The organism is Chryseobacterium sp. TB1-D10, assembly GCF_059803555.1.
This window is the reverse complement of record NZ_JAPFHB010000008.1, coordinates 1-230,686: the sequence shown is the minus strand read 5'-3', so window position 1 is coordinate 230,686 and position 230,686 is coordinate 1. Positions and strand designations below refer to the sequence as shown.

The 230,686-nt window shown below is 36.5% G+C and carries 217 protein-coding genes, 1 tRNA gene, 1 other RNA gene, 1 pseudogene and 1 riboswitch (1 of these 221 cut by a window edge); of the genes and pseudogenes, 104 read left to right on the top strand and 116 right to left on the bottom strand.

The genetic code is table 11. The features are described from left to right. Window positions 1–186: the end of a hypothetical protein gene (locus tag OPU68_RS12830; protein ID WP_498474382.1), read on the top strand. Its footprint begins 684 nt before the window's first position; the window shows 186 of its 870 coding nt (coding positions 685–870); the start codon falls outside the window, past its left edge; the stop codon is at window positions 184–186. A 20-nt stretch (window positions 187–206) separates the two neighbouring features. Here OPU68_RS12830 and OPU68_RS12825 read toward each other — a convergent pair whose 3' ends face one another. The 7 genes from OPU68_RS12825 to pdxA all read right to left on the bottom strand — a co-directional run bounded on the left by OPU68_RS12825 (window position 207) and on the right by pdxA (window position 6,336). Beyond that, the gene (locus OPU68_RS12825; RefSeq protein ID WP_498474381.1) at window positions 207–959 is read right to left on the bottom strand and encodes a glycosyltransferase family 2 protein; all 753 of its coding nucleotides are present in this window, start codon (window positions 957–959) and stop codon (window positions 207–209) included. A gap of 1 nt (window position 960) precedes the next feature. Next, on the bottom strand, window positions 961–2,211 hold the full coding sequence (gene rocD / locus OPU68_RS12820) for an ornithine--oxo-acid transaminase (protein ID WP_498474380.1): 1,251 nt from the start codon (window positions 2,209–2,211) through the stop codon (window positions 961–963). A 103-nt stretch (window positions 2,212–2,314) separates the two neighbouring features. Continuing rightward, window positions 2,315–3,673, bottom strand: a complete 1,359-nt coding sequence (gene accC / locus OPU68_RS12815; RefSeq protein WP_498474379.1) for an acetyl-CoA carboxylase biotin carboxylase subunit — start codon at window positions 3,671–3,673, stop codon at window positions 2,315–2,317. Between the two features lie 97 nt (window positions 3,674–3,770). After that, on the bottom strand, window positions 3,771–4,247 hold the full coding sequence (accB, locus tag OPU68_RS12810) for an acetyl-CoA carboxylase biotin carboxyl carrier protein (protein WP_498474378.1): 477 nt from the start codon (window positions 4,245–4,247) through the stop codon (window positions 3,771–3,773). 103 nt (window positions 4,248–4,350) lie between these two features. After that, entirely contained in the window at window positions 4,351–4,554 is a 204-nt protein-coding gene (rpmF, locus tag OPU68_RS12805) for a 50S ribosomal protein L32 (RefSeq protein WP_028121219.1), read from the bottom strand. A gap of 45 nt (window positions 4,555–4,599) precedes the next feature. Beyond that, window positions 4,600–5,127 carry a YceD family protein gene (locus OPU68_RS12800; protein ID WP_498474377.1) on the bottom strand — a complete coding sequence of 176 codons (528 nt, stop codon included), beginning with the start codon at window positions 5,125–5,127 and terminating at the stop codon, window positions 4,600–4,602. 123 nt (window positions 5,128–5,250) lie between these two features. Continuing rightward, window positions 5,251–6,336: a 4-hydroxythreonine-4-phosphate dehydrogenase PdxA gene (gene pdxA, locus OPU68_RS12795; protein WP_498474376.1), complete on the bottom strand. Its 1,086-nt coding sequence runs from the start codon at window positions 6,334–6,336 to the stop codon at window positions 5,251–5,253. Window positions 6,337–6,732: 396 nt separating this feature from the next. Between pdxA and OPU68_RS12790 the strand changes: the two genes are divergently transcribed. The 3 genes from OPU68_RS12790 (at window position 6,733) to OPU68_RS12780 (ending at window position 9,550) form a co-directional block, all read left to right on the top strand. Then, a complete protein-coding gene (locus OPU68_RS12790) occupies window positions 6,733–7,347 on the top strand; it encodes a riboflavin synthase (protein WP_498474375.1) in 615 nt (204 codons plus the stop codon). Window positions 7,348–7,465: 118 nt separating this feature from the next. After that, entirely contained in the window at window positions 7,466–8,848 is a 1,383-nt protein-coding gene (locus tag OPU68_RS12785; RefSeq protein ID WP_498474374.1) for a sensor histidine kinase, read from the top strand. Beyond that, window positions 8,849–9,550, top strand: a complete 702-nt coding sequence (locus OPU68_RS12780) for a tRNA1(Val) (adenine(37)-N6)-methyltransferase (RefSeq protein ID WP_498474373.1) — start codon at window positions 8,849–8,851, stop codon at window positions 9,548–9,550. Window positions 9,551–9,633: 83 nt separating this feature from the next. Here the strand turns inward: OPU68_RS12780 and ssrA are convergent. Continuing rightward, window positions 9,634–10,032, bottom strand: a transfer-messenger RNA (tmRNA) gene (ssrA, locus tag OPU68_RS12775). 718 nt (window positions 10,033–10,750) lie between these two features. On the opposite strand from ssrA, the gene OPU68_RS12770 reads away from it, so the two are divergent. The 3 genes from OPU68_RS12770 (at window position 10,751) to OPU68_RS12760 (ending at window position 14,938) form a co-directional block, all read left to right on the top strand. Next, on the top strand, window positions 10,751–11,566 hold the full coding sequence (locus OPU68_RS12770; protein ID WP_498474372.1) for a peptidase associated/transthyretin-like domain-containing protein: 816 nt from the start codon (window positions 10,751–10,753) through the stop codon (window positions 11,564–11,566). Window positions 11,567–11,942: 376 nt separating this feature from the next. Beyond that, window positions 11,943–12,917: a ribonucleotide-diphosphate reductase subunit beta gene (locus OPU68_RS12765; protein WP_498474371.1), complete on the top strand. Its 975-nt coding sequence runs from the start codon at window positions 11,943–11,945 to the stop codon at window positions 12,915–12,917. A gap of 365 nt (window positions 12,918–13,282) precedes the next feature. Next, complete coding sequence (locus OPU68_RS12760) at window positions 13,283–14,938, top strand: ribonucleoside-diphosphate reductase subunit alpha (RefSeq protein ID WP_498474414.1); 1,656 nt, start codon at window positions 13,283–13,285, stop codon at window positions 14,936–14,938. Between the two features lie 93 nt (window positions 14,939–15,031). Here OPU68_RS12760 and OPU68_RS12755 read toward each other — a convergent pair whose 3' ends face one another. From OPU68_RS12755 to OPU68_RS12745, 3 genes are read right to left on the bottom strand one after another with little or no spacing between them, the layout of a single operon-like run. Continuing rightward, window positions 15,032–16,132: a linear amide C-N hydrolase gene (locus OPU68_RS12755; protein WP_498474370.1), complete on the bottom strand. Its 1,101-nt coding sequence runs from the start codon at window positions 16,130–16,132 to the stop codon at window positions 15,032–15,034. Window positions 16,133–16,137: 5 nt separating this feature from the next. Further along, window positions 16,138–17,094, bottom strand: coding sequence for a helix-turn-helix transcriptional regulator (locus OPU68_RS12750; RefSeq protein WP_498474369.1), 957 nt, complete (start codon window positions 17,092–17,094; stop codon window positions 16,138–16,140). After that, window positions 17,087–18,814 (bottom strand): ABC transporter ATP-binding protein, encoded by a 1,728-nt coding sequence (locus OPU68_RS12745; protein WP_498474413.1) that lies wholly within the window; start codon window positions 18,812–18,814, stop codon window positions 17,087–17,089. Before OPU68_RS12745 ends, OPU68_RS12750 begins: the two co-directional genes overlap by 8 nt. Before the next feature lie 168 nt (window positions 18,815–18,982). On the opposite strand from OPU68_RS12745, the gene OPU68_RS12740 reads away from it, so the two are divergent. Genes OPU68_RS12740 through OPU68_RS12730 form a run of 3 tightly spaced genes read left to right on the top strand, consistent with a single transcriptional unit; the run spans window position 18,983 to window position 20,388 of the window. Further along, window positions 18,983–19,555 carry a cob(I)yrinic acid a,c-diamide adenosyltransferase gene (locus tag OPU68_RS12740; protein ID WP_498474368.1) on the top strand — a complete coding sequence of 191 codons (573 nt, stop codon included), beginning with the start codon at window positions 18,983–18,985 and terminating at the stop codon, window positions 19,553–19,555. Window positions 19,556–19,559: 4 nt separating this feature from the next. Continuing rightward, window positions 19,560–19,754 carry a GldL-related protein gene (locus OPU68_RS12735; RefSeq protein ID WP_379965942.1) on the top strand — a complete coding sequence of 65 codons (195 nt, stop codon included), beginning with the start codon at window positions 19,560–19,562 and terminating at the stop codon, window positions 19,752–19,754. Window position 19,755: 1 nt separating this feature from the next. After that, window positions 19,756–20,388, top strand: a complete 633-nt coding sequence (locus OPU68_RS12730; RefSeq protein ID WP_498474367.1) for a thiamine diphosphokinase — start codon at window positions 19,756–19,758, stop codon at window positions 20,386–20,388. On the opposite strand, the gene OPU68_RS12725 is transcribed toward OPU68_RS12730, so the two are convergent. After that, window positions 20,385–21,659, bottom strand: coding sequence for a hypothetical protein (locus OPU68_RS12725; protein WP_498474366.1), 1,275 nt, complete (start codon window positions 21,657–21,659; stop codon window positions 20,385–20,387). The genes OPU68_RS12730 and OPU68_RS12725 overlap by 4 nt on opposite strands. 145 nt (window positions 21,660–21,804) lie before the next feature. Between OPU68_RS12725 and OPU68_RS12720 the strand changes: the two genes are divergently transcribed. Continuing rightward, the gene (locus OPU68_RS12720; protein WP_498474365.1) at window positions 21,805–23,196 is read left to right on the top strand and encodes a type III PLP-dependent enzyme domain-containing protein; all 1,392 of its coding nucleotides are present in this window, start codon (window positions 21,805–21,807) and stop codon (window positions 23,194–23,196) included. Between the two features lie 32 nt (window positions 23,197–23,228). Here the strand turns inward: OPU68_RS12720 and OPU68_RS12715 are convergent, their stop codons facing one another. From OPU68_RS12715 to OPU68_RS12690, 6 genes are all read right to left on the bottom strand, one after another. Then, window positions 23,229–24,629, bottom strand: a complete 1,401-nt coding sequence (locus OPU68_RS12715) for a serine hydrolase domain-containing protein (RefSeq protein ID WP_498474364.1) — start codon at window positions 24,627–24,629, stop codon at window positions 23,229–23,231. Between the two features lie 101 nt (window positions 24,630–24,730). Next, window positions 24,731–25,300: a YIP1 family protein gene (locus tag OPU68_RS12710; protein WP_498474363.1), complete on the bottom strand. Its 570-nt coding sequence runs from the start codon at window positions 25,298–25,300 to the stop codon at window positions 24,731–24,733. A gap of 5 nt (window positions 25,301–25,305) precedes the next feature. Beyond that, window positions 25,306–25,572 carry a DUF2089 family protein gene (locus OPU68_RS12705; RefSeq protein ID WP_498474362.1) on the bottom strand — a complete coding sequence of 89 codons (267 nt, stop codon included), beginning with the start codon at window positions 25,570–25,572 and terminating at the stop codon, window positions 25,306–25,308. Between the two features lie 154 nt (window positions 25,573–25,726). Further along, window positions 25,727–26,443 carry a hypothetical protein gene (locus OPU68_RS12700; RefSeq protein WP_498474361.1) on the bottom strand — a complete coding sequence of 239 codons (717 nt, stop codon included), beginning with the start codon at window positions 26,441–26,443 and terminating at the stop codon, window positions 25,727–25,729. 34 nt (window positions 26,444–26,477) lie between these two features. After that, a complete protein-coding gene (locus OPU68_RS12695) occupies window positions 26,478–28,106 on the bottom strand; it encodes an acyl-CoA carboxylase subunit beta (RefSeq protein ID WP_498474360.1) in 1,629 nt (542 codons plus the stop codon). Window positions 28,107–28,178: 72 nt separating this feature from the next. Further along, the gene (locus OPU68_RS12690) at window positions 28,179–30,362 is read right to left on the bottom strand and encodes a DUF8693 domain-containing protein (RefSeq protein ID WP_498474359.1); all 2,184 of its coding nucleotides are present in this window, start codon (window positions 30,360–30,362) and stop codon (window positions 28,179–28,181) included. 460 nt (window positions 30,363–30,822) lie between these two features. Here OPU68_RS12690 and OPU68_RS12685 point away from each other — a divergent pair, with 460 nt between their 5' ends. The 3 genes from OPU68_RS12685 to OPU68_RS12675 are packed head-to-tail and all read left to right on the top strand — an operon-like array spanning window position 30,823 to window position 33,599. Beyond that, window positions 30,823–31,722 carry a DMT family transporter gene (locus tag OPU68_RS12685; RefSeq protein WP_498474358.1) on the top strand — a complete coding sequence of 300 codons (900 nt, stop codon included), beginning with the start codon at window positions 30,823–30,825 and terminating at the stop codon, window positions 31,720–31,722. 34 nt (window positions 31,723–31,756) lie between these two features. Then, window positions 31,757–32,815, top strand: a complete 1,059-nt coding sequence (locus OPU68_RS12680; RefSeq protein WP_498474357.1) for a putative type IX sorting system protein PorV2 — start codon at window positions 31,757–31,759, stop codon at window positions 32,813–32,815. A gap of 19 nt (window positions 32,816–32,834) precedes the next feature. Next, window positions 32,835–33,599 (top strand): hypothetical protein, encoded by a 765-nt coding sequence (locus OPU68_RS12675; protein ID WP_498474356.1) that lies wholly within the window; start codon window positions 32,835–32,837, stop codon window positions 33,597–33,599. A gap of 117 nt (window positions 33,600–33,716) precedes the next feature. Here the strand turns inward: OPU68_RS12675 and OPU68_RS12670 are convergent, their stop codons facing one another. Beyond that, entirely contained in the window at window positions 33,717–34,352 is a 636-nt protein-coding gene (locus tag OPU68_RS12670; RefSeq protein WP_498474355.1) for a peroxiredoxin, read from the bottom strand. 138 nt (window positions 34,353–34,490) lie between these two features. Continuing rightward, window positions 34,491–35,015, bottom strand: a complete 525-nt coding sequence (locus tag OPU68_RS12665) for a hypothetical protein (RefSeq protein WP_498474354.1) — start codon at window positions 35,013–35,015, stop codon at window positions 34,491–34,493. A 115-nt stretch (window positions 35,016–35,130) separates the two neighbouring features. Here OPU68_RS12665 and OPU68_RS12660 point away from each other — a divergent pair, with 115 nt between their 5' ends. The 6 genes from OPU68_RS12660 (at window position 35,131) to OPU68_RS12635 (ending at window position 40,839) form a co-directional block, all read left to right on the top strand. Continuing rightward, the gene (locus OPU68_RS12660; RefSeq protein WP_498474353.1) at window positions 35,131–36,882 is read left to right on the top strand and encodes a glycoside hydrolase family 3 protein; all 1,752 of its coding nucleotides are present in this window, start codon (window positions 35,131–35,133) and stop codon (window positions 36,880–36,882) included. A gap of 12 nt (window positions 36,883–36,894) precedes the next feature. Then, window positions 36,895–37,431 (top strand): hypothetical protein, encoded by a 537-nt coding sequence (locus OPU68_RS12655; RefSeq protein ID WP_498474352.1) that lies wholly within the window; start codon window positions 36,895–36,897, stop codon window positions 37,429–37,431. A 71-nt stretch (window positions 37,432–37,502) separates the two neighbouring features. Further along, complete coding sequence (bshA, locus tag OPU68_RS12650) at window positions 37,503–38,663, top strand: N-acetyl-alpha-D-glucosaminyl L-malate synthase BshA (protein ID WP_498474351.1); 1,161 nt, start codon at window positions 37,503–37,505, stop codon at window positions 38,661–38,663. 104 nt (window positions 38,664–38,767) lie between these two features. Further along, on the top strand, window positions 38,768–39,205 hold the full coding sequence (locus OPU68_RS12645) for a hypothetical protein (protein ID WP_498474350.1): 438 nt from the start codon (window positions 38,768–38,770) through the stop codon (window positions 39,203–39,205). Between the two features lie 113 nt (window positions 39,206–39,318). Continuing rightward, window positions 39,319–40,419 (top strand): DUF2851 family protein, encoded by a 1,101-nt coding sequence (locus OPU68_RS12640; protein WP_498474349.1) that lies wholly within the window; start codon window positions 39,319–39,321, stop codon window positions 40,417–40,419. Window positions 40,420–40,602: 183 nt separating this feature from the next. Further along, window positions 40,603–40,839: a PspC family transcriptional regulator gene (locus OPU68_RS12635; protein ID WP_498474348.1), complete on the top strand. Its 237-nt coding sequence runs from the start codon at window positions 40,603–40,605 to the stop codon at window positions 40,837–40,839. A gap of 341 nt (window positions 40,840–41,180) precedes the next feature. On the opposite strand, the gene OPU68_RS12630 is transcribed toward OPU68_RS12635, so the two are convergent. The 9 genes from OPU68_RS12630 to OPU68_RS12590 all read right to left on the bottom strand — a co-directional run bounded on the left by OPU68_RS12630 (window position 41,181) and on the right by OPU68_RS12590 (window position 49,857). After that, window positions 41,181–41,954, bottom strand: coding sequence for a succinate dehydrogenase/fumarate reductase iron-sulfur subunit (locus OPU68_RS12630; protein WP_498474347.1), 774 nt, complete (start codon window positions 41,952–41,954; stop codon window positions 41,181–41,183). A gap of 23 nt (window positions 41,955–41,977) precedes the next feature. Next, the gene (locus tag OPU68_RS12625; RefSeq protein WP_498474346.1) at window positions 41,978–43,987 is read right to left on the bottom strand and encodes a fumarate reductase/succinate dehydrogenase flavoprotein subunit; all 2,010 of its coding nucleotides are present in this window, start codon (window positions 43,985–43,987) and stop codon (window positions 41,978–41,980) included. Window positions 43,988–44,001: 14 nt separating this feature from the next. Then, window positions 44,002–44,661, bottom strand: a complete 660-nt coding sequence (locus tag OPU68_RS12620; protein WP_498474345.1) for a succinate dehydrogenase cytochrome b subunit — start codon at window positions 44,659–44,661, stop codon at window positions 44,002–44,004. 193 nt (window positions 44,662–44,854) lie between these two features. Further along, window positions 44,855–46,321, bottom strand: a complete 1,467-nt coding sequence (gene rpoN / locus OPU68_RS12615; RefSeq protein WP_498474344.1) for an RNA polymerase factor sigma-54 — start codon at window positions 46,319–46,321, stop codon at window positions 44,855–44,857. A 192-nt stretch (window positions 46,322–46,513) separates the two neighbouring features. Further along, on the bottom strand, window positions 46,514–46,753 hold the full coding sequence (locus OPU68_RS12610; protein WP_498474343.1) for a hypothetical protein: 240 nt from the start codon (window positions 46,751–46,753) through the stop codon (window positions 46,514–46,516). Next, window positions 46,741–46,956, bottom strand: coding sequence for a DUF2683 family protein (locus OPU68_RS12605; protein WP_498474342.1), 216 nt, complete (start codon window positions 46,954–46,956; stop codon window positions 46,741–46,743). The genes OPU68_RS12610 and OPU68_RS12605 overlap by 13 nt, the downstream gene beginning before the upstream one ends. 80 nt (window positions 46,957–47,036) lie before the next feature. Beyond that, window positions 47,037–48,485 carry an asparagine--tRNA ligase gene (asnS, locus tag OPU68_RS12600; protein ID WP_498474341.1) on the bottom strand — a complete coding sequence of 483 codons (1,449 nt, stop codon included), beginning with the start codon at window positions 48,483–48,485 and terminating at the stop codon, window positions 47,037–47,039. A 68-nt stretch (window positions 48,486–48,553) separates the two neighbouring features. After that, window positions 48,554–49,165: a hypothetical protein gene (locus OPU68_RS12595; protein WP_498474340.1), complete on the bottom strand. Its 612-nt coding sequence runs from the start codon at window positions 49,163–49,165 to the stop codon at window positions 48,554–48,556. A 2-nt stretch (window positions 49,166–49,167) separates the two neighbouring features. After that, complete coding sequence (locus OPU68_RS12590; protein ID WP_498474339.1) at window positions 49,168–49,857, bottom strand: LA_2272 family surface repeat-containing protein; 690 nt, start codon at window positions 49,855–49,857, stop codon at window positions 49,168–49,170. 102 nt (window positions 49,858–49,959) lie between these two features. On the opposite strand from OPU68_RS12590, the gene OPU68_RS12585 reads away from it, so the two are divergent. Further along, window positions 49,960–50,889, top strand: coding sequence for an XRE family transcriptional regulator (locus tag OPU68_RS12585; RefSeq protein WP_498474338.1), 930 nt, complete (start codon window positions 49,960–49,962; stop codon window positions 50,887–50,889). A gap of 3 nt (window positions 50,890–50,892) precedes the next feature. On the opposite strand, the gene rimM is transcribed toward OPU68_RS12585, so the two are convergent. Beyond that, window positions 50,893–51,435 (bottom strand): ribosome maturation factor RimM, encoded by a 543-nt coding sequence (rimM, locus tag OPU68_RS12580; protein ID WP_498474337.1) that lies wholly within the window; start codon window positions 51,433–51,435, stop codon window positions 50,893–50,895. A 79-nt stretch (window positions 51,436–51,514) separates the two neighbouring features. Beyond that, window positions 51,515–52,132 carry a 30S ribosomal protein S16 gene (locus OPU68_RS12575; protein ID WP_498474336.1) on the bottom strand — a complete coding sequence of 206 codons (618 nt, stop codon included), beginning with the start codon at window positions 52,130–52,132 and terminating at the stop codon, window positions 51,515–51,517. 132 nt (window positions 52,133–52,264) lie between these two features. On the opposite strand from OPU68_RS12575, the gene OPU68_RS12570 reads away from it, so the two are divergent. Beyond that, complete coding sequence (locus tag OPU68_RS12570) at window positions 52,265–52,480, top strand: hypothetical protein (RefSeq protein ID WP_498474335.1); 216 nt, start codon at window positions 52,265–52,267, stop codon at window positions 52,478–52,480. 77 nt (window positions 52,481–52,557) lie between these two features. Here the strand turns inward: OPU68_RS12570 and OPU68_RS12565 are convergent, their stop codons facing one another. The 9 genes from OPU68_RS12565 to mutY all read right to left on the bottom strand — a co-directional run bounded on the left by OPU68_RS12565 (window position 52,558) and on the right by mutY (window position 61,992). Further along, complete coding sequence (locus tag OPU68_RS12565; RefSeq protein ID WP_498474334.1) at window positions 52,558–53,850, bottom strand: cryptochrome/photolyase family protein; 1,293 nt, start codon at window positions 53,848–53,850, stop codon at window positions 52,558–52,560. A 14-nt stretch (window positions 53,851–53,864) separates the two neighbouring features. After that, window positions 53,865–54,455, bottom strand: a complete 591-nt coding sequence (locus OPU68_RS12560; protein WP_498474333.1) for a hypothetical protein — start codon at window positions 54,453–54,455, stop codon at window positions 53,865–53,867. Continuing rightward, a complete protein-coding gene (locus OPU68_RS12555) occupies window positions 54,455–54,967 on the bottom strand; it encodes a nitroreductase family protein (RefSeq protein WP_498474332.1) in 513 nt (170 codons plus the stop codon). The genes OPU68_RS12560 and OPU68_RS12555 overlap by 1 nt, the downstream gene beginning before the upstream one ends. A gap of 90 nt (window positions 54,968–55,057) precedes the next feature. After that, window positions 55,058–55,507 carry a hypothetical protein gene (locus OPU68_RS12550; protein WP_498474331.1) on the bottom strand — a complete coding sequence of 150 codons (450 nt, stop codon included), beginning with the start codon at window positions 55,505–55,507 and terminating at the stop codon, window positions 55,058–55,060. Between the two features lie 98 nt (window positions 55,508–55,605). Then, window positions 55,606–56,280 carry a tRNA (guanosine(37)-N1)-methyltransferase TrmD gene (gene trmD / locus OPU68_RS12545; protein WP_498474330.1) on the bottom strand — a complete coding sequence of 225 codons (675 nt, stop codon included), beginning with the start codon at window positions 56,278–56,280 and terminating at the stop codon, window positions 55,606–55,608. Between the two features lie 73 nt (window positions 56,281–56,353). After that, entirely contained in the window at window positions 56,354–57,613 is a 1,260-nt protein-coding gene (locus OPU68_RS12540) for an NAD(P)/FAD-dependent oxidoreductase (RefSeq protein WP_498474329.1), read from the bottom strand. Window positions 57,614–57,769: 156 nt separating this feature from the next. After that, complete coding sequence (locus OPU68_RS12535) at window positions 57,770–58,801, bottom strand: YncE family protein (RefSeq protein WP_498474328.1); 1,032 nt, start codon at window positions 58,799–58,801, stop codon at window positions 57,770–57,772. A 73-nt stretch (window positions 58,802–58,874) separates the two neighbouring features. Further along, window positions 58,875–60,686: a TonB-dependent receptor plug domain-containing protein gene (locus OPU68_RS12530; protein WP_498474327.1), complete on the bottom strand. Its 1,812-nt coding sequence runs from the start codon at window positions 60,684–60,686 to the stop codon at window positions 58,875–58,877. Between the two features lie 26 nt (window positions 60,687–60,712). Next, window positions 60,713–60,902, bottom strand: a riboswitch (cobalamin riboswitch). A 31-nt stretch (window positions 60,903–60,933) separates the two neighbouring features. Continuing rightward, window positions 60,934–61,992: an A/G-specific adenine glycosylase gene (mutY, locus tag OPU68_RS12525; RefSeq protein ID WP_498474325.1), complete on the bottom strand. Its 1,059-nt coding sequence runs from the start codon at window positions 61,990–61,992 to the stop codon at window positions 60,934–60,936. A gap of 47 nt (window positions 61,993–62,039) precedes the next feature. Between mutY and OPU68_RS12520 the strand changes: the two genes are divergently transcribed. The 7 genes from OPU68_RS12520 to OPU68_RS12490 all read left to right on the top strand — a co-directional run bounded on the left by OPU68_RS12520 (window position 62,040) and on the right by OPU68_RS12490 (window position 70,475). After that, complete coding sequence (locus OPU68_RS12520; RefSeq protein ID WP_027383593.1) at window positions 62,040–62,330, top strand: HU family DNA-binding protein; 291 nt, start codon at window positions 62,040–62,042, stop codon at window positions 62,328–62,330. Between the two features lie 232 nt (window positions 62,331–62,562). Continuing rightward, window positions 62,563–64,119 carry an Rne/Rng family ribonuclease gene (locus OPU68_RS12515; RefSeq protein ID WP_498474324.1) on the top strand — a complete coding sequence of 519 codons (1,557 nt, stop codon included), beginning with the start codon at window positions 62,563–62,565 and terminating at the stop codon, window positions 64,117–64,119. A 144-nt stretch (window positions 64,120–64,263) separates the two neighbouring features. Then, on the top strand, window positions 64,264–65,808 hold the full coding sequence (porX, locus tag OPU68_RS12510) for a T9SS response regulator signal transducer PorX (RefSeq protein WP_498474323.1): 1,545 nt from the start codon (window positions 64,264–64,266) through the stop codon (window positions 65,806–65,808). Between the two features lie 342 nt (window positions 65,809–66,150). Next, complete coding sequence (locus tag OPU68_RS12505) at window positions 66,151–66,654, top strand: hypothetical protein (protein WP_498474322.1); 504 nt, start codon at window positions 66,151–66,153, stop codon at window positions 66,652–66,654. A gap of 3 nt (window positions 66,655–66,657) precedes the next feature. Next, window positions 66,658–67,422: an exodeoxyribonuclease III gene (locus OPU68_RS12500; protein ID WP_498474321.1), complete on the top strand. Its 765-nt coding sequence runs from the start codon at window positions 66,658–66,660 to the stop codon at window positions 67,420–67,422. 104 nt (window positions 67,423–67,526) lie between these two features. After that, complete coding sequence (locus OPU68_RS12495) at window positions 67,527–68,159, top strand: trimeric intracellular cation channel family protein (RefSeq protein ID WP_498474320.1); 633 nt, start codon at window positions 67,527–67,529, stop codon at window positions 68,157–68,159. An 84-nt stretch (window positions 68,160–68,243) separates the two neighbouring features. Continuing rightward, entirely contained in the window at window positions 68,244–70,475 is a 2,232-nt protein-coding gene (locus tag OPU68_RS12490) for a C25 family cysteine peptidase (RefSeq protein WP_498474319.1), read from the top strand. A 68-nt stretch (window positions 70,476–70,543) separates the two neighbouring features. Here the strand turns inward: OPU68_RS12490 and OPU68_RS12485 are convergent, their stop codons facing one another. Beyond that, window positions 70,544–71,107, bottom strand: coding sequence for a DUF2892 domain-containing protein (locus OPU68_RS12485; protein WP_498474317.1), 564 nt, complete (start codon window positions 71,105–71,107; stop codon window positions 70,544–70,546). A 181-nt stretch (window positions 71,108–71,288) separates the two neighbouring features. Between OPU68_RS12485 and OPU68_RS12480 the strand changes: the two genes are divergently transcribed. Beyond that, window positions 71,289–71,693 carry a hypothetical protein gene (locus OPU68_RS12480; RefSeq protein WP_498474316.1) on the top strand — a complete coding sequence of 135 codons (405 nt, stop codon included), beginning with the start codon at window positions 71,289–71,291 and terminating at the stop codon, window positions 71,691–71,693. A gap of 2 nt (window positions 71,694–71,695) precedes the next feature. Here the strand turns inward: OPU68_RS12480 and uvrC are convergent, their stop codons facing one another. Then, window positions 71,696–73,486: an excinuclease ABC subunit UvrC gene (gene uvrC, locus OPU68_RS12475; RefSeq protein ID WP_498474315.1), complete on the bottom strand. Its 1,791-nt coding sequence runs from the start codon at window positions 73,484–73,486 to the stop codon at window positions 71,696–71,698. Window positions 73,487–73,531: 45 nt separating this feature from the next. Beyond that, complete coding sequence (locus OPU68_RS12470; protein ID WP_498474314.1) at window positions 73,532–73,948, bottom strand: cupin domain-containing protein; 417 nt, start codon at window positions 73,946–73,948, stop codon at window positions 73,532–73,534. A 168-nt stretch (window positions 73,949–74,116) separates the two neighbouring features. Between OPU68_RS12470 and OPU68_RS12465 the strand changes: the two genes are divergently transcribed. Beyond that, complete coding sequence (locus tag OPU68_RS12465) at window positions 74,117–75,406, top strand: DUF2130 domain-containing protein (RefSeq protein WP_498474313.1); 1,290 nt, start codon at window positions 74,117–74,119, stop codon at window positions 75,404–75,406. 4 nt (window positions 75,407–75,410) lie between these two features. Here the strand turns inward: OPU68_RS12465 and OPU68_RS12460 are convergent, their stop codons facing one another. Next, window positions 75,411–76,466, bottom strand: coding sequence for a lysylphosphatidylglycerol synthase transmembrane domain-containing protein (locus tag OPU68_RS12460; RefSeq protein ID WP_498474412.1), 1,056 nt, complete (start codon window positions 76,464–76,466; stop codon window positions 75,411–75,413). Window positions 76,467–76,475: 9 nt separating this feature from the next. Then, complete coding sequence (gene panD / locus OPU68_RS12455) at window positions 76,476–76,826, bottom strand: aspartate 1-decarboxylase (RefSeq protein WP_498474312.1); 351 nt, start codon at window positions 76,824–76,826, stop codon at window positions 76,476–76,478. A gap of 356 nt (window positions 76,827–77,182) precedes the next feature. Here panD and OPU68_RS12450 point away from each other — a divergent pair, with 356 nt between their 5' ends. After that, window positions 77,183–77,482: an HU family DNA-binding protein gene (locus OPU68_RS12450; RefSeq protein WP_133945533.1), complete on the top strand. Its 300-nt coding sequence runs from the start codon at window positions 77,183–77,185 to the stop codon at window positions 77,480–77,482. 59 nt (window positions 77,483–77,541) lie between these two features. On the opposite strand, the gene ribA is transcribed toward OPU68_RS12450, so the two are convergent. The 9 genes from ribA to OPU68_RS12405 all read right to left on the bottom strand — a co-directional run bounded on the left by ribA (window position 77,542) and on the right by OPU68_RS12405 (window position 86,846). Beyond that, window positions 77,542–78,138 carry a GTP cyclohydrolase II gene (ribA, locus tag OPU68_RS12445; protein WP_498474311.1) on the bottom strand — a complete coding sequence of 199 codons (597 nt, stop codon included), beginning with the start codon at window positions 78,136–78,138 and terminating at the stop codon, window positions 77,542–77,544. Window positions 78,139–78,156: 18 nt separating this feature from the next. Continuing rightward, window positions 78,157–78,615 (bottom strand): hypothetical protein, encoded by a 459-nt coding sequence (locus tag OPU68_RS12440; protein WP_498474310.1) that lies wholly within the window; start codon window positions 78,613–78,615, stop codon window positions 78,157–78,159. Continuing rightward, complete coding sequence (locus OPU68_RS12435; RefSeq protein ID WP_498474309.1) at window positions 78,612–79,226, bottom strand: DUF4254 domain-containing protein; 615 nt, start codon at window positions 79,224–79,226, stop codon at window positions 78,612–78,614. Before OPU68_RS12435 ends, OPU68_RS12440 begins: the two co-directional genes overlap by 4 nt. 9 nt (window positions 79,227–79,235) lie before the next feature. After that, complete coding sequence (locus tag OPU68_RS12430) at window positions 79,236–79,448, bottom strand: twin-arginine translocase TatA/TatE family subunit (protein WP_498474308.1); 213 nt, start codon at window positions 79,446–79,448, stop codon at window positions 79,236–79,238. Between the two features lie 30 nt (window positions 79,449–79,478). Beyond that, window positions 79,479–81,014, bottom strand: coding sequence for a murein hydrolase activator EnvC family protein (locus OPU68_RS12425; protein ID WP_498474307.1), 1,536 nt, complete (start codon window positions 81,012–81,014; stop codon window positions 79,479–79,481). Then, the gene (lolB1, locus tag OPU68_RS12420) at window positions 81,011–81,808 is read right to left on the bottom strand and encodes a lipoprotein insertase outer membrane protein LolB1 (RefSeq protein WP_498474306.1); all 798 of its coding nucleotides are present in this window, start codon (window positions 81,806–81,808) and stop codon (window positions 81,011–81,013) included. Before lolB1 ends, OPU68_RS12425 begins: the two co-directional genes overlap by 4 nt. 127 nt (window positions 81,809–81,935) lie before the next feature. Beyond that, window positions 81,936–82,955 carry a sugar phosphate nucleotidyltransferase gene (locus OPU68_RS12415; RefSeq protein WP_498474305.1) on the bottom strand — a complete coding sequence of 340 codons (1,020 nt, stop codon included), beginning with the start codon at window positions 82,953–82,955 and terminating at the stop codon, window positions 81,936–81,938. Between the two features lie 43 nt (window positions 82,956–82,998). Next, window positions 82,999–84,456 carry a lipopolysaccharide biosynthesis protein gene (locus tag OPU68_RS12410; protein WP_498474304.1) on the bottom strand — a complete coding sequence of 486 codons (1,458 nt, stop codon included), beginning with the start codon at window positions 84,454–84,456 and terminating at the stop codon, window positions 82,999–83,001. Window positions 84,457–84,548: 92 nt separating this feature from the next. Beyond that, a complete protein-coding gene (locus OPU68_RS12405) occupies window positions 84,549–86,846 on the bottom strand; it encodes a GH92 family glycosyl hydrolase (protein WP_498474303.1) in 2,298 nt (765 codons plus the stop codon). Window positions 86,847–87,086: 240 nt separating this feature from the next. Here OPU68_RS12405 and OPU68_RS12400 point away from each other — a divergent pair, with 240 nt between their 5' ends. Continuing rightward, complete coding sequence (locus OPU68_RS12400) at window positions 87,087–88,427, top strand: dihydroorotase (protein ID WP_498474302.1); 1,341 nt, start codon at window positions 87,087–87,089, stop codon at window positions 88,425–88,427. A gap of 186 nt (window positions 88,428–88,613) precedes the next feature. Here OPU68_RS12400 and OPU68_RS12395 read toward each other — a convergent pair whose 3' ends face one another. Beyond that, window positions 88,614–89,216, bottom strand: a complete 603-nt coding sequence (locus OPU68_RS12395; RefSeq protein ID WP_498474301.1) for an FMN-dependent NADH-azoreductase — start codon at window positions 89,214–89,216, stop codon at window positions 88,614–88,616. Window positions 89,217–89,324: 108 nt separating this feature from the next. Between OPU68_RS12395 and OPU68_RS12390 the strand changes: the two genes are divergently transcribed. Next, window positions 89,325–89,711 (top strand): winged helix-turn-helix transcriptional regulator, encoded by a 387-nt coding sequence (locus tag OPU68_RS12390; protein WP_498474300.1) that lies wholly within the window; start codon window positions 89,325–89,327, stop codon window positions 89,709–89,711. A gap of 78 nt (window positions 89,712–89,789) precedes the next feature. On the opposite strand, the gene OPU68_RS12385 is transcribed toward OPU68_RS12390, so the two are convergent. From OPU68_RS12385 to OPU68_RS12370, 4 genes are all read right to left on the bottom strand, one after another. After that, the gene (locus OPU68_RS12385; RefSeq protein ID WP_498474299.1) at window positions 89,790–90,686 is read right to left on the bottom strand and encodes a helix-turn-helix domain-containing protein; all 897 of its coding nucleotides are present in this window, start codon (window positions 90,684–90,686) and stop codon (window positions 89,790–89,792) included. Between the two features lie 272 nt (window positions 90,687–90,958). Next, window positions 90,959–91,960 carry an aldo/keto reductase gene (locus OPU68_RS12380; protein WP_498474298.1) on the bottom strand — a complete coding sequence of 334 codons (1,002 nt, stop codon included), beginning with the start codon at window positions 91,958–91,960 and terminating at the stop codon, window positions 90,959–90,961. A 102-nt stretch (window positions 91,961–92,062) separates the two neighbouring features. Then, window positions 92,063–92,977: a helix-turn-helix domain-containing protein gene (locus OPU68_RS12375; RefSeq protein WP_498474297.1), complete on the bottom strand. Its 915-nt coding sequence runs from the start codon at window positions 92,975–92,977 to the stop codon at window positions 92,063–92,065. Window positions 92,978–93,025: 48 nt separating this feature from the next. Then, complete coding sequence (locus OPU68_RS12370; RefSeq protein ID WP_498474296.1) at window positions 93,026–93,865, bottom strand: SDR family NAD(P)-dependent oxidoreductase; 840 nt, start codon at window positions 93,863–93,865, stop codon at window positions 93,026–93,028. 220 nt (window positions 93,866–94,085) lie between these two features. Here OPU68_RS12370 and OPU68_RS12365 point away from each other — a divergent pair, with 220 nt between their 5' ends. Together OPU68_RS12365 and OPU68_RS12360 are read left to right on the top strand one after the other, a co-directional pair. Next, window positions 94,086–94,967 carry an SDR family oxidoreductase gene (locus OPU68_RS12365; protein WP_498474295.1) on the top strand — a complete coding sequence of 294 codons (882 nt, stop codon included), beginning with the start codon at window positions 94,086–94,088 and terminating at the stop codon, window positions 94,965–94,967. 201 nt (window positions 94,968–95,168) lie between these two features. Continuing rightward, entirely contained in the window at window positions 95,169–97,367 is a 2,199-nt protein-coding gene (locus OPU68_RS12360) for a M1 family metallopeptidase (protein WP_498474294.1), read from the top strand. 109 nt (window positions 97,368–97,476) lie between these two features. Here OPU68_RS12360 and ribB read toward each other — a convergent pair whose 3' ends face one another. Next, window positions 97,477–98,598, bottom strand: coding sequence for a 3,4-dihydroxy-2-butanone-4-phosphate synthase (gene ribB / locus OPU68_RS12355; protein ID WP_498474293.1), 1,122 nt, complete (start codon window positions 98,596–98,598; stop codon window positions 97,477–97,479). Between the two features lie 314 nt (window positions 98,599–98,912). Between ribB and OPU68_RS12350 the strand changes: the two genes are divergently transcribed. Together OPU68_RS12350 and OPU68_RS12345 are read left to right on the top strand one after the other, a co-directional pair. After that, window positions 98,913–98,983, top strand: a tRNA-Cys gene (locus OPU68_RS12350). 604 nt (window positions 98,984–99,587) lie between these two features. After that, window positions 99,588–99,797 carry a hypothetical protein gene (locus tag OPU68_RS12345; RefSeq protein WP_498474292.1) on the top strand — a complete coding sequence of 70 codons (210 nt, stop codon included), beginning with the start codon at window positions 99,588–99,590 and terminating at the stop codon, window positions 99,795–99,797. 74 nt (window positions 99,798–99,871) lie between these two features. On the opposite strand, the gene OPU68_RS12340 is transcribed toward OPU68_RS12345, so the two are convergent. From OPU68_RS12340 to OPU68_RS12330, 3 genes are all read right to left on the bottom strand, one after another. Next, window positions 99,872–101,173, bottom strand: coding sequence for a hypothetical protein (locus tag OPU68_RS12340; RefSeq protein ID WP_498474291.1), 1,302 nt, complete (start codon window positions 101,171–101,173; stop codon window positions 99,872–99,874). A gap of 39 nt (window positions 101,174–101,212) precedes the next feature. Continuing rightward, on the bottom strand, window positions 101,213–104,884 hold the full coding sequence (locus tag OPU68_RS12335; protein WP_498474290.1) for a tape measure protein: 3,672 nt from the start codon (window positions 104,882–104,884) through the stop codon (window positions 101,213–101,215). Between the two features lie 185 nt (window positions 104,885–105,069). After that, on the bottom strand, window positions 105,070–105,354 hold the full coding sequence (locus tag OPU68_RS12330) for a helix-turn-helix domain-containing protein (protein WP_498474289.1): 285 nt from the start codon (window positions 105,352–105,354) through the stop codon (window positions 105,070–105,072). A 267-nt stretch (window positions 105,355–105,621) separates the two neighbouring features. Between OPU68_RS12330 and OPU68_RS12325 the strand changes: the two genes are divergently transcribed. Then, window positions 105,622–106,092 (top strand): HNH endonuclease, encoded by a 471-nt coding sequence (locus OPU68_RS12325; RefSeq protein ID WP_498474288.1) that lies wholly within the window; start codon window positions 105,622–105,624, stop codon window positions 106,090–106,092. Here OPU68_RS12325 and OPU68_RS12320 read toward each other — a convergent pair. Continuing rightward, window positions 105,979–106,686, bottom strand: coding sequence for a hypothetical protein (locus OPU68_RS12320; RefSeq protein ID WP_498474287.1), 708 nt, complete (start codon window positions 106,684–106,686; stop codon window positions 105,979–105,981). The two genes, OPU68_RS12325 and OPU68_RS12320, sit on opposite strands and share 114 nt — an antisense overlap. Window positions 106,687–106,792: 106 nt before the next feature. Continuing rightward, window positions 106,793–107,074 (bottom strand): helix-turn-helix domain-containing protein, encoded by a 282-nt coding sequence (locus OPU68_RS12315; protein ID WP_498474286.1) that lies wholly within the window; start codon window positions 107,072–107,074, stop codon window positions 106,793–106,795. Window positions 107,075–107,210: 136 nt separating this feature from the next. Between OPU68_RS12315 and OPU68_RS12310 the strand changes: the two genes are divergently transcribed. Continuing rightward, entirely contained in the window at window positions 107,211–107,477 is a 267-nt protein-coding gene (locus OPU68_RS12310; RefSeq protein WP_498474285.1) for a hypothetical protein, read from the top strand. A 200-nt stretch (window positions 107,478–107,677) separates the two neighbouring features. Here the strand turns inward: OPU68_RS12310 and OPU68_RS12305 are convergent, their stop codons facing one another. The 3 genes from OPU68_RS12305 to OPU68_RS12295 form a co-directional block, all read right to left on the bottom strand. Further along, window positions 107,678–108,028 carry a hypothetical protein gene (locus OPU68_RS12305; protein WP_498474284.1) on the bottom strand — a complete coding sequence of 117 codons (351 nt, stop codon included), beginning with the start codon at window positions 108,026–108,028 and terminating at the stop codon, window positions 107,678–107,680. A gap of 16 nt (window positions 108,029–108,044) precedes the next feature. Then, on the bottom strand, window positions 108,045–109,337 hold the full coding sequence (locus OPU68_RS12300; protein WP_498474283.1) for a tyrosine-type recombinase/integrase: 1,293 nt from the start codon (window positions 109,335–109,337) through the stop codon (window positions 108,045–108,047). A 379-nt stretch (window positions 109,338–109,716) separates the two neighbouring features. After that, window positions 109,717–111,132: a helix-turn-helix domain-containing protein gene (locus OPU68_RS12295; protein ID WP_498474282.1), complete on the bottom strand. Its 1,416-nt coding sequence runs from the start codon at window positions 111,130–111,132 to the stop codon at window positions 109,717–109,719. 597 nt (window positions 111,133–111,729) lie between these two features. Here OPU68_RS12295 and OPU68_RS12290 point away from each other — a divergent pair. The 20 genes and pseudogenes from OPU68_RS12290 (at window position 111,730) to OPU68_RS12195 (ending at window position 135,213) form a co-directional block, all read left to right on the top strand. Continuing rightward, the gene (locus OPU68_RS12290) at window positions 111,730–112,779 is read left to right on the top strand and encodes a helix-turn-helix domain-containing protein (RefSeq protein ID WP_498474281.1); all 1,050 of its coding nucleotides are present in this window, start codon (window positions 111,730–111,732) and stop codon (window positions 112,777–112,779) included. Between the two features lie 747 nt (window positions 112,780–113,526). After that, window positions 113,527–117,543 (top strand): beta strand repeat-containing protein, encoded by a 4,017-nt coding sequence (locus OPU68_RS12285; protein WP_498474280.1) that lies wholly within the window; start codon window positions 113,527–113,529, stop codon window positions 117,541–117,543. A gap of 41 nt (window positions 117,544–117,584) precedes the next feature. Beyond that, window positions 117,585–117,821, top strand: a pseudogene (locus OPU68_RS12280) (VWA domain-containing protein); the annotation flags it as partial. 141 nt (window positions 117,822–117,962) lie between these two features. Continuing rightward, window positions 117,963–118,520, top strand: coding sequence for a hypothetical protein (locus tag OPU68_RS12275; RefSeq protein WP_498474416.1), 558 nt, complete (start codon window positions 117,963–117,965; stop codon window positions 118,518–118,520). A gap of 12 nt (window positions 118,521–118,532) precedes the next feature. Further along, complete coding sequence (locus tag OPU68_RS12270; RefSeq protein WP_498474279.1) at window positions 118,533–119,363, top strand: DNA-binding domain-containing protein; 831 nt, start codon at window positions 118,533–118,535, stop codon at window positions 119,361–119,363. A 125-nt stretch (window positions 119,364–119,488) separates the two neighbouring features. Further along, window positions 119,489–119,680, top strand: a complete 192-nt coding sequence (locus OPU68_RS12265) for a hypothetical protein (protein WP_498474278.1) — start codon at window positions 119,489–119,491, stop codon at window positions 119,678–119,680. 74 nt (window positions 119,681–119,754) lie between these two features. After that, the gene (locus tag OPU68_RS12260; RefSeq protein ID WP_498474277.1) at window positions 119,755–120,276 is read left to right on the top strand and encodes a phage tail-like protein; all 522 of its coding nucleotides are present in this window, start codon (window positions 119,755–119,757) and stop codon (window positions 120,274–120,276) included. A gap of 437 nt (window positions 120,277–120,713) precedes the next feature. Further along, window positions 120,714–122,087 (top strand): phage tail-like protein, encoded by a 1,374-nt coding sequence (locus OPU68_RS12255; protein ID WP_498474276.1) that lies wholly within the window; start codon window positions 120,714–120,716, stop codon window positions 122,085–122,087. Window positions 122,088–122,116: 29 nt separating this feature from the next. After that, window positions 122,117–122,827 carry a hypothetical protein gene (locus OPU68_RS12250; RefSeq protein ID WP_498474275.1) on the top strand — a complete coding sequence of 237 codons (711 nt, stop codon included), beginning with the start codon at window positions 122,117–122,119 and terminating at the stop codon, window positions 122,825–122,827. A gap of 34 nt (window positions 122,828–122,861) precedes the next feature. Continuing rightward, a complete protein-coding gene (locus OPU68_RS12245) occupies window positions 122,862–129,170 on the top strand; it encodes a beta strand repeat-containing protein (protein ID WP_498474274.1) in 6,309 nt (2,102 codons plus the stop codon). A gap of 28 nt (window positions 129,171–129,198) precedes the next feature. Next, a complete protein-coding gene (locus tag OPU68_RS12240) occupies window positions 129,199–129,741 on the top strand; it encodes a phage tail-like protein (protein ID WP_498474273.1) in 543 nt (180 codons plus the stop codon). Between the two features lie 43 nt (window positions 129,742–129,784). Then, window positions 129,785–130,000: a hypothetical protein gene (locus OPU68_RS12235; protein WP_498474272.1), complete on the top strand. Its 216-nt coding sequence runs from the start codon at window positions 129,785–129,787 to the stop codon at window positions 129,998–130,000. A gap of 23 nt (window positions 130,001–130,023) precedes the next feature. Continuing rightward, entirely contained in the window at window positions 130,024–130,236 is a 213-nt protein-coding gene (locus OPU68_RS12230; protein ID WP_498474271.1) for a hypothetical protein, read from the top strand. A 284-nt stretch (window positions 130,237–130,520) separates the two neighbouring features. Next, window positions 130,521–131,276, top strand: a complete 756-nt coding sequence (locus OPU68_RS12225; RefSeq protein ID WP_498474270.1) for an SDR family oxidoreductase — start codon at window positions 130,521–130,523, stop codon at window positions 131,274–131,276. A 105-nt stretch (window positions 131,277–131,381) separates the two neighbouring features. Continuing rightward, window positions 131,382–131,735 (top strand): DoxX family protein, encoded by a 354-nt coding sequence (locus OPU68_RS12220; protein WP_498474269.1) that lies wholly within the window; start codon window positions 131,382–131,384, stop codon window positions 131,733–131,735. Then, window positions 131,732–132,172 carry a hypothetical protein gene (locus tag OPU68_RS12215; protein ID WP_498474268.1) on the top strand — a complete coding sequence of 147 codons (441 nt, stop codon included), beginning with the start codon at window positions 131,732–131,734 and terminating at the stop codon, window positions 132,170–132,172. Before OPU68_RS12220 ends, OPU68_RS12215 begins: the two co-directional genes overlap by 4 nt. 104 nt (window positions 132,173–132,276) lie before the next feature. Next, window positions 132,277–132,696, top strand: coding sequence for a transposase (locus OPU68_RS12210; protein WP_498474411.1), 420 nt, complete (start codon window positions 132,277–132,279; stop codon window positions 132,694–132,696). Continuing rightward, a complete protein-coding gene (locus tag OPU68_RS12205; RefSeq protein WP_498474267.1) occupies window positions 132,675–133,004 on the top strand; it encodes a helix-turn-helix domain-containing protein in 330 nt (109 codons plus the stop codon). Before OPU68_RS12210 ends, OPU68_RS12205 begins: the two co-directional genes overlap by 22 nt. Before the next feature lie 337 nt (window positions 133,005–133,341). Then, the gene (locus OPU68_RS12200; RefSeq protein WP_498474266.1) at window positions 133,342–133,746 is read left to right on the top strand and encodes a hypothetical protein; all 405 of its coding nucleotides are present in this window, start codon (window positions 133,342–133,344) and stop codon (window positions 133,744–133,746) included. A 129-nt stretch (window positions 133,747–133,875) separates the two neighbouring features. Further along, window positions 133,876–135,213 carry a UDP-N-acetylmuramate--L-alanine ligase gene (locus tag OPU68_RS12195; RefSeq protein WP_498474265.1) on the top strand — a complete coding sequence of 446 codons (1,338 nt, stop codon included), beginning with the start codon at window positions 133,876–133,878 and terminating at the stop codon, window positions 135,211–135,213. Window positions 135,214–135,233: 20 nt separating this feature from the next. Here the strand turns inward: OPU68_RS12195 and OPU68_RS12190 are convergent, their stop codons facing one another. The 3 genes from OPU68_RS12190 to OPU68_RS12180 all read right to left on the bottom strand — a co-directional run bounded on the left by OPU68_RS12190 (window position 135,234) and on the right by OPU68_RS12180 (window position 138,637). Then, entirely contained in the window at window positions 135,234–135,728 is a 495-nt protein-coding gene (locus tag OPU68_RS12190) for a thioredoxin family protein (RefSeq protein WP_498474264.1), read from the bottom strand. Window positions 135,729–135,767: 39 nt separating this feature from the next. After that, window positions 135,768–137,792: a TonB-dependent receptor plug domain-containing protein gene (locus OPU68_RS12185; RefSeq protein ID WP_498474263.1), complete on the bottom strand. Its 2,025-nt coding sequence runs from the start codon at window positions 137,790–137,792 to the stop codon at window positions 135,768–135,770. A gap of 161 nt (window positions 137,793–137,953) precedes the next feature. Further along, entirely contained in the window at window positions 137,954–138,637 is a 684-nt protein-coding gene (locus OPU68_RS12180; RefSeq protein WP_498474262.1) for a Bax inhibitor-1/YccA family protein, read from the bottom strand. A gap of 398 nt (window positions 138,638–139,035) precedes the next feature. Between OPU68_RS12180 and OPU68_RS12175 the strand changes: the two genes are divergently transcribed. Next, the gene (locus OPU68_RS12175) at window positions 139,036–140,190 is read left to right on the top strand and encodes a homogentisate 1,2-dioxygenase (RefSeq protein WP_498474261.1); all 1,155 of its coding nucleotides are present in this window, start codon (window positions 139,036–139,038) and stop codon (window positions 140,188–140,190) included. Between the two features lie 36 nt (window positions 140,191–140,226). On the opposite strand, the gene OPU68_RS12170 is transcribed toward OPU68_RS12175, so the two are convergent. Next, window positions 140,227–140,661: a hypothetical protein gene (locus OPU68_RS12170; RefSeq protein WP_498474260.1), complete on the bottom strand. Its 435-nt coding sequence runs from the start codon at window positions 140,659–140,661 to the stop codon at window positions 140,227–140,229. Window positions 140,662–140,908: 247 nt separating this feature from the next. Further along, complete coding sequence (locus tag OPU68_RS12165) at window positions 140,909–141,124, bottom strand: hypothetical protein (protein ID WP_498474259.1); 216 nt, start codon at window positions 141,122–141,124, stop codon at window positions 140,909–140,911. 256 nt (window positions 141,125–141,380) lie between these two features. Here OPU68_RS12165 and OPU68_RS12160 point away from each other — a divergent pair, with 256 nt between their 5' ends. The 7 genes from OPU68_RS12160 (at window position 141,381) to OPU68_RS12130 (ending at window position 147,950) form a co-directional block, all read left to right on the top strand. Further along, on the top strand, window positions 141,381–142,652 hold the full coding sequence (locus tag OPU68_RS12160; RefSeq protein ID WP_498474258.1) for an acetyl-CoA hydrolase/transferase family protein: 1,272 nt from the start codon (window positions 141,381–141,383) through the stop codon (window positions 142,650–142,652). A 78-nt stretch (window positions 142,653–142,730) separates the two neighbouring features. Beyond that, window positions 142,731–143,522, top strand: a complete 792-nt coding sequence (locus OPU68_RS12155; RefSeq protein ID WP_498474257.1) for a hypothetical protein — start codon at window positions 142,731–142,733, stop codon at window positions 143,520–143,522. A 384-nt stretch (window positions 143,523–143,906) separates the two neighbouring features. Further along, window positions 143,907–145,037 carry a 4-hydroxyphenylpyruvate dioxygenase gene (gene hppD, locus OPU68_RS12150; protein ID WP_498474256.1) on the top strand — a complete coding sequence of 377 codons (1,131 nt, stop codon included), beginning with the start codon at window positions 143,907–143,909 and terminating at the stop codon, window positions 145,035–145,037. 90 nt (window positions 145,038–145,127) lie between these two features. Further along, window positions 145,128–146,375, top strand: a complete 1,248-nt coding sequence (fahA, locus tag OPU68_RS12145; RefSeq protein WP_498474255.1) for a fumarylacetoacetase — start codon at window positions 145,128–145,130, stop codon at window positions 146,373–146,375. 13 nt (window positions 146,376–146,388) lie between these two features. After that, entirely contained in the window at window positions 146,389–146,847 is a 459-nt protein-coding gene (locus OPU68_RS12140) for a hypothetical protein (RefSeq protein WP_498474254.1), read from the top strand. Further along, a complete protein-coding gene (locus OPU68_RS12135; protein ID WP_498474253.1) occupies window positions 146,847–147,671 on the top strand; it encodes a flavin reductase family protein in 825 nt (274 codons plus the stop codon). The genes OPU68_RS12140 and OPU68_RS12135 overlap by 1 nt, the downstream gene beginning before the upstream one ends. 33 nt (window positions 147,672–147,704) lie before the next feature. Then, window positions 147,705–147,950 (top strand): hypothetical protein, encoded by a 246-nt coding sequence (locus tag OPU68_RS12130; RefSeq protein ID WP_498474252.1) that lies wholly within the window; start codon window positions 147,705–147,707, stop codon window positions 147,948–147,950. Window positions 147,951–147,983: 33 nt separating this feature from the next. Here the strand turns inward: OPU68_RS12130 and OPU68_RS12125 are convergent, their stop codons facing one another. Together OPU68_RS12125 and OPU68_RS12120 are read right to left on the bottom strand one after the other, a co-directional pair. After that, on the bottom strand, window positions 147,984–148,703 hold the full coding sequence (locus OPU68_RS12125) for a hypothetical protein (protein WP_498474251.1): 720 nt from the start codon (window positions 148,701–148,703) through the stop codon (window positions 147,984–147,986). A gap of 70 nt (window positions 148,704–148,773) precedes the next feature. Further along, a complete protein-coding gene (locus tag OPU68_RS12120) occupies window positions 148,774–150,522 on the bottom strand; it encodes an ABC transporter ATP-binding protein (protein ID WP_498474250.1) in 1,749 nt (582 codons plus the stop codon). Between the two features lie 162 nt (window positions 150,523–150,684). On the opposite strand from OPU68_RS12120, the gene OPU68_RS12115 reads away from it, so the two are divergent. Continuing rightward, complete coding sequence (locus OPU68_RS12115; protein WP_498474249.1) at window positions 150,685–150,870, top strand: hypothetical protein; 186 nt, start codon at window positions 150,685–150,687, stop codon at window positions 150,868–150,870. Window positions 150,871–150,960: 90 nt separating this feature from the next. Here the strand turns inward: OPU68_RS12115 and OPU68_RS12110 are convergent, their stop codons facing one another. The 3 genes from OPU68_RS12110 to truA all read right to left on the bottom strand — a co-directional run bounded on the left by OPU68_RS12110 (window position 150,961) and on the right by truA (window position 152,343). After that, window positions 150,961–151,251, bottom strand: a complete 291-nt coding sequence (locus OPU68_RS12110) for an alpha/beta hydrolase (protein WP_498474248.1) — start codon at window positions 151,249–151,251, stop codon at window positions 150,961–150,963. After that, entirely contained in the window at window positions 151,252–151,515 is a 264-nt protein-coding gene (locus OPU68_RS12105) for a hypothetical protein (protein ID WP_498474247.1), read from the bottom strand. Window positions 151,516–151,614: 99 nt separating this feature from the next. Further along, window positions 151,615–152,343: a tRNA pseudouridine(38-40) synthase TruA gene (gene truA, locus OPU68_RS12100; RefSeq protein ID WP_498474246.1), complete on the bottom strand. Its 729-nt coding sequence runs from the start codon at window positions 152,341–152,343 to the stop codon at window positions 151,615–151,617. Between the two features lie 83 nt (window positions 152,344–152,426). Between truA and OPU68_RS12095 the strand changes: the two genes are divergently transcribed. From OPU68_RS12095 to OPU68_RS12075, 5 genes are read left to right on the top strand one after another with little or no spacing between them, the layout of a single operon-like run. Then, window positions 152,427–152,729 carry a hypothetical protein gene (locus tag OPU68_RS12095; protein WP_498474245.1) on the top strand — a complete coding sequence of 101 codons (303 nt, stop codon included), beginning with the start codon at window positions 152,427–152,429 and terminating at the stop codon, window positions 152,727–152,729. A gap of 20 nt (window positions 152,730–152,749) precedes the next feature. After that, window positions 152,750–153,244, top strand: coding sequence for a metallophosphoesterase family protein (locus OPU68_RS12090; protein ID WP_498474244.1), 495 nt, complete (start codon window positions 152,750–152,752; stop codon window positions 153,242–153,244). 3 nt (window positions 153,245–153,247) lie between these two features. Continuing rightward, entirely contained in the window at window positions 153,248–153,742 is a 495-nt protein-coding gene (locus tag OPU68_RS12085; RefSeq protein ID WP_498474243.1) for a DUF8465 domain-containing protein, read from the top strand. A gap of 10 nt (window positions 153,743–153,752) precedes the next feature. Next, complete coding sequence (locus OPU68_RS12080; RefSeq protein ID WP_498474242.1) at window positions 153,753–154,592, top strand: alpha/beta hydrolase; 840 nt, start codon at window positions 153,753–153,755, stop codon at window positions 154,590–154,592. Then, window positions 154,592–154,981, top strand: coding sequence for a DUF1398 domain-containing protein (locus OPU68_RS12075; protein WP_498474241.1), 390 nt, complete (start codon window positions 154,592–154,594; stop codon window positions 154,979–154,981). Before OPU68_RS12080 ends, OPU68_RS12075 begins: the two co-directional genes overlap by 1 nt. 88 nt (window positions 154,982–155,069) lie before the next feature. Here the strand turns inward: OPU68_RS12075 and OPU68_RS12070 are convergent, their stop codons facing one another. After that, window positions 155,070–155,618, bottom strand: a complete 549-nt coding sequence (locus tag OPU68_RS12070; RefSeq protein WP_498474240.1) for a YqgE/AlgH family protein — start codon at window positions 155,616–155,618, stop codon at window positions 155,070–155,072. A gap of 373 nt (window positions 155,619–155,991) precedes the next feature. On the opposite strand from OPU68_RS12070, the gene pdxH reads away from it, so the two are divergent. Next, the gene (gene pdxH / locus OPU68_RS12065; protein WP_498474239.1) at window positions 155,992–156,645 is read left to right on the top strand and encodes a pyridoxamine 5'-phosphate oxidase; all 654 of its coding nucleotides are present in this window, start codon (window positions 155,992–155,994) and stop codon (window positions 156,643–156,645) included. A 31-nt stretch (window positions 156,646–156,676) separates the two neighbouring features. Here pdxH and OPU68_RS12060 read toward each other — a convergent pair whose 3' ends face one another. Then, window positions 156,677–157,492 (bottom strand): aminotransferase class IV, encoded by an 816-nt coding sequence (locus OPU68_RS12060; RefSeq protein ID WP_498474238.1) that lies wholly within the window; start codon window positions 157,490–157,492, stop codon window positions 156,677–156,679. 49 nt (window positions 157,493–157,541) lie between these two features. Continuing rightward, window positions 157,542–157,928: an START-like domain-containing protein gene (locus OPU68_RS12055; protein WP_498474237.1), complete on the bottom strand. Its 387-nt coding sequence runs from the start codon at window positions 157,926–157,928 to the stop codon at window positions 157,542–157,544. A gap of 478 nt (window positions 157,929–158,406) precedes the next feature. On the opposite strand from OPU68_RS12055, the gene OPU68_RS12050 reads away from it, so the two are divergent. After that, window positions 158,407–159,429, top strand: coding sequence for a T9SS type A sorting domain-containing protein (locus OPU68_RS12050; RefSeq protein ID WP_498474236.1), 1,023 nt, complete (start codon window positions 158,407–158,409; stop codon window positions 159,427–159,429). A gap of 64 nt (window positions 159,430–159,493) precedes the next feature. On the opposite strand, the gene OPU68_RS12045 is transcribed toward OPU68_RS12050, so the two are convergent. From OPU68_RS12045 to OPU68_RS12020, 6 genes are all read right to left on the bottom strand, one after another. Next, a complete protein-coding gene (locus OPU68_RS12045; protein ID WP_498474235.1) occupies window positions 159,494–160,669 on the bottom strand; it encodes an aspartate aminotransferase family protein in 1,176 nt (391 codons plus the stop codon). Between the two features lie 127 nt (window positions 160,670–160,796). Then, a complete protein-coding gene (locus OPU68_RS12040) occupies window positions 160,797–161,468 on the bottom strand; it encodes a hypothetical protein (RefSeq protein ID WP_498474234.1) in 672 nt (223 codons plus the stop codon). Window positions 161,469–161,535: 67 nt separating this feature from the next. Next, a complete protein-coding gene (locus tag OPU68_RS12035; RefSeq protein ID WP_498474233.1) occupies window positions 161,536–163,281 on the bottom strand; it encodes an OstA-like protein in 1,746 nt (581 codons plus the stop codon). After that, window positions 163,281–163,760 (bottom strand): Fur family transcriptional regulator, encoded by a 480-nt coding sequence (locus tag OPU68_RS12030; protein WP_498474232.1) that lies wholly within the window; start codon window positions 163,758–163,760, stop codon window positions 163,281–163,283. The genes OPU68_RS12035 and OPU68_RS12030 overlap by 1 nt, the downstream gene beginning before the upstream one ends. Window positions 163,761–163,788: 28 nt before the next feature. After that, entirely contained in the window at window positions 163,789–165,768 is a 1,980-nt protein-coding gene (locus OPU68_RS12025; RefSeq protein ID WP_498474231.1) for a KUP/HAK/KT family potassium transporter, read from the bottom strand. A gap of 144 nt (window positions 165,769–165,912) precedes the next feature. Beyond that, on the bottom strand, window positions 165,913–166,239 hold the full coding sequence (locus OPU68_RS12020; protein ID WP_498474230.1) for a hypothetical protein: 327 nt from the start codon (window positions 166,237–166,239) through the stop codon (window positions 165,913–165,915). Between the two features lie 271 nt (window positions 166,240–166,510). Between OPU68_RS12020 and OPU68_RS12015 the strand changes: the two genes are divergently transcribed. Both OPU68_RS12015 and OPU68_RS12010 read left to right on the top strand, forming a co-directional pair. Further along, complete coding sequence (locus OPU68_RS12015) at window positions 166,511–166,684, top strand: C1orf53 family protein (RefSeq protein WP_498474229.1); 174 nt, start codon at window positions 166,511–166,513, stop codon at window positions 166,682–166,684. A gap of 7 nt (window positions 166,685–166,691) precedes the next feature. Continuing rightward, window positions 166,692–167,225 carry a DUF4136 domain-containing protein gene (locus OPU68_RS12010; RefSeq protein WP_034976702.1) on the top strand — a complete coding sequence of 178 codons (534 nt, stop codon included), beginning with the start codon at window positions 166,692–166,694 and terminating at the stop codon, window positions 167,223–167,225. Between the two features lie 73 nt (window positions 167,226–167,298). Here OPU68_RS12010 and OPU68_RS12005 read toward each other — a convergent pair whose 3' ends face one another. Genes OPU68_RS12005 through OPU68_RS11990 form a run of 4 tightly spaced genes read right to left on the bottom strand, consistent with a single transcriptional unit; the run spans window position 167,299 to window position 171,908 of the window. Beyond that, window positions 167,299–168,138 (bottom strand): restriction endonuclease, encoded by an 840-nt coding sequence (locus OPU68_RS12005; RefSeq protein ID WP_498474228.1) that lies wholly within the window; start codon window positions 168,136–168,138, stop codon window positions 167,299–167,301. Between the two features lie 50 nt (window positions 168,139–168,188). Then, entirely contained in the window at window positions 168,189–169,508 is a 1,320-nt protein-coding gene (locus OPU68_RS12000; RefSeq protein WP_498474227.1) for a sensor histidine kinase, read from the bottom strand. Beyond that, the gene (locus tag OPU68_RS11995; protein ID WP_498474226.1) at window positions 169,509–170,852 is read right to left on the bottom strand and encodes a sigma-54-dependent transcriptional regulator; all 1,344 of its coding nucleotides are present in this window, start codon (window positions 170,850–170,852) and stop codon (window positions 169,509–169,511) included. A 15-nt stretch (window positions 170,853–170,867) separates the two neighbouring features. Further along, a complete protein-coding gene (locus tag OPU68_RS11990; protein ID WP_498474225.1) occupies window positions 170,868–171,908 on the bottom strand; it encodes a PDDEXK nuclease domain-containing protein in 1,041 nt (346 codons plus the stop codon). Window positions 171,909–172,082: 174 nt separating this feature from the next. Here OPU68_RS11990 and OPU68_RS11985 point away from each other — a divergent pair, with 174 nt between their 5' ends. From OPU68_RS11985 to OPU68_RS11950, 8 genes are all read left to right on the top strand, one after another. Next, window positions 172,083–173,324 (top strand): efflux RND transporter periplasmic adaptor subunit, encoded by a 1,242-nt coding sequence (locus OPU68_RS11985; RefSeq protein WP_498474224.1) that lies wholly within the window; start codon window positions 172,083–172,085, stop codon window positions 173,322–173,324. A gap of 6 nt (window positions 173,325–173,330) precedes the next feature. Continuing rightward, window positions 173,331–173,705, top strand: a complete 375-nt coding sequence (locus tag OPU68_RS11980) for a hypothetical protein (RefSeq protein ID WP_498474223.1) — start codon at window positions 173,331–173,333, stop codon at window positions 173,703–173,705. A gap of 12 nt (window positions 173,706–173,717) precedes the next feature. Then, entirely contained in the window at window positions 173,718–174,440 is a 723-nt protein-coding gene (locus OPU68_RS11975) for an ABC transporter ATP-binding protein (RefSeq protein WP_498474222.1), read from the top strand. Between the two features lie 116 nt (window positions 174,441–174,556). Then, window positions 174,557–176,974, top strand: coding sequence for an ABC transporter permease (locus OPU68_RS11970; RefSeq protein ID WP_498474221.1), 2,418 nt, complete (start codon window positions 174,557–174,559; stop codon window positions 176,972–176,974). A 94-nt stretch (window positions 176,975–177,068) separates the two neighbouring features. After that, complete coding sequence (locus OPU68_RS11965; RefSeq protein ID WP_498474220.1) at window positions 177,069–179,492, top strand: ABC transporter permease; 2,424 nt, start codon at window positions 177,069–177,071, stop codon at window positions 179,490–179,492. A gap of 92 nt (window positions 179,493–179,584) precedes the next feature. Next, a complete protein-coding gene (locus OPU68_RS11960; RefSeq protein WP_498474219.1) occupies window positions 179,585–180,871 on the top strand; it encodes a TolC family protein in 1,287 nt (428 codons plus the stop codon). A gap of 99 nt (window positions 180,872–180,970) precedes the next feature. Further along, the gene (locus OPU68_RS11955; protein ID WP_498474218.1) at window positions 180,971–182,365 is read left to right on the top strand and encodes a DUF4932 domain-containing protein; all 1,395 of its coding nucleotides are present in this window, start codon (window positions 180,971–180,973) and stop codon (window positions 182,363–182,365) included. A gap of 585 nt (window positions 182,366–182,950) precedes the next feature. Beyond that, window positions 182,951–185,050 (top strand): type IA DNA topoisomerase, encoded by a 2,100-nt coding sequence (locus OPU68_RS11950; protein ID WP_498474217.1) that lies wholly within the window; start codon window positions 182,951–182,953, stop codon window positions 185,048–185,050. 65 nt (window positions 185,051–185,115) lie between these two features. Here the strand turns inward: OPU68_RS11950 and OPU68_RS11945 are convergent, their stop codons facing one another. After that, window positions 185,116–186,603, bottom strand: coding sequence for a glycoside hydrolase family 28 protein (locus OPU68_RS11945; RefSeq protein ID WP_498474216.1), 1,488 nt, complete (start codon window positions 186,601–186,603; stop codon window positions 185,116–185,118). Window positions 186,604–187,068: 465 nt separating this feature from the next. On the opposite strand from OPU68_RS11945, the gene fabV reads away from it, so the two are divergent. Then, window positions 187,069–188,271, top strand: a complete 1,203-nt coding sequence (gene fabV, locus OPU68_RS11940) for an enoyl-ACP reductase FabV (RefSeq protein ID WP_498474215.1) — start codon at window positions 187,069–187,071, stop codon at window positions 188,269–188,271. Between the two features lie 68 nt (window positions 188,272–188,339). Here the strand turns inward: fabV and OPU68_RS11935 are convergent, their stop codons facing one another. The 3 genes from OPU68_RS11935 to OPU68_RS11925 form a co-directional block, all read right to left on the bottom strand. Then, complete coding sequence (locus OPU68_RS11935; protein WP_498474214.1) at window positions 188,340–189,131, bottom strand: lysophospholipid acyltransferase family protein; 792 nt, start codon at window positions 189,129–189,131, stop codon at window positions 188,340–188,342. A gap of 101 nt (window positions 189,132–189,232) precedes the next feature. Beyond that, window positions 189,233–189,862 carry an NUDIX hydrolase gene (locus tag OPU68_RS11930; protein WP_498474213.1) on the bottom strand — a complete coding sequence of 210 codons (630 nt, stop codon included), beginning with the start codon at window positions 189,860–189,862 and terminating at the stop codon, window positions 189,233–189,235. 124 nt (window positions 189,863–189,986) lie between these two features. Next, entirely contained in the window at window positions 189,987–191,333 is a 1,347-nt protein-coding gene (locus tag OPU68_RS11925; RefSeq protein ID WP_498474212.1) for a TolC family protein, read from the bottom strand. 171 nt (window positions 191,334–191,504) lie between these two features. On the opposite strand from OPU68_RS11925, the gene OPU68_RS11920 reads away from it, so the two are divergent. The 4 genes from OPU68_RS11920 (at window position 191,505) to OPU68_RS11905 (ending at window position 196,118) form a co-directional block, all read left to right on the top strand. After that, the gene (locus OPU68_RS11920) at window positions 191,505–192,194 is read left to right on the top strand and encodes an ABC transporter ATP-binding protein (RefSeq protein ID WP_498474410.1); all 690 of its coding nucleotides are present in this window, start codon (window positions 191,505–191,507) and stop codon (window positions 192,192–192,194) included. Between the two features lie 47 nt (window positions 192,195–192,241). Further along, entirely contained in the window at window positions 192,242–193,471 is a 1,230-nt protein-coding gene (locus OPU68_RS11915) for an ABC transporter permease (protein ID WP_498474211.1), read from the top strand. A 34-nt stretch (window positions 193,472–193,505) separates the two neighbouring features. After that, on the top strand, window positions 193,506–194,774 hold the full coding sequence (locus OPU68_RS11910; protein ID WP_498474210.1) for an ABC transporter permease: 1,269 nt from the start codon (window positions 193,506–193,508) through the stop codon (window positions 194,772–194,774). A 138-nt stretch (window positions 194,775–194,912) separates the two neighbouring features. After that, window positions 194,913–196,118: an efflux RND transporter periplasmic adaptor subunit gene (locus tag OPU68_RS11905; RefSeq protein WP_498474209.1), complete on the top strand. Its 1,206-nt coding sequence runs from the start codon at window positions 194,913–194,915 to the stop codon at window positions 196,116–196,118. A gap of 338 nt (window positions 196,119–196,456) precedes the next feature. Here OPU68_RS11905 and OPU68_RS11900 read toward each other — a convergent pair whose 3' ends face one another. The 3 genes from OPU68_RS11900 to dapF all read right to left on the bottom strand — a co-directional run bounded on the left by OPU68_RS11900 (window position 196,457) and on the right by dapF (window position 200,872). Beyond that, window positions 196,457–198,970, bottom strand: a complete 2,514-nt coding sequence (locus OPU68_RS11900; RefSeq protein WP_498474208.1) for a TonB-dependent receptor domain-containing protein — start codon at window positions 198,968–198,970, stop codon at window positions 196,457–196,459. 28 nt (window positions 198,971–198,998) lie between these two features. Then, window positions 198,999–200,024: an endolytic transglycosylase MltG gene (gene mltG / locus OPU68_RS11895; RefSeq protein ID WP_498474207.1), complete on the bottom strand. Its 1,026-nt coding sequence runs from the start codon at window positions 200,022–200,024 to the stop codon at window positions 198,999–199,001. Between the two features lie 71 nt (window positions 200,025–200,095). Further along, the gene (gene dapF, locus OPU68_RS11890) at window positions 200,096–200,872 is read right to left on the bottom strand and encodes a diaminopimelate epimerase (RefSeq protein WP_498474206.1); all 777 of its coding nucleotides are present in this window, start codon (window positions 200,870–200,872) and stop codon (window positions 200,096–200,098) included. A 200-nt stretch (window positions 200,873–201,072) separates the two neighbouring features. Between dapF and OPU68_RS11885 the strand changes: the two genes are divergently transcribed. Further along, entirely contained in the window at window positions 201,073–201,630 is a 558-nt protein-coding gene (locus OPU68_RS11885; protein ID WP_028121887.1) for an RNA polymerase sigma factor, read from the top strand. A gap of 13 nt (window positions 201,631–201,643) precedes the next feature. After that, the gene (gene lipA, locus OPU68_RS11880; protein WP_498474205.1) at window positions 201,644–202,513 is read left to right on the top strand and encodes a lipoyl synthase; all 870 of its coding nucleotides are present in this window, start codon (window positions 201,644–201,646) and stop codon (window positions 202,511–202,513) included. A 35-nt stretch (window positions 202,514–202,548) separates the two neighbouring features. Here lipA and OPU68_RS11875 read toward each other — a convergent pair whose 3' ends face one another. Then, window positions 202,549–202,737 (bottom strand): hypothetical protein, encoded by a 189-nt coding sequence (locus tag OPU68_RS11875; protein ID WP_498474204.1) that lies wholly within the window; start codon window positions 202,735–202,737, stop codon window positions 202,549–202,551. A 161-nt stretch (window positions 202,738–202,898) separates the two neighbouring features. Between OPU68_RS11875 and OPU68_RS11870 the strand changes: the two genes are divergently transcribed. Beyond that, window positions 202,899–204,242: an ammonium transporter gene (locus OPU68_RS11870; RefSeq protein ID WP_498474203.1), complete on the top strand. Its 1,344-nt coding sequence runs from the start codon at window positions 202,899–202,901 to the stop codon at window positions 204,240–204,242. Window positions 204,243–204,411: 169 nt separating this feature from the next. Then, window positions 204,412–205,743, top strand: a complete 1,332-nt coding sequence (locus OPU68_RS11865; protein WP_498474202.1) for a hydroxymethylglutaryl-CoA synthase family protein — start codon at window positions 204,412–204,414, stop codon at window positions 205,741–205,743. A gap of 170 nt (window positions 205,744–205,913) precedes the next feature. On the opposite strand, the gene OPU68_RS11860 is transcribed toward OPU68_RS11865, so the two are convergent. Continuing rightward, complete coding sequence (locus tag OPU68_RS11860; protein WP_498474201.1) at window positions 205,914–206,831, bottom strand: AraC family transcriptional regulator; 918 nt, start codon at window positions 206,829–206,831, stop codon at window positions 205,914–205,916. Window positions 206,832–207,037: 206 nt separating this feature from the next. On the opposite strand from OPU68_RS11860, the gene OPU68_RS11855 reads away from it, so the two are divergent. Then, window positions 207,038–208,567, top strand: a complete 1,530-nt coding sequence (locus tag OPU68_RS11855) for an aldehyde dehydrogenase family protein (RefSeq protein WP_498474200.1) — start codon at window positions 207,038–207,040, stop codon at window positions 208,565–208,567. A 94-nt stretch (window positions 208,568–208,661) separates the two neighbouring features. Continuing rightward, window positions 208,662–209,051 carry a DUF779 domain-containing protein gene (locus OPU68_RS11850; RefSeq protein ID WP_498474199.1) on the top strand — a complete coding sequence of 130 codons (390 nt, stop codon included), beginning with the start codon at window positions 208,662–208,664 and terminating at the stop codon, window positions 209,049–209,051. A gap of 132 nt (window positions 209,052–209,183) precedes the next feature. On the opposite strand, the gene OPU68_RS11845 is transcribed toward OPU68_RS11850, so the two are convergent. Next, the gene (locus OPU68_RS11845; RefSeq protein WP_498474198.1) at window positions 209,184–210,398 is read right to left on the bottom strand and encodes a dicarboxylate/amino acid:cation symporter; all 1,215 of its coding nucleotides are present in this window, start codon (window positions 210,396–210,398) and stop codon (window positions 209,184–209,186) included. Between the two features lie 93 nt (window positions 210,399–210,491). Between OPU68_RS11845 and OPU68_RS11840 the strand changes: the two genes are divergently transcribed. Then, complete coding sequence (locus OPU68_RS11840; RefSeq protein WP_498474197.1) at window positions 210,492–211,742, top strand: CinA family nicotinamide mononucleotide deamidase-related protein; 1,251 nt, start codon at window positions 210,492–210,494, stop codon at window positions 211,740–211,742. 55 nt (window positions 211,743–211,797) lie between these two features. Here the strand turns inward: OPU68_RS11840 and OPU68_RS11835 are convergent, their stop codons facing one another. Genes OPU68_RS11835 through OPU68_RS11805 form a run of 7 tightly spaced genes read right to left on the bottom strand, consistent with a single transcriptional unit; the run spans window position 211,798 to window position 218,160 of the window. Beyond that, a complete protein-coding gene (locus tag OPU68_RS11835; RefSeq protein WP_498474196.1) occupies window positions 211,798–212,541 on the bottom strand; it encodes a dienelactone hydrolase family protein in 744 nt (247 codons plus the stop codon). A gap of 3 nt (window positions 212,542–212,544) precedes the next feature. Beyond that, entirely contained in the window at window positions 212,545–213,738 is a 1,194-nt protein-coding gene (locus OPU68_RS11830; protein WP_498474195.1) for an MFS transporter, read from the bottom strand. 3 nt (window positions 213,739–213,741) lie between these two features. Next, on the bottom strand, window positions 213,742–214,686 hold the full coding sequence (locus tag OPU68_RS11825; RefSeq protein ID WP_498474194.1) for an aldo/keto reductase: 945 nt from the start codon (window positions 214,684–214,686) through the stop codon (window positions 213,742–213,744). Between the two features lie 9 nt (window positions 214,687–214,695). Then, window positions 214,696–215,691 (bottom strand): alpha/beta fold hydrolase, encoded by a 996-nt coding sequence (locus OPU68_RS11820; protein WP_498474193.1) that lies wholly within the window; start codon window positions 215,689–215,691, stop codon window positions 214,696–214,698. Window positions 215,692–215,708: 17 nt separating this feature from the next. Then, window positions 215,709–216,095 (bottom strand): MauE/DoxX family redox-associated membrane protein, encoded by a 387-nt coding sequence (locus OPU68_RS11815; protein WP_498474192.1) that lies wholly within the window; start codon window positions 216,093–216,095, stop codon window positions 215,709–215,711. Window positions 216,096–216,105: 10 nt separating this feature from the next. Next, window positions 216,106–217,158 carry an aldo/keto reductase gene (locus tag OPU68_RS11810; protein ID WP_498474191.1) on the bottom strand — a complete coding sequence of 351 codons (1,053 nt, stop codon included), beginning with the start codon at window positions 217,156–217,158 and terminating at the stop codon, window positions 216,106–216,108. A gap of 18 nt (window positions 217,159–217,176) precedes the next feature. Continuing rightward, a complete protein-coding gene (locus tag OPU68_RS11805; RefSeq protein WP_498474190.1) occupies window positions 217,177–218,160 on the bottom strand; it encodes an aldo/keto reductase in 984 nt (327 codons plus the stop codon). A 161-nt stretch (window positions 218,161–218,321) separates the two neighbouring features. Between OPU68_RS11805 and OPU68_RS11800 the strand changes: the two genes are divergently transcribed. Continuing rightward, window positions 218,322–219,167 (top strand): helix-turn-helix domain-containing protein, encoded by an 846-nt coding sequence (locus OPU68_RS11800; RefSeq protein WP_498474189.1) that lies wholly within the window; start codon window positions 218,322–218,324, stop codon window positions 219,165–219,167. A 12-nt stretch (window positions 219,168–219,179) separates the two neighbouring features. On the opposite strand, the gene OPU68_RS11795 is transcribed toward OPU68_RS11800, so the two are convergent. From OPU68_RS11795 to OPU68_RS11770, 6 genes are all read right to left on the bottom strand, one after another. Beyond that, window positions 219,180–219,593, bottom strand: a complete 414-nt coding sequence (locus OPU68_RS11795; protein WP_498474188.1) for a DUF6157 family protein — start codon at window positions 219,591–219,593, stop codon at window positions 219,180–219,182. A gap of 20 nt (window positions 219,594–219,613) precedes the next feature. Beyond that, window positions 219,614–220,513, bottom strand: a complete 900-nt coding sequence (locus OPU68_RS11790; protein ID WP_498474187.1) for a hypothetical protein — start codon at window positions 220,511–220,513, stop codon at window positions 219,614–219,616. Window positions 220,514–220,535: 22 nt separating this feature from the next. Continuing rightward, window positions 220,536–222,116: a sodium:solute symporter gene (locus OPU68_RS11785; RefSeq protein WP_498474186.1), complete on the bottom strand. Its 1,581-nt coding sequence runs from the start codon at window positions 222,114–222,116 to the stop codon at window positions 220,536–220,538. Window positions 222,117–222,576: 460 nt separating this feature from the next. After that, on the bottom strand, window positions 222,577–222,819 hold the full coding sequence (locus tag OPU68_RS11780; RefSeq protein ID WP_498474185.1) for a hypothetical protein: 243 nt from the start codon (window positions 222,817–222,819) through the stop codon (window positions 222,577–222,579). A gap of 210 nt (window positions 222,820–223,029) precedes the next feature. Beyond that, the gene (locus tag OPU68_RS11775; RefSeq protein ID WP_498474409.1) at window positions 223,030–224,190 is read right to left on the bottom strand and encodes an MFS transporter; all 1,161 of its coding nucleotides are present in this window, start codon (window positions 224,188–224,190) and stop codon (window positions 223,030–223,032) included. 168 nt (window positions 224,191–224,358) lie between these two features. Next, complete coding sequence (locus OPU68_RS11770) at window positions 224,359–225,873, bottom strand: trypsin-like peptidase domain-containing protein (RefSeq protein ID WP_498474184.1); 1,515 nt, start codon at window positions 225,871–225,873, stop codon at window positions 224,359–224,361. A gap of 312 nt (window positions 225,874–226,185) precedes the next feature. Here OPU68_RS11770 and OPU68_RS11765 point away from each other — a divergent pair, with 312 nt between their 5' ends. From OPU68_RS11765 to mtaB, 4 genes are all read left to right on the top strand, one after another. Continuing rightward, window positions 226,186–226,509 (top strand): hypothetical protein, encoded by a 324-nt coding sequence (locus tag OPU68_RS11765; RefSeq protein WP_498474183.1) that lies wholly within the window; start codon window positions 226,186–226,188, stop codon window positions 226,507–226,509. Between the two features lie 27 nt (window positions 226,510–226,536). After that, window positions 226,537–227,013 carry a hypothetical protein gene (locus OPU68_RS11760; RefSeq protein WP_498474182.1) on the top strand — a complete coding sequence of 159 codons (477 nt, stop codon included), beginning with the start codon at window positions 226,537–226,539 and terminating at the stop codon, window positions 227,011–227,013. 25 nt (window positions 227,014–227,038) lie between these two features. Continuing rightward, a complete protein-coding gene (locus OPU68_RS11755; RefSeq protein WP_498474181.1) occupies window positions 227,039–227,230 on the top strand; it encodes a DUF6496 domain-containing protein in 192 nt (63 codons plus the stop codon). Window positions 227,231–227,335: 105 nt separating this feature from the next. Next, on the top strand, window positions 227,336–228,697 hold the full coding sequence (gene mtaB, locus OPU68_RS11750) for a tRNA (N(6)-L-threonylcarbamoyladenosine(37)-C(2))-methylthiotransferase MtaB (RefSeq protein WP_498474180.1): 1,362 nt from the start codon (window positions 227,336–227,338) through the stop codon (window positions 228,695–228,697). Window positions 228,698–228,770: 73 nt separating this feature from the next. Here mtaB and OPU68_RS11745 read toward each other — a convergent pair whose 3' ends face one another. After that, a complete protein-coding gene (locus tag OPU68_RS11745; protein ID WP_498474179.1) occupies window positions 228,771–229,505 on the bottom strand; it encodes a hypothetical protein in 735 nt (244 codons plus the stop codon). A gap of 56 nt (window positions 229,506–229,561) precedes the next feature. Here OPU68_RS11745 and OPU68_RS11740 point away from each other — a divergent pair, with 56 nt between their 5' ends. Further along, window positions 229,562–229,996 (top strand): RNA-binding S4 domain-containing protein, encoded by a 435-nt coding sequence (locus tag OPU68_RS11740; RefSeq protein ID WP_498474178.1) that lies wholly within the window; start codon window positions 229,562–229,564, stop codon window positions 229,994–229,996. Here OPU68_RS11740 and OPU68_RS11735 read toward each other — a convergent pair. After that, a complete protein-coding gene (locus OPU68_RS11735) occupies window positions 229,993–230,508 on the bottom strand; it encodes a shikimate kinase (RefSeq protein ID WP_498474177.1) in 516 nt (171 codons plus the stop codon). The two genes, OPU68_RS11740 and OPU68_RS11735, sit on opposite strands and share 4 nt — an antisense overlap. Between the last annotated feature and the right edge of the window lie 178 nt (window positions 230,509–230,686).

Below are 230,686 nucleotides of genomic sequence, written 5' to 3'. Positions count from 1 at the left end.
ATTAGTGATTTTATCAAGGAAGTCTTTATGAAAAATTATTCTTTAGATGAAATAATAGAGAGGGTGAAAGAAATGGATCTCACTCAAATTCCAATTCGGGTTAAAGAATCCAGCACCCAAAGAAAACTTACAAACTTTATTGACAGTTTTTTTAAAAATAAAAAGCCACTTTTTGTAAATAGATAAAATGTTTTTTACTAAATGCCTTAGTTTTTCAGCGTTCGGTAAGTTTCATACACGTACAAACTTTGAAGATAGCTGATTTTGAGCCCATTAATGCCGTCCAAAATTCCAAGCTTGAGAATGTAAGTTTTTAAAAATTTGAAAATAACTTTGCTCCATTGTACGAAAGAAGAATATTTTTTTCCTTTTAATTGAAGTTCCTGTCCTTTTAATCTTCCATAAGACAACATTTTAATTTTGAAATGTTCGTAATTTTCAAAAGAATAATGAAGAAGTTTGTGTTTTAAAATTCCAATAGATCCATTAACTTCCAGCGTTTCATGAACTTTTTTAGTTTCAGAATAATGTGCTTTTGATTTTCTGAACAAGCGGAAATTTTTATCATTCTGAGTTCCTGAAAAATTTATTTTTTTCTTTCCGACAAAGAATGTTCTGTAAAAATAGTAAGCATCTTTTGAATTCGGATTTTTCACCGTTTCGATAATTTCTTTGCGTAATTGTGGTGAAATTCTCTCATCGCCATCCAAAAATAACACCCAATCATTTTTTGCAGCATCCAGAGCAATATTTCTCTGTTTGGTAAAATCTTCAAATCTATTCTGAATGATTTCTACTTTTGCAAACTCTTTTGCTATCTCTACCGTTTTATCTGTGCTGAAAGAATCGACAACAATAATCTCATCGCAGAAGCCAAAACATTCAAGAACTTCCCGAATATTTTTCTCTTCATTAAAAGTGATGATCAATCCACTTACTTTTTCTTTCAGTTTCTGCATTTTAATTTTCGAATTCCAAAACAGTTTTCTCTATGATTTTCACACACTCCAAAAGTTGCTCTTCTGTAATGACCAAAGGTGGTGCCAGTCTGATGATATTGCCGTGCGTCGGTTTTGCGAGAAGTCCGTTTTCCTTCAGTTGTACACAAAGATTCCAGGCAGTTTTGCTGTCAGGAGAATCATTGATAAGAATTGCATTAAGCAAACCTTTTCCACGAACTTTCGTAATTAAGTCTGTTTTTTCAATTAATTTTTCAATTTCAGAACGGAACAGTTTTCCCAATTCTTCAGATCTTTCGGATAAATTTTCATCAGCTACAACATCCAAAGCAGCGATTGCAACAGCACAGGCAATAGGATTTCCGCCGAAAGTTGAACCGTGCTGACCTGGTTTTATGACATTCATAATCTCGTCATTTGCCAAAACTGCAGAAACTGGATACATTCCGCCGGAAAGTGCTTTTCCTAAAATCAAAATATCTGGCTGAACGTTTTCGTGATGACAAGCAATCAATTTTCCGGTTCTTGCGATTCCGGTTTGTACTTCATCTGCTATGAATAGAACGTTATGTTTTTTACAAAGTTCCGAAGTATTTTTTAAATAATTGTCATCCGGAACATAAACGCCGGCCTCTCCTTGGATTGGCTCCACTAAAAATGCCGCAATATTCTGAGCATCATTTTTCAGAGTTTCTTCCAAAGCAGCCAAGTCGTTGTAAGGAATTTTAATAAATCCTGGGGTGAAAGGTCCGTAATTTTGATTCGCATCGGGATCGTTTGAGAAGGAAACAATTGTCGTCGTTCTTCCGTGGAAATTATTTTCACAAACCACAATTTTCGCAGCGTTTTCTGAAATTCCTTTGATTTCGTAGCTCCATTTTCTTGCTAATTTTACAGCTGTCTCTACAGCTTCAGCACCGGAATTCATTGGAAGAACTTTATCAAATCCGAAAAGAGTAGTGATTTTTTTTTCGTATTCTCCAAGATTTGAATTATAAAAAGCTCTTGAAGTCAACGCTAATTTTTTAGCCTGATTTACCAATGCTTCTACAATTTTTGGATGAGAATGTCCTTGATTTACAGCGGAATAAGCAGAAAGAAAATCGAAGTATTTCTTACCTTCCACATCCCAAACAAAAACACCTTCACCACGATCCAAAACTACAGGAAGCGGATGATAATTGTGTGCGCCGTATTGGTTTTCGAGGTCGATGAAATATTGGGAATTTTTTTCCTGAACTGCTGTTGACATAAACTTTTAATTTTTGTAAAAATAATAAATTTGAAATCATCATAACTAATAAAAATGCCTAACTTTTAAAGTCAGGCATTTATATCTGTATTAATAATATTTTTTAGATATGATTATCAAAACTTCTGTCCATGACGAAATCTTCCATAAACTTGGTAGTATAATTTCCAGCTAAGAAATCTTCATTTTCCAATAGTTGTCTGTGGAAAGGAATGGTCGTTTTCACACCTTCTATGTAGAATTCTTCCAAAGCACGTTTCATTTTCGCAATCGATTCATCTCTTGTCTGAGCTGTAACGATTAGTTTTGCAATCATAGAATCGTAGTTGGATGGAATCGTGTATCCGGAATAAACGTGAGTGTCAACTCTTACACCATTTCCACCAGGAATATTAAGTTCCGTAATTTTTCCCGGAGACGGTCGGAAATCAGCATAAGGATCTTCCGCATTGATTCTACACTCGATAGAATGTCTTTTCGGATAATAATTTTTCCCGCTGATTGGCGTTCCGGCAGCTAATAAAATCTGCTCACGGATCAAATCGAAATCAACAACTTGTTCCGTAATTGGATGTTCTACCTGGATTCTCGTATTCATTTCCATGAAGTAGAAATTCCTGTGTTTGTCCACCAAAAATTCTATGGTTCCAACACCTTCGTAAGAAATGTATTCCGCCGCTTTTACAGCCGCAGCACCCATTCTTTCACGAAGATCATCTGTCATAAAAGGAGAAGGTGTTTCTTCGATCAGTTTTTGATTTCTTCTTTGGATAGAACAGTCTCTTTCAGAAAGGTGACAAGCTTTACCAAATTGATCTCCAGCAACCTGAATCTCGATGTGTCTTGGCTCTTCGATCAGTTTTTCCATGTACATTCCGCCATTTCCAAAAGCTGCAACAGCTTCCTGGATTGCAGAATCCCAATGCTCTTTCAGATCTTCTTCTTTCCATACGGCTCTCATCCCTTTTCCACCGCCACCGGCAGTAGCTTTGATCATCACTGGATATCCTGTTTCTTTCGCAGTTTTCTTTGCATCTTCATAAGAATCGATCAAACCTTCAGAACCTGGAACACAAGGGATTCCAGCTGCTTTCATAGTCGCTTTAGCCGTAGCTTTGTCTCCCATTTTTTCGATCTGTTCCGGAGTTGCTCCAATGAATTTGATGCCATTCTTAGCACAAATTCTGGAGAAGTTTGCATTCTCTGATAAGAAACCGTAACCTGGATGGATGGCGTCTGCATTGGTGATTTCTGCAGCTGCGATAATATTAGGAATTTTAAGATAAGAATCTTTGCTCATTGGCGGACCAATACAAACAGCCTCGTCCGCAAAACGTACGTGAAGACTGTCTTTGTCAGCAGTTGAGTAAACAGCCACTGTTTTGATTCCCATTTCCTTAGCCGTACGCAAAATTCGCATTGCGATCTCGCCACGGTTTGCGATCAATATTTTTTTGAACATCTTTTTAGAAATTTTAAATTTTAAATTTTGAATTTTAAATTAATTTTAAACGAATCGATTTTCATTTAAAATTTATAATCTTTCATCTAAAATTCCTTTAAGAAGGGTCTACTAAAAATAATGGTTGATCGTATTCTACAGGAGTAGCATCTTCTACCAAAATCTTCACGATTTTTCCGCTAACTTCTGATTCGATCTGGTTGAAAAGCTTCATCGCTTCGATCACACAAACTACTTTCCCTTCTGTCACAGAATCGCCTACGTTTGCGAAAACCTCTTTATCTGGAGATGGTTTTCTGTAGAAAGTTCCAATCATTGGAGATTTAATCGTAATATATTTGCTGTCATCAGAAGCGTTTGTTGCTTCAGAATTATCGTTAGAAGCAGAAACTGGACTTGCAGCTGGTGCAGAAAAAGGAGTCTGATAAGAAACCTGTGGTGTTACATAGCTTACAGGCTCGCCTCCAAGTGGTGTTTTGATGTAGATTTCGAAGTCTTTATTTTTATATTTCACTTCGGAAACTCCTGCTTTTGCTACAAATCTTACAAGATTCTGAATGTCTTTTATATCCATAAAATTTTAAATGTTTTGAACGCCAAATATAATAAAAAACCACCCAAATTAATAAAATCCGAGTGGTTTTTTATGCTAAGTATAAGATTATCAAAGATAATTCTTAGTTTTCTTCTATAGTTTCTACAGTTTTCTCTACTACAACTTTTCCTCTGTAGTATAGTTTTCCTTCGTGCCAGTGCGCTCTGTGGTATAGGTGCATTTCGCCAGACGTTGCGTCTTTAGCCAATTGAGGAACTACAGCTTTGTAGTGTGTTCTTCTTTTATCTCTTCTTGTAGACGACTGTCTTCTTTTAGGATGTGCCATTGTTAGTACTTTTTAAAAAATTCTTTCGAATTATATTGTTATTTCTTAATTGTTATCTTTTAATTTCTTCAAAGCTTCCCATCTTGGGTCAACTTGTTCCTCTTCTTCCTCGATTATTTTTGGACTGTATTTGTCTAAAAGATTTTGATATTCATCATTGTCTTTTACAGAAGGCGCTACTTTCTTCATTGGGATTGATAAAACCACCGTTTCGTAAATAAGATTCGCAATATTGAAATCGCTGTCTTTTCTGTTGATGGTAATCACATCCTCGTTGCTGTCATCGTATTCCTCTCCAAATTTCACAAGAACTTTCAAATCGTTTTCTATGTTTTCGGAAAATTCATCATTGCTAATATCGCAAATCAATTGAACGGTTCCTGAAACTTCGAATATGAATTCCAAAAATGTCGTGTGCTTGTCCAAAAGAACATTCACATTGATATTTGGGTTGAAAAACTCCTGTTCAGTCTCAAATAAATCAAAGAACTCCTGATTGATTTCATAATTGAAATCGTGCTTTCCAGCTTTTAAGCCTACAAAAGCAATGTCGTAGTTTCTAAATCTGTCCATAAAAATGGTTTGCAAAAATAATTTAATTTTTTCAAATAACAAAATATTTTTTGGAAATACTTGAATTGCAAAAAATTAGTCCTCCAAAAACTTATTTTAATGTTTCAATTTTGAAGAAAGTTGTTAGCTTTCTTTTGGCAAATCCTCGTCTGGTCCGCTATGTGCGTGGGTAGCTTTTGGACGGAGGCGATGCGCTCTCAATTCCTGGTATTCGTCTCTGCTTTTAAAAATATCTATGGCTGTGAAAATTGCTTCTGAAAATGAAGTCTCGTCCGCAATATTTTTCCCCGCAATATCGTAGGCAACGCCGTGGTCTGGCGAAGTTCTGATAAAAGGTAAGCCTGCGGTATAGTTCACGCCTTCTTGATAGGCAATCGTTTTGAATGGCGCCAAACCTTGGTCGTGGTACATCGCTAAAACTGCGTCGAACGCTTTATATTTCTCTGGTTGGAAGAAACTGTCCGCCGGATAAGGACCGAAAGCCATAATGCCTTCATTAAACAAATCCTGAATCGCAGGCTGAATAATTTCGATTTCCTCTTTTCCGATTACGCCACCGTCGCCAGCGTGAGGATTGAGGCCGAGAACGGCAATTTTCGGTTTTTCTACGCAGAAATCTTCTTTCAATGTAGCAACCAATTGTTTCACTTGTTTTTTAATATTGTCTTTCGTAATGTGATTTACAATTTCCGAAACCGGAATGTGGTGCGTGGAGACAGCGACTTTCAAACCTTCGCTTACCATAAACATTACGGCTTTTTTGCCAGCTTTTTCTTCGAAATAACCGGTGTGGCCTGCGTGAGCGAAACCATATTTCATCATTTCGTCTTTGTTGATTGGTGCAGTTACGAGAACGTCGATGTCTTTATTTAATAGAGCTTCTGTCGCAGCATTCAAAGAGTCGATGGCCATTTTTGTGGATTCCTCCGTTGGGACACCAAATTCGATGTTGCTGTTCTCCTTTGTAAGATTCACCATATTGATTTTTCCGGACTGAGCTTCTTTCGCTTCGTTGATGTAATTAAAGTTGGTCTGAAGTTTAAAAACATTTTTCTGATAAGTGAAAAGTTTTCCTGAGCCAAAAATTATGGGCGTAAAAAAGTCTGTGATGGATTTATCTTTCAGAGATTTGAGGATGATTTCCGGACCGATTCCGTTGAAATCGCCGATTGAAATTCCTACTCTGATTTTATGGTGTTTGGAGCTCATTTGTTTATCTTTGACATTTATAAAGAATTTACAAAATTACAATTTTTTAGGGAGTTTTTCTTATGAAACGGATGCTAATTTGATGGCTTGTGAGGATTTGTATAACCACATAGGCACATAGAAAATTGAAAGATTCATATTTTGAAAGATAATATAGATTTTGAATGTGCTATTTTATCTTTGATTTTTTTGAAAACTATGTGTCTATGTGGTAGAAATTTTCATATTTAATGATGAAAGCTTTATTTAATGTGAAAAGTTTCTACGGAAGACAAGGCCCATAGCCCCGATTGCAACGGCATCCTTTTTCTGCGGTGGCTTGAAAAAAGCGAGGGCGAAAAAGATATAGTGGAAAGCGGGATTAAGCTCCTAAAAATTTTAAAATACAAAAAGAGAATGTTTACAGGAATCATTGAAGCTACGGGAAAAGTAGAGAAAATTGACAGAAACGAAAGTAATATAGATTTTACGCTGAGCGGACCTTTCACTCAGGAATTGAAAATCGATCAAAGTCTGGCGCACAACGGTTGTTGCCTTACGGTTGTGGAGATTACGGAGAATACTTATAAGGTAACGGCAATTAACGAAACGCTGGAAAAAACCAATCTTAATTTTTGGAATGTGGGAACGGAAGTTAATTTGGAACGTTGTTTGCGATTCGAAGGAAGACTGGACGGTCACATCGTGCAAGGTCACGTGGACAAAACGGGAACGGTGGAAAGCATCGAAAATCAGGACGGAAGTTATTTCATTACCATCAATTACGACGAATCTGCAGAATATACAACTGTTCCGCAAGGCTCGATAACGGTGAATGGAATCAGCCTAACTGTTGCTGAAAGCGGAGATGGGAAATTTTCTGTGGCGATCATTCCTTACACTTGGGTGTTCACGAATATGAAAAACCTAAATGTAGGCGATGTTGTAAATCTGGAATTTGATATTATCGGGAAATACGTTGCAAAACTTTTGAAATCGCCAATGGCAAACTTAATAGAGAAATATAAATAAATGCAGTAAGCTTTAAGAAATAAAAACCACAAATGAAAAATCAAAAATGCCATTAAGCGATTATAAAGGCTATCGGTTAAGAAATCGAGTATTCATCGGGTTTCTTACAATTTGCATCTTGAGTGTAGTAACTTCGGCGGCTTTGTCTTTCGTGATTTTGCGGGACAATGCCAAGAAGGTGAGCAAGACCGATATGCAGAATAAATCTCAGGCCCTGATGGCATCATTGGATTATGCGCTGAGTCATTCTCAGGTTCAGACTTATGATATTCCCAGAGTTTTGGAGAATAAAATCTATGAAATTGCTGATGTTAATAAACACGATATCATTATTTATGACCTGAAGGGCAATTACCTTTTGTCTAATAAAGATCCTAATCTTGTTCCTCAAAAACAAATGCCCGCCAATGTCATTAAAGAAATCCGGAAAAACGGAAAGCAGTATGATGACAAGTCTTATGATGAGAAATTAGGCGCAAGCATCATTTCTTCTTATATGGTTCTGAAAAATAATATGCTGGAAGATATTGCGTATATCTATTTCCCATATTACCATAACGAGAGTGTGTATATGGATGTTTTCAAGCATTATTTTGCATATATTATTGGGGTTAATATTTTGATTATCCTTTTCAGTATTTGGCTGAGCTGGATTATTTCAAATAATCTGACGGAAGCCATTATCAGGTTTACATCAATGATTAGCAAGATTAATCTGTTTGATAAAAATCTGCGTCCAATCAAATATTATAAGAATGATGAGCTGAATGCTTTGGTAAAAGCTTACAACAAAATGATTGCGGAAATTGCTGATCAGCGCGAGCGTCTCAGCTACATAGAGAAGCAATCTGCCTGGCAGGAAATGGCAAAGCAAGTGGCGCACGAAGTCAAAAATCCATTGACGCCAATGAAGCTAATGATGCAGAATTTTGAGAGAAAATTTGACCCAAGCGATCCCAATATTTCTGCTAAAGTTAAAAGTCTGAGCGATGTGATAATAGGTCAGATAGATGTCATCAGCAGAGTAGCGAGTGCTTTTTCGCAATTTGCACAGCTGCCACAGAAAAATGATGAAGAAATCTCTCTGAATGATGAAGTCAAAAATGCACTGACGATTTTCAGTGATGAAAATATCTTTGTCCACGCCAATCAGGATAATATTCAGATGAAAATTGATAAAGATTATCTCACCAGGATCATTACAAATCTTGTTACCAATGCGAGCCAGGCAAAATCTGATGACAGGAAATCTGTCATCAATGTAGATTTGGAAAAAATCGAAAAGCGAATCAGAATCACCGTTCAGGACAATGGCGTTGGAATTTCTGAAGACAAACTTGATAGGATTTTTGATCCGAATTTTACATCCAAAAACAGCGGAATGGGAATAGGACTCACGATGGTTAAACGAATGGTTGAGGACTACAACGGAGCCATTACCGTAGCTTCTGAAGAAAACAATGGTGCAACTTTTACAATATCAATGCCCTCAAATATTTAGATGAAGCCGTTTAAATTTCAACAGTTTGATATTATGCAAAATGCAGAAGTTTTTCGGGTTGGGACAGATGCAGTTTTGCTTGGTGCTTTAACTAATGTTTCTCAAGCTAAAAATATTCTTGAAGTTGGAACCGGGACAGGGGTTATTTCATTAATGGTAGCTCAAAGAAATCCAGATGCGAAAATTTTAGCAATCGATATTAATCCGGAAGCAGTCAATATTTCTCAAACCAATTTCTCAAATTCACCTTTTTCGGATCGCATCGAAAGCAAACTTCAGGATTTAAAGAACTTTGGAACGAAAGATAAATTTGCTTTAATTATTTCAAATCCTCCTTATTTTGAAATCAATAATTCAGGAAAAGACATTGCTGCAAGACAGAGATTAGAATTGGATTTTTTTGATTTGATTCAAAAGTCAAGTCAATTGCTTTCCGAAAATGGGCTTTTGTCAGTTATCATTCCAATCGATTCTGAAAGAGACTTTACAGAGATTTGCCTAAAGAATAATTTATTCATCCAAAGAAAAGTCATTATCAAAGGAATTAAAACTTCAGAGCCAAAACGTTTAGTTTTGGAATATTCCTTCAAAGAATCACAAACAAAAGTAGAAAACTTTGTGATAGAAAAATCGCCAAGAGTTTATTCAGATGAATATTTGGAACTGACGAAGGACTTTCATCTGTTCAATAAAAAACTTTGAGATTGGAGAATCTTTACTTATAGATTGTTTGAATATTAACTTAAAAACAAAACCCGCTGAATTTCAGTGGGTTTTGTTTTGTAAAGTGGAGTTGGAGGGATTCGAACCCTCGTCCAAACAAGCAATACATAAGATTTCTACATGCTTATTTCGCTATTGATTTTCGAGCTCAGGCAGAGAGCAAACACCCAACCTAAACCTTATCTTCTAAAATTTTCGATCCCGAGCCGAAGTTTCTCGAGACTTATTTCTGCATTGCTATGCCCCAGAATCAAACGCCGCAGAACAGAGCGTTTGTGAGACATCTTGCTTCCTTACTATCTTCGGGAAAGCGCTGGATCCTACTATGATTCGGATTAAGCTGCAAGAGCGAACTCTTCGTTGCCAGTTAAAAGTGTGTAGCAAGGGATTTAAGAGATCGCGCTACGGTTCTCTGCATGCTTACTTACACATTGACCTTGCTGTCGAAACCAGTCAACCCCAATTTTAAAATAAGACAACAAATTTACAACAAATTAATTTACTAATCCAATTCCAATCATCACTTATCATTTATAATTCATCATTTATAATTTATAATTATTTAGGCGTATCCCTCGCCATGCTTTTCCCACCGCTCGGGTCGGGCTGTCCGCTACAATCTTTTTGTCATTCACCCTTAGTCTACGAAAGACAATTTCAACAAAGACAAAAATGATTTCCACTACCATCCCTTACTCAGCTTCGCCAGGATCAACATTGTGGCTTTGTTTAGACATTTGATCAAAAATTTAAATTACAAGAAAATATATCTTAAATCTCTGTTAAGTTTGAAGTTTATGCTGAGCCTGTCAAAGTACCTTTGTGATACTTAAAATATTTTCAACAATGATAAAATAACTTAGTGCACTTTGCGTTCAAAAAATCTGCATAATCTGCCAAATTAACGAGATTCCAAACCCTTTGCTGAGTTTAAAGTTTATGCTGAGCCTGTCGAAGTACCTTTGCGAAACTCAAAATATTTTCAATATCAACAAAAAAATCTTTGCGGACTTTGCGTTTTAAAAAAAAACTTCTCAGAAAAATTTTAACAAAACCAAAACACACAATTTCAAAAAAAATCACAAAACTCCTTAAAGTCGGTTAAACTATCACGTCAAAAATCCATTGCAGATAATATCTCAGCCAATTAGAATTAATTTTGCACAAAACGTAGAATCCGTGAAAATCAAATTACTGTCGCTCATCATATTTCTTTTCTTCATCAAGACATTTTCCCAGTCAGAATATGTGATGGGAAATATCTCCAATGAGAATGGCGACAAATTACCCAACGCCAGCATTGTCAATCTTCGTACAGATCAGGTTGTGATTTCGGATTTTATGGGAAACTTTGTCATCGCTGCCAAAACTTCAGACGAACTCAGAATAGCAAGGCAAGGCTACGAACGAAAAAATCTAACCGTAAATGCAAACAGTTTCTCCAAAAGCGTAGACGTGAAACTATTCACCATTCCTCAGGAAATAGAAGAAGTAAAACTCACGTTCCGCCCAACCGGAATTTTGAAAAAAGACGTTTCAAGACTCAATCCGCCGCCAAAAGTCGTTGCGTTAAACAGCGTAATGAATCTTTATATGAAAACAGCACCAAACGGCGTTGCACCAAAAGCCACAGTACCTTCTTCTTTCCAACAGCCAAATCTCTCCGCAGGACAAATGGATATTGTGAAATTGGCAAGCGCAATCGGAGGTTTGATTGGAAAATCAACGCAATCTCCAAAAACCACAGCCAACTATTCCGAGAAGCAGGAGTTTTACAAGCGCGTAAAAGCAGTTGTGAATCTGGATTATTATACAAGCTATGGTTTGGACGAGTATGACTTTGATATTTTTCTGGCTTATGCAGACGAATCTCGAGGACTTTCCAAGAATTACAGGAACAATTTTAATAAGGTTGCGATAGAATCCCAACTTAAACTTGCTTTTGAAGAATACATCAAGACGCATAACTTCTCAAAGAAAGTTTCTGAAGGTTAATATTTTTAACCATTTTCACTACTATTTTCATTTAACATAATATTAAATTATCAATTGTTTAGCTGGATTAGCCTTTTAATATTGGTGTTTTTAATTGGTCGTTTAATTTTAATCAGACAATTTATTAGTCTTATTGAATTACCTTTTATCAGAAAATCCCTATCCATCCACCTTTTAACATAATGTGGAAAACTTTTACAGATGATTGTCAGTTTTTTGACTCATTTCCGCATTTTGCCCTTTCATTTGTAGACTTCAATTTCTATTTTTGTAATCACTTTAGAAGATAGGTAACACATTTCTCCAGCAGAAATATTCTGTTACAAAATCACATCTTTTCATAGAATTTTAAATAAACTGATAAATACGGCTGATAATGGGAATTTTCGATAAAAGAATAAGCTACAAACCTTTTGAATATCCGGAAGTAATGCAATTTGTAGAGGCGATCAACAAGTCTTATTGGGTACATTCCGAAGTGGATTTTACAGCCGATGTTCAGGATTTCCAGTCACAGTTAGAACCTCACGAGAAAAACGCAGTGAAGAATGCTTTGCTTGCAATTGCTCAGATCGAGGTTAATGTAAAAACATTCTGGGGGAATCTTTACAACCACCTTCCAAAGCCGGAACTTAACGGTCTTGGCGCAACCTTCTCAGAATGCGAATTCCGCCATTCCGAAGCTTACTCAAGATTGTTGGAAGTTTTAGGTTACAATGATGACTTTTTGGACGTTGTGAATGTTCCAGCCGTAAAGGACAGAATCGATTATCTTGGAAAAATGCTGAAACACGCCAATTCTGATGATCAGAAAGCTTACGTTTCTTCATTATTGTTGTTCAGTATTTTGATTGAGAACGTTTCGTTGTTCAGTCAGTTTGCGATTATTTTGTCGTTCACGAGATTCAAAGGTTATTTGAAAAACGTTTCCAACATCATCGCTTGGACTTCTATCGATGAGCAGATCCACGCAAACGGCGGAATTTATCTGATTAATAAAATCCGTGAAGAACAACCGGAATTGTTGAACGATGCTGATATCGAAGCTATTTATGACTTGGTGGACGAATCTATCGAAATGGAATCCAACATCCTGGACTGGATTTTCGAACAAGGCGAATTGGACAATGTTTCCAAGAAAAATCTTCTCGATTTCATGAAATACAGAGTAGATGACTCTTTGAAGAAAATCGGAATGAAAACCAGATATAATATTTCGCCGGAAGATTACCGCCCCATGGTTTGGTTTGAAGAAGAAGTTTTCGCCAACTCTATGGATGATTTCTTCGCAAAACGTCCAGTAGATTATACGAAACACGATAAGTCGATCACTGCGAACGATTTGTTTTAAAATTCCCCTTCCCAGAAGGGGTGGCGAAAATTCAAAGAATTTTTGACGGGGTAGTTTATAAGAAAATATATTGTTATTCTGTGGGATAACAAATGAAAGTACAAGTGAAAATTTCACTTAAAAAAAAAGAAAATTTTGAGAAATGTTTTTAATTCTTGGAGTTTTCTTTTTTATGTGAAATCGTCAAAAATGGCGAAGCGCGCCCTGGCTTGAGTGGAGCTCTTTTTCTGGCATTGCGATGTGGAAATGTTCAAATGGATAGCTTCACGTCATTCGCAATGACAGAAAAAAGCGGGAGCGGAAGACGGATAAAGGCGCCAAAATAAAATTAATAAGTTGCTAATTCCCAAAAATAAAAAGTTATGATGGACGAAAATATAGATATCTGGTGGCTCAACGAAGAGTCTGAACAAATGTTGAACAGAGGCTACCTTTTGAAAGGTGAAACTGTAGATGGCGCAATCGACCGTATTACAACGGCGGCAGCAAAACGTCTTTACAAACCGGAATTGCAACCGGCTTTCAAAGAAATGATCGTGAAAGGCTGGATCAGTTTCTCTTCTCCTGTTTGGGCGAATATGGGAACGCAGCGTGGTTTGCCGATCTCATGTTTCAATGTTCACGTTCCGGATAATATCGAAGGCATCACGCACAAGTTGGGCGAGGTCATTATGCAGACGAAAATAGGTGGTGGAACTTCCGGTTATTTTGGAGAATTAAGAAACAGAGGAACTGCAGTGACAGACAACGGAAAATCTTCCGGAGCAGTTTCTTTTATGAAATTATATGACACTGCGATGGATGTGGTGTCGCAAGGCGGTGTAAGAAGAGGTGCGTTTGCAGCTTATCTTGACATCGACCACGGTGATATTGAGGAATTCTTGAGTATCAAAGATATTGGAAGTCCAATCCAGAACTTATTTACAGGCGTTTGCGTTCCGGATTACTGGATACAGGATATGATCGACGGTGATGCAGACAAACGTAAAATCTGGGCTAGAGTTTTGGAAAGCCGTCAGCAGAAAGGTTTGCCTTACATTTTCTTTACGGATAATGTGAATAGAAACAAACCTCAGGTTTACAAAGATTCTGGATTGATGGTGAACGCAAGTAACCTTTGTTCAGAAATTATGTTGCCTTCTACGGCCAACGAATCGTTCATCTGTTGTCTGTCTTCTATGAACTTAGAATTATACGACGAGTGGAAAGATACGAATGCAGTGAAATTGGCAATCTACTTCTTAGACGCGGTTCTTTCAGAATTTATTGATAAAACTGAAGGGAATTATTATTTGACTTCAGCTAGAAATTTTGCAATGCGTCACAGAGCTTTAGGTCTTGGTGTTTTAGGATATCACTCTTATTTGCAGAAAAATATGATTCCGTTCGAGAGTTTCGAGGCGACTCAGTTCAATGCTAGAGCGTTCCGTCATATCAAAGAACAGTCTGAGATTGCTTCAAAAGAATTGGCGAACATCTACGGAGAACCAGATATGCTGAAAGGTTATGGATTGAGAAACACGACTTTGATGGCTATTGCGCCAACAACTTCAAGCTCTGCAATTTTAGGTCAAACTTCTCCTGGAATTGAGCCATTTGCTTCTAACTATTACAAAGCTGGTCTTGCAAAAGGAAACTTTATGCGTAAGAACAAATATCTGGCGAAATTACTTGACGAAAAAGGTCTTGATAACGAAGAGACCTGGAGAACTATTATGTTGAACCACGGTTCTGTACAGCATCTTGAAGGTTTGTCTGATGATGAGAAAGCAGTTTTCAAAACATTTAGAGAAATTTCTCCAATGGAGATCGTTTCTCAGGCGGCTCAAAGACAGCAATATATCGATCAGGCTCAGTCGCTTAACTTGCAGATTCCTTCTACAATGCCAGTGAAAGACGTAAATTACGTGATGATCGAAGCTTGGAAAAAAGGTGTAAAAACTTTGTATTACCAAAGAAGTTCATCTGTTTCTAAGGAGATGATGGTCAACTTTGTGACTTGCTCTGCTTGTGAGGCGTAAGTGAACAGACAATAATAAAGTAAAAACATAAAACCATTTCGTTTAGAGCGAAATGGTTTTTTTGTGTCTGATTGTGAAGGAAACGGAAACTTATTACTCTGGTAAAATATTAGTGAAGAATTTCACAATATTTTCCTTCAGTTTTTCAAACGTTTCCGAAGTTCCAAATTCCTTGTTGTCATAACCAATCGGAAATCCTTTTTCCACATATTCATTATTTTTACTTAATGTCAACGGTTGGAAATCCTGATTCACTTCGCCCAATTCATCGGTATGAATATCCAGATATTTCACCGTAGAATTCTTCGAGAAATCAAGTTTTGTCAAATCAATTTTCTTGATTTCTTTCTTTAAATCTGAACGGAAAAATAAGTTCATATTCTTAGCATCAATCACAGTTTGCCATTCTCCTGCGTGAACAGAATTCAGAATATTCCAAGCGTAATCTACTGGTTTTCCGTCGTATTTGTAATTTTGAAGCATATAATAAGCACGGTTGTAGCGGTCGTCCCAATTTCCACTTTTTTCATAATCGAATTTCTCATTTCCTCCCAGAAAATCAAATTTCTTAGCTTTATCAAAATCTTTTTTATATTGGTTGTTGCACAAAAGTGGCATCGGCATTTCTTTGTCAGTCAGGACTTTGTATTTTCCGTCCAGCAAAGCAATCGTTGTTGCATTACCTTTGGCGTCAGTCAGGAAAAAATGACTTCCCGGCGCATTAGGCCACCAATCAATGTTCGGACCTTTGTTCAGATTGTCAACGACTTCCTTTACAGTTTTATAATTATCCAATTGATACTGAATCCATTGCGCCCAGAACATATTTGGTTGCGTTGGATTTACAACTTTCGAAGTTTCTTCAAGGTAAAGTTCCACCACGAAAAGCCCTTTTTCGTTCACGCCATAACAAGGGAAATCGTAACCCAAAAGATTGAAAGTCACCGAACCATATTTCGAAGTCCATTGTTTTTTGGAATTCAAATTGTCAGTGGTCAGATTTTCCCAGCTGATATTTCTTTTCAAAACATCACGTTTGTTTACCACAATCATTCCTGGCATCGTTTTCCAGTTTTCGTTGAAACCAACCACGCAATGGTCCTTTCCCCGCAACAGAAATGCGGAACACGCCGAAAGTGCCGTAGAATAGGCGATTGTCATCAATAGAAAACTTCGTAAAAGTAAAAACTTCATATTTTTTAATTTAATTTTTTTGAAATATTTTGGATTAAATCGGATATCGTATCCTTGAGATATTCCGGTTCGATAATCTCAGCATAATCCGCAAAGGTAATCAACCAGCGCGGAAAACCCTCATCAATCCAACTCGTTTCGAAGGTCAGGAGCATTCCGTTTTCCATTTCCTCATCGGCAATCCAGCCATAATATTTCATCGAGTGCATAATGTGAGGCATTATTTTCTTCTCGACCAAAAGTTTGACCTGAACTTTTTCCGTATTCGATTTTTGCTTGTAGTCAGCGACTTTTCCATATTCCTGATGAAAAGGATTTTCGGTTTTAATGATTTTCAAGATCCTGTCCACACGGAATTGCCTGTAATCTTTCCGCATCGTACAAAACGCCATCACATACCAATAATTGAATTCGTAAAAAATCCCAACCGCTTCAATAATTCGTTCCGAAGCTTCGGTTTTTGCACTTTCATAATTGATTTTTAGTTGCGTTTTCTCAGAAATACTTTCCAGAATGGTCGGAATAATATTTTTAATCGAGTCCGTTTTTTCCGGCTGGTAAGAATATATGTTGATTTGATTTTCAATATCAGTGACCAAATTTTTCTCCGAATTTCGAAGTACAGATTTCACCTTTTCCATCGCCGAATTGTAATGAGAACCGAGACTTTCGTGGGAGAAATTCTGCATCAGTTTTTCTGCCGTGAGGAAACTGAGAACTTCCTCTTTCGTAAACATCACAGGCGGAAGTTTGTAACCATCGACCAAAGAATAACCCGAACCAGCTTCCCCAAAAATCGGAATGCCCGCATTTTCCAAAGTTTTAATATCTCTGTAAATAGTTCTGACACTCACTTCAAATTTATCTGCCAAATCCTGCGCCCGAACAATCGGTTTGCTCTGCAATTGCACAAGAATCGAAGTGACGCGGTCTATTTTTTTAATGTAATGGTCTTCATTCATCTTTATACGTTTTCACCAATCTATCAAGATTCAGACTTCTTGCGGAAGCATCGAAGATTTCACGGTAAGTTCCGTCTTTTTCGTACAACTCTTCGTGCGTTCCATTTTCCACAACTGCGCCTTTTTTCATCACATAAATCATATCCGAATCCAAAATCTGCGACAAAGAATGCGAAATTATCACAACGGTGCGTCCTTGTTTTATTGCATCAAGAGAATTTTTAATTTGTTCCGTTGCGATGGCGTCCAGACTGGCAGTTGGTTCATCAAGGAAAATAATCGGTGGGTTTTTCAAAAATAATCTGGCGATGGCAATTCTTTGTTGTTGACCGCCGGAAAGTTGCGTGGCGTCGTGGTTGTAAGCTTCCGGTAAATCCATAATCTGTTCGTGAAGATAAGCTTTCGTCGCAGCTTCCTTTATTTCATCAAATGTGGCGTGAAGATTTCCATAACGGATATTATCTTCAATGCTTCCTTTGAAAATGTGATTTTTTTGAAGTACCAATCCAAGGTCATCCCGCAGAAAGTCATTATCAAAATCATTCAGATTATTCCCATCCAAAAGGATTTCGCCGGAATCTGGTTCATAGAATTTACAAAGCAAATTGATGATTGTCGATTTTCCTGCGCCACTTAGTCCAACCAAAGCGGTCGTTTTTCCATTTTCGATTTTAAGGGAAGCGTTGTGAAGTGCTTTCATCCCGTTTGGATATGTGAAATCCACATTTTTGATTTCGAAATTTCCTTTGATGGGGATATTGTTGATGGTTCCATTCGGTTCGGTTTCCTCGTCGGCATTCAGAATTTCAAAATAACCTTCGGCATAAATGAACGCGTCATTCATATCATCATAAATCCTGTGAAGCTGTCGAATAGGCGCAGAAACGTTGTTGAACAGCATAATGTGAAGCATAATCGCACCAATCGTCATCTGCTGGTCGAGCACGAGATAAACTGTCAAAAGGATAATCAAAACGACGCCGAATTGCTCGATGAAAGTTTTCAAACCATCGTAAATAAAACTGGTTCGTCTTGTGTAAAGCTGGTTTTCCATCAGCTTCATCTGAAGATTGTACTGTTTGCTTCCTTCAAATTTTTCTCGGACAAAACTTTTGATGACCATTATGGAATTAATCAAATTCAGAAGTCCGGACGTTTTCTGCTCACGCTGATTTCTGAGTGTTCGTCTGACGTTTCCTAATTTTTTTGCCTGTCTTGATGTGACATAAAAGTAAATCGGAATCACGAAAGTTGAAACCAACCCGACGTAAATATTCTGCATATACATCACAATCAGCGCAATAATTGCCGTTGAGAAAAGCGGAAGAATATCGATGAAAAAATTCTGAACAAGTTTCGTTAAGCTTTCAATTCCTCGGTCGATTCGGATTTGAAGTTTTCCCGATTCGTGGTTTTCGTCGTTATAGTAAGCGATTCGGTAAGTCAGGATTTTGTTGATGGCTTCCTGTGCAAGTTCGGAACTGACATTAATCCTGATTTTTTCACCATAAAATTTCTGTCCAAACTGAATGAAAATATTCGCCAGTTCTTTTCCTAAAAGTATGATTGAAATTAAGGTCAGAACGTGAATTCCTTCCTTCATCGGATTGGGAAGTTGCGTCAGTTTTGTCACTTCGTCCACCGTATATTTCAAAACTAAAGGATTGACCTGAGCGAACAATGCGCCGATGAAAGTCAAAGCTAAAGTCACGAAAATCATCATTCGGTAAGGCTTGATAAAGCGTCGCAACTGCTGATAAATATGAATGAGATTGGTGGTTTTTTGAAATGGCTTTTTCATTACAGCAATTTAAGAAAAATATAAAATTTAATGATGACATAATTTTCGAATCAAAATCTTATTTTTAAACTTTCGTAAAAGAAGGAAATGAAAATATATACAAAAACCGGCGACAAAGGAGAAACCGGACTTTACGGCGGAAGCAGAATCTCCAAAGCCAGCGCAAGAGTAGAATCTTACGGCAACATCGATGAACTGAATGCGAACATCGGCGTTGCAAAATCTCACATTGAAGACGAAGATGTCATTATTCAACTTAAAAAAATCCAATTTGATCTTTTTACAGTTGGTTCCGAAGCTTCGACACCGATTGATAAATTGTTTTTGGCCAATGGAAAAGCGAGATTACCATTGGTAATTTCGGACAAAGAAATCGAAGAATTGGAAACTTGGATGGATGCGATGGAAGAGAAAGTGGAGCCTTTGCAGTATTTCATTTTGCCAGGCGGTGGAAAAGCATCGACGTTTCTTCACGTGGCGAGAACGGTTTGCAGACGGGCGGAACGTAGTTTGGTTTTCCTTAATCAATCCGAAGAAGTGCGTGCGGAACTCATCAAATATCTGAATCGTTTGTCGGATTATCTTTTTGTTTTGGCAAGATATGTTTCGAAACTGAATAATGAATCTGAGGAATATTGGAATCCTAATGATAAAAGTTAAAAGAATGAAATACGCAGTTTTGATTTTTATTATAGGACTAATTGTTTGTCTGGTCGGAGCTCTTTTCAAAATCACGCATTGGAGTCTTTTTGGGTTTTCAGGAAATATAATGCTAGCAATTGGATTATTTTTACAAATTATAGGCGGTTTATTGCTTTTGTATAACTTGCTTTTTGCCAAAAAGTCCAATGATTTATAAAATGAAAAAAGCCTTACTTTTCATCAACGGCGAACCACCGAAAGAATTTCCCAATCTGTCTGATTATGAATTGATTGCTTGTACAGATGGCGCTTTTCATTATTTAAGGCAATTCAATTTTCCATTAGATAAATTGGATTTTATTTCCGGCGATTTCGATTCTCATAAAATTGATGATGAGATTCTTCGTCAAGCTCAGAATGACAATTTTGAAATTATTGAAACGCCTGACCAGAATAAAACTGATTTTCATAAAGCGATAGAAATTATTATCGAAAAAAGTTTTGAAAATATTGATGTTTATGGAGCAAGTGGAGGCGAGCAAGACCATTTTCTTGGTAATTTGAGTGTCGCTTTTTTCTTTAAAGATAAATTGAATCTCAGATTTTTTGATAATTATTCGTCATATTATTTTATTTCAAAAGAATTCTCTATTTTTGATGTGAAGGACAAAATGATTTCATTAATGCCTTTTCCGATTGCTAAAAACATCGAAACCAAAGGATTAAAATGGCCTTTATATCACGAAGATTTGATTCTCGGCGAAAGAATCGGAACACGGAATATTGCAGAGAATAAGGAAATTTATATCAAATATAAAGAAGGCGATTTGCTGATTTTTGTTGGAAATTAATAAAATCGTCTTCTGCTTTTTTCATTTTCCTCATCCACTCTTTCTCGGGAAATTCTTTCTTCTTCCTCAATATCCTCAATTTGTTTAGCTGTTGCAACTTCCGCAATAGAAGCATTGCCAAAAAGTATTGGTGCAGATTCAAAATCTATTTCGATCACGAATTCTTTCGTCAGTAAAAACCATCTATCTGGATGTTCAATAGAAACATAACTATAAAGAGTTTGATAGTTACGATTATCGTTTTTTTGATAATAAATTTCTACTTCTTTTTCCTGAAAGGTTTCAATAAAAGAAGCTTTTTCCTGGAAACAAATTCTTGCCATCATTCCACCAGAAAGTGCAAGGAAAATTTCGTTGTCATCTGTTGTGATTTCCTCCTGATAATTCAAAGCACTTTTTAGGGCCAGTAAATAAGAGTAATCTATACTTGAGAGCTTATTTGCACTTTTAACAAATCTCCAGTGTTTTTTTTCACCACTAAAGTTTGGAATTTTTTCTGATAGTATTTTGCTCAAATTTTTTCTCCAATATCTCGGTAAAATGTTTTGGTTAGGTTTTAAATAATGGGGTAGGGGCGATTCTGGTTGGTTTGAATTCTCCTTCAAATAAAAACGGATTGACTGAATTTCAACATAGTTATTCCTCAATTCCTTGTCAAGCATTATTCTGTAAAAAAAGCGAAGTGCATTTTCTTCATTTGCTAACAAATTAACTTCTTCATTTTTATCTCTTAAAATCATAAACGATTTCTGTATTTCTCTGGGAAAACTTTCAATTGATTTTTTTAGAGATTCTATTTCAGAATAAATTTCTGCCTTCTTTTCTTTGCAAAATTTTTCTATGTTACTAGAATCAAAAATTTCATCAAGTTCAGGTTTAAAATTTGATGCGAGTTTTGATAAAGACCTTCTGACTTCATCTTGGTTGTGGATGTAGTCTTTTGTGTAATCTCGGAAATCTCTCCAATGAATTAATTCGTGAACTTCATCTATTACTGATATTTTTATGTTTAAATCAGAAAGATATTTTTGACCTTCAGAAAATCTATTAATAGGTTTGTTAACTTCAGATAATTTTAAAAACTGAATGAAATTATGAGAAATTATCTTCCGTTGTTCCTCTAGAACTTCTTCAATGTTTTTGTCAGAAGAATTTGTTTTTTCTAAAAACCAAGGTATAAAAACCTTTTCCAATTTCCCTGCTAAAATTTCTGTTTCAGTTGTAGCTTTTAAATTTTCTATTAATTCTTCTTTGATTTCTGATAAATTCATTGCGTTTTTTTAGAATTTAAATTTAAAAATAATAAACAAACGGCCAACAAAAATCATCATCATTTTTTATAGAATTATTAACGTAGAAATTCAGTTTATTTCATCATTTTTGTACCGTAAAACAATTAACTTTTTTTAGCCGGAAATGAAAATAAAATATTCTGAACTAATTGACCAAACGCTTTATTTTCCTACAGAAGAATTCAATGTAGAAGAGAATAATCTGAAATTCCACGATATCAACCTGATGGAAGTTGTGGAAAAATTCGGAACTCCTTTGAAGTTCAATTATTTACCAAAGATTTCTCAGAATATTGAAAGGGCAAAATTCTGGTTCAAAGAAGCTTTTGAAAAGAACGATTACCAAAAGACCTACAGATATTGCTACTGCACGAAGTCCAGCCATTTCGCATTCGTTGTAGAAGAAGCGTTGAAGAATGACATCAGTCTGGAAACATCTTCCGCTTACGATATGGACATCGTGAAATCCCTTTATGACAAAGGAAAAGTAACGAAAGATATTGAGGTGATTTGCAATGGTTTCAAAACCGACGATTATTTGGCAAAAATCTCTGACCTGATTAACAGCGGTTTCGAAAATATCACACCAATTCTAGATAATTACAGAGAGCTGGATAAGCTGACAGAAAGCATCGACAGAACTTTTGACATCGGAATCAGAATTGCGGCGGAAGAAGAACCAAAGTTCGAATTTTATACCTCAAGATTAGGAATCGGATACAAAGATATCATTCCATACTATAGTCAAAAAATCGCTGAACATCCGAATGCGAGATTGAAAATGCTTCACTTTTTCATCAATACCGGAATCAAGGACACGGCGTATTATTGGAACGAATTGTACAAATGTCTTCGCGTTTATGCAAGACTGAAAAAGATTGCGCCGGAAGTGGATTCTCTTAATATTGGTGGTGGTTTTCCAATCAAAACATCACTTAATTTTGATTATGACTATCAGTATATGGTCAACGAAATTGTGTCTCAAATCAAGAAATTCTGTGAGGAAGAAGGTGTAGAAGAACCAAATATCTATACAGAATTCGGAAGTTTTACCGTTGGCGAAAGTGGTGGGCATTTGTATAAAATTATTTCTCAGAAACGTCAGAATGACAGAGAAAAATGGAATATGATTGATTCATCTTTTATGACAACATTGCCTGATACCTGGGCAATTTCCCGTCACTTCATAATGTTGCCGCTTAACCGTTGGGAAGATTCCTATGAAAGGGTTTTTCTTGGTGGATTGACCTGTGATTCCGATGATTATTACAATTCCGAACAACATACCAATGCAATTTATCTTCCGGTTTTCAATGAAACAAAAGCTTTGTACATCGGATTTTTTCATACAGGCGCTTATCAGGAAACGATTGGTGGTTACGGCGGTGTTCACCATTGTCTGATGCCTCAGCCAAAACATATTTTGATTGATAAAGACGAAGATGGAAATTTCACTTATGAACTGTTTAGGGAAGAACAAAAACCTGAGGATGTCCTCAAGTTATTAGGATATTAAAAAAACAAAAGCGGAAAATTAATTCCGCTTTTTTATTTGTCTTTATTTTCAAATTTAGGATAGTCAAAATCTTCGTTGTAAATGATGTTCAGAATCCCAATATTAAAATTATTGTGCGGATATTCTTCGCCGTTGATCACAACAGAAATCGAGTAATCTTCCTTTTTGCTGTAAGATGTAATCGAATGTGATCCTGCAGTATCACCGCCGTGTCCAAAGGAAACCTGATTGTAAAACGGCACCGCCATTAAGCCCAATCCGAAAGGTTTTCCTGGTTTTGGCATCATCCTGTCAAGCGTTTCCTTTGCAACTAATTTGTTATTAAATAAAGCATTGATAAAGAGATTCAGATCGTTCGGCGTTGAAACCAAGTCGCCCACTCCAACACAGTTTCTGAAATCGAAATCTTCTTTTTCTTGCCAGATTCTTTTCTTATTTTCATAAGATTTGAAAACATTTTTCGGCTTGTCCAGAATAGAAAATGTGTTTTTCAATCCAATTTTATCTGTAATGTTTTCTTTCAAAAGAGCATTGTAAGGTTTCTTCGCCACTTTTTCAAGGATTCTGCTCAGCAGGTAATAGCCGGAATTGGAATACCTGGTTTTTTCTCCCGGCTGAAACTCTACACCCTGCGCTTTTATCGTATCAAGAATAGCCTTGTCTCCAACCGGTTTTTTGAAAAGCCACTGGTAATGTTCGCCGACATAGTCGCCCAGACCGCTTGTATGATTCATCATTGTTTCTATGGTTATTTTGTCTGCATTCGGAAGCTCAGGATAATATTTGGAAAGCTTGTCGGCAATGCTCAGTTTACTTTTTTCGACTTGCTGCATCAGCATGACGGCAGTAAATAATTTGCTGATAGAACCAATCTGATAAACGGTTTCTGCATTCCATTTGACGTTCGGCAAATGGTCTTGCCCGAAGTCTCTTTTGTAAACTTCTTTCCCTTTTTGGAAGATAGAGATGTTGCCGATGCTCTGTTTGTTTTGGGTCATATAATCCAGAAAATCATCGAGTTTCGCCGTGTTGATTTCACGGTTCCCGATGTCTTTTATCTTTTCATTTTTAGGATTTGTTTTTTCATCGCCGTTATTTTTGAAAAGATTGAGTGGAAAAGAACGGCCGTTTTGTTTAAAAGTGCCTTCAAAATGATCCTTAATCAGTAGACCTTTGTAAGATGCGCTCAATTCATTCATTTCAAAAACCAATTCGTTATTTGCAAATTCAGTTTTGTCAACAGTGATGATTTTGTCATTTTGTTTTGGACTTTTCGCAGATGAGATGTATGCGTTGTTTTCTTTTTTAATATTAAAAATCAGAGGCAGTTGCATTCCTCCCAATTCGAGTTCGCCTTTCCAGGAGCCAGTTAAATCTTGGGCGTAAAAAGTCTGTGCTAATAAAATCAGCACCAATAATAGTTTGGTTTTCATATGTAAAATTTATGGTTTGCTAAAGGCCTTATGCAATCGCCAGCTGAGATGGTTTAGCTGAATAAGTTTGGGAATTGCGATTTCATAGAATTATATTTTGATTAAAATATAGCTTGACTAGTGATAGTTATTAAAAGCGACGTAACTGCGAATGCAACAATATGCTGCCATTTTTTAACATTTGTAGCAGTTTTAAAACCATTGAAATAAAGTACAAAACTGTAAACAAGAAGTGGCAAAGTTGCACAGCCACCAACTGCAACTATGATCAGATCTAACATTTCTACATTTGCCGGATTTCCTTCTCCTCTTGCTACGCTACTTAGCGCAGCTTTATAAAAAGGCAATCCCATCATAGGCATTGCAATAATCAGCGGAATCTGAGAGACTAAAACTGTGTTAATAATATCAATAATTCGTGCTTTCCTGTTAATGAATTTGGAAAAAACCAATAGAACAATCATTGCGAAAATGTAACTCAAAAAATTGATTCTGCTAACATCCCAAATCGTTTGCTCATCATCCGGCATCGATAAATGGAAGATGCTGTCGTTAATCAATCCTGCGTAGAAACATCCGAAAATATTGATAATAAAAAAAATGATACCCAAAGTCAACATGTGCTTCTCGTCAAATTTCTCAAATGGATTGAAAATAGTTTTCCAGGTCATAGTTTTTATTTTTGAAGTTTTTTAACTTTTTCGATGAGATCATCCATTTTATTTCTCATTGTTGGATAAGAAAGTTCAGCTTGTTTAGCCATCTCCTTAATGCTTCCGCTGGAAAGAAAAAAGTTGAGAATAAAGTCCTGATCGTCGCGGCTTAGTTTCAAAAGAACCGGAAGCTCGTAATCGCCATTCACTTGTGTGGCGCAGGAAGGGCATTTCATCTGACTTACATTAAGCGTATGATCGCAACTGGGACAAACTGTCGGAAGTTTCATTTTTATTTAATTTTATTTTACAAATGTAATAATTATTTTAATAAAGTTAAAAAATATTTTAATTTTATTGAAATTCATTTGACTTAATGACATAAAAAAACTTCCATTTACGGAAGCTTTAATTTTTATCAATATCATTTTAAAGAAGATAATATTATTGTATATTAATATTAGTGATGTCATTTTTTGTTTTGTCATCGGACTTTACATATTCGCTGTAGCTCCCCTGGGAATATACTTTCTGTTCTATGTTTCCGAATTTAGCAGATGCAGGTTTCCAATAATTTTGATCAAATTTTTTGGTAAGGATAATAGAGCAGATAGGACTTTTTGAGGTTATTTTCAGTTTTACAGTTTTGATGTAATTAATTTCCGAATAGAAAAATTGTGGGATTTTCTCGTTAGATTCCTGTGCTTCTCCATTGGCATAACTCACTGTCCATTTGTAGAGATAATCGGATGAATTCTCATTTGGAAAAAATGAAATAACTGATTCTGTTACCTTTACATCTTTAAAATCATCAATCTGAATACCGCAGCTATTTTCTATAATGTTTTGCTTGGTATCCACAACGTCAAGGGCTTTTTCACATTGCAACAGACCTTGATTCGTCAAAACCGAAACAGAAAGTATGTTTTTTGCAGGACTTGCAGCCGTTACTGTAACTTTATTAGTTTTGTTATTGCCTTCTATTTTGAGACTTTGCTCGTTGGAAGATTTCCAAAAATAACACTCGTCACATTGTGCTTTTGCATCTACGGAAAAAGATGCAGTTTCATTTGGTTTGATAGCGCTGTTTCCGACAATTGTGCATTGCCCAAAAGTAATGGTTGCCAGGAATCCGGCAGCCAGAGTTAAATTTTTTTTCATCTGTGTGTGTTTTGTGCAAAGTTAATACAAATTTTTATACCTGTATTACACCAAGATTAAATTTTTCTGTAATCGGCGAATGATTGGCAGCCTCTATTCCCATGCTGATCCATTTTCTTGTGTCCACAGGGTTTATAATTGCATCTGTCCAAAGTCTTGCAGCAGCGTAAGTTGGCTGGGTTTGTCTGGTATAATCTTTTAATATTCTGTCTAACAGTTCTTTTCTGTCTTCATCAGTAATTTCTTTTCCTTGCTTCTTAAGTGCAGATTCCTGTATTTGCAGTAGAACTTTACCAGCCTGAGAACCGCCCATCACAGCGAGTTCTGCCCAAGGCCAGGCGACAATCAGTCTTGGGTCATAGGCTTTTCCGCACATGGCGTAATTTCCTGCACCGTAAGAATTTCCTGTAATTATTGTGAATTTCGGAACCACTGAATTGGAAACGGCGTTTACCATTTTTGCACCGTCTTTTATGATGCCTCCTTGTTCGGATTTTGAGCCAACCATAAATCCTGTCACATCCTGAAGGAAAACCAAAGGAATTTTTCTCTGATTACAATTCGCAATAAAACGTGTGGATTTATCAGCAGAATCAGAATAAATAACTCCTCCAAACTGCATTTCGCCTTTTCCGCTCTTCACCATTTTTCTTTGATTGGCTACGATTCCTACGCTCCAACCGTCAATTCTTGCAGTACAACAGATGATGCTTTTGCCATAGTCTGGTTTGTATTCTTCATATTCAGAATTGTCAACCAGACATTTTATGATTTCTAAAACATCATATTGATCTGATCTAACGGCAGGCATTATTCCAAAAATATTATCGGGATTTTCTTTTGGTGGGGCACTTTCTATTCTGTCAAATCCAGCTTTGTCAAAATCACCTATGGATTTCATGATGTTTTTGATTCTGTCCAGAGCATCTTTATCATCTTTGGCTTTATAATCTGTAACTCCAGATATTTCGCAATGCATCGTAGCACCTCCAAGAGATTCATTATCAATGTTTTCACCGATAGCAGCTTTTACAAGATAACTTCCTGCAAGGAAAATACTTCCTGTTTTGTCAACAATCATCGCTTCGTCACTCATAATTGGCAGATAAGCACCACCGGCAACACAGCTTCCCATAATGGCAGAAATCTGAACAATTCCGGAAGAACTCATCTTTGCATTATTTCTGAAAATCCTTCCGAACATTTCTTTATCGGGGAAAATCTCATCCTGCATTGGCAAGAAAACACCGGCTGAATCAACTAAATAAATGATTGGCAAACGGTTTTCCATCGCGATTTCCTGAGCACGCAGATTTTTCTTTCCTGTGATTGGGAACCAGGCACCGGCTTTTACGGTAGCATCATTTGCAACTACAATGCATTGTCTTCCGGAAACGTAACCTATCATTACTACAACACCGCCAGCAGGACATCCGCCTTGCTCCTCATACATCTCGTAGCCCGCAAATGCACCAATTTCTATGGAGTCAGAATTTTTATCAAAAAGATATTCCAATCTTTCCCTTACAGTCATTTTTCCTTGATCTCGTTGCTTCTGCAGTGCTTTTTCGCCGCCGCCCAATTTGATTTTTGACAAGGTTTTCTTGATGTCAGAAAGTTTCAGTTTGTTGATGTCTTCTCTTTTATTGAATTCCAGATCCATTTTTGATTTTCTTTGGCGCTAAAGATAAACTTTTTTGTAAAATATCACGAGCGATTTGTTTATCACAAATATTTATAAAATTATTTTCTTAGTCGTAATTCCTGATTTTTGTGTGACCTTTACAATGTAAAGACCTTTAATGTATTTTTCAATGTTGATAGTCAATTCTTTAGAATGATTGCTTTTAGAAAATACCATTTTTCCGGAAGCATCATAAATTTCAACTTTACTGATCTCCTGACTGTCTTTTACAATCAATCCTGACGAATTTTTATAAATCAGTAATTGGTTTTTCACAGGATTTTCGGTTCCCAAAACAGCATCTTGATAAATGATCTGGAAACGGTTGTCATCTTGACCGGGCGAAGCAGAAAATGTATAATAAGCGTCCTGAAGATTTTGCACAGAGCCATTTAAATTATCTTTGATGTAAATAGCCTGATTTGTAAAAACACCATCCTTACCATCTATTGCAATAATGTGATTACCTGTGGTTGAGCATTTGATTCCCAAATCAACTACGTCGTTTGTATTAAAAGGTTTTGCCCGGGACTGGATCTGTAATTTATGAGATCCCAAATTGGAATAGAACGAGTCATTACCAATGCTTAAAAGGTCGGCGTCGTAATCCGGATCATAATCATTGGTTGCGTTTTCGTTATATGCAAGCAGAATTGTATTTCCCAAATTTTGCGGCGTAATCAGTTTCAGCCAATAGCGGTCTATCACTTCTTGTTCGTCATCTTCCTCATCTCCTTCCTCTTCATCATTGGAATTTTTATTAAAGAAAATAGAATCTGTTGTGTTAGACGATCTGATGCCATTGTTGAAAAGTAACGGAGCGTTGTCATATTTTGCCTGAACAATAAAGCCTTGGGCAATTTTTGTGTAGGCCAATGGTCTCAAAGACGATTCCTCTACGCTGGTAGAGACGTATGTAGGTCCAACACCACCTACGCCCGAAACATAGGTTGCATAGTTATTACCATTGTAATCCGAGCCTTGTTGGGCAGTCACAGAATTCAGATTGGTCCAGAGCCATTGTTTGTTATAGATTGCATTTTTGTTTGTACTATAATTAAACAAGCTGGAAAAATTGATGTTGGAAGGATAAGGATTACCAATAAGGTTATATCCTTTATCAGCTCCTGCGCTTTTTTTCAATGTTATGGAGATTAATCCCGCATTAGGAACGCCTGTGAATGTGAAGCTTTCATTTACCAGAGCATCTGTTGGATAGCTGTTTTTTCCGCGGATAGCATATCCTATTCCCGGACTGAATGTTGAGCTGGCATTAAGACCTGTGGTAACAAAATTATCCGTAGCTTCATTATAAACAAAAAAACGATTGGTTGGGGTGCCGGACGAAAAATTATAGAGATTTTGTCCTGATACAGGTGAGCTCCAGTAATTGTAATCCGACCTTTTTAAATTAGCTTCTCTGTAAACTATCGCATTTCCTGTTCCAGAGTAAGAATCTCCATTTTCCTGTAAAAATGTAGCGTCGTTTTCTACAATGATGGTTCCATTATTAACAACATTTCCATAGGCTTTCAAAGAATATCCTTCTGCAATGGTAAGTGTATAGCCGGGATTGATTGTTAAATTATTGGTAGCAGCAACAGAATTGAAGGTCAGATTTCCATCTATGGTTGCATTGACTGTACTTCCTGGTACACCATTGTCCCACGTTGTTCCGTTCCATGTGGTATTGTCTATCATTGTAAAAGTGGCTTTATAATTTGTGCCGCCATTATTTAGAAGTACTGTTCCGGAGCCTGTCGTCATTGTGTAATAGATCTCTACGGTGTAATTGCCTATGGGTAATGTGTTTGAAATGGCAACTCCATCACCAGTGTAGATGGTTTTCCAGATTTCATTTCTGCCTCCGCAACCATTTGTAGAGTCTGAACTTTTTGTATAACTGATGCTTGCAAAAGATCCTGCGGGAGAAGCTGTAGGATAGACTCTGTAATACATGGTGACACCGGAGATGGTTTCTGATCCGCATCTGGAAACTGCGGCTTCACCACCCATAAATCTAAGTGTATTTTTTCCTGTTAGGTAAGTTCCCAGATCACTTCCGTCATACACGGTTCTTCCGCTACAACCTCCACCGTTGTCTATGCAATAGTATTTTATCGTAGCTGCGGCAGCACCTCTTTGTTTAAAAGCTGGGAATCCGCCAGAAAATGTTTGAGAGTTCAAAAAAGAAAAGACAACAATCCCAATCAATAATAAAATATTTTTTTTCATAATAGGGTTTTTACAAATGTAAATATTTTATTTAATATGTTGTAAGTCAGATTGTTGATTGTTTAATTGTGTTGATTTTGTGGTTGTGATAGCTGAATTTGTTTATATAATTTTTTATGGTTGAATATTTATAATTTTTTTTGACTTTATTTTAATTTTTTATCATGAATGATTTTTTAATATCATATCTCCAGAATATGTAGATTATGGAGCATAGCTTACGTTTACCGAATTAAACATCTTAGACTAATAATAAAAAACTTTTTCTAGCGTTATTAGTTTCAAAGTGAAATAAATTTTTAGTTAGTTTATGTTATTTTTAATAAGTTCTTTATTAAAAGATCCGTCCCGAATTTCTGGGCGGATTTTTTAATTTTGAGATTGGCTCCTAATATTTATTTTTAGACTTCAAATCTGTAATATTTATTATAATTTTGCAGACTGAAAATCAATAGTCCCAATGAAGAATTCTTATCTGCTGAGGTTACACTTTATCGTCTTTTTATGGGGATTTACGGCAATTCTTGGAAAATTGATTTTGGCGGAAGCTCAGGTCCTTGTTTTTTACCGGATGTTATTTGCAGCGGTGTTTCTTTATCTGTATATCAGATTAATCAAAAAAGAAAGCATCAAAGTTCCTAAAAATCTCTTATTTCAACTGGTAGGAATCGGCAGCGTAATGGCTTTTCACTGGCTGTTTTTCTTTCAGTCGATTAAGGTTTCAAATGTTTCAATTGCTTTGTCTTGTCTCTCACTATCCACGCTTTTTGCGTCTTTGATAGAACCTTTGATATATCGCCGAAAACCAGATTGGGTAGAAGTGATCATCGGCCTTATCATTGTAGTCTGTATTTCTTTGATCTTCAATGCAGAACTGAAATATAAAGAAGGAATTATCTACGGAATTCTGTGCGCGTTGTTTGGAACAATCTTTTCGGTTTTCAACGGAAAAATGTTTGGAAAAACCAGTTCAGGAAATATTATTTTTTACGAAATTGCCGGCGGCTGGTTAATTATCAGTTTATTTTTTATTTTTTCAGGACAAATTTCTTCAGTCAGCGAAATAAGTTATACTGATATTGCGTTAGTATTATTGCTGGCTTCCGTCTTTACAGCTTATCCAATGTTTGAAAGTGTGAAACTGATGAAATTCATCTCGCCTTTTACATTGATTCTGACGGTAAATCTGGAACCAGTTTATGGGATTATCCTGGCTTTTTTTATCTTTGGAGCATCAGAGCACATGAGTCCTGTTTTTTATGGCGCTTCTTTCGTGATGATTGCCTCGATTGTGGTCAACGGAATCATCAAATCGAGAAGGAAGAAAGAAGATATCATTACAGAAACAAAACCTCTGTAAACACTTATTAATGAGAAGATTTTTATTTTTTTTAATGCTAATTTTAACCCAGTTTTCTGATGCACAAATCATCAGAAAATACTCCAATGAGTTCCTGAATATCGGAGCGGGCGCAAGAGGTCTTGCGATGGGTGGTGCGGTAGTTTCCAATCAGGACGATGTGTATTCCCCAATGTGGAATCCCGCAGGACTGATTAAAATAGACCGTGACTGGCAAGTCGCCGCAATGCACGCAGAATACTTTGAATCTATCGCCAAGTACGACTACATTTCTTACGCCAAACCTCTGGATTATGGGAACGGCGTTTTTGCCATTTCATTAGTCAGGCTCGGTGTAGATAATATCCTTAATACAACTCAATTAATTGACTCTGAAGGAAATATTGATTATGATAAAATCAGTTCTTTTTCTACATCAGATTACGCTGCTTTATTTTCTTATGCTTTCCATCCAAACGGAAACCAGAAATTAGACGTGGGTGCGACGGCAAAAGTGGTTTATAGAAACGTTGGTAAATTTGCCAGCGGATATGGTTTTGGTTTTGATCTTGGCGCCGTTTATCACACAGATACAGATTGGAATCTTGGATTTATGCTGAGAGATGCAACTACAACGGTCAATTTCTGGACGATTAATCAAAAGGAATTATCAGCAGTTGTAAATGGCGAAGAATTCAACCCTGCTCCGACGGATAAAATGGAAATTACCATGCCAAAACTGAATCTTGCTGTGAGCCGAACTTATGAATTCAATCGAGATTTGAAATTGCTTCCTGAAGCTGGCCTTAATATCGATTTTGCTAAAACTGCAGCTTTGGTTTCCACAGATTTTGCAAGTATCACACCTTATGCCGGCGGAGAATTGATCTTTCAGGATATGATTTTTGTGAGGTTGGGTTTCAACAGGTTTCAGACCATTTCTGACATCGAGGATCTGAAAAGAAAAGTATCCTTCCAGCCAAGTGCAGGAATTGGAATCAAATACAAAGGCTTAACTTTGGATTATGCCATCACAAATTCCGGAATCGGCGGTTCTAATTTTTATTCTAATTTCTTTTCTCTGAAACTGGATATGCAGGGTTTCAGAAATTAAAAAAAATAAGTTCTTTATTATGAAAAAAATTTCCATTTTTTTGTCTGTTATTTTTATTGTATTAATAAAATCTCAGACTGTTTCTGACTACAAATATGTTTTGATTCCTCAGGAATTCAATGATTTTAAAGAAAACAGATCTTATAATTTAACCGGGATTCTGGAAAAATCTTTGAAGGGAAAAAAATACGCAATCCTTCCTGAAACCAAATCTGACTGGCCCGCAGATGCACTCAATAATCCTTGTCAGGTTTTGAGTTCAGAGGTTATGGACGATAAAAGTATGTTTAGAAATAAGGTTATTGTACAATTCAAAGATTGTAATAATCAAATCGTACTGGCCCTGAAAGGTGTGAGTACAATCAAAGAATTTGAACCGGGATTTCAGGACGCTCTAAAGCGTGCTGTTGTTCAGATTCCTGTTTCAAATCCTAGTGAAGCAGTACAAAAGATTGCGGAATCTAAACCTCAGGAGACAGCTAAAGTTATCGAAGAAAGAAAACCGAATGAAACAACTTCTCAATCTGCAAAAACTGCACAGAGATACACAAACGGAAAATTAAATTTACAGAAAATTCAGATAGATGACAGTCAGTTTATTTTGGTAGACGGAAATAGTTCGGTTCCCTTTGCTACATTCAAATCTACGGCTAAGAAGGATGTTTACAGAGTGAAACTGGGAACAGGAGAATCCACAATCGGCTATTACGAAAATGGGAATATCACCATTGAAATGCCAAAGAGCAACGGGGAATTTTCAAATGTAGTTTTTACTGCCAATTAATTAGAACAAATTTTATCTTAACAAAAATAAAAATGGTCAGAAGCGATTCCGACCATTTTTTTGTTTAAGTACTTTTAGTAAGCAAAGAACCAAAAGCCAATTGCTACCAGCAAATTATTATTTATTAGGCTGAGGTGTAAATCTCAAATATGGCTTCACAACTCTCACACCTTTTGTAAATTTTTTCTCCGCATCTTCCTGCGAAACAGCCGGTGGAATGATTACATCTTCGCCGTCTTTCCAGTCAACAGGCGTTGCAACGCCGTAGTCATCAACCAATTGTAATGAATCCAAAACTCTCAGGATTTCTGTAAAATTTCTTCCGGTAGAAGCAGGATAGGTAATGATCAATCTTACTTTTTTATATGGATCTATGATTAATAGTGATCTTACCGTTAAAGTTGCACTTGCATTTGGATGGATAAAATCATAGAGTTCAGATACTTTTTTATCCTGATCTGCAATGATCGGGAATTCCACTTCTGTATTCTGAGTTTCATTGATGTCAGAAATCCAGCCTTTGTGATTTTCGATTCCGTCAACGCTTAATGCCAGAACTTTTGTATTTCTTTTATCAAATTCCGGTTTCAGTTCTGATGTTCTTCCGAGTTCTGTAGTACAGACAGGTGTGTAATCAGCAGGATGGGAAAACAAAATTCCCCAGGAATCGCCTAGGTATTCATAAAAATTAAGTTTTCCAAGACTGCTTTCTGCATCGAAATCGGGAGCTGTATCACCAAGTTTAATAGACATATTATTAATATTTTTTTGATTAATGGATAACAAATTTAATGATAAAAATTTCAATTCATACTAATTTAGTATTATTTATTTTCATCAATAAAAAAACCACAAATGAATGTGGTTTAAGTTTTTATTCTGAATGTAAGCCTATAATTTTCCGATTTTACTGTCGTCAATCTTATAAAGTCTAATCACTTCTTCATAGCTTAATTTTCTAGGATCTACAGAACTTTTGCCACCAAAGACCGCAGGAACCAAAACAACTCTGAAAGTTTGTCCGTTGATATATTGGCTTTTAAAAGCAGCATCAGTTAAAGAAAGATCAAAATTGGTGTTCAGATCAATTTGGACATCCTCTCTTGTGAAGTCGAAAGTATAATCCATCTCATCGCTCCCGAAGAAGTAAGTTTTTGGAAGCGGCTCCCAGATTGGACTATTTTGTCCAGGATTATTTTTACGGTATACCAAAACAATATCTTGACTTAATAAAGGAAAATTAAATGGCTGATTGTAACCGTAATAATTAGTAGCATTTTGTACAAGATTGACATTAATGTCATAAACAGTTGGATAGTCAACTTCTACTTGTACATAATCATCGTCATCATCTTTACAACTAAAGATAAATATACTGGAAATCAGTAATAATACGAGGGGAAGGAATTTTTTCATAAGTTTAATTATTTACGTTATAAATTTAATTACAAATAACAGACCATAAAAATAGCCATTTTCATCGGATTTAATATCTTTATGGAAAGTTTCTAAAATTTTAGATATCAAAAAAATGAAAAGGTTAAGTCTCATAATAATAACTTTTATTTCGCAATTTTACTACCCTCAGTATCAACCGAAAAACATTTCCAAATCGGAAATTAAAAAGGCGAATGATTGGGTTGATAAAACTTACAATTCACTTTCGCAAGAGGAGAAACTCGGTCAGCTTTTCATCGTTGCACTATACACGAACAAAGACGAAGCTCACATTAGCCAAATCAGAAATATTGTTCTGAATGATAAAATCGGTGGATTGATTCTGATGCAAGACGATGCGGCGAGAGAAATAAACTTAGTCAATGAATTTCAATCTAAATCAAAAGTGCCGCTGATGATTGGGATGGATGCGGAATGGGGCGTTTTCCAGAGGATTGCAAAAGCACACAAATATCCGTGGGCGATTACCTTGGGAGCCATTCAGGATAAAAATCTGATTCACGAAATGTCTTCCAAAATTGCAGAAGATTGCAGGAGAATGGGCGTCAATTGGGATTTTGCGCCCGTTGTAGATGTCAACACAAATCCAAACAATCCAATCATTGGAAACAGAAGTTTCGGTTCCGATGTTAATAATGTGGTGAATTCTGCCTTGGCTTATTCCAACGGTTTGCAGGATAATAAGATTCTAGCGGCCATCAAACATTTTCCTGGCCACGGTGATACTTCCACAGATTCACACTTGGATTTGCCGGTTGTCCCCCACACTATGGAAAGATTGGAACAAGTTGAATTAGCACCATTCAAAGCGTTGATGAATAAATCAATTGGTGGTGTAATGGTTGCTCATCTTTACGTTCCAAATCTTGAAAATGAAAAAGGAATTCCAGCTTCCATTTCTAAAAAAATCATTACCGGACTTTTAAAAGAAAAATATGGCTACAAAGGTTTGATTATCACTGATGCGCTTAATATGGGAGCCGTTGCAAACAAATTCAAGGCGGGAGAATTGGATGCAATGGCTTTCAAAGCCGGCAATGATATTATGCTGTTTTCACAGGATGTTGCAACCGGAAAAAAACTGATTCAAAATGCGCTTGATAATAAAGAAATTCCACAAAGCAGAGTAGAAGAGAGCGTGAAGAAAATTTTGTTGACAAAATATTTTTTAGGTCTAAATCAATATTCCAACGTCAATCCGGAAAACGTCAATGAAGATTTGAACAATGCTTCACATTCCGAAATCGTTCAGAAAATGTATTCCAACGCCTTGACTTTACTTAAAGATGACAAAAAATTATTGCCATTGGATTGCAAAGAAACTTACTATTACGTTCCACTGGAAGAAGCGAGTTATGAAACTTTCCTCAATCAATTAAATACAGGAACAACGGTAATTCTTAAAAAGTCAAATGAAATCTCTACAATTCCGACTAATTCAAAGGTAATTATTGGTTTTCACAAAGATAATTCAACCGCTTATAAACCTTATAAAATTTCGGATTCAAGCAAAAAGGTTCTTTCAGATTTAAGTAAAAATCAAAATGTAATTCTGGATGTTTTCGGAAGTCCTTACGCTTTAAAAGATATTGATATTTCTAAAGTTTCCACAGTCTTAGTTTCTTACGAAAATAATGACGATGCGATGAAAGCTACAGCCAAGGGAATTTTAGGTCAAACGAAAATCGTGGGAAGACTTCCGGTTTTAGTCAATGATAATCTGAAATTCGGAATGGGAATGGATATTGACACTAAAATCCCAACCAATCAAACCGATAGAAAAAATAGTTCGGAAACAAAAAATTCTAAGACTGTAATTGAGTAAATTTGGAACAAAATGAGATTCGCAATATTTTTTTTTACTTTAATTATCGTTCTTTCTTGTTCAAAAAAAGAAAAGGATTTGACAGTTGAAGTTGAATTAATAAAATCAAATCTGACTAAATTTAATAATGAAAATATGCTGGCTTATCGACCATCAAAAATAGGTTATAAGGTAAAGGCAACAGTTAAAAATAATACAATTAAAGAAATCAAATTTTGGACAATGTCTTGTTCTTTTGTACAAGATTTTACAACTAATAACAAAAAGAAATTATTGGTAACTTTATTGCCTACAGATTGTGATTCCAACTTTCCTATGACTCATTTATTGAAATCTGATGAATATAAAGATTTTGAGTTTTATATTCTAAAAGATAATAATATTACTGATGAAAAAGTAAATGATGAATTATCAAAAACAAAAGTGGGTTTAGTTATAAAAGCTGAAACCAATGATGTCTATAATAATTTTGACGACTATCTTAGAAATGTAGATTCAGGAAAGAAGATCAAAATAATTTGGTCAAATGAGATTGATTTGAGTAAATAATTTTGAGATAACTAATATAAATCAAATAAAAAGTCATTGTACTTTTTACATAATACATTGTACAAAAAGAAATGAAAATAGGTATACTTTGTTACCCAACTTACGGCGGAAGCGGAATTGTAGCAACAGAATTAGGAATGAGTCTTGCCGATAAAGGCTATGAAGTTCATTTCATAAGTTCCGCACTGCCAGCACGTTTAGACGTCACCAATCCAAATATTTTTTTCCATAAAGTGAATGTTCAGACTTATCCACTGTTCCAGTATCAGCCTTACGATATCGCTCTGTCATCTATGATTTACCGAGTTGTGAATCTCTATAAATTGGATATTTTGCACGCGCATTATGCAATTCCTTACGCTTATGCGGCGTACACGGCAAAGCAAATGTTGAAGGCAGAGCACAAGGATGTACCTTTGGTTACCACACTTCATGGCACAGATATTACTTTAGTTGGACAACATCCAAGTTACAAACATGCTGTGGAATTCTCCATCAATCAGAGCGATGCGATTACGTCAGTTTCCGAAAGTTTGAAAAAAGATACGCTTCAGTTTTTTAATATTCAGAAAGAGATTCAGGTAATTACTAACTTTATAGATAATTCGGTTTTTGATGAAGATTGCAAAACTTGCCAAAGAGAACAGTTTGCGACTGACGATGAGAAGATCCTGATTCACGTTTCCAATCTTCGTCCGGTTAAAAGGATTCAGGATGTTTTGGAGATTTTCAAGAATGTCAATAAAAAAATAAAATCAAAACTTATCATTATTGGTGAAGGTCCAGAAATGGAAAAAATCAATCAGTTTTTGGAAGAAAATCCAGAATTGATTGGAAAAATAAAATTACTTGGAAAAGTGAATGACCTTTATAGAATTCTACAACTTTCAGATGTCTTTCTTTTGCCTTCTGAGCAGGAAAGTTTCGGATTGGCGGCTTTGGAAGCGATGGCGGCAAGAACGCCTGTGATCAGTAGTAATGCTGGTGGAATTCCGGAAGTTAATATTCAAGGAGAAACTGGTTTCCTGGCTGAAATCGGAAATGTGGAAGCAATGTCCAATTACTGTATCAAACTTTTGAGCAATGAAGACCTTCTTGCCGAAATGAAAAAGAATGCGAAAGCACAAGCACTGAAATTTGACCTCAAAAATATCCTTCCAATCTACATCGAAATGTACGAAACGACGATTGCGAAGTTTGAAGAAGCGAAGTTGATTGACGCTGGAAATTAAAATAAAAAAATGTTTTGAAGATATTGTCATTTTATTTAAGTCTTTTTTTAATTCTAATTTTGAATTCGTGTGTGTCTTATACAAATGAAGATATTCAGAAAAGGATGATTAAAAAATTGAAAAAATTTAATCCAGAAAAAGTTGATGTAAATTTCAATACCTTATACAAATCTGAAGGTTTATTTAAGTGTACTAATGATTTGAATACAATGACTGAAAAAGTAAAAAGTACCTCTGATGGAAAATATGAAAAATACATTTATATTTATGAAGACGGAAAAGTTGCATTTTTAGCAGTAAATATATCTTCATATTATGAGAGATATGTACAAACACCAACAGGAAAATTTGATGCTGTTCTCTTTTTTCAAGGAAATAAAACAAAAATAATGAGAAGTCAAGTTTTTCATCCTATATTAGGAATGGACTTTGGGAAAGGAACTTATAATGAAGATATTAAACTTAGTAAAAGTCAGATAGTCTTACGAGAAACTGAAGAATCTTGCAAGACTTACAGGTTAATAAAAAATTACAAACCTTAGAATTATAACTTTATTTAAATAATAATCAGAAATTTCCAAAATTTTTATAACTTAACCCTTTCGAAGTCAAATACTTTGAAAGGGTTTTTGTTTAACGAAAATCAAATACACAAATGAATGAAGAAATATTACAATATCTCTGGAATTTTAAGAAATTCCGACGTTTCGATTTTGTTTCCGTGGACGGGAAAAATATCGAAATCTTAGACTTTGGCGAATGGAACAAGAATTCAGGGCCGGATTTTTTGTTTGCTAAAATTAAAATAGACGACCTAATTTTCGCCGGAAACATCGAGATTCATACCAAAGCTTCCGATTGGTTTTTCCACAACCATTCTGGAAATCCCGAATTTGGAAATCTGATTCTTCACGCCGTTTACATCAATGATTGCGACATTCCCGAATTGGAAAACCAAAAGATTCCGACTTTGGAACTGAAAGGCTATATTGATGAAACCTTGATTCAGAAACATCAAAATCTGCGGGAAGAACATTCGTTTATTCCTTGTGAAGATTTGTTTGATAAAGATAAAATGCCCTTGTTTTTTGAAGAAGAAGTTTTGCTCAAGAAACTGGATTTTAAATCTGAGTCGTTGGAATTATCATTAAAGAAAAATCAAAATAATTACGAAGCTGTTTTGTTTCAACAATTGGCTTATACTTTTGGATTAAAAGTAAATGCGGATATTTTTCTTCAATTGGCAGAAAGTCTGGACTTTTCCGTTATTCAAAAAATCAAACAGAATAAAGTTCAATTGGAAGCTTTGTTGTTTGGGATTTGCAATTTTCTTGAGGAACCGAAAGATGATATAATGAAAGTTTGGAAACGTGAATTTGATTTTTTGAAAGTGAAATTTAATTTATCCGAAGTAAGAATCGCTCCGAAATTCTCAAAACTTCGTCCACCAAATTTCCCAACGATTCGTATTTCTCAACTCGCAAATCTTTATCATTTTCAGCCAAATCTTTTTTCGAAAATTATCGAAGCAAAAATGATTGCTGATTTGTACTTGATTTTCGAAGATGTTTCAGCGTCGAAATATTGGGATAATCATTTTAATTTTGGGAAAATTTCTCCTGTTGAAAGTCGGAAATTACTGAGTAAAGATTTCATTGATTTAATCATTATTAATGCGATTTTACCCATCAAATATTTTTATCAGAAGAATCACAATCCGGAAATAGCTGACGAGATTTTTGACTTGTATAAATAACTTAAACCTGAAAAAAATTCTGTTCTTGATGAATGGAAAAACTTGGGTGTCAAATTCGGGAATGCTTTGCAGACACAGGCTTTTCTTTACCAATACAAAACATTTTGCACTCAGAAAAAATGCTTAAATTGCAGTATCGGTTTTCAGTTGTTGAAGAGCCCGGATTAAAGTAAATATTCGAAAATGAAAGAGCCAATTATCATAAACAGTCTGCGCCATAAAATGGAAAAAGAGTGGTTTGGTGTGCTTACTAGGTATGGACACAAACTGGGAATTCCGGTTTCGAAACTGCGTGTTTTCTTTATTTATTCAACGTTTGCAACGGCTGGGATTTTCTTTTTGTTTTATCTTGGATTGGCTTTTATGCTTTGGGTTAAGGATTGTATTGTGACGAAAAGACCGAGCGTTTTTGATCTGTAAATAAATCTTTCTCTCAGATTTAGCGAATTTGCAGATTAATTTTTAGATATTAAAGCCAGTTCAAAGTTTCAGATTTTGAACTGGTTTTCGTTTTATAGACAAATGTTGTTTTGTACTGAAATCCGCAGCCCGGCTTGAGTGGAAATCCTTTTTTGTGGCTGGAAATGCGTTGGCAAAAGATTGACTCCGTCGAACCACTACGTTAGGTTTGGCAATGAATGGAAGACGGATAAAGCTGCCCAAATAATAATCCACAAAAAATCCGATTGAAAAACTCAACCGGATTTGTATTTTGAAATATTAGTGTAAATTCTAATATCTAACTTCTAAAATCTTGATGATTATGGATTTGCAGTTTTAAGGTTTGCAGATGCATATTCTCTGTTCATTCTTGCGATGTTCTCGAGAGAGATTCCTTTCGGACATTCTACTTCACAAGCGCCGGTATTGGAACAGTTTCCAAATCCTTCTTCATCCATTGCTTTTACCATATTCAGGACTCTTCTAGTCGCCTCTACACGACCTTGTGGCAACAATGCGAACTGAGATACTTTTGCACCAACGAACAACATTGCTGAGCCGTTTTTACAAGAAGCCACACAAGCACCACAACCGATACAAGCCGCAGCATCCATCGCTTTGTCAGCGTCTTCTTTCGGCACCAGGATAGCGTTGGCATCTAAAGTGTTTCCTGAGGTATTGACTGATACGAATCCGCCGGCAGCCATTACTCTGTCAAAAGCACTTCTGTCAACCACCAAATCCTTGATTACCGGAAAAGCGGCACTTCTCCAAGGTTCGATGTGGATGGTTTCGCCGTCTTTGAAATGACGCATATGCAGCTGGCAAGTCGTTATCCCAGTATCCGGGCCGTGCGCTCTACCATTAATGTAAAGTGAACACATTCCGCAGATTCCCTCGCGACAATCGTGATCGAAGGCAACAGGATCTTTCCCTTCGTTGATTAACTGTTCGTTTAGGATATCCAACATTTCCAGGAATGAAGAATCTGTAGAAACATCAGAAATTTTATAGGTATCGAATTGTCCCTTCGACTTATTATTTTTTTGTCTCCAAATTTTCAGCGTAAGATTTAAGCCTTTTTTTGCACTCATTTTTATATATTTTTGAATGGAGATTATTTGTAACTTCTTGCTTTAACTTCAATGTTCTCATACACAAGGTCTTCTTTGTGCACTACAGATTGATTGATGTCCATACCTTTGTATTCCCAGGCTGCAACATATTTGTAATTCACATCGTCACGTTCTGCTTCACCTTCCGGTGTTGCGTGATCTTCACGGAAATGTCCTCCACAAGATTCGTTTCTGTTCAGTGCATCAATTGCCATTAATTGTCCTAGTTCCAAGAAATCAGCAACTCTGAAAGCTTTTTCCAATTCAGGATTCAAATTATCAGCATCGCCAGGAACTCTTACATCCTTCCAGAAGTTATTTCTTACTTCTTCGATTTCTTTAATCGCTTCTCTCAGGCCTTCTGGCGTTCTTCCCATCCCAACTTTGTTCCACATAATGTGACCCAATTGTTTGTGGAAATGATCTACTGTATGCGTTCCTTTATTTGTAAGGAAGAAATTGATTTTTTCTTTAATTTCTTTTTCAGCTTCGTTGAATTCCGGAGTGTCTGTAGAGATTTTCCCAGTTCTGATATCTGCTGATAAATAATCAGCAATCGTGTAAGGTAAAACGAAATATCCGTCTGCTAAACCTTGCATCAGAGCAGAAGCTCCTAGTCTGTTGGCACCGTGATCTGAGAAGTTAGCTTCTCCAATTACGAAACATCCGGGAATAGTAGATTGAAGATTATAATCAACCCAAACTCCACCCATTGTGTAGTGAACTGCCGGGTAAATTTTCATTGGCGTTTTGTAAGGATCGTCAGCAGTAATTTTCTCGTACATTACGAATAAGTTACCGTATTTCTCCTCGATCCAGGCTTTTCCAAGATCATAAATTTGCTGATCTGTAGGATTATGAATATGTTTTTCGATAGCGGCTTCCTTACCTTTTTTCATGATTTCTGTAGAGAAATCCAGATAAACGCCTTCTTTCGTATCATTATTTTCGATTCCGTATCCGGCATCGCAACGCTCTTTTCCAGCTCTGGAAGCTACGTCTCTTGGTACTAAATTTCCAAATGCAGGATATCTTCTTTCAAGATAGTAATCTCTGTTTTCTTCTGCGATATTTTCTGGTCTCAATCTTCCTTCTCTGATGGCAACAGAATCTTCAATGTTTTTAGGAACCCAGATTCTTCCTGAGTTTCTAAGAGATTCTGACATCAATGTCAATTTAGACTGCTGCGTTCCGTGAACCGGAATACAAGTCGGGTGGATCTGAACATAACAAGGATTTGCGAAGTACGCTCCTTTTTTATGAATCTTCCAAGCTGCAGAAACGTTCGATCCCATTGCATTGGTAGAAAGGAAATATACGTTTCCGTAACCTCCGGAAGCGATGACAACCGCGTGAGCTGAATGTTTTTCGATCTCACCTGTTACAAGGTTTCTTGCGATAATTCCTCTCGCTTTTCCATCAACGATGACAAGATCTAGCATCTCGTGACGGTTGTGCATTTTGATTCTGCCTTTACCGATTTGACGGCTCATTGCAGAATAGGCTCCTAATAATAACTGTTGTCCAGTTTGTCCTTTTGCATAGAAAGTTCTTTTTACCTGAACGCCACCAAATGAACGGTTGTCCAATTGTCCGCCATATTCTCTTCCGAATGGTACACCTTGTGCCACACATTGATCGATGATATTAGCAGAAACTTCCGCCAATCTGTAAACATTACCTTCTCTTGCGCGGTAATCTCCACCTTTGATGGTGTCATAGAATAATCTATAAGTTGAATCTCCGTCGCCTTGGTAATTCTTAGCGGCATTAATACCACCCTGAGCAGCAATAGAGTGCGCTCTTCGTGGAGAGTCCTGATAGCAGAATGCTTTTACATTATAACCTTGCTCGGCAAGAGTAGCAGCAGCAGAACCGCCGGCCAATCCTGTTCCGATAATGATAATATCTATTTTGTCCCGGTTGTTTGGTGCAACCAAGTTCATGTGATCTTTATGATTTTTCCATTTATCCTTAAGTGGACCAGCAGGAATTTTTGAATCTAAACCCATAATTAATTTTATTATTATTGAGTAACGAAATGATAAATTGCGATGATAATAAATCCTAATGGAATAAGTACAGAATACCAGTTTCCAAATGCTTTGATAAAAGGTGTGTACTTAGGATGTCTTGCTCCTATTGACTGGAAAGAAGACTGGAAGCCATGTGCTAAGTGCAAGCCTAATAGTACAAATGCAATAACGTAAAGTACAACTCTCCAGATATTACTGAATTTACCATGCAGATCTTCCCAGAAACGGTTTTCCTTTACGGGCAGACCTTCAATGTATTTATAATTCATCTCGTGATACCAGAAATCATACATGTGCAGACCAAGAAATGCTAAAATTACCGCACCTGTAATAATCATATTTCGTGACATCCAGGTGGAATTAGCTTCCCCTTTGTTCATTGCATATTTAATTGGCCTTGCTCTGTTGTTTCTTATTTCCAGTATAAATCCCATTACGAAATGGAAAATTACCGCAACCATTAGCACTGGCTGCATCAAAAATTGAATCAAGGGATTGTATCCCATAAATTGAGAGGCATTATTGTAAGCCGTTTCTCCGAAAATTGATAATAAATTTACGGAAAGATGCATTATCAGGAAAATCAGCAAAAACATTGCTGAAAGTGCCATAGCATATTTTCTGCCTATAGAAGACGTAATCCCTGCCATAATTCTGTTTGTTATTTGAATTTCCACAAATTTAGAAAATAGTTGAGCCAAGTAACATTGAGAAATGTCACAAAAATACAGTTTGTAATCTTTCTAAATAACTTTAATGGAATGTTAATAATATTTCAAATTTGATAAGTATTCTGTATTGATTAAAATGAAAAATCCCGAAATTCATTCGGGATTCTGTCTATTATAATTCTTTTCTTAATCTTGCGACCGGAATATTGAGTTGTTCCCGGTATTTTGCGATTGTTCTTCTCGCAATGTTGTAGCCTTTTTCTTTTAGAATTCCTACCAAAGCATCATCTGTACAAGGTTTTCTTTTATTTTCTTTATCGATGGCTTCCTGCAAATGTTGTTTGATTTCTTTTGTAGAAACTTCTTCACCGTCGTCATTTGTTAATGAATCTGAGAAAAGGTTTTTCAAATAAACAATTCCGTTTGGTGTGTCAGCGTATTTACTTTTCACAACTCTGGAAATCGTGGAAATATCGAAACCGGTAATATCAGCAACATCTTTCAGAATCATTGGTCTGATGTTTTTCTCGTCGCCAGAGATAAAATAATCTTTCTGAAGTTTTACAATCGCGGTAATGGTTTGCAAAAGCGTATTCTGTCTTTGGTTAATTGCATCAATATACCATTTCGCAGCATCCAGTTTTTGCTTGATGAAAAGCGCTGCTTGCTTGTGTTCTGCAGACTTCTTATCATGAGAATAAGTAGTTAAAATTTCTTTGTACTCGTCAGAAACTCTTAAAGAAGGTGCGTTTTTGTTGTTTAATGTAGGAATTACCTGATTGTCTTTCACTTGGAGTACAAAATCCGGAATGATTTCCTGGTTGATTGTAATCGTTTGTGTATCAAAGTTTCCACCAACTTTAGGGGAGAGTTTTGCGATCTCATCCAATGCATCTTTCAGGTCATCTTCCTCGATGTCGTATTTCTGAATAATTTTATTGTAATGCTTGTTAGCAAGTGCGTCAAATTGGTTTCTCAGAATGTTTCCGGCAAGAATGATAGTTTTGTTAGAACTTACTTTTTTCTCGATTTGAAGTAATAAGCATTCTCTCAAATCTCTCGCACCAACACCCGGCGGATCCAGTTTCTGAACATAATTTTCCAGAATATCCGTTACCTTTTCTACGGTAGTATAGATACCTTGTGAGAATGCCAAATCATCAACGATTGATTTTATTTCTCTTCTCAAATATCCATCTGTGTCAAGGTTTCCAATCACGTATTCGCAGATTTTCAAATCTTCTTCCTCCACCGTCGACAGGCGTATTTGCTCCAGAAGATAATCGTAAAGTGTCTGTCCTTCTGTTAAAAGGGATTGGTTGTCAAACTCCTCGTCATCCGCAGAATAGTTGCTGCTGGCGGTTTTGTAATTTGGCTCGTCATCATAAAGATAGTCATTAACATCGAAATCCGTCTCTATGCTTTCTGTGCCTTCGTTTTCGTAAGCTTCTTCTGCTGCCGTGTAGTCGTCTTCTTTGCTTTCTTCCTCGTTTACTTTTTCCAAAGCAGGATTTTCCTCAAGCTCTCTTTCGAGTTCTTCTTCAAATTCCAAAGTGTGAAGTTGAATCAATTTCATCAGTTGGATTTGTTGAGGGGCAAGTTTCTGCCCAAGTCGCATTTGTAGATTTTGCTTTAGCATAATTGTAACGTTTCTCAGTTATGATTAACGATCACGAAGTTAAAAATTTATTTTCAAAAAACAACAAGTTTAGCACGATTTTTGATGAGTTAATAAAAGTTAACAAAAAACCTTCAGAAAATCTGAAGGTTTTTTTGTTTTATAGTTCGAGGTTGTCCGGATTTCTTCGGTTGTCCCAAAAGGCAAGAATCTCTATTGTATCTTTTTCAATTCTGAAAAATAATGAATAATATTTAAGGATTTTAATTTTATATATTTCATCAAAGGCAGTTCTATTCCAATCTTAGGATTTTCAGATAGCTCTAATTGTTTTTTCTTGACTTCAATTCTCAACTTTTTTGAATAAGTTTCGGATGAATTATGAATATTCCAATATTCTAAAGTTTCTGCTAAAGAAAGCAAAGCTTTTTTTGTCCATTTTATTTGAAACATTTATCAAGAATTTTTTCAGCTTCATCTTCAGTGAAAAATTCTCCTCGATTGGCCTGGTCAATGCCCTCTTGCAATTGATTTTGTTGCCAATCTGTTAACTTTTCTTTTTTCGAAACCTCAAATTTTATATTCAATTCCTTCAAAAGCGCTTCAATTAATTTTAATTGATTTTCAGATTCGTTATGTAAAGTGATGGTGCTCATTTTAAAAATTTAAGTAAAGTTAATAAAAAATTCCTTCAATTAAAACTGAAGGAATTTTGCTTTTTATATTTAATTAATGCTTAAAATTCTGCATTCTTAGGCGTTCTCGGGAAAGGAATCACGTCTCTGATGTTCGTCATTCCGGTTACGAAAAGAACCAATCTTTCCAATCCTAAACCAAATCCGGCGTGTGGCACAGAACCGAATTTTCTAGTATCAAGATACCACCAAAGTTCGTGCTCATCAACACCAAAGTCTTTCATCTTCTCAAGAAGGACATCGTGTCTCGCTTCTCTTTCAGAACCGCCGATGATTTCGCCGATTCCCGGGAAAAGAACGTCCATTGCGGCAACCGTTTTTCCGTCGTCATTCAGTTTCATATAGAAAGCCTTGATTTCTTTCGGATAATCGAAAAGAACAACGGGCGTTTCGAAATGTTTCTCCACCAAATATCTTTCGTGCTCAGACTGCAAATCGGTTCCCCATTTCTCAATCGGATATTGGAATTTGCCTTTTTTATTTTCCTTTGAGTTTAATAAAATCTCAATCGCTTCCGTATAAGAAACTCTTTTGAAACGCTTCGCAACCACGTTTTGAAGTTTTTCTATCAAGCCTTCTTTTGCTCTGTCTTTCTCCGGTTTTGATTTCTGCTCTTCTTCGAAACGTTTGTCAAGGAATTCCAAATCGTCTTTGCAGTGATCCAAAACGTACTGAATCACATATTTCAAGAAATCCTCAGCAAGGTCAATGTTATTTTCAAGATTGTTGAACGCAACTTCCGGCTCAATCATCCAGAATTCAGCTAAGTGACGCGTTGTGTTAGAATTTTCTGCACGGAAAGTAGGTCCAAAAGTGTAAATTCTTCCCAATCCCATCGCTGCAGTTTCACCCTCAAGCTGACCAGAAACCGTCAAATTGGTTTTCTTTCCGAAAAAATCCTGAGAAAAATCGATTTCGCCTTCTTCGGTTTTAGGCATATTATTAAGGTCAAAATTTGTAACGCTGAACATTTCGCCAGCGCCTTCTGCATCAGCTCCCGTGATGATTGGCGTGTTGATGTAGAAAAATTGATTTTGATTAAAGAAAGAGTGAATCGCAAAACTCACCGAGTGACGGATTCTGAAAACTGCGCCAAAAACATTGGTTCTGAATCTCAAATGCGCTTGTTCACGCAATTTCTCCAAACTGTGTTTCTTTGGCTGAAGAATCGTGGATTGTAATTCCTCAAAGAAATTATCGCCCAGAATTGTGATTTTTTTCGCAATGATTTCCACAGTTTGTCCTGCGCCCTGGCTTTCCACCACTTCACCTACAATTTTCAAAGACGAAGCCGTATTGATTTTCTTGATGGTTTCCTCATCAAAACTTTCAAAATCAACCACGATCTGCAAATTATTAATCGTAGAACCATCATTTAGAGCGATAAAGCGATTGGAACGGAAAGCCCGAACCCAACCCTGAACGGTAATGTCGTGATGTAATACTTTTTTGTAATCTGCTAATAGGTCTTTAATTGTCTGTCGTTTCATTATCAAAAATTAGTGAGTGCAAATTTACGAAAAAACGTTGTAATTAAAATGTAGTACATTTTAATGATTTAAAGTTTTATAGAAATCGTCGCTTCTGCAGAAAATACATTGAATTGATTTGGAGTAGTTGTTTTGTACCAAAGTCGATAAGGCGTAATGCTCGCTTTGATTCCAAGTCCAATATTTCCTTTCCAAATCCTCAGTCCTTGTCCAAACTGAAGTGTAGAAAGGTTTTCAGAATCGAAATTGGTATGAAGAACTACTTGATTCTCATTTGTTTCATTTTCTTGATCATCTGGAATATCCTTACCTCCGAAAAATATATTATTAAAACTTAATTCACTTATCCATTCTATTCTTTGATTCTTAATTTTAAATTCTTTTATCATTCTTCCTCCAAGATTCAAAACATATTCCTTGGTTTCAATGTCGAACGTTTTGCCTGATTTTTTATATTTGAAATTATAAGTACTAGAGCTCAATCTGAAGTTACCACCTAATTCTAATCTTACATTTTCTTCAACAGGAGAACTACGCCAAATTCCCAATAAAACTCCTGGTTGATTGCTTTGTTTTTGCTTAGCAAAACTTTGAAATCCGCCCATTTCGATAATCCATTTTTTCTCCATTTCTTGAGCATTTAAAAATGAAGAGACTAGTAAAAAGAGTAAATATTTCATTTTTAAAAATTTATGAATGGCATTGTACGTTTAGAATTCTTGTTCCAAAAACCGATTTGGAAACCTCTGTTTTCGGATTTATTAATGACGCCTACTTGCAGACCTTTTAGCTTTTTTGTAGAATTATAAAACCCGATTTGAATGCCGTGTCCTGAATTAATTTCATTCCCGAGGCCAATTTGTAAACCATTGAATTTATCACCGCTATTTGAAAATGAAAGTTGAAGTCCATTTCCTTTTTCGATAGAGTTATTCAACCAGGAGATTTGTACGCCATTCATTTTTCCAATATTACTATTGAAGCTATTGATTGAAATCCCATTGGTTTCCTGAGCAATATGATACATAGAAATCCCAATTCCGTTTAATTTTTTGCCATCCATCATTCCTCCTGTGGAAATATGGAGGCCATTTACAGTCACAGTTTCCTCGCCTTTTTTCGGAAGTTCAATAGCTTTTGGAATTAGTAGATATAATAATGTGATTGGATTTGCCTGAAGATTAATTCCGTTGATTCTTTGTTTTTGATATTCATCAAGAATGCCGAGATTGATTCCATTTGTATTTCTTGTAACTTTTGAAGGATTGAAAGTGACCAATCCAGATTTTAGCTTTAAATCTTGCTTTAAGGAATCTTGTCCAAAAGAGAAGGCGCAAATAAAAATTGAGAGTATTAATAATTTCGTTTTCATAACAATTGATTTTAATTATGATTCAAAATTATATTCGAAACTCAAGCTTCTCAATGCGGAAAAGAATTAATATTTTTTCTAAATTTGTGAAAATCGCAAAAGATGTATCAGGAACTTTTATTGAAACAGATTCGAAGCAAGATTGGAGACAAATCTCTGAACGATGAGATTGCCAATGTCCTCAACATCAGCTACGACGCCGCGCACCGAAGAACTTCGATGAAATCTAAGTTTTCTCTGGAAGAAAGTCTAGTTTTGGCAAAATTCTACAATATTTCGCTGGATGGTTTTATGAAAAGCGACAACCAAATCATTGCGAAGAAAACCAAACCCATCAGAACCGTTACGGATTTGCTGAATTATTTTGATGACGCATTGCATCTTCTTAATGATTTCAAAATCAACAAAGAAACCGAGGTTTACTATTCCGCTAAGGATATTCCGTTTTTCTATACGATTTCTGATTCAGTTTTGTCGAGATTTAAATTGTTTGTCTGGATGAATCTCTTGAATGAAAAAGATTTTATGCAACCATTTGATAATTTCAAATTGGAACGATATTCCGACAAAAGTGAAGATTTGAAAAACCTTTATGAAAATCTGAATGTCACGGAAATATGGAACAATACCACGATTTCCAGTATTCTGAATCAGGTTTTATTTTATTCAGAAATCGAAATTCTGTCTAAAGAAACTGCGAAATTAATTCTCGAAGAACTAAAAATATTAATCAAAAGCATCGAGAAGAAAGCAGAAAATGAAAACAAAAATTTCCATATTTATGCCCACGATATTCTGATTCTGAACAACAGTATTTTATTTAAAAATGAAGAAAAATCGTCACTTTTCGTGCCGTACAATATGTTCGGATATATGATGACGGATGACCAAAGTACTTGTGATGATGCGCTCAATTTTTTTCAGCATCAAATCAAAAACTCCACATCGCTCAGCTTTTCCGGGCAACGCGACCGCAAAAAATTTTTCAACAGTATGTTGGAAAGAATAGAAAGTCTGAAGAATTCAATTTAAAAATTACTCATCCTTTTTCGAAGGCACCAAGAAAACATCCATCAAACCTTCCGGTAAAAACATTTTGATGAATTTCTCTTCACGATTTACCTCAAGAATCCAATCTTTAATAAGCGGAATAATGATTTCTTTTCCTGCAAGATTCAGAATGAAATAGTTCTGAGCCGTCATATCATTGATGGAAACAATAGTTCCGCAAGATTTCCCATCTTCTTCACGGATTTCGTAACCGACAACTTCGTGGTAATAGAATTTTTTACCAGTCAATGGAGGTAGGGTAGAAAGCGGAAGATAAACACCTTTTCCAATCGTTTGATTTACCAAAGCTTCGGAAGAATTTTTGAAAGAAAGGATTTTCGTATCACCTCTCTGCCACTGTTGTTTTTCAACAAAAAACGGAACCAGCAATCCATTGATTTCCAAAAAAATCGATGTCAGTTTGTCGTACATTTCAGGTTGGTCTGTGTCTAGTTTTAGGATAACGTTTCCTTGCAAGCCGTGTGTTCTGGTAATGGTTCCTAAAAAATAGCAGTCTTCTTTTCTCATGAGTTCCGGTGGTAAATTTTATTAAACAACAAAGACACGATATTATCGTGTCTTTGAGATTGTATCTTTTGTTAAAGAATTAAGCCTGAGTTTCTTCAGTTCCTTCTGCTTCAGCAGCAGGAGTCTCTTCAGTTGTTTCAGCTACTGTTTCTTCAGTTGCTTCTACTTCAGCAGGTGCGTTTGCAGCTTCTTCAGCAGCTTTAGCTTCAGCAGCTTTAGCAGCCTCTTCAGCTTTTGCATCATCCAAAACTTTTTGAGCAGCGTCAACTCTTGCCTGGTTTACTTTAGCTTCAGCTTCCAAAGCCGCTTTCTTAGCGTCAGATTTTGCTGTAGATAAACCTTCAACTTTACCTTGTACTTTAGCGTCTTTAGCATCAACCCAAGCAGCGAATCTCTTCTCAGCTTCAGCCTCGTCAAAAGCACCTTTAGCAACACCACCTTGAAGGTGTTTTTTGTACAAAGCACCTTTGTAGGAAAGGATAGCTCTTGCAGTGTCAGTTGGCTGTGCACCGTTGTTCAACCATTGTACAGCAGAATCTACGTTCAATTCAATTGTAGCAGGGTTAGTAATTGGGTTATAGATTCCTAGTTTTTCGATGAATCTACCATCTCTTCTAGCTCTGGAATCTGCAACCACGATGTGGAAAAAAGGTTTCCCTTTAGATCCGTGTCTTTGTAATCTGATTTTTACTGACATATAATTTTAAAATTTTGGGAACACGTCCCGGTTAAATATTAAGTGTGCAAAGATATACAAAATTTTCGATTACGAAAAATTTTAGTTAGAAGTTGGAAGTCAGATGTCGGAAGTTTTTTCAAACCTTGAATATTGAATAAAAAAACTTTAATCTTCGGAGCCGGGAACCTGCTTTCCGTTGCAATTCCTCGCGCCTTGCTTTTCCCATCGCTTGCTGTGGGATTTCCACTGCAATCAGGGCTATGGGTTTTGTCATCCAAACACGATTTGTCAGAATTTAGAGATTATCAAAATAAAAAAATCGAAGATTTCCAAACTTGTGTGTTCTTAAATGAGCTATCTCACTAATCTTATCATCAACTTAAGTGTTAAAAAACTTTTGTGCCTTTTGACTTCGTCGAATCTTCGATTTGTGGTTAGAAATATTAGTTCAAAGCTTTCTTGTAAGTCTCCAGAGCTCTTTCCCTCGCAAATTTATGCTCCACTATTCGGTTCTCCACAATGTCTTTTTCAAAATCAGGATTCCATTTTCGGATGTATTTCAAATCCTTGTCAAACTTTTTTGTCTGCTCATCCGGATTGAAAACTCGGAAATAAGGTGCGGCATCGCAACCGCAACCTGCCGCCCATTGCCAGTTTCCGTTGTTGGCTGAAAGGTCGTAGTCCAACAATTTCTTCGCAAAATAAGCCTCGCCCCAGCGCCAGTCAATCAAAAGATGTTTTGTGAGAAAACTTGCAGTGACCATTCGGATTCTGTTGTGCATTCTGCCGGTTTGGTTCAGTTGGCGCATTCCTGCATCTACAATGGGATAACCGGTTTCGCCGTTGCACCATTTTTCAAATTCGGCTTCGTTATTTCGCCATGGGATATTTTCGTATTTGTCTTTGAAGCAGTAATTCACCACTTTCGGAAAATGAAATAAGATTTGCATAAAGAATTCCCGCCAAATCAATTCATTTAGCCAGATTTCGTTGTGGTTCAAGGCAAATTTCACAGATTTCCGAACAGAGATTGTTCCGAACCTGAGTGCAATTCCCAAATTTGTTGTTCCGTTTTCGGCTGGAAAATCTCTGGTTTTGTCGTAATCATCGATTATTTTCGATTCCAATGTAGGTTCTTCAAAATCAAAATCTGTTTTCTCAAATCCGATTTCTTTTAAGCTCAATATTTTCTTCGAAGGTAAATTCAGAAATTGGGTTTTATCAATCCTAACCGATTTGTAATCGTCTTCGGTCAGAAGTTTTTTCCATTTGTTTGAGAAAGGCGTGTAAACTGTGTAAGGTTCGCCATTGTCTTTTGCAACTTCATTTTTCTCAAAAATTACCTGGTCTTTAAAATCAAGAAAATCGATATTTTTTGAATTAAGAAATTCCTTTATTTCCTCATCTCTTTTAATGGCAGATGGTTCATAATCCCGATTGCAATAGACAGATTTTACATTATAATCTTTTTGCAACTGTTGGAAAATTTCCAAAGATTTTCCGTAAAAAGTCACAAGATTACTTCCAGATTCATTCAGTTCAGTATTGATTTTTTCTATAGCCTGATGAATGTAATCAACTCGTCGGTCGTACTTATCTTCGAGACGATCAAGGATTTCTTTATCAAAAATAAAAACCGGAATGATTTTCTCGCCAGACTTCAAAGCTTCAGACAAACCTTTGTTGTCTTCAAGTCGAAGATCACGACGAAACCAGAATATTGAAACTTTTTGCATTAAATAATTATTAATTAATTAAGACTTTCAATGAATAAAAAACTGACAAGCAAAGAGAAAATTGTAGCAAGAAAAGTGGAAATAAAAACGGCCAAATTATCTCGCGTTTTGCGTGTGATTTTTTTTATAACCAAATAACAAACCACATAGGTCGGAATCAGGAAAAAGAAATTAAATGCTTGAAGGAAAGTGACAATCAAATAGAGAAACGAAATTCCGGCAAAAGTCCCAACAATTAAACCAATAAAACTCTTGTATAAAGTCTTTTTATCAACTTTATCATTTTCCTGAATGCTGTGAAAAATAATATATTTTTCTAAAATAAAATTGAACAACTCTTCGTTATTTAAAATTTCAGAAGAAATAGTCGGCTCGATTTCTTCAAAGAATTTTCCCTGATCCACCAACTTGCTGATTTCAAAAGCAATTCTTCCCTTTTCTTTAACGACAACTTTTTTGTGATTTGCCATGGCAAAGAATTTTTCATTATAAGCTCTTTCCGTAAGGATTTCCTGCATATCAGGGTTGATTTTGCCGGAATTATCCAGCAATTCATTGTATGCAATCATCAATTCTTGTTCGCTGAAATTCTTGTAGATATTCATTAATCCAAACTTCCCATATAGAACAATCCCAAACACTGTTGGTTTTCTTCAATGGTCAAAGCATCTTTCAGTTGCTCAACGATTTTTGGGGAACTCCAGTAGCAACCGATATTGTTTGCCGTGCAAGTCAAATACATATTTTGAACCGCCATAGAAACGGCCGAAATCTCCTCCCAATCCGGAACCAATCCACTGAAGTTGACAACAATTGAAACAACGACATCAGCTTTAGAAATTTTGAATCCAATATCATCATATTTCTTCTGAAGAAACTGAGCTTCCGCTGTTGAATTTTTATATATGTTTTGAAGTTCTAATCCCAATTTTTGTTTTTCCTCACCTTTGAAAGTCTTGAAACGCCAAGGTTTCGTGCGCTTGTGATTGGGCGCCAGAACGGCGTTGCTTAGGATTTCATCAAGAATATGTTGAGGGATTTCTTTGTAGGTGTAATCTTTTGGGAAGATGCTTCTGCGCTCTTCTATGATGTTTTTTAAAATTTTAGCGTTTTCCATATTCAAAGATACAAGAATCGAGGCAAAAGGACAAAGTGATAAGACTCACGCTGGAAAACTTCCATCATCCATCTTCCGACTTCCATCACTCTAAAACACCTCCACAATTTCCTGTCCGATTTTATTGAGGACAAAAGAATCGCCAGCTTGCATTCCCATCATTGTCTGTGCCATTGGACTTTCTGGCGAGATGGCGTAGAAGCGGTCGCCTTGGAAGAAAAATTCCCCCAAAGAAACGGAGATGTAAAAGCGCGCTTTGTTTGTGATGACAAGTGAACCAAGTTTAACTTTTTCTGAAGCAGAGTTCAGGACTTTTCGCATCTCTCTCTGCATATTTTTAAGCGAAACCATTTGCTTGTCCAAAAGATAAATTTCGTCCTGAATCTCTTCTCTGATAGAATCGTATTTTGAAGTTTTCTTGATGTCCCGGCTGGCTTCCAGAGAAAAATTAAGGTAAAACTCAAGTGTTTTCACTTTTCCCGAAATGCTGTCATTCACAAAATTGCGTAACTCAGTTTTATCGTAAACCGTCTTCTGCATAAATCCAATTTTGAATAAAGATAATAATTAATAAAATAAATAAAAAACCTCTCTAAAAATATTTAGAAAGGATATATTTCAAATGTGAAAATCACAAATTATTCCAAAAGATCCGGTCGTCTTTCTTTCGTGACTCTTACGGCTTCATCGTGCAACCAATCTTCGATAGCTGCAGAATTCCCACTCAATAAAATTTTGGGAACAGATAATCCTTTATAAGTTTCGGGTCTTGTGTAGATCGGTGGCGAAAGGAGATTGTCCTGGAAACTGTCTGTCAGTGCACTTTGTTCATCATTCAAAACGCCGGGTAAAAGTCGTATTACTGAATCTGCCAAGACACATGCCGCCAATTCTCCGCCAGTCAAAACATAATCGCCGATGGAAATTTCCTTTGTAATGTGAAGGTCACGAACTCTTTGATCAACGCCTTTGTAATGTCCGCAAAGGAAAATTAGATTTTCTTTGATAGAAAGTGTGTTGGCAATTCTTTGGTTCAAAGTTTCGCCTTCTGGTGTGAGATAGATGATCTCGTCGTAGTCTCTTTGGGATTTTAGTTCAGAAATACAGAGGTCCAAAGGCTCAACTGTCATGATCATTCCTGCACCGCCACCATACGGTTCGTCATCTACTTTGCGATGCTTATTATTGCTCCAGTCTCTTATATTGTGAAAATGCACTTCTGCCAGTCCTTTTTCCATTGCTCTTTTCAGGATGGACGTTTGGAACGGGCTTTCCATCAGTTCGGGAAGTACACTTATGATGTCTATTCGCATATTTATAAATGATGAATGATAAATGATAAGTGATGAATTGCAATCAATTATCATTTATCAACTACCGATTATATTACTGTTCTGTAGGGTTTTTCCTGGATGGTGCAATGATCAATCGGAGAGAAGAGTCTTTATTAATATAGCTCCACATCCAGTTGAAGAAAATCGCCAGTTTGTTTCTGACACTCAGAATCAGCATCAAATGTAAGAACATCCAGAAATACCAAGCAAGAAATCCCTGAAATTTAAATTTTGGAAGGTCTACAACTGCTCTGTGTTTTCCGATGGTTGCCATAGATCCACGGTCGATATATTCGTATTGTTCCCAGTCTTTTTCCGAATTTTTTTTAAAGTTTCTGGCTAGATTTTTCCCCTGATTAATAGCGACATTTGCTAATTGTGGGTGCGCTTGCGGATATTTTGGCGTTTCCATATAGGCAATGTCTCCGATGGCAAAAATATTGTCAAATCCTTTGACTTTGTTATATCTGTCAACGATGTAGCGGTTTCTTACGAGATTTTCTTTATTAAAATCATCAATGATATTTCCGGTAACACCCGCTGCCCAAATGACATTGTTAGTCGGGATTGAGTTCCCGCTTTGCATAAAAATAGTCTCGCCGTCATACTCCGTCACGCGTTCATTTTTCATAAAATTGACACCCAGCTGAACCAGATATTTTTCTGCTGCATCCTGAGATTCCTGACTCATAGCATCCAAAGGTTTGTCGCTGGAACTTATAAGGATGATATTAAGATCGGAAAAATTCATCCTTGGATAATCTCTTGGCAAGATGCTGGATTTCATTTCAGAAAATGCGCCCGCTAATTCCACACCTGTGGGTCCGCTTCCTACGATCACGAGATTCCAATTCCCATCGTCACTGGCTTTTCTTTCGATAATCATCTTTTCGAAAGTCATCAGGATGTGATTTCGGATCGTAATGGCTTCCTGTGTGTTTTTCATTCCCAAGGCCAGTTCCTGCATCTTTTGGTTTCCGAAGAAATTAGTTTTACAACCTGTTGCAATCACCAATTTATCATAAGTGAAAACACCATCTTCGCCAATCACTTTATTTTCGGATGGAATGATTTTTTTGATCTCAGTCATCCGGAACTGTATGTTTTTGGATCGCTGGAAAATTTTTCTGAAGGGGAATGAAATATTGGATGGCTCTATTCTGCCTGTTGCAACCTGATAAAATAAGGGCTGGAACATGTGATGGTTCATCTTATCAATAACCATGACTTTGTATTTTCCCTGGTTATTAAGATTCCGTGCAAGCTGCAAACCTGCGAAACCACCTCCGATGATGACAATCTTTTCCCTCATTGCGAATTTTTTATAAAATTAAGGTTTTTATTTTGCTTGAGAGTAAGCAAATATTATGCTTAATGATATGTAGAATTTATAATTATGTCACGGTCAAACAAAAAAAGAGTCCTAACAGAAAACTGACAGGACCCTAAAAACACAAATGATGAAAAATTAATTTTTATAGAAACCTCCAGCAATAATGCCCGCTGTAAAAGATTTTTGAAGTGCTCCTGTTAAAGAATAAATAGAAACCTTTGAAGCCTCCTGATAATCCTTAGCATCGGAAATAAAAATTTTGTTGTCTATGATTTCTAATGCGTATATCGTGGAGTAATCCGCAAAAGGAGCAATTGTAAATGCAGGAGCTGGCGTAGCAGTACTTGTAAGATCGGTAACATAAACATTGCCCTTAGAATTAAAAACAACTTTGTTATTATCGACACTTAGATTTTCTCCGTTTGCAATGCCCGCAAATTTGGTTTCTTTTGTGATGTCTCCTGCTGCACTGATTTGATACAGATATGTGTCTGTTCCATCTGGTGCCATTGTGTAAACAAAGTTATTAGCGGCAACAGTTTTGGTAATATTACCGTGTGGAAGTGTAATTGTTTTTTCTACAACATTTGTACTGTTGATCACAGAAATTTTGTTTCCAAAACCATAAGAAGCGTGCTGAACAAATACTTTATTACCAGCAGAAACGATTCTTTCTACAGTATCTGTAAAAGTGATTTTCTTCACAAAACTGTTGTTGGCAGAGTTATAAATCGAAACATATTGATCGCCCAGATAAGTACTGTTTGTAACGTAAAAACTGTTGTTTGCAAAAGTGATAAATCTTGGTTGTTTCACATTGTCTGTAATAGTAGCTGTTTTGCTGAATCTAAAACGATTCACCACCTCAATTTTATTAGAATTGTTAGCAATAATGTAAGCCTGATCTCCTGAGAATCCGATGTTGTTCACAACGTCTCCCAGAGCTGTGTTATTTACTTTTTTGTAGATGTCGTTTTCGATAGTAGAAATATCGGAAGGGATGAAAGAAACTTCGCCGCTTGGAGTTCCAAAATTTCCTTCATTTGCTACAAGAATCCCGCTGTAAGAAGTTTCCTGATTGTCGTAAATCTCATCGTCATTGTTACAAGATGCGACTACCAGAAGGACTGAAGCAAAAACTGCAGTCAAAAATTTGTTGAATTTCATAATATATTTATTTATTTATTGTTTTTTTATTGAATTATGGTTTCGCTGACGCGGTCATAATATATTTATTATTTTAATAATTTAATGTCAAACTTATTGCGTAATTACGTTTTGGCATAAAGTAATAGTTGACCGTTTCATAAATCTGATCTGTGATGTTGTTTGCTTTAAAACCAACCTGGATATTTTTTACTGGATTGATATTAATTCCGGCATTCAAAACCAAATAATCTTTCAGGAATTTATTTTCATTATTATCCGTAAATCGTTTGCTGTTGTACAAAGCCTGAAAAAATATCCCAATAATTTTGTATTGATAATTGGTGTTAAAATTAATCCGATGAAAAGGAACATAGCTCAACTGTTTCTTAGTTTCCTGATCGACAGATCTTGTGTAAGAATAACTGATCTGAGAATTTAATTTCTGATTTGTCCAGTTTTTAGTAAAGGATAAATCTGTTTCCAATCCGTAAAAATCAACTTTGTCCACATTTTTGGGCGACCATATTGATGGCGTTACAGGAACCCATTGTATCATATCCTTCATTTTGATATAATAAGGCGTGATTCCCAATTTGAAATTTCGATAGTTGAAATAATGCGACATCTCCGCCTGATAAGACGTTTCCGCTTTCAAATCCGGATTTCCGCCCGGCGTCCAATACAAATCATTGAAAGTTGGCGCTTTGAAGTTTCTCGAGATATTAATTGAAGTCTGATACCAATTATTAACCTTGTATTTTCCGCTTGCAGAGAACAAAAACGGACTTTCATAACCTTCCACAAAGTCATATTTTGCGCCCAATTCCCAATAGAACTTTTCCAGATTTCCGTTTCTGTAAAGCAAAGAAAGATTGACTTCATTTCTTTTAGGATTCTGAATTCCGGATTGATATCCTTCCGCCTGATTATACTGATATTCTGAAATTAAATTGAATGAAGATTTTTTTGAAACGAAATAATCAAGGTCATTTCGGAAGATGTATTGTTTCCCGGTTCCGCCACTGGATTTTGCTTGATTAATGTCTCCAAAATACTGAAAATTGTCTTCCAGATAAACCAGTTTCAAATCGTTTTTTATTTTGTTCGAATTCAATTCCCAGCCGGCTAAACTTCGCAAAGTCTGAACCTTATATTTGGTTCTGGTTTGATTTTCATCGAAAATAGGGTAGTGCTGATCGCTGTCGTAATGCTGACTTTGCCAGTAGAATTCGTTGTTTTTATTAATTCTGTAAGCTAATCCCAGGTTCAATCCAGTATTCTGGTATTCTCCATTTCTATTGATGAATTTCTTTTCGGAAACCTCATAGTCATTTTCACTTTGGGAATGGTTTGCAGAAAAACTGAAACTCAATTTCTCATTGCTGTATTTTGCTTTGATAAAAGAATTAATAGTCCCAAAAGAAGCATATTCCGAAAACAGTGTTCCATGAAATCCTTTATTAAAATCCAAAGTATTATTAAGGTGAATTGATCCTCCAATGGCTCCACTTCCGTAGATCACACTTCCTCCACCATATTTTATTCCGATGTTTTCGTAGCTCAGAAGATTCAGATTATTGATGTCACCTTGACCCAAAAAGATAGAATTCACATTGATTCCGTTCCAGACAAAAGCCGTTTTCGATGCGCCTGTTCCACGGAAAGATGGCGAAGAAGTGGCACCACGTCCGTTTTCCTTGATGTAAATATTACTTTGAAATCTGAGAAGATCTGATAACGAAGTAGAGTTTTCCAAAATCTGATCAGAACTAATCCGGGAAATTTTTGCAGTTTTCCCCACTTTATTGAATTGATTATCAATAAATACAGTATCTATCAAAGATTCCTGAGCGGAAAAATGATGCAAGATGGCGAGAGATAAAAATGTAAAAATACGTTTCATAATGACCTGCCTTTCCTCCGAAAGCATTTATTAAATTTTCTCTGGCAGGTCTCCTGACTTTCGCTGATTTTGCGCCTTCTCATCCGCTTTGGGCAGACAATGGCAAAGAATGCAAAATACTTTGTTGCGATTTACAGTTGCGGGGACAGTTGAAGATTTGCGCTTCATTCCCTTTTAATCCCGAGACATTCGGGAACCAAAGTGCGGCAAAGATAATGAAGTTTAATCAATATTTGAAAATATATCTTTAAAACAAAAATGTTCCAACTGTAGGCGTTTCTCTTTTTTTATAAAAATTTTCCAAAGGTTTTGGGAATGATTTCTCGTCCGCTTGCTTTTCATCTACAATCAAGTAATCATTTGCCAACGCAAAATCTCCCAATGCTTTTTTAGAATCCACTTCAATCGTGTTGATTTCTATCGTCATATTCTTATGCGTCAGTTTATGATTGATGATTTTCGAATTGATGATCAATTCTTCCCATTCTGCAGAAACGGAAGTCGGAAATTCGTACAGCTTTTTCCAGATGAAATCATTGCCTCTTTGTTTGATGAGAAACTGGTCTTTGAATTTGATGAAATAATATTTCAGACTCAGATCCGTGACTTTTGCTTTCTTGGTTTTCACAGGAAATTCTGATATTCTTCCGGTTTGATAAGCGATGCAATCATCATTTACAGGACATTCCCCACAAAGTGGATTTTTCGGTTTGCAGATTTCTGACCCAATGTCCATAATTGCCTGATTGAAATCGCCAGGTTTGTCTTCGGGCATTATTAATAAAGCCAAATCGGTGAAATATTGAAAAGCCTTGGAACTCGACATATCAAAACTATCCGCGAAAATCCGTGATAAAACACGATAGAAATTTCCATCAATCGCCGGAATCTTTTCATCAAAACAAATACTTGCGACTGCCGCAGCTGTATATTTCCCAACACCTTTCAGTTTTAGAATATCCTGATAATGAGTCGGAAATTTCCCATCAAATTCCTCGATGATTTGATGCGCCGCCTTGTGAAGATTGATAGCGCGGGAATAGTAGCCCAAGCCCTTCCAGTAAAGCAGAACTTCATCTTCCGAAGCCTTGTGAAGTTCCTCCACATCTGGGAATCTTTCTATGAATCTGAGGTAATGTCCGAGACCTTGTTTTACCTGAGTTTGCTGCAAAAGAATTTCGCAGATCCATATATAATAAGGATGCTGGTTTTCTCTCCACGGAAGTTGTCTGGCATTAGTATCATACCACTTTATTAGCTTTTTCCCAATGTGAAGAAAATCAGCATTTTGTTTGTTTGTTTTCAAAAATATATCTTATATTTGCACACCAAAAATATAAAGAAAATTATAAAATGACAAAGGCAGAATTGGTAAATACCATCTCGAACAAGCTGGGAGTAGAAAAGAATGATACACAGAAAGTTATAGAAGCATTCATGCAAGAAATCAGAACCTCTATGTATAATGGAGATAATGTTTACTTAAGAGGCTTTGGTTCTTTTATCATCAAAACAAGAGCAGCTAAGACAGGAAGAAACATTTCTAAGAACACAGCAATTGAAATCCCTGCTCACAATATTCCGGCTTTCAAACCGTCAAAAACTTTCGTAGAGAAAGTAAAAACTAAAGTTGCAGTTAAATAATCAATAGAATATAAACGTATAAAAATATAAATTATGCCAAGCGGAAAAAAAAGAAAGAGACATAAGGTTGCAACTCACAAAAGAAAGAAAAGAAGAAGAGCAAACAGACACAAGAAGAAATAATTTATTATTTTAACGTCTTACACATATAAATATAGTTGGTTCTATTGCCAACTATATTTTTGTTTTATATTTACAACCTAATTTAGTAAAAAAACCAGTTTATGAAGTTATGAAGAAAGAACTGATAATTTCCAATGAGGGAGACGCTTCAAAGATCGCATTGTTGGAAGATGGACGCCTTTTTGAACTTCACGAGCAGAAAACCAAATCCGATTTTGTAGTTGGAGACCTTTTTTTAGGGAAAATAAAAAAACTTGCTCCAAACTTAAATGCTGCTTTCGTAAGCATTGGGACAGACAAAGATGCGTTTCTGCATTACCAAGATTTGGGTCCTCAATTTCTCTCCTATCAGAAATTCCTGAAAAATATTCTTTCCAAAAAACAGCAGACGTCGAGTCTCAAAAATGCCGAGCATTCCAAGGATATCGACAAAATGGGGACTATTGATAAAATCCTGACTGCCGGAGATGTTGTACTGCTTCAAATCACAAAAGAACCAATTTCTACAAAAGGACCGCGGATTTCTACGCAAATCTCTCTCACAGGAAGATTTTTGGTCTTGATTCCATTCGATAATAAAATTTCGATTTCCAAAAAAGTAGCCGACGGTGCTGAAAAAGAACGTCTCAAAACTTTAATTGAAAGTATTCGTCCGGAAGGTTTTGGTGTCATCATCAGGACTGTGGCGGAAGGAAAAAAAGTGGCTGAACTTCATAATGATATGAATCAGCTCGTGAAAAAGTGGGAAACGACTTTCAAGAATATTCAGAAAAATAAAGTTCCGAGTAAAATCTTAAGTGAGGAGGATAAAGCTTCTTCAATTCTGAGAGACAACTTCAATCAGGATTTCGTAAGCATCATTTGTGATGACGAGAAAATGGTGGAAGATATGAAAGCTTACATCGAAGTCATTGCTCCTGAAAGAAAAAATATCGTTCAGTTCTACGATTCTCACATTCCGCTTTTGGAATATTACAATGTTGAGAAACAGTTGAAACAGAGTTTCGGGAAACATGTGAATATTCCTGCATCCAAAGGTGCATATCTCGTAATCGAGCATACAGAAGCACTTCACGTGGTAGATGTGAATTCCGGAAATAATATTTCCTCTTCTTCTACCAACAAAATGCACGCTTTGACAGTCAATAAAATGGCAGCCACAGAAATTGCAAGACAACTTCGTCTTCGTGATATGGGCGGGATTATCGTAGTGGATTTCATTGATATGGTAGATGCGGAACACAGAAAAGAATTGTACGAACATTTCCGTGACGAAATGAAGCGTGACAAGGCAAGACACAAAATATTACCGCCTTCCAAATTTGGTCTTATCCAGATGACAAGACAGCGTGTTCGCTCAGAAAATACCATCGAAACCAACGAAGAAAATCCAAACAAAGGCGGCGAAATCATTGCTCCAATTGTGATTATCGAAAAGATGGAAGATTCCATTAGAACGATTATGGCGACAGAGAAAGGAAAACTTTTCCTTCATGTGCATCCGTTTGTAGAAGCTTATCTGACCAAAGGTATCGCAAGCATTCAGAACAAATGGTTTCTGAAGTACAAAAAATGGGTAACAATCATTCCTAGAGATTCTTTCAAAATGCTGGAGTTCCATCTCTATAATTCAGAGAAAAAGGAATTGATCAGCTTTTCTAATTAATAAAAAAGTATAAACTTTGCTAGCAACGGCAAAGTTTTTTTTATTTTTTCCTTTAACTAATATTTAACGCCCATCTTCTGTTATTTAAATATTATTGTGATATTTTGGTCATACTTTTGATACTTTAAACTTAAATAAAAATATATGTCAGGAAAAATTTTATGGATCGATGATGAAGTAGATCTTCTCAAACCTCATATTGTCTTTTTGGAAAATAAAGGCTACAGTGTAACACCAGTAAACAACGTAAATGAGGCTTTGGAATTGATAGAAAAAGAAAGATTCGTGCTGACACTTCTTGACGAAAATATGCCTGGGATTTCTGGTCTGGAAGCTATTCCAATGATCAAAGAAAAAGATAATGCCATCAAGATTGTGATGGTTACCAAGAGTGAAGAAGAAAGCATAATGGAACAAGCGATTGGTTCACAAATTGAGGATTATATCCTGAAACCAGTCAATCCGAACCAGGTGCTTTTGTCACTTAAAAAAATATTGCAAAGCGAATCTCTTGTTGAACAAAAAACAATCGTTGATTATCAGCAGGAATTCAGAAACCTGAGTATGGAATTGTCATATCTCAGAACTTATCAGGATTGGGCAGAATATTACAAGAAAATTCTGAATTGGGAAGTGAAATTCGATAAGGTTTCGGATAATGAGTTTGCAGATCTGCTTCAGAATCAAAAAGAAGAAGCCAATATCCAATTCTCGAAATTTATAGAAAACAATTACGAGGACTGGCTTCACGGCAACGATAAACCGATGATGAGCCACACACTTTTCAAAGACAAAGTGAAACCGGAACTGGAGAAAGAGAAAGTACTTCTTCTAATGGTAGATAATTTGAGATATGACCAGTGGAAAGTGATAGAGCATCTCTTTACAAAGTTCTACAACAAAACCTCCGAGGATTATTATTTCAGTATTTTACCAACGGCGACACAATATGCACGTAATTCATTTTTCGCAGGATTAATGCCCTCAGAAATCGAAAAAAGATTTCCGAACAACTGGTTCAATGATAACGAAGAAGGCAACAAAAATGAGTTTGAAAGAGATTTCCTGGAAGACCAGATGAAACGTCTGGGATTATCAGGCAAATCAATGAAATACTTGAAAATCCTGAATTCAGATTTTGAAAGAAAGATTTTAGAAGATTTCAATCAGCATAAGAACAATGATCTATTGGTTATCGTTTATAATTTTATCGATATTTTGTCACACGCAAAAACTGATAATAATATTGTAAATCAATTGATTAGAGATGACAAAACATTCAGGTCACTCACTTACAACTGGTTCGAAAATTCTTCTTTGCTGAAAATTATCAAGGCCGCAGCAGAAAGTGGATTCAAATTGGTCATTACTACAGATCACGGCACAATTTATGTTAAAAAACCTAGTAAGGTTGTTGGCGACAGAGAAACGTCTACCAACATAAGATACAAAACAGGACGAAGTTTAACCTACGAAGATAAAGACGTTTGGGCGATCAATGATCCGGGCAAACTCTTTTTACCAAAAGGAAACCTGAGTTCAAAATATATATTTGCGAAGAACAATATTTTCCTAGCATACCCAAAAAACTATAATCACTTTGTGAATTATTACAAAGACACTTATCAGCACGGTGGGATTTCTCTCGAGGAGGTCATCATTCCGATAAGCATACTAGAACCCAAATAGTTTTTTCATAGTTTATTTGATTTGGGTTTACCGGGGCGGAAGAAGCGAATGCTTTTTCCGCCTTTTTATTTTCAGGAGCAGGAAGGTTGGTCATTCTTTTCACCATTCCAACCCGCTATCCACTATATCTTTTTTGCTTTAGAACGTTTTGTCATCCAAACAAAATTTCAGAAGAAAGCAAAAAAGGATGCCGTTGCTATCGGGGCTATGTTGAGGTTTGGTATTTCTTTTGACCATTCAATTCAAATTTCCGAACTTTGAAACTTCAGTGAAAATTATTTCCTAAAAATCATCGAAGTTTATCCTTAATCATAAAAAATTTTGAAAAGTAAAATTGAAACTATGAAAAATATCGACGCATTATTACGGGAACACAATCTGAACAGACAGGAAATAGAAGAATTACTCCAGCAGAATGAAAAAATAAATGCCATAAAACTGGTATTCGATAAAACAGGATTAGGTCTCAAAAGTTCCAAAGACCTCGTAGAAGCTATTCAAAACAAAGAAACACACTATACTGAAGGTAATTCTTTGGGCAACAGTAATGTGTCAGTCAAAACACTCAACAAAAATGGAAAACTTACTGTCAAATTAAAGTTGAATAATCAATCTGAAAAAGTTGTTTTCCCTTCCGATCTGGATTGGGCAGAAGTCAAAAAAGTAATGGGAGACAAGCCGGAACTTATAGCCTATGAAAAAGAATATTTAGAAGATCCTACTCAGTTTCAAAGTCAGAAAAATACACTTTTCATCGAGGAAAAAAGTTCAGGAAAATGGAAAGTCGTACTTTTGGCTGCAGTGTTAACCATCATTATTATTTATCTCATTTATTCCAATTCATAAACAATGAAAATCATTTCCTACAACGTCAACGGTATTCGCGCTGCATTTACAAAAGACTTTCTTGGCTGGCTCAATGTCGCAAGTCCGGATGTCATCTGCATTCAGGAGAGCAAAGCAGGAAATGACCAGATTGATATAGAAAGTCTGGAAAAAGCAGGCTACCACAGTTATTGGCATTCAGCTATTAAGAAAGGTTACAGCGGTGTTGGAATCGCTTCCAAAGTAAAACCAAATCATATAGAATCCGGCTGCGGAATCGAAAGCTATGACAACGAAGGCAGAATCATCCGCGCAGATTTCGATGGTTTTTCCGTGATTTCCGTTTATGTTCCGTCCGCATCAAATATCGAACGACTCGAATTCAAAATGCAATTCTGCTTCGACTTTTTAGAATACATCAGAGAACTCAGGAAAACCATCCCGAATCTCATTATTAGCGGCGATTTCAACATTTGTCACGAAGCGATTGATATTCATAATCCGATTGGTTTGGCAAATACTTCCGGATTTCTCCCGATGGAGCGAGAATGGATGACCAATTTTATGAGAGAAAATAGTTTGACAGACAGTTTCAGATATTTTAATGATCAGCCAGATCAGTATAGTTGGTGGAGTTACAGAGCGGGTTCACGAGCAAGAAACAAAGGCTGGCGTTTGGATTACAACTTCGTCTCCGAACCTTTGAAAGACAAAATGACAAGAGCTGTGATTCTTCCGGAAGTCAAACATTCCGATCATTGCCCTGTAATGTTGGAGCTTTCGATTTAATTAAAATTAATAATTAAATTTTCATCTGCATCTAATTATAAAATAGAAGTAATAATCTAATTGATGAAGGAATTAATTCTTCATTATTAATTCTTCATTATCCAATGCACGAACAATTCAATCTTATCATAGAAATCCTGGGAACCATTTCCTTCTCGATGTCGGGCAGTTTTGCAGCGATGCAAAAGCGTTTGGATCCATTTGGAGTTTTGATTATAGCGTTCGTCACATCGGTTGGCGGCGGAACAGTTCGGGATTTGTTATTAGACGTTCCGGTTTTCTGGATGACAGATATGCTGACTTGCGGATTGATTTTCATTACATGTCTTTTCTCAATGATCTTCAAATCGATTGAAAAAAACTTCAAAGTGACCCTTTTTATATTTGACAGTTTCGGATTGGGATTGTTTACGATTATCGGCGTTCAAAAAGGTCTTAATCATGATCTTCATCCGCTAATTTGTCTCACGTTAGGAACAATCACAGGTTGTTTCGGTGGCATTATCCGTGACATTCTACTCAACCGAATTCCATTAATTTTTAGAAAGGAAGTCTACGCAACAGCGTGCATTATTGGAGGTGGGATTTTCTTATTACTAACAAAATTTTCAAATCTTTCATATACGTTTGTTCAAATCTTTACCATCCTTCTGATCGTTACCATCCGAACTTTAGCTGTAAAATACCATTGGAGAATTCCAAAATTTTATGGTTACGAAAGTAATGGAGAAATGTAGATATTATATTTAATGGTCTGATTTGTTGTTTTTTATTTAATGAACTTGATAAAACTTCATATATTTGAAAAAAAATAAAATTAGATGAAAAAAATATTACTCAGTTCCATTGCACTGATTTTTTTGTCCTCACAATTTTCAGCGCAGGCTTTTAAACTTATTAATTCTGACAGCAAATCTGCAACTGTAGATTTTGAAATTTATAAATTAGAGAAAAATCTTAAATCTGTAGAAGGGAAAGATTATCATACATTTTCCAAGCAATATTCGGTTTTGATGTCAGAAAAAGGATTGCCTGCAATGCCTTATTTTTCAGAATCTATTCAGTTACCGGAGAAAGGAAATTACGATTACAAAATCGTCTATGACAGTTACGAAGACATCAATAATATAGACATCGTTCCATCAAAAGGGAATCTGAAAAGGAATGTAGATCCGGAAAATATTCCCTATTCGTTTGGTGAAGCATATAAAAAAGATGATTTCTTTCCCGGAAATTTGGTGAGATTTGGTTCGCCTCATATTCTTAGAAATACAAGAGGTGTTACGTTTTCACTTTATCCATATCAGTATAATCCGGTTCAGCATAAGCTGAGAATTTATAAAAATCTGAGAGTTGTTGTTGATTTCAATAATAAAAAAGGAATTAACGAACTTGCGGTAAAAAAGTCCGACAATACTTTTTTTAATGATATTTATTCCAAACATTATCTGAATTATATTTCTGATAATAAATATACGCCAGCTCCGGAGGTCGGAGAATTATTGATAATCACGTCTCCTGCTTTTGAAGATCAACTGAAACCTTTTGTGAGCTGGAAAAGAGAAAAAGGCATCAAAACTACAGTTGTAAGCACTACTACTACAGGAAAGACGGATGTTACTATCAAAAATTATATCAAAAATTTTTATCAGTCACATCCAAACTTAGTTTACATACTATTAGTTGGTGATTCCGGCGATGTTCCTGCACATACTTATGGAAATAATGGTGAACAGCTCTGGAGTGATTCTTATTATGGGCAACTTTCCGGTGAAACCGATTTTTATCCGGAAGCATTTGTAGGAAGATTTTCAGGAAACAGTATTGCGATCAAAACGATGACTGATAGAATCATGGAATATGAAAAAACACCTTTCGCAGGGAACTGGATGAAAAATGCCATAGGAATAGGTTCAAATGAAGGTAACGGATACGGTGACGATGGTGAAACGGATTATGTACATTTAAGAAAAATCAGAACTCAATTACAAGGTTTTGGCTATCAGACCGTTCACGAGTTTTATCAAGGTTCCCAAGGTGGAGATGATGCAACCGGAGAACCTACGCCAACAATGATCAATAATGCAATAAATTCGGGAACTGGTTTATTCAATTATACAGGTCATGGTGATCTTAATCTTATGGTTACCGGAAATTATACTTCCACTTATGTGAAACAGCTCAAGAATAACGGAATGTACCCGTTTGTGGTTTCTGTTGCTTGTAACAATGGGACATTTGTTGGCAAAACCTGTCTGGCAGAAGATCTTCTGTCTGCAACTTACAACAACTCTCCAGCTGGAGCTATTGCAAGCGTGGCATCTACGATCCTGATGGCTTGGGCAGAGCCAATGGAAACGCAGGATGAAATGACGAATATCCTTACAGAAATGTATGCGAATAATAAAAAAGAAACGATTGGAGGTCTGTTTTACAATTCACAGATAGGAATGTTGGAAGATTATAATGAGTCGTCTACTGCAAAAGAAGTCATGCAGACTTGGGTTCTTTTTGGTGATCCATCTACGGTTTTCAGGTACGATACGACAAAGACATTTGAAGTGCAGCATCCAATGCAGTTGGATCCAAGTGCTTCAATTCTTACAGTTACCTGCAATGAGCCTGACGCTGCCATTTCTGTAACTAAAACCAATGGTGATTTGGTAGGTTCATCTCTTAGCAAAAACGGTAGTGTTGTGATAGATCTTGGCGGGATGACAGACGGAGAATCATTGAAATTAACTGTGACAAAACAAAACTTTCAACCATATCAGTCCACGATTCTTCTAAAAACTTTGGGAGTGACTTCATTCAATAGATCTGGAGTGACTGTTTATCCAATTCCTGCAAAAGATGTTGTGAATATGGCTTGGAACAATTCAAAACCTTCCAAAGTAATGCTTTACGATGCTACAGGAAAACTGATGCAGACAGTCAATAATAATTCAGATAAGAAACTTCAAATTAATGTTTCGAAATATCCAAAAGGCGTTTATATCCTTAAATATGAGATCGATAACAAAGCTTATTCTGAAAAATTGATTGTTCAATAATCAATAAATATCAAACAAAAAAGGATCGAAAATAACTTCGATCCTTTTTATTTTTTAAGACATAGATATTAGAATTTTCCTCGGATTCTCATATTCGGGTTATGCATATGTTTTTGCATGGTCGGCATTTTCATCTGATCTTTGATCATCTTGATTTGATCTGTCATCATCCCTGCAGAATCCAGTTGTTTTGCTTCTTCCAAAAGTTTTTGCGCTTCGGATTTTCTGCCTTTAGCGAGAGCCGATGCCGCCAGATTCAATTTTGCCATCGCTCGGTCGTGTTTCATATTCAATCCGTAATCCAATGCTTTTCTCATCAATCCCTCAGTCTTTTGAGGATTTTCCTGAGCTGTTGTCAAAGCCTGAAGATAATGGAAATAACCGTACTGGCTTTTATGTAACTGAGATTTGTAATCTGTGATATTTGATAGAAACTTAGCGGCTTTTTCCATATTTTGTTTTCTAAGTTGCCAGAAAGCCAGAAGAATATTTTCGTTTTTGAAGAAAATAGCAATTGGAATCGCAGAAAGAATGACCAAAACTACGCCCCAGCCGATATTTCTGTTGAACATCAAATAAACGCCTAAAGCGATGATGATTGCTGCAACTACAAATTTTATGTATTTGTTCATATTTGAAATTTAGGTTGCAAAGATAATAATTAACGGATGAATTTCCGAATAGGAATTTTATTGATTTCAATTTTAAATTATAAAAAAATTATGGACTTAGTGTCGATTATATTAGTAATTTTAACTGTTGATAATTAAGGAGTTATAAACAAAAATCATTATTAATTAAAATTTTAATATTATGAAAACCTTTACCAAATCATTCGCAGCAATTATATTAATGTCAGGTATTTTCTGTTTCTCTCAGCAGAATGCCAATCCTTTAGCCAATACACAATGGAAAGGCGTTGCCAATATTCCGACACCAGCTGAAGTTGTATTTGACTTTAAAACTGATAACGTAGATTTAAGTTATCAGGGGAATGTTATCGAAAAAATGAAATACTCTTTTACAGACCAAGGCAGTTTGAAATTGATGAAAATCGAAGGCAATTCGCCGTGCGGAAATGATGTTGAAGGTTTGTACAAATATCAAATTGCTAATGACGTTCTGACGTTTACCATCGTGAATGACAAGTGCATGGAAAGACAAACGGCATTTGACGGGAATGGCTATAAAAAAGTTTTGCCTACAGTTGTAAAGTAATATCAGGAATTAAAAAATTCCCAAACCACTCTCGCTTTCACTTTTCCAAGGATTTCTTCCAGGGTTACGATATCTGCTTCTTTGATTCTTTTGACAGATTTCAGCTTTGTCAAGAGCATTTCTATGGATTTTGGACCAACGCCCGGGATTTGTTCCAGTTCAGATTTGATGGTCGAATTTGTTCTTCGCGTTCTGTGGTGTTTCACGCCAAAACGGTGCGCTTCGTCTCTCACACGTTGAAGGATTTTCAAAGTTTCCGCCTTCTTATCAATATATAAAGGAATCGAATCTTCAGGAAAATAGATTTCCTCAAGACGTTTTGCAATCCCGACAATCGTGATTTTTCCATAAAGTCCGAGTAGTTTCAGACTTTTCACAGCGGAAGACAATTGTCCTTTTCCACCATCAATCAAAATCAATTGTGGTAGAGGTTCACCTTCTTCCATCAATCTTCGGTAACGGCGATAGATGACTTCTTCCATCGTCTTGAAATCATCCGGACCAACCACAGTTTTAGGGTGAAAAATTCTGTAATCCGCCTTGCTCGGTTTCCCGTCTTTAAAAACCACACACGCAGAAACAGGATTTGTTCCCTGGATATTCGAGTTGTCAAAACCTTCGATGTGTCTTGGCTCGACTGGCATTCTCAGGAGTTTTTGCATCTCGGCCATTATTCTGTTGGTGTGTCTTTCCGGGTCGATGATCTGGACTTGCTTCAGTTTTTCAAGTCTGTATTCTTTTGCATTTTTCTCCGAAAGTTCCACGATTCTTTTTTTGTCACCGACTTTTGGGACAATCAATTTTACATTCGGAATTTCCAAGCCGAGATGAAAAGGAATCAAAATCTCTTTTGATGTAGAGTCGAATTTCTGACGAATCTCTACCAGAGCTTCCTCCAGCATATCTTCATCGGTTTCTTCTAAAACTTTCTTAATCTCAGTCGTAAAACTTTGAACGATAGAACCATTTCTGATTTTGAAATAATTCACATAAGCAGCCGTTTCATCACTTGTCATCCCGAAAACATCCACATCATCAATACTTGGATTCACGACGGTATGTTTTTCCTGATAATTTTCCAGAGACTCAATATTATTCTTAATCATCTGAGCCTTTTCAAACTCCAAATTCGAAGCAAAACGAAACATTCTTTCTTCCAGATATTTCTTGGCAAATCGGAAATCACCTTTTATGATGCCTCTTATCGCTTCTACTTTTTCATCATAATCTTCCTTAGATTCCAAATCTTCACAAGGTCCATTGCAATTTTTGATATGATATTCCAGACAAACTCTGTATTTTCCTTCAGCGATTTTTGATGGCGCCAGATTCAGATTACACGTTCGGATTTTATATAGATTCTTAATCGTATCAAGCAGCACTCGCGCTGGTTTTACTTTGGCGTAAGGTCCAAAATATTCTGAGCCGTCTTTAATTTTAGTTCGGGTCAAAAATATTCTCGGAAAATCTTCATTTTTGATGCAAATCCAAGGATAGGTTTTGTCATCCTTCAGCATCACATTGTAGAATGGCTGATGCGCTTTTATCAAATTGTTTTCCAGTAAAAGTGCGTCGTATTCGCTATTTACAACGGTTGTCTCCAGCCTGTGAATCTTCGAAACCATGATTCTGGTTCTGTAACCGTTCTGGTTTTTATTGAAGTAGGAAAGAACCCTTTTGTTAAGATGTTTTGCCTTTCCTACATACAGCAGATTGTCGTTTTTATCATAATAACGATAAACGCCGGGTTCCGATGGAAGTGTTTTGAGCTGAAGTTCTAAGTCGGGATTCACAGGACAAATTTAAGCAATGATATTGATTCTTGAGAAATGTTGAAGCTATATTTCTTTGGTGAAATAATCTTCTGCATCTTCAGAAATTGGAAGATAAATTCTTTCCCATCCATTGGAATCCAGCATTTCCCAGCTGTGTCCTTCGCCAGTTGTGTCTTCTGCAAGGAGAATAATTCCAGGTTCAATCATAAAAGTAGAACCGTCACTTACTTTGAATTTAATTTTCCCTTTGATTGTAATCACGAACTGTTTACGTGGAGCTGGATGTTTGCTTTTCTCCCATTCTTCGGTCTTGTTGCTGAGCCAGAAAGTGGTCGTATTCATTGGTTTTAACGTAGGGATAGTTCCTCTTTCAAAACTGCAAAGTCCGTTGTCTGTACTGAATAATCTTATGGCTGGAATTGATTCTGTTCCCTCGTGTGGATTATTTGTTCCTTCAGTAACCTGTTCTTTTTCCTGCATAAATATGTTGTAGGTTTTAAAAATACGAATTAAAATGGTTAATATTAATTGTTCTTTCAAAACAAAATTATTTCTATAATCTCTTTGAGAACTTGGAATTATTGCTGCCAATTTTAATTTCCAAATTATCGATTAATTTGTACCTTGCCTTTACGAAACCGAAATATTATGAACGAGATAATCTGTCCGAATTGTAAAAAAGCTTTTAAAGTGGACGAAGCGGGATTTGCAGAGATTCTGAAACAAGTTCGCAATCATCAATTTGAAGAAGAACTACAAGAGCGATTAAGAATTGCAGAACGAGAAAAAAACAATGAGATTGAACTTAATAAAGAAAAATTCAAAAATTATCTGCAAGAGCAACTTTCCAAAAAAGATGCTGAAATCTTACAGTTAAAATCGGTGAGTGAACTGGAGATGACAGGAAAAGTTTCGGAAAAAGAAAAAGAAATTCTGGAGCTCAAAGCAAAAATTGAAAAAGCCGAAACTGAAAAAAAACTGGCTATTTCAGAAGCTGTTCAGAAAGTTGAAAATGAGAAAAACAGCATCGAAAACGAAAAAAATGAGCTTAGGAATAAATTGAAAAATAAAGATTTGGAAAAAGAACTTTCAGAAAAATCTTTAAAAGAACAGTTTGACGAAAAGCTCAAATCAAAAGATATCATCATCAAGTACAAGGATGAGGAAATCGACCGAGTGAAAGAGATGAAAGCCAGACTTTCCACGAAAATGCTTGGCGAGACTCTGGAGCAACATTGTGAAATCGAGTTTAATAAACTGCGTGCAACAGCGTTTCAGAATGTTTATTTTGAGAAAGATAATGATTCAAGGTCCGGAAGTAAAGGCGATTTTGTCTATCGTGAAGTAGATGATTCTGGCAATGAGATCATCTCGATAATGTTTGAAATGAAAAACGAAGCTGATCAAACGGCAACCAAAAAACGAAATGAAGATTTCTTCCGGGAACTGGACAAAGACAGAAGTGAAAAGAAATGCGAATATGCGGTGATGGTTTCACTATTAGAAGCTGAAAATGAATTTTATAATACGGGTATTGTGGATGTTTCGCACCGTTTCTCTAAGATGTATGTAGTTAGGCCACAATTTTTTATACCAATTATTACGCTTCTTAGAAATGCGGCGATGAACTCATTACAGTATAAAAAAGAACTTGCTATGGTGAGAAATCAGAATATTGACATCACCAATTTTGAAGAAAAAATCGATATTTTTAAACAAGGATTTGCGAAGAATTATGAATTGGCAAGCCGGCAATTTAAAACCGCAGTGGAGGAAATTGATAAAACCATAACTCATCTTCAAAAGACGAAGGACGCGTTGCTCTCATCTGTTAACAATCTGCGTCTGGCCAATAATAAGGCAGAAGATTTGACCATTAAAAAACTGACTTATGGAAATCCTACAATGAAAGCAAAGTTTGATGATTTAAATAAATAATTTCTTAAATCTTCCTATTCTTAGCCAACATCGGAATCGAAATCAAACCCATTACGAGCATAATGATGATTTGCAAAGGCAATGTGATGAAAGAGTAGGCGAGTCCCAATTCTCCGCCTTCTACAGAGTCTTTGCCCATAGCCATAAACAATGCCATAAATCCGAATTTCATTGCCAGATTGAATGCGCCAATTCCGCCACTCGCAGGGATTATCATTCCTAAAGTTCCAACGACTAAGATGAAACAACCATCGGCTGGTGTGAAATTGGAAGTTTCCGGAAGAGCGAAACAAACTAAATAAGAAGCGAAGAAATAGCAAATCCAGATTCCAACTGTGTAAAGGATGAATTTTCCTTTTTGTTCTAGAGTCAAAATAGATTTTAAACCTTCAAAAACCCCTTTTGCAAAATCGGTTAATTTGTCTTTTTTATATATGAATAAATAAACTAAGAATGCGATTACAATAATTCCAATAGCTATTTTTGAAAAGAAATAAAATTGTTCCAAATCAGTAATTCCAATTTTTAGCAAAGATTGCTCAAACCAATTTAATTCTTTTTTTTCTACAGTTTTTTGTTGAGTCGCCGCTTTGTAGAAAGCCAAAAGCGCATCATATTTGAAAATCAAAGTGAATAATGCGAAGATTCCCATACAAACCAAGTCGACAACCCGTTCCAAGATAATTGTTCCAAAAGACTTATCGACAGGAACTCTTTCTACGCCATACAGCGCTGTAGAGCGTGCAATTTCGCCGCTTCTGGGAATCGTCAGATTCATCAAGTAGCCAAAGGATATAGACCAAAGTGAATTGGTATTGGAAATCTTATGACCCATTGGTTCCAGAAGAAGATTCCATCTTACTGCACGGAAAATATAGGCGGAAACGCCAAAAACTGCTGCAAATGCAACCCAGAAATAATTGGCTTTTTGTAAAGAGGTTTTAATTTTTACAAGATCCAATCCGCGCAAGGCAACCCAAAGAAAAAGTCCCGCAATAGAGATTGAGACCAAAACAGTAATGGCGCTTTTAAACGGTGAGGATTTTTTTTCTTCCAAGATTTCAGAAAATTATGTGAGAAGATTGGTTGCTTCGTCCGGAAAAACAATTTTTGGCTGGAAATCTTTGGCTTCTTCCGGAGACATTTGCGCATAGGCAATGATGATTATGATATCGCCTTTTTGCACTTTTCGTGCGGCTGGACCATTCAGGCAGATTTCTCCAGATTTTCTTTTTCCTTTGATAACGTAAGTGTCAAAACGTTCGCCGTTGTTGACATTCACGATATAGACTCTTTCGCCTACAATCAAGCCGGCTGCGTCTATAAGATCCTCATCAATAGTAATGCTCCCAATATAATCAAGATCCGAAGCTGTGACGCGGACTCTGTGGATTTTCGATTTAAAAACTTCGATTAACATAGTTGCAAATTTACGCTAAATAATAAAATTGGAAAAGAAGATTTTCCTTTTCCTTCAAAATGGATTAATATTGAATTTAAAATAATTATAAATACTGACCAAAATAATATTTGTTATTGTGAATTTATGAATTTGGCATAGTTTTGATACGAAGTGACACTATTGTTGATGGATAGAGGTTAATTATTAAAAACGGAAAGTAGAAATACGTGTATTCTCGTTAAAACTCAATTTGCTGAAAATTCATCAATTTAAAAAGAAATATACATAGTTCACTAAATTTTATAAAAATATTTGCACGATATGAAAATTGTCTTATATTTGCTATAACAACATAACTTTAATTAATAAATATTATGAACAAGTCTGAATTAATCGACGCTATCGCGAAGGATGCAGAAATCACAAAAGCTGCTGCTAAAAAAGCTTTGGAATCATTTGTTGCAAACGTAACAGAAACACTTAAGAAAAAAGACGGTAAAGTTTCTCTAGTAGGATTCGGTACTTTCTCAGTATCTGAAAGAGCTGCAAGACAAGGTATCAACCCTGCAACTAAAAAACCAATTCAAATCGCAGCAAAAACAGTTGCGAAATTCAAAGCTGGAGCTGATTTGGCTACCGCAGTTGCTGGTCCTGCTACAGGAAAGAAAAAATAATTTTATTTGAGTTTAGTCAAATAAAAAACCGTCGAAAGACGGTTTTTTTGTTTTTATATTTAAGGATTTTCATCATCCAGAAGATGACCGAAAAAGTCTTTCTTTGTTTTAAGATAACTCGCACTGGAATTGTTAGATTTAATTTGCAAAGGGATTCTGGAATTAAATTTAATCTCACTATCCTTAATAATTTTGATTTTTTCGGGATTGTTGGTCATCAGATTTAGAGATTTCACATCCAGTTTTTTTAGCATTTCTATCGCAATATCAAAATTACGGTCATCCGCCGGCAATCCCAATTCGAGATTAGCCTGAACAGTGTCAAACCCTTTTTCCTGTAATGCGTAAGCTTTCAATTTATTGATGATTCCAATATTTCTGCCTTCTTGCCTTAGGTAGATGATCATTCCGCCATTTTCCTGCATATATTGCATTGCAGAATTCAATTGCTGTCCGCATTCGCATTTTTGAGAATGGAAAACCTCTCCTGTAATACATTCCGAATGGATTCTCACATTTACAGGTTTGCTAAGATCTGTGTTTTTTGCAATCAGAGCCATGTGTGGCATCCAGTCTTTTTCATTTTCAGAAAAAGCCATCATTCTAAACTCTCCAAAATCTGTGGGTACGTTCGATTCCGCTTGTATTTGTAACATTAAATAGGGTAGAGGTAATTAGTTGGAAGACATCGAAGTTTCCTCAGTTTTGGATTGGGAAGCTTCTAAAAGATTAATATTGGTTTTGATCTTGACCATATACCTGTTCAAAACCTCATCATCATCTTTTACCATGAATTTTCTGAGTTTCTGAATCTTCTTGTAATATTTTTCAAAATCCTCCAATGATTTGTGTTTTGTAGATTGATTAAAATCCCGGACAGAACTCAAATAATCCGAAAGAGAAACTTTTAATAAAGACACTTCTCTATTAATAGCATCATTTCTGAATTTTGGGAATGTTGCTATGAGATTAGAAATTGAAGAAGCATAAACAATCGCTTCCGGAGAAAGATATGAATATGTGTCTGAAATTAAATCAGAATTAACCTGTTCCGACGCTGTTGAGTTCGTAGAACAAGATCCTAAAAAGGCTGTGATAATTGTTAACGTCAAAAGTTTATGAAAACTTTTCATTTTTTCTGCATTTTTTGATACAGGATTGGGTTGAGACTTTCATCATTATACATCTTCATCTGCTTGTATAGCTTCATCTTAACTTTACCGTTTTCAATATCAGAAAGCAACTGATCTATGGCTATGGATAGGTCTTTTTTCTGTTCCAAAAGTACATTTAACTTTTGTGAGCATTGTATCTTATGTTCTTCTGAAGCATCTTCGCGGAAAGCTTCAATAGACATGTGATATATTTTTAAAGACAAGATAGAAAATCTATCTATACACCAGGCCGGAGTTTCACTGTTTATTCTTGCATCTGTGTCTGAAGTAATATTTTCGAAGTTTTTGTAAAACCAAAAATCAATCTGTTCTACCAGATCTGTTCTTTTTTGATTGAGTTTGTCAATTCTTCTTTTTATTTTTAGAGCTTCTGAGGGATCTATATCTTCTTCTCGAATAATATCTTCCAGATGCCACTGTACGGTATCAATCCAATTCTTTGAATACAAAATCCATTCCAAACTATTAGCTTGGAATGGATTATTTTCTTCTGAATTTACATCATCTTTAATATGATAATCATTAACCGACTGGTTAAAGATTTCCCATGCTTTTTCTGTCAAACTCATTAATGGTTGTTATAAGTTTGGAGAAGAAGAATCATTGGTTGTAGAAGTCGGGTCTTTTTTCTTGTCCTCTTCTTTTACAGCGTCTTTAAACTCTTTAATACCAGAGCCTAAGCCTTTCATTAGTTCAGGGATTTTTTTTCCTCCAAACAATAAAAGCAGGATCAAGGCTACAATTAAAATGTGTTGCCAAGAGATACTTAATATAATAGTTGATAATGTCATCTTGATTTTTTTACAAAGTTAAATTATTTTTTAATATGAAACCCACCCCAAAGGATCAACTGGGTTTTGACCGTTCCAGATTTGAAAATCCAGTGTGTAGGATCCATCAAAATCGCTGCCAACTTCTCCGATAAGCGTGCCGGCTGAAACTTGCTGGTTAGCTTTCACAAAGGTGTTTGCTAGGTTTGAATATATTGTGAAATAACCACCGTGTTTTACAAAAACTGTACGGCTGCCATTGATCACTTGGATTGTGGAAACTACGCCCGGAAAAACACATCTTGCTTTCGTTCCGGGAGTTACTGCTATTTTTATACCTGTATTATCTTCTACAATATTTTTGAAGACAGGATGCGGCTGTCTTCCAAAACGGTGTGTGACTGTTCCTTTCTCTACTGGAAAACCAATCCTGCCTTTATTGTCTGCAAAATTATTACCGACAGTGGAGCCTACGCCGTAGCTTTTCATTACCTTTTTCTCGGCAGCTTCTTTGGCATCATCATTATTCTTGTTTACAGCGGCTTCGTTTGCTTTGGCAGCCGCCAGCTTATCGTTTGCTGCTTTGGATCTTTCTGCGGCATCGCGAGTAGCTTTTTCAGCAGCTTCTTTCTTCTCTATCGCCTTGTTTGTTTCGGCGAGTTTTCTTTCGTCTTCTGCTCTTTTTGCAGCCAGTTCATTAGCTTTTCTTGCTTCGTTTTCAGCTCTTTTTCTTTCAGCTTCTGCCGCAGCTATCTTTGCTTTGTTTTCGGCCTCTATTCTATCTTTTTCTTTTTTAGCAGCTATGTCTGCCAGTCTTTTTCTTTCAGCTTCAGCTTTTCTTTCAGCTTCTTCTTTAGCTTTTGCGAGTCTTATTTCTTCAGCAATGATATTTCTGATTTGACGCTCCAGATCCTTGGACTGCGTTTGCTTTTGTCTAAGTTCTGCCGTCAGTTTAACTTCATTTTTCTTGAATTCATCCAACAGTTGCTGCTTTTGTTTTTTCTCGGCTTCTATCGTTGCAAGATCTTTTTTCTGATTAAGAAGAAGATTATCTTTTTCAGTGACCGACCTTTTTTTAAGTACGATATTTTTCTTGATTTGGTTTGCCTTATTTGAAATTTCTGCCGCTTTTTTGTCTTGGTACTCAGAATATCTTTTGATATACTCTATTCTATTAAGAGCTTCTCCCATATTTTTGGAAGAGAGAATGAAGGTTACTTTATTTTGAACTCCCTTAGTTTTGTAGGCTTTTACAAGAATTTCTGCATAGTTTTTTCTGAGAACTTCCAGCTCGCGGTTGTTTTTATTGATTTCAAGCTGACGTTTGTAGATGTCATCCTCAATAAATCTTTTTTCCTTTTGAGTATTGTTGTAAACTTTTTCTCTCAGGTTAAGCTTTTGATTTACTGCATTAAGATATGCAACAGACAGTTTCGATTCTTGTTTTGTTTGGTTGAGTGACGCATTGATGGTTGATATTTGCTTTTTAAGATCAGCATTCTGTTTTTGCAGAACTTCTTTATCTTTTTGTCCAAATGCGATTCCGAAAAGGATGATACTTATAAAAAAACTTAATTTCTTAATCATTTAATCTCTGTCTTTTTGTAATTGGCAGGAACGGAATAAGTAGTTTCCATCCGGGAAAAATCAAATTTCGTATTTTCTAATAATATTTCGTCTGTTTTGTTGGCTTTTATAATTATTTTAACATTTTTCGGAAAGCTTTCATTGTTCAGAATTACTCTGTTAGAATAAGTGATTTCCAATTGATCATTATTAGCAGGATTCGATAAAAGAACATGATTTAGATTAAAATCTTGATCATAATCCAGAGAGATTTTATATTCTGTAGTTTTACCGTTTTCCGTAATTTTCTGAGTCTGTTTCGAAGTCAGATTGAACCCTGAAACATTTTGAGTCAGATTATAATCGTTTTCTGAAACCGGAATAAACGTTTTTCCTAAAAGTAAATTCTGCAAAGCATTATAATCGATAAAATTGACATTCAAAAGTTTATTAAGATAACCAAAATCAGAGTCGATATAGGTTTTGTCCAATTTATAATAACCTTTTATGCCTTCTGGCGTTGCAACACCACGAGCAGCTTGCAAAATTACTGCAGTTAAATTCATCCACACTTTTTGTCCGTTTTCAATATAAATCACAGCATCCAAAGTCGGAATGAAAGATCCTGTTTTTGCATCTATTTTACTATTGATTTTGACAGCGTCAAAAGTCGATTTTTTCTCAATTGCAGAAAAGAAACTTGAGTTGTTCGAAATTGGTTTTGTAGTACTGATTGGCGTCGTTGTTTGATTTTTCTGAACTTTACAAGACGTTACCAATAATGCTGAAACTATGATTAGGATGTATTTTTGCATAATTTTTTTGGGATGAAACTTACAATATTAACGCCAAAAATAGACTTATATTTTTGAATTGGTATCTAAAAAAAACTTTGTCAAAGTTCAGAACCTTGACAAAGTTGATATTTTTTATTAAAATAAATTAATCTTTCGAAAGGAAATCCAAAACGGAATAATCTCCTAAAGAAATCTCCCTTGCAACGCCGAAATATTTCGCAGAATTGCCAATCATAGAGTTACTCAGGTTTCCGTGGTCAATAATTGTATTTTCCTGAATTAATGAATTGTCGATATTAGAATTAATGACAACCGTATTATTTCCAAGAGAAACATTCGGGCCAATTTTTGAGTTTAATATTTTCACATTTTCCCCGATGAAACAAGGAGGAATGATCATGCAGTTTTCAATATTCGCAGATTCCGGGAAATTTGCCATATTGGCTCTTTCATATTGTAAAATCTTGCTGTTGGTTTCTACAGTTGCATTTTTATTTCCGCAATCCATCCAGTCATCTACTTTTCCAAGAGAGAATTTTGCGCCTTTTGCTCGAAGATTTTCTAATGCTGTTGTCAACTGATATTCACCGCCTTCTGTAATATTATTTTCCATAATATGATCGATTTCGGTCATCAGTTTCTCAGCAGAATTGAAATAATAAATCCCAATAATCGCAAGGTCAGAAACAAATTCTTTCGGCTTCTCTACGAAATCTGTAATGAAACCATAGTCATCCAATTTCACAACACCAAAAGCAGAAGGATCTTCAACTTTTTTTACCCAAATCACGCCGTCCGCATTAGTATCAAGATGGAAATCTGCACGGAAAAGTGTGTCAGCAAATGCAATAATTACAGGACCACTCATACTTTCTCTTGCACAATTGATGGCGTGAGCTGTTCCCAATGGTTCAGTTTGAGCATAGATACTTCCTTTTGCACCAAGATCTTCAGCAACTTTTATCAATGATGCCTCAACGTCAGCACCAAAATCTCCAATGATAAAGGCGATTTCTTCAATGGGCTGGTTGGCAACTTTTGCAATGTCTTCTACCAATCTCTGAACGATTGGTTTTCCGCCAATTGGGATCAATGGTTTTGGAACTGTCAATGTATGTGGCCTAAGACGCGATCCACGTCCTGCCATTGGAACTATTATTTTCATAAATTTTTGTTGTTAAGTTTCTAACTATTAGTTTTATAATAGATTATTTTCTTCCAATTTTGTTTAAGATTTTTTGAGGAATCAAATTCTCTGTCTTCAACAAAATGGTTGCCAAAAGTAGAAATATAAGATTACCTAACCAAATATTTTGTTTTAAATATTGATAATATGCTAAAGATACTACCATTGTTATAAGAATGATAATCAAATTCTTATAAATATTGTAAGGAACAGGATATTTATAATGTCCCCAAATGTATGATATAACCATCATTACAAAATAACTGGCAATAGTTGCCCAGGTTGAAGCCCAATATCCGTATTTGGGAATAAAATAAAAATTAATAATTATGGTTATGAAAACACCAATTGCAGAAATATAAGCACCAATGATGGTTTTGTCGGTCAACTTATACCAGATCGAAAGGTTAAGATAAATTCCCAAAAACAAACTGGCGAAGAATAAAATGGGAAGAATCGAAATTCCCTCATAATATTCCGGATTGTTGATATAAACTTTAGCAATCCAATCCAGATTAACAGATAAGAATAAGACAATCAAACAATTGATGGCGATGAAAATATCCATCAGTTTCACATACATTTCTTTCGCATTTGCATTTTTAGAATTGCTGAAAAAGAACGGTTCGATTCCCAAAGAATACGCTTGTCTGAACAAAATTACAAAAGTCACCACTTTCGCAACACCGCCGTAAACGCCTAATTCGTGTCTTCCGATTTCGTCCGGTAAAAGAAATTTAAGGAATTGTCTGTCAAAGGTTTCATTGATGATTCCGGCTAAACCTGCAATTGTAATTGGCCAGGAATATTTTATCATTTTTTTCCAAAGTTCCCAAGAGAAATGTTTGATCCTTGCGATTAATAATTCTTGTGATAACATCAAAAAAGTGACAGCACTTGCAACCAGATTCGCGACAAAAACATAACCAATTCCAAACGCCGGACTGTATTTCAAGCCAAAAATTCCTTCCGGATATCTTGGCAGAATAATGATGAAAAATACGACTAATAAAAAATTGATGATGCCATTCGTGATTCGGATTCCTGCGTATTTTAGAGGTCGTTCGTTTTTCCTTAACATTACAAAAGGCATCGCGGAAAATGCATCTAAAGCCAAAGTCACTGTAAGAATTGCCAGCAAATCCACTTGGTCCGGCGTTTTGAAAGCAATTGCTAAAGGTTGTCGGTAAACTAATGTGAAAAATAAATAAACCAAAGTCACAGCCAATACGCTGAAAAAAGCAGTCGAAATCAATTTTCTGTCGTCTTTTTCATCCAATGCAAATCGGAAAAAAGTAGTTTCCATTCCGTGAGTCAAAAGCACTGCGATAACGCCGGCTACCGAATAAAAATCGGCAAAAGGAGAATAGGCTGTCGGACCAAATGTTCTCGTAATAATTGGATTAATTACAAACGGAAACAGTCTGATAATCACAGTTGTTAATCCATAAAGAGCGGTTTGTCCGAGAAGCTTCTTCATCTAATAGTCTATTGTTTTCATCGGTCAGATGGAATCTGCGATTTCAATTCAAAAATTTTTGCAAAAATAATCTATTCTGATAAGAATCCGATTTATTTCTTCAGCTTATAATTCATAAAGAAAACCAATTTTCCACCTTTCATAATATCCTCGTGCTTCAATCTATAACCTTCAAACGGTTTCCCATTCAGCTCCATTTTTTCGATGTAAACATTCTTTTCTGATTGATTTTTCACTTCGATTTCAAACGTTTTTCCGTTCTCCAAATTCAGTTTTGCATTCACGATACTCGGACTTCCAATCCAATACTCATCAGAACCTGGCGAAACAGGATAGAATCCCAAACTGCTGAAAATATACCACGCGCTCATCTGTCCGCAATCGTCATTTCCGCCCAATCCGTCGGGTTTTGCTTTATACTGCATCGTCAGAATTTTTCGGATTTGAGCTTGTGTTTTCCAAGGTTGACCGGCAACATTATAAAGATAAGCCACGTGATGCGCAGGTTCGTTTCCGTGAACATAACCGCCGATAATGCCTTCTCGCGTAATGTCTTCTGTATCAGCGAAAAACTCATCGGGCAAATGCATAGAAAATAATTCGTCAAGATTTTCCCCGAATTTCTTTTTCCCACCCATCGATTTCATTAATTCTTCAGGATTATGCGGAACAAAAAAACTGTAATTCCAGGAATTTCCTTCGATAAAGCCTTGTCCGTGCGTGCTCATCAAATCAAATTCCTTTTTGAAGCTTCCATCAGCCAACCTCGGTCTCATAAAACCAATCGATTTATCGAAGACATTTTTCCAGTTTTCGGAACGTTTCAGATATTCATTGTAGATTTCTGTTTTGCCTAATTTCTTGGCAATTTGTGCAATCGCCCAATCATCATAAGCGTATTCCACTGTGTTTGAAACCGATGTTCCGTTTTTCTCCGCAGAGATGTAACCTTTGTCAATATATTCGTCGATGCCTTCGTAATTTCTTTTGTTGGAAGTTGCGATACAAGCCTTCAAAGCTTCGTCCGGATTTCCGGTGTAAGTGCCTTTGATAATAGCATCCGCAATCAAAGAAACCGAATGATAACCACTCATACACCAGTTTTCGTTGGCGTAATGTGACCAAACCGGCAACATTTTCAAACTGAATTGGTCATAATGCGCCATCATCGACTGAATCATATCATTATTCCGTTTTGGCTGAATGATATTGAAAAACGGATGCAACGCACGATAAGTATCCCAAAGTGAAAACGTCGTGTAATTCGTAAATCCTTTCGCTTGATGCACATTTTGGTCAAGACCTTTGTACTCGCCGTTCGAATCCATATAAGTGGTTGGATTGATGAACGTGTGATACATCGCCGTGTAAAAATTCACCTTGTCATCTTCGGAAAGTGTGTTGACAACGATTTTATTAAGTTCCTTATTCCAGTCATTTTGAGCCTGAGATTTGATTTTTTCAAAGTTCCAATCCTGTGTTTCTTTGGTCAAGTTTTCCAAAGCATTGGTTTGGCTTACTGGCGAAATCGCAAATTTGATTTGAACTTTTTCATTGTCCTGAGTGTCAAAATCGAAATGCATTCTGATTTTTTTTCCTGCAATCTCAGGGAAATTGTCGTCCTGATTCCATTTTCTCCAGAAACCTCGGTAAGCCTGTTTTGTGTCAAAATTTTTCTGACCATAAGACTTAAATGGCTTCGAAAATTCCATTGCAAAATAAACCGTTCTTGTTCTTGCCCAACCGTTGGTTTGCCGGTAACCTGTGATTCTGTGGTCGTTTTCAATTCTTACATAAGTCCAGACATTCTTATCATCGTAATTATAAATCCCGGCCATTAAATCGAGAATAATGTGCGAATCATCCGATTTTGGAAAAGTATATTGATGAACACCGACTCTCGTTGTAGCCGTCATTTCTGCCAGAATATTATAATCGTCAAGTTTTACTTTGTAATAGCCGGCTTCTGCTTTTTCGTTTTGATGAGAAAATCGGGAACGAAATCCGCTACTTGGATTTTGCGCCGTTCCAGGATTTAATTTTAATTTTCCGACTGTTGGCATTATCAAAAAATCTCCCAAATCCGAATGTCCGGTTCCGCTGAAATGCGTGTGGGAAAATCCGACAATTGTTTTGTCTTCGTAACGATAACCGGCGCAATATTTATAAACATCGGGATTGTATTTTCCATTGACTTCATATGAAAGAGAATCAGTTTCCGGACTCAGCTGAACAGCGCCAAAAGGAACAGTTGCTCCGGGAAAAGTATGTCCCATTTTTTCGGTTCCAATGATTGGATTGACGAATTTGACAAGGTTTTCTAATTTCTGGGAACTGAATAATGAGGCGAATAAAACGGGTAGAATTAAAATGTATTTTCTCAGAGACATTCTTTGGAATTTTGAAGCAATTTAAGAATATTAATTTATGATTGGATTAATTTCAACCACATAGACACATAGAATTAATTGGAAAAAATTCATATTAAAAAGTTAACATAGTAGAATTGAATCTATTTGAACTTAATTATATTTTTTAAAACTATGTGTCTATGTGGTTTAATTTTATAGATTCAAAACTTGAGTAATAATTTTCAAAAACTTAATTTTGTTTCAATCTAAAAAAGTAAAATGAAAATTCTAATAAAAAATGCCCAAATCGTTAATGAAAATCTGGTTTTCCAAAGTGATATTCTAATTGAAAATGATTTGATTTCTAAGATTTCTAAAAATATTTCTGAGGAAAATGTTGACCAAATTATTGATGCTTCTGGAAAATATCTTTTGCCTGGAATTATTGACGATCAAGTTCATTTCCGTGAACCGGGTTTGACGCATAAAGGTGATATCGAAAGCGAATCAAAATCTGCAATCGCAGGTGGAATAACAAGTTTTATCGATCAGCCGAATACTGTTCCGAATGCCGTAACTCAGGAATTGTTGGCAGATAAATATGAAATTGGTTCTCAAAAAGCTTATGCGAATTACGGTTTTATGATGGGCGGAACGAATGATAATTTGGAGGAAGTTTTAAAAACAAATCCAAGAAATGTTCCCGGAATTAAATTGTTTTTAGGTTCATCTACAGGAAATATGTTGGTCGATAATCCTGAAACTTTGGAAAATATTTTCAGCAATACCAAAATGCTGATCGCCGTTCATTGTGAGGATGAAGCAACGATTAGAGAAAATACTCAGAAATATCTGGATGAATATGGTGAAGATATTCCTGTGAAATTCCATCATCTGATCAGAAGTGAGGAAGCTTGTTACAAATCTTCTTCAAAAGCGGTTGAATTAGCTGAAAAAACAGGAGCCAGACTTCACGTTTTCCATCTTTCTACAGCGAAGGAGATGGAACTTTTCCGAAATGATATTCCTTTAAAAGATAAAAAAATAACGGCAGAAGTTTGTGTACATCATTTGACTTTTACCAATGAGGATTACGATACCAAAGGCGGATTAATCAAATGGAATCCTGCGGTAAAAACGCAAAAAGACAAAGACGGACTTTGGGAAGCTTTGTTGGATGACAGAATTGATGTCATTGCAACCGATCACGCACCTCATACCTGGGAAGAAAAACAAAATGTTTACACAAAATGTCCTTCGGGAGCACCTTTGGTTCAGCATTCTTTGGTGGTGATGCTGGAGAATTTCAGAAACGGAAAAATCACCTTAGAAAAAATCGTTGAAAAAATGTGTCACAATCCGGCAATTCTTTTCAGAGTTGAGAAAAGAGGTTTTGTGAGAGAAGGGTATAAAGCCGATTTGGTTTTGGTTGATTTAGAAGAAAACTGGACAGTTGCCAAAGAAAATATCCTTTATAAATGTGGCTGGAGTCCGCTTGAAGGGATGAGTTTCAATTCTAAAGTTACTCATACTTTTGTGAATGGAAATCTGGTTTATGACAATGGAAAAATTAACGAAGAAAAATTCGGGGAGCGATTGCTTTTTGAAGTTCAGGAATAAATTACAGTGAAATAATTATATCAATAGGAACGGGCTTTAGCCCGTTTTTTTATTTGAGAATAGAAATTGGCTTTAGCCAAAATTTAAATCTCTCGCAGATTGAGCAGATGAAGCAGATTTTAAGCGCAATCATCTGCAAAATTTGCTCAATCTGCGAGAGAATATTTATCTAACAATTACTTGAAATTAATCAATCACAATACTTTCAATTCCTTTTTCTAAAGCATTCTCCATAATTCCTGGAATTGACAGTCCTTCTGCCCGAAAAACACTCACATCCGTAACGCCGTAAAAGCCAAAAACATTCTTGACATAAGGAACATTAGAATCATAACTCTGATAAGGTCCTTCTGAATAAATATTTCCGGAAGAAAGGGCGATGTATAATTTTTTGTTGTTCAGCAAACCTTTGGGGCCGTTCTCATCATAACTGAAAGTATATCCTGCTCTTGAAGTGAAATCGAAATAAGCTCTGAGTGTTGCAGGAACTGAAAAATTATACATCGGAGATTCGATTACGATAATGTCTGCTTCCTGCAGTTCGGCAATTAAACCCTCAGAATATTGGTTGATAGCTTCCTGTTCCGGAGTTCTATTTTCCGCAGGCGTAAAAAATGTATTGATATGTACTTCTTCCAAAAGCGGAACAAGATTTTTAGTTAAATCACGCTCTTTTACTTTGCTGTCAGGATATTTCTCCTGAATTTTTTCCAATACGGCACTTCCTAATTTTCTGCTTGCAGATACTTCTATTCTCGGACTTGAGATAATGTGCAAAATTTGTTTCATTTTTTTTATTTTAAATTTCTTTGACAAAATTATGTACATTTGCTTATCAAAAGTTAGTAGTGAACAAAAGGTTAGTAGTAACCTTTTGGTTAGTTTGAGATTAATTTTATGGAAAATAGTATTGAATTAGAAGAACCGCTTACCAAAATAAACTGCCAGAATCATCTTTCATCGGTGGAAGATGCAATTTATGTCATTGGCGGAAAATGGAAACTCAAAATTATTATTGCGCTTCAGGAACACGGAAATATTCGGTTCAATGAGCTTCAGAGAATCGTTACCGGAATATCGGCGAGAGTACTTTCGAACGAGTTGAAAGATTTAGAACTCAATGGTTTTGTAAAAAGAATCGTTCACGGCGAACAAACGCCTGTTGTTGTAGAATATATTTCAACTGATTACAGCAAGACTTTAAAAACTGTGATTATGGCACTTTCCGAGTGGGGAAGAGAGCATAAAAATAATTTGAGAGAAGACATTTTCGAAAATAAATAAGACTCTCGCAGACTTAGCATATAATGCAGATTTTAAATTCAATCTGCCCAATCCGTAAAATCTGCGAGAGAAAAATTATCAATTAAAAGACTGCCGAAACTCCAGTGGCGACATCTTTGTTTTCTTTTTGAAAAGCGTACTGAACGATTGCGAATGCTCAAATCCCAGTTCATAAGCAATTTCACTTACCGAAAGTTCCGTGGTTGAAAGTTTCTCTTTTGCTTTGCTAATGAGCTTTTCGTGAATATGTTGCTGAGTATTTTGTCCGGTTTGAATTCTTAATAAATCACTCAAATAATTAGGCGAAAGATTCATCGCTTCAGCAATTTGATGAACGGTCAAAAGTCCTTTTTCGGAAGATTCTTTGTCAAAATAATCATTTAAGAATTTTTCGAATTTAATCAATAACTGATGATTATTATTCTTTCTTGTGATGAATTGTCGTTCATAAAAACGCTGAGAATAATTGAGTAAAAGATCGATCTGCGACAAAATAATTTCCTGCGTATGTCGGTCGATATGCTGACATTCTTTATCGATTTTATGAAGAATTTGTATTAAATCATTTTCTTCAACTTCAGACAAATGCAACGCTTCGTTCACGGCATAAGAGAAAAATCCGTAGCTTGAAATGGTTGTTGCCAAAGGATGTTTCAGCAGAAAATCTTCGTGAAAAATCAATAAAAAACCTGCCGAATTACAATCCATCGTCGCAACATCCAAATACTGAACCTGGCTGGGCGCAGTAAAACTCAAAACACCTTTATCATAATCATAATGTTGCTGGCCGTATCGTATTTTTCCTGTCGCTTCTCTTTTCAGAGCCACACAATAAAATCTGTTGGTAAAGCCTTTCCAGACCTCATCTTCAATAAAAATACTTTCAGAAAGATTGATGACGCTCACCATCGGATGCTTTGGTTCCGGAAGTGAAAGTAATTTATGAAACTGAGAAATAGATTGTATCGTGTTCATAATTTGAGATTCTAAATATTAAAGGTAATAATTATTATTTGGGCGCCTTTATCCGTCTTCCACTCCCGCTTTTTTGCTCCGCTTCGCTCCGCAAAAAGAGCTCCGTTCAAGCCGGGGCGTAATCATATTGCGTTCCAGCTTTACGCTTTATAAGCTTTCAGAATTTGTCATTCTGACGAAGGAAGAATCTCTGAAATATAACTTGAGATTCTTCACTACATTTCATTTCATTCAGAATGACAAATTGGTTAAATATCTAAATTTAAAAAAGATTAATAATCCAAAAGCCCCATACTGAATTCATCGTAAGGATTACCCGTATCTGTTCCCAAAGGTACAATGCTTTCCAGCTTCCGAAGGTCAGATTCATTCAAGACGATTTTGCTGGCTTCAATATTTTGCTCAACATATTTTCTGCGTTTCGTTCCGGGAATCGGCACAATTCCTTTGCTGATGATCCACGCCAAGGCCAATTGTGATGAAGTGATTTCCTTTTCTTTGGCAAGATTTTCAATCGCTTCCACCAATTCAATGTTTTTTTGAAATTGTTCTCCCTGAAAACGTGGAATTCCTCTTCTGAAATCGTTTTCCGGTAAATCATTGATTGTTTTAATATTCCCTGACAAAAATCCTCTTCCAAGCGGAGAATACGCCACAAAACCAATTCCCAATTCATTCAGAGTTTTGATGACACCTTTTTCTTCAACTGTTCTTTCAAAAAGAGAATATTCACTCTGAACTGCCGAAATTGGATGAATGTCGTGCGCTTTTTTCACAGTTTCAGAAGAAACTTCAGACAAACCGATATAACCGATTTTTCCTTCTTTCACCAAATCGCTCATTGCTCCTACAGTTTCTTCAACCGGAACATTTTTATCGAGACGGTGCATATAATAAAGGTCAATGTAATCTGTTTTCAGATTTTTGAGCGAACGTTCAATAGATTTTTTTACATAATCTTTTGTTCCGTTGATTTTCCAAGTCACTTGCTCATTGTCATCAATTTCCCACCCGAATTTTGTAGCAAGAATATATTGGTCACGATTACCTTCAATGGCTTTTGCAATTAATTGTTCGTTCGTAAATGGGCCGTACAAATCTGCCGTGTCGAGGAAATTTCCGCCTAATTCTAAAGAGCGGTGAATCGTTGCGATGGCTTCTTTCTCATCCGTTTTGCCGTACATATCCGCATCGCCAAAACCTGTCATTCCCATACATCCCAAACCTATATTCGGAACGATTAATCCCTGAATTCCTAATTTTACTTTATTCATTTTTTTAATATTAATTTTAATAAAGCAAAGTTGAGCAGAAATTAACGAGCAGAAGTTTGCAAAATCACGATTGTCGTATGCAAATTACGGATTGATGGTTTTTTAGTTAAAAGACTTCCGAAACTCCAAAGGAGAAATATCCGTTTTAGCTTTAAACAGTTTACTGAAAGACTGAGAATGTTCAAAGCCCAATTCATAGGCAATTTCACTTACGGAAAGTTCTGTTGTTGATAGTTTTTCTTTGGCCTTCTCAATCAGTTTTTCGTGGATGTGTTGTTGTGTGGTTTGTCCGGTTAACTGCTTCAATAAACTTCCTAAATAATTGGTTGAGATATTCAATTGTTCGGCGATGTAATTAGCAGTCGGTAAGCCTTTATCCATCACATTTTCATTAAAATATTCTTCAAGAATGATTTCTAATTTATCCAAAACCTGATGATTGGTCTTTTTTCGGGTAATAAATTGTCGCTGGTAAAATCTTTCGCAATAATTTAAAATTACTTCAATCTGCGAAATAATGATATTCTGAGTAAACTGGTCAATTCCCGACTGGTATTCTTTTTCGATTCCTTTAAAAAGTCCGATTAACGTCTCCTCTTCTTTTTCGGAAAGAAATAAAGCTTCGTTCACGTCATAGCCAAAGAATTTATAATTGTTAATGGTTTTTGCTAAAGGTGTATTCCAAATAAAGTCAGGATGAAATGCCAAAAGATATCCTGAAGGTTTCGTTTCGTATTTGCTGATAACCATTTTGACCACCTGTCTCGGAGCGATAAAACACATTAAACCTTCATCAAAATCATACTGACCTTGACCGTAGTGAAGTTTGCCCTGAATATCTCTTTTGAAACCCATAAAATATAAATCCTGAACCCAGCTAATTTCGGATTCCTCGATTTGATACTCTACCAAACTGTAGTCTACCAGACTAATGAGCGGATGCTGAGGTTTTGGCAATCCTGAAATTCTGTGAAATTCAGAAATGGTATCGATGGTATATAATTTTCTGTTATGCATAACTTTAAAATTAAAAGGCAACAGCAAGAAACTGTTGCCTTTACAAATTTAATAATCTGTAGATGTACTTAGCGTTTTAAACTCAGAAATTTCACTTTGAAGCGCATTTAATTTGTTTCCCGCAATTCCAAATGCATCAGAACCCAAAACCAAATGAACCGGCGGATTTTCTAGTGCTACCAATTCCATCAATGCTACAGCTGCTTTTTCCGGGTCGCCCGGCTGATTTCCGTTGATGTCTTTTTCGTGAGCCGTCTGAAGTTGTCTTGCTACAGTGTATTCTTCAATTTCAGTTTTTGGAGTTCGAAGTGAACCGCCAGTCAAGAAATCAGTTCTGAAATATCCGGGATAAACCACCGTTGCATTCACTCCAAATTCTTTCACTTCCGCCGCCAAAGCTTCTGTAAAACCAACGACTGCAAACTTTGTAGCACAATAGATTCCCCAACCTGCAAATTCTCCCGTCAGTCCGCCAATTGAAGCAATATTAATGATAAATCCGCTTTTTTGTTCTCTTAAATAAGGCATTGTTTTTCTGATGATATTCAAAGAACCAAAAACATTGGTGTCGAAGTTCTGACGGCTTTCGAAATCTGAAATTTCTTCCAAAGTTCCTAATTGTCCATAACCGGCGTTGTTCACCACAACATCCAGTTTTCCAAATTTTTCTACTGTTTTTGAAACGGCTGATTCAACAGAATTTTCGTTGATCAAATCAACTTCTAGTGGAAGAAATGAATTGTTTTCTTCACTGACTGCTTTCTGAAGTTCAGCAATATTTCTTGAAGTTGCTGCTACAGAATAGCCTTCTGCCAATAGTTTTTTCACTAAAGTTAAACCTAAACCTTTTGAAGCTCCTGTCACGAACCATACTTTTTTTGTGTCCATTTTGATTGTTTTTAATTGATTAATTATTACAATACAAAGTTGGTCAGAATATGAAAAGTGGATGTAGCTAAATCAATGCTTGTTGTAGCTGAAACACAGATTGTATATTTTGTGCTTTCTATTTCGTGCATAACTTTTGTTAATTTCCAATACAAAATAAAAATCTAATTTTACCAAAGCCACAAATGATTTCAATTTTAATCTCAAAATCATTCAATTAATGAATCCATATTCACAACCAATGTTGCGCGAAGGCGCACTGAAAGATAAAGTCGCCATTGTCACAGGAGGCGGAAGCGGACTTGGAAAGGCAATGACCAAATACTTCCTTCAGTTGGGTGCAAAGGTCGTCATTACATCCAGAAACTTAGAAAAACTGCAGGGAACCGCAAAAGAATTGGAAGATGAAACTGGAGGAAAAGTCCTTTGCGTAGCGTGCGACGTCCGAAACTGGGACGAAGTGGAAGCTATGAAAGAAGCCACTTTGAAGGAGTTCGGAAGGATTGATATTCTTTTGAACAACGCCGCCGGAAATTTCATCTCGCCAACGGAAAGACTGACACATTCTGCCTTCGATTCCATCCTCGATATTGTTTTGAAAGGAACCAAGAACTGTACACTTTCTATCGGGAAATATTGGATTGATAACAAAATTCCCGGAACTGTTCTGAATATTGTAACCACTTACGCCTGGACTGGTTCGGCTTATGTGGTTCCATCGGCTTGTGCGAAAGCAGGCGTTTTGGCTATGACAAGAAGTTTAGCGGTGGAATGGGGGAAATATAACATCCGTTTCAATGCCATTGCGCCGGGACCATTTCCTACGAAAGGTGCCTGGGATAGATTACTTCCTGGCGATATGAAAGATAAATTTGATTTGGCTAAGAAAAATCCGCTCAAAAGAGTAGGAGAACATCAGGAACTAGCCAATCTTGCCGCTTATCTTGTTTCCGATTTTTCATCTTTTGTCAATGGAGAAGTCGTGACCATCGATGGTGGCGAGTGGCTTCAAGGTGCCGGCGAATTCAATATGTTGGAAGATGTCCCTCAGGAGATGTGGGATATGCTGGAAGCAATGATCAAAGCCAAAAAATCGAACTGATGCTAATCGATTAAGTTCAAAGATAAAAATAACACACGTGGTTTGAGTTAAAAGCACACGTGAAGTTGACTGAAACCACACGTGAAGTTGTTCGATACTATGTGTGGTTTTTTTTATGCCCTTCATCATACTTAATTCTGATGATGTAACAAGTTCCGGATTTTATTGACTAATTTTATTTTAACAATAAATCTATCCTCAATGAATTTCAAACTTCCAACACTTCTTTCCGCGGTTGTTATATTTGCTTTCACGGCAAAAAGCTATGCGCAGGAAACGTCTGCTTACAGCTATACCGAAGCTTTCAAACCATTGTTCTACCCGCAGACCGGAACAGAGACGCGTTCTGCAAGCGGACAGCCTGGTCACAAATATTGGCAGAACTCAGCTGATTATCAATTAAATGTCAGCCTAGACGCCGCTAAAAATGAGATCACAGGTTCAGCCGAGATCACTTATACGAATAACAGTCCTGATCAACTGGGATTTCTTTGGCTTCAGCTAGACCAAAACCTTTTTGCTAAAGATTCCAGAGGTAACGCTGTAGTTCCGCTGTCCGGAAGTAGAAATGGGGCGCACGGTGAAGAGTTTGACGGTGGTTACAAGATCAAATCAGTAAAATATGACGGCAAAGACGTAAAATATACCATCACAGACACCAGAATGCAAATCGACCTTCCAAATGATCTGAAAGCAAATGGAGGCGTTGCAAAACTGAAAATAGAATATTTGTTCCTGTCTCCAAAATATGGTTCTGACAGAATGGGAATCGAGGATACCAAGAATGGTAAAATCTTCACAATGGCGCAATGGTACCCAAGAATGTGTGTTTATGATGACGTTTTGGGCTGGAACACGATGCCTTATTTAGGTGCTTCTGAATTCTATCTGGAGTACGGAACTTTATCAGCAAACATTACGGTTCCAGCTAACCAATATGTGGTAGCTTCGGGAGAATTATTAAACGAAAAAGAAGTGTACAGTAAAGAAGAAGTGAGCCGTTGGAACCAGGCAAGAACAAGCGAGAAAACTGTGATGATCCGTCCGGAATCTGAACTCGGAAAAAACAATGCGTCAGGAACAAAAACCTGGAAATTTAAAATTGAAAAAGCAAGGGATTTTGCCTGGGCTTCGTCTGCGGCCTTTATTCTGGATGCGGCGAGAATCAACTTGCCAAGTGGTAAAAAGTCTTTGGCCATCTCCGCTTATCCTGTGGAAAGTGCCGGTGATAAAGCTTGGGGAAGATCTACGGAATATACGAAAGCAGCCATCGAGCATTACTCCGGAAAATGGTTCGAATATCCTTATCCAGCCGCTACAAACGTTGCAGGAAACGAAGGCGGAATGGAATATCCGGGCATTGTTTTCTGTCATATGAGTTCAAAAGGTGAAAGTCTTTGGGGCGTTACAGATCACGAGTTTGGGCACACTTGGTTTCCGATGATCGTTGGTTCAAACGAGAGATTGTTTGCGTGGATGGACGAAGGTTTCAATACGTTTATTAATGAAGGTTCAACCGAAGCATTCAACAAAGGTGAATATTACCACAAACAGGATATTGGTAAAATGGGAGGCTTTGTCCTGAATGACAGCTACGAGCAGATTATGGTTGGTCCGGATAATATGAAGGAAAAAAGTATTGGTGTTTTGGCTTATTTCAAACCAGGATTGGGATTAAGAATTTTGAGAGAAACAATCTTAGGTCCTGAGAAATTTGATAAAGCCTTCAGAACTTACGTGGCGAGATGGGCGTTCAAGCATCCAACACCTTGGGACTTTTTCCACACGATGGAGAATGTTTCCGGAGAAGAACTCAACTGGTTCTGGAGAGGCTGGTTTATCAACAAATGGAAAGTTGATCAGGCGGTGAAGGATGTAAAACCGTTCAACGGTGATTACAAAAACGGTGCAAAGATCACAGTTGAGAATCTTGGTCAATTGCCAATGCCGACAACGGTTGAAGTGAAATTCAAAGATGGAACAACGCAGACTGTAAAATTGCCTGTTGAGGTTTGGAAACGCAACACAGAATGGACTTTCAAAATAAATTCTACAAAAGAAGTGAGTGAAGTAAAATTGGATCCGGCTTCTGGCGTTCCAGATATTAATCCTAAAAACAATAGCTGGACTTCTGCCCAAGCTGCGCCTGTAGAAAAAGTGAATATGAAGGAATTTGCCGGGACGTTCAGTACCAAAGAAGTTCCATTGAAATTGACTTTCACAGAAAAAGGTGGACAATTGTATGGGCAGGCAACTGGACAGCCGGAGTTTGCTTTGGAATATTTGGGACAGAACAAATTCGCATTTGAAGACGCTGGACTTTCATTGACTTTCAGTGCAGACAAAAAAAGCATCGACTTTTCACAAGGCGGAAGGTCATTCAAATTCACAAAAGAATAAGTTTTTATAATACTTACAACCAACAAAAAGCTCCGAAGTAATTCGGAGCTTTTTGCTTTTGTAATTAGATGAAAACAATTAGTCTTTCATCTATCAGTCTATTATCTTTCTAAAGCGCTACCATTTCCGTCACCTCAACATCGTAACCCGAAATCACAGGTTTGATGTTCGGATTCTGAGTAATCACTTTGAATTTGTTAATTCCTAAATCTTTTAAAATCTGCGTTCCAATTCCATAATCGCGGAAGTTTGGCGCAATCGTCGGAAGTTCGCTCGTTCCATCCTGATAATTCAGGAAATGCTGAAGTTTTCTAAGCGTATTCTCTTTGTTAGAAACATTGTTGATGAAAACCACTGCGCCTTTTCCTTCCGCATTGATCATATCTACAACGCGCTGCATCAAAGGATGTTCGCCGTTTGACAATCTGCTCAAAACATCAAAATATGAGCTGGAAGATTGCACTCTCACTAGCACAGATTCATCCGGTGTCCAGGTTCCTGTTGTCAACGCAAAGTGGATTTGTTCAGTAGGTTTTTCCTCGAAAACATAAAATTTGAAGTTCCCAAAATGCGTTTTGATATCACGCTCCTCAATTCTTTCCACAAGATCGCCTTGTCTCAGTCTATAATGTATCAGGTCTTCTATGGAAACCACTTTCAAATCATGCTTCTTCCCAAATTCCAAAAGATCCGGTAATCTTGCCATATCGCCGTCATCCTTCATTATTTCACAGATCACACCACCTTCTTTCAGTCCTGCTAATCTTGTCAAATCAATTGCAGCTTCGGTATGTCCGGCTCTTTTTAGGACGCCGCCTTCCTTTGCACGGAGCGGGAAGATGTGTCCGGGTCTCATCAGGTCGCCAGGTTTGGTGTTCGGATCCATAATTGCCAAAATCGTTTTTGCACGGTCTCCGGCAGAGATTCCTGTTGTGGCTCCTTTTCCTAACAAATCTACAGAAACTGTAAACGCAGTTTCTTTCGGGTCGGTAGAATTGGCCACCATCGAATTAAGTTCCAGTTCGTCACATCTTTTCTCGGTTAGCGGCATACAGATCAACCCTCTGGCGTGTATCGTCATAAAGTTGATGATCTCCGTCGTAGTCAGTTCTGCAGCGGCAAGAAGGTCGCCTTCGTTCTCACGGTCTTCATCATCTACCACGATGATCATTTTCCCATTTTTAAGGTCTTCTATCGCTTCCGCTATCGTATTAAGTTGGATCTTATCCATTGTTGTAAAATTTTTTTGCAAAGATACTTATTTAGAAGCTAAATAAAGATTGTAAACATCGATTAAAGATATCTAAAACGCACAATTTTTAGAAGCCGGGAACCTGCTGTTCACTATTATCTTTTTGTTTCAGAACGATTTGTTATCAAAACGAAATTTCTACACAAAAAACAAAAAGGATAGCCGTTACCATCAGGGCTAGGAGATTTGGTCTTTAAATCAATAATTTACATTGTTTAGTTTTTTTTTTGAAATTAAAAGCTGATAAAATTTGAAATTTGAAAAAAAACACTAAATTTGCACTCCAACAAAATGGTGCTTTGGCCGAGCGGCTAGGCAGTGGTCTGCAACACCACCCACAGCGGTTCGAATCCGCTAGGCACCTCACTGGTAAACCCTAATTCATTTATTCACAATGTTTTAGGGTTTTTTGTTGTCTGGGTCTCCCGATATTTTCCCGATAGTTTGAGACTATCCATATTTCCATTTATTTTATTTCCACAGCAAATATCAAAAGTTATCAAAAGTCTGTTGTTGGAAATAAATTATTTTTTTGAGTATTAAAATTATTGAGTGGATAACAACAAAATCCTGATTATAAAAATCCCTCTATTGATCAGCTCTTTTATGGCCTCCGAAAACCCCTAAGGATGGTTCCTTTTATGGCCTCGCAAAACTCTCTTTGAAATTCCCTTTTTATGGAGTCGGAAAATTATTTAATTGCATCAAAATATTTTTCGTTTAGGATTTTAAGCAAGATAAATTCCTTAAAGGGATGGGTGCGAAGGGCACTGTATCAGGAAACAATGAAGTAGTGTTATGTCATCAGTTTTTGATCCAAATTTATTTTATAGTATTTAATTAAGAATCTTTTAAAATTTAAAAATGTGCTGTACAAGCTAATGTAGGGCACTTTTTGTATTTCAATTAAGCAAAAAAAGGAAAGTACATAGTCAATATTACATTTGGACAAACAAAACAGTGTAAAAATGAAAAAGTTTATTCTAATGTTATTAACAACCGTAGTTTTTCCAGACTTATTTCCTTGGCAAAAATTCGTTCTTGATTTAGTACTAATTTTTCTTGGGAAAATGTTATGTAAGGATTTTTTACTTTACTTCAATGAACATGAAGCGAAAACAATGATTATGAAAAAAATTCGTGTGAGTGGTTTGAAGTGTTGCGGTTACGAAGAATAAAATCTTCCTTCTAATCTTTTATGGCCTGGAAAAATTATTTTTTTGAAGTGATCTCTTTTTTTATCAAAGCAATATTATATATTATTAAAATTTAATTGTAGTTGTTGTTTACTATAATTCCTATTTTCAAACCGTTCACGATTATGAACTTCATTCGTTTTTCTATTCCGGATGTTGTGGGCGATATAATAAATTTGACTATCGATATCTCGAAGCTTCATTTTTTTAGTCAAGTATAATTTCTCCAAGTGCAAATAAATTTGAGGGTCATTTTCTTTGTAGTATTTCAACCCGGAGTAGCATAAATATTTGCTGCCTTTTTTCTGCATCGAAATATCCAATCCAGTTACTAAACAATTACTATTATTTATTGGCAGTGGTGCAAATTCCAAGTTTATCCTATTCGGATCAGTTTGGTCTGTTTTTATTTCTTCTGATGTAATGGAATTTTCCTGTGTGGAATTTGCACCACTTTGAAATGAAATCAGCTTATCAATAATTTGCAGCTTAATTAGGTGATGTAGATTATTTTCAGATGCAAGAATTCGATAATATTTTTCTTTATATCTGCTGAACTTATTTCGATTTTTAGGATCAATTAAATCTTTCCAAAAATCAATTTTATTTGCTCTCTGGATAAATTCTATTTCTGTAGTTTTTAAGTGGCTCAGATTAGGATTTTGATTGATGATCAAGACATTTTCCCATTCATCTAGTAACGTTTGATTTAGTGTTTTGTAAGTATTGGTTTTGATGAGGTCGTCAGCTGTCCTGATTGCATATTTTGTAATATTTTTTGCCTGTTTGCTCTTAACTTCAAATCGAAAAGTATTCGGATCAATTTTGTAGTGTGGAAATTCTAAGAACTGCAAACCTTTGGCGTAAGCCTTTATTTGTTTGTAAGAGGTTGCTTCTGTTTTTTTAAAATAAGGAAAGATGCCAGTTTTAAAAACGGTTTTCTTGTGAAATAATATTCCATTAATGAGGTTTTTGATATTGGTTTCTGGAATAATATTGATACCAAATTCAATATTTACAACTTTTAAGCGGTCATATTCCTGCGGTTCTATTCCTAGATATGTAAGAATATCAAAAACAGTTTTAATGCTGTTTTCGGGCGTGAAATCATTACCATTGTGTCTATATTGGTTGAAATGATAATGTGGACTCACATTGATTTCCAAATATCCATATCCGACCACTTTGCCGTTCTCTACCGCCTTGCGAAAGTCCAAGCTCAGTATTACTCCAAAATCTTTATGTTTTAGGGAATGATAATAATTAGTTTTCGGCTTGCACACAACAAAATCAGGATGCAATAACATCCTGTTTATCATTTGTGTATCTGTTACAGAAAACTTGGTATTATCTAGCATTATTTGTTCGAACTATGCTTGTAATTGTGAATCTGAAGATTATAAATTCTGTCTTTTACGATCTACAATTTGCAATTCCTGTGTTATTGCAAGTATTCCTCTTCTGTCGAATTCAATTTTGGACTCATTTTGAACCAGTTTTATTTCCTTTATTGCCTTTTCAATATTCTTGAGGTCATTTTTTATATCAGAGTCAGACGGACTTCTAATAGCTTCAAGTTTGGCAGTCATAACCTGGAAATTTGGTGTTTTAAAAATTTTCCCTTTATTGATCTCTTCTAGTATTTCTCTATTTTCCATAGTCCCTTTGGCGGTGATTACACTTTCGCCATTAGAGATTCTTACAATATTACTATCGGATGTCCCGGTACCTTTGCCGTTGAAGCCGATAACACCATCTTTGAATGCGGGAGTATCAGCTGTAAAACCTTTTACTGCAACAAATCCCGCAGCCAACGCCGCCAAAACAATTGCGATTCCTGCGGGTGCACCGATACCTCCCGATGCCGCTGCTGCCTCGGCAATTGCTAGTGCAGTTGCTGATGCCTGCATGATGAGATTTACCGCCACCTGTTGTTTTGCGAACTTCTCTTTTGTTTTTTGAGCCTTGTCAAGTCTCTTTTCTTCAAGTTGTAATGCTTCAGCGTTTCCACGATCAGCGATTTCCTGCGCCCTACTTACACATTTTTCACGAAGTTCAATCTCTTTATCAACTTGACCTTCAAAAGCGGAAATGATTGTTTGTGCGGTTTCTACCGCAGTATTACCCAATTCAAAGTAAGCCTTGGTTTCTTCCGATAGTCCAGTTTTCTTTTTTTTGTCATTATTAGCATCGTCAGCTTTTTTCGCAGCATCATCAACTTTTTTCTGATGTTTTTTCAGTTCATCATTCGTAGACTTTCCGTCTGCCACCATTCTGGCTAACAGTTTACTTTGAGTCTCATACTCAATGTAGAGAAATGCTAATGCCTGTTTTCTGGCCAATTCTTCTTTGTTGTTTCCGGATTCTTTGAGCCTGTCAATTTCAGCCTCGTTTTGTTTTCTGTTTTGCTCCTCCTTAATGCCAAATTCTGCCTTTTGGTTTTCGGTCCAGGCGTCAATTGCCTCTTTTTGTTGTTCTGCCTGAGCTTCGACTTTCTCTTTAAAAAATTCAAACTTTTTATCACTTTCCTCATCGTCATTCTTTTTTTCTTGGGCGGCTTTTTTCATCGACAATAAACGTATGTTGTCAATTATTTTAGCTGTCAATTCGACATTTTTAGTGTCTTCAGCATCCTTCAACTTGTCAGTTTCTTCTTTCATCTGTTTATCGATGAGAGCTAATTTCTTCTGATGCTGGTCTTGCATTCTCTGCAATTCTTTTTGATCAGATTCGTCTCGTAAGTCGAACAGATCACTATTCAAGGAATTGAAAGTTTCAATGGCTAATTTTATTTCTTTTTCAGCATCGTCTTTCGTTTTAAGTGCAATTGTAGATAATGATGCTTGAGCAGTGGAAATACTCGCCTGCGATTGTGATTTGTCAGCACCTTTCTGATAAGGAATTTTTTGTCTTGAAAAGTTTATTTGGATGGATAATAGTTTCTGTTGATGCAACGATTCATTTCTCTCGAGTCGTTTCTGAAATTGAACTGCGTTAATTTCTAACTGAGAATATTTAGTATTTTGAAGCTTAATATATTCTGCATTTCTTTTTTGCTCTTCGGCGATGGCTTTTTCTTCAGCTTCTTTTATTTTATCTAACGCAATCTCCTCCGGGGTTTTTTCTTTTTTCTTCTTTTTAGGCGTTTCAGATGATTTGTTTGGAGAATCTTTTTTCGTTTCGCCAAATTGCATCTCAAGATTAAGGAACTCACCCTGCTCACGATCTGCATTTGTCAGATGATATTTTTGATCTCCTAATTTTCCCTCTTTATCTAACTTTTGAAGGTTGGCAATGTATTCAGATCGAGTTTTGAGAGTTTTTTTCAATTCCTCATACCTCTTTTTTAGTGCTGCATTTTGTTTGGATTCAGTCGAAGTTGCATTGGTAGCATTGTTTCTCTGGTTTTGCGCTTCATTAGTGTTTTCAATAAGATCATTAGCTAACCAATTGAAAGATTTTAGACCAACTGTAGGAATTGTCCATTTCTTATCCATCATTTCAGCCTGAGCCTTATACAGTACTTCAGCCTTCGCACGATATCCTTGAGCTTCGTTGAACATTTTAGCATAGTTGGATTTCAAACTTTTATCAACTTCTTTCAATCTTTCCTGCAAGGAAGCATCTGTAACAATATCGGCAGCTTTGTCCATTGCGGACTTGGCTTTGGCTTGTGCCTTTTCTTTAATGCTGACAGTTTCGGCTAATTGAATACGCTTCTCATAGCCTCGGTTGATGCCGTCGAGTACTGCAAGTAACTCACTTGATGAAATTTTTTCGAGATCAATACCTTTTATCAGCTCAGGATATTTGGCGGTAAGTTCAGAAATCAATTCTGATCGCTGACCTTCAAAATTATTAAGAGTTGCGATGCCGGCAATTAAGCCATTTACTTCATTTTGTTGATCTCGTAAATCATCAGCAGGGGAATTCTTAACCAGATCTAAAAACTCGCCAGACAATTCATTGACTAGTCCAATCAGTTGTTTTATTTCCGGAGATCCTTTTTTACCTATGGCATCAAATACCATATCCCAAGTGTCACCCAAATTAGAAAGCTGTCCATCTAATGTTTTGGATTGAGCCGCCATTTGTCCAGTAACGCCTGCCATTTGTCCAAAGGAAATCACAGCATTTCGTAAAGCCTCCTGATCTGTTTTTTTAACTTGTTTTTCAATTCCTTTGAACGATAGTGTTACGGTATCGCCGACAGTCTTCGCCTTGATTCCAAATTCTTTTAACCTTTCAAATTCTCCAGTCTGTGCATCAAGAATAGCCTCAGTAAGTTGATCAAATCCTTTCCCTTGCGATGATGCAAGATCACCGATCGAAATTAGTTCTGAAGTCGTAGGGTCAAAACCTCTATTTTTCAATTTAATAAATGACCCGGTCAATTCATCTACACTAAAAGGCGTTTCCTTTGCGAACTTTTGAATTTTATCGAATGCGCCTTGTGCCTGCACGGAGCTGCCATAAGAACTTTTCAGCGTAGTATTATATCCTTCAAATTTCTTTGTAACATCAAATATTTGTGAACCGATCGCTCCGATTGACAATGCACCACCAACTGCCGGAAGAAGTTTCGATATGGGTCCCAATGTATTTAGAAGACCATTCATTCCAGGTAATCTGTCAGTTGGTCGGTTTAATCTATTTAACCGTTCCTGCTCTCGTTGTATTAAGTTACCGTAGCGTCTTACTTCAGATTCTGAAGTTGCTGCGGTTCTTTGACGCTGTAGAATTCTTAACCTTTCAGTTAAAGCACCGATCAAACCTTGTTCCCGAATTAATTGATCATTGAATCTACGATCTGTTAGAATTAGGTTTTCTAAGGATCTTCTTCTTTCATCAATAGCTCGCTGATTGGTACGCATTTCGGCAAGTATCCTCGCTCTTCCTTCGGTTTCATCCAAAGTCATTCTCCTAAGCGTTCGAGCATACTCGGCATTTCTCTGTGTTAATCTCCCAATCTCTGTAACTTGGGTTCTTAGCGTGGTAGTCAGATTGTCCAATTGTGAGGCCTCTACATTGAAACCAATATTGTGTATAATATCAAGAATATCATCCATCGTATAATGTTGAATTAAGATTAGTTCTGGGAACGTTTACCCGAGAAATAGGAATTAAAAGTTTAAATACTCTTCAGTTAAATTGCCGAATTCATCACAAATTCCGTAATTGTATAGATCAGTGAAAATCTCATCAAATGGCAGATTACTGTCTTTTGATGCTTCAATAATTAGATTTACGATGTTCATTTCAGCGCACTTTTGTTTATTAAGTCGTCGATTTCTTTTCTTTTGAAAAGAATCTTTCCTTCAATAGAATATGCAGTTATTAATAATTTATTCCTCCATCTCCATAGAGTGGAAGCATCTACTTTAAGTAAGCTGCATACTTCGGGAATACTTAAGTACTCAAGCGGTTCTTTTGGTTGGAATTCTTGCGATAGTTCAGATTTCAATCTGGGGATTAAGGATGATTCTAATTCCCTCACAAGATCGGCAGGCGAGATACCCACGAATTGTATTTGAGTCATAATGATAAATTTGATTATACAGCGCAAAAACCTCGTTGGTTGTTGCATTTTTCTGAATAACAAAATTATCTTAGATTGCAAGCGCTGGCAAGAAATTGCATAGCGAGTTACTTGCGCATTTTTTAGTTCACTAGTAAAATTTGAGCATTAAACACGTTTTTGTTAATAACTTATTTTATTGTGTAACAATTTTATCAGAAAAAATAAATTAATTTTGCAGTTTTTTTTAAAAAAAATGTATTTTTACTAAGGTCAAAGAATATAACTATGATAAATCATTTTTTGAGATATCAAAAAGGACTTGCATTGGAGCATCTTTTCCCTTCGAACGAGAAGGGTCTATGTTCTTGTGGATGCAAAAACAAATTAACAGGTAATAAAAGAAAGTGGTGGTCTAAAGATTGCCAAAAAAAATCCCTACTAACTTTTTATGTTATTAAGGGAGATCAAACCATTATTAGGGATTTGATATTTCAAAGAGATTTTGGATTCTGTCGAAATTGTGGAGTTTATGATGAGAATTGGAATGCAGATCATATTTTGCCTGTTTTTAAAGGAGGAGGAGGAAGAGGGCTTGATAATTATCAAACCCTATGTCCCTACTGTCATTTGAGAAAAACTAAATTAGATAGAATCCCAAATTGCCTTGATGTTTTTACATCCAGCTTCAATATCTTCCATTCTCCTCTTGAATGCTTTAGGACTTTCCACAAAACTGTCGCTAAAGACATCATATGATATAGAGTTTTCGTTCCTAGCGGTAGTGTTATGATTACATAAATGATCAATTGTAAAGTTATTTAAGAGAGTAGCAATATATGCGCTGCCTTCTTGATCAATACTTGAATTTTTACTAATGTGAATTTTTAACGCTCCTGCACAATCCTTATTTTTTACTTTAGATCTAACTATTAAGTCTGGATTTATACTTATCTCTACACCGTGAATAAGTAGTTTTGGATTTCCACCGTCATATTGTTCATATAAGTAGTCGGTATTTATATTAGCAGAATCTAAAACATTTTCTAGCGCTTCGATCGAAGATCCTATAACACTAATTTGCCAATCAGTTAATCGAGGATCGGTTTCTTTGACATTTAGTTTTTCTTCAAGAGCAGAAATTAAGTCATTTATATAAGATTCCTCAAAATTATTAATAAAGTATTTTTTGATCGCTTCCCTTACATCTCCATAAGGTGTGAAACCAAATGCGTTATCTTTTGGATATTTTAATTGTTCAAGAATTTTTCTCTGTCGCTTCGGACCTGCTACCAAATATTCGCCTAATTTGTTAATAGTCATTTTTGGTTCTGGATTTGTTTTTAATGCCATTTGATAATTTTTATGATTATTGCAAATATCACACTAAAATCCGATATACATTTACGGTAATCCGTATAATTGAAATGTATTTTATAATTATGATAAAATAGGTCTGTTATATTCTAATTTTCGAAATGTCCAATTTTCCTATCTTTATAAACTCGTTTTCTATTTTGATATATATAGATGCTTCCTCAAATTCTTTTGTTGAATTAAACAGATCTCTGATGTCCATATCTAGAGCTTCTGCAATTTTTAGTAGAGTCTCAGGCTTCGGGAAACTATTACCTTGAACAATGTTTGAGATACTGGCCGGCGTTACATCAATTAGCGATGCTAGTTCTTTGCCTGTCATTTTCTTTTCTGTAAGAATATCTTTTAATCTTAAAATTTCCATAGTATTATTTTTGTCAAAGATACGTAAATTATAGTAACACTAAATTATTTTGAAAATAAACTATCTATTACTTGTATTTTAATTTATTATTACTTAATTTTATCACATTATTAAAGCAACACTAAATTAATTTATTATGGAAAATATTAATGACAAGATTTCTGAGATAACAAAAAGTAGTTTATTACTGGCACCCTCATTAATAAACTATTTGCAAAAATTCGGTGATGATTACAGTAAGAAATTAGTTTTGGTTTTTCGCTCGTTTTTAGAACATAAGGACTTTTATAAAATGAGTAATGATTATGCAGAAACTACACCAGGCGATGGGATTAATTCCAGAAGCCGATGGGACCTTAACACAAAATGTATTTTATTAGAAGTGATTTACCCAGCGTTATAAAAAACATAAAACCGCATTTCTAGTGCGGTTTTATTTTATCAAAGGATTTCTGTATTTAAGATAATGCTTCTTTAGGTAATTTTTCATAATATCATTGGCATTCGCCTTTTTAGGTTGGTCGAGTGCCTTTTTTTCTTCAATCAAATTTTCGAGATCAGATATTGTCAAGTGACTTAAAAGCGACTTTATTAGAGCGTTCATTAAATGTTTTTTCTTGAATTAATTTTACCTAATGTGTAGACCATTTGTGCAACTACATATTCCTGGCCATCTTCTTCGTAAACTATATCTTCGCCATTCTCATCCTCGATAATCTGAATGATTGATTTTTTGACCTCGATGATTAATTCCGGACGATCTGCAGCATAACCGTTGAAGAATTGAATTTGCTTGTACTGGATAGGCTGCACATCTTCGCCATCTTCAGCCTGTACGTACTCAATGTACTTTTTTGAATTCTTAGGACGAATCTCTCTGAATTCTTCTGTTTTTTCGCCTGAAAGAATCTTATCAAGAAACTCTCTTTTGATCTGTAAGGTTAGTGTACTCATTATTTTTAGAATTAGTTTATGATGTTTTTTGATTCAATAATTGTTTGAAAGTTTTTGCGGTCTGCATTGCCCAATCATCTGCGGTTTTGCCAATGTAATTTAGAAACATCGATTCTGTCTTGTGTCCGGTGATCGACATTAACTGAGGTGTTGTAAACATTTTATTTCCATAGAAATTAGTTGCAAAAGATCTTCTACAAACGTGCGAACTGATTAGATTGCATTTTTCAGTCTCTACGATTTCATTTTTCTTTTTATCTTCATTGTAAACCTTTCCTTTAATCATCTCGTGAATGCCTGCCAGTTCTGCAACTTTTTTAATGTGCCTGTTAAAAAGGACAGCATTAGAATCGAAGTTGGTGGCGAATGTTGGAGGGAAGTCACCATTGTATTTTTTAAGAATATTTTCTACCTCATCGTGAATAGGAATAACAACTTTTTCGCCTGTCTTTTGCTGTTTTATTTCTATGAAACGAAATGAATTGCCCTCAGAATCGGTTTTGGTGTAAATCATTCTTTTGGTCATTCTCAGTAAGTCCGATACCCTTTGCCCAAGATAGCAGCCGGCAATCAACCAGTCTCTTGCAATATTCCAATCAGTATTAATACTTTGTACTTCCTTGATTTGTTCAATCTCATCAAATGAAAGAAATACTTTGTATTCTGTATTGGTTGTCCCGGTAGTGAATCCTCGAATTTGGTGATGGATTTGTTTTCCGTTTTGTTCGGCATCAAAGATTGCTGTTTTCAGATTTTTAATAAATCTTGTTGCTGTAGTTTCCATCAGGTTACATTCAAGAATAAGATAATTTTTGAAATCTATCAAAATTTTTGCGCTAATGTCCTGAATTAGAAAAGTTTTCTTTTTCTTCTTTTGGTATTGGACGAACCGGTCGGAGAGATTATTGTATTTCCTTAATGTACATTCTGTGTAAGAAGATGTACTTCTTTTGAAATCGATGAATTGTTTCAGATAAATGAGAAAGACAGAATCATCATCTAGTACATCTACACGATTAAAAAACAAATCAATTTTTTCAGCTACCCAATCTTTTGAGAAAACAATCCCTTTCGAGTAATCTTCGTTGTAAGAATTTAAAATATGAGTTTCGAGACCTTTTAACTTAATGGAGATTTGTTTGTTTTCAGCTGACGTTTGTTTTGGTAACGATTTTTCTTTACTCCAATCATTGAGGTTTATTGTAAAACCTGTTTTCGTTTGAAACTCATTTCTGAATCCGATAATGAACCGTAGATAGATTTGAGATGTCGAGGTTGTTGAACGAACAAAAAACTTTACAGATGCCATATTTAACTTTCAAGTAATCAAAGATAATAATTTTCCCGATATTTTCCCGATAAATTTGCAATAGTATAATATCTTATGCAATGTTATAAAAGACAAAAGCCTTTATATAAAGGCGTTTAAGGGTATTTTATAATTGTATGATATTTCAGTGTATTTTATTGTTTGGGTACACTAGGCACCCAACTTTTAAATCCTAATTCATTAATTATTAATGTTTTAGGATTTTTTTATAGAAGTATTTCGCTATTCATTTATTTGATAGTAAAATTGATGAATCTATCAAACTACTAATCAGTCACAGTAGAATTATATTCAGTTCCAAATAAAATATATTTTATCTTATTCCAAATTGGTTTGATATTTTTCGATGAAAAAGAAACTAATTTTTCACAGTCTCGTCTTTTAGATTTTCAATATAGTGAGAAGGTGTAACGCCGGTTTCTTTTTTAAAAGCAATTACAAAAACCTGCGAAGATGTGTAACCGCATTCTTCTGCAAGATAGCTGATCTTATATTCTCTGTATTTTATGTCGGTATTTAATTTCCGCATAATGTATTTGATTCTTAAACTATTGATGTAACCATTGAAATTATTATTTTTATGGATTCGAATAATCTCGGATAAATATTTTGGATTTGTATTTTTCTGATGAGACATAGAAGTGAGGCTCAAATCCTTTCTGAGAAATCTTTCAGATGCCTCAAAAGCGGCAAGTTTTTTTAAAAGCTTTCTTTCTGTGTCCGTTGATATATTTACTTTGCTTTTGTGGTCCAGATCTTCTTCAAAATCAAAATTTAGATTCTCCTCAGTCAATATTAATTCTTCCGGTTGTTTTTTTAATTGATAAATAATGACATTATTATCAGTGGATTTCCTGTTTCCTTTTTGAAAAAACACCCACATGGCAACCAAAGTTAAAGTTAAAAAAAGGATAGAAAAAATCAGAACTTTCCTCAAGCTTTCTTCGTGACTTTGTTTTGCATTTTCTATAGATTGTTTGATTTGAAGCCGTGAGTTTTCAATAATAGACTCTTTATCAATTTTATTAATACTATCATTTAAGTTTGAATAAAGCTTCAAGTATTGATTTTGCCTGGATATGTTTCCAAGAGATTCGTAAGAATCTTTCAGTTCTTTATAGATGACCAAACGCATCTTGGGATTGTTTTTGTGTTTTTCAATCTGTAGTGCTTTTTCAAAATACTCGAAACTTCTTTTATAATCTTTTTTCTTGTTGTAGAAAACTCCTATGGCTTTATAAGTCTCAAAATCAGAAGGTTCAAAATACTTAGGTTCTTTCTTCGAAAATTCCAGCACTTTTTTAAAATAAGGCTCAGCTTTTTCTAATTTGGCAGGTTGCAAAATATAGGTATATAAAATTCCCATATTCATATATCCCGTCATGAGAAGATTGTAGTAATTTCTTTTTTGTAACTCCGTTAATTTATTGGTTGGAGTACTTTCTATAACGTTTAAGCTTTTTTGTAAGTAATAAGAAATAGAATCGTTGGCATTTTCATTTCCATCGTACACTCCTGCAAAATTTGCATACACGTTAGACAGTTGCAAATGTTTCTCTGTCTGGTTACTTATTCTATTACCAAAAAAAAGAGACCTATGAAGGTTTTGTTTTGCTTCATTATAGAAATGCAATATGGAAGAAGCTTGCGCTCTGCAAAGATATATGGAACTCAAAGCTATGTTGTCTTTCATCCTCATTGCCAGATCTTCTGCAGAATGGCTGAATTGCAATGATATAAAATAATGACCGGTTTTCAGGTAGTATTTTTGCATCTCTAGTAAGCCTACTAAAATACCTTTTTTATAAAATTTGCTTTTGGAGTATAGATAAAGTTTCTTTATTTCATTAATGTCATTAGGTTTTATAGTCACATACTTATTAATAATTTCAATTTCTGAGAAATTATTAGTACGGCAGTAGCTCTTGAAGAATATGAAAAAGCAGAGTAAAAAAAGTATTTTTTTCAGATTCATAAGTGTTTTTTTTAAGGTATAAGCTGATGTATTTTCAATCCTATATAAAAAAATAAAGTAATGTTTTTTGTTTGTATTAAAATTTTAATACGATTAATGCATTATCATTACAATTATGTCAAAAATAAAAATATGATTTGCTTTGTGCCAACTTAAACAAGCATTTTTTCAGTTATAATGCTATTGAAATTTATATCTAAGCATTTGATATTCAATAGTTCTTATTTGTAAAATGATTAAAATAAATTATATTTTATATGTGTCATTTATCATTACTATAATTCAGCATTTATTCCATATTGTAATTGCATTATAAATTTTATTCTTTTAATATTGATGAAGTTTATATCAAAATACATATTCGTTTAGCAATAAATTTTGAATTAAAAACACAAAATGAAAACACAAGTGATGAAATATGAAGAAGTAAACCTTCTCCAATTGAGGAGAAGGTTTACCATTCTTTTTCTATTAATATTTTTTAGCATTCTATCAAAGGCCACAGACCTGAAAAAAAATGATACTAATACCATATACGGATTTAGCACAGACACGGTTTTAATTTTCACAAAGGATCTTTTAGTTGTTGCAAAAATTGATAAGGAAAGAATGAAAGAAATTCGAAATCAGGCTGGATCGAAACATCTTAGTAAAATTGATAAAAGCATTTTAAATGCTTCATTATATGGAAAAAATACAAATCCAAAATATATTACTTTAAATACCGGATCAAATAATAATTTAAATATTATTCAGAAAGACGGCAGTGTCATTTCCGGACAGAAATTGATTGATCTTGAGAATTCATTCCCAGAGAATACAAAAAGAATTTTGTTGATTTTCATGGCAATTATGTATTTTTTAACAATTTTATTTTGGTTTTATTTGAATAAGGAAAATAGAAATCTAAAGAAAAATTATTATAATCTTCTAGAGGAAATCGAGGTTACAAAAAATTATTCTTATTTGGTAGAAAATGAAACCGAGAATTTAAAAACTGTTGATGCTGATGTAGTCGTAACAAAGTCGTCTAGAGTACCAGTAATTACCGATGATACCATAAAACACATTCTTGCAAAGTTTGCAAAGTTTGAAAAGTCGCAACGTTACATAAAACAAGATATGAGCTTGTCCAATTTAGCCAGCTATCTTGATACTAATACAAAATATCTTTCAGAAATCCTCAAGTATCACAAGGGTAAAAAATTCAGTGATTATATAAATGGTTTGAGAATCAGTTATATATCGGATGTGCTTTCCAAAAATCCAACTTACAGAGAGTACAAGATCAGTTATCTTGCAGAAAGTTGTGGTTTCTCATCAAGAGAAGTGTTCGCCGTTGTGTTCAAAAAAGAGACCGGAATAACGCCTTCAGATTTTATTCATAATCTGAAGAAAGACTCCAAAGAGGAACCCCCTGCAAATATTATGGCTGTGCCAGGATAAAATATTTTATCATGAATTGTTACTATATTCAATAAAACAGTTCTGAAGTATCATTGTTGATTCACGGTTTCTTTGAGTAATAATAGAGTTATGTTTTGTTTGTAATGATTGATAACCATTTATTTACAGTGCTTTTTTACAGTTAGAATTTCTTGAAAAGCACACACTGTTTCATCTTATTATACAGCTAAATATATATTTCTTTGTGCGTTTTTAACAGTAGCAGAGTATATAAATAGTCTCAATTGATTTAAAAGCATAAAACACAAAAAATAAAAATACAATGATGAAAAATTTCCATTCTTTAGCAGAAGACTGTGCTCCTTACGGTTCTTTAAAAGGTATATATACTTCTCCTTCTTTTTTCGGTTATTAGAACAAAATATTTTCTAAGTCTACATTCAATTTAATTTTGAGGTAATCAATCTCTCTTGAATAAGAATATTTGTTTTGCTTTTATAATATAATCTTGTAATGAGATACATTAGTTATAGGCAAAAAACGAAATGAAAACACACACACACACTTAATGATGAAACAATTTTTAACATCTCTACCAATCCTTCCGCAAGGGCTCTTCGTGCAAAATGCACAATCACGAGTGCAACTATATTTCATAGTTCTTTTAATCGGTTTACTAAAAATTCACATGGCATCTCAACCTGTAATCTACTGGTTTATATAACGGTATAGAACATTATTAAAAATATTCAAATAAAAAGAATTAGTATAAAAAGACATTAAAATATGAAAAACCAATATAAATACGCATCTGCAGCTGGCATTTTTAAGATAAAAGCGGTAATGTTGTTTCTGTTTTTACTTCAGTCTTCGGGCTTTATATTCGCGCAAAACATTTCTAACCCTAGTTTTGAAATTTTAACAACTGCGGGAACATATCCTACGTCAGTTTCTCAAATGAACAGAGCCGCTAGCTGGATACAACCTACCGATGGTACTTGTGATTATTTTTACGGACCCCCTAATCCCGCAGATTACAGGATAAATGCTAATTCAAATACTATTTCCGCCCAGGATGGTGCTGCTTATATCGGTGGGTTTATGGAATTGTCAAATGTTAACAAGAATTATAAAGAATATATAACCAATAGATTATCAGCAAAGCTGACAGCGGGTGTTACTTATTCCATTAGTTTCTATACTATGCATTTGTTTGTTGCTAGTACTACTCCAGGTTTTGGTAGTATGCAATTTACAGACTTGCCTGCATCTGAAAAAGGTTTTATAGGACTTTGTTTTTCTGCGGCTGCGCCTACGGGCGCTGATACCAATCCAGTTGGTGCTAGTTCAAATGATGGAGGTATATACAATAGTTGGAATTCTACGAGGAGAACGCTGATACCTGCAAGCAATACTGCTGTGTATGGAGCAGGAAGCCGTAATACCTGGGTTCCGGTAACCTTATTGTATACAGCTGATGGTACAGAGGAATATATGACCATAGGGCAATGGCGTCAAGCATCAACTTCTCTTCCAGTAAACAATGTGGTCTATTATTTATTTGATAATTTTTCCCCTACAATTAACCCTGTAGCCAATTTAAGCAAAGGTGTATCACCATCATCCATTGCAGATGGTGGTACGGCAACTTATACCTTTACAGTAAGCAATACCCAGTCAGGAAGTGCTGCTTTATCCGGTATCAGCTTTACAGATTCGCTACCATCTGGTCTTCGCATCGCAAATACACCCAATGTAGTAGTTACAGGTCTTACCGGAGGTAGCACCACGGCTGTTGCAGGTGGTACCTCCATTGCCGCATCCGGATATTCTATTGCAGCCAACACCACAGCAACCATCACGGTAAATGTCACCAATGCCGCAGGACAGCTTAATGCAAGCTGTGGCAGCAATCCGGCAGCATTTACGAACTCTGCTGCCAATATAAGTAACCTAAGTTCAAACCTGAACAATACTGTAGGAAATGTATGTTTAGTGGTTACTCCATGTTCTACACCGCCTGCTTTTACTACCAATCTTACACCCGGCTCCGAATCTGTATGTCAAAATGCAACAGCAACTACTTTAAGCGTTGCAGCTACTGATGTTACCTACCAATGGTACAGTAACACCAGCAACAGCACTGTGGGTGGAACTCCGATCAGTGGTGCTACCAATTCTAGCTACACACCATCCACTTCAGCGCCTGGAACATTGTATTATTATGTAGTTATTGCAAAAAATACACAATTAGGATGTACTTTTACATCCAACATTCGTTCGGTTACGGTGAACGCCAATCCTACATTCACGACCAATCAGACCACAGGAACACAGACGGTATGCGAGAATATTAAGCCGGCAATATTAGCCGTAGCTGCAAATAATGTAACCTATCAATGGTACACCAATACAACTAACAGTAACATAGGAGGCACACCCATAAGCGGTCAGACCTCTTCAACTTATGATCCGCCGGTGTCTGGTCCGTTGGGAACCACTTATTATTATGCTGTTATTACCAGTACTACAACGGGATGTACTGCCGCTTCTAATGTAAGAGGTATCACCCGAAACCCTGCAACCACAATTACCACCCAACCGGACAGCACACCGCAAAACCTTTGTCAGAACGGTACCGGAGCAACTCTTACTGTTGCCGCAACAGGTACAGGAACAATTACCTATCAATGGTGGTACAGTACAGCTGCAACCGGAGGTGCGCTTACCAATATAGGGGTTACGGGTCAAAGTGCTTCCTACACCATACCGACTACCTCAGCCTTTGCTACAAGATATTATTATGTAGTGGTGAGCAGTACCTGTGGTACGGCGACATCTTCACCAAGAACACCCGTAACCGTGAATGCCAATCCCACGTTTACAACAAATCAGACAACAGGTACACAAACAGTATGTCAGAACAACGCAGCAACGGCACTCTCAGTAGTAGCCAGCAATGTTACATTTCAATGGTATAGCAATACTACCAACAGCAATATAGGTGGAACTCTCATATCAGGAGCAACTTCTAATACCTATACACCATCTACTGCTACACCGGGAACCACTTATTACTATGTAGTAATAACAAGTACAACCACAGGATGCTCTACTGCCTCCAATGTAAGAGGTGTAACAGTGAATCAGCTCATATCATCTCAGCCAAACAGTACTCCTCAGGATCTTTGTGTAGGCGGAACAGCTACAGCACTTACAGTAAGTGCTACCGGGGCTACCAATTACCAGTGGTATTACAGCGATGCACCTACAGGAGGCGCCTCTGTTCTCGTAAGTAGTGGAGCCGCTGCGACGAGCTATACACCGCCTACCACAACTGCATTTGCAACAAGATATTACTATGTAAATGTTACAGGAAGCTGTGGAACTGTAAGCTCATCACCCCGTACTCCTGTTACCGTATATGCTTATCCTACTGCGGTATCCGTAACCCCTGCAACGCAAACGGTGGCTTTCAACGGAACACCTGTCAATCTTACCGTAACTGCTATGGGTGCAACCTCATACCAGTGGTACAGCAATGCAACAAATAGCAATACGGGTGGCACACTGATCTCAGGAGCCAATACATCCAGCTACACGCCGCCCACCACAGTGGCAGGAACGCAATATTATTATGTGGTAGCTGCTAACGCTGGAAGTTGTAATACGTCATCATCTGCCGTACAAGTAATTGTAAACGCCTGTCCGGTAGGCGGCTCCACCCCGGCGGTAAACTCTAGTGTTGGCAATAACTGCCCTACAGCAACTGTAAATCTTAATACTCAGGCACACATAGGAACGGTACCGGCAAACAGTACTTTAGTTTGGTTTACTAATAATACGCATACCGGACCTGCGTATGCGACTCCTACGGCAGCAACAGCGGGAACTTATTATGCATTCTACTACAGCTCGGCAAGTAGCTGTTACTCTCCGGCTTCCTCTGCAGTAGTGGTAACCATCACAACATGTTCGCCTTGTAATGTAGCAGATCCTGTATCTATTAATCTGAATTTGTGGATCTCCGCTGGCACGGCGCCCGCAGGCTCTGTAAAACAATGGCACACCTCTGTCACGCCATCGGCTTCTACGCTTATTAGCACGGGTATTGTGCAGGCAACATCTACACCTACCAGCTATTGGGTATTTTATTACGATTCTGTCAACAACTGTTACAGCCCGGGAAGCAGAATAGTAGTCGTCGGCAATGCGTGCTGTAACTATCCTACGGTAGATCTTACGGCGCTTTCCCAGACAACTGCTCCGGCAGGCAGCCAGCTTGTATGGTACACAACAAACAACCATGTAAACAACACCAAAGTATCAGATCCCACTGATGTAGGTCTGGGTTTATATTTTCCATTCTTCTATGACGCGGTAAACGATTGCTATTCCCCAGTAGGTACGCCTGTACTGGTAGGTATAGATGACCAATGTACAACAGCTTGTTACAAGCCTGGACTTAATACGGGGGGCGCAATTCTGGATACCAAATTAGGAATCTCCGCATTGGGAAGAGCCGGAGCAGACGATAGAGACAACTGGCCTATGATACGAAAAGGCGGGCACATTGCCTTGGAATCCAAGACCAAAGCTTTCGTTCCAAACCGAGTAGCATTCTCAGATGCAGACAGCAATCCTGCTACATTGCCTACTCCAGTGGGTATAGACGCAGACAATTTTGTAGAAGGAATGATGGTGTACGATACCACCAACAAGTGTCTGAAAATCTATACCCTGAAAGAAGGAGACTCTACTATGGCTTGGCATTGTGTAACTACTCAAGCTTGCCCGGATTAGTATATCTATAATTTTTTTAACATACATAAATATATAATACTATGAAATATAATTTTTCAAAAATGATGAAAACAGTGGTTATAACCTGTTTTGCATTAATAACTTACAATATCAAAGCTCAGGGCGCAGATATTGTGCTTATGCTAGACAATAGTGGCTCTATTGATAATGCCAAATGGACAGATATGACCAATTCTGTCAACTCAATCATAGATAATATTTTAAACTGTAATTCTAGCAACAGGGTTGCTGTAGTACATTTCTCAGGTCTCAATACCAATACTTTTACTATACCAGAATCCGGAATTAGATCCAATCTCTTTATAGAGTCTAACTTTACAAACAATGCAACTAGTGCAAAAAATTTTTCCAGAAGAGGATGTGCCGCTACTGGGCAAACTTGTACTAATGGAACAGCTATGGGGGCAGGCACATATATGCACGAGTCTGCAGGTGTCCTTAAAACAGCATTGGATAACACTGCTATACCTAGCTATGGAGGTATACTAAGTACCCAGAAAACACTTACACGTAACGGCAGTAATAAGTTAATTGTTTTTTATTTCACAGATGCCCCCGTCAGAATAGGAACTTCATCAAGTTATCCTGACAGAGGTCTAGCGAATTCACTGACAAATTCTTATGCTGGAATGTTTCCTTTTTATAATCAGCTTAAAATCAGCAATAGTGCAGCTGTTGTTGTTTTAAGAGTACCTGGAGCAGCAGATGGTGTTAGTCCAGAAGCTACTGCTGTAGAAGTTGCTGCAGCGATAGCTTCTGTAGGAGGTACTTACACCGGGACCGTCTATTCCAATTCCGAAGATCCGGAAGGAAATGGTACAACACCTAGAAAGTTCATTCCGACAAATAATTTTTCTATATCTCCAGCAGAGCTGGCTTCAGTTCAAAATCAAGTCTGCAGTAGTACGTGTGCCGCTGGATCCACACCTCCAGTTATTAACGCCAATACCAATTAAAAAGAAGCAGAGATGCTTCCTCCGTCTCCAAGACAATGCGAGCTTACTGCTGTCATCCTGAGCCTGCCGAAGGATCTCAAAAATATTAATAATAATAAAAAAAACACCAATATGCCCATCTTACACAAAATCAAAGCTTATCTTTACGATAACCTTTTAACGAAAGACAATCCTAATGATTTCATCGCCCGCACAGTAAGCGAGCGCTCGCTCAATGTAAAACAGATCTGCGAAGCAGCAGTCAGCCGTGGTGGTGCAGATGTAACCGCCGCTTCTATGGAGCATGCCACAGATCTGTTCCTGAAAGAGATGGCTTACCAATTGTGCGACGGTTATTCAGTTAACACTGGTTATTTTACGGCTGGTACACAGATCCGCGGGGTATTTGACAGCCCCACAGAGACCTTCAACAGCCAGAAGCACAGCATCCTGTTCCAGTTCAACCAGGGGGAGAAGCTGAGAGCAGAGATCCCGAATATTGAGATCAGTATTCTGGGTGTTGCAGATGCGTCGTCTGTGATCCTACAGGTAACGGATGTGAAAAGCGGTACTGTGAATGATCTTCTGACACCGGGGCGTAACCTGAAAATTGCAGGGAACAAAATAAAAGTAGCAGGAGACAATCCTGCCAACGGCATCTACTTCGTCAATACAACAACGGAAGTCCGCACAGCGGTAGAGGCAAGCGATGTGGTAATCAACAATCCGTCGGAACTCATTGTCATCATCCCCGCAATTCCGGCAGGAACTTACAGGTTGGAAGTAGTGACGCAATATGCTGGCGCTAATATGCTAAAAGAGCCACGTACTGCAGTATTTGATAAATTATTAACTGTCATCTAATAGTAATACCCTTGCCAGCCACTTGGTAAGGTGCTTACCTCGCTCGAGGTATTCACCTTAACCCGCTCGAGGTAAGATGAATACCGAGGACGAGATCATATAATACTCTAAATACAAATATCTCAATGGAAAATACAATAGAAAAATTAATAGGAGCCGATCGGGAATTTGTTATCTGCAGGCTCGGGAAACCAGAAAACAATTCTAATAACGAAATAGTTTATCTGATGCAAACATCTTTCTTTGGCCTTTACAAAAAAAGACTCTATTTATTCTTTGATAATGAGTATTTGAGGGATTACTACATAGGCGCATGAATTCTACAATATAAATAGCTTTCCTAATATTCATAAGCAGTTCGAGGCTTACAAAACACAAATACACCCAAACAATGAAAAATATGATTTCGAGTACTTTATTTGTACTTACAACTCTTGCAACAGCGAAATCTCAGGTAGCCATAGGAAAAACCTCAGTCACCAACGCCTCAGTTTCCCTTGAGTTTACAGATGCTGAGAATAAGGGCATCATACTGCCATATATAGAGGACAAATCCTCCATCACAGAGAATGGATCTGTAATCTATGATAATTCTGATCATAAAGTAAAATACCTAAAAGATAACAGCTGGTTTGACCTCTCTGTAGATACTACCGGACAGGCAGATCTTAGCATTCAAAAGGAAAAAACCGAACTAGCCACTGCCAAAACAGGAATAGGGGCCAACAGCGATGCTGATTCTACCAATGGGATTCTTGTTCTTACGGATACTGACAAAGCTATGATACTGCCGAGAGTGGCAAGTCCGCATCTTAATATTATAAATCCTGCACCGGGAATGATGGTGTATGATACCACAAAACGCCAACTTGCCGTTTACAACGGTACAGTATGGTCTTTTTGGAAGCCATAATTACAGAATTACTTCTCTTTCGCATCATTAAATAATAATTGCATCAAGGCAATGGTATCTCCTGATACCATTGCTTTTTTTTGATGCCTGTAGCAGTACTGTCTTTAAGGGTGATATATCTATAACATAATAAATTATTTTGAATGTATTGGTAATATTATAGTTGTTTTTTGATAAAATATTTAATAGAAATAAATTATTGTTGATTATTTATAATTAAACAAAGATTTTTATTGTGTTTATGTGTAGTGTGTTTTTCGGAATATCTTACATGGTTGGTTAATAATCTTATATCTATGGTGGTAAATTGCTAAAGAATTCGCAACGATTTATGATTATTTAATATGATTCTTTCGATTCGTGATTGTAACGGCAACGGTAACGTCCGGAAATTTGGAATGGCTATGATTTTTAAAGCAATCCTAGACTTTTTGATGATGAAAAATATAATATTGGTAAATTTCATACTATTTACCGGATTTTTTCCACAGGCTCAAGTGGGAATCAATACGGAAACCCCTCAAGCGACCCTGGATGTTACAGGCAAACCAACAGATAATACAGTACTGGATGGGATCATACCACCACGGCTGACAGGTGCACAACTGAGAGCCAAGACCTACACAGCTACACAGACCGGAGCAATGGTCTATGTAACCGCTGCCGACACATCGCCTGCCGGACAGACTATAGATGTAACTTCTACAGGATATTTTTACTTTAATGGTACCAAATGGATAGCAGCGGGTTCGGGATTTGGTGCCGAACAAGACGGTATTATCGGAAACGAGGTAACAGCTGCCACCACCAATGGCGGGCTGGAGAGAGCAGGGTCAGGAACTGCGGTAAGTCCCTATACACTTGGGCTTACCAGCGGAACTACTATAGGGGATCTTATGACATGGAACGGGACACAGTGGCTGCCTTCTGCTGCGGTTAACATATACAATACAAACGGCAGCCTTATAGGCGCTCGGGCATTAACGCTTAATGGATTTCAACTATCATTTTTGGGATCTCAACAAAGAACATATTGGTCTCCTCAAGGAGTTCTTTTCCAGTCTGGAACCAGCACAAATAAAAATGCTAATATCGCTTTAATCGCTCTTGATAATAATTCTAATGGTATAACTTCTAGGCTTGATTTTGCCATCTACCCGGAACAGCCCGCATATATTTATGCAGGTGAAGAATCTACGGCATTAGAGATAGGGAGCGATCAAACTACAAATCCCACTCCTATCATTTTTACAACAAGTATGGGAGGAAATGCTTTTGGTTCAGAAAAAATAAGAATCACTGCGCCGGGAAGCATGGGAATTAATACACAGGTTCCTACAGAAAAATTAGATCTCGCTGGCATTGCAAGAATAAGAAATCTGCCGGCTAATGGTGCTGCAAATGCTATTAATACGACTTCCACAGGAGGTGCATCTGCTTCCCAGAACCAGACTTTTACAGCTACCAAAACAGTTGTTGCCGATGCCAATGGTGTATTGGGCTATGTAGATGGTCCTCCTTTTTATCAGAATATCCGCGGTAATGTAAAAACTATAACAGGCGGCTACTCTATCGATGCAACAGATTATCTCATCGTTACAAACGTAGCATCAGGAGGATCAACTATTACGTTCCCTAACTTAACTGCAGCAGATGCAGGCAGAACTATACTTGTATTTAATAACAACTCATCCGGAGCCGCTAACACTCTTGTGGGAACAACTACAATACTTGGCCAGGTGGGCAACAATGCTTTGCGAGGCCGAACCCTCGTATGGACAGGGTCTGTATGGACGTCGATCGGTTTATAGCTTCATGTTTAATTTTTAATAATACAATCATGAAAAAAATACTCTACTTCATTACAATATTAGCAGGAATCATATTACTAAGAGCGCAATTGCTCTCTAATATGCCTATTGCTCCTAATATTGGGAATTCTAATGTATTTCTGGATGGCAGCACCAATTTCAGTGTTGAGGCTGGGGCACTTCCATATTCAGGAAAAGGGATTGTGATCCCAAGTGTGGATCTTATCAATTTCGAATTCGATCTTACACTGGCTGATGGTGCTACATTCCCAACTTATTTTGATGGGATGATAGTTTACAACAGGTCTACAGGCACTACGCTGGTCACAGGTCAAAGGTCTTCTACTGCAACCGAAGTATTCCCAGGCTATTACTATTTCTATAATCCCACTGGCTATAACAGCCAGAATGTTACAGGAGGCCGCTGGCGACCTATAGGTGACCCAAGGGTCTTTGTAGGAACTACCGAGACTGTTACCAATACGATCCTTATCAGTTCGCAGATCTATGCAGTAAAAGGACAGTTTACAGTGACCACAGGAAGCACGGCCATTACGTTGGCTCATCCGCCGGGAATATCGAGTATCTATAGAATTACAATTTATAAAGATGGGGTAGCCTATGCCAACAGTCTGTATTCTTATGACAAAGCTACTGGCGCAGCTGTCACTGGGTCGCCCGGGATATCAGCTACTTATCCGGCTGGTACATACGATTACACTTTAGAATATCTTAAATAACCTTCTGAGATTAAATATTATTAAAATTAAAACTATGTCTAAAATTTATTTTTCACTATTACAAATAATATCAAGCCTAATACAACTTGGTTGTGGTCTGGTGCAAAATGGGACAGAGTTTTTTATGGGTAATCAGTCCAAAACCTTTACCATTAAATATCATTTATGCGTGCTCTTTTTCGGGATTCTAGGTTTTTGGGGAGCTGCTCAGGCACAATCATTAGAATTTACTTCAGGAGATGGTAATCCAACGGCAACAAATGGTCCTGCTCAGACGACAAATATCAGATTCCGATATAATAATGATAATCCGTCAGGAAATACTTTCCAGACCTATACTCCGGCAGTTACAGCAAGCTATCAATTGACTAATCAGCAATTTACATTTGCACCCATATCCACAAATCGTCCTGTTAATTTTGGCTATACGACTACAGGTGGCACATCGGTATTTCAAAGCTTAGACACTTACGGAGCTCCGTCCGCGGCTTGGTATACTTCCAATGGCGCCTCTACTGGCACGGGAATAAATACCACCAGTAACTTTGGAGTCGTGCTAAATGCAAATACAACGCCATTGCGTGTTTCCGGCGCAGCTACTAGTGTAACTCAACATTGGATGAGTGACCTTGTTGTAACTTTCAGCCAGCCGGTTAACAATCCTATCCTGCATATCGCCGGTATGGGAGGAACGGTTAGCACATTTGGGTTTTCTCAGGAGTATGATGTTATTTCATCTAATACTTCTGTTACACTGACAAGACTGTCCGGTTCCAATGCCTTTGGAGTTACCGGTACCAAAATCAACAATACTGCTACAGCAATGGCGGCAACCGGAACTAATAACTCAGGAAGCGGATCTGTAATGATCAACGGAACAGGTATTGCTACATTAACCATTAGGGTGTATATCCGGGGAGATGGATCCAGTGCAGCATCGACATCCTGGGCAACATCTAATACCGCAATAGACTCTGGGGATACTGCTACTCTCGGCTTTTCATTTGCAAGTACTTCCGGCAACTGCATTACCACACCACCAAGCACTACTGCCCAAAATCTATGTTTAGGAGGATCAGCAACTCCAATTTCTGTTACGGCTACCGGCGCAACATCTTATCAGTGGTATTACAGCGATGCTGCAAACGGCGGAACCATTACCACTGTAACCGGAGCAACATCCGCAAGTTATACACCGCCAACTACAGCTACATTTGCAACAAGATATTATTTCGTAACAGTAGAAACCTCTTGTGGTACATATAGCTCATATCCCAGAAGCCCTGTCACAGTGAATGCTAATCCTGCTTTTACAACCAACCTTACTGCAGGGACTCAAACTGTTTGTTTGAATGGAACGGTTACAGCACTTACAGTTGCAGCAGCAGCGGGTAACACATATCAATGGTACAGCAATACAACTAACAGCAATACAGGAGGAACTGTTATATCAGGCGCTACATCAGGAACCTATACGCCACCTTCTACAACAGCGGGAACTACCTATTACTATGCTGTCATTACCAATACAACCACAGGGTGTAGCACACCATCAAATGTGAGAGGTGTGATCGTACTTCCTGAACTTGCGATTACTACACAGCCTGCCAGTGCTGCGCAGAACCTATGTTTAAATGGTTCTGCACCAACTCTTAGTGTTGCTGCTACAGGAGCAAGTACTTACCAGTGGTCTTACAGTACAGCAGCTACAGGCGGAACCATAACGGCGGTAAGCGGAGCAACATCTGCCAGCTATACAATTCCGACGACGGCTACATTTGCAACAAGGTATTATTTTGTAACAGTTTCAAACGGCACTTGTTCAGTGTCATCTTCACCGCGAACACCTATCACAGTGAATGCTAATCCTGCTTTTACAACCAACCTTGCTGCAGGGACTCAAACTGTTTGTTTGAATGGAACGGTTACAGCACTTACAGTTGCAGCAGCAGCGGGTAACACATATCAATGGTACAGCAATACAACTAACAGCAATACAGGAGGAACTGTTATATCAGGCGCTACATCAGGAACCTATACGCCACCTTCTACAACAGCGGGAACTACCTATTACTATGCTGTCATTACCAATACAACCACAGGGTGTAGCACACCATCAAATGTGAGAGGTGTGATCGTACTTCCTGAACTTGCGATTACTACACAGCCTGCCAGTGCTGCGCAGAACCTATGTTTAAATGGTTCTGCACCAACTCTTAGTGTTGCTGCTACAGGAGCAAGTACTTACCAGTGGTCTTACAGTACAGCAGCTACAGGCGGAACCATAACGGCGGTAAGCGGAGCAACATCTGCCAGCTATACAATTCCGACGACGGCTACATTTGCAACAAGGTATTATTTTGTAACAGTTTCAAACGGCACTTGTTCAGTGTCATCTTCACCGCGAACACCTATCACAGTGAATGCTAATCCTGCTTTTACAACCAACCTTGCTGCAGGGACTCAAACTGTTTGTTTGAATGGAACGGTTACGGCACTTACAGTTGCTGCGGCAGCGGGTAACACATATCAATGGTATAGCAATACAGCTAACAGCAATACAGGAGGAACCGTTATATCAGGCGCTACATCAGGAACTTATACGCCGCCTTCTACGACATCAGGAACTACCTATTACTATGCTGTCATCACCAATACGACCACAGGGTGTAGTACCTCATCAAACGTAAGAGGTGTCACTGTTAACGGAATCACTTCTCAGCCAATTACTTCCCAAACAGTCTGTCAGTTTACAATGGCATCCACTATTAGCGTGGTGACGACTACGCCTGCTACGGCATATCAATGGTATTATAATACAACCAATACAAATGTGGGAGGTACACTTATCACTGGAGCTACGGCATCTTCCTATACACCGCCTACTGCTAATTTGGGAACACTATATTATTTTGTTCAGGTAACTGTTGGCGGGTGTGTTGTAAGATCTGCAACATCAGAAGTGATTGTCAATTGCATTTTAGATTCAGACAATGACGGAGTAGCGGATTACCTGGATCTTGATGATGATAATGATGGAATATTAGATGCGAATGAGATGACCTGTGTAACTCTTAACGCTGTACAGCCAACTCCGGCGGGTGCGGTCAGCTCTTATTCAGGAACAGGGATTCCATTATTTAATGCTACTTTTAGAATATCTACGGTACAAACTGCTGCTTATACGTATGTGGCAAATTTATTCGGATACACAAATGTTACAGCAGTTGCTGCACAGACCAATACAGGCAGCCCGGTGAATAGTATTACATTCAACCGCCCTGTTTATAGTCTAGACACTGCTTTGGATGATGTCGACGGTTCTGAAACTGCAACTTTGAGATTATATGATGAATCCAATAACCTGATTCCCGGATCTGTTGTTCAGCAATATGTGGTTTTCATTGGTAACCAGATAGGCAGTGTGAATTATCCGGCAGGTCAGAGTATTAATGTGGTAGGTACTGCTGTGTCAAGTACCACTGTTCAGTCTGCTGTAAGAATGACATTTCCAAAAACAATAGGAATTTCCAGAATAGAATACGAGCAACTGACTATGCAAAGTGGCGGATCTAATAATGGCCTTATTCTCATGAATGGCTGTGTGGATGTAGATACGGATGGGGATGGTACATGGAACAGGTATGACCTCGATTCCGATAACGATGGTTGTCTTGATGCTGTAGAGGGAGATGAAAATGTGACTGTTGGACAATTAGTAACAGCTGCTCCAGGGCTTACTTCAGGAACAGGATCCCCAGCACTCAACCAAAACCTATGCAACACTAGCAGCTGCGTAAATTCTAATGGTGTTCCTAGTATTGTGAACTCAGGAGGAGCAGCGGATATTGGCGGAGATGAAGGTCAGGGTATTGGCGAATCGCAAAATGTGTCGCTTGGATGTAGTCCTGTAACCTGTAGTGTGAATATGTATTTGTCGCAAAATGCTAATACCCAATTATTTCTTTTTGATAGATCTACCAATCCTATCACCTATCCACCAATTGGATCTGCCTCAGGAATACAGTACAATGCTATCGCCATCAGTCCCATTAATGGTGAAATGTATGGTATGAAAAACGCATCCCGAACATTAATAGGTATTAATAGCAATGGAACTTTTGTAGAATTAGGAGATATTACAGGAATGCCGGCAGGTACAACATTTTCTTACAATACAGGCGAGATAGATGATCAGGGAAATTATTATGTAACTCCGGCGGGATCTGGTGTAACAACAATGTATAAAATTAACATTGCAACCAAAACGGCTACAACAATTACCTTGTCACAAGGATTACAAATATCAGATCTTGCTTACAACATTAATGACGGAAAACTTTACTCTGTCAATATAGATGGCAGATTTCTTTCAATCAATACAACTACAGGTCTTGTAACTTTTATTGGAACCACAACAGGTCCTATGACTTTTGGTGCTATGTTTGGAAGTCCATCCGGTATTTTTGGAGCAGACAATAATGGTGGTCTCTACCAAATTGATGTTGCTACCGGTGTAAAGATCAAGATATCTGATTCTCCTGCAAGTGGTACAAATGATGGGGCACACTGTGTAACTATGCCTATTACGTTTGATGCTGATTTGTATGTTACCAAAACAGATAATACACAATTTTATACCCCGGGATCTAATACTGTTTACACTATAGTTGTGGGTAATAATGGGATATTCGGTGCGCAAAATGCTCATGTAACCGATAGTGTTCCAACAGGTATTCCAAATGCCAATATGACATATACTGCAGTTGTATCCAGCGGAAGCACAACTACAGTTACCGGAACGATGACAGGAGCTATCAATGATTATGTATCATTACCTATAGGTGGTACCGTCACCTATACAGTAACAGTATCTGTGCCTCTTAATTTTACAGGCAGTCTAAGCAATACAGCGACTATAACTCCATCCTCTGCAACATCTGATAACAATTTAGCTAATAATACTGCAACAGATACAGATATGAAGATAATTACAGCGTGCGATCCTGTAGTTTGGTATCATACCGATGATGATAAATTATACGCCGCAGATGTTAATACCGGAGTGTCTACTTTGGTTTGTAATAATTTCTATACAATAGGAGAAGGTGTGTTTGATATCGGATTTAATACCAGCGGGATTTTATATAGCGTAAATTATAATTTCTCCGAAGGAAAATCATATTTCTACAGATTCAACACCTCCAATTGCACCTTTACTAAACTTACGAATACAGGCGGCATAGAGCTAGCAGCAGGAAGCAATTCTCTCTCCTTCTTACCAGATGGTACAGCCTTGTTAGGAAATAATTTCAATACTACAATCCAAAGAATAACATTATCTGGCAATAATTATACAGTCAGCAACTGGTATACAATTACGGATCCAAATGCCTCCATCTCGGGTGGGGATTTCATCTTATTCGAGGGCAAAATCTATGCAGCAATGCTTAATAGCTCACTAGAGAACTATATGTATGAACTGGCATTAGACCCATCTTATAATGCAACAAGTATCCAAAACATATATCCAGACACTTCTGGCCTTTCAGAATACATGTTTGGAATGGCACAAAGCGGAGGGGATTTATATGGTGGATTTACAGACAATACAGTCAGAAGGCTAATTTTTTCACCAGGGTCGATGACTTTTTCAGCTAATGTTTTGAACGCTCCAGCATCCGGACAAATCTATGGAATGACAAGTCTTCAGGAAGCTTTCGGAGTTCAGAATCCGGTCATAACATCTGATCCGGCCGCAACAAACGGAACGCTTGCAGTGTGTACTATCATACCGATATCAGTTGAACTTACTTCATCTTTATCAACAGGAATCCAATGGTATAAAGATAATGTACTTATCCCAGGAGCTACATCACAAACCTACACTGCTAGTGCCCTTGGATCCTACACCGTTGCATATACTCAGGCTAATAGTTGTATTTATATTGCAGATCCAATTATAATTACCGGAGGAGGCAGCTGTGCTTGTTATAAACCTGGGGCAACAACAGGAGGAGCTATACTGGATACCCAAGTAGGCATCACGTCTCTTGCCAGAGCCGGTGTGAATGCAGATAACTGGCCAATGGTAAGAAAAGGAGGTTGGATCGCTTTGGAATCCAAAACAAAAGGATTTGTCCTGAATCGTGTTGCTTTTTCCGATGCTGATAATAATGCTGCTACGCCGGATGTCCCTATCGGCATAAACTCAACAGAATTTGTAGAGGGAATGGCTGTCTATGACATAACCGATAACTGCCTGAAAATTTATACCTCACAAGATAACGGAAACACTTTCAACTGGTATTGCATCTCTGTTCAGACATGTCCGGATTTGTAATAAAACCTTATAAAAATCAACAAAAAAAATGATGGAAACGAAATATTCTAAAAACAACAAAGTGAAAAAAAGTTTATCAGCTACATTGATACTTATGACAATTGTTATAAAATCTCAAGTAGCAATCGGGAAAACCAGCGTTACAAATAATTCTGTATCACTGGAGTTCTCCGATTCTGAAAAGAAAGGAATCGTAATGCCTTACGTAGAAAACAAAGACGGCGTAACCGAGAACGGAACCATCATCTTTGATACAATCGATTACAAATTGAAATATTTGAAAGGCGGAAACTGGTTTGACTTAACGATAGATAACTCCGGGAAAACAGGACCGGATATCCAGCAATCCAAAACCGAGCTTACGGATGCCAAGGTAATAATTGGTACAACTACGGATACAGCCAACGGCATCCTGGTTCTTTCTGATAACAACAAGGCTATGATACTCCCCAAAGTTGTAAGTCCGCACCTTAATATTATTGATCCTGCACCAGGAATGATGGTTTATGATTCAGAAAAAAAACAATTGGCTGTCTATAACGGAACAGTCTGGACGTTTTGGAAACCCTAATTGCATAAAATATAAATATTAACCTCTTAAAAATCAAAATGTTATGGACTCTGATATGCTTGATAAAATATTAGAAGAGAAAATGATTGGCAAATCACAGCACGAAACTCAAAGATTTCTTGGCAGACGAGCCGATTTTAAAAAAAGTGATGAGAGAATCTACATACTAGAAACATACTTTTTTGGAATGTTCTCAAAAAAACTTCACTTATACTTTCACAAGGGACTATTGAGAGATTATTACATCGGAATATTTTAATATAATTTTTTAAACATACGGAAATGGAAAAGCAATACCAACACCTTAAAGGAATGGAAAAATGTAAAATCAAAGAAAGGCTGGGGCAAGAGTTCAACTATTATGCTTATGATATATGGACATATCTTCTGAAAACAACTTGGTACGGAAGAAAAACATTTTTAAATATAATCTTCAAAAATGATGTGGTTATTGATATCCGTATCAAAAATGAATTTAGGTTTAATGGATTGTAAAGTTTTCAATTAAATAATTTAAATATATCTAAGGATAAATCCAAAAGACTTTACTTAAAAACGGCAAAATAGAATAAAAAATAATTTACAAAAGATAATTTTATGAAACAATGCTTATTGTGTTATAAAAAATTCTAAAAAGTTTATTAAAATAATATAAACCAGATAATTACCATATATTTTTAACCAAATAAATTCCGGAATTCCTCTCACGAAACAAACTACTTTGGTTGGTAGTATAATATTCAATCTACATATTTGCATCACTAAATAAAAAAATTATTATGACAAAACACGATGTAAATGGAAAAGTGGTTTTAATTGCCGGAGGTGGTAAAAACCTTGGTGGATTATTAAGTAGAGACTTTGCAGCAAAAGGAGCAAAATTGGCTATCCACTACAATAGCGAAAGTTCAAGAGCGGAAAGTGAGAAAACTTTGGCAGATGTACAGGCATTGGGTGCTGAGGCTTTTTTATTCCAGGGAGATTTGACAAATGTTGAAAATATCTCCAGATTTTTTGATGAGACAAAATCAAAATTCGGTGGTATCGACATTGCAATCAACACAGTAGGTATGGTATTGAAAAAACCATTCACAGAAACTACAGAAGCAGAGTATGATATTATGTCTGATGTTAATTCAAAAGTAGCTTATTTCTTCCTTCAGGAAGCTGGTAAAAAAGTAAATGACGGAGGTAAAATCTGTACGATCGTAACTTCACTTTTGGCTGCTTACACAGGATTATATTCTACCTATGCAGGTATGAAAGCACCGGTAGAGCATTTCACAAGAGCTGCTTCAAAAGAATTTGGAGGAAGAGGTATTTCTGTAACAGCAGTAGCGCCTGGTCCTATGGATACGCCTTTCTTCTATGGGCAGGAAGCTGATGATGCAGTTGCTTATCACAAGTCTGCAGCGGCACTGGGCGGCTTGACAGATATCAAAGACATTGCTCCATTAGTAGAGTTTTTGGTGACAGATGGTTGGTGGATTACCGGACAAACAATTTTTGCAAACGGAGGTTATACTACGAGATAGTCTTTTAGTCAATCTTATTTTTAATTTGTAAATGCTGAATTGGATAGCTCCTTTCAGCATTTATACTTTTTTCAATATGAATAATTAATAAAAAAATACAATGAGATGATAGTAAAAATTATTAATTCAATACTGATACTTGTTACATTGTTTATGGGTTTCAAACAAGGTTACGCTATGTTTTCGGGCAAGCCGGAAATGATGGAAATGTTCGGAAAATGGGGCTTTTCAAAAACTGCACTGATGATTAATGGAGCCGTAACAATGATTTCTGCACTTTTAATTCTTCATCCGAAAACATTTTTATGGGGAAATTTTCTTATGGCTGCTGGTATTCTGATGATTATATGTTTCCATCTTTTAGATAGAGATTTAAAAGGCGTTCTTGTTGAAATGCCGTTTTTGCTGCTCAATCTTGTAATTATATATCTTCAGTATCCCTTAAAAACTAGTGTATGAAGAATTTTCCAATAATCATGCTGCCGCTTTTTCTCTCATTGGCAGCTTGCGGTCAACAGCAAAATACATCTACAGAAAAACAAGAAAAAACAGAAAAACAATCTAAAAAAGAACAAATAATGGACTTATCAATAATAACAAACACAACAGTGAAACAAGCAATGGAAGCATTGCAAAATGGCGACAAAAGCTGGTATTTTTATTTTACAGAAAATCCTGTGATGACAGATGACGGGAATAAAGTTGACTTCAAAAACTTTTTTGCAAAAGCACTCGGAAATGAAAAATTTCTTACAATAGATAAGGTAGAAAACGACGGAAAAGATATTTACGGAAATTTTAAAGCGGGACAATGGGGAACATTCAGGGTCTTTTTTAAATTCCATCAGAATGGTGAAGGGAAATTTGACCGTTTAGATATTGGACAGGCGAATTAAATAATCACGTTAGTTATTGTTCTTAATTAGTTTGAATTGATCTTTAGACCATTCAAACATTATTGATTGCCCAGAAATAAACAAAACCACATACACAAATGGGAATTAATTTTAAAGACATCCATATTGGCTCATTTATCCAAAAAAGCGTTGAGGAAAATAATATAGAAACTGCGCGGATCTGTAATTTTCTGGCTTGTTCGGAAGAGGATATTGCCTTGATGTACAAGTCCAAAAGCTTGGATTCTGAGTTGCTCCTACGCTGGTGCAAATTACTGGAATATGATTTTTTCAGAATCTATTCCCAGCATCTCATACTTTTTGCGCCTGTGTCTGCTGCTGCTGATAAAAAGAAAATCAATACTTCAGCCTTGCCTAGATTTCGTAAAAATATTTATACGAAGGAAGTCATAGACTTTATATTGGAACAAATTGACAGCAAAGAAAAAACCAAAGCTCAGATCATAGAAGAATACAGAATACCAAAAACAACGCTGTACAAATGGATAGAAAAATACAATTAGGACCTGATTATAAAAGGATATATACAGATATCATCAATAAAAAAAATCCTGAAAAGAGCGAAGAATGCAGAAATCTTCTTGTAAAAAAGGAATTATCTGTCATGGATATACTGGAGCTTAATAAAAAGATTTTTGGGGAAGAAGATAAAACAAAAAAAACCAACAATCATAGATTCCGCTCATATCAGCAATCTGACATCCTACAAATCTTAGATTATCAAAGAAAAAACAACCTGAACAATATCCAGCTTGCCAATCATTTCAAGACCAGCAGAAATACGATTGCGAAATGGAGAAAAATCATGTAACTATTTTCTGAAAGCCAAAAATAAAATAGGGAGACCTACAAAGCGTCCCCCTACTTATTCTTAAACTATATATAATAGTGAATGGTGTTTTTTTATTATCAATAATACTGCCAAAGATTATTACTTGTAAATTTTGATTAACATATAATTTTAAAAGAACAAATCAGATTTAATTTTAAAGAAATATCCTTGTGTAGAATTTTATATTTTTTTCTTTTTTCCTGTTCAACTGTTAAAGTTTGCTTTTTTAGTAGCAAAGAAGAAGTGTTTAGCTTTTTTGGCAACGATTTTGTTAGGTAGATAGATACCTATCAATAATCACAAAACATTTTCAAATATGGAAGCCACAGAACTTAGACTCAACAATTTGGTCATCTATGAAGATGAGATCGTACCTGTAATCGGGATGGAAAACAAAAACAATGGTCTTTTTGTAAAGATCGATCCTTATACGGCGGTAGATCAAAGAAAGCTAAAACCGATTGCCCTTACAGCAGAATGGTTTTCGAAATTGGGATTCAAGGAAGTGTATCGTTCTTCCACGAGAGTGAGATTCGATCTTCCGAATTTTTGCAGATATGATTTTGATCTTAGTTCAAATAAAATTCTTGAAGGATTTTTGTTCTTTGGAAATTATATCAAATGCACCCATCTTCATCAATTACAGAATATCTATTACACGCTTACGGGCGAGGAATTGAAAGTTGAACACAATCTTACACGAAAAGAGATTGTAGCTTAAAAAATAAAAGACCTGATTTGCAAAAACGAATCAGGTTTTTTTATGTCTGAAATTAAACGAAGGAAAAATCTAAGTTCTCGTTTCTAACTTCTCACATCTTTCCTTACTTTTGTCTAAAATTATTCAGAATTGAAAACCCATTTCATTGCTATTGGCGGTTCTGCGATGCACAATCTTGCTATTGCGCTCAAAGATAAAGGCTATCAGGTCACAGGTTCAGACGATGCTATTTTCGAACCTTCAAAATCCCGTTTGGAAAAAAAAGGAATTCTTCCCGAGGAGTTGGGCTGGTTTCCGGAAAAACTGACTTCGGATATTGATGCTGTAATTCTCGGAATGCACGCGCATGCCGACAATCTTGAACTTGCAAAAGCAAAAAAACTAGGTCTGAAGATTTATTCTTATCCGGAATTTCTTTACGAACAATCCAAAGAGAAAACCAGAGTTGTCATCGGTGGTTCTCACGGGAAAACTACGATTACATCGATGATTCTTCACGTTCTCAATTTCCATCATAAAGATATTGATTATATGGTCGGCGCCCAGTTGGAAGGCTTCGATTGTATGGTGAAAATTACGGAGGATAATGATTTTATGATTCTTGAAGGCGATGAATATTTGTCTTCTCCAATTGATTTGCGTTCTAAATTTTTATTATATCAACCCAATATCGCATTGGTTTCCGGAATTGCATGGGACCATATTAATGTTTTCAAAACCTTTGACGATTATATTGACCAATTCAGAAAATTTGTTGCGAGCATTACGCCTGGTGGTGTTTTGGTTTATAATGAAGAAGATGAAGAGGTGGTAAAAGTGGTGGAGTCAGCTGAAAATTATTTCAGAAAAATCCCTTACAAAACGCCAGCTTACACAATAGAAAACGGCATCGTCAATCTGAAAACCGATATGGGCGATATTCCATTATCCGTTTTTGGAAAACACAATTTGCTGAATATGGAAGGCGCAAGATTCATCTGTTCGCAATTGGGCATTATGGAAGAGGAATTCTATGAAGCGATTATGAGTTTCAAAGGTGCTTCGAAACGTCTTGAAATTGTCAAAAGAGCCGATGGCGGATTGCTTTACAAAGATTTCGCGCACGCACCAAGCAAAGTGAAAGCGACAGTTGCCGCATTTGCAGAACAATTCTCAAAAACTGAAACTTTTGGATTTTTAGAATTGCATACTTATTCAAGTCTGAATCCAGTTTTCCTTGAGCAATACGACCATGCGATGGACGGATTGGACAACGCTGTCGTTTTCTATTCAGAAGACGCTTTGAAAATCAAAAGAATGGACCCGATTTCTCCGGATTTGATTAAGGAAAAATTCAAGAATGAAAATCTGAAAGTCTTTACCAATGCAGAAGACCTTCACGCTTATTGGAAAACTCTGGACAAATCCAAAGGTGCTTTTGTGATGATGAGTTCCGGTAATTTTGGAGGACTGGATTTGACGAAATAAAATTTTATTAATATAAATTATTAACCTTCTGGATTAATTTTCGGAAGGTTTTTTAATCTCACACTGAGCGGAGTCGAAGTTTTTATCAATAATTTCAAAATCCCATTATCAATCAATCCTTCATTTCGAAATAAAATTTTCCCATATTTATCAAGTAAAATCCAACTCGGATAAACTGGTTTTTTATTCGATGAAAGCTCAACTGCCAACTCGTGAATCCCGGAATTTCCGTTTGGAATGTAATTGTAATTATCTCCAAAAAATTTAATTGATTTTTTATGTTTTTCAGGATTGAAAATGATAAAATAAACTTTTTCGTTCATCAAATTTTTCAACTCCGAATCTTTCTCCATCTTATGTTTCTGAATTTTACAAATCGAACACCAATCGGTTTTCATATAAATTAAAATCGGTTTTTCTAATTTACCGGGAAGATTTCCAAAGCTGTAATTCTTCAATTCCTGAGAACAGAAAATCCCGAATGTCATTAATAATATGAAACTTAATACTTTCATTAAATCTTAATCTAACCTATAATTTCTAAAATCTAACTTCTATCTAATCTGATAGCGAATGCCCAAAAACGTCCGAATTCCCTGCATCGGCGCATAACCATAAGTCGTATCAAACGTGTAACCATAAGGATTATTCGCAACATCATCCACTTGATTATCAAAAGGGTCAAACGGACGCAGAATTGGATTTTTCGGAGTAAAGTTTAACAAGTTTTTAGTTCCTCCATAAACTTCAAAACCATTATCAAATTTCTTTGTTAACTGTATATTCATCAATGTAAACCAAGGCGAATATTCCGGACGAAAATCATGGGGAACAACAGGCAAGCGCATCGGTCCGTAAAATTGTCCCGTCAAATCCACAGATAATTTGTTTTTAAATTGATAACTCAAACTGTAAGTTCCACTCCAGTTTGGTGCGTGCAATTGTTGATTCTTCTCGCCTTCATTATCCTGATAAACATCCATATAAGTTATTCCAAACATCAGCTGAATCGGCAAAGTCCAGTTCGTACTGATGTCTGCAGAAATTCCTCGTGAAATGGCGTGTCCTGAAAGATTGTTATAAATAATTTTATCAGGCTCAGAATCAAAATCTCCCACAATTTTATTATTGAAATAAGAGTAAAATCCATTCAAATCTACATTAATGAAATAATTGCTCACAGGAATTTTCATCAGATAACTCAGATTCGTATTCAAAGATTTTTCCGGCTTCAAATCATCTGCGATAACTACTTCCCGTGAACCTGTCAACGCTGCGTGATCTTCCGTGAAAAGATTCACAACGCGAAAACCTGTTCCAAAACTTAACCTCAGAGTATTGTAAGGATTTGGCTCAAATTTCCAGGCGACTCTCGGCGAATGCACAGATTTGTGAATCTTGTGATAATCATATCTGTAACCTATAAGCAAAGTGTTTTTATCATTAATTTCCCATTCGTCTTCGAGATATAAACCATAAATTGGCGATTTCATTGGTTGATTTTCTTCTAATGAATTGGCAGTTCCTGGCGTGTTGTCATCATAAAAAGTTGATTTTAAAGTAGCGCCACTTTTCAATAGATGTTTCCCAAATTGCTTTTCCCAATTAAGTTGCAGAAACAAAACTTTCTGAGTCGCCATATAAGCGGTATTTCCGTAATACGAATCCTGATGATGGTAATTGTAAGAATATTGAAGCAGAAATTTCTCTTTCAAAGGAATCTGATAAATCCCGAAAAACTCAAAACGGTTGGTATAAATGCTTTCGCCATAAACATCATCCGAACCGCGATTTCGCTTTTGCCATTGCATTTCGCCACCAAATCTGTCTTCGTAAAAGTATCTTAAAGCAAAACTCGCCTGTCGGTTTTCCCTTCTTTTAAAATTCCATTTGTTGAAAACAGAGATTCTGTTTTGCAAAGGCGTGTCTGTGAAATTGTCTTTATTGTGGTCAATCCTGTTCCCGAAATAGAAATAATTAAGACTCAGCAAACTGGAAAAATTCTTCTTATCAAACACTTTTTTCGAAATATCAAGATTGATTTCACCTTGGTTTCCCGTCATCAAATCAGTTGCAAAATCAGGCGCCTGTAACGCATTTTTTGTAATGATATTAATAATTCCGCCCATCGCTTCCGAGCCATAAATAGATGACGCCGGACCTTTCGTAACCTCGATTCTGTCAATCAAACTATTCGGAATGCCGCTAAGTCCGTAAACTGTGGAAAGCGAACTGACGATGGGCATTCCATCAATCAAAATCATCGTATAAGCACCTTCCAAACCGTTTATGTGAATGTCGCCGGTATTACAAACCGCACAATTCAGCTGAGGTTTCACACCGTTTACCATCGCAATTGCTTCAAAAATATTGGGCGTTGGATTTTTTCTAAAGAATTGTTGCGAATAAACATCTGTCGAAATTGCACCTTTCAATTTTTTCACAGAAAACTGAGTGATGGTGACTTCATCAATGCTTTTAGAATTGTTGATTGTGTCAGATTTAGAAACATTAGCAGAATCTTTTTGCGCATTGATAAAAACCGATAAAAATAAAAGTAAAGCAAAAATTAATTTCATAAAACAAAAATGTTAGACAAAGCTAACAATTTTATTAGAAATAAAAAATTTAGTTTTAAATTTAAAATTTGATACAAAAAAACTCATCAGAATTTGATGAGTTTTTAAATATTGTTTTTTTAGTCTAAATTCTAATCTTTAGAATCTAACTTCTAATTCAATTAACTTCTTCTATCTAGGAAAATTCTCAAAATATACCAGAACAAAAGCATTATAGATGAAAATAATTGCAAAGAAGCACCGACGTATTGATTTTTTGTATAAACATTTTTGATGTTGTAAGTTTCATACAAAATACTTGCACACGCCAAAGCAACCATTATCAAAGAGAAACCAAGTCCAAGATTCCACCCGAAAATTGAACCGGCCACAATAACTCCTAAAGATGCAAATCCACCAATCAAAATCACATTTCTAAGGAAGGAAAAATCTTTGTTAGTAAGAAAAACCGCTGCTGTTAAACCTGCGAACAGAGATGCAGTTACGATTCCGGTTTGTGTAATGACTTCCGGAGCATAAGTAGAGGCAATTCCCAACATTGGCAGAAAAATGACAGCTTGAATCAAAACATACAATCCTAAACCAAAATATTGTGTGGTTTTGGACAATGCAAACGATAATTTTGTAGATAACATAGAAGCCAGCCAAAATACACCGATAATCATCAGCCAGGTATATTTCCCCGAAACCATAGAAAGAATAACTTCTAAAGGAATGGTTTTCAATAAGAAATATTCCACTATTCCGAACGCCAAAATCGCCACTCCGACGTGCATATACGTTTTTCTGTAAAATTCTGCTCTTTCGATTTCCGAAATTTCAGAAACCATTAATGAATCATTCATTTGTAAAAATTTTAATAATCTCAAAGATAGGAAAAGATACAAGAATCAAGAAAAGTTAATGCTGTATTTTTTATTTTGGCAGCTTTATCCGCCTTCCGTTCCCAATCTTTTTTGCCTAGCTTTTCCAGCCACAAAAAAGGATTTCCACTCAAGTCGGGCTGCAGCTTCGCAAAGTTGAAGGTTTGTTTATTAATCCAACTTTTATCATTCAATTTCAAATCTGCAAAATTTGCCTCATCTGCGAGAAACTAAAAATCTTAGCTGAGCGAAGCGCCTTTTGTGAACCTTAAAATATTTTCAATAATTTCAAAAAAATCTTTGCGCGCTTTGCGTTCAAAATAAGTTGCACACTAATTATCAAAAAAATATTACATTTGAGAAAAGCCAAATCCAACAAAATGAGATACGTACAGTTAGGTAAGATTCCACCAAAAAGACACACGGTTTTCAAATCCGAAGACGACAAATTCTATTACGAGCAACTCTTTGGAACAGAGGGTTTTCACGGCATTGCGTCGTTGTTGTATCACACTCATCGCCCGACTCAAATCAAATCCATTGGCGAAGCAAAAGACGTGACACCGAAAATCGCAGTCGAGAAAAACGTCACGCCAAGAATGATAAAAGGCGCAAAAGTAACCGCCGAAGATGACTTTTTGGAAAGCCGAAAGGTTTTGATGCTAAACAACGATTTGAAAATGGGTCTGGCAAAACCAAGAAAATCCCCGGACTATTTTTATAAAAACGCAGAATGCGACGAGTTACTTTTCGTACACGCAGGAAAAGGAATTCTCAAAACAATGCTCGGAAATATTGAGTTTTCGGTCGGTGATTATCTCATCATTCCGCGAGGAACAATTTATCAATTGGAATTGGAATCCGAAGAAAACGTTTTCCTGTTCATAGAAGCACATTCACCGATTTATACACCAAAACGTTACAGAAATGAGTTCGGGCAATTGCTGGAACATTCGCCGTTTTGCGAACGAGATATTGTTCCGCCAACTTTCGTAGAACCGAAAAATGAGAAAGGCGATTTTCTCATCAAAGTAAAAAAAGAAAATCAGATTACAGATTTCATTTATGCAACGCATCCGTTTGATGTTGTCGGTTGGGACGGTTATTTTTATCCTTACAAATTCAATATCAAGAACTTCGAACCGATTACGGGAAGAATTCATCAACCGCCTCCGGTTCATCAGAATTTTGAAGCGCATAATTTTGTGGTTTGTTCTTTTGTGGCAAGAATGTATGATTATCATCCGCAAGCCATTCCTGCGCCGTACAACCATTCGAATATCGATTCAGATGAGGTTTTGTTTTATACGGAAGGTGATTTTATGAGCAGAAACCACGTGGATTTGATGGATTTTTCCCTTCATCCGGGTGGCGTTGTTCACGGTCCACATCCTGGCGCAATGGAACGCAGCATCGGAAAAAAATCTACCGACGAATATGCTGTTATGGTTGACCCATTCCGGCCTTTCAAACTAACGGAAGAAGCGATAAAAGTAGAAGACCCGAGTTATAAGACGAGTTGGTTGGAAAATTAAGTTACAAATGCAAAAAGCTAACATAGATGTTAGCTTTTATCTCATCCAGCCTTCAACTATATAATTTTTCTCAATTAATTTTTGCTCAGATTTATTGTCTGGTTTAAAGTAAACTGAAATTTTTGAGCCATAAAATTTTCCCCAATCTCCTTCAAAGATTGTGAATTCTTTGTGAAATAATTGCAGGCTGTCATTTTGAGTAATTTCAATCATACTTTTTTCTTTTATTCGTTCTTCAGACAATGGAATATTCTGAGTAATTTCAAAAGCTTTTAAATATAATTTTCCCTTTACTTTTGGGTTAAACAAAAAATAATATTCATAAATACCTGGCTGAGAACCATTTTTAATTTCAAAAGTATTTTCTTTTTGAATAGTTGATGTATCGATTTCATCCTTAGGTTTTTCAAATTTTATATTCTTGGGGATTTCCAAATCGTCAGCAAAAAAGTCGGTAGAATAAAACATCAAAAAACTCATTAGATAAAACATTGAAATTCCTAAAATCCCAATTTGTAATATGCTATAATACCATTTGGATTTGATAAGAATATATACCGAAGAAATTAATATGATAATGATTGGAAAGTATATCAACCAATCAAATATTTCTACAATGAATTTGCTGGAATAAAGTAATCCAGTCAAGTAGATTCCATATATGACCAAATATAGGATAATTGGTTTCCACCAAGTTTTTAGAAAATTGGAAATCATATTAATTTCCCGCAATAGGACTTCCAAAAATTCCAACCGCCATTTCTGCCCAAATTAAAATTAATAAAGCAAGAATACCCAAAACCAAAATCAATCTGGATTTGAAGGTTTTTACTTTTTTCAATACGAGATCTACTGCAAAAGCGGTTGCAAAAAGCAGTGCGCCCATAATCAGAAAGTCAGAAGCTGTCCAATTAACTTCTGTTGTGAATTGCATTGCAATCAGCGGAATTGATAAAACAATTGCTGCTGCGGAATAAATACTGAGGTTTGATTTTGTGTGATCATCATTTTAAATTTTAATTGTATGAATATAAAGAACTTTGAATTACAAAGTAAATAAATATTTTTTGAACTGTCAAATTATTTTTTCGCATTTTTAGATTTTAAGTAAAAGATGACTTTTTACCAAACTGACAACGCTCATTTTTTTCTGTACCTTTAAGAGATAAATTTGTTTAAAATATAAAGCTATGATCGAGTATGTAAACGCAGAGGAAGCAATGTCAATTATAAAAAGCGGCGACAGGATTTTCGGACACGGAAGTGCCTGCACGCCCAATCTTCTGTATGATGAATTAGCAAAACAATCTTCTCGTCTGAAAGATGTAGAAATGGTTTCCATCACTCAACAAGGAAATGTTGAGATTGCAAAACCACAGTACAAAGAAAGTTTTTACATCAATTCTTTGTTTACTTCAACACCTGTTCGTGAAGCTGTAAATTCAGAAAACGGCGATTACGTTCCTATTTTTTTGAGCGAAATTCCCATTCTCTTTAAAAATGGAATCTTGCCAATTGATGTTGCATTAATAACAGTTTCACCTCCGGACAATCACGGTTATTGCACGCTTGGAACTTCGGTTGATGTTGCGAGAAGTGCGATTGATACAGCTAAAACCATCATCGCTATTGTGAATCCAAAAATGCCGAGAACGCACGGAGACGGAATGATTCATGTCAACAGAATCGAGAAATTGGTCTGGAGCGAGGAAGAACTCTTGACCATTGATTATGGTTCCAAAGTTGGTGCGGAAGAAATGCTGATCGGAAAGCACGTTGCGGAATTAATTGATGATAAAGCGACTTTGCAGATGGGAATCGGAACCATTCCGGATGCAGTTTTGAAATGTCTAGGAAACCACAAAGACCTCGGTGTTCACACAGAAATGCTGAGCGATGGCGTTATCGATTTGATTAAAAATGATGTCATTACTAATAAATACAAAGGAACGCATGCCAACAGAACGATTACAAGTTTCTGCTTCGGAACCAGAAGATTGTACGATTTTGTAGATGATAATCCGGCGGTTGCTTTTATGGATGTTCAACATGTGAATTTTCCGATCAACATTATGAAAAACAAGAAAATGCACGCTATCAATTCTGCAATTGAGATTGATTTGACAGGTCAGGTTTGCGCAGATTCTATCGGGACTTATCAGTTTAGCGGGATAGGCGGACAGATGGATTTTATGCGTGGCGCAGCTTTAAGTGAAGGCGGAAAACCAATTATGGCTTTGTCTTCCAGAACCAAAAAAGGCGTTCCCAGAATTGTTCCTTTCCTGAAACAAGGTGCTGGCGTTGTGACAACTAGAGGTCATATTCATTACGTTGTGACGGAATTTGGAACCGCCTATCTTTATGGCAAGAATCTTCGTCAAAGAGCTCAGGCATTGATAGAGATTTCTCATCCTGATGACAGAGAAATGTTGGATAGAGCAGCGTTTGAAAGATTCAAATAAAAAATTAATAAAATTTTAAGATTCTTTATAAAGTGAGTAATGTAGATTGAGTTGTATATTTGGTCAAACACACGACATTTGAAGTCAATATACAACTTATTAAAAGAAGAAATAAAACAGAATCCGACGGTTCAAAACTCTATTCTTGGAAATGCAAATCCCTGGAAAAGGAGTCATTATATTATTCTCTCCGAAATCATCAAGAATGATTTGTCGAGTCGGGAAGAGTTGCAAAATGAAAGAAAGTTTGAACTGGGAACCAGCATTTCCCATATCACTTTGCAACGTTTTTTCGAGAGCGATTATCATTATAAAACCCATAACGATCTTCGGTTTTTGAAAACCCTGGACAAGATCTGTATTTTTCTCGGTTTCAAAGACCTCAATAGTTATGTAACCAGTGTTAAGGAAAAAAAACTATACAATGAAATTGCATTCAGCAAAGAGTTTACGACGGATATTGTTTACAGATATTGCAACACCAATTTCGAATTTTTCAAATATTTTCCAGAGCAAAAATTGGAAGTTTTTGATGGATTAATTTTTTCAGAATCTCCTTTTATTGAGAGAATCAGGACGTACAGTTCCATTCTTTGTGATAGAAAACTGAAATTAAATGTTAATAACAACCGCTCCAGTTTTGAGATTTTTGACCTGGATGTTATTTCCGAGGAGCCAGATAAAATGGTCATCAAGACCCAAGAGTTTTGGAATTTGGTTTTCATAGAGGAATCTGGAGAAGAACACATCGTGAATGAGCTCAATACTCAGATTTACTTTGTAAAAAACATAGATAATGTCTGGAAAATTTGGGACAATTATAATCCCAATTCGGGATTGCTAAATAACAGGATATACAAAAAGCCGTAGCAATTACGGCTTGTAGCTTTATTTGTGTTTTTAGAATCTTTCGTAACTCTGTAACAAATGTATAACTTGATCGGATAAAAATAATAAACTTAAATATACTTAAAAATACATATTATATTATTTTCATACTAATTGGTATATTGATGATAATAAATTAACAAAAGTAAATTTATTTTGATTTTAATATTCAGTTATATCGCTTTTTAGATGATTTTGATATTTTCACTGTGCAATCGATTGTATTTTTTTAATTAGGTAGATTTTCAATTCCTTTTCTTGAAATTGTTCTTTGCAAAATCATTTCGGACGAAAAACTAACAATTGTTAGTTTATTTGCTAAAATTCCTTATCTTGGCATCAACAGATATAAAAGTAAAAAATAAAATGTCAACACTCACTTTTGCCGAGAAAATCGCACAGGCCGAGAATTTTCTCCCGATCAATGGAACAGATTATTTAGAATTTTATGTGGGTAATGCCAAGCAAGCCGCCCATTTTTACAAAACCGCATTTGGTTTTCAATCCCTAGCTTATGCAGGTCCGGAAACTGGCGTGAGAGACAGATCTTCTTACGTGCTTCAACAAGGAAAAATCAGATTGGTTTTAACATCAGGACTCAAATCCGATTCTCCAATTTGTGAGCATCAGAGAAAACACGGCGATGGTGTCAAGATTTTGGCACTTTGGGTAGATGATGCTGAAAAAGCCTTTGAAGAAACTGTAAAACGTGGCGGAAAACCATATTTGGAACCACAAACTTTGACCGACGATTTCGGCGAAGTTAAGATGTCCGGAATCTACACTTACGGAGAAACTGTTCATATGTTCGTGGAACGTAAAAATTACAACGGTGCATTTATGCCAGGTTACGAGCCTTGGGAAAGTGATTACAATCCTTCTGATGTTGGACTTTTGTACGTCGACCATTGCGTAGGAAATGTCGGCTGGGACAGGATGATTCCGACTGTTGAGTGGTACGAGAAAGTGATGGGTTTTGTCAACATTCTTTCGTTTGATGACAAACAAATCAATACAGAGTATTCTGCGCTAATGTCAAAAGTAATGTCCAACGGAAATGGTTTTGCCAAATTTCCAATCAACGAACCAGCCGAAGGTCAAAGAAAATCTCAGGTTGAAGAATATCTGGATTTCTACGAAGGAGAAGGCGTTCAGCACATTGCAGTTGCGACAAAAGATATTGTAAAAACTGTGACAGAACTGAAAAGTAGAGGCGTAGAATTCCTTTCGCCACCGCCAGAAGCTTATTACGATATGATTCCGGATAGAGTTGGAAATATTGATGAAGACATCAAAAAACTGCAAAGTTTAGGAATTTTGGTTGATTGTGACGAGGAAGGTTATCTGCTTCAAATTTTCACAAAACCAGTTGAAGACAGGCCAACTTTGTTCTACGAAATCATCGAGAGACACGGCGCTCAAAGTTTTGGCGCCGGAAATTTCAAAGCCCTTTTCGAAGCCTTGGAAAGAGAGCAGGAAAAACGCGGCAACTTATAAACCCAATCATTCACTATAGAATTAAAGCATTATTTTTAATGCTTTAATTTTTTGTCTCAACTCTAACTTCTAAAATCTAACTTCTATTAAATGAAATCATTCATAGAATATTCCTCAGATTCAGACTTTTCCATTCACAATATTCCGTTTGGCGTTTGTGTTTTTAATAAAGAATTTATTGCCTGTGCAACAAGAATTGGCGACATCGTCATTGACCTTGCAACTTTGTACGAACTCGGCTATTTTGAAGAAATCACCGAAATGGATGACAATGTCTTCGAAGCTTACACCATCAATGAATTCATCGAACTTGGAAAACCAGTGACCAATAAAGTCAGAGAAAAAATCCAACAACTGTTGTTGGAAGATTCACTTCTTTCAAAAGATGAACGAACGATTACAGATTGCTTCTACAATCTGGACGAAATCCAAATGATGATGCCTTTGCACATCCCGAATTACACTGATTTTTACAGCAGTATCCAACACGCAACCAATGTCGGGATGATGTTCCGTGACCCGGCCAATGCACTTCTTCCAAACTGGAAACATTTACCAGTTGGCTATCACGGTCGCGCGTCATCTATCGTTTTGTCAGGAATCGACATTATCCGACCTTGCGGACAAATCAAACCGCCGGATACAGATAAACCGATTTTCAGCGCATCAAAACAACTTGATTTCGAATTGGAAATGGCTTTTGTCGTAAATAAAAATACAGATTTGGGCGACAGAATTTCTGTGGCAGAAGCCGAAGATGCGATTTTCGGAATGATGATTTTCAATGATTGGTCGGCAAGAGATATTCAGAGTTGGGAATATGTGCCATTGGGACCATTTTTAGGGAAAAATTTTGGATCGTCTATTTCACCTTGGATTGTGACCTTGGAAGCATTAAAACCCTTCAGAACCGAATCTCCAAAGCAAGAGCCGGAAGTTTTGGATTATCTGAAATTCGAAGGAGACAAAAATTACGATATCAATCTCGAAGTTTATCTGAAACCGGAAAATTCGGATGAAAATCTAATATCACAAAGCAATTACAAATTTATGTATTGGAATATGTTCCAGCAATTGGCGCATCATACGGTCAATGGTTGCAACGTGGAAGTTGGTGATGTTTATGCCAGCGGAACTATTTCCGGAGAAGATGAAAAGTCTTATGGCTCGATGCTGGAATTATCCTGGAAAGGCACAAAACCGTTGCAACTGAAAAACGGAATCGAAAGAAAATTCATCGAAGACGGTGATACGATTACGATGAAAGCCTGGTCGGAAAAAGACGGAATCCGAGTTGGATTTGGGGAAGTTTCTGGGAAGATTTTGCCAGCTATTTAATATTTTTATTGTGATGAAGGTTTCAATTTCTTTTTTTATTTTCATTCTTTTCTTCAGTTGCAAAAAAGAGCACGATGGAATCAGTGATTGTATATGTATTGCAAAAGAAGGTGCGGATTCAATCATTACTATAACAAATCCGGTGTTTGATTTTAAAGATAATCAAGGAATTATAAATTATAATTGTGCTGAAGTTGAAATTGCCATTGCATCTGTCACAGATTCCGCTGGAAATGAATCTTGTAAAAATTTAATTGATATCAAATGTATTTCGAACCAATCTTATAGCTTGAAATTGGCAAACAAACTAAATTATACGTCTGCAAAATTCAAAGAAATAAATTCAAGTGATGAATCTGCCAAGCATTTCTTACTTAATGAATTTAAAGAAAATTCTAAGCAAATTTTTGAAGTGAATATTAATAAGAATAAAGAAATCGTAGCAATAAAAAACTTGAAAAATAACAATTAATGAAAACAATCATCCCTTCCGATATTTCCGCAATGCAATTACAACAAGTAATGCAGACCGCGATTGCACCTCGTCCAATTGCTTTAGCAAGTACAATCAATGCAAAAGGAGAAATCAATCTTTCGCCGTTCAGTTTTTTCAATATGTTCAGCACGGTTCCGCCGATTGTGATTATTTCGCCTTCGAGACGCGTGCGTGATAATACGACAAAGCATACATTAGAAAATCTGAAAGAAGTTCCGGAATTGGTCATCGGAAATGTGAATTTTGAGATTGTTCAGCAGGTTTCCTTGGCTAGTACAGAATATGAAGATGGCATTAATGAGTTCATCAAATCAGGATTAACGATGAAACCAGCCGATATCGTAAAACCACCTTTGATTGCAGAATCGCCTGTTAATTTTGAATGCAAAGTTCTGGAAATTAAATCTCTTGGAAATCTTGGAGGATCGGGAAATCTCGTGATTGCAGAAATTGTGAAAATTCATATCAACGAAAAGTATCTAGACGAATCCGGAAATCTGGACCAAAAACAATTGGATTTAGTAGCGAGATTGGGCGGTAATTTCTACTCCAGAAACAACGAAAATAACATCTTCGAAGTTCCAAAACCGCTCGTTACAAAGGGAATTGGATATGATCAGCTTCCAGACGAAATCAAACAAAGCGATATTTTTACAGGCAACGATTTGGGAATGTTAGCCAATGTGGAAATTTTACCAAGTGGTATTTTTTCTGCAGAAAAAGATGTACATTTATTAGCTCAGAATTATTTAAAAAACAATGAAATCGAAAAAGCGTGGAATGTTTTAAAATCTGACTGAAATAAAAACAAACTAAAAACCATCAATTAAACTATGAAAAAATCGGTCTATCAAACCATCATCAGCCTACTGATTTTGGTGATTGTCATGTCGGTTTTTGCCGTTGTCAACATCCAAGTCAGTCTGAAATACGAAACCGCAAATATGAGAGACTGCATTTCAATTATTTCCGGAAGAAATCTCTGTCAGGAATTGTTGGTTTCAAAAATCATCATTGTTATTTGCCTGATCATTGTTTCCGGAATGTTGAGTTTTAGGAATAAGCTTGTTAAAGCTTAACACGTTTATATTTAAATGATATTAAGAGAAATTTTAATTCTTTTTTTCTTTACTACGCAAGAATAATAGTACAACAGCGACGATTAGAAGTAGAAATGCCATTAGACAAAATACAAAACTCGTAATAAAATCATACAACAGAGAACCCCGAAAGTAAAGTAGATCCGTTGATAAAAGTAATCTACTCTTGTTTTGATTTTCTGGGTCAAAAAATGCGGTGTAGGTTTTCTCGTTAATTTTTTCAGATAAAATGTACGAAAACTCTTTTCTTAAACTTTCTGGTTTTCTTCTGTCCCAAAAAGGATAATACATTTTTACAGCTTCGTGTTCGGTTTTTTGGTGAATTTTTCCCTGATATTTATAAAGATAATCAATATCGGCGTAAGTGTTTCCTTTCCTCTTGTACCCGTTATCCCATAAAGCTTTTGCGTTCGTTATTTTCGGTTCGATTTGTATCCAATTCTGATGTGACAATCTGAATTCCTTCAACGTTAACATTGGAGAAAGCGACAATATTGTAAGAATAAGAAGATAGGTGACAGAGAGCTCTATCGCGAAATATTTCGCCTTTGTTTTAACTTTGATATCAACTTGAAAGAAGTTTTTAAAATTGATTATAATTGCTATTATCAAAGCATAAACAATAAATCGAACTGGATTAAAAATGAAGAGATAGTAAATGATCATTCCCAATAAAACGATGAATCCGATAGTATTAAGAAATACTTCAAAAATTTTTTTAGTTCTTCCCATTACTTAAACCTCTGTGAAACTTATAAATTATTGCATCAATACCTGATTTGAAAGGCGTTTCCAGATTTTTTTAAATCACCGTATCCCCATCCGGCGAAACCACCTGAGCCTTGTATAGCAAAGAATAATAACCATTTTTCGAAAGCAATTCCTGATGTGTTCCCTCTTCCACAATCAATCCGTGATCCATCACGATGATTTTGTCCGCTTTTTCTATTGTTGAAAGTCGGTGTGCGATGAGGATTGATGTTCTGTTTTTCGTGATTTTTTCGGTTGCTCTCTGGATTAATTTTTCACTTTCGTGGTCGATAGATGAGGTCGCTTCATCAAGAATCAGAATTTTCGGGTCGGAAAGATAAGCTCTCAAAAATGACAACAATTGTCTTTGTCCAAGGGAAATGGACGAACCTCTTTCGCTCACCACATAATCGTAACCGCCAGGCAATTGCTCGATGAATTGATCTACTTCAATTTCTTTTGCCGCTTTTTTAACTTGTTCCAGAGTTATGCTTTCGTCGCCCAAAGTCAGATTTTCAAAAATACTGCCGTGGAAAAGGAAAACGTCCTGCAACACTACACCAATGTGGCTTCTCAAATTATACAATTCATAATCTCTGATGTCCACATCGTCCAACATTATTTTTCCGGAATTGATATCATAAAGTCTGGTTATCAGACTTATAATCGTCGATTTTCCGGCTCCGGTTGCTCCAACAATCGCAACAGTTTCTCCGGAATTCACTTTGAAATCGATGCCTTTCAGAACCAATTGTTTCTCATCGTAAGCAAAATGTACCTTTTGAAATTCAATTTTTCCATCGAAATGGTCTCTGGCAATTGTTCCATTGTTAGGCATCGCCTGATCTTCATCCATTACGCCCAGAACCCGCTCTGCACCGACAATTCCTCTTTGGATATTATTAAATCTATCTGCAATCTGTCTCAACGGACGAATCAACATATTAATAAACTGAATAAAAGCGATGATTACCCCTGGCGTAGATTTGATGAAACCACCATAAAATAAGATAAATCCAATAAAAAGTGACGAAATCAATTCAACAACAGGAAAGAATAATGAGAAGATGAAAACCGTTCTCAATAACGCTTTTTTAAGTTCGATATTAATTTTATCAAACTTCGTAAACTCCGCTTCCTGTCTGTTGAAAACCTGAATCAAAGGCATTCCCGCCAAACGTTCCTGCACAAAACTATTCTGGGTCGAGGTCCAGCTTCTTTCCATTCCGAAAGCTGTTTTCAGTCTTTTCTGAAAAGCTCTTGTTATGACAACCATCAGCGGAAGAATCGCTAAAGAAATCATACTAAGATGCGTATCCACCTGAAACATCGCAAACAACACCATTATAATTCTCAGGATATCTCCGAAAACCATCAGGAATCCGTCCGTGTAAACCGTCGCAATCGTTTCTACATCGCCAACTGCTCTTGTAACCAGACTTCCGATTGGTGTTTTGTCAAAAAAAGCGGTTCTGAAGTAGATTAATTTGTGGTAAAGTCTTTCTCTAATGTCACGAATCACATTTTGAGAAATAAAATTCGAGAAATAAACCAGAAAGAAATTCAGAATCGTCTCTGCAACTACCAATCCGATGAGCAGATAGATGTGCTTCATCAGTTGCGCTTTGTCCTTAAGCTGAACGATGTCGATATCGACCACATTTTTCGTCAGAATCGGTCTGTAGGTAGAAACGATTGCTAGAACAATGGAAATTACAAGGGTGATGATAAACCAAGACCGGAATTTCATCCCAATCATAAACAGTCTTTTTACAATATCCCAGGTCGTTTGTTTCTTCATTTTCTATTAATTCGAGAGATTTTTCTGTGTCGAAAAAATCTTTGCAAAAATAAGACTTTAAAATTTTAAACTTTGAGCGAAAGAGGAAAATATTCTCATCATTTTATACAAACTTAGCCTACGAAAAGGGTAGCCGAGCCTATTAAAAAGGTAGGCTCGCCTATGAAAGTGATAGGCTCACCTTGCAAAAACGCAGGTCAGCCCACGAAATTGGTAGGCACGCCTATAAAAGTGAAAGGCTCTCCTGGCAAAAAGATAGGTCAGCCTACGAAAGTAGTAGGCTCGCCTATTAAAAAGGTAGGTTCGCGTATAAAAGTGATAGGCTTACCTGACAAAAAGATAGGTTGACCTATGAAATTGCAAGGCCCACCTATAAAAATGGCAAGTCAAATTATCGAAATGATAATAAAAACCGACAAAAAGTGTTTGAGATGATTTTTAATGCTTAGCGATCCATTCGGAAACATAGCCTGCAACTTCTTCCCAGCCTTTTTCGCCACAGATAAAATGACTTCTCCCTTCGAATATTTTCAAATCTACAAGACTGCTTTTGTCTTTGTAAGAATGTGCAATTTTTGCTGTGAATTCCGGTGGGAAAATAGCATCGTTACCACCACCAATAAATAAGATAGGATTATGAGCTTTGTTGAAATCTACATTTCCAATGGCTTTCAAAAGTGGGTCTCTCGCCAACCTTCTGCTTTCGGGAGCGGCAATAGTTTCATACAATTAGTCGCTTTCTTCCTGAGAATAATTATTGAAAAATGCGCGGTGATACCAATCTTTTGTTCCTAAAAACGGACTGTTTCCTTTGAAGAAATTCACAACCGGCCAAACGATTTTGATGGTTGAGAATGGTGCCACTACATTTTTTGGCGGAGCACCGTTTTTGTAATTTTTGTGCAGCCAAAGGTCAGATGACAGTTTGAAATCTTCCTCGGAAAGTCCGGCAAATTGATTCAGGGCAAAAGCAAGTTTGTCTATTTCTGTCATAGTTTTGAGGTGTTAGATTTTAGAAAAAAGATAAAGAACTTTTAATCAACGATTTAAAATTACAATTATTTTCTTCAAAAACAAATAAACTACTTAAAATCAATAACCTACATCCACCAGAAAAAGTCCTTGGGCTGGCGCAGAAACACCTGCAGAATTTCGATATTTATCTTCAATGATTTTTCGCAAATCGTTTGGTTGCAATTTTCCGGTTCCGATTTCCACCATAGTTCCAACTATCGCTCGTACCATATTTCTCAAAAATCTGTCAGCTGAAATCGTGAATTTCAATTGATTTCCAAATTGTTCCCATTCTGCTTTGTAGATTTTGCAAATGTTGGTTTTGTTATCGGTGTGGAGTTTGGCAAAACTTGTGAAATCATCGTATTCGAAAAGGATTTTGCAGGCCTCATTCATCGCATCGATGTTCAATTGTTTTTGTCGCCAGGTTTGCCAAGAAGAATTTATAGTGAACGGATTTTTCTCTGTCGAAATATAATATTCGTAAGTCCGAAATGTCGCACTGAATCGTGCGTGCATATCGGCTGGAACTTCAAAAATTTGTTTTATAGAAATATTTTCCGACAAAAAGGAATTGAGTTTGTAAACCAGATTTTCACCCAGATTTTGCTCGGTTTCGAAGTGTGCAAACATCTTTTTTGCGTGCACACCAGTATCCGTTCTTCCTGCTCCGGTTGTTTTTATCGGTTCACGAAGAATTGTTGACAATGCCTTTTCCAATTCTTCCTGCACAGAAATCTGGTTGGGCTGGATTTGGTAGCCAAAAAAAGAAGACCCATCGTAGGCAAACTCTATAAAATATCTCATTTCGAGGCAAATTTCCTGATTTTTTTTTAATTATCAAGAAGATCTTAATTCGTAATTTCGTGATTCGAAAAATCTTTAAATAAATGAAACCGCTCAAGACAAATAAACTTTCCGATCCTGCAGAATTCATCAAACTAATGGTCATCATCTTTGTTTTGGTCTCAGTTTTTCTTTTCAGTCAGGGATTATCGGAAACTCAGATCATTGTTAATGTCGTGGTATTGCTGATTCTTTTCATTGTTTTGCAATCGACTTTTGTGATTTTGTACAAAAAGGGAATTAAGAGTTTGGCTTTTTGGATCCTGATGATTTTGTTATTAATGGGAATTTCATTAGCTGTAGCAATCTGGTATTTTTCAAAATATGGAATTACTTTTCAGCTTTAATTATTAATTTAAATTTCAAAATGAAACGCATCCTTCTTTTATCAGACACACATTCTTACATTGATGACAGGATTCTTGACTACGCAAAAGACGCCGATGAAGTCTGGCATTGCGGTGATTTTGGAAATATGAAAGTGATCGAGGAATTAGAAAAGATAAAACCAATCCGTGGCGTTTACGGAAACATCGACGAAGCAAAAATCAGAACGATTTTCCCTGAAGTTCTAAGTTTCAAATGTGAAGAGGTTGATGTTTTGATGATTCATATCGGTGGTTATCCAGAAAGATATTCAGCTTTGGCGAAACAAGAGATTGCTGAGAAAAAGCCGAAGTTGTTCATTTCCGGGCATTCTCATATTCTGAAAGCGATGTATGACAAAAGAAATAATTTGTTGCATCTCAATCCCGGTGCTTGCGGAAAAGTCGGCTGGCACAAAGTGAGAACGATGATGCGTTTTACAATTTTTAAAGATGAAGTCAAAGATCTGGAAGTAATAGAATTAGGAACGAAATAAAATATGAAAATAGGAGACAAAGTTTCGGTAATAGATGATGATTTGAAAGGAACCATTTTGAAAATCATTGCTGACCAGGTGAAAATCGAGGATGAGCACGGTTTCACCTACAATTTTCCTAAAAGTCAATTGACGCTCATCGATTCTGGATTATATGAGAATTCGCCGGTCATTAGAAAAAATGAAAGTTTGAAAAACGTTTCCAAAAAGCACAATAAAACACCTTTAAAATTAGACCTTCATTTTCAATTATTGGTCAAAAATCCATCTGATTATGACGCTTTCGAGAGATTGATGATTCAAAAAGAAAAACTTTTGGAAACTATAGATTTCTGTCGGAAAAATCACATCAAGAATTTGGAAATCATCCACGGAATCGGCGATGGCGTTTTACAGAAAATGGTTTATGATATTTTGGAAGGTCTCTCGAATGTAGAATACGACGAACACGGATTTTTCTACCACGAATCGGGTAGAGTAGAAGTCAAATTTTTATAAAATATTAATGATGCTAAGAAAACATTTAAGCCTTATTCTAATTCTTGTGTTTGCAATTTCTTTTGCTCAGACAGAATATAAAACAGAGAACAATATTTCCTATTATCCGGAAAATATTTCGAAAAAAGATGCTTACATCAATTCCCAATGTAAGCTGAATTTCTATTATCCGACCAATGTCAAGAATTTCTCAACGGTCATTTGGTTTCACGGTGGCGGATTGACTGGCGGAAATAATGAGCTGCCGAAAGAATTATTAAATGAAAATATTGCTGTTGTAAGTGTGGAATATCGCTTAGCACCAAAGGTCAAAGCACCAGCTTACATAGAAGATGCGGCTGCAGCAACAGCTTGGGTCTTTGATAATATTGAAAAATACGGAGGCAATAAAAATCTAATCTTCCAATCTGGACATTCGGCTGGCGGCTACCTGGCGATGATGATCACGTTGGATAAAAAATATCTTCAGAAATATAAGATTGATGCCAATGAAATTGCGGGACTGATTCCATTCAGCGGACAGGCGATCACGCATTTCCAGATTAGAAAAGAAAAAGGAATTTCAGAATTGCAACCAACAATTGATGAGTACGCACCATTATTCCATGTTCGGAAAGATGCTCCGCCAATTGTTTTGATTACGGGCGACAGAAACCTTGAATTATTCGGACGATACGAAGAAAATGCTTATTTGGCAAGAATGTTGGAGCTTGTGAAACATCCTTCGGTTAAACTATTAGAAGAAGATGGTTTCGACCATGTGAGTATGGCAAAACCAGGTTTTCCTTTGCTACTGAAGGAAATCAGAGAAATATCAAAGAAAATTAAAACACAGAAAAATTTACAATAATGTTTACATTAGCACAAATAGAAGCTGCACACTCCAACGTAGAAAGCGGAAAGAATTTCCCAGCATTTGCAAAGACCATCAAAGAATTAGGCGTTCAGACCTTCGAAACCTACGTGGAAGATGGCTCCACAACTTATAAGGGCAATGACGAAACCCAAGTGACTTCAGCCCAACAATATGCACCATTGCTGATTTACGGAATCGTGAATCCTGAAAAATTTTTAGCAGACCTACGAAATCACCAACAAGGAAATACCGACTTTTTCCAATTCTGCAAAGATTGCGCAGACAGTGGCGTTTTCAAATGGATTGTTGACCTGGACGCAAAAACTTGCACTTATTACGACTGCGAAGGCAAAAGCATTTTCGAAGAGAAAATTCCGGGTTAGAAGTCATTAATCAAAAAATTAGTTATAAAAAAAGGAGAAAATAGCAATGATCTATTTTCTCCTTTTTTATTTTAATGTTCAAATAAAATTAATTCAGCGAAACATCTTCCGGCGCATTTGCCCAAAGCAGAAACTCACCACCCAGATTTTGCATAATATTTTTCCAAAGACCTTGATCATTTGGTAACGTGTAATCCAGATTATAAACATCTACAATGGTCCACATTTTCCTTTGTAATTCGCCTTCCAACTGCATACTAGCCCAGCCGGAATAGCCGGAGAAAACTTTGATGTCAGCAGTGCTTATTTCTCCATTAATAATCGCAGAAACCACAGAGTCAACGTCTTCTGTCAGGTAAAATTCATTGTTGACTTCAACGAACTCAGATGTGATTTTTTGACCTTTCAGAATAAAATAGATTCTCTCGTGTTCCACTGGCCCGCCTTCGTATAATTCCACCGGAAAACCGAGGATATTCAAAAGCTTGGAACTCATATTTTGGTTCTTTTTATTCAGGATAAGACCAAACGCTCCATTCTCGTTGTGATCTATGATCAGAACGACCGAACGGGAAAATATATCACCCGAAATATCCGGCGTTGATATTAAAATTTTACCTTTGTAAGAGTAATTCATCTATCAAATCTATAAAAAAAATATTTTTTTGAAAAGAAATTGAAGTGAAAATTAAGTTAAAATTATCTCGATTGAAATAATTTGACTCAGTCGGACCAATTTTGTTTGGGGCAGCTTTATCCGTCTTCCACTCCCAATCTTTTTGCCATAGCTTTTCCAGCCACAAAAAAGGATTTCCGTTCAAGCCGGGCTGCAGCTTCGCCAAGTTGAAGATTTGTCTTCAATTATAATTTTCTCATAATTTGAATTTTTATCTTTGATGAGTTGAAGTTTATGCTGAGCTTGTCGAAGTAACTTTGCGACCTTAAAACAGTTAGTATTTATAAAATCTTAGCGAACTTTGCGTTTAAATAATTCCCAGCACTCAAATCAAATGAACAACTCAGAAAACCTCCACGATAAAAGAAAAATCTACGAAAAATCCCAACTTATAGAAACTGAGATCAAACAAAACCCAATCGAACAATTCCGTGATTGGTTCCTGGATGCAGAAAACAATCCCGAAGTCTCAGAATCCAACGCAATGGCAATCTCAACCGTTGAAGATGACGGCTGTCCAAGAACAAGAATGGTTCTGCTCAAATCCTACAATTGGGAAGGTTTCATATTCTACACAAATTATGACAGCCGAAAAGGAAAATCCATCGAGAATACCCACAAAGCCTGCCTCAATTTTTTCTGGCCAAGTCTCGAAAGACAAATTATCATCAAAGCCAATGTGGAAAGAATTGCAGAAAATCTCAGCGACGGCTATTTCCATTCCCGCCCGAAAGGAAGCCAGTTAGGCGCAGCCGTTTCACCACAAAGTCAGGAAATTCTCAACCGTGATTTTCTTGAGAATAAATTAAAAAACCTCGAGAAAGAATTCGAAAACAAAGAAGTCCCGAGACCGCAAAATTGGGGCGGCTACATTGCAAAACCTTACGAAATAGAATTCTGGCAGGGCAGACCAAACCGCCTTCACGACAGGATTATTTATAAATTAACAGAAGATTTTGATTGGATAATTTCCAGATTAGCACCATAAAAAATTCCAGCATTTGCTGGAATTTTTCATATTATAAAGTTGGATCGAAAGATTCCGACCATTTATTTACCATTTCCAAAAATTTAGTATTTTCAAAGGTTTTGTTCCTGATTTTTGATACAGAATGAACACCTCTTTCATCAGAAATTCTTAAAATTTCCTCAGCTTTTTGAGATTCGAAAGCGATGATTTCCGCTTCTTCTATTTCAGCCAGTTTATTTTTATGAATGAAAGTAACGAAGTTTTCCATCAGTGGCGAAATGTACGCACCTTCCGTTTGTTTCGGGATTTTTATCACATTATCCTGCAAAAACAAAAGATTTCCGAAGATACTTCGTGCGATTTTTTTATTTGGATTGAGGAGAATCACATCGTCCAAATCATTCTCTTTCGCATAAATCTGAGCATAAATATTTTCCGGAGAATGAACTCGAATATTACTCAGAAGATTTGCATTCACATTGATTTCCTTAATCAAATCCAACTCCACATTGCCTTGTATTCTCAACACATCTTCCGTCTCATCCACTTCGAAAAAGAAAGCTGTTTCAGATTTTGCCAAAGGTTTGTCGTCCTGCTTTCTGTAAGCCATCAACTGGACGATTCCGTTCTGAACGCCTTTCGATAAAACTTCATTCTGAAAAAGTTCCTGGAAAAATTCCAACGTGTAAATCAAAGCAATATTCAATCTCATCTTTCGCATCGAAGCCATTAGGAAGAAGTAAGATTCCTCCGCCATCACGATTTGACCGTTTCTGATGAAAAATGAAACCCAAACCGAATCTCCAAAAAGAAAAGAGCGGTTCAGTAACTGTAAATTGTCTTGTGTGTAAACTATCTTCTGCATTGTAGAATATAAAAAAATAATGAACGATAAAATCGTTCATCCATTATTTTTAAGAAGCTCCTAATTTTAATTGTAGATTTTCTATCAGGTTTTCCCAATAGAGTCTGTTTTCCTCCTCATCGCCAGGCTCGCAAAAGTCCGTGATATTAAGAGAAAGATCATCCGTAATCTCATCTATGACAATAGAAAGTTCGAAGAAATATTTCGTTCCTTCGTCTTCTTCCCAACGGAAACGGACAAAACTTTCCGGCTTGTATCGGATCAGCGTCGCTTTTTCAGCAGGACCGCTTCCCCAGCTGAAGAAAAAATCGTCTCCACGCTCCACTACATCTTCCGCAAACCATTCTGATAATCCTTCTGCACTCGCCAAATACTCGTACAAAATCTCTGAGAGACAATGCATATTGTATTCGTACTGCACTTTCGTTTTCGCCATACTATAATTCTAATTGTGGCGCAATATATAAATTAATTTTTTATTTCCAAATCAAAATGTCTATGGAAATCCAAAATTTTTATAGAAATAATGTATGATTTTTATTAGCCGATTAGTTAGCCTTGATGAACAGTAATTTTTATTAAAATTTGGGCAGCTTTATCCGCCTTCCGTTCCCAATCTTTTTTGCTCAAATTTTCAATTAAGTTGAACTTATGTACAAGCAAAAAAGGATTTCCACTCAAGTCGGGCTGCAGATTCGTCATTAAATTAAGATTTGTTCCAAAAACACAATTTTGTCATTCCAAAGGAATTTTTAACTGTTGAGATTGACTTCGTCGAACCACTCCGTTAGGTTTCCGACAGAATGAAAAAAAAGTAGATAATTAATTTCAAGTATTCCACTTTATTGAAATATTCTAAGAATAGAATTAAAAAAAAATATTTTTATATTTGCAGCCTTGAAAAAACACATTTTATGAAACAGAAACTATTATTGCTAGTAGTTATTTTTGCTATAACTATCAAAGCGCAAATTACAGATGTTTTGACATCTGGTCTCTCTGAACCAGCAGGCTTGGCAATCTCCGGAAATTATCTTTATGTTGCAGAATCCGATAGGATTTCAAAAATTGACATTTCATTACCTGTACCGGTAAAATCTGATTTAGTTACTGGTCTATCAAATCCTGATGCTGTATTGATTCAGGGAAACACACTGTATATTTCTGAATATGGTGTCAGTTCGACCAGCGGTAAAATTTCCAAAATCGACATTACTTCTACCACACCAATTTTGACAACACTTGCCACTAATATACCAGGCGCCACCGGAATAGCTATTGGAGGTGATAATTTATACATTGCTGAATACAAATCAGGAAAAATCACGAAATTAAATTTGACAACCTTCGCAAAAACAGATTTTCTCACTAATCTGAATGGCCCTACTGGATTATTTGTGGATGGAAATATCCTATATTTCTCTCAATTTGATTCCAATAAGATTTCAAAAGCTGATATTACGCTAGCAGTTCCAACGGTCATCAATATACTTGAAGGACTAGATGAACCAGCGTTTTTGACAGTTGCAAATTCAAACTTATATTTGACAGACTACGGAAGTGGGAAGATCTTCGATGCTAATATGAATGCAGTAGCAAGCAATTTGGGTGGACCTTATGGCATTACAAATAAAGGAACTACCGTTTTTTTCTCGCAAAGAGATAGTAACAAAATTTCTAAGTTTGATTTGAATTTACTGAATACCAGCAATTTTATTAAAAGTAAGGATGTTTCTGTATATCCAAATCCCGCCTCAGATTTTATATCAATTAGCAATGCTGCGAAGAATAGCGAAATTTTAATCTATGATTTAACTGGGAAACTAATAAGCAAATCTGTTTTGAATGACGATGAGAAGATAAATATCCAACCTCTAAAAATCGGGACTTACATTATTAAAATTAATAATCAGTCTGTAAAATTTGTAAAAAAATAATTAAACGAACTTTCAAATGAAAAGCAAGGATTCTAAATTCTTGCTTTTTTAATTTTATTCCTATTTATACTTCATTCAAAGCTTCAAGAATAATTGCACAACCTTTTCGGATTTCCTCTTCCGAGATGGTCAACGGCGGAGAAATTCTCATATACTCATTTCGGTAAAGTTGCCAGAAGACAATCAATCCTTTTTCCATACATCTGGATGCGACTTTTAAAGTGTATTCCGGACTTCCAAGATTTACGGCCAACATCAAACCTATTCCGTTCACATTTTTAATTTTAGGATGTACAAGCAATTCCCGGAAAAGCTTTTCTTTTTTGTCAGTTTCATCCATCAACCCACTTTCCAAAATTTCTTTTAGAGTTGCCAGGGAAGCGGCTGCTATCAAAGGATTTCCTCCAAAAGTCGTAATATGTCCCAACTTCGGCGAATGCGAAAGGCTCATCATAATCTCCTTGGAACTCATAAAAGCGCCAACAGGAACGCCACCGCCCATTCCTTTTCCCATCACAAGAATGTCAGGAACAATCCCAAAATGTTCAAACGCAAACAGTTTTCCCGTACGTCCAAAACCCGGCTGAATCTCATCAAGAATCAACAAAGCCCCAACTTCCTCACATCGCTTTTTCAGATTGATGAAGTAATTAGCTTTTGGCATAATGAAACCTGCCGCTCCTTGGATGGTTTCCACAATCACACAAGCCGTTTTCTCCGTAATTTTATTAAAGTCATCCTCATTATTGAACTCAATGAAATTGACCATCGGCAACAGCGGACGGAATTCTCTTTTGTGAACTTCGTTTCCGGCAACAGAAAGTGCGCCGTGTGTGTTTCCGTGATACGCTTCTTTGAAGGCGATTATTTCTTCTCTTCCTGTATATCTTTTGGCAAGTTTCAGACTTCCGTCAATAGCTTCTGCTCCAGAGTTGACGAGATATGTCACTTCCAAAGGTTCAGGCGTTGATTCTGCCAAAAGTTTGCAAAGCGCAACTGGTTTTTCCTGCGCATATTCGCCGTAAACCATCACGTGCAGATATTTGTCTGCCTGTTCTTTGATGGCATTTACCACTTTTGGATGCGAATGTCCCAACGTATTTGCAGAAACGCCGGCTACAAAATCCAGATAAGCGATTCCGTTTTTTCCGTAGATGTAACTTCCTTCCGCTTTTTCCACTTCGAAACCTGCGGCATAGGGTGTTGTTTGGGCTTGGTATTTGAAAAAATCGGTCTTCATTTTTTGAGTAGATGTTAGAAATTAGATTTTAGAAGTTAGGTTTAAAATCAATTTTTAATAAGACACTGCTTCTAAACTTCTGCAAAGTTCGGGATTTTTGAAAATAGAAATAACTAAAAAGAATTCTTTAATTTAGTTTCAGCTCATTTTTTATATCATACCAACCGTTCCAACTACAATTTCCATTTATAAATTCCTGAGTTTTATTCTTGAATTTGATCTTATAGGATTCGGTAGTTGTACAATTTCTTTCTTGGGGAATTGAATATAGTTCTGATTCAAATCGAATTAATTTGTCTATATCAATTTGATTCAATTCTTTTATTTTTCCTTTGTTAATGAGAAAAAATGTATTGTTCTTGTTTTGGATAATCATTGAATCAGAAGTCGTATGGAAACAACCTTTCGATTCGAAATTGAAAATGATTTGATTGTCCTTTAATTTCTTAATAATTGAGTTTCCGATTTGTTTTGAAATATCAATATAATCAGGATGGATAATCAAAGTGTCGATTTCATTTCTGTTTTTAGCTTCGTAGATTTTTATTTGCGTTCGTCCAAATAAGTCATCATATTCGAATTGATAAACGCCTTTTTCCAGACTGTCAATTTTTAATGGATCTTCAAGAAATGGACTTTTATCTTTTGGTAAAAATGTTTTGAAAATCTTGTTGTCTTTTTTCACAACTAATTCATTTAGCTCTACAAAAATGTCACTTGATTTTTTCTGATTTTTAATCTCGATTACTAAAGTAGAATACTTCTTTGTACAACTAATTAATACAATTGAAAAAATCATACAACATATAATAATTTTAAATGCGTTCAATATTTTCATTGCGAATAATTAATTTCTGAACTAAATATTACTTCTTTATCCTTACCGGCGTCTTCGGCTTATTTTTCTCCTCCAGCTTTTTACGCTCGGCATCGGCTCGTTCGAAGAGAGAATTGTCGGATTGATAGACGATTTCGGGATAATTGGGTGTGTCTAGAAAAATGTCTCTCCATTTCTGCAGACGGTCTTTCGTATTCCAATTGAAATCTTTGAAAAACCGTTCGTCCTTTGAGATTTTGCTCATCGGATATGTGTCTGTATTTGCACCAATATTACAATCTACAATTTCCAGACGGCGCTCCAAAAATTCAGCAACAATCTCTCCACAAGTGGAAAGTGCAACGCCAATTCTTGTTACAACATGTGTCTTTTGATTTTCATCATCCGCATAGGTAATGGCCTGTGCATTGCCGACCGCTTTTGCAATATCAATCGCATTATCCTTCAGATAGACAATCATATTTTTGCTTTTGATCTGATTGAATTCGTCTTTCAAATTAAGAGAATCTGCCTTGCTGATGGCAAACGCATTTCCTATAACACGAATGGAATCTGTAATCTCTTTTTCCGGATTGCTGTACACGCGGATTTCATCGCCAGTCACCTGCTTTGCACCCATCCAAAGAATCGGCTTTCTCATCAGGTGCATCTCGCCATCGGTCTCATTGAAACTCAGAGAATCTGCGCGGCCTTGCATGTTCGTTTTGTAAATCCTCACTTTTCTAAAAGCCCGTAAAAAGCTTTTTTTCTTTAGAGAATTTGCTGAATCCGGTTTTTGATAAGTCAGGAATTTTTCAGCAGCCATATAGACTGAATCTTTGCCGAGAATCTTGACAACATAAGGTTTATCGGTAACCATTGCGGAATCTTTTTTCTCATAGATCTCGCCATAGCCACCTTTTATATATCGGTTTTGTTTGGGGTCATCCAAGGTCACATTGCCGGTGCCTTTTCCAAAACCTGTGTTTCTGTTGAAGTATAATTTGTCTCCGGTCAGAACTTTGTCATTGTAATGGATTCTCGAATTTTTATTAAGGAAAGATTCACCAGTTTTGGAATTGTGAGTTCCCTGTTCTGTATAGACGTAGTTTTTGTAATTTTCCTTACTTCTAATCGTTGTTGGACCAAAAAAGTCCGAAACGCCTGTGTTTTGATTGGTTTTTATATTATCACTGATGATTGTATATTTATCAGTTTCTATATTCGAACGGCCGATAAAATCGATCATTTTTGTATTAAGATAATATGTTGCAGCTTTTGTGTACATCACGCTTCCGTCGTTACTGTAAATGGTTCCTCCAGTATTGAAGTAAGCGGTATTTGGGATTTTATCGTAATAGAGTGTTTCTGTTTTAATGGTTTGTTTCGGATCGGTAAGGACTACATTTTTCCGGGCAATTCCACGTTGTGTGTTTCCGTCATATTCCATTTCTTCGGCAGTGATTTTGCTTCCGTCAGAAGTTGTGAGAACAACATGCCCGATGGCTTTCAGAAAATTTTCTTTCTGATAAAAAACGACTTCATCAGCAGTTAAAATTGATCCTTGATGTTCAAATATAACATTTCCGGAAAACACAGGATTGCCTTCATATTTATCAGCTTTCACACCGAAATTGTCGGAATGTTTATGCTGAACTTTTTTAGAAGCTTCGGTATTTGGATTGGAATTTTTGAAAAAAGGATCTTTTACCAAACCTTGATTTTGGGTTGGTACAACTTGTGAAAAGAGTCTTACAACAATTAAAAGTAAAATAAAAAGAAACGCTTTCTTCATTAATTTTCAGACTTCTTGTGTCCGTAGAAGTACAGAGAATGATTATCAATACTTACACCGAATGCTTTTTCTATAGATTCTTTGATGCCCTGGATTCTCGGATCACAGAATTCTATAATTTCTTCAATCACTTTGTCGGAATCTTCTTTATAAATCACCAAATGATCGTGCTGCTTATCGAAATATGATTTTTCGTAAGAAGATGTGCTCAGGGTTTTCTCTCCAAACTGATGCTTTCTAATGAGTCCTGCGTCCAAAAAAATCTCTATGGTGTTGTAGATCGTAGCTTTGCTTACGTGGTATTTTTTCTGCATCATTAGCAGGTAAAGATCGTCCACATTGAAGTGGTGTTCCATGTTGTAAATCTCCTCCAGGATGGTATATCGCTCCGGCGTATTGCGGAAACCCTTATCCATAAGATATTGTCTCAGAACGTCTTTTATAGTTGCGATATTCAACTCTTTTTGTTTCGTATCCATCTTACAAAAATAGCGATTTTTTTTCTGATTAATCGAAATGTTTGGTTTCGACTTTTTCTATCTTTTCTGTTTTGATTTTCTGATCAAGTAGTGGTGCAGACTCTACAACAACATTGTGGCTGGCAACACCGTAAGAAGTGAAATCATTACTTCCCAGTTTTTTCACAAAATGATAGATGTTAAGGATAATTTTGTCACGTATCGTCAACAAAAAGTCATTAATATAAACATTATCAATAATTACAAATTTGAGATCCGGCGGTATATTATGCGCTCTGAGTGATGGGTGCGAACTTCTGGACGGAATCGTGCCTTCTTCCATCAGTTCTGCCAGAACCTGCTGGAAGTAATCATTGATCCTTCTGTCTCTTTTGAATCCAAGAAGGAAACTGATTTTATAAATAGTTCCCGGTAGGATTTCTTCAACATTGTACTTGAAACTGTAAGGATCTTCCTGATTCACAATATTTAATATAAAATAATGATCCGCTCTTTTAGGTTGTGCGCGGATGATGGAGTAAATGATTTTGGATTCTACTTCATCATCTCTTTTCGCACGGCTGATGAATGCAAGATTGGTTGCAAATTTCGGAATCGTCTCATCCAGCTTCATATCCTTTATCGTAGAGATATATTTCTCCAGTTTCACAAATTTGATGAAAGTTGTTTTAATGATTCTGCCGTTGTACCAGGCGTACATACAGATTCCAATGAATCCTGCAAGGATAACAGACATCCAGCCACCATCAAAGAATTTGATAATATTAGCACTGAAAAATCCACCTTCGATAACAATGTAAACCAATGCAAAAAGTGCAATCCATATTTTATTGGTGCGTGTTTTCAGGAACCAGAATATCAAGAGAATGGTGGTCATCAGCATCGTGACGGTAATCGATAGTCCGTAAGCGGCTTCCATCTTGCCCGATTCCTTGAAATAAATTACAACGATAAAACAAAGTAATAATAATCCCCAGTTGATTTTCGGGATGTACATCTGTCCTTTGATCCCCGAAGGATATTCGATTTCCTGATTTGGCCAGAAATTGAGGGACATTGCTTCTGAAAACATGGTAAAAGCACCTGTAATAACTGCTTGACTGGCAATGATAGCTGCAGCTGTTGCAAGCACAACGCCAGGAATGATAAACCATTCCGGCATTATTCCGAAGAAAGGATTTTTCCCGCGGAAAACTTCATGATAATTACTTAATAACCATGCACCTTGTCCAAGATAATTGAGGATAAGCATTGATTTTACGAAAATCCAGCTGACCTGTATATTTTTCATCCCGCAGTGACCAAGATCGGAATACAAAGCCTCTGCTCCTGTAGTACAAAGGAAAACAGCACCAAGAATAACAATGGCACTCGGAGAATTATAAATTAGTTTCACAGCATAATAAGGATTGAAAGCCTTAAGGATTGTTGGATGTTCAACAAGATGAACCAAACCAAAACCGCCTAAAACCAAAAACCAAAGCACCATTACCGGTCCGAAAAACTTCCCGATAAAACTGGTTCCAAATTGCTGTACGATGAAGATAATTACCAAAATTGCCAAAGTAATGGGTACAACCGGTGGTTTGTGCACAACCAGTTCCAGACCTTCTATTGCGGACATTACCGTTAGCGATGGGGTAATGATACTATCTGCAACCAGAGCCGCACCTCCAATAATGGCTATGAGGTAAAGCCATTTTTTCTTGAACCTTTTGACAAGTGAATATAGAGAAAGGATACCTCCTTCTCCTTTGTTATCCGCTTTCAGAGCGATGATAACGTATTTGATGGTAGTCTGTAAAGTCAGTGTCCAGATGATACACGAAAGTGCACCTTCTATGTATTCTTCAGAGATGAGACCTCCGGATTTCCCAGCGTTGATGATGGCTTTCATCACGTACAATGGCGATGTTCCGATGTCTCCGAAAACAATTCCTAATGAAACTAAAATCCCAACGGCGGAAAGTTTTTTGAGGTCAAAATGACCACTGCTATCTTGCGACATAATTAAAGAATTATTGAAAAATAATTTTGCAAATTTAGATTATTTTATAGTCTTAGAAATTTTTTTGATGAAAATGTAATATTCAATGCGTTTTTATAAATAATATATTTGATTGTCAGTTGGTTGTGAGCGTATATTTTTCATTTATAAGTAAGAAATAAAACCCCAGAATTTCCGGGTTTTAACATAATCGAGGTTTTGGTCGTTCGCATACGCTTCTCTTTCGAAGCTGATGTTGCGGTAAGCAAGTTCCGGATTTTTGTATTTTAGATATTTGATATAATATTCTGATAGATACCAAATATAAAATGGAATAATCAACAATTCTAGCTGCTGGCGAAGATGGATTTTCTCGTGATTAATGAGAATCTCATTTTGTCTCAACTCTTTTTTCCTAAGCAAAATAAACGGGAACAAGGTAATCCCCGAAATTTTAGTATTTTTGAGTAATCTTTGGCAGATGATTATCATTTGAGAATTTAGAGTTTAGAAATTAGATAGTAATTCTAATATTTAAGGGATAAATTTGATTTGAAGACGAATCTGCAGCCCGACTTATCTCATCTTTTCTATTTTTTATTTCGAATCGATGAACCACTTCGTTAGGTTTGAGTGGAAATCCTTTTTTGTAGCTGGAAAAGCGTAGGCAAAAAGATTGGGAACGGAGGGCGGAAATAGCTGCCATAATAATTTTGATTAATAATCTATCAAAGATAAAAATTTTGGTACAGTTTTTTAACTTATGAAACTAAATGACATCAAAGAGAATGAAGACTTCTACTACAATGAGCAAGGTTATAAGGTTTTTACGGAAAAATTCCATCTGAAACGCGGCTATTGCTGCAAAAGTGGATGCCGACATTGCCCATATGGCTACGATAAAAAGACGGATACATTTAATAAAAAATCTAAATAATATTACAATGAAAAAATATTTCTTCATATTACTGGCAGCAGTTTCTTTGGGCGTGACTTCTTGCAGCCCTTTCAACGTGAAATCTGACTACGCAGCGACAGCAAATTTTGCCAACTACAAAACCTATTTGCTGAGAACAGACGATCTGAAACTGAATGACATCGACAAGGACAGAGTTTTGAATGAATTGTCAAAACAATTGCAGGCAAAAACTTTGACATCAGCTCAGAATCCTGATTTGATTATCAATGTGAAAGCGTCGCACAAGAAAGTCCAGGATGTTACGACTTCTTATGGTGGCGGTTTCGGCTGGGGAAGACCTTGGGGCTGGGGCGGCGGCTTCGGAATGGGAAATACCTGGACGAACAATTACAATAGCGGAACCATCGTAGTGGATATCGTGGATGCGAAAACCCAAAAATTGGTTTGGCAGGGAATCGGAAGTGGACTTTCTGTAGATTCGCCAAAGTCTAAACAAAGACAAATCCCTGAGATTGTAGCTGAGATAATGAAAAATTATCCGCCACAGAAAGGAAAATAAAATAGATACTAGATTTTAGAATCTAGAAGTTAGAAAAATTAAACCGCGTTGTTATTTTTGCAAGGCGGCTTTTTTATTCGGAAATTTTGATGACGAGTAATTCTTTTGCTTCTTTCAGAATTTCTGATTTCGTTTTTTCATTAAGTTCTAAAATGTCTAATAAATTCTGATTGCTGAATAATTCTTTAACTAAAACACATTTTTTTTCCAGCAATTTTTGTTTCTGTTTCCCATCCAAAGTGGTGAGGCAAGTGATTGGATATAAAGCATTTTGGTCAACCAAACTTTTGATGTTTTTATCTTTTGGATAATCCCACGACAACAATCTGAGTCCATAATATTCGCCAAACGCCACGGAATCTTTAGTAAAATAAGTATTCGTAATGAGCCAGCCATCGGTAAATTCGGTTTTAGTTTCGAACAAATTATATTGAATATCAGAAATATCTTTGATTCTTGATAAAACGTACATCGGCGTTGTGACGGAGATTTTCGTGTCTTCCGCATTTCGGAATTTGCATTCAACCCAATAGGTTTTCTCGTCTTTTTTGGCAATGACATCCGCTTCGTGCGTTACAGCGTGGCCTTTTATCAATTGTCCGGTTTCGGTTTTGTAACCAATATTTTGGAAAACTCTTGCAATCCATTGTTCGAAATAAAATCCTGCTGGACCCAATTCTAATAATGCTTTTTTCAAGCTGTAACGTGCTGCGACGGAATTTGAGATTTTCTTCAGTTCGTCGAAAGCTAATTTGTAAATTTCACGCGTTGTAACGCCTTCGATGCAATTTGGTAAAATATTGTTGATGACTTTTTTGATGCAATTTTCTTCTGCGCCGGAATTCCGAAGTGAGTTTTCCAGTTTAGAGATTTCAAATTCTACAATTTCGCCAGCGTTGTTTTTGATTTTCATAGTTGTGCTTTAAGTCTTTATTCTTTGCTTTTTTTTCTTGTGTCTTTGTGCTATTGCTCCACAAACCACATTTCAAATCTACTTCCTTGTTCCAAAGGTTTATAATTAAGATAACCTTTATGAGCTTCGATAATACTTTTGCTCAAAGTTAAACCAATTCCGGAACCACTGATTCTGGTTGTGAAAAATGGAAGGAAAATTTTATCCTTAATTTCATTCGAGATTCCGATTCCGTTGTCTTCAACACTTAATAAAATTCTTTTGTTGAATGTTTTTATTTCTGTTTTAATGATTTTTTCTGAATTGTCGGCCACTGCATAAATTGCATTTAAATAAAGATTAATCAGACATCTTTCAATCATTTTTTGGTCAGCGAAAATCACTTGGCTTTCTAATGAATTAATGATTTTAATCTGATTTTTTTCGAATTCTGGCTTGAGGAAATTCAGTGCAGATTCTACGATATTTGTCAGAGAAATAGTTTTGAAAACAGGTTTTGGAAGTTCAGCAACTTGTCTGTAATCATCCACGAAATTCAGTAATTGTTTGGATTTTGAATTGATAATCATCAGACTTTCCTTCATTTCCTCTTGGTCTTCTTTGTCGACAACTTCCTGATTGGCAATGTATTCAAGATTTTGAATCAAACTATTGACAGGCGTTAATGTATTCAGAAGTTCGTGCGAAATAACTTTCATCAAGTTATTCCAAGCCAATTTTTCTTTTTGCTCGATTATTTTCTGAACAGATTCCAGACTGATGATGCAGAAACGGTTTTTGACATTCTGCACTTTTTTGGTTCGAAGAGAAAACGATTGTTTTACATTTTCATTAATCGAAATATCAAAAAATTCCTGTGAGTTTTCGTAATTGGTTTGTTCGATGATTTTATAAAATTCAGATGCTTTAGATTCATACAATTCCCACGAATTATATTTTGGAATCTGAAGAATTTCCAGAAAAACAGGATTCACATAAAATACTTCCCACTGATTATTTTTCTCGGAAAGAATCATCAATCCGATTTCCAGTTGATTCAGAATTTCTTCGTACAAAAGTTTGTAAGATGACAGAGACAAATGTTCTTCTTTGCTTTGGTAATAGAGTTTTACAGCATTATCAACCAAGTTATTCTCTTCAGTTTTCGGAAACAATGAAAAGTCTTTTTTCTGAATCGCCAACAAAATCTTCTCGCTTTTCTGAATAAATGACAAAGCCGAAACCTGAGCCAAAACGATACAACCAATTGTTACCATCGTAAACAAACCGAAATTAATCCACTTATTCTGAGAATAAAAATCAAAGGCAAAAATCCCACTGACAATTGCCAACAGAATAAATAACAGCCAGATAAATTGTTGTTTGTTCATCTACAATTCAAATTTTTCCATTCTTCTATATAATGCCGCTCTCGATAATCCCAAATCTTCCGCCGCAAGAGAAATATTCCCACGGTGTTTTTTCAAAGCTTTTTTGATAAGGATTTCTTCCATTTCTTCGATATTGAGATTCATAATTGGCTTTTCTGATTCTTCGTCCTGAGGCATTAATAATTTCAGATTTTTCTCGTTGGAAAGAATTACGCTTCTCTCGATGCAATGGTCGAGTTCGCGGATATTTCCTGGCCAGGAATAAGTTGTCAGTTCATTAGTCAAAGATTCATTTAAAGCTAAATCTGATTTATGATATTTCTGTTTATATTTTTCGAGGAAATAATTTGCTAAAGTCGGAATATCTTCCAAACGTTCTCTCAAAGTCGGAATTTGTAATTCAACCGTATTAATTCTGTAATATAAATCTTTCCGGAAACGATTTTCTGAAACAGCTTTTTTGAGATTTTCATTCGTTGCAAAAATAAATCTCACATCCAAAGTTCGTTCTTTGTTTTCTCCGATTCTCGTTAATTTTCGGTTTTGAATCAAACTCAATAATTTGGTTTGAAGATGAAGCGGAAGATTACCTATTTCATCCAGGAAAACAGTTCCGTTCTGAGCATTTTCAATCTTCCCGGAATAATCCTGATTGGCATCGGTAAAAGCACCTTTTTTATAGCCAAATAATTCCGCTTCAAACAAATTCTCAGAAAGACTTCCCAAATCAATATGGACAAAAGGTTGGTTTTTTCTTTCCGATAATTCGTGAATGTGTTCTGCCAAAACATACTTTCCCGTTCCATTCTCTCCTAAAAGTAAAACGTTGGCGTCAGTCGGTGAAACTTTCGTGATTTGTTCCATCACTTCCTGCATCGCATACGAAGCAGTCTCTAATTGGTATTGATTGGTTTTTACGCTGACATTTTCCCACTGATTCAGTTTTTTATTTTTTCGCGAAATATCAACAGCGAGATTTACGGAAGCATATAATTTTTCATTATTCCAGGGTTTCAGAATAAAATCGGAAGCACCATTTTTCAAAGCTTCAACTGCTAATTCTACTTCGCCGTAAGCTGTCATCAGAATGATTGGAAGCTGAGGTTCCAACGTTTTGATTTCTTTCATCCAGTACAATCCGTCCTGTCCGCTTTCAAAGCCTTTTCGGAAATTCATATCCAGAAGGACGGTATCAACCTGTTGTTCAGTTAAAAACTTCAGAATATTTTTCGGCTGGCTGAGACAACTGACTTCGGTGAAAAATTTCTTGAGCCAGACTCTCGCCGAAAATAAAATATCCTCGTCGTCATCTACAATTAAAATATGAGCTTCTTTTTTTCGCATTTCCGAATTATAAGATTAAAGTAATTTCTTGCGTTCGAAACGTTCTTTTGCTTCGATAAGAGCAGAGTGTAATTTCCTTTCTAATTCCTTTTTAGAAGGCAATTCTGTCCAATATTCTGCTACCATAATTCCATCTTTGTGCATTTCCAAAAGCTCCACTTGCTCCTTACTGCTTTCGGCACAAAGTATAAGTCCAATTGGGGTTTCTTCGCCTTGCTGACGTTCATTTTTATTCAGCCATTTCAGATATAATTCCATTTGACCTTTGTGTTTTGCCTGGAATTTTCCTAATTTCAGTTCGATGGCAACCAATCTTTTAAGTGAACGATGATAAAATAATAGGTCAAGGTAAAAATCTTCGCCGTCGATAATCATTCTTTTTTGGCGTTCCACAAAAGCAAAACCTTTTCCTAATTCTAAAATAAATTTTTCTAATTCGTGGAGAATAGCAGTTTCAATATCTTTTTCAAGATAACCGTTTTGCAGTCCAAGGAAATCCAAAAGATATGGGTCTTTGAAAGTATTAATAGGAAAATTTTCGTTTTGATTAACTTGAATATTTGCAATCTCAGTTCTTTCGAAGGCTTTGTTGGCAATTTGTCTTCGGAGTTCTCTCACGCCAAGTGTCTCATTGATTGCTAATTGGGCGTAAAATTCTTTTGCTTCTTCAGATTTTAAAGGAATTAAGACTAAAAAATGAGACCAAGTCAATTGTCGTGACAGTGTAACGACAATTTGCATTTCGGAAAACAATTCTGCAAATTGCATCATTCTTCTCACGTTTTTTTCGGTAAAATTCCGACCATATAAAGTTTCCAATTGTGCGGACACTGTTGACACAACTTGTTTTCCATATTCTGCACGTTGGTTTTGAAGAATGTCATCATTGATGCGTTTGCCAACTTGCCAAAACAAAATAGTCAATGTACTATTGGCCTGCATCGCAACCTGATGGCGACTTTGCTCTATTAATTTAGATAAATCGGTAAATAGTTTTTCGCTGGGAAATCCTATTTGATTATCGTTGGAATCTTCATTTTTTGATTTTTTTATCATAATTTTTAATTTTCATCAATTGAAATGTCCGTTTTCGCACAAAAAGTGTCCGATAATGAACAGTTTTAAAATTAATAAATTGATGTTTAATCACATTTTCAGAGAGTTACAAAGTTATAAATCTCTGGCATCTGCATTGTGTAATAGTCTGTAGATAAATAAGTTATCGTAAATATGGATACGAAAATAGTAAAAAAGAAGTCTAAACTAAAATTAATATTAATCATCATTGCATCTGCGTTGGCGATTTCAGTTTTTGGATGGTATTTTCTCAATCAGAAAAAAACTTACAATGTGAAATTAGAAGATATTCAAACCGATGTTGTGACTAATGGGAAATTTGAAGATATGCTGATGGTGACAGCGCAAACTCAATCTCTTAATTCTTCTTTAGTTAATGTTTTAGAAGGCGGTGCGGTGAAAGAAATTTTCGCGGAAGACGGACAAATGTTGGCAAAAGGCCAACCAATCGCAAGGGTTTATAATCCAAATACGGAATTCAATTATCTGAATCAGGAAACCGGAATTATGCAACAGATTAGCCAGATGAGAAGTTCGCTTTTGGAATTGAAAAATCAGGAATTCAATCAGGATAAAGAATTGCTTCAGTCGCAAAATGATTATAATACGGCGTTGCAATCTTTCAATCTTCAGAAAAGATTGTACGATGCGGAAATCGGAAAAAAAACCGATTATGATATTGCATTACAAAATCTGAATTATCAGAAACAACGAAAAGTGATTGTGGAAAAAGGCGCTTCCAGCGAAAAGGCATCAAGGAATTCTCAGTTTTCTGCCATCAATAATTCTATCAGTCAGATGGAAAAAAGTTTGAATATTCTTCGTTCCAACAAAAATAATTTCCTGATAATGTCGCCTGTTTCCGGAAGATTGTCATCATTCAATATTTCATTAGGACAGAATTTAACGAGTGGAGAAAGCATTGGGAAAGTAGATTTAATGGGCGGTTACAAGCTGATTGCTAAGGTTGACGAGTATTACATTAATAAACTCCAAAACGGAATCAAAGGAAGTCTGGAAAGCAATGCGAAACAATTTGAAGTTATTATTACCAAAATTCTTCCGGAAGTGAAAGACGGGCAATTTTCTGTAGAACTTAATTTCGTTGATGTAAAACCGGAAAATCTAAAAATCGGAATGACGTTCGGGGTGAAACTGAAACTTTCTGCTGACACGCAAAGTGTGATGATTCCGAAAGGAAACTTCTACAAAGACACGAATGGAAAATGGATTTTTGTAATGAAAAATAACAAAGCTGAAAAACGAAATATCAGTCTTGGAAGAGAAAATCAAATGTATTACGAAGTGGTTTCCGGACTTAAGCAAGGCGAAACTGTGATTACATCAGATTATACTGAATTGAAGAAATATGAGATTTTAGATATTCAAAAATAATTAATTATGAAAAATATATTCTTAATATTAATATGTTCATTTTCAATAATGACATATTCTCAGAAACCGACAGAATTGGAATGGGCAATTTCCTTCAAAAAGAATCACGTCATTTTCGAATGTTCCAAAGGTTGCAATTATTCATATTTAAGTTTTGATGCTTACCGAAAAGTAGTTCTTAATGAAAATGCAATGGCGAACTTGGAAAAAAATCCAGGTGAACAAAATTCCAATTTTCTAGTTCAATATTCCAAAAGCGGAAATCAAATTAATCTCGAAGGAATCAAAGGCGTGGAATGGAAAAATATCACTTTGACCAGAGATTTAAAATCAAAATATTATATCAATCAAACAGGCGAAATCAGAAAAATAACACTTTAAAAAATTAATAAAATGATAAATATTCAAAACCTTTCAAAAGTCTATAAAACCGAAGATGTTCAAACCAATGCTTTAAACAATGTGAGCCTCAACATCAAAGAAGGCGAATTTGTAGCGATAATGGGACCTTCCGGTTGTGGAAAATCTACTTTTCTTAATATTCTCGGACTTCTGGACAGCGCATCTTCGGGTTCTTATCAATTTGAATCTGTAGAAACAATAGGAACTTCTGAGAAGAAAAAATCGGACATCAGAAAGAAAAACATAGGTTTTATTTTTCAGAATTTTAATTTGATTGATGAACTCACGGTTTATGAAAATGTTGAACTTCCATTAATCTACAACGGTGTTTCTTCCTCAGAAAGGAAAAAGAGAGTGGAAGAAATTATGGAGAAAATCAACATTTCTCATAGAGCAAAACATTACCCACAACAGCTTTCCGGAGGTCAGCAACAGAGAGCGGCCGTTGCAAGAGCTTTGGTCACAAAACCAAAATTAATTCTTGCCGATGAGCCAACCGGAAACCTAGACAGCTCCAATGGAAACGAGGTGATGAACCTTTTGGCGGAACTTCATAGAGAAGGTTCCACGATTGCAATGGTAACGCACTCTTCCTATGATGCAGGTTACGCCTCAAGAATCGTGAATATGAAAGACGGCGAAATCTTCAGCGAGGAACATTCTACTCAAAGAAAAGACGTCTTCGAAAAAGCGGATTCTAAAAACTTCGAATAATTGTTAAATAAAGGAAGCTGGCTGATGGAAGTTGGGTGTATTTACATTTCAGAATTCTTCCATCTTCCCGCATCCGACTTTCGAAATTATCATTTATCACTTATCAACTATCAATTATGATTAACAACTGGCTCAAAATTGCCTTCATCAATTATAAAAAGAACTGGCTTTCCACGATTATTAATCTGTTTGGATTAACGATTGGGTTGACCGGATTTATGCTCATTCTAATGCACTGGAATGACGAAGAATCCTTCGAAAAATGGAATCCGAAGAAGGACCAGATTTACGCTTTCCAAACCTACAACAAAAAAGAAAACTCTTATGGGAACAATATTTCTATTCCGATCGCGAAACGTGCAAAAGAGGTTATACCTGATATCAAGGATTACGTTTTGTTCAAAAGTTCAGGACTGGGTTTCAAAATAACCACGAAGTCTAAAACAGTCTTCCAAGAGGGCGGAATGAATGTGTCGGATAATTTTTTCGAATTTTTTCCTTTCAAACTGGTTGACGGGAGTTATAAAAATGCTTTGAAAGGTGGTGGCGATATTGCACTCTCGACAACTACCGCCAAAAATCTATTTGGTAAAACTAATGTTGCTGGCGAAAGTCTCAAGTTCAATAATAAAAATTTTGTTGTAACGGCAGTTTATGAGTTACCAAAAGAAAACAGCCAGATAAAGCCAGAGTTTCTTCTGAAGCCCGTAGAACCAATGAAAAACGATGAAGACCAATGGGGAAACTTCAATTATGGTTGTTTTTTTATGCTTGGGAAAGAGGCAGATCCTCTGGTTGTTCAACAAAAAATTGTAAAGGATGTTTTTGAATATAGAGCTAAACTAAATGCTGGAGGAGCAGGCATCACACCGCAAAAATATTTAGAGCTATATGGACCCAATGATTGCTTGCTAACGCCGTTGGATAAAATAAAACTGCACGCCAAAGCTTCGTGGTTTGGTGTAGGAGATTTCAAAACGATGATGATTCTGTTCACACTTTCTGTATTGATTGTTATTTTATCAGCGATTAATTTTATCAATCTGAAGACGGCGCAAGCTTCTCAGCGTGCCAAAGAAATTGGTGTCAGAAAAGCTATTGGTAGTACAAAGTCTAATCTTGTGCTGCAGTTCTTGATGGAAACTTTCATAATTTGTTTCGCCTCATATCTCTTTTCTCTTGCTTTAACAGAACTGCTTTTGCCAAGCTTCAATAAGTTCTATGACAAGGAAATGGTAATGAACGATTGGCATATTTACTTTTACTCATTTGCAATGGTTTTGATGGTAACGTTGATCTCCGGATTGATTCCAGCCACTTATCTTTCCAACTTCAAAGCGATAGAAACGCTGAAAGGAAACTTCGCCAGAAGCAAACACGGCATTTGGCTACGAAATGGGATTCTGACTTTGCAATTGATTATCTCTTCTTTCTTCATCATCGGGAGCATAATTGTAAACCAGCAGGTCAGATATATGATGAATAAAGATCTTGGCTACAGCGGAAAACAGATTTTGATGGTAAACTTCAGCGAAGACAATCCCAAACCATGGATGAAATATGAACGGCTTAAGAATGAAATGAGAAAGATACAGGGTATAAGTGATATTTCTTATGGAGAAGCTGTTCCCGGAAATGGCAGATCAAGTGATTCCAATATGGATTATATGGATAAAAGCATACAAGCCCAGCACGGATCTATGGATTATAATTATCTGAAATTTATTAATGTAAAATTAAAAAAAGGACGTTGGCTGGATCCAAAACTTGCATCTGATACGATAAGTAATGTTTTGGTTAATGAAGCTTTTGTGAAAAAATTTGGTTGGAGTGATGAGGAAGCCTTGAAGAACATATTCCATCCCGGGTTTGATTATCAGAAGGATTATCACATTGTGGGAATTGTAAAAGATTTTAATATCAGAAATCTAAAAACCACCATAGAACCCATCGTATTTTTCCACTACAGAGAAACCGATTGGAAACGATTTGATGTCTACAATATCCAATTGAAAATCGACCAGAATGACATCGACGGAACGGTGAAAAGAATAAAAGCTTACTGGCAGAAAAATGTAGAGCCCGGCTATCCTTTCGATTCTTATTTTATTGATAAAAAATTCGCCGAGAGTTTTGTGAAGTATCAAAAACAACAGACGCTTTTCACAATCCTGAACGCAATGGTTCTGATGGTTGCATTATTAGGATTATTTGCCTTGTCATCATTAATGATCGAGCAGAAACTGAAAGACGTTGCCATCCGGAAAACACTTGGCGCATCGGACGGAACTTTGATTCTTGGATTGACGAAACAGTTCCTCTGGATCACTTTGATTTCCGTTTTGATAAGTATTCCAATAAGCTATTATCTGATGAACGAATGGCTGAAAGACTTCGCTTACAGAATTGATATGCCGGTTTTACCTTTCGTTTTGAGTCTTGTCGTTTTGCTTCTTTTGACCTTCTCTGTGGTGAGTATCAAAGCTTATCAAGCGACAAAAGTAAACCTTGTGAAATATCTGAAATACGAATAATGATGGATGTTTGATGATGGAAGCTGGAAGTTTTTCCGCACAGTAATTAACATCCATCTTCCCTCATCCATCTTCCAACCAAAAACCAAAAACTATGCTGAAAAACTGGCTCAAAATAGCATTCATCAATTACAGAAAAAACTGGCTTTCCACGATCATCAATATCTTGGGACTGAGTGTTGGTTTGTGTGTTTTTCTATTGATATTTATCCAGTGGCAGGACGAGAAATCTTATGAAGAATGGATTCCGAATAAGGAAAACATCTATCTCGTTGAGAATAGCAATCCTTCATTTGGAATAATGTCGGTTTCCAGTTATCCGGAAATTTTCACTTCGAAAGAATTGTTTTCTGAGATTGAGGCGGCTACAATATTCAACGATTGGGGGAAAAAGAAACTTACATTCGGAAGTAATTCAGCTTATGTTTCGGCCGGTGCAACTGTAGATTCATTTTTTGATTTTTTTCCTTTTGAAAAAGTGGCAGGAAATTTTAAAAATGCGTTATCAGATGACAGCAAAGTGGCTTTGTCAGATGAAACGGCCAAATTACTTTTTGGCGATGAATATCTGAACGCCATAGGAAAATCTGTTAAAAATGAAATTGATAATAAAAATTATGTTGTAACAGCTATTTATAAAAATCCAAAAGAAAATACAGTATTCAAACCGGATTTCCTCTTTATGAATCCCTATTTGGATGGCAGCAAAACCCAGTGGACGAGCTATAGCTATTTTGGTTTTTTCAAATTGAAACCGGGCTCTGATATTAAAGCATTGGAAGACAAAATTTCAAAAAAAATGCAGAAAGAGGATGAGATCTCTGCTAAAAAATGGGGCTACGAAATTGATAAAAAAAATCCCCTGAAAGTTTACCTGACATCGATTGCTAACATAAAATTGGATGCTAAAAGTAATGATGGAATCAACAAAGGCGATAAAAAATCGATTATGATTCTCTTGGGATTATCTGCATTGATTCTGCTTTTGTCAGGGATTAATTTGATTAATCTTAAAACGGCGCAAGCTTCTCAACGTGCAAAAGAAGTAGGTGTAAGAAAGGCAATCGGAAGTTCGAAATCAAAATTGATTTTTCAGTTTTTGTTGGAAACTTTTATGATTTGTTGTACGGCTTATGTTATAGCTTTTGCGTTGGTCGAGCTTTTTCTTCCTTCGTATAACAAATTTCTGAACAAAGAAATCAAACTGAATGATCCTGACTTATTCATCTACACAGGGTTATTATTGATCATTTTTTCATTGATCTCAGGATTGATTCCCGCACTTTATCTTTCGAACTTCAAACCGATCAATACGCTGAAAGGTAATTTCGCCAGAAGCAGACAAGGCGTCTGGCTGCGGAATTCAATTTTGACTTTGCAGCTGATCATTTCGTCATTCTTCATCATTTGTTCTATAGTTATTCATACTCAGGTCAAATATATGATGAATAAAGATTTGGGATTCAAAGGCGATCAAGTGATTCAAATCGATTTCAAGAAAACCAATTGGGAAAATAATTACAACTTCAAAAAGTATAGGCTTCTGAAAAGTGAAGTTTCCAAAATATCCGGTGTTGCCGATATTACAGGTTCGATACAATCTATTGGAAGAGGAATATCTAATATTTCGGTAGCCAAAAATGCTATTGATACAACCAAAATGGTGGAAAGCACAAGTCTTGGCGCAATTGATGAAAATTATCTGCGTTTTTACAAGATCAAATTTTTATCGGGAAGAGACCTGAATTGGAAAATAACTTCTGACACAATTAATGGAGCTGTCGTAAACGAAACTTTTGCAGGCAAGCTAGGTTATAATTACAAAAATGCAATCGGAAAAGAAATCCTAACGGGCTGGGATGGTAAGAAAAAATATAAGATTCTGGGTGTCGTAAAGGACTTCTATTATGGCGGCGTTGACAAACCGATTGCACCTGTAGTTTTCTTCAATTATGACAGAAATTGGGTCAAAAATAATATGCAGAATCTCCAGATCAAACTTTCGGGAAATGATATCGACGGAACATTGGAAAGAATCAAGGAATTCTGGCTTACCAAAGCAGAACCAGGCTATCCTTTCGATTATGAGTTTGTAGATAAACAATTTGCAAAAACCTTTGAAAAATTTCAGAAACAGCAGACGCTTTTTACAACCTTGAATATTGTGGTTCTGGTAATTGCATTATTAGGATTGTTCGCCTTGTCATCATTATTAATAGAACAAAAACTAAAAGATGTTGCTATCAAAAAAACTTTGGGTGCAGACGAAAGAACCATCATCTGGGACTTGACCAAAAGATTTCTCATCATCTGCTTTCTCGCAGTTATATTAAGCATTCCATTGAGTTATTATGCGATGAACGAATGGCTTAAGGATTTTTCATACCGTATAGAAATGCCCGTCTGGCCATATATTCTGAGTATGATTTTATTATTGATTTTAACATTCACGGTAGTAAGTTTCAAAGCTTATCGTGCTTCAAAGATCAACCTTGTAAAATACCTGAAATACGAATAAAGCCGGAGGTTGGATGAAGGAAGCTGGAAGTTTTAACATTATAATTGAAACATCCATCTTCCGTCATCTATCTTTCAACCAAAATTTCCACAATGAAAAAACTATTCTTCATATTATTAATAAACCTTTTCCCCGCTCAGCAGAGTTGGACTTTGAAACAATGTCTGGATTACGCCTCTGCCAATCATCCTCTGGTAAAGCAGTCAGCGGTTAATATCCAAAAAAACGACCGTCAGATTTCTGCCGCAAAGGGAATGTTGCTGCCATCGGTGGATGCAGGAATCAATCACAATTACAACTTTGGAAACGGAATCAATCCGCAGAATAATCAAAGGGAAAGCATAAACACACAGAATGATAATGTCTATGCGCAAGCCAATTGGGAACTGATGAACTGGCAAAATTACCTCAATATTTCTTTGTCAAAAATCAACAGAGAAACCTCCACTTTCAGAATGAAACAGGCACAGAATGAAGTTAAAATAATTGTCATTCAGACCTTTTTTACCTATCAGAACAGCAAAAGCTGGCTGGATGTTTTGGAAACGCAGATCTCCGGGATAGAAGACCAGATCAAGCGCACAGAAAAAGAAGTGGAAATCGGAAACCGACCAAAAAGTGATGTTTATGATATCAAGGCCAACCTTGGAACCTTGCAGGAACAGTGGGTTTCCGCCAAAAATTCCAGAGATCTTTCAAAAATAAATTTACTCAATGCTCTGGCGATAACAAGAGATTCCTTGAATTTCAAAATGGAAGATGATGCGCTTGCAAGTTCGAATTTCAACGACGCAAATTTTGTGAATAATCTTTTGGAGAAGAATCCGGCTTATCAGTCGGTTCAGACGGAGATAAAAGCACAGCAAAAAAATGTAGCCATAGCAAAATCGGCTTATCTCCCAACTTTAAATGGCGCTTACAACTGGTCCACTTTTTACAACAAAACGTTAGGTGAACCAGCCGATGCATTTTCAGATCAATTGAAAAGAAACAAAAACCAGCAGGTTGGATTTGGGCTTAATATTCCTGTTTTCAACAAGTTGCAAGTTAAAAATAATGTTGAGATTGCCAAACTCAATGTCATCAATTCAAATTATGACAAGGAAATCGTTATTAATAATCTGACTCAAAGTATCAATTCCATAAAAGCACAATTCCAGAATTCTGAAGAAAAATACACTTTGCTTCAGGCCAATTTCGAAAATCAAAAGCTCTCTTTCCAAAAATCCGAAGAAAAGTACAAAGAAGGATTGATGGATGCGTACACATTTTTCGTTGTGCGAAATAACTGGTTACAAGCAAATTATAATCTCATCAACAGCAAAAACGAAGTCATCCAACAAACCGAACTGCTGAAAGTCTTTGAAGCTGGATTTTAAAAATATTAGCAACTCAATCTTGAAGCGTCTTTGCGAATCTAAAAACAGTTAGTAGTCAAAAATCTTTGCGAACTTTGCGTTAAAATTTCGAATATTAAAATGAAAAAAACAATTGCTCTTTTCACGTTGGCAGTTTTTACAAATTCCTGCTCCGTGGCTTATCAAAATCTCAAGACAAACCAAAGTCACGATTCGTGGAAAGCAGATTTTGAAAACTTCACAGGAAAAGAAAGAATCGATTTCAAAACGGAAAAAAATAAGTTCGTTTATCTGAGTTCGGAGTTTCAAAACTCCGAAGGGAATTTATATTTGTTGAAAGACGGAAAGGAAATTCCAAACCAAAATAAGATCAACCATATCAAAATTGATTTGCAAAATCCGTCTCAAATCCAGATTGTTGGCGAAAAAGCCAAAGGCTCTTTTGAATTGAAATATCCGATTTTTGACATCAAGACCATCCAGGTTGTTTCCAATCAAAATTTCGAATTGCTGGCTCTAAGTTATCTTTTATTAAACCTCGAGGATTTTGAAAATATCCCGGATGACCAGACTTTTAAAATCGAAGGAAAAGATACAAAAATCAAAGATTTGTACGCCTTGAATCTGAAGATTGGAAAAGAATTCAAAGCTTATCAAAAATCCAAAAATCTGGAGATTATCAAATCGTATTTTGACAAAAATTTTTATCTCCACTTTTCAAACTTCGTAATGAGTCTGAACAATTTCCCGAATGCAAAAATTAATTCAGATAATCAATTCTCTCACGAATTTTCATCGATATCTGACCAGGAAAAATTCATAAAAACATTCAATGATTTTTACAAGGAAATTCATTTTGACGATTTCCTTAGAAACTATCAGCCATATTATCAAGAGATGATTTCGGAAGTTTCGAATCACATTCCAAGGGAAAATTTCATCACAGAGATGGAACATTTTTATGGCAAAAAAGTGGATCATTATGTTTTGTATCCGAGTTTGACAATGCCTTTCGGTCAGGGTTTTGCGGTTGGAAATGCCGACTCGATTGGCAATGTTTTCGCCTGTTTCAACAAGCCGGAAAGTATCAATGATACTTCCAAACTGGATTTGGGATTCCAAAATGAAGTTTCGATAAGAACCATTTGCATCCACGAGTTTGGTCATTCCTTCGTAAATCCGGCAGTTGACCAATTGGACGAAAAACTGATGGCTTCAAAGGAATTTCTCTATGAACCTATAAAAAATAAAATGTCGGAACAGGGCTATAATCAATGGAAAATCTGCCTCTATGAGCATTTCAACAGGGCCGGAGAAGTCATCATCGCAAAACGATTAGGCGATAATGAAAAAGCAGACGAAATCCTAAATGATAATCTAAAAAACCGTTCCTTCATCTATCTGCCACAGATTGTAAACCAGCTGGAATATTGGTATTACAACGAATTTTTTAGCAAAACCTACGAACAAAAAGTCAGCGAAATAGTTGCCAATTTGCAAATCGTTTCCAACTAAAAATACATTATTATTATTTTCTTAAGAATCCTTCCGTAGTTTATGACTTCGGAGGGATTTTTTGTTTTAACAATAATTTTTTGGGCGCCTTTATCCGCCTTCCGTTCACAAACCTAGCGTAGTGGTTCGACGAAATCAATCTTTTTTGCAAACGATTTCAGTTCAATAGAAACTGATGCCTACGCAAAAAAGGATTTCCATTCAAGTCGGGGCACAGATTCGACGTAAAACAACATTAGTGTAGAAGGTTATATTTGTCATTCTGAATGAAACAAAGTGTAATGAAGAATCTGAAATTCCTCGTACCTCGGAATGACAGGCTTACTGCTCTAATTTTTGTCTCTCTTTGCTGAGTTTTACGCCTTATGAACCTTAAAAAAATTCAATACAGATAAAAAAACTTTGCGCACTGTGCGTTTGAAAGGAATAAATTCACATTTAAGCTTTTATAAGCGAAGCGCCTTCGTGAACCTAAATTATTTTCAATACAGATAAAAAAATCTTTGTGAACTTTGTGTTCAAAATCCCTCGTTTTTTCATTTTAAAAATCGCATTTTTGCAAGCCTTATTTCAAGTCCAGATTCAATGAAACTTTGTATAGCCGAAAAACCCAGCGTTGCCCGCGATATTGCCAAAGTTTTGGGTGCCAATAATCCCAAAAGCGGCTATATGGAAGGTAACGGTTATTGCGTCACCTGGACTTTCGGACATCTTTGCACGCTGAAAGAACCGCAGGATTACGCACCGCATTTCAAATCCTGGGATTTAATTTTCTTACCCATTATTCCAAAACAATTCGGAATCAAACTAATAGATAACAATGGCGTTGAGAAACAATTCAATACCATAGCAAAATTAGTACAGGAATGTGATGAGGTCATCAATTGTGGTGATGCCGGGCAAGAGGGAGAACTCATTCAGCGTTGGGTTTTGCAAAAAGCAAAATGCGACAAACCAATGAAACGTTTATGGATTTCGTCCTTGACAGAAGATTCCATCAAAGAAGGTTTTGAAAATCTGAAACCTGCGGAAGATTACAAAAATCTGTATCAGGCTGGAAATGCAAGAGCAATCGGCGATTGGCTTTTAGGAATCAATGCCACGAGATTGTTCACGAAAAAATTTGGTGGAAACAAAGCCGTTTTATCAATTGGTCGCGTTCAGACACCAACTTTGGCAATGCTTGTTCAACGTCAAAAAGAAATCGATGCATTTTCTCAGGAAGAATATTGGGAACTGAAAACGAAATATCGGGATGTGCTTTTTAGTGCATTAATTGACCGATTAAAAACTTTAGAAAAAGCAGAAAAAGGCTTAGAATATCTCAAAAAAAATCAATTCGAAATCGTCTCTTTCGAAATCAAAGAAGGAAAAGAAAAAAATCCAAGATTATTCGATTTGACAGGACTTCAGGTGGAAGCGAATAAAAAATTCGGTTTCTCTGCGGAGCATACACTTAATTATATCCAAAGTCTTTACGAGAAAAAACACACGACTTATCCAAGAGTTGATACGACTTATTTATCAGAAAACCTTTATCCAAAAATCGGTGGAATTCTGAGAAGTATGACAATTTATTCAGACTTGATTTCGCCATTACTTGCTCAGCCAATCCCAAAGACGAAAGCCGTTTTCGATGATACGAAGGTGACGGATCACCACGCCATCATTCCGACAGAAATTCCGCCTTCATCAAACTTGAGCCGAGAAGAGAAATTAATTTATGATTTAGTAGCAAAAAGATTCATCGCCGTTTTCTATCCGGAATGTAAGATTTCAAATACTTTGGTTGAAGGTCAGGTTGGAACAATTCCTTTCAAAGCTTCAGGAAAACAAATCCTGGAACCAGGCTGGAGAGCGGTTTATGCGAAAGATAAAAAAGACGAATCTGAAAAAGAAAATAAAGACGAGGAACAAACAATTCCTGAATTCGTAGCTGGCGAAAAAGGCGACCACGCTCCATTGATTCACCAAGGAAAAACTTCGCCACCAAAACCTTACACAGAAGCAACTTTGCTAAGAGCAATGGAAACTGCCGGAAAACAGGTTGAAGACGAGGAACTCCGCGAAATGCTCAAAAATAATGGCATCGGAAGACCATCAACCAGAGCCAACATCATCGAAACCTTGTTCCGAAGAAAATACATCGAACGCAAAAAGAAAAATCTGGTTGCAACCTCAATCGGAATCGAATTGATTGACACCATCGAAGACGAAGTTCTGAAAAGCCCAGAACTCACCGGAGAATGGGAATCCAAACTTCGAAGAATCGAAAAAGGCGAATACGAAGCCAATCAGTTCAAAGACGAATTGATAGAAATGGTAACAGAATTGACCCGAAAAGTCATCAGTTCAAAAGGAAAAGTTATCAATTTTGAGGAAGAAAAACCTGCACCGCCAAAAGAAAAAGTATCAAGAGTAAAAAGCGAAATCATATGGACAGAAACCCAATGTCCAAAGTGCAAAGCCAACAATCTGATGAAAGGAAAAGCAGCAATCGGTTGTTCGGATTTCAAAGCTTGCGGTTTCAAAGTTTCATTTGAAATATTCGGAAAAAAATTGTCAGAAAAACAACTTCAGGATTTGATTCTGAAAAGCAAAACTTCCAAACTGAAAGGTTTCACAGGAAATCAGGAAGAAGGAATTTTAATGATGAATGAAGATTTTACAATTGCTTTAAAATAGAAAAAACCCTTTCAGCTTCAATCTGAAAGGGTTTTGAAATTAACACCTTTAATAATCGTAAAAAATTATTTTACAAAAATTGCTTTTTTCAGATTACTGTCTACTTTATAATCTGTACTGTTATTTATTTTCACATTTTCAAAAACGATGTTGTTGGCATTCTTACCAACAATTCCTTTTTTACTTGTGATATTTACATTTTTAAAATATAGATTTTCAATCAGTTTCTCAGGAAGTCCACTGAAACTAAACGCTGTTTCTGACGAAGAACAGTTGATATTGCTCACATAAAAATCGTGGAAATAAGGAACTTTCTCGCCAGTGTGTTGAGCCGCTTCATTCTCTTTTGTGCTTCCAACTGGCGCATCCGCATAAAAAGTATCAAACATAACCGCTTCTTTAATAATGTTTTTCATCTCGATATTTTCGATGAAAATCTGGCTCACATCGCCACCTCTTCCGGAGTTACTTTTTACACGGATTCCGATATCTGTTCCGTCAAAAGTACAGTTGGTCACATAGATATTTTTCATTCCACCATCCGTATTACTTCCGATGACGAAACCGCCGTGACCTTCATTCACAGTACATTCTGCGATGATGACGTTTTGCAGATTAGCTTCACCATTTTTCGGAGTTCCGCTGGATTTCATACAGATTCCGTCGTCGCCAGCGTTCACTTTTGTGTTGTAAATGATCACGTTTTTCGAAGCGCTGATATCTATTCCGTCTCCGTTTTGAGCCCATTTCGGATTGTAAACAGTCGTGTTTCTTATCACAAGATTGGTAATTTGTTTTGGATTGATGACAAACTTTGGCGAGTTTCGGAACGTTGGTCCGTCAATCAAAAGATTGGTAACTTTCGAAAGAGTAAACATCATCGGTCTCAGGAAATGATGTATTTGTTCGTACATTTCGATTGTTGCATTGGGTGTTTTTGTAATCACTTTTGCTAATTCTTCGCCGTTTTTTGCAGCAGCACTTGGCCACCAGATTTTGCCGTCTTCACTCAGCGTGCTTCCTGGTTTTGCAAGCAATTCTTTCCATTGTGCATCGGTTGTTTTGAATTTCTTCACTGGCCTCCAGGCTTCTCCGGCACCATCAAAAATTCCTTTTCCGGTGAATGAAACATCTTTCAGATTATTTCCCCAAATCGGAGCGGTCACCTCAAATTTCCCGGACGAAGTTTCTCTTATCGGGAATTGCTTTACATCGCTGCTGAACTGTACAATTGCACCTTCCTCAACATGAAAATCGATTTTGCTTTTCAGCTCAATTGGTCCTGTCAACCAGGTTCCGGCTGGGACAATCAATCTTCCGCCACCGTTTGCAGCAATTTTGGTAATCGCTTTTTCAAAAGCTTTTGTATTCAGCGTTTTCCCATCGGCAACACCTCCAAAATCCTTAATGTTGTAATCCTTTTGAGGAATTGTCGGCAAAATCATTTCCCCGAATTTGAATGGCGCTTTTTGGATGTAATAATTGATGTCATTTTTCTGCGCAGAAACCAGTGCTGTCAGAGAAAGTGCAAATCCTATTAAAAATTGTTTCATTGTTTATTTGTATGAATTCTTTTGATTGATTATAAATGTTTTAGTTAAAGTCTAATCGCTAGTTATAATTTGGGTAGCTTTATCCGTCTTCCACTCCCAATCTTTTTACCTTTGCTTTTCCAGCCACAAAAAAGGATTTACGTTCAAGCCGCGCTGCGCTTCGCAAGGTTCGATAGTTGTCAATTTATCCAAGTTTTTCCAATTTGTGAAATTTTCTTAAAAGCCTTGTCAGTGTTTCGAAAAGATATTAAACATCGTACCTTTTACTTTATGCAACTTATTGACTTCGGTAAAATTAAAAAAAATAACGAATTGCGCAATCGATTGCACAAAATAAAAATTGATGCATTCGTAAAGTCTGATTAATGCTCATCAAATCAAAATTTGTTATATTCTTTTTAAACAAAAATTCCTTATTATTTGCTCAAATTTCTTTAATTTGCAATGCTAAAAATAATTTCAACAATGATTATTCAACCAAGAACAAGAGGATTTATATGTTTGACGGCACATCCGGATGGAGCCCTTCAAAGCGTAAAAAATCAAATAGAATATGTAAAGTCCAAAGGTGCTATCAAAAAAGGACCAAAAAAGGTATTGGTAATCGGTGCTTCCACAGGTTTCGGACTTTCTTCCAGAATCACAGCAGCTTTCGGTTCTGATGCTGCAACAGTTGGTGTTTTCTTCGAGAAACCAGCTTCTGAAGGTAAAATGGGAACAGCAGGCTGGTACAATTCTGCGGCTTTTGAAAAAGAGGCACACGAAGCTGGACTTTATGCAAAAAGCATCAACGGTGATGCATTCTCAGATGATATCAAAAAACAAACTATTGAATTAATTAAAAAGGATTTAGGTCAGGTTGATTTGGTTGTTTACAGTTTGGCTTCTCCAAGAAGGACACATCCAAAAACAGGCGTTGCTCATTCATCTGTTCTTAAACCAATTGGAAATTCTTACACCAACAAAACGGTTGATTTCCATACAGGTGTGGTTTCCGATGTGACCATTGCTCCGGTTGAAAACGAAGAAGATATTCCAAACACTGTTGCCGTAATGGGTGGCGAAGACTGGAAATTCTGGATAGAAGATTTGAAAGCGGCTGGCGTTTTAGCTGACAGCGTTCAAACGGTTGCCTATTCTTACATCGGCCCTGAATTGACTTTCCCAATCTACAGAAACGGAACCATCGGTCAGGCGAAAAACGACCTTGAAGCGACTGTGACTGTTTTAAATGATTTGCTAAAAGATCTTAATGGAAAATCTTACGTTTCTGTAAACAAAGCTTTGGTAACGCAATCCAGTTCAGCGATTCCTGTGGTTCCATTGTACATTTCTTTACTTTATAAAGTGATGAAAGCAAAAGGAACACACGAAGGTACAATCGAGCAAATCCAAAGACTTTTCGCAGATAGATTATATACCGAAGACGGAAATGTTACTTTGGATGAAGCAGGCAGAATCAGAATCGACGATTTGGAAATGGCAGACGATGTGCAGGCAGAAGTTGATAGATTGTGGAAAGAAATCACCACTGAAAACCTTTCTGACATCAGTGATATCGCTGGTTACAGAAAAGAATTCTTCAACCTTTTCGGATTCGAAGTAGATGGGATCGATTATGAAAAAGATGCTAATGAGAACGTACAAGTTCCAAGTATTGAAGCTTAGAAGTTAGAGTTTAGACTTTAATTAAAAATATTATAAAACAAAAACGGCTACTGAAAAGTAGCCGTTTTTTATTGTTGAGATTTAATTTCTTTTTGCTTTATATCATAATCGTGAAGCAGATTATGTTCAGGAGTTTGCTCGATAGCGTGCATTATTTTGTCCAGGATTTCCGTTGCTGATTCATTGTCGTAATCTATTTCCAAAGCAGGCTTGAATTCCATTGTAGGCTTCACACCAATCACTTTTATTTTCAACCCTTTTTTATCAAATGCTCTTCTGAAACCATTAATTTTAATAGGAATTACAGTTGGTCTTTGATTTTTAATAAGTTTCGCCGTTCCCTTTCTTCCTTGTGCATAAGCAGAAGTTGTACCTTGTGGGAACGTAATTACCCAGCCATTATCAAGAGCTTTCATAATATTTTCTATCTCACTAAGGTCGACCATTCTGTTGACATTTTTACCTTCGGCACGCCAGGTTCTTTTGACTGTAATTGCACCGGCTATTTTAAAAATTCTTGACAAAATTCCTTTATTCATCGTTTCTTCTGCTGCAACGTAATAGAAATCGACTTTTGGATTCAGAAGGTAAACCGGATTTTTGATCGTATTATGATACCCGTTATTTACGGCACAAAATGCGTGATACATTGCAGCAACATCAGCAAAGTAAGTCTGATGATTGGAAACAAAAAGCACATTGCTGTCTGGCAAATCGGAAAGATTTTCGGTTCCTGTAATATTAAGTTTATTGAAACCATTGAATCTCCTGTAAGAAACTACGCCAAGAATGAAAATAATCACTCTTTTCAAAATGTAGATATTTCCAAAAGAATCGGTAAAAATATTTTTTTTCGCCATTGATATTTAATTAGACTTAAGATATTGAACTAATAATCAATAATTTTTATTGAAATTAATAAAACCAATTATCATTCCTAAACCAAGGAATTGATGCAAAACTAAACATTTTTTAATAAGTTACTGAATTCACTGAGTATCATTGAGGTAGCGCCCCAGATAATGGAGCCATTAAAATCAATGACTGGAACTTCAGCACCATTTGTTGAAGGCAAAACCATATTTTTTGGTTGGTCGGGAAGACTTAATAATGAGGAGATTGGAAATTCTATCAATTCCACAGCTTCACTTTCCTGAAGGAAAAACTCAGGATTCTTTTTGGTATAAGAAATAAAGGAGTGAACATAAAAATTACTTGGCGGAATGTAAATCGGAGACATTTCACGTATGATTCTCACATAATGTTCATCGATTCCTAATTCTTCGGATGTTTCGCGCTTTGCTGTATGAGCGAAGTCCAAATCTTCTTTTTCATTTTTTCCGCCTGGCAAAGAAATTTGTCCGCTGTGTCGGTCTCTTTCGTTTTGAGATCTCACAATTAGAGGGAAATACCATTCATTATTTTTAAGATAAAGCAGAATATTAACGGCTGCAAATTTCGGATTCTTTGTAAGAATATCCTGATAACTGTAAACAGGACGATAAGGCGGAGAATAGATCTTGTGTGCATTCTCACCCAATAATTCCGCATTTTTTATATCTCTGAGTAAATCTTTTCCAAAGGTCTGCATCTCTCAAAGATAAGGAAAAATTGGAAAATGTATTATTGTAAAGGCGTAAAAAGTTATAATTGATGCATACAAAAAGTCGCAAAGATGGACTTTACGACTTTAAAATATTATAATTGATTTTTATTTAAAGTGAAATCCCACGTCCTGCATAGAAATCCAAAACTTTGATGCTGAACAGATAATTATATTTTGCCTGAGCTACGGAACCTTGCGCATTCGCATAATTGTTTCTGGCAATTGTAACATCATAAATTGTTGATCGTCCGGCATCATAACTTTTTGTTGCAAAATCAAGCGCCAATTTTGTACTTCTCTCAGCTTCCATTGCAGAAATATAAATTTCATAATTGGAATCTGCATTGAACTGAGCCTGCTGAATATCCTGTTTCAACTGGAATTTTTGCTGTTCCAGATTATTTTTAGCAATCAATTCATTGATTTTAGTCTGCTCAACTTGCCGTTTTGTATTTCCTTTATTGAAGATCGGAATATTGGCATTAATACCCACTTGTTGACCAAAGTTATCTTTATACTGTTGTGTGAAGCTGTGCTCTTTTATATAAGGTAACTGTCCATAGTTCAAGTTATCGGTATATAATTGATTATTGTAAAGCGTTCCAATTCCGGCAGTTGCTGTAATAGTTGGCCAGAAATTGGTTCTTATAACTTCGGTTTGTGCTTCCGCTGCTTTTATTCTTATTTCGGCAGCTTTTATGACAGGCTGAGATCCGTAAGCAATATTAAGCACTTCATCTACGGTTTCTGTTTGTGGTGTCAATTCATCAGGAACAGGAATATCTACAACATCAAAAGTTTTATAATCCTGAAGCTGTAAAAGCTGAGCCATTGCAAACAAAGCTTTGTCCACATTGATCTGAGCTGTCTTTACATTCTGTTTTTCTCTCGCAAGAGAGGCAGTTGCTTCCGCCAAAACCGTTTGTGCAGTTGTTCCGACATCGGTTGTGATTTTTGCTCTGTCGTAAAGTTTTTGTGCATTTTCCATCGCGCTTTCTGAGATTTTTTTGATTTCTCTGTTCAGCATTACAGACAGATATTGCTGAGCGATTTGTAATGCAATATTATTTTTAATCGTTTCAATATCCTGCAGACTTGCATCAACATCAAATCCTGTTTTGCGAATTGTTTTTTCTAATCTTCCGTTGTTGTAAACCAAGATACTAGCGCCGACATTTGCGTTGTTATTAAAGTTGTCGTTTCTAACAGTTGTATTGACGAACTGCGAATTTCCAAAACTTGCGCTGTTAGAAAAAGTTCCGGAAACCGAAGGAAGATATTCTCTTTTTGCCATTTCAAGGTTTTTTGCCTGCACATCTTTGTTGAAAGCCTGCGCCTGAACCTGAAGATTATTTTTGATCGCATAATCCACACATTCCTGAATCGTCCATTTCTTCTGAGAAAATCCCAAAACTCCAATAGACAAAAGCGAAATACAAAAAACTTTTTTAAGCATAAAAGAAAAATTATATACAATAAGACTTCGGAATTGTAAAAATGTTACGGAGATCTATTAATTTTTTTTCAAACTTTAATTAAATTAAAAATTCAAAATATTTTTTTCGGAACTGTAACAATTACTCAATGGGGTTTACTTATATGTAAAATCCAGACAATGTCTCATCCGATTCTCAAAATAGAAGATGTCAACAAATCTTACGACACAGGTAAGAGCAAACTTCACGTCCTGAAAGGTATTAATCTTAATATCAACCAAGGCGAGTTTGTTTCTATTATGGGAAGTTCCGGTTCCGGAAAATCAACTTTGCTTAATATTATTGGAATCTTGGACGAAGCTGATAATGGGATTTATGAACTTGATGGATTTCCTATCAAACATCTCACAGAAGTAAAAGCAGCGGAATACAGAAGCCGTTTCATTGGATTTATTTTTCAGTCATTTAATTTGATTAATTATAAAACGGCACTGGAAAATGTTGCGCTTCCATTGTATTATCAAAATGTTTCCAGAAAAGAAAGAACTAAAAAAGCACTCGAATATCTGGAAAAAGTAGGATTGAGAGAATGGGCAGAACACCTTCCAAGTGAACTTTCCGGAGGTCAAAAACAAAGAGTTGCGATTGCAAGAGCATTAATATCAGACCCGAAATTAATTCTTGCCGATGAACCTACCGGAGCTTTAGATTCCAAAACAACGCACGATATTATGAAGCTGCTTCAGGATATTAATAATGAAGGAAAAACAATTGTTGTCGTAACGCACGAACCCGATGTTGCTGCACAAACAAAAAGAAACGTTGTCCTGAAAGACGGCAGAATAGAAAGTGACGAGTTCATTAAGCAAATAGTATTATAGATTTAAAGAATTTATCATTAACAATTCATAATTAACAATTCAAAAAAATGTTTGATTTAGACCGCTGGCAAGAGATATTTAGTTCCATTCGCAGTAATGTATTGCGGACGGTGCTTTCCGGGTTTACGGTGGCGCTTGGTCTGTTCATTTTCATTGTGTTGTTTGGGATTGGCAATGGTCTTAATAATTCATTTGCGAAAGCATTTACTAGAGATGCAACCAATCTGATTATGATTTGGGGAGGTAAGACAACTCTTCCTTACGCAGGTTTGCAGTCGGACAGGAATATTACTTTTAATAATGATGATTTTGATGCTATTGTCAAAGAAAGTGAAGGTAAATTAGAATATGCTTCACCGAGGTATCAAACCTCTTTGATGATCAAATATGGTAAAGAAAGCGGAACCTACCAGGTAAACGGTGTTTTAGGAGACGAAAAATTCCTTGAGAACCGAACAATGATCGATGGCCGATACATCACAGAAAGAGATAATGAACTTAAACAAAACGTAGCCTCCATCGGAAGAATGGTTTGGCGCGATATGATCCGCGACGGAAGTCCGATTGGAAAAGATCTGGAAATCAACGGAACGATGTTCAAAGTTGTGGGTGTTTTTTCAGATCCTGGAGGTGACTGGGACGAGCGGCATGTTTCGATTCCGCTTTCTACACTTCAGCAGATGAAGAAAAGTTCCGATACAATCAGCAGCGTAATGCTTTCCTATAATCCAAAGATGACGCCCGCAGAAGGTGTAAAATATGGAAATGAACTGGAAAAAAATATCAGGGCAAGACACAAAATATCGCCGGACGATCAGCAGGGAATAAGAGTCAATAATAATGCTAAAAACACAGAGGATTCTTTTGCTTTCCTGTTTGTAATTACAGCAGTTGTAGGATTCATCGGACTTGGGACATTGCTTGCGGGAATTATTGGAATCAGTAATATCATGGTTTATATCATCAAGGAGAGAACCAAGGAAATAGGCGTGAGGAAAGCAATTGGCGCAAAACCAAGAGGAATTGTTGCTCTAATTCTTCAGGAAAGTATTGTGATTACAGTAATTTCCGGATTTGTTGGTGTCGGACTTGGCGTTTTAGCTTTAAAACTGATAGGAAATAACCTTGAAGATTACTTCATCACAGAACCTTCCGTAGGCTGGGGATTGATTGCTGCGGCATTTTTCTGTCTGGTTTTTTCAGGTGCGATTGCGGGATTTGTTCCGGCTTACAAAGCTTCGAAAATAAAACCTATTGAAGCACTTAGAACTGACTAAAGAATTAATTAAATCCTAATGACGATCAACTAAAATGAATATAATTTTCAAAAGAGATACCTGGCAGGAGATTTATTATTCCCTTCGGAATAATAAGCTCAGAACGTTTCTTACGATGATAGGTGTAGGATGGGGTATGTTTTTGTATGTGAGTTTGTTAGGTGCTGCGAATGGAATGGAAAATGGATTTAATAAGTTATTTTCAGGTTTCGCAACCAACTCGATTTTTCTTTGGCCACAAAGTACCAATATTCCTTATGAAGGCTTTGCGAAAGGCAGAAAAATGGATCTTCACTTAAAAGATATCGAATATATAACCAAGAAAGTTCCTGAAGTGGATTATATCTCACCTCAGAGTGTGAGAGGAAATTTCGGAACACCTGGTGATCAGATTTCACGAAACGGAAAGAAGAACACTTATATGATTACGGGCGATTTCCCGGTTGGTAATAAGATTTCCAAGAAGAAATTACTGTTTGGAAGATATATTAATGATGCCGATATCCAGTCCAAAAAGAATGTAATCGTAATAGGAGAGGAGATTTATAAAAACCTTTTCGATGCCAAGAAAAATGAAAATCCGATTGGGAAATCTGTCAACTTAAAAGGTATATTTTTTAATGTAATAGGCGTTTTCCGTGTTCCAAGAGGTGGCGGAATGGAGAATGACCAATCGGCTTATATTCCATTTTCAACCTATTCCGGAATGTATAACGAAGGTGATAAAGTTGGTTTTTTTGCGATCGTTGGTAAACCAAATGCAGAAGCGGCCGTTGTAGAAACAAAAGTGAAAGATGAACTTAAAAAAATCAATCACGTTTCTCCGGAAGATACGAATGCGTTTGGGAGTTTTAATCTCGCTAAGGAATTCAAAAAAGTGACAGGATTTCTTACGGGAATGCAGCTTCTGACGATTACAGTAGGAACATTGACGATTTTGGCTGGTGTTATCGCCATTTCGAATATCCTATTGATTACAGTAAAAGAAAGAACAAAAGAAATAGGAATCAGAAGAGCTTTAGGCGCAAAGCCGGCAGAAGTACGGAATCAGATTTTGTTGGAAAGCGTTGTGATTACTTTATCATCGGGATTGTTGGGGTTTTTATCGGGCATTTTCCTGCTCATTATTCTTAATATATTGACGATGAACAACGATGCTTTTCCTTTCTCTAATCCAACGGTAGATTACGGAAACGTATTTTCTGCAATGGGAATTATGATTTTCCTTGGACTAATCATTGGATTGATTCCAGCACAAAGAGCGGTGAAAATACGACCAATCGAAGCATTGAGATCAGAATAAATTATTGATTAAAAATGATTAATAATAAATAATCTTTTAATAATTTAATCATTTAATCATTTAATCATTTAATCATTTAATCATTTAATCATTTAATTTTTTTAATATTAAAACAAAAACAAACTATATTTCTACATAATGGAAAAGGAAAAAAAGAAATTTACATTCAAAAAAGCATTATCCATATTTTTAGGATTACTTTTCGTTGCGGCTTTGGTTGGCGGAATCGGCTATCTTATCAAATCCAATTCCGGGGAAAATGAAGTGTTTCTCACAAGAAAAGCAACGATCCAGAATCTGGATGACAAAGTAATGGCAACCGGAAAAATCGAACCTCGCGAAGAGATTGAAATCAAACCAAATATCGCCGGAATTATCCAGACTATCAATGTGGACGAAGGCGATAAAGTGCAGGCCGGACAATTGATTGCAACCATCAGAATTGTACCGAATATCACGGAAGTTAATAATGCAACAATGCAGGTCAGCAATTCACAGATTCAATTGACGAATGCAAAAGTGAATGTCCAAAATCAGCAGAAGCAGTACGAAATGCAGGCGAAGCTGTACAAACAAGGTGTAATTTCTAAACAGGAATATATTACAGCTGAACAACAGCTGCAAACTACGATTCAACAACAGAAATTGGCGGTTCAAAGCTTGAATGCGGCGCAGAAACAATTACAGATTGTAAGAACAGGAGCAACACCGGAACTTCAGAGTATGGCAACCACGCAGATCCGTGCAAAAGCGGCAGGAACGGTTTTGGAAATTCCTGTGAAAGTGGGTAGTCAGGTAATCGAAGCTAACTCTTTCAATGCCGGAACAACGATTTGTTCTATTGCAGATCTTAATTCGTTGATTTTCAAAGGTGATATTGATGAAGCTCAGGCCGGAAAACTTAAACAAGGGATGGATATGAATGTCGTAATCGGCGCTTTGCAGAACAAAACTTTCCCTGGAAAATTAACTTTAATTGCTCCTAAAGGAACTGAAGAAAGTGGAACGATCAAATTTGCTGTAGAAGGTGATGTTTACAACAAAACGGGAGAATATATCCGTGCTGGATTCAGTGCAAATGGCGAGATCTTATTGAGTTCTCATAAAAATGCCTTACTTTTGGATGAGTCGCTGATTCAGTATGAAAAAGCGGCCGGCGGAAAAGATAAATCTTTTGTAGAAGTGAAACAGCCGAATGGAAGCTTCAAAAAAGTGTATGTGAAGTTAGGTTCAAGCGACGGAATCAACGTTCAGATCCTTTCAGGAATCGATAAAAATGCTGAAGTAAAAGTCTGGAACCCTTCTGACAAAGACAAAGAAGAGCTGAAAGACAAAAAGAAATAGACCTTTAAATTATAATTGTTAAAAAAGATCCGTCTCGTTTTCATAGCGAGACGGATTTTTATTGATTGAGATTTACCATTTACCATAAAAATAATTAATGTAAAAATAATAAGAAACATCAGAACCATTACTTTTTTTGAGATGTAGGACATCATACGTTTTACCTATATATTCTGATAAAGATTGACTTTCCATTTGACATCCTTCACAATGATCTTTCGCGTATTACATTGTTATTAGTTTCATTTGTTTGTTTTAAAAATAATAAATTATGTTGAATAGATCTCAAAAAAAATGCTGCAAGATTATTTGCAGCATTTTAATTATTATTCTAAGCATTACATTGGCGGCATATCATCACCACCGTTGCTGTTGGAGTTGATGTCCTGCTTACGCTTTGGCTGTTCCACTTTGTCGCCTTGTTTGAAACGATAAGTTAATGAAAGAGAAAACTGTCTTGGATTCCATTGCATATACATATCTCTTGTATAATTCGGACCGTAATTGGTAGCTTCTCTTGCTCTGGTATTAAAAATATCCTGAATATTGAAAGCCAAAGTTCCGTTCCCATTCCAGATTGTCTTTGTAGCACCAAGATTAAAGAAATAAATAGATTTCTGATTTTGACTTGCATTCTTCTGTCCACCTCTAAAATTAGATTGAATCTGGACGCTGAAAGTTTTATCAAATTTAAAAGTATTGGCTAATCTTGCTCTGGAAGAAAAACCGTCACCATTGTAAGACTGTACAAACACATTATTTATAAAAAGATCTCCTCTTGTTCTGTATCCGAATAAATCAATATTTCCCATCATTTTCCACCAAGGGAAAGGGTCATAAGTTCCATTGAAATCCAAACCGTAACGGTCTTCACCTCCAACATTGTTAGGTCCCAAAGTAAAAGCTCCCGGATCTGTTATGTCCTGAATAATTGCAAATTGAATATTGTCTTTTTCCTTTCGATAATATAAAGTTGGATTAATAGTGAATTTACTTTTCGAAAGATTATATCCAAATTCAAATGAATCGATGTATGAAGGATTCAGATCAGGATTTCCCTGGAAAACGTTTCTTACATCATTGGGAGAAGAAATAGGAATTAAGAAAAACGATCTTGGTCTATCTATTCTTCTGGAATAGTTCAGCAAAATCTGATTATTCTTTGAAAAATCATAACTGAAGAAAACACTTGGAAAAAGATTGTTATAATTTTTCTTTTTATCGGTAGTCAGTCCTGTATCAAGATCTGGCTGTAAGAGATTTCTGGTAGGGTAGTTAAAACTAACGTTGGAAAGTTCGTCTCTTAAACCAACCTGATATGAAAATGCACCAATTTTACTTTTGAACTGAAGATAAAACGCATTGAAGGTTTCGGTGTAGTTTGAAGGACCGGTAAATCTTCCTAAAACAGATGGATTGGATTCGTCGGCAAGTTGTCTTTGCGTAAAGAAATCGTAGTCATTATTATTATGATCTAGTCTGTAACCAGCATTGAATAATGAGTTTTCTCCAATTGGCAACTCATAATCCAATTTAGCAATTACAGATTTATTTTCTGTCTTGGTTTTAGAAGTTGTTAGTGAGCTGAAAATGTTATTATCAGTAGCTGTTATATTAGAATCGTTACTAGATTGATTGCTTTGAAGACTCAATGAAACTGAAATATTTTGGCCTTTATCATCAAATTTGTGATCAAGCCCGAAGTCTCCCTGCATTCCGGTATTCGTGTTTCTACCAACTGCATTTCTAGTTGTAAAATCTACACTTCCGTCTCTGTTATAATTAATGTAATTTATTGGATTAGTACTTTCATTTTCAAAAGTTCTGATATTACCACTTAAGTTGATCGATGTATTCGGTGAAACATCATATACAACTCCCAGATTTGCGTTATAATTGTTGTTTTTGGACTCACTGATACTGTTTTGGTTAAAAGATAATAAATCTCCGGAAGTGTAATTTGTGGTTGATCTGTTTGTATTTTTATTTTCCTGATATCCACCGCCGCCATTTAGGAACCAGCTCCAATTTCCTTTTTTCCAGCTTAGGTTGGTATTAAGATTGGTTTTTGGTAAATAACCTAAAGTTCCAATTACACTTCCATTAAAACCCAGCTTGGTTGTTTTCTTAAGAATAATATTAAGGATACCCGCAGTTCCTGAAGCATCATATTTTGCGGAAGGATTGGTAATTACTTCAATTCTGTCGATTTGATCTGCAGGAATCGCCTGTAATGCGTTGGCACCATCATCTATTCCGAGTAGAGCGGAAGGTTTTCCATTGATTAAAAATCTCACATTTGAACTACCTCTCATGGAAACCGTTCCGTCAGTATCTACAGAAACTGAAGGTACATTTTGCAAAACATCCTGCAGATTGCCTCCAACAGCTGTAAGATCACTTTTTACATCATAAGTCTTCTTATCCAGCTCAACTTTGTAAGGTTTTGTAGAAGCAGCAGTGATTACAACTCCCTGGATTTCCGTTGTGTTGTTCAGGTTGGCTTTTCCATTGGAAACAATCACAAAAGGTGCAATTGGTCCGGCTTTTTCAACTCGGATTGTTTGTGTGAATTTTTTGTAGTCTACAGCCTCAATAGTCACATCATAGCTTCCGGGCGCCAATTCGAGTTTGTAATTTCCATCTGCATCTGCCAGTGCCGCATCGCTTAATTGTGAATTTTGTTGGTTTTTGAAAGTTACAGAGGCATAGCCGATTGCGCCGTTTGCATCTTTCACATTCCCTGTAATATTTACTTTTTGCTGTGCCATCACAAAACTGGCTGCTCCTATCGTGAGGGCGAGACCAAAAGCTCTCTTTTGAAATACACTTACAATTTCCGTTCTTTTCATTCTATTTATTTTTGAGCCGTTGCTCCATTTATTTTATATCTTTTTTGTTCAGCCAGTCTTGGTAGGCTTTCGCATTGATGGCATGTTCCGCATCATTATCGGTAAATTTATGATAGCCAAATCTCGCAGGATCGGCGCACATAAAAATGTAATTGTTGTTTTCTGCATCCAAAACCGCATTCAGAGAATTCTTATCCACAATACAGATTGGCCCCGGCGGAATTCCCTTATTTGCATAAGTATTGTAAGCAGATGGCGTTTTCAGATCTTTGTAATAAACCCTTTTGATGACTTTATGAAAGTTGCTCGCCTGCTTTACAGCGTAGATCACAGTTGGGTCACTTTGCAGTTTCATTCCTTTTTTATAACGATTCAAGTAAAGTCCTGCTATCGTTTTCTGCTCATCTGGTTTTCCGCCGGATTCTTTGTAAACAATGGAAGCTAAAGCGTAAATCTGATCTCTGGTAAGTCCTGATTTTTTTTCTTTAGCAATTCTATCAGCAGTCCAGAAATCTTTATAGTCATTTTCGAATTTCTCAAAGAATTCTTTCGGTGTTACTGTCCAGAAGAAATCATAAGTGTTATTGAAGAAATATTTTTTGAGATCTTCTGCATTTCTGTAACCTTTGCTGACTGCGATTTCATTTAATTGATTCGCAAATTTCGTCGAATCGATCTCTGTTTTCTTAGAAACTCGTCCAATCATTTGATAAACATCATCAAAGTCCTTGATTCGGAAAGAATTAGGGGTTTGATTTCCAGCCAAAATCATATTCACGATTTCACGGTTATTCATTCCGGACTTCAATTCATAACGTCCTGGTTTATAATTTTCAACAAGTTTTTTGTCTTCCGCGATACTCGTGAAATTATCCTTGTCCTTAAGGTAAAGAGAAATCGAATCTATAATTTGCTGAGGTTTTGCATTGTGCGGAATCAGAACGAAACCTTCTTTTTCCACATTGTTTCCAACATATTTGCTGTAAAATCTGACTCCGAAAAACGCAAGAATCAAAAAGATCGCAGCAAAAATTATAAGAATTGTTTTTTTCATAGTTTATTAGTAAAAAGAAAAGAGGAATCTTACATTCCGAAATGTTTCAATGGTTACGTTTATATTAATAATTAAATAAAAATATTCCCGCTAAAAACCTGAATTGCAGGTCCTTCCAGCCAGATATTATTAAATTCTTCACCATTTTTGTAGGCATAAACTTTTAGTTTTCCTCCCAAAACCTTGACTCCGACAGAAGTTTGATTGTTTTTATCCATAAAAGTTAAAGCTGCAGCAGTAACGCCCGTTCCACAACTATAGGTTTCGTCTTCTACGCCACGCTCATAAGTTCTTACAAACAATTCTTTATCAGAAACAGCTTCCACGAAGTTGACATTGATTCCTTCTTTCTTATAAGTTTCAGAATTTCGTATTTCGTTACCATTTTTGAAAACATTATAATTATTTAACATTTCCACATACTTCACATAATGTGGCGAACCAGTGTTAAGGACAAAGTCATTTCCGTCAGTAGTGATGTTATTTACATCGATCATTTTAAGTTTCACAATTCCATTTTTGATCTCCGCTTTGTGAAGTCCGTCAATCGCGTCAAACGTCGTTTTATCTTCGAAAATATCAAGGAAGTGAGCAAATGCAACAATACAACGTCCGCCGTTTCCGCACATTGTACTTTCGTTCCCATCGGAATTGTAATACACCATTTTGAAGTCCGATTTTTTATCATTTTCAAGGAGAATCAAACCGTCTCCACCAATTCCGAAACGTCTGTCGCAGAGCTTCTCTATGAGTTCTGTGCTTTTTGGGAATTCCAGATCTCTGTTGTCGATCATTACAAAATCGTTTCCTGTTCCCTGGTATTTATAAAATTTTATATGTTTATTCATTTTAAATTTCTGAATATTAATCTTTTAATTATTTTTCTGTTGCAAAAATTAAGCCTGTAAAATTACTTATTTTAAAGATAACCTCATCTTGATAAATGTTATTTTAAATTAAATCTAAAATGCTCATTAATTATAGAATCTCTCAATCTCTCAATGTTGAATTTTTTTAATTATTATACCTATCTTTGTTCGTCGAAAAAATGAAAGAAGATCAGTTACTTACACTCATCATAAAAGCCAGGGATAAAGATCAAAAGGCTCAGACACAACTCATTAATTCTTTTTGGGTAGACGTGTTTTCTTTTGTGATGAACAAAGTGAAAGATGAAAATGATGCGGATGAGATCACAGTTTCGGTATTTTCAAAAGTGCTGAATAAATTGGATCTTTTCGATCCCAGTTTTCAGTTCAAAACCTGGATTCTTACAATCGCACAAAACACGATTATTGATTTCTGGAGAAAACGAAGTCGGGAAAATGAAGACCCGAACGCTAATTTACAAGACGTTAAAAATGAATTTGCAAGATCTCCCGAGGAATTATTAATATCGGAGGAAGACCAGCAAAAGATCATCAAAATTATAGAAACAATGGATGCTAAAAATCAGGATATTATCCGTCTCCGGTTTTTTGAGGAAAAAAGCATCAAAGAAATAGCAGAAGAACTTAATCTTTCTGTTGCCAATACAAAAGTGAGAATAATGCGCGCCAAAAAGATCTTGGCCGAATTATTAAAAGAAGACGAAACCGATTTTTAAATTTAAGATCAAAATGGAGGATTTAATTCAACAAGATACAGCCATTCAAAAACCAAAATGGATCCGCGTAAAATTACCGACTGGTAAGAATTACCGCGAACTCAGACATTTGGTAGATAAATATAAGCTGAACACGATCTGCCAAAGCGGAAGCTGCCCGAATATGGGCGAATGCTGGGGCGAGGGAACAGCAACTTTTATGATCCTTGGAAATATCTGTACCAGAAGCTGTGGATTTTGCGGTGTGAAAACCGGAAAACCCTTGGATGTCAACTGGGACGAACCGGAAAAAGTAGCACGTTCTATCAAATTAATGAAAATCAAACACGCTGTTCTAACTTCGGTTGACCGTGATGATTTGAAAGATATGGGATCAATCCTTTGGGGTGAAACCGTAAATGCAGTTCGTAGGATTTCTCCTGGAACTACAATGGAAACTTTGATTCCGGATTTTCAAGGCATTACAAAACATCTTGACAGAATGGTAGAAGTGGCACCGGAAGTAATTTCTCACAATATGGAAACCGTAAAACGTCTGACAAGAGAAGTGAGAATCCAGGCAAAATATGAAAGAAGTCTTGAAGTTTTAAGATATTTGAAAGAAGCTGGACAAAATCGTACAAAAACTGGTGTAATGTTAGGTTTAGGTGAAACCAGAGATGAGGTTTTCCAAACAATTGAAGACATTAGAAATGCAAATGTTGACGTCATTACAATGGGGCAATATCTTCAGCCGACTAAAAAACATCTTCCTGTGAAAAGTTTTATCACACCGGAACAATTTGATGAATATGGTGATTTTGCAAGAAATTTAGGTTTCCGCCACGTAGAAAGTTCGCCTTTGGTAAGAAGTTCCTATCACGCTGAGAAGCATATTCACTAATATTTAAAATCAGATTTAAAAATAAAAAAAGACTCCTATATGGAGTCTTTTACTTTTTGTTCTACCGGCTGTATGTTTTCGGTTTTGTTCATATTTTCCACTTGTTGCGGGATGAACATCATATAGGCAAAATATCCTAAAAGGAATAATGCTACAACTACTATAATTGCAATCATAGGACCTTTGTTGGTTTCGCTGTCTGTTTTTGGAATGTCTGATCTCATAGCTTGATTTTTTTAGTGTATTGCAAATCCAGTGCCTGATTATTATTTAAATAATTTTAACAATACTAATTTATTATCTACAAAAATTATTAGGGTTTCATTGTTTAAATATGTGATTTTTGAAATTAACCCCATATATTTGCAGGGTTAAAATTTTAAAAATGAAAATCGAGAAACGTTGGATCATTTCTTTTGTAATAATTAGTATCATTTCCATCGCAGCACTTTTCTGGCCGGAGCAGATTTCTTCACCCTTACCTGGAACTTTTCTTGGGGAAGATAGTATTGTAGGAGCAGACGTTGCGTGGATTTTAGCTTCGTCCGGTTTGGTTTTATTGATGACGCCAGGACTTTCATTTTTTTACGGCGGAATGGTCGGGAAGAAGAATATGATCTCTACAATGCTCCAGAGTTTTATTGCTTTGGGAGTGATTAGTATTGTTTGGGTTGTTGTGGGATTCAGTTTGTCTTTTGGAGAATCTATTGGAATCACAGTCAATGGCGAACATTACGGATTGATAGGGAATCCAACAACTTACATGTTTTTCAACAACGTTGGCGTTTTGCCTCATAGTAAAATGGCTTCTACGATTCCGTTTGTTCTTTTTGCATTGTTCCAAATGAAATTTGCGGTCATCACGCCAGCCCTGATCACAGGTTCTTTTGCAGAACGTGTAAGATTTATTTCCTATTTATTATTTATGGTTTTATTCAGTATAATCATTTACACACCATTGTGTCATATGGTTTGGCACCCGGACGGATTATTGAATAAATATTTTGGCGTAAAGGATTTCGCAGGTGGAACAGTGGTTCACATGAGTGCAGGATTTGCGGCTTTAGCAGGAGCAATGATGATCGGCAAAAGAAAAAATCCACACCACGAGCCTTCGAATATTCCATTTGTAATTCTTGGAACCGGAATGCTTTGGTTTGGCTGGTTTGGTTTCAATGCGGGTTCGGCTTTGGCGGCCAATGCAACTGCTGCGATGGCTTTCGGAACAACGACGATTGCGTCCGGAACAGCAATGTTATCATGGATATTTTTTGACAGAGTTAATGGAAGAAAAGTTTCCGCTTTAGGCGCTTGTATCGGAGCCGTTGTAGGTTTAGTCGCTATTACGCCGGCTGCAGGTTTCGTGACGCTTCCTCACGCTATTTTTATAGGATTTATTTCAGCAATTGTTTCAAATCTGATGTGCAACTGGAAACGTCTGAAAAAAGTGGACGATACCTTGGATGTCTTCGCTTGTCACGGTGTTGGCGGAATTATGGGAATGATTCTAACAGCGATTTTGGCTCAAGGAGAGAACGCAAGTCTGCTTCACGGCGGTTTTGGTGTGTTTGCGCATCACATGATGGCTTTGGTTTTGGTTTCTGCATTTACATTCTTAGGCTCATTAGTATTGTATAAATTAACTGATATGATAATCCCATTGAGAGTTGCAGAAGATTCCGAAAACATCGGTTTGGATCTTTCTCAACACGATGAAAGTTTTGCATAATTAATGCAGTAGTGCATTTTTGATTTTGATATGAAGAAAACCTCATTAATTAATATTGATGGGGTTTTTCATTGATTGAATTTAACTTGAGATTAATGATAAATTTCTCCCCAAGACACACCCAAAATCCGCCGGAAAATCTCTAAATTCGTGTCTTAAAATTTTTAAAATGACGAAATTCGGAGTTGATGCGGCCAGTTTTTATGTGCCTTCTTTATATTTAGAAATCAAGGACCTTGCTGAGAAAAGAGGAATAGAACAGGCAAAATTGGAAAAAGGTTTGGGTCTGCACAAAATGGCTTTACCGGATGTTCACGAAGATTCCGCCACTTTCGCAGCAGAAGCTTTACTCAAATTGATTCAGGATTATAATCTCAATCCGAAAGAGATTTCCAGAGTTTATCTCGGAACTGAAAGTGCTTTGGACTCCGCAAAACCAACAGCAACTTACGCTGTTCAAATGGTAGAAGAATTCTTAACCGAAGAATTTGGTGCAAGAAGTTTTAAAAATTGTGACGTTGTTGATATGACTTTTGCCTGTGTTGGAGCAGTTGATGCACTTCATAATTCGTTAGATTTTGTAAGAGCAAATCCTACAAAAAAAGCTGTTGTAATCGCCAGTGATTATGCAAAATACGAGTTGGCTTCATCTGGAGAATATACACAAGGCGGTGGTGCGGTAGCTTTACTGGTTTCAGCCAATCCAAAATTAATTGAAATTGATAACAATTGGGGCGTTGCCACAGAAAGCGTTTTCGATTTCTTCAAACCAAGACGTCATTTTTCAAAAGATAATTTTCCAGCTGCTCCGGAAAATTTCCCTGATAAAATTGAAGTTTTTACAGACGAGCCGGTTTTCGATGGTCAATATTCCAATCAGTGTTATCAGGACAGAATCCGTGAAGCCTATGAGCATTACAAAGACCAGACTTTTACCGTAAGGCCTTACGAAGATTGGCGATATTTGATTTTCCATTTGCCTTACGCTTTCCATGGGAAAAGAGTTTTTACTGAGATTTATAGTTTAGAAAATCATCTAGATTATTCTGATGCAGAGAAACAAAAAGCCATCGCAAAATCCGAAGACTACATCAATTTCATTAATGAAAAAATTGAGAAATCTCAACGCGCATCTTCCGAGATTGGAAATATGTACACAGCTTCTATTTTTATGGCTTTACTTTCAGCTTTGCAAACTTCGTTCAATGAAAATGAAGATTTATCAGAAAAAGAAATCGGTTTCTTAGCTTACGGAAGCGGTTCCAAATCAAAAGTTTTCGTCGGCAAAGTTTCCCCAGAATGGAAATCTGTCGTAGAAAAATGGAACCTTTTTGAGGAACTGAAAAACAGATTGCCAATCGATTTTGAAACTTACGAAAAGTTACACCGTAAACAATTAGATTCATCGGTTAATCAAAATTACAAAGGTTTTGGATTGACAAAGATTGAGAAAGAAAGTCCAGTTTTAAAGGGTGCGAGATATTACAGTTATCAAAAATAAAACTCCGTAGGAGTGAAATGTTTGTAGCAAACAATTATGCAACGGAATTTGAGCTCCGTAGGAGTGACACTATAATTAATCATTAAATCATCTAGTCTAAACCTAAAATCGAAAACGAGCAGAAATTTCTGCTCGTTCTCTTTTGAAATATCTATAACTAACTACTAACTTCAAATTAATTTTTTGTTCTGAAAGATTTTCGGTGTTACACCTTCCATTTGTTTGAAAACACGGATGAAATAATTCGTGTCAGAAAATCCAGTACTGAAAGCAGTTTCGCTCACCGAATTCTGCTGGCTCAATAATTCCTTCGCTTTCTTGATTCTCTCTTGGATGATAAACTCATTAGGAGAAAGTCCTAATTCCTGTTTGAACATTTTGAAGAAATTCGATTTGCTGACGTAAGCCATTTTTGCAATCACATCGATGGATAATTTCTGATGAAGATTCTTCTTGATAAAATCTGCAACAAAACCAATTCTTGATTGATTCTTCAAAGTATTTTTCTCAACCAAGTTTCTCGCTTGAGTTTGCATTAGCCTTATCAATAATTCCTTCAAAGCAAAATCAGCAATCACATCTTTATGCGAATTATCGTCCATCGCAATCCTCATAATATTGTTTGTCGCTGAAGCCAAAGCTTTACTGTTAAGCAAATAAAACTCATCCAGAGAAATATTCCATTTCGAAGAATCATCCACTTTCGTTGCATTGAAGTTCAAATGATCCAGCGATTCCTGAACAAATTCCGGATTCAAAGTTAAAGAAACACATTGCGAAGGCTGCTCATCTGCATCCGGAAAATCGATGACCATTGTTTCGCCCGGTGCTACTAAAACACTTTCTCCTGGAAGATATTCGAAGTAATTGCTTTTGTCCTGAAGCTTCATCCATTTCCTTCCTCGCAACATTCCCGTAAACGCCAAATGCTCAAAATGCAGTTTCACATCGTAAGCCGCCTTGTGCGTTTCATAAATACTGAATTCACAATTATTTAAACTGAACTTGGTTTGATTTTCTACCAAAGTATTCAGTCGGTTTTCGTGCGTCAGGCTGGGTTTGTTAAGTTGAAAATGATTTGAATTCATAGATTCAAGATTTATAACTTCTTGTTTATCAAATATAATATTTTAAAATTAATCTCAGTCACAATTTTTGTTAATGAACAATAAAGTATTATAAAAATAGGATTTTACAGTTTTTTTAGACGATTGTGCTATAATCTTTATTAAATACAGAATTAACTTAGCCTTAATCAAATATTAATTCGGTATTAATAAAATAAAATATTATTATGAGTACAACAGCAGAACAAAAACAAAACTCAACCACTTTGGCCTGGCCTGAATTCAAAGCTAAATATGATAATTACATCGGCGGAAAATTTGTGCCGTCAGCAGGCGGACAGTATTTCGATGTTATTTCTCCGATTAACGGACAAGTTTTTACACAAGCTGTACATTCCAACAAAGAAGATTTGGAAAACGCAGTCAACGCTGCAGCAGAAGCTTTCAAAACCTGGAAATATACTTCCGCAACAGAACGAAGCATCATTCTAAATAAAATCGCTGACAGAATCGAGCAAAACCTGGAATACATCGCAACAGTAGAAACAATTGATAATGGTAAAGCTGTGAGAGAAACTTTGGCAGCCGATATTCCTTTGGCTATTGACCATTTCAGATATTTTGCATCAGTAATTAGAGCAGAAGAGGGTTCTCACAATGAGTTGGACAAAGACACCGTTTCATTGATTGTTCACGAGCCACTTGGTGTGATTGCACAAATTATTCCCTGGAACTTCCCAATCCTAATGGCGGTTTGGAAACTCGCTCCAGCTTTGGCCGCAGGTAATTGCGTGGTTTTGAAGCCAGCAGAAAGTACACCGATATCTATTATGGTTTTGATGGAATTGATTGGCGACTTGCTTCCGGCAGGAGTCGTGAACATCGTCAATGGTTTCGGAGCGGAATTAGGAAGAGCATTGGTTACGAATCCGAAAGTCAATAAGGCAGCCTTCACAGGTTCTACTGTAACTGGACGAATGGTGATGCAATATGCGACAGAAAATATCATCCCGGTAACTTTGGAATTGGGAGGTAAATCACCTAACATTTTCTTCAATTCAGTAATGGATGCTGACGATGAGTTTCTTGATAAAGCCGTAGAAGGCGCAGTAATGTTTGCCTTAAATCAAGGTGAGATTTGTACTTGTCCTTCGAGATTGTTGGTTCAGGAAGATATCGCAGACGCTTTCATTGCAAAAGTGATTGAAAGAACTGAGGCTATCAAAATCGGAAATCCATTGGACAAAACCGTAATGATGGGCGCTCAGGCTTCAAAAATCCAGAAAGATAAAATTATGGGTTACCTGAAATTGGGGAAAGAAGAAGGTGCGGAAGTCCTTACTGGTGGTGACGTAAACGAGATTGAAGGTCTGGAAGAAGGATACTACATCAAACCAACCATCTTCAAAGGAAACAACAGAATGAGAATCTTCCAGGAAGAGATTTTCGGACCAGTTGTGGCTTTCACGACTTTCAAAGATGAAGCGGAAGCTTTGGAGATTGCAAATGACACAATCTATGGTCTTGGAGCAGGTGTTTGGACGCGTGACGCCCATCAATTATATAATATCCCGAGACACGTAGAAGCGGGTAGAGTTTGGGTCAATCAATACCACGCTTATCCTGCTGGTGCGCCTTTTGGGGGTTACAAGCAGTCGGGGATTGGTAGAGAGAATCATAAAATGATGCTGGATCATTACCGCCAAACCAAAAATATGCTGATCTCTTACAACAAGAACAAATTAGGCTTCTTCTAAGATAATGTTGTTTTAATTAAAGTATATAGACCTGTAAATACTCTGAACCCGGTAGAATTTTTCGCCGGGTTTTGTTTAACTTTAAAATAAAAAAATGGAAACTAAAGATAAAATCTCAAGACTTTCCGTAACCGACGAGGCGATGGAAGTCATTTGGAAACTCGAGAAAAAACACGGCGAACTGATGTTTTACCAAGCTGGAGGCTGTTGCGAAGGTACGCAACCACAATGTTTCGAAAAAGGCGGCTATTTTCCGAGGATGAATGACGCAATGATCGGCACCATCAATGGATTTGAATTTTGGCTAGACCGCGACCTTTTCGAATATTGGAAATATGCACATTTTACGTTGGATGTTTTGGATGGTTGGGGTCCGGGCGGATTTTCTTTGGAAACGCCTTTGGGAAAGACATTCAAGGTTCATTACAGACTTTTCACGGCGGAAGAATTGGAAAATTTGGAACCTATAAAGCGAAGTGAATAGATTTTAGAATCGTGACATAGCCCCGATAGGAACGGCATCCTTTTTTGCTTTTTGTACCAACTTTCTTTCGAAGACCAAAAGTTCTGAAAGCAAAAAAGATATAGTGAATAGCGGGAAATAGCTCCTAAAAATTCAGACGGTTTCTACTTTTACGAACTTTGAGACAATCATCGATGCCAAAATGTTTCCAACGGAATTCAGAACCGTCGCCAATGGATCCACCAAAGTTCCGATGATAATAACCGCTGGAACGACATCGGGCGGGATTTTGTAAACCGAAATCATCAACATTTCACCGATATAGCCACCATTCGGAATTCCGCCAGCTACTGCGCTGACGAAAACGGTGATGCCGAGAGCCATTATGAGATTCATTGGTTCAAAGAAATTCCAGCCCAGGAGTTGGAATGCGACATAAATTTTGATGATGGATGAAATGGAGGAACCGTTTTTGTGAATCGTAGTTCCAATCGGAATAACAACGTTTGCGATGGATGCGGGAACGCCCATTCTTTTAGCAGCCTCGATGGCTACTGGCATTGTTGCTAAACTGCTACAAGTGCTGATGGCAGTTGCTGTTGGCAAAAGACTTTCTTTCCAAAAAGCTTTCAAGCCTTTTCCACCTTTCCAAACGAAGGCATATAAACTGAAGAATAGGATGAAATAAATAGTTCCGGCAATATAATAAAGTCCTAAAGGTTTTGCGTAAAATCCGAAAAGCTGAGGTCCAATAGTTCCTACTTGGTAGGCGAAATAAGCGCCTAATCCGATAGGTGCGACTTTCATAATTAATAGCAAAAGCTGTTTCATCACTTCGTTTCCGGAGAGGATGAAGTTTTGAAAAACCTTTCCCATTTCGCCAGATTTTCTAATGGAAATCCCGACCAAAAAAGAAAAGACCAAAAGTGCCAGCATATTTTGTCTTGAGAATAAATGATAAAACTCACTGACGGTGAAGAATCCTACGATTTGGTCGTTGATATTGGTTTCAGACTGCAGGTTTTCTGTGATGGCTTCGTGAATATTGCTAGGTGTTTCTGTAGGAAAAAGATAAACCATCACAATGCAAAACGTGGCGGAAATCAAGATGAAACTGAGGAAAGTCAAAACCATTGTGCCGATGATTTTTCCCAATTGATTCTGCTGTTCAATGCCTGAAATAGCTGAAACAATTGCAAAGAATACGAGCGGAATTACCGTAACGAAAAGAAGGTTGAGGAAAATGTCACCGATTGGTTTTAGGTAAACGACAAAATCAGGCATGAAAATTCCCACGAGGCTTCCGATGAAAATTCCGATAAGGAGCAGGATGATGTTGCTGTAGTTTTTCCAGAAAGATGGTTTCATTCCTCAATTTTAATCAAAGATAATTATAAAAATGTTTGGAATTTTATTTAAAAACTTAATTTTAGAATTGAATTATTCCCGAAATTTGCTCTTATGAAAACAGCCGTTCTAATCACAATCGGAGATGAAATTCTCTCTGGAAATACCGTGGATACCAATTCCAATTTCATTGCCACACAACTCAAAGAAATTGGTGTGAAAGTGACTTCCATCTTCACCATTCCAGATGATGAAAGTGCAATTGTTTCGACGTTGGGAAAAGCATTTGAGATGGCAGATGTGGTTTTCACGACTGGCGGATTGGGCCCGACCAAAGATGATATTACCAAGAAAGCGTACGCTGAGTTTTTCCAAGACGAATTGGTTTTTTCTGATAAAGTTTACGAACATTTGCGAGCTTACCTCGAAAAAAGAAACCGACTTTGGATCTTGGAACATAACAAAGACCAGGCTGTTATTTTATCAAAAGCGGAGGTTTTCCTTAATCATTTCGGAACTGCGCCTTGTATGGTTTTGGAGAAAAATGGAACTTTTTGTTTCAGTTTGCCAGGTGTTCCTTACGAAGTGAAACCTTTGGTAAAAGACCAGATTATACCATTTTTGAAAGAAAAATTATCATTAGACCACATTGTGACGAGAATCGTTTCTGTTGTGGATGTTCCGGAAAGTATTCTCTCAGAAAATATTGAAAGTTGGGAATTGGCTTTACCCAAACATATCGCGTTGTCTTATTTACCAATTGGAACAAGGGTGAAATTAAGATTGACCGCTTCGGGAAGTGCTCAGGAAATTTTAGAGCAGGAATTGGAAACTGAGATTCAAAAATTAATTCCAATCATCGGAGAAAACATCATCGCCACACACGAAGATAAAATCGAGAAAATCCTAAGCGAATTGCTCATCGATAAAAATTTAACTTTATCTGTGTCGGAAAGTTGTACTGGAGGAGAATTGTCAAAACTTATCACGTCAGTCGCAGGAAGTTCAAAATATTTCTTTGGCGGTATAGTGACTTATGCCACAGATAAAAAAATCGATATTCTTAATGTCAATCCAAAAACTATTGAGGAATTCACGGTTGTGAGTGAACAAGTGGCTTCGGAAATGGCAAAAGGTTGCCAGAATCTTTTCAAAACTCATATTGCGATTTCTACCACAGGTGTTGCCGGCCCAGGAAAAGGCGAGGATGGGAAAGATATAGGAACCGTTTTTTATACCATCAGAATTGGTAATGAAGAAACGACTTCAAAGCTTTTTCTTCCACATCTGGAAAGGATTGACTTTATGAACTTCGTGTCTCAGAAAGTGTTACAGGATATCGTTTCATTAATTATCAAAAAATAAAAAAAGACAGCTTTGATGGCTGTCTTTCTAACTTCTAATATCTAAAGTCTGACTTCTATTTTAAAATTTCTTTAAGGAAAGTCAACGTGTGATTCCAAGCACGTTTCGCCATTACTTCATTATAATCCGGAGATTCCGGACTGGTGAAAGTATGTTTGGAATTGGCGTAAGTGATGATTTGAAAATCTGTTTTTCCGGCTTTAAATTCCGCAATCAGATTGGTCATATCTTCTGGTTTTACACTTTCGTCGTCTGCAGGATTTTCTACAAGTACTTTGGTTTTGATGGGAACATTTAGTCTGTCATTTCCTTTTGCCAAACCGCCGTGAATAGAAACAACGCCAGCAACTGGGAATCCAGCTCTTGCCGTTTCCAAAGCGCCAGTTCCACCGAAACAATAACCGATGACAGCAATTTTTTCAGGGTTTGCGCCTTGCTTTTTCAGTTCTTCTAATGCGACAGAAATTCTTTGTTGATAAGCTTTGTAATCCTGTTTGTAAGTTCCGGCGATTTTTGCAGCAGCTGCGTTATCAGCAGGAATATTTCCTTCACCATAAATATCTGCGACGAAAGCGATGTAGCCTTGTTTTTCTAATTCAAGTGCTGTATTTTTTGCCTCATCATCGATGCCTTTCCATGCTGGTAATATCAGAACTCCTGGAAGTTTCTTTCCTGCGTTGGAAGTAACTAATCCGTTTAATTTTTGAGTGCCGTCCTGGTAAGCAACGGATTTTAATTTTTGGGCTAATGTAAGTTGCATTCCGAGGAACACAGCGAATAATGTGAGTGAAAGTTTCATATTTTAAGATTTTGTTTGATTAATTTTCTTCTGCTTGATGACGTTCATTAGATTCATTAAAAGTACAACTAAACTGAATACCACGAGTTGAATTCCAACATAATGCCAACCACCAAGTTCCCAGCATTTGAGCCCAATGAAAGTTCCCAAAGCGCCACCAACAAAGTAAGAAGTCATATAAATCGTGTTGATTCTGCTGTTCGCTTTTTCATCAAGTCTGTAAATCAATGCAACATTCGTGACTTGGATGGACTGAACGCCAACATCAATGAAAATAACGGCGATAATAATTGAAGTTAAATAACTTGGAAACAGAAAAATTACAACTGAGCCTATTAACAAGATGACACTTGCAATCAATTGTGTGTATCTGGAATCGCCTTTGTCAGAAGCTTTACCAATCAATGGCGCAACCAAGGCACCAGCAATTCCCAACATTCCGAAAAGTCCAATCGTGTCCGAACTGTAATTGTAAGGTCTTTCAACTAATAAAAATGTCAAAGTCGTCCAGAAAGAGCAAAATACCGCAAACGCAATTCCGCCAAGTAAAGCCATAAACCGCAATTGTGGAAATCGCTTTAATTGATAAAACGAAGACGAAATCAATTTAAAATAAGATTCTTTGAACGTCGGTTTTACACTCGGCAATTTGAAATAGACAAAAGCCAAAGAGAAAACCGTGAATCCAGCCGAAAGATAATACACCATTTTCCAACTGCTCCATTCCGAAATATATCCACTGAAAACCCTTGCCATCAATATTCCGACAAGAATTCCAGTGAAAATAATCCCGACATTTTTTCCTTTTTCGTTGCCTGATAATTCCGCCGCCATTGGCAAGATAACCTGAGCCGCGACCGCCGTCAATCCCAACAATAAACTGAATAAAAAGATGAAGTAATAATTGGAAACCAACCCGATTGCAATTAAGACAAAGAATAAAGTTCCCAGTAAAGTCAATATTAATTTTTTCCTATCAACCTTGTCGCCCAGCGGAACCAAGGTTAAAAGTCCAGCGCCATAACCAACTTGTCCAAGACCTACCATTATTCCCATTTTACTTTCAGGAACACCAAAACTTTCAGCGATTTGATGGAGAATTGGCTGAGCAAAATAAATATTTGAAACGCTAATTCCCGCGACAACAGCCATTCCAAGAACCTGACCTTTGCCAAGTTGTGATTGCACTTCTGACATCGCTTATTTCGAAGCTTGGTTAAGGATTTCCAAATCTTCGGAATCTAAACTCAATTTTGGCGCATCGAAAATGGTTTGCAATTGTCTTTCGCTCGTCGCACTTACGATTGGCGCTGTGATTAGCGGATTTGCCAACAACCAAGCCAACGCCACAGTTGCAGGTTGAGATTGATGTTTTTCTGAAACTTTATCAAGTGCAGTCAAAACTGCTTTTCCTTTATTATCAAAATATTTCTTGATGCCGGCGCCTCGGGTTGTTTTCTCAAAATCTTCTTCGGTTCTGTATTTTCCAGTTAAGAATCCTGCCGCCAAAGACCAATAAGGGAAAGCGCTCAATCCGTATTTTTCAACTAATGATGCGTATTCCGTTTCGAATTTTTCTCTTTCCACCAAATTATAATGAGGCTGAAGCGCAACATATTTTGGCAAATTATTTTTCTCAGCAACTTCAAAAGATTCAATCAATCTCTCTGGTGAAATGTTGGATGCTGCGATATATCTAACTTTTCCAGCTTTGATGATTTCGTCGTAAGCAGAAAGTGTTTCTTCCACGGGCGTTACTTTATCATCAAAATGTGTGTAATACAAATCGATATGGTCTGTCCCGAGACGTTTCAGAGATTCGTCTACAGATTTCAGGATGTGTTTTTTGCTGATATCAAAGCCGTGTTCTTTGGTTTCTGAACCCACTTTTGTGGCAAGAACGATGTCTTGTCGGTTTTTCTTTTCCTTCATCCATTTTCCGATGATTTCCTCGGATTGTCCGCCTTTTCCGTTTACCCACCAGGAATAAGTGTCCGCTGTATCGATGAAATTAAATCCACCTTCTTCAAATTTATTCAGAATATTAAAAGATTCTTTCTCATCCAAAGTCCATCCGAATACATTACCTCCAAAATTGATTGGAGCGATTTCTAAGTCTGTATTTTTAATATTTACTTTTTTCATTTTGATAATTTATTGTTTTAAAAATTCTTTTACAGGTTTGATGAATTGGTCAAAAACCTCAATGTGCGGAAGATGTCCCACATTATCGAGTTCTACCAATTTTGAACCTTTGATTTTTTTCTGAGTTTCTTTCCCAAGGATTTGATATTGTCCCATTTTCGAGGCCACTTCTGGGTCTTTCACATTATTTTTTCCAATTGCCGTCCTGTCTCGCGTTCCGATGATTAACAACGTTGGAACATTCAAATTTTGAAATTCATAAACCACAGGTTGTGTGAAAATCATATCTGAGGTTTTTGCGTTTACTAAAGCTACTTTTGGATAATCTGGCGCCTTTGTCCAACCTGTTAAAAGGTAAACCCATTCGTCATACTCCGGTTTCCATTTGTTGTCGTAATAGAATCCGTTTTGATATTTTTTCGTGGATTCGTAATCAGCTTTCAGTTCTGTTTCGTAATTTTTATCGATGGAAGTGTAAGGCGCAACCAGTTTCCAATCTTCCAGTCCGATTGGATTTTCAAGAATTAATTTCTCAACCGTTTCAGGGTACATTAATGTAAATCGTGTTGCCACCATTCCGCCCATCGAATGTCCGAGGAGATAAATTTTATCAATTTTTAATTCATCCAAAACAGCTTTTGTATTCTGAGCTAATTGTTGAAAAGTGAATTGATATTCTGTAGGTTTTGATGATTTCCCGAAACCGATCTGGTCTGGAACAATTACTCTGAAACCTTCTTTGGTCAAAGCGTCAACCGTAGTTTTCCAATAAGCACCATTAAAGTTCTTGCCGTGAAGCAGAACAACCGTTTTTCCGTTTGCTTTACTAGGTTTGATGTCCATATAAGCCATTTTCAAATCCTGATTCTGGCTTTTAAAATTCAGGAAACTGACTTTGTAAGGATATTCATAATTCGTCAGCATAATATCCAGAACCGGCCGGTTTTGAGCCATCGAATAATTAATTGATAAAATCAGAAACGCTATTATTTTTATTAATTTCATAATTTAATTTTTGATAATTAATGAGTTGAATCTGGTCTGTGTTTTTCCCAATACCAAAGCAATCCACCCAAATAAATCGAATGTACCAATTGCGCTTCAATCCCAGTCCAATTTTCCACCGAGGCACTTCCGAAAACCAAAAGTCCCATCAGCGCCAAGCCAGCATAAATGGTATATTTGGTTTGATATCCAATTAATAAAACCAATCCAATCAGAAATTCTGCAATCGGAATAAAGTATCCGAACGGCGTCAGCAAACTCTCAGGAATCGCTGATTTTTCCATAGATTTTACCATTCCTTCCGTGAAGATTTGCAATTTTGGTATTCGTACCAAGCCGTGACCAAAGATGGAAAGCGCAACTGGCAATCTTAAAAAGAAATAGGTGGTTTTGAAGTCTTTCATAGTTTTAAACTTATTTCAAATGGCTGTAAAAATCAGGTGTTGGATTCAGACTTTTATTTTTCCATTGATGCCAATGAGGATAAGTCGGTGGAACTTCACTGGCTTTGTCCAGTTTTTCAACCTGTTCACGCGTCAGATTCCAGCCGACTGCTTCCAGGTTTTGCTTCAATTGTTCCTCATTTCTCGCACCAATAATAATGCTGGAAACAGTTGGACGTTGCAACAACCAATTCAACGCGACCTGAGCAACTGTCTTTCCAACTTCGCCGGCAACTTCTTCCAAAGCATCAATCGTGTTGTAAAAAATATCTTCCTCAACAACCGCTTCAGGAACAGGACTTCCGCCTTGAGCAATCCGCCCGTCTTGTGGAACTGGTTTGTTTCGGCCGTGCTTTCCGCTCAATCTTCCAGACGCTAATGGCGACCAAATAATCGAACCGACGTTTTGGTCTAATCCGAGTGGCATCAATTCCCATTCGTAATCGCGGTTTGCCAAGGAATAATAGACTTGATGCGCAATATATTTGCTCCATCCATATTTTTCTGAAATTCCGATAGATTTCATCAGATGCCAGCCAGAGAAATTGGAACAGGCGATATAGCGGACTTTTCCACTTGTCACCAATTCGTCTAATACTTTCAAAGTTTCTTCAATCGGCGTGTTTCCGTCGAAGCCGTGCATATGATATACGTCGATGTAATCTGTTCCGAGGCGTTTCAGGCTACCTTCGATTTGTTTCAAAATATGGAGTCGGGAAGAACCTTGATTATTTGGACCTTCACCAAATGTGAAAGTTGATTTCGTAGATAAAATAAGTTTATCGCGGGAAATATCTTCAATCGCTTTTCCGAGAACTTCCTCCGATTTTCCGTCAGAATAAATGTCAGCCGTATCAAAGAAATTGACGCCGGCATCCATACAAATGTTAATGAGTTTTTTAGCTTCATCCACTTGTGTATTTCCCCAGGCTTTGAAGAAATCACCTTCTCCACCGAAAGTTGCCGTTCCGAAACTTAGAACCGGAACTTTGAGTCCTGATTTTCCTAGAAATCTATATTCCATTTTTTTTGAATTGAATGATTAAAAAACATTGACCAATTTGTTAATACTATCAATTTCTTCTTTTGAAAGTTTAATGTCAATCGATTTTGCATTTTGAACGGCTTGTTCTGCATTTCTTGCGCCAGCCAAAGCAATCGTAATTCCGGGTCTTTCAATCGTCCAACGCAGAACCAATTGTCCAATCGTCGAATTATGCTCGTCGGCAATCGGTCTGATTTTGTCCAGAAGTTCATTGGTTTTTTTGATAAAATCCGATTGGAAATGAGGATGACCTGCTCTGTGATCGCCTTCCTGGAATTTGTAATCTGAAGTGATTTTCCCAGTCAATAAACCTCTTTCCAAAGGACTGTAAGCCAAAATAGATTTGTTATTTTCGATGCAATAAGGAACTGTTTCGTTCTCAATGCCACGATTCACCATACTGAATGGAATCTGATTGGAAACCAGTTTCAAGGTTTTCTCTGCTTCAGCCATTTGTTTCGCATTGTAATTGCAAACGCCAGCGAAACGGACTTTTCCTTGCTCAATCAATCTTGAAACGGCTTCGAAAGTCTCGTCAATTGGTGTTGTAACATCTGGCCAATGGATTTGATAAAGGTCGATGTAATCTGTTCCTAATCTTTTCAAACTTTGCTCACATTCGAAAATGATGCTTTCTTTTCCGGCGTATTTGTAAATGTCGATATCCCGACCCTCGTTATTTTTGCTATTCATCGCCAAAGTTCCTTTGTCCAGATCCCAACGCATTCCGAATTTGGTGAGGATTTGAACCTTGTCCCTAGAAATGTCTTTGATAGCTTCGCCCACAATTTCTTCGCTCGTTCCTTGTCCGTAGATTGGCGCAGTGTCGATAGACGTTACGCCGACATCATAAGAGGCTTTTATTGCTTCGATGGCTTCGTTTCTGTCTGTGCTTCCCCACATCCATCCGCCGGCCGCCCACGCTCCGAAAGTGATTGCTGAAACTTCCAAATCGCTGTGTCCTAATTTCCTGTATTCCATTTGTTGATGATTTCGATTAAATTTAAATATTAAGTTCCAATTTTTATGCCTTGAAATCTCTTTACAAATGTTGTGAAAAAATAAAATTTTTAGCTTGTACAATTAATTCAAATAATTGTATTTTTATGCTATCGTAATGAATTTAAACTTAATTTAATATTGTGAAAAAGCTGCAGTTTGAGTCTTTGGTGATTAGTGATTTGGAAGGCGAGGATTTTGGTCATCCTGCTCACAGTCATACTTATTATGAGATGATTTATGTTATGAAAGGAAATGGCAATCATCATATCAACAACATTATTCTGCCGTACAAATGTGGCGACCTTTTCCTGATTTCGCCTGATGACCAGCATTATTTCGAGTACAATAAATATTCAAGATTGATCTTCATCAAGTTCACAGACGATTATTTCAAAGGCAACAAACACCTTTCGCCAGATTCTTTCGCTATGAATTCTCCCGAAAATGTGATGCGAAAACAAGTTCTGAAAGAGAAAAAACTTATCTTCACAGAACCTTGCAAGACGATTCTAAAAAAAACGATTGAAAATATCCTTTCTTACAATTGCAGAAAAGATGTTTCCACGTCGCCGATTGTTTTTTATCAGATTCTGTCGATTTTCGGATTGATAAAAGAAGCGACTTCCAAAATGGACATCAGGTTGGATGTTGGACTTCAGAACAAGGAAGATGTGATTTCGTACATTCATCAGAATATCTACCAGCCGGAGACGATTCGAATCAAAAATATCGCTTACCATTTCAATATTTCGCCGACTTATTTCAGTGCTTATTTCAAGCGGAACTTCGAAGTTTCCTACCGCGATTATGTCAATGATTATCGGATGGCTTTGATAGAAAGAAGAATGGAATCCGGGCAAAATACCATCAAGCAAATTGCTTATGAGTTTGGGTTTACGGACGAAAGCCACCTGTCTCATTACTTCAAAAATAAGAAAAGCAAAACGCTGGGTTCGTATAAAAATAAGAGTCGGAGTTTAGCTTAGATAATGATAAAATCACTTTTTAGACTTCATTGCCTTAACTTTCTTCACAGAATCATCCGCCAATAATTTTTGATAATCATCAGATTCAGCCGGAATTAATTGGACTTTAGAATCCTTATTATGAAAAATCCCGAATCCATTTTTCTTAGCCAAAGGCGAAGTCCGCAGGCAAGCTTGTCCTTTTGAAAAGAACTTCTGTTTCTCTTCTTCAAACTCCGAAGGCGAAATATCATTTCGTTCTGCAAAAATCTCAAACAGCAATTCGTCCGAAGTATATTTCAAAGGCTTTTTCGATAGCTTTTCGAAATGATAATTGGCAATCGTTTTCTTGTCATTCTTCACCACCGGAATCACTGCTTTGGAAACCGGAGAATCTTCTGCGATTTCTATTAAAGTGTTGGTGTAATTGGTGGTGTGGGTTTTCATTGAATTATGATAACTGAGAATTAATTTAATTTGAATGTCTTTGCAACCTTTTTGTAAACTTCTAAATTTTTTTCTTTTTCACCTTTTGACTGTCCAACAATTATGTAATATTCTCTTGTTGAAGAGAATAACGTCACTTGATAAATTAGTTGCTTACTATTATCTTCAGCAACAATTTCATAACCTTCCATATCAGAAATTGTCACTTTATCGATTGTTTTGATTATTGAGTTGCTTGCGTCAGGTAATTTTTTTAGTCTGTCAATAGAAAACTGCCTGTAATCAGTATTTACTTTATTGCCTAAAGAATTAGACACTATGAGCAAGCCTTTGTCACTTGGGATTTTGTCATCTTCACTATAAAGTAAAGACCCAGCTAATGATTTTACAAGTTTATAATCTGTACCTTCAACATTAATTGAAAAATTTACAGATTGTAATGGCTTTTCGGCTAGTTTTTCATTTCGTTCAATAGTGAATAATGATTTTTTTAATTCGTTCTCACTGTCATTTGATTGTTCGGGATAAATTCCATTAACCATAACTGTTATATTTTTATCACCAAATAATAAAATCTGCTTAAGATAATTTATTCCATTTGCTTTTTGGCTAACTTTATAAAGCATCGCATCAGAGTTTTTATACTTAACATTTTCTTTAGATAGTAAGTCCATCCCTTTAGTTTTCAAAGCATCCTCTGTAAAATCTTGTACAAGTGATGAATAAGAAGTTGGAATGTCCATAATCATAATTGAAGCTCCAGTTTCAATATTTTGGAATCCTGAAAAATTGGGAGAAAGTATAAAACCTTTAGGGGGAATCATTGAATATTTTGTTCCAGGAATTAATACTGATGTAGTTTGTCCAAAACTAAAGATCGAAATTAATAGTAAACTAAAGAGAATGATATTTTTTTTCATAATGATTTTAATAATAATGTAACTATTGAATTTCGACCGTATTTTCAATATTTTTCGACCGCACCAACCACAATCCCACAAACGTTAAAAACCCATTCAAAATGATCAATTCAACACCAATTCTGTAATCCGTATTATTCGTAACATAAAGATTAATCAGATAAGTCAAAACCGGTGCAAGTAGCGTCACAGCCAATATCGAATACTTTTTTACAATCGTAAATTTCGTCAGAATCCCAAAGGCAAACAGTCCCAAAAGTGGCCCGTAAGTGTAACCCGCAATTTCCATTATCAGATATACAATCGACTTCTCATTGATGGCTTTGAAAACCATTATCAACGCAAAAAATATGACCGTAAACGTCAAATGAACTTTCATTCTCAGTCTTTTCTTTTGCTTCTCGGTTTTTTGCTGGTCTTCGTTCAAGCCCAAAAGGTCAACGCAGTATGAACTCGTCACCGCCGTCAAAGCCCCATCAGCAGAAGGAAACAGGGCGGAAATCAAACCAATAATGAAAATTACAGAAAGCGCCATCGGAAAATGATTGAGAGACAACGCCGGGAAAAGGTCGTCGCCCATAATATTGGTCACATTACCAGCCGCATCTTTGAAACCGAAAAGGTTCGTTACCACTTCTTTTCCATTCACTACATTCGTTACTGTGGAATAGCCCGCACCATTTTGTATCGCAAAAAGATAAAGCAAACCACCCAAAAACAGGAACGCCAGATTCACAAAAAGCAACGTACCGGCAAACGTCAGCATATTCTTTTTCGAGTTTTTCAGGTTGTCCACCGAGATGTTTTTCTGCATCATTTCCTGGTCAAGACCCGTCATCGCAATCGTGATGAACATCCCGCCCAGAATGGTTTTCAGAAAAAAAGTCTTGGAATTAATATCAGTATTGATGAAATGCGTGTACTGCTTTTGCTCCAAAATCGAGTAGGCTTCACCGAAAGACAGATTCAAATTCGATAATATATAAACGATGCACGCAATCAAACTCAAAATCATAAACGAGGTTTGCAGTGTATCGGTAATCACAATCGTTTTCACGCCACCTTCAAAAGTATAAAGCAAAATCATCAGCAACAGCACAAAAGCCGTTACCCAAAAAGGAACACCAAGATTCTCAAGCAAAAATATTTGAAGAATATTCACTACCAAATACAACCTCGCCGTCGCCCCAATCGCTCTGGAAATAATGAAAAACAAAGACCCGATTTTATGCGCCTCCACATTGAATCGTCGCCCCAGATAAGTGTAAATCGAAGTCAGATTCATCCGGTAATATAGAGGAAGCAGAACGCCTGCCACAATAAAATAACCGGTGAAAAATCCAATCACCATCATATAATATTCGAAACCGCCAAACGCATAATCGCCCGCCGTCATCTTGCCCACCGTGCCTGGAACCGATATAAACGTCACTCCCGAAAGCGACGTCCCAATCATCCCAAACGCCACCAGCCACCATTTACTCTTCTTGTTTCCAATGAAAAAAGACTGGTTGTCCGAGTTACGGCTTGTAAAATAAGAGATGACCAAAAGCCCGATAAAATAGGCAAAAACGAATAATAATAAAATAGTTCCCGGATTCATTGTTCAAATTTGAGTTGAACAAAAATAGTTTTTTTATCGCATTGCTCAGAAAATAATTTGGGCAGCTTTATCCGCCTGTAGTTTATCCTGAGCGAAGTCGAAGGGCTTCCAATCTTTTTCGCACAAAGTTTCAAGTTCAATAAAAAACGGGCAACACACAAAAAAGGATTTCCGCTCAAACCTAACCAACTGTTTCATCAATTCAAATTAAAAATAAACAATTGAAAAAAGTCGGGCTGCAGATTCAACATACAAATTAAAGAAGATAATCATAACCCAGTTTGTCATTCCGCAGGAATCTAAATTCAGTAGCTAACCTATTCAAATAAATTAATATAAGCCAAAGTTTGTCATTCCGTTCAAATAAAAATAAATTAGAGATTTGTGCTGAAAATTGACATTCAAACCAAATCCAAGATTAACTATTAGGTCGCTCCTACGGACCTTCGTTTGTGTAGTATTAGATTGTTATTAACAGTTTACTCCGCTGGAGCATATCAAGTGTAGTATTTATATTCTTACATCCGGAAGTTATATTCTTGCATCCGTAAAGTATATTGTTACGTCCGGAAGTTATATTCTCGCATCCGGAAATTATATTCTCGCATCCGGAAAGAATATTCTTGCATCCGGAAGTTATATTTTTACATCCGGAAAGTATATTCTTGCTCCTGTAATTTATATTCTTGCACCTGTGAATCATATTTTTACGCCTGCAAACAATATTCTCGCTCCTGCGAGTTATATTCTTGCACCTGCCAAATTTATTCTCATACCTGCAAATGATATTTTCTTGAAATTCGCTCCGTAGGAGCACTCTGTTAATAGAATTTTAAAGCCGACCCGAAATCCGAGCTCCGTAGGAGTGGCCTATTAATAACAACCACTCGCAAAATCATTGATTAAAACAACATTACCGCGTCGGAATCATCTTCTTCACCACAATATAAATTAAAACGGCAGACAAAACTAAAACTGAAAACGAACCAATCCACAACGTATCAAACCCAAATTGGCTCACAATATTAGTTCCCAAAAAAGGCGTTATGATAAACGAAAAGGAAAAAGCAATCCCATTCATCCCCATATAAGCACCCTTGTTTCCCCGCGCAGAGCGTATTGCCGTGACTGTGGACATAAAGGGAAGCGCCAATATTTCACCAACTGATAAAACCGTCATAGAAAATAATAACATAGGAATGGAACTTCCGAAAACCAAAGCCAAATAAGACAAGCCACAAAGAAAAATCCCGACAAACAGTATCTGAGGAATCTTCAATGTCCGTTCAGCGATGCTTACAAGCGGCATTTCCATCAGAACAATAATGAATCCGCTGTAGCCCAAAATAAAACCAATCGTGCTCTGGCTCAGCTTTGCAACATCTTTATAAAAAATCGGAATCGTGTTGAAAAACTGGAAAAAACAAATGGCAAAAATGGTACACAAAAAACTATAAAGTAAAAATGTGTAATCTTTGTAAGGCGATTTTGTAATGACTTTCTCAACAGTTGTTTCGGTTTCCAGTCTCTTTTTCTCCCGGAAGATTTTATTTCTTTTCCGGAAAAAGATAACATAGATAATTCCTGCACTCAAAGCACCAACTGCATTCACGATGAACAAAAAATTATAAGAAATCCCGGACAATATTCCACCCAAAGCGGGACCAATTGAGAAACCAAGATTAATCGCCATTCTGTTTAATGAAAAAGCTTTCGTCAGATTTTCCGGTCTTGCATATTTGGTAATCGCCACAGAATTTGCAGGACGAAATGTATCGCTAATCGTACTCTGAAGAAAAATCAAAAAGGCCATCATCTCAACACTCGGAAAAAACGGAATAATGAGAAACACAGGTGCACTCAAAAAAAGACTCCAGGACTGAACATAATATTCTCCAAACTGATCCGTCAGATATCCGCCCAGCCAGGAACCGACAACGGAACCGATGCCGTAAAAACTCAAAACAATTCCAGCAGATTCCAAACTGAACTTCAAATGAGCTGTCATATAAACGCCCAGAAATGGCAAAACCATAGAGCCGGAACGGTTGATCAGCATTACGACAGACAACATCCAGGCTTCTCGTGAAAGCCCTTTGAAAGTGTTGATGTAAGAATTGAAAATTTTCACTTTAGATTTTAAAACTTCAAATTTACCCAAAAAAGAAAGCCATCCGTAAAGAATGGCTTTCAAAGTTTATCATTTAGAATCAATCTAACATCTAAAGTCTAATTTCTGATTTTAAGGCATTTTAAAACCTCTTGTTGTAATCCTTCCGTAGCTGTCTACGTATTTTACCTGAACGTTTCCTTTGTAATTATTTAGGATTTTCTCAACATCTTTCTGAGAATTAACAGGTTTTCCGTTGATTTCCATGACGATGTAATTATCAACAACTCCTATCTTGTCCATCTCGCTACCTTCGATGACATTTTTAGTAATGACGCCACTTTCCAGGCCATAATCGGTTTTTACTCTATCGCTTAAAGGTTCGAATTCAGATCCGATTTTTTCCACCACAGTTAAATCATCTTTACTTCTTGATGACGTTCCGCCTTTCAAATCTTTCAGGGTAACGTTCACATTGTTCGTTTTACCATTTCTGATGTAAGTTACTGCAACTTTATCACCTGGTCGTCTGCTTCCAATCGCAAGAGAAAGGTCGGAGAATCCTGTAATATCTGTGTTGTCGATTTTTGTAATGATGTCGCCAGGTTCTATTCCTGCATCTTCAGCACCACTTTTTTTCGTGATTTCTGTGACGTAGATTCCGTCGCCAGCTTTCAGATTTTTCTTTTCTCTTTGGTTGTATGCTGCCACTTGCATTTCATTAGACAAATCTAAACTTCCAACACCAAGAAAACCTCTCTGTACCAACCCAAATTTTTTAATATCCTCAACGATTTTTCTCGCAAGATTCGAAGGAACCGCAAAGCCATAACCTTCATAATATCCGGTTTTTGACTGAATTGCTGTATTGATTCCAATTAAATCTCCATTTACGTTGACCAATGCACCACCACTGTTTCCAGGATTAATGGCCGCATCCGTTTGGATGAAACTTTCAATTGGTGTTCTGGATTGCTGACTCAAGATATCGATGCTTCTTCCTTTTGCAGAAATAATTCCGGCAGTTACGGTGGAGTTAAGTCCAAGTGGATTTCCTACTGCCAGAACCCATTGTCCGACTTCCGTCAAATCTGAGTTGGCAAAATTAAGATAAGGTAAACCTTTCTCTTCAATTTTTAAAAGTGAAATATCGGTGTTCGGGTCAGTCCCGATTAATGTGGCGACGTAAGTTTTTTTGTTGCTTAAAACAACTTCCAGTTTATTAGCGCCTGCAACCACGTGATTGTTGGAAATAATATAACCATCTGGTGAAATAATAACACCTGAACCCAATCCTGAAGGCATGTTTTTAGGAGGTTGCTGCTGTTGTCTCTGCTGATTCCCACCTTGTGGACCAAAGAAAAAATCGAACATATCCGTCTCCGGCATTCTTTGAGAAGCCGCACGGTCCTGATAATTTTTGATGGTTACCACAGCCGGAACCGTAGTTTTGGACGCTTTGACAAAATCATCACCCACTGCAGAACCGATGCCTGCAAAAGATGCTTTGTTGGAAGCTGTTGTGAAATATGAGAAATCTTCTCCATTGTTTTCGTGACCAAAATATTGACTGGCACCGAAAACCGTTGCGCCGGAAATAACCCCGGTCAATGCAAAAGGCATTAGTTTTTTGAAAGTATTCTTCATCTTAATATTCATTTCTTTTTTGAGATTATTGTTAGACAAATTTAATGCTAAATTAGTATGAACTAAAAACTTAGTGTTACAGTTTTAACGAAGTTTAACCATTTTTAAAAATTCCTTAATAAAATAACATTTATTTTAAGTCAAATTGGCAGTTGAGATTTGTAATAACTGAAATGATAAAATCAAATTTCTATTTTAATGTCAAAATTTCTTCAGAATCTTAAATAATAGGAATGTTAAAATGATGTAAAATGTTCTGTGTGTCACTTTTGGCAGAACTTTTGTTTTTAAAGCTTCAAAAAAATAAGTTATATGAAAAATACAATAAAAGTTGCTTTGGGATTTGCTGCAGGTGGCGCATTGATTTTATTGAATCAATTGAGAAAGAAAAAGAAAAAAGAGCAGAATAAATTTATGGCACCTGACGGAAACAAATATCTGAAAAACGAGATGTACAGAAATGCGGAAGGAGAAATATTTAAAAATGGAAAAAAAATGCATTTCGAAACGCCGAAACATCTGAATGATGCGAATAATAAAATAGATGCTCGTCTTGCAAGAACTGTTCAGTTCAATGACCAGAATCTAAATAACAGAAATGTGACTTATCACAAACGCGGGGTAAGACATCATTAATAAAAATTAATCACAAAAGAATAAATTATGGAAACGGAAAATATCGTCGAAAGACTAAATAAATACGAGTTTGATAACAGCAATGTTTACACAGGTTTCAAATCGGTAGGTGAGGCTAGACAGTTTGCAACGGAAAGAAACGGAAAATTAGTTGAAGTTGGTTTCCTTGACGGAAATGACAATCCTGTTGAAGATGATTCCCAAAATCTAATTGCTGAAAATAAATATTACAAAGCTTTTGCTGGACCTGATTATAAAATAATCCATTCATCGGATGAAGGTTTTCAGGAAGTTGCGGATAAATTAAAGGAGAGACAAACTGAAATCACGGAAAAAAGTCCGGATGAAAAATACTTCTCAGATGCGGATTGGCAAATTAAAGAAGATGCAGTAATTGTTTTGTTCAAAGGGGAAATTGAAAATATTACTTCGCGTGAACGTTCAAAATATCTGATGCATACGAAAGTGTATGAATTGGCGGTAAGTGTTCCAAAATCAGAATAAAAATTTAAAATCAAAATTTGAAAAGATGGCAGCAACTAAAAAATATTCAGACAAAGCTCAGGAGAAAGTTGGAAAAGTGATGCACGAATTCAAAGAAGGGAAACTGAAATCCAGCTGTGGTGATAGAGTAACAAGCAAGAAACAGGCGGTCGCTATCGGAATTTCCGAAGCCAGAGAAAAAGGTTTGAAAGTTCCGAAAGATAAAAAATCTAAATAATATGAATCCGGTTTAATTGCCGGATTTTTTATGTTTAAATATAGGTATTCGATAAAATTTCTTCATTTGGAATGATTTGGATTTTATTAATAACTTTGCAGACTTATGTCAGAAGTCATTTCCCAACCGAAAACCGTTGCGTTTCATACACTTGGCTGCAAACTGAATTTTGCAGAAACATCAACTATTGCCCGAACATTGACAGATGCAGGTTATCAAAAAGTCAATTTTGATGAGCCGGCGAAAGTTTATATTATTAATACTTGCTCAGTTACAGAAAATGCGGATAAAGAATGTAAACTTCACGTCAAGCGCGCAACGAAGGCAAATCCAGATGGATTGGTCGCCATTATTGGTTGTTATGCGCAGTTGAAACCTGAAGAAATTTCTTCAATTACCGGCGTTGATTTGGTTTTAGGAGCGAAGGAGAAATTTAATATTCTGAGTTATCTGGATGATTTGGAGAAATCGGAAAGTCGTGCTGAGATTCATTCTTGTGAGATTGATGAAGCCGATTTTTTCGTTGGTTCTTACTCAATTGGCGACAGAACTAGAGCTTTCCTGAAAGTTCAAGACGGTTGCGATTACAAATGTACTTATTGCACGATTCCTTTAGCAAGAGGAATTTCAAGGTCTGATACCATCGATAATGTGGTGGCGAATGCTAAAGAAATTGCAGCGAGAGGTATTAAAGAAATTGTTTTAACCGGTGTTAATATCGGTGATTACGGAAAAGGTGAATTTGGGAACAAAAAACACGAACATACTTTTCTGGATTTAATTTCTGAATTGGATAAAGTTGAAGGCATCGAGAGAATCAGAATTTCTTCTATAGAACCAAATCTTTTGAAAGACGAAAGTATTGAACTCGTTTCTAAAAGCAGAAGTTTTGTGCCGCATTTTCATATTCCGCTTCAGTCAGGAAGTGATGAATTATTGAAGAAAATGAAACGCCGTTATTTAACAAATTTATATTATAACCGAGTAAATAAAATCCGAGAAGTAATGCCGGAAGCTGCAATTGGCGTGGATGTCATCGTTGGATTTCCTGGTGAGACAGAAGAATTGTTTATGGAAACATATAACTTCCTGAATGATTTGCCAATCAGTTATCTGCACGTTTTCACATATTCTGAAAGAGAAAATACAGAGGCAGCAGAAATGTCTGGCGCAGTTCCAATCCCCGAAAGAAAAAGACGAAACAAAATGCTGAGAATCCTTTCCGAAAAAAAGAAAATGGAATTCTACAGAAGTCAACTCGGAAGAAAACTGAGCGTTCTCTGGGAGCACGAAAACAAGAACGGAATGATGTACGGTTTTACAGAGAACTACGTAAGAGTTTCCAAAGCATTTGACGAGAAATCCATCAATCAAACCGAATCAATCATTCTTGACAAAATATTAGAAGACGGAAGTGTTTCTATCAAAGAAAATCAGTTTGTTGATTTTTTGGCGAAGATTTTTTAAATTATACATTTATAGAAATAAAAAAGCGGAATATTTTAAATACTCCGCTTTTTTATTTTTATAGAAAAGATAATTAGTCTTCTGTTGAAAGTCTGGCTCTGGTATTGTAAAGTTGAAAGTTAAATACAAAACTTCTGTTGTTATAACTTGTACCATAGATGTTGCTATCTCTTGCAAAAGCAGCTCTGGAAGGAACAATAATGATACCCTGCATATTATAATTTGCAGAGGCGTCTAAGTCAAAAGTTTTAAAATATTTTAAACCTTCCTGAAATCCTTCTATTTCATAAAAACTTCTTCCATAGGTTGTGCTGTAAGTGGTATTGTAATTTTTAATTACAGAATTTTTCACATAAAAGTAAGCTGGATCCTCTATGAGATTACCTGTAGCGACAGTATTAGCGAAAGTGGATTCTCCTGTATAAACAATTTTATCATCTACTTTTCCGGAAACATAACTTTTCACAATCTGCATTAGACTGATAACATCTGTTGTTCCAATATCTTTTCCTGGGGTAGGTTCCGCACCTGGTCTTATGATATAAATTACTCCTGAAGGAAGCGTTTTGTAATCATAGTCTATCAGCTTTTTTTCAGTATCATCAGTGGTGATAGTACTATCAAAAGGTGTAATTACGCCTTTGCTGTTGAGATAATTTTTGGTCAGAAAGTCCTTGGCCGCCACATCATCATAGGTATTTTGTTCCTCTACAGTCAAGACAACAGTTGTGTCCACTTCATCATCATCTTTCTTACAACTCTGCAATGCAACCACAGAAAGAGCAATTCCTAAAAGTATTTTCTTCATTTTTTTATTTAATCTTAAATTGCGATTAATTTAACGTGACAAAAGTATAAAAAATTATGAGAATAGATAAATATTTGTGGAGTGTAAGATTTTATAAGACAAGAACTATTGCTACAGAAGACATAAAAAAGAACAGAGTGAGCATTGGAGAAAATCCTGTGAAAGCCTCCAAAGAGGTAAAAGCCGGCGATGTTATCAAGATCAGAAAAAGCCAAATCGAGTATAAAATAAAAGTTCTCGACATCCCGAAAAGCAGAGTAGGAGCGAAGCTTGTTGCCTTGTATGTTGTAGATATGACGGAAAAAGATCAATACGAAATCCTCAAGATGAGAAAAGAATCACAAGATTATTACCGTCAGAAAGGCATCGGAAGACCTACTAAAAAGGATCGGAGAGATATGGATGATTATGTGGATGATGGTGCGCCAAATGATATGGAAAGTGATGATTGGGATACTTTTTTCAGAGAAATCAAAGATGATGAAGATTAGATATCTAATAATTTTATGATTTCATCAGATACTTCGGTTGCGTTTTTGGAATCTGTATCGATTGTGTAATGTGCTTTGGAATAATAAGGATTTCTCTCGAAAAGATGTTTTGCGATGAATTCCGGAATGTCAGAATCTTCTAATTTTGAAATCAAAGGTCGCGTGTGTTTTTGTAATAAGACACGATTGGTAAGTGTGTTTACAGATGCTCTCAGAAAAATGCTTTTTGATTTTTCATTGATGGCATTCATGTTTCCATAATAAACGGGTGTTCCTCCGCCAAGACTCAAAACAATATTTTGTTTGGAGTTCAAAATTTCCTCTAAAATTCTTTTTTCCTCTTTCCGAAAATAGATTTCGCCTCTCTTTTCGAAGATTTCGGGAATGGTTTGCTGATGTTCCTCAGAAATTTTTTGATCGAGGTCTATTAATTTGAAATTTATTTTCTGGCTCAAGTTTTTGGAAATGTGAGTTTTACCACTACCCATATATCCTAACAGAGAAATTATCATAATTTTATTTTAAACAAAGTTCGAAAAAAATTTTGAGATTTTAAAAAAACGCCTATCTTTGCACCACTTTAAAACGAAATAGTAATATTGAAATTTTAAATGTGGCCGACTCGGTAGCTCAGCTGGTAGAGCAATACACTTTTAATGTATGGGTCCTGGGTTCGAATCCCAGCCGGGT

Excerpts from the sequence above, each read along its gene's own strand:
- OPU68_RS12825 (WP_498474381.1), bottom strand. The coding sequence starts at position 959 with ATGCAGAAACTGAAAGAAAAAGTAAGTGGATTGATCATCACTTTTAAT.
- rocD (WP_498474380.1), bottom strand. The coding sequence starts at position 2,211 with ATGTCAACAGCAGTTCAGGAAAAAAATTCCCAATATTTCATCGACCTC.
- accC (WP_498474379.1), bottom strand. The coding sequence starts at position 3,673 with ATGTTCAAAAAAATATTGATCGCAAACCGTGGCGAGATCGCAATGCGA.
- accB (WP_498474378.1), bottom strand. The coding sequence starts at position 4,247 with ATGGATATAAAAGACATTCAGAATCTTGTAAGATTTGTAGCAAAAGCA.
- rpmF (WP_028121219.1), bottom strand. The coding sequence starts at position 4,554 with ATGGCACATCCTAAAAGAAGACAGTCGTCTACAAGAAGAGATAAAAGA.
- OPU68_RS12800 (WP_498474377.1), bottom strand. The coding sequence starts at position 5,127 with ATGGACAGATTTAGAAACTACGACATTGCTTTTGTAGGCTTAAAAGCT.
- pdxA (WP_498474376.1), bottom strand. The coding sequence starts at position 6,336 with ATGAGCTCCAAACACCATAAAATCAGAGTAGGAATTTCAATCGGCGAT.
- OPU68_RS12790 (WP_498474375.1), top strand. The coding sequence starts at position 6,733 with ATGTTTACAGGAATCATTGAAGCTACGGGAAAAGTAGAGAAAATTGAC.
- OPU68_RS12780 (WP_498474373.1), top strand. The coding sequence starts at position 8,849 with ATGAAGCCGTTTAAATTTCAACAGTTTGATATTATGCAAAATGCAGAA.
- OPU68_RS12765 (WP_498474371.1), top strand. The coding sequence starts at position 11,943 with ATGGGAATTTTCGATAAAAGAATAAGCTACAAACCTTTTGAATATCCG.
- OPU68_RS12760 (WP_498474414.1), top strand. The coding sequence starts at position 13,283 with ATGGACGAAAATATAGATATCTGGTGGCTCAACGAAGAGTCTGAACAA.
- OPU68_RS12755 (WP_498474370.1), bottom strand. The coding sequence starts at position 16,132 with ATGAAGTTTTTACTTTTACGAAGTTTTCTATTGATGACAATCGCCTAT.
- OPU68_RS12750 (WP_498474369.1), bottom strand. The coding sequence starts at position 17,094 with ATGAATGAAGACCATTACATTAAAAAAATAGACCGCGTCACTTCGATT.
- OPU68_RS12745 (WP_498474413.1), bottom strand. The coding sequence starts at position 18,814 with ATGATTTTCGTGACTTTAGCTTTGACTTTCATCGGCGCATTGTTCGCT.
- OPU68_RS12740 (WP_498474368.1), top strand. The coding sequence starts at position 18,983 with ATGAAAATATATACAAAAACCGGCGACAAAGGAGAAACCGGACTTTAC.
- OPU68_RS12735 (WP_379965942.1), top strand. The coding sequence starts at position 19,560 with ATGAAATACGCAGTTTTGATTTTTATTATAGGACTAATTGTTTGTCTG.
- OPU68_RS12730 (WP_498474367.1), top strand. The coding sequence starts at position 19,756 with ATGAAAAAAGCCTTACTTTTCATCAACGGCGAACCACCGAAAGAATTT.
- OPU68_RS12725 (WP_498474366.1), bottom strand. The coding sequence starts at position 21,659 with ATGAATTTATCAGAAATCAAAGAAGAATTAATAGAAAATTTAAAAGCT.
- OPU68_RS12720 (WP_498474365.1), top strand. The coding sequence starts at position 21,805 with ATGAAAATAAAATATTCTGAACTAATTGACCAAACGCTTTATTTTCCT.
- OPU68_RS12715 (WP_498474364.1), bottom strand. The coding sequence starts at position 24,629 with ATGAAAACCAAACTATTATTGGTGCTGATTTTATTAGCACAGACTTTT.
- OPU68_RS12710 (WP_498474363.1), bottom strand. The coding sequence starts at position 25,300 with ATGACCTGGAAAACTATTTTCAATCCATTTGAGAAATTTGACGAGAAG.
- OPU68_RS12705 (WP_498474362.1), bottom strand. The coding sequence starts at position 25,572 with ATGAAACTTCCGACAGTTTGTCCCAGTTGCGATCATACGCTTAATGTA.
- OPU68_RS12700 (WP_498474361.1), bottom strand. The coding sequence starts at position 26,443 with ATGAAAAAAAATTTAACTCTGGCTGCCGGATTCCTGGCAACCATTACT.
- OPU68_RS12695 (WP_498474360.1), bottom strand. The coding sequence starts at position 28,106 with ATGGATCTGGAATTCAATAAAAGAGAAGACATCAACAAACTGAAACTT.
- OPU68_RS12690 (WP_498474359.1), bottom strand. The coding sequence starts at position 30,362 with ATGAAAAAAAATATTTTATTATTGATTGGGATTGTTGTCTTTTCTTTT.
- OPU68_RS12685 (WP_498474358.1), top strand. The coding sequence starts at position 30,823 with ATGAAGAATTCTTATCTGCTGAGGTTACACTTTATCGTCTTTTTATGG.
- OPU68_RS12680 (WP_498474357.1), top strand. The coding sequence starts at position 31,757 with ATGCTAATTTTAACCCAGTTTTCTGATGCACAAATCATCAGAAAATAC.
- OPU68_RS12675 (WP_498474356.1), top strand. The coding sequence starts at position 32,835 with ATGAAAAAAATTTCCATTTTTTTGTCTGTTATTTTTATTGTATTAATA.
- OPU68_RS12670 (WP_498474355.1), bottom strand. The coding sequence starts at position 34,352 with ATGTCTATTAAACTTGGTGATACAGCTCCCGATTTCGATGCAGAAAGC.
- OPU68_RS12665 (WP_498474354.1), bottom strand. The coding sequence starts at position 35,015 with ATGAAAAAATTCCTTCCCCTCGTATTATTACTGATTTCCAGTATATTT.
- OPU68_RS12660 (WP_498474353.1), top strand. The coding sequence starts at position 35,131 with ATGAAAAGGTTAAGTCTCATAATAATAACTTTTATTTCGCAATTTTAC.
- OPU68_RS12655 (WP_498474352.1), top strand. The coding sequence starts at position 36,895 with ATGAGATTCGCAATATTTTTTTTTACTTTAATTATCGTTCTTTCTTGT.
- bshA (WP_498474351.1), top strand. The coding sequence starts at position 37,503 with ATGAAAATAGGTATACTTTGTTACCCAACTTACGGCGGAAGCGGAATT.
- OPU68_RS12645 (WP_498474350.1), top strand. The coding sequence starts at position 38,768 with ATGATTAAAAAATTGAAAAAATTTAATCCAGAAAAAGTTGATGTAAAT.
- OPU68_RS12640 (WP_498474349.1), top strand. The coding sequence starts at position 39,319 with ATGAATGAAGAAATATTACAATATCTCTGGAATTTTAAGAAATTCCGA.
- OPU68_RS12635 (WP_498474348.1), top strand. The coding sequence starts at position 40,603 with ATGAAAGAGCCAATTATCATAAACAGTCTGCGCCATAAAATGGAAAAA.
- OPU68_RS12630 (WP_498474347.1), bottom strand. The coding sequence starts at position 41,954 with ATGAGTGCAAAAAAAGGCTTAAATCTTACGCTGAAAATTTGGAGACAA.
- OPU68_RS12625 (WP_498474346.1), bottom strand. The coding sequence starts at position 43,987 with ATGGGTTTAGATTCAAAAATTCCTGCTGGTCCACTTAAGGATAAATGG.
- OPU68_RS12620 (WP_498474345.1), bottom strand. The coding sequence starts at position 44,661 with ATGGCAGGGATTACGTCTTCTATAGGCAGAAAATATGCTATGGCACTT.
- rpoN (WP_498474344.1), bottom strand. The coding sequence starts at position 46,321 with ATGCTAAAGCAAAATCTACAAATGCGACTTGGGCAGAAACTTGCCCCT.
- OPU68_RS12610 (WP_498474343.1), bottom strand. The coding sequence starts at position 46,753 with ATGTTTCAAATAAAATGGACAAAAAAAGCTTTGCTTTCTTTAGCAGAA.
- OPU68_RS12605 (WP_498474342.1), bottom strand. The coding sequence starts at position 46,956 with ATGAGCACCATCACTTTACATAACGAATCTGAAAATCAATTAAAATTA.
- asnS (WP_498474341.1), bottom strand. The coding sequence starts at position 48,485 with ATGAAACGACAGACAATTAAAGACCTATTAGCAGATTACAAAAAAGTA.
- OPU68_RS12595 (WP_498474340.1), bottom strand. The coding sequence starts at position 49,165 with ATGAAATATTTACTCTTTTTACTAGTCTCTTCATTTTTAAATGCTCAA.
- OPU68_RS12590 (WP_498474339.1), bottom strand. The coding sequence starts at position 49,857 with ATGAAAACGAAATTATTAATACTCTCAATTTTTATTTGCGCCTTCTCT.
- OPU68_RS12585 (WP_498474338.1), top strand. The coding sequence starts at position 49,960 with ATGTATCAGGAACTTTTATTGAAACAGATTCGAAGCAAGATTGGAGAC.
- rimM (WP_498474337.1), bottom strand. The coding sequence starts at position 51,435 with ATGAGAAAAGAAGACTGCTATTTTTTAGGAACCATTACCAGAACACAC.
- OPU68_RS12575 (WP_498474336.1), bottom strand. The coding sequence starts at position 52,132 with ATGTCAGTAAAAATCAGATTACAAAGACACGGATCTAAAGGGAAACCT.
- OPU68_RS12565 (WP_498474334.1), bottom strand. The coding sequence starts at position 53,850 with ATGCAAAAAGTTTCAATATTCTGGTTTCGTCGTGATCTTCGACTTGAA.
- OPU68_RS12560 (WP_498474333.1), bottom strand. The coding sequence starts at position 54,455 with ATGAATATCTACAAGAATTTCAGCGAACAAGAATTGATGATTGCATAC.
- OPU68_RS12555 (WP_498474332.1), bottom strand. The coding sequence starts at position 54,967 with ATGGAAAACGCTAAAATTTTAAAAAACATCATAGAAGAGCGCAGAAGC.
- OPU68_RS12550 (WP_498474331.1), bottom strand. The coding sequence starts at position 55,507 with ATGCAGAAGACGGTTTACGATAAAACTGAGTTACGCAATTTTGTGAAT.
- trmD (WP_498474330.1), bottom strand. The coding sequence starts at position 56,280 with ATGCGAATAGACATCATAAGTGTACTTCCCGAACTGATGGAAAGCCCG.
- OPU68_RS12540 (WP_498474329.1), bottom strand. The coding sequence starts at position 57,613 with ATGAGGGAAAAGATTGTCATCATCGGAGGTGGTTTCGCAGGTTTGCAG.
- OPU68_RS12535 (WP_498474328.1), bottom strand. The coding sequence starts at position 58,801 with ATGAAATTCAACAAATTTTTGACTGCAGTTTTTGCTTCAGTCCTTCTG.
- OPU68_RS12530 (WP_498474327.1), bottom strand. The coding sequence starts at position 60,686 with ATGAAACGTATTTTTACATTTTTATCTCTCGCCATCTTGCATCATTTT.
- OPU68_RS12520 (WP_027383593.1), top strand. The coding sequence starts at position 62,040 with ATGACAAAGGCAGAATTGGTAAATACCATCTCGAACAAGCTGGGAGTA.
- OPU68_RS12515 (WP_498474324.1), top strand. The coding sequence starts at position 62,563 with ATGAAGAAAGAACTGATAATTTCCAATGAGGGAGACGCTTCAAAGATC.
- porX (WP_498474323.1), top strand. The coding sequence starts at position 64,264 with ATGTCAGGAAAAATTTTATGGATCGATGATGAAGTAGATCTTCTCAAA.
- OPU68_RS12505 (WP_498474322.1), top strand. The coding sequence starts at position 66,151 with ATGAAAAATATCGACGCATTATTACGGGAACACAATCTGAACAGACAG.
- OPU68_RS12500 (WP_498474321.1), top strand. The coding sequence starts at position 66,658 with ATGAAAATCATTTCCTACAACGTCAACGGTATTCGCGCTGCATTTACA.
- OPU68_RS12495 (WP_498474320.1), top strand. The coding sequence starts at position 67,527 with ATGCACGAACAATTCAATCTTATCATAGAAATCCTGGGAACCATTTCC.
- OPU68_RS12490 (WP_498474319.1), top strand. The coding sequence starts at position 68,244 with ATGAAAAAAATATTACTCAGTTCCATTGCACTGATTTTTTTGTCCTCA.
- OPU68_RS12485 (WP_498474317.1), bottom strand. The coding sequence starts at position 71,107 with ATGAACAAATACATAAAATTTGTAGTTGCAGCAATCATCATCGCTTTA.
- OPU68_RS12480 (WP_498474316.1), top strand. The coding sequence starts at position 71,289 with ATGAAAACCTTTACCAAATCATTCGCAGCAATTATATTAATGTCAGGT.
- OPU68_RS12470 (WP_498474314.1), bottom strand. The coding sequence starts at position 73,948 with ATGCAGGAAAAAGAACAGGTTACTGAAGGAACAAATAATCCACACGAG.
- OPU68_RS12465 (WP_498474313.1), top strand. The coding sequence starts at position 74,117 with ATGAACGAGATAATCTGTCCGAATTGTAAAAAAGCTTTTAAAGTGGAC.
- panD (WP_498474312.1), bottom strand. The coding sequence starts at position 76,826 with ATGTTAATCGAAGTTTTTAAATCGAAAATCCACAGAGTCCGCGTCACA.
- OPU68_RS12450 (WP_133945533.1), top strand. The coding sequence starts at position 77,183 with ATGAACAAGTCTGAATTAATCGACGCTATCGCGAAGGATGCAGAAATC.
- ribA (WP_498474311.1), bottom strand. The coding sequence starts at position 78,138 with ATGTTACAAATACAAGCGGAATCGAACGTACCCACAGATTTTGGAGAG.
- OPU68_RS12440 (WP_498474310.1), bottom strand. The coding sequence starts at position 78,615 with ATGAAAAGTTTTCATAAACTTTTGACGTTAACAATTATCACAGCCTTT.
- OPU68_RS12435 (WP_498474309.1), bottom strand. The coding sequence starts at position 79,226 with ATGAGTTTGACAGAAAAAGCATGGGAAATCTTTAACCAGTCGGTTAAT.
- OPU68_RS12430 (WP_498474308.1), bottom strand. The coding sequence starts at position 79,448 with ATGACATTATCAACTATTATATTAAGTATCTCTTGGCAACACATTTTA.
- OPU68_RS12425 (WP_498474307.1), bottom strand. The coding sequence starts at position 81,014 with ATGATTAAGAAATTAAGTTTTTTTATAAGTATCATCCTTTTCGGAATC.
- lolB1 (WP_498474306.1), bottom strand. The coding sequence starts at position 81,808 with ATGCAAAAATACATCCTAATCATAGTTTCAGCATTATTGGTAACGTCT.
- OPU68_RS12415 (WP_498474305.1), bottom strand. The coding sequence starts at position 82,955 with ATGAAAATAATAGTTCCAATGGCAGGACGTGGATCGCGTCTTAGGCCA.
- OPU68_RS12410 (WP_498474304.1), bottom strand. The coding sequence starts at position 84,456 with ATGAAGAAGCTTCTCGGACAAACCGCTCTTTATGGATTAACAACTGTG.
- OPU68_RS12405 (WP_498474303.1), bottom strand. The coding sequence starts at position 86,846 with ATGTCTCTGAGAAAATACATTTTAATTCTACCCGTTTTATTCGCCTCA.
- OPU68_RS12400 (WP_498474302.1), top strand. The coding sequence starts at position 87,087 with ATGAAAATTCTAATAAAAAATGCCCAAATCGTTAATGAAAATCTGGTT.
- OPU68_RS12395 (WP_498474301.1), bottom strand. The coding sequence starts at position 89,216 with ATGAAACAAATTTTGCACATTATCTCAAGTCCGAGAATAGAAGTATCT.
- OPU68_RS12390 (WP_498474300.1), top strand. The coding sequence starts at position 89,325 with ATGGAAAATAGTATTGAATTAGAAGAACCGCTTACCAAAATAAACTGC.
- OPU68_RS12385 (WP_498474299.1), bottom strand. The coding sequence starts at position 90,686 with ATGAACACGATACAATCTATTTCTCAGTTTCATAAATTACTTTCACTT.
- OPU68_RS12380 (WP_498474298.1), bottom strand. The coding sequence starts at position 91,960 with ATGAATAAAGTAAAATTAGGAATTCAGGGATTAATCGTTCCGAATATA.
- OPU68_RS12375 (WP_498474297.1), bottom strand. The coding sequence starts at position 92,977 with ATGCATAACAGAAAATTATATACCATCGATACCATTTCTGAATTTCAC.
- OPU68_RS12370 (WP_498474296.1), bottom strand. The coding sequence starts at position 93,865 with ATGGACACAAAAAAAGTATGGTTCGTGACAGGAGCTTCAAAAGGTTTA.
- OPU68_RS12365 (WP_498474295.1), top strand. The coding sequence starts at position 94,086 with ATGAATCCATATTCACAACCAATGTTGCGCGAAGGCGCACTGAAAGAT.
- OPU68_RS12360 (WP_498474294.1), top strand. The coding sequence starts at position 95,169 with ATGAATTTCAAACTTCCAACACTTCTTTCCGCGGTTGTTATATTTGCT.
- ribB (WP_498474293.1), bottom strand. The coding sequence starts at position 98,598 with ATGGATAAGATCCAACTTAATACGATAGCGGAAGCGATAGAAGACCTT.
- OPU68_RS12345 (WP_498474292.1), top strand. The coding sequence starts at position 99,588 with ATGAAAAAGTTTATTCTAATGTTATTAACAACCGTAGTTTTTCCAGAC.
- OPU68_RS12340 (WP_498474291.1), bottom strand. The coding sequence starts at position 101,173 with ATGCTAGATAATACCAAGTTTTCTGTAACAGATACACAAATGATAAAC.
- OPU68_RS12335 (WP_498474290.1), bottom strand. The coding sequence starts at position 104,884 with ATGGATGATATTCTTGATATTATACACAATATTGGTTTCAATGTAGAG.
- OPU68_RS12330 (WP_498474289.1), bottom strand. The coding sequence starts at position 105,354 with ATGACTCAAATACAATTCGTGGGTATCTCGCCTGCCGATCTTGTGAGG.
- OPU68_RS12325 (WP_498474288.1), top strand. The coding sequence starts at position 105,622 with ATGATAAATCATTTTTTGAGATATCAAAAAGGACTTGCATTGGAGCAT.
- OPU68_RS12320 (WP_498474287.1), bottom strand. The coding sequence starts at position 106,686 with ATGGCATTAAAAACAAATCCAGAACCAAAAATGACTATTAACAAATTA.
- OPU68_RS12315 (WP_498474286.1), bottom strand. The coding sequence starts at position 107,074 with ATGGAAATTTTAAGATTAAAAGATATTCTTACAGAAAAGAAAATGACA.
- OPU68_RS12310 (WP_498474285.1), top strand. The coding sequence starts at position 107,211 with ATGGAAAATATTAATGACAAGATTTCTGAGATAACAAAAAGTAGTTTA.
- OPU68_RS12305 (WP_498474284.1), bottom strand. The coding sequence starts at position 108,028 with ATGAGTACACTAACCTTACAGATCAAAAGAGAGTTTCTTGATAAGATT.
- OPU68_RS12300 (WP_498474283.1), bottom strand. The coding sequence starts at position 109,337 with ATGGCATCTGTAAAGTTTTTTGTTCGTTCAACAACCTCGACATCTCAA.
- OPU68_RS12295 (WP_498474282.1), bottom strand. The coding sequence starts at position 111,132 with ATGCAAAAATACTACCTGAAAACCGGTCATTATTTTATATCATTGCAA.
- OPU68_RS12290 (WP_498474281.1), top strand. The coding sequence starts at position 111,730 with ATGAAAACACAAGTGATGAAATATGAAGAAGTAAACCTTCTCCAATTG.
- OPU68_RS12285 (WP_498474280.1), top strand. The coding sequence starts at position 113,527 with ATGAAAAACCAATATAAATACGCATCTGCAGCTGGCATTTTTAAGATA.
- OPU68_RS12275 (WP_498474416.1), top strand. The coding sequence starts at position 117,963 with ATGGGGGCAGGCACATATATGCACGAGTCTGCAGGTGTCCTTAAAACA.
- OPU68_RS12270 (WP_498474279.1), top strand. The coding sequence starts at position 118,533 with ATGCTTCCTCCGTCTCCAAGACAATGCGAGCTTACTGCTGTCATCCTG.
- OPU68_RS12265 (WP_498474278.1), top strand. The coding sequence starts at position 119,489 with ATGGAAAATACAATAGAAAAATTAATAGGAGCCGATCGGGAATTTGTT.
- OPU68_RS12260 (WP_498474277.1), top strand. The coding sequence starts at position 119,755 with ATGAAAAATATGATTTCGAGTACTTTATTTGTACTTACAACTCTTGCA.
- OPU68_RS12255 (WP_498474276.1), top strand. The coding sequence starts at position 120,714 with ATGAAAAATATAATATTGGTAAATTTCATACTATTTACCGGATTTTTT.
- OPU68_RS12250 (WP_498474275.1), top strand. The coding sequence starts at position 122,117 with ATGAAAAAAATACTCTACTTCATTACAATATTAGCAGGAATCATATTA.
- OPU68_RS12245 (WP_498474274.1), top strand. The coding sequence starts at position 122,862 with ATGTCTAAAATTTATTTTTCACTATTACAAATAATATCAAGCCTAATA.
- OPU68_RS12240 (WP_498474273.1), top strand. The coding sequence starts at position 129,199 with ATGATGGAAACGAAATATTCTAAAAACAACAAAGTGAAAAAAAGTTTA.
- OPU68_RS12235 (WP_498474272.1), top strand. The coding sequence starts at position 129,785 with ATGGACTCTGATATGCTTGATAAAATATTAGAAGAGAAAATGATTGGC.
- OPU68_RS12230 (WP_498474271.1), top strand. The coding sequence starts at position 130,024 with ATGGAAAAGCAATACCAACACCTTAAAGGAATGGAAAAATGTAAAATC.
- OPU68_RS12225 (WP_498474270.1), top strand. The coding sequence starts at position 130,521 with ATGACAAAACACGATGTAAATGGAAAAGTGGTTTTAATTGCCGGAGGT.
- OPU68_RS12220 (WP_498474269.1), top strand. The coding sequence starts at position 131,382 with ATGATAGTAAAAATTATTAATTCAATACTGATACTTGTTACATTGTTT.
- OPU68_RS12215 (WP_498474268.1), top strand. The coding sequence starts at position 131,732 with ATGAAGAATTTTCCAATAATCATGCTGCCGCTTTTTCTCTCATTGGCA.
- OPU68_RS12205 (WP_498474267.1), top strand. The coding sequence starts at position 132,675 with ATGGATAGAAAAATACAATTAGGACCTGATTATAAAAGGATATATACA.
- OPU68_RS12200 (WP_498474266.1), top strand. The coding sequence starts at position 133,342 with ATGGAAGCCACAGAACTTAGACTCAACAATTTGGTCATCTATGAAGAT.
- OPU68_RS12190 (WP_498474264.1), bottom strand. The coding sequence starts at position 135,728 with ATGAAAGTATTAAGTTTCATATTATTAATGACATTCGGGATTTTCTGT.
- OPU68_RS12185 (WP_498474263.1), bottom strand. The coding sequence starts at position 137,792 with ATGAAATTAATTTTTGCTTTACTTTTATTTTTATCGGTTTTTATCAAT.
- OPU68_RS12180 (WP_498474262.1), bottom strand. The coding sequence starts at position 138,637 with ATGAATGATTCATTAATGGTTTCTGAAATTTCGGAAATCGAAAGAGCA.
- OPU68_RS12175 (WP_498474261.1), top strand. The coding sequence starts at position 139,036 with ATGAGATACGTACAGTTAGGTAAGATTCCACCAAAAAGACACACGGTT.
- OPU68_RS12165 (WP_498474259.1), bottom strand. The coding sequence starts at position 141,124 with ATGCAATTCACAACAGAAGTTAATTGGACAGCTTCTGACTTTCTGATT.
- OPU68_RS12160 (WP_498474258.1), top strand. The coding sequence starts at position 141,381 with ATGATCGAGTATGTAAACGCAGAGGAAGCAATGTCAATTATAAAAAGC.
- hppD (WP_498474256.1), top strand. The coding sequence starts at position 143,907 with ATGTCAACACTCACTTTTGCCGAGAAAATCGCACAGGCCGAGAATTTT.
- fahA (WP_498474255.1), top strand. The coding sequence starts at position 145,128 with ATGAAATCATTCATAGAATATTCCTCAGATTCAGACTTTTCCATTCAC.
- OPU68_RS12140 (WP_498474254.1), top strand. The coding sequence starts at position 146,389 with ATGAAGGTTTCAATTTCTTTTTTTATTTTCATTCTTTTCTTCAGTTGC.
- OPU68_RS12135 (WP_498474253.1), top strand. The coding sequence starts at position 146,847 with ATGAAAACAATCATCCCTTCCGATATTTCCGCAATGCAATTACAACAA.
- OPU68_RS12130 (WP_498474252.1), top strand. The coding sequence starts at position 147,705 with ATGAAAAAATCGGTCTATCAAACCATCATCAGCCTACTGATTTTGGTG.
- OPU68_RS12125 (WP_498474251.1), bottom strand. The coding sequence starts at position 148,703 with ATGGGAAGAACTAAAAAAATTTTTGAAGTATTTCTTAATACTATCGGA.
- OPU68_RS12120 (WP_498474250.1), bottom strand. The coding sequence starts at position 150,522 with ATGAAGAAACAAACGACCTGGGATATTGTAAAAAGACTGTTTATGATT.
- OPU68_RS12115 (WP_498474249.1), top strand. The coding sequence starts at position 150,685 with ATGAAAGTGATAGGCTCACCTTGCAAAAACGCAGGTCAGCCCACGAAA.
- OPU68_RS12105 (WP_498474247.1), bottom strand. The coding sequence starts at position 151,515 with ATGACAGAAATAGACAAACTTGCTTTTGCCCTGAATCAATTTGCCGGA.
- truA (WP_498474246.1), bottom strand. The coding sequence starts at position 152,343 with ATGAGATATTTTATAGAGTTTGCCTACGATGGGTCTTCTTTTTTTGGC.
- OPU68_RS12095 (WP_498474245.1), top strand. The coding sequence starts at position 152,427 with ATGAAACCGCTCAAGACAAATAAACTTTCCGATCCTGCAGAATTCATC.
- OPU68_RS12090 (WP_498474244.1), top strand. The coding sequence starts at position 152,750 with ATGAAACGCATCCTTCTTTTATCAGACACACATTCTTACATTGATGAC.
- OPU68_RS12085 (WP_498474243.1), top strand. The coding sequence starts at position 153,248 with ATGAAAATAGGAGACAAAGTTTCGGTAATAGATGATGATTTGAAAGGA.
- OPU68_RS12080 (WP_498474242.1), top strand. The coding sequence starts at position 153,753 with ATGCTAAGAAAACATTTAAGCCTTATTCTAATTCTTGTGTTTGCAATT.
- OPU68_RS12075 (WP_498474241.1), top strand. The coding sequence starts at position 154,592 with ATGTTTACATTAGCACAAATAGAAGCTGCACACTCCAACGTAGAAAGC.
- OPU68_RS12070 (WP_498474240.1), bottom strand. The coding sequence starts at position 155,618 with ATGAATTACTCTTACAAAGGTAAAATTTTAATATCAACGCCGGATATT.
- pdxH (WP_498474239.1), top strand. The coding sequence starts at position 155,992 with ATGAACAACTCAGAAAACCTCCACGATAAAAGAAAAATCTACGAAAAA.
- OPU68_RS12060 (WP_498474238.1), bottom strand. The coding sequence starts at position 157,492 with ATGCAGAAGATAGTTTACACACAAGACAATTTACAGTTACTGAACCGC.
- OPU68_RS12055 (WP_498474237.1), bottom strand. The coding sequence starts at position 157,928 with ATGGCGAAAACGAAAGTGCAGTACGAATACAATATGCATTGTCTCTCA.
- OPU68_RS12050 (WP_498474236.1), top strand. The coding sequence starts at position 158,407 with ATGAAACAGAAACTATTATTGCTAGTAGTTATTTTTGCTATAACTATC.
- OPU68_RS12045 (WP_498474235.1), bottom strand. The coding sequence starts at position 160,669 with ATGAAGACCGATTTTTTCAAATACCAAGCCCAAACAACACCCTATGCC.
- OPU68_RS12040 (WP_498474234.1), bottom strand. The coding sequence starts at position 161,468 with ATGATTTTTTCAATTGTATTAATTAGTTGTACAAAGAAGTATTCTACT.
- OPU68_RS12035 (WP_498474233.1), bottom strand. The coding sequence starts at position 163,281 with ATGAAGAAAGCGTTTCTTTTTATTTTACTTTTAATTGTTGTAAGACTC.
- OPU68_RS12030 (WP_498474232.1), bottom strand. The coding sequence starts at position 163,760 with ATGGATACGAAACAAAAAGAGTTGAATATCGCAACTATAAAAGACGTT.
- OPU68_RS12025 (WP_498474231.1), bottom strand. The coding sequence starts at position 165,768 with ATGTCGCAAGATAGCAGTGGTCATTTTGACCTCAAAAAACTTTCCGCC.
- OPU68_RS12020 (WP_498474230.1), bottom strand. The coding sequence starts at position 166,239 with ATGATAATCATCTGCCAAAGATTACTCAAAAATACTAAAATTTCGGGG.
- OPU68_RS12015 (WP_498474229.1), top strand. The coding sequence starts at position 166,511 with ATGAAACTAAATGACATCAAAGAGAATGAAGACTTCTACTACAATGAG.
- OPU68_RS12010 (WP_034976702.1), top strand. The coding sequence starts at position 166,692 with ATGAAAAAATATTTCTTCATATTACTGGCAGCAGTTTCTTTGGGCGTG.
- OPU68_RS12005 (WP_498474228.1), bottom strand. The coding sequence starts at position 168,138 with ATGAAAATCAAAAACAACGCTGGCGAAATTGTAGAATTTGAAATCTCT.
- OPU68_RS12000 (WP_498474227.1), bottom strand. The coding sequence starts at position 169,508 with ATGAACAAACAACAATTTATCTGGCTGTTATTTATTCTGTTGGCAATT.
- OPU68_RS11995 (WP_498474226.1), bottom strand. The coding sequence starts at position 170,852 with ATGCGAAAAAAAGAAGCTCATATTTTAATTGTAGATGACGACGAGGAT.
- OPU68_RS11990 (WP_498474225.1), bottom strand. The coding sequence starts at position 171,908 with ATGATAAAAAAATCAAAAAATGAAGATTCCAACGATAATCAAATAGGA.
- OPU68_RS11985 (WP_498474224.1), top strand. The coding sequence starts at position 172,083 with ATGGATACGAAAATAGTAAAAAAGAAGTCTAAACTAAAATTAATATTA.
- OPU68_RS11980 (WP_498474223.1), top strand. The coding sequence starts at position 173,331 with ATGAAAAATATATTCTTAATATTAATATGTTCATTTTCAATAATGACA.
- OPU68_RS11975 (WP_498474222.1), top strand. The coding sequence starts at position 173,718 with ATGATAAATATTCAAAACCTTTCAAAAGTCTATAAAACCGAAGATGTT.
- OPU68_RS11970 (WP_498474221.1), top strand. The coding sequence starts at position 174,557 with ATGATTAACAACTGGCTCAAAATTGCCTTCATCAATTATAAAAAGAAC.
- OPU68_RS11965 (WP_498474220.1), top strand. The coding sequence starts at position 177,069 with ATGCTGAAAAACTGGCTCAAAATAGCATTCATCAATTACAGAAAAAAC.
- OPU68_RS11960 (WP_498474219.1), top strand. The coding sequence starts at position 179,585 with ATGAAAAAACTATTCTTCATATTATTAATAAACCTTTTCCCCGCTCAG.
- OPU68_RS11955 (WP_498474218.1), top strand. The coding sequence starts at position 180,971 with ATGAAAAAAACAATTGCTCTTTTCACGTTGGCAGTTTTTACAAATTCC.
- OPU68_RS11950 (WP_498474217.1), top strand. The coding sequence starts at position 182,951 with ATGAAACTTTGTATAGCCGAAAAACCCAGCGTTGCCCGCGATATTGCC.
- OPU68_RS11945 (WP_498474216.1), bottom strand. The coding sequence starts at position 186,603 with ATGAAACAATTTTTAATAGGATTTGCACTTTCTCTGACAGCACTGGTT.
- fabV (WP_498474215.1), top strand. The coding sequence starts at position 187,069 with ATGATTATTCAACCAAGAACAAGAGGATTTATATGTTTGACGGCACAT.
- OPU68_RS11935 (WP_498474214.1), bottom strand. The coding sequence starts at position 189,131 with ATGGCGAAAAAAAATATTTTTACCGATTCTTTTGGAAATATCTACATT.
- OPU68_RS11930 (WP_498474213.1), bottom strand. The coding sequence starts at position 189,862 with ATGCAGACCTTTGGAAAAGATTTACTCAGAGATATAAAAAATGCGGAA.
- OPU68_RS11925 (WP_498474212.1), bottom strand. The coding sequence starts at position 191,333 with ATGCTTAAAAAAGTTTTTTGTATTTCGCTTTTGTCTATTGGAGTTTTG.
- OPU68_RS11915 (WP_498474211.1), top strand. The coding sequence starts at position 192,242 with ATGTTTGATTTAGACCGCTGGCAAGAGATATTTAGTTCCATTCGCAGT.
- OPU68_RS11910 (WP_498474210.1), top strand. The coding sequence starts at position 193,506 with ATGAATATAATTTTCAAAAGAGATACCTGGCAGGAGATTTATTATTCC.
- OPU68_RS11905 (WP_498474209.1), top strand. The coding sequence starts at position 194,913 with ATGGAAAAGGAAAAAAAGAAATTTACATTCAAAAAAGCATTATCCATA.
- OPU68_RS11900 (WP_498474208.1), bottom strand. The coding sequence starts at position 198,970 with ATGAAAAGAACGGAAATTGTAAGTGTATTTCAAAAGAGAGCTTTTGGT.
- mltG (WP_498474207.1), bottom strand. The coding sequence starts at position 200,024 with ATGAAAAAAACAATTCTTATAATTTTTGCTGCGATCTTTTTGATTCTT.
- dapF (WP_498474206.1), bottom strand. The coding sequence starts at position 200,872 with ATGAATAAACATATAAAATTTTATAAATACCAGGGAACAGGAAACGAT.
- OPU68_RS11885 (WP_028121887.1), top strand. The coding sequence starts at position 201,073 with ATGAAAGAAGATCAGTTACTTACACTCATCATAAAAGCCAGGGATAAA.
- lipA (WP_498474205.1), top strand. The coding sequence starts at position 201,644 with ATGGAGGATTTAATTCAACAAGATACAGCCATTCAAAAACCAAAATGG.
- OPU68_RS11875 (WP_498474204.1), bottom strand. The coding sequence starts at position 202,737 with ATGAGATCAGACATTCCAAAAACAGACAGCGAAACCAACAAAGGTCCT.
- OPU68_RS11870 (WP_498474203.1), top strand. The coding sequence starts at position 202,899 with ATGAAAATCGAGAAACGTTGGATCATTTCTTTTGTAATAATTAGTATC.
- OPU68_RS11865 (WP_498474202.1), top strand. The coding sequence starts at position 204,412 with ATGACGAAATTCGGAGTTGATGCGGCCAGTTTTTATGTGCCTTCTTTA.
- OPU68_RS11860 (WP_498474201.1), bottom strand. The coding sequence starts at position 206,831 with ATGAATTCAAATCATTTTCAACTTAACAAACCCAGCCTGACGCACGAA.
- OPU68_RS11855 (WP_498474200.1), top strand. The coding sequence starts at position 207,038 with ATGAGTACAACAGCAGAACAAAAACAAAACTCAACCACTTTGGCCTGG.
- OPU68_RS11850 (WP_498474199.1), top strand. The coding sequence starts at position 208,662 with ATGGAAACTAAAGATAAAATCTCAAGACTTTCCGTAACCGACGAGGCG.
- OPU68_RS11845 (WP_498474198.1), bottom strand. The coding sequence starts at position 210,398 with ATGAAACCATCTTTCTGGAAAAACTACAGCAACATCATCCTGCTCCTT.
- OPU68_RS11840 (WP_498474197.1), top strand. The coding sequence starts at position 210,492 with ATGAAAACAGCCGTTCTAATCACAATCGGAGATGAAATTCTCTCTGGA.
- OPU68_RS11835 (WP_498474196.1), bottom strand. The coding sequence starts at position 212,541 with ATGAAACTTTCACTCACATTATTCGCTGTGTTCCTCGGAATGCAACTT.
- OPU68_RS11830 (WP_498474195.1), bottom strand. The coding sequence starts at position 213,738 with ATGTCAGAAGTGCAATCACAACTTGGCAAAGGTCAGGTTCTTGGAATG.
- OPU68_RS11825 (WP_498474194.1), bottom strand. The coding sequence starts at position 214,686 with ATGAAAAAAGTAAATATTAAAAATACAGACTTAGAAATCGCTCCAATC.
- OPU68_RS11820 (WP_498474193.1), bottom strand. The coding sequence starts at position 215,691 with ATGAAATTAATAAAAATAATAGCGTTTCTGATTTTATCAATTAATTAT.
- OPU68_RS11815 (WP_498474192.1), bottom strand. The coding sequence starts at position 216,095 with ATGAAAGACTTCAAAACCACCTATTTCTTTTTAAGATTGCCAGTTGCG.
- OPU68_RS11810 (WP_498474191.1), bottom strand. The coding sequence starts at position 217,158 with ATGGAATATAGATTTCTAGGAAAATCAGGACTCAAAGTTCCGGTTCTA.
- OPU68_RS11805 (WP_498474190.1), bottom strand. The coding sequence starts at position 218,160 with ATGGAATACAGGAAATTAGGACACAGCGATTTGGAAGTTTCAGCAATC.
- OPU68_RS11795 (WP_498474188.1), bottom strand. The coding sequence starts at position 219,593 with ATGAAAACCCACACCACCAATTACACCAACACTTTAATAGAAATCGCA.
- OPU68_RS11790 (WP_498474187.1), bottom strand. The coding sequence starts at position 220,513 with ATGAAAAAAAATATCATTCTCTTTAGTTTACTATTAATTTCGATCTTT.
- OPU68_RS11785 (WP_498474186.1), bottom strand. The coding sequence starts at position 222,116 with ATGAATCCGGGAACTATTTTATTATTATTCGTTTTTGCCTATTTTATC.
- OPU68_RS11780 (WP_498474185.1), bottom strand. The coding sequence starts at position 222,819 with ATGATTCACAGGTGCAAGAATATAAATTACAGGAGCAAGAATATACTT.
- OPU68_RS11775 (WP_498474409.1), bottom strand. The coding sequence starts at position 224,190 with ATGTTGTCTGTCGTAATGCTGATCAACCGTTCCGGCTCTATGGTTTTG.
- OPU68_RS11770 (WP_498474184.1), bottom strand. The coding sequence starts at position 225,873 with ATGAAGAATACTTTCAAAAAACTAATGCCTTTTGCATTGACCGGGGTT.
- OPU68_RS11765 (WP_498474183.1), top strand. The coding sequence starts at position 226,186 with ATGAAAAATACAATAAAAGTTGCTTTGGGATTTGCTGCAGGTGGCGCA.
- OPU68_RS11760 (WP_498474182.1), top strand. The coding sequence starts at position 226,537 with ATGGAAACGGAAAATATCGTCGAAAGACTAAATAAATACGAGTTTGAT.
- OPU68_RS11755 (WP_498474181.1), top strand. The coding sequence starts at position 227,039 with ATGGCAGCAACTAAAAAATATTCAGACAAAGCTCAGGAGAAAGTTGGA.
- mtaB (WP_498474180.1), top strand. The coding sequence starts at position 227,336 with ATGTCAGAAGTCATTTCCCAACCGAAAACCGTTGCGTTTCATACACTT.
- OPU68_RS11745 (WP_498474179.1), bottom strand. The coding sequence starts at position 229,505 with ATGAAGAAAATACTTTTAGGAATTGCTCTTTCTGTGGTTGCATTGCAG.
- OPU68_RS11740 (WP_498474178.1), top strand. The coding sequence starts at position 229,562 with ATGAGAATAGATAAATATTTGTGGAGTGTAAGATTTTATAAGACAAGA.
- OPU68_RS11735 (WP_498474177.1), bottom strand. The coding sequence starts at position 230,508 with ATGATAATTTCTCTGTTAGGATATATGGGTAGTGGTAAAACTCACATT.